Below are 230,686 nucleotides of genomic sequence, written 5' to 3'. Positions count from 1 at the left end.
GGGTTCATGATACCCACCAGCAGCCGGGCGTAGGTGTTTTGGCCCGGCACCCGCACTACGTCGGTCAGCGGACTCACGACGCGCACCGAATCGGTCCGTTGCAGCCGGGCATCGAACGTTTGAATGCCGCCCATCTGATCCCCCACGATCACGCGGTGTGCAATAGGGTCAATCCGAACACAGGTTGTGAGAGCCGCCAGCGGTTTGGCAGGCGATACGGGCTTGAATAGCGTCAGTGAGACCGTTGGAGCGGGCTCCGTAACCGGTAACGAATCGGGTGCTTTGTCGACGTAAAAATCAACCAGCCGTTTCCATTCATCGGGTGTCAGCAGGGGTTGCGCAGGCAGATAGCCCTGCTGAATACCCCGTTCGCGTTCGTCCTGTTGACTGATCTGCTGAGCCAGCGCCAGCGTATCGCCAACCAGCCCCAGGCGAAGGGCCATCTGCGGCAGCACCCCGTGTAGCCACGTTTTTTTGGGCAATAACGCCGGTTCAGGGTATTGGTGGCAGTTGCCGCAATGCTGCTCAGCCAGTTGCTGCCCGGTGGCTTCGGCGGGTTTGCAGGCCATCGGCAAACCGATACTCAACGCACTTATCAGAATAATTCCGCTAGCCAGCAGACCCAAACCATTTTTCATTACAGACACGACAAAGCAAACGTAATAATACGCGATTCCGGCCAATAGTACCCCAAAAAGGCAGGCTAGGTACGTTGTAAGCGGCTTTTGCACAGCCACTAGCCCGAACAGCCCTATATTTGTGCCCGACGAGCAGGCCGAAGCGTGAGCAGGTACGCTTTCCCCTGTTCGCTCTTTCACTCTTTTTGCCCACATGCACGTTCTCAAATTTGGCGGCACATCGGTTGGCTCGGTCGAGAGCATCCGGCAGGTAATCCGCATCGTTGAATCTCACCGTCAGCAGTCGAACCCCATTGCCGTTGTGTTGTCGGCGATGGGCGGCGTCACCAATCAGCTCATCGAAATCGGGCGTATGGCCACCAACGGGCAGCTCGATTACATGGAACTGGTGCGGCGGATCGAAGACCGCCATTTCAACGTCATCAAAGCGCTGATTCCCATCAAGGAGCAAAGCAAGGTGTTTGCGACCGTGCGCGGGACGATCAACGAACTCGAAGACCTGCTACGAGGGGTGTCGCTCATTCGCGAACTGACGCCCCGTACCATGGACCTGATTATGAGCTTCGGCGAACGGCTGTCGAACCTTGTGGTGGCGGAGTGCGTGAAAGCGGGCGGCACACCCGCGACGTTCTGCGACGCCCGTGATCTGATCAAGACCGACGCGCAGTTTGGACATGCCGAAGTGAATTACACCTTGACGACTCCACTCGTGCAGGGTTATTTTGCCGACCTGAGTAACTCGTCGTCACCGATCCCGTTCGTGACGGGCTTCATCGGCTCGACCGAGAAAGGCGAGACCACCACGCTGGGCCGCGGCGGCTCCGATTATACGGCCAGTATTCTGGGCGCGGCGCTCAACGCCGAGATCATCGACATCTGGACCGACGTGGATGGCATGATGACGGCCGACCCGCGCAAGGTGCCCAACGCCTTCAACATCCCGACGATTACCTACGCCGAAGCCATGGAGCTGAGCCACTTTGGCGCGAAGGTGATCTACCCGCCCAGCCTGCAACCTGCCTTTGCCCGCAACATCCCTATTCGAGTGCTGAATACTTTCAACGCCGACCATCCGGGTACGTTGGTGAGCCGCACCGCCGAGCGCCGACAATACACTATTACGGGCATCTCGAGCATCGACGACGTGGCCCTGGTGAACGTGCAGGGGTCAGGCATGATTGGGGTAGCGGGGGTTTCGGCCAAGCTGTTTGGTGTACTGGCCACGCATCGCATCAGCGTTATCTTGATCTCGCAGGCCTCGTCGGAGCACTCAATCTGTTTCGCTATCGACCCGAAAGGAGCCGATCGGGTGAAGGCCATTCTGGATGCCGAATTCGCTGTCGATATTGAACACGGGCATATCGATAACATCAGCATCGAGCGCGACCTGAGTATCATCGCGACGGTGGGCGAAGGCATGCGCAAGTCGAGCGGTATTGCCGGTAAGCTGTTTTCGGTGCTGGGTAAAAACGGGGTCAACATCGTGGCAGTGGCACAGGGATCGTCGGAGATCAATATCTCGGTCGTAATCACGAAAAATAACCTGTCCAAAGCCCTCAATGCGCTACACAACGTATTCTTCCAATCGGAGGCCCGCGTGCTGAACGTGTTTATGGTCGGCACCGGCCTGATCGGGCAGACGCTACTGCGTCAGATTCATGCACAGGATACGTACCTGCGGCAGGAGAAACTGCTCAAAATCTGCGTGGTTGGTTTAGCCAACACCAAAAAAATGGTGCTTGATCCCAAGGGGCTAAACCTCGAGCAGTGGCAGGATGCGCATCAGATCGACGGCGTAACGACCTCGCTGGAAGCGTTTGTTGAGAAGATCAAATCCTACAACCTGCCCAACTCGGTCTTCATCGACTGCACGTCGGACAAGGATATTGTGCAGCATTACGAATCGCTGCTCGACGCCAACATTTCGGTCGTGACGCCCAATAAAGTAGCCAATTCGGGTTCGTATGCCGAATATCGCCGGTTACAGCGTACGGCACTCAACCGGGGTGTGAAGTTCCTCTACGAAACCAACGTGGGCGCGGGCCTGCCTATCATCAACACTTTGCAGGGTCTGCTCACGTCGGGCGATCGGTTCCTGAAAATCGAGGCGATTCTGTCAGGTACGTTGTCGTACATCTTCAACTCGTTTGCGCCGGGTACAAAGTTTGTCGACGTGGTACGGGAGGCCAAAGAAAAAGGCTACACCGAACCCGACCCCCGCGACGATCTTAGCGGGCAGGACGTAGCTCGGAAAATTCTGATTCTGGCGCGCGAAGCCGGTTTTGAGCTGGAGCCAAGCGACGTAACCGTCGAGACGCTGCTGCCCCCCGCCTGCCTGGCCGCGCCCACGATCCCGGCCTTCTTCGAGTCGCTGGAAGCCGAGAATGGCTATTTCGAGAAGCTCTTGAGCGACGCTAGCGACCGGGGCGAAAAACTCCGTATGATCGCTACGTTCGAGAACGGCAAGGCGGTAATTGGCCTGCGCGGCGTGGGTCCCGAACACCCGTTCTACCAACTGACGGGTGCCGATAACATCATCTCGTTCACGACGGAGCGCTACAAAGAGCGCCCACTGGTGATCAAAGGCCCCGGCGCGGGTGCTGAAGTAACAGCCTCTGGTGTCTTTGCCGATATGGTCAGTATCGGGAGTTACTTAGGGTAACTCCTTCAAACCTATAAGGTCTTTGGAGACCTTATAGGTTTACAAATCCAGGCTTTTCAGATAAGCTCGGAACGGCTCGGCAAATTCGGGGCGTTTGAGGGCAAATTCGACGGTGGTTTTCAGGAAGTCGAGCTTGTTGCCGATGTCGTGGCGTTTACCCTCGATGCGGTGCGCAAACAGGTTTTCGCGCATGAGCATCAGCTTCAGGGCGTCGGTGAGTTGCACTTCGCCATTCTTGCCAACGGGCGTGCGGTCAAGGGCGTCGAACACGTCGGGCGTGAGCACGTACCGGCCGGCAATGGCCAGATTACTGGGCGCTTCTGCTATGGATGGTTTTTCGATCAGGGTGTCGAGGGCCATAATGCGTTCGCTCAGGGCTTTGCCACCCACAATCCCATACCGATTCACTTTGTCGGCTGGCACTTCTTCTACCGCAATCACCGACCCGCCATACTGCTCGTAGGTGTCGATCAGTTGCTGCGTGACGGGCATGACGGCGTCCATGATGGTATCGCCTAAGAGCACAGCAAACGGCTCGTTACCAACGTGTTGTCGAGCGTAGCGAATGGCATCACCGAGGCCGTTGAGTTCGCGTTGCCGCACGTAATGCAGGTTGGCCATGTCCGACAGGCGGCGCATCTCGTCGAGCAGCAGCCGGTCTTCTTTTTCGGCAAGGCGGCTCTCCAGTTCATAGTTACGGTCGAAGTGGTCTTCGATGGCGCGTTTGCCTTTACCCGTAATAATCAGGATGTCTTCAATGCCCGAATCGACGGCCTCCTGCACCACATACTGGATGGTGGGCCGGTCGATGATCGGCAACATTTCTTTGGGTTGGGCTTTGGTGGCGGGCAGGAAACGGGTGCCCAGACCAGCGGCGGGAATAACAGCTTTTTTGATCATGAAAAGGTGTAGTTCAAGGTTCAACGTCTAAAGTCCAACGGACGTGTTCAAGGCTTTAGTGGGTACGTTAAAACAGCCCTTTGACCGTTGGACATTAGACCTTGAACTTACTTCATTGTGCAAAGGGACGGATGACGCGGGCATCCAGACGTTTGAGTTCGACAAAGAGACGGTTGAGCATGGCGTCGTCCTGATAGGCGCCGATAATCGATCCACCCGAACCGGTAAACGAAGCCGAAGCGCCGCACCGCCGCGCCGTGTCGATCATGGCCTGATTGGCTTCACTGATGGGGTAAATCTGCTTGCGGTAATCGAAATTCTGGTTGATCAACTCATTGAGCCGGCCGGTTTCGCCGTTAAGCAACGCCTCGCGGCCCTGCCGGGCCAGATCAGCAATGTTGCGCAGCGTATCGACCACCAACGGCTCACCTTTTTGCCAGCGCGAGCGCACATCGGAATGCACCCGACCCGACTGTTTACCGAGCGTGGTTTTGTAGGCGATGTACAGGTTGGGCAACAGCTGCGGCGGAATCGGTTCATACAGCCCGTGGCCCTGCTGCTCCATCAGCGTCTGGTCGAAGTCCATGTAGACGCAGCCTTCGTAGCACTGAATGACCCTGTCCTGCAAGCCCGCCGCAATGCCCAGCTCGTTGGTTTCGGTAGCCAGCACAATGTTGGGCAGTTCGGGCAGCGGAATATCGATGTTGTAGAAGGTCATCATGGCCCGGTAGGCCGCCACAATGATGGCGCTGGAGCCCGACAGGCCCACCTGACGGGGAATCGACGTGGCGTAGCGTAGCGTAAAATTCTTGTTGGGCAGCCGAATACCCTGCCGGTCGCAATGGTCGAGAAACGTTTTGGCGGCGGCTTTCAGCAGCGGAATGCCGCCCTGATACCCCAGCGTTGCCACGGCGTCGCGCAGGTGATGCAGGCTGCGGAAACTGTTGGTATCCTGCGGCTGTGGTTCGATCACCAGCTCGGGCGACTCATACAGCTTCACCGACGCCCCGAAGTTGCGAACCGATAAGGCGATGGTTTTCCCAAAAAATCCGTCGGACGGATTGCCCAGCAGCCCGGCACGGGCGTAGGCGCGCGTTTCAATAATCAAGAGATTCAGAATCGTTTACCGACAAAGAAACGGCATTTGAGAGTTCGTTTGACGTTGGGCGTTTAACGTTTGACGTTCCTTGCGTGCCTCATGACTGGTAATGGTAAGTCCGTCTAGTCCCGGCGTCGGGCGACCAAGAAAGCTTTACCATCCCGGCTCAGGGTTAACTGGCCGCGTTCGATCGTGTAGGATAGGGTGCCCGTAAGCGCCCGGAACAGCTCGGTTTCGAAGGCATTTACTTCGTTGGCACAAGCCATCTTGGTAGCTATAACGGGGCTGAGCTTAATCGTCTGGTTGTCGGCACGGAACGTACCTGAGAAGCGATTACAGCCACCGCTACCCATCACCCGATTGGCGCTGGGCTGAAACTCGATGAAGGGTTGCTGACGTCCCTGCGCCGGGGTGTTTTTGCCGTTCAGGCTGACGATGCGCCAGTTTTCACCCAGGAGCATCAGTTGGTTCAGGGCGGTGCCGCCGCCAGTATAGGTACGTACCGGCCCGCGCCCTTTTTTCACGGTTACGTTGGCGGTATACCCAAATTGCTGCCCCGACATGTTGTCGGTATATCGGCCCGGCCGCAGGTTAACCCGAATTGAATTGCCATTGGCGCGACCTTCGTAGGTACGTTCGCCATTGGCCGATACGACCGGGCTGGGAGTAGGTACCGACAGGGTATCCGACGGGGTGCGCAGGTGCATCCGCCGATCCGACTGGATAATCAACCCCCAACTGGGTTCGTTACCAACGGCAAAGAAACTGACGCCCTGCCGCACATACTGGCTGTAGTCGGGTACGTCGTCGGCGGCAGCGGGTGGTGGCGTGGGGCGGCTCGTTGTTTTGGGAGCGGGACGATGGCAGGCCGACACAACGACCAGTAGAGCAAGGGGTAGCAGGCGCATAACGTGAAGGTGTATTCGCCCATATAGACTACCGACACCGCCGGAAGGTTTGAAAATCCAAGGGACTATGTGGTTGGGCGTAAATACCCTTCCTCATAGCCCCTCGCCTTTATTTCATCCTAACGAGCGTCACGCCGGGACCACCGCGGTCGGCGTGTTCGTCGGCCATACTGGCCACCTGCTTGTAGGAACGCAGGTGGTTACGGATCAGCTGGCGCAGAATGCCGTCGCCTTTGCCGTGCACAATGCGGAGTTCGGGGTAACCAAGCATGAGCGCACTATCCATAAACTTATCGACTTCCACGAGGGCTTCTTCGCCGCGCCGCCCCCGAATATCGAGGTTAAACGAGAAGTTCATCATCTTCTCGTTCAGGTCCATACCCTGGCTGCGCGGAGCCTGTTTCTCGCCCACGGCTTCGCGGTACGTCTTACGACTTACTTTTTCCAGCCGGTTGAGCTTTATGTTCGATTTCAGCTCGCCAATCCGGATTTCGGCGTCTTTCCCACGAATGGCCAACACCTCACCAATGGCGTTCTGCCCTTGAATCCGCACGAAATTACCTATGCCGATCTCACCGCCCGCCAACTCAAATTCTTCTTCGGGCGATTTGGGCTTCTCAGGTTCAACGATGACCTCGGGCTTCAGGTTGGCCTGCTCGAAGCGTTGCAGTTCGGCACGTACCTGGCGGGTCTGTTCCTTGTCGGCCTTCGTTTCCTTTATCTCGCGAATCGTGTTTTCGATCTTCTGGTTGGCTTCCTGTACCAACGCCTTCGCCTTGGCTTTGGCCGTGTTGATCAGCTGCTTCTGTTCGTTGTCGAGCTTGGTTTTCAGGGCCGTATACTCGGCTACCTGCTGCGCCAGCTTCCGCTGATTGATGCTGATGTCGAGGTTCTTTTCCGAGAAAACGCGCTTTTCGATATCCAGTTCTTTCAGCAGTTTCTCGAAGTTGACCTGCTGCGACCCCAGCTTCTCTTTCGCCCGGTTGATCACCGCGTTGGGCAGGTTGATCTTCTGGGCAATCTCGAAGGCAAACGACGAGCCAGGCCGACCCATTTCGAGTTCGTAGAGCGGCTCCAGCTTTTCACCATCGAAGCGCATGGCCCCGTTGATGAGGCCCGCCGTCTTATCGGCAAAGACTTTCAGGTTGGTGTAGTGCGTATTGATCACGCCATACGCGCCCGACTTGTTCAGTTCCTCCAGAATGGCTTCGGCAATGGCGCCCCCCTGCCCCGGCTCGGTACCCGTCCCGAATTCGTCGATCAGGAAAAGTGTGCGCTTGTTGGCTCCCACCAGAAACCGCTGCATGTTGGTCAGGTGCGACGAGTAGGTACTCAAATCGTTCTCAATGGACTGCTCATCGCCAATATCGATAAACAGGTTCTGGAACACGCCCATGTCGGAGTACTCGGCCATCGGCACCAGTAGCCCGCACTGCATCATGTATTGCAGCAGGCCGATGGTTTTCAGGGCAATGGATTTACCGCCCGCGTTGGGCCCAGAGATGATCAGGATGCGTTGCTGTTCGTCGAGCTGGATGTTGAGCGGCACTACGGCTTTGCCCTGCTTCTGGTGCGACAGGTAGAGCAACGGGTGGCGGGCGGCGGTCCAGTTTACAACGGGGCGGTTCATCACCTGCGGCATACCGGCCTGTAGCTGCCCGGCCAGTTTGGCCTTGGCCCGAATGAAGTCGATCTGCGCCAGGAAATTGACGGCCTTGTTCAGTTCGGGCAGCGCAGGACGTACCTGATCGGTCAGGGCGAGCAGGATACGAAACACCTCGCGGCGCTCTTCGTATTCCAGTTCGCGCACCTCGTTGTTGCCATCGAATACCTCGGCGGGTTCGATGTAGACCGTCTTGCCCGTGTCGGATTCGTCGTGCACAAAGCCGCGAATCTTGCGTTTATGTTCGGCCGCAATCGGGATAACAAGGCGACCACCCCGTACCGTCAGGCTCAGGTCATCGGGAATCCAGCCCTGTTGGCGGGCCGTGCGCAGAATGCTGTCGAGGCGTTTGCGCAGGTTGGCCTGCTCCGAGATGATCCGCCGCCGGATGTCGGCCAGCGCGGGCGAAGCGTTGTCACGTACCCGGCCCCGATCGTCGATCACGCGGTCGAGCGCGGCTACGATGCCTTTATCGACCGTTACCGGGCCGGCCAGTTCAACCAGATACGGATACTGACCTTCCTCCTGTTTTTCGAGGAAACGAAGGCAGTCCTGAATCGTCTTGAGCGCCAGTTTAAGATCAAAAAACTCGTCTTCCATGAGCGTAATGCCTTCCACGCGGGCCTTCTGCAATTGGGGGCGTACGTCGAGGTAGTTGCTCTGCGGAAAATCGGGCTCGTACTGCACAATCTGCGTAAACTCATAGGTTTGCCGCAGTAGTTTGTCGATCAGTTGGTGGTTGTCGGTGAAGCGAATTTTGTCCACGTAGTCCTGTCCCAACGGCGAAATACAGGCCTGCCGGAGCAACTCGCGGATTTTGTCGAAACCAAGTTTTTGTTCGAGGGTATTCGGGTAAAGCATTTACGCTGGATGCTAAAAGGGATAGTCCGCCTTGGGCTGTTGAGCTCGGCGGAGCGTTTGTTTACCGGCGGCAACCAACTGAGGCTGAGCCCTCGACGGAGCTCCCTCAGTTTGCCAGACGGCCATATAGAGAACACGATAACAAGCAGAATGGCTCCACTTGCCGAAAAACTGCCGGACAAGCAGAGCCATTCTGGGGTAGACTACGAAAGCTGGGTTATACGCCGCCTGCGGGTTTTACGCTCTTGGCAACGTCGAGCAGGTCTTCGGCACTCATGTAGCCGATGGCTTTTTTCACCACGCGTCCGTTGCCGTCGATGAAGAGCAGCGTCGGGTACGCTTCGAGCGGATAAACCTGCGACAGGGCCGGGCCTTCGCCTTTCTCCATGTCCATCTTCACGTTGATAAACCGCTTATTGAAATAGTCGCCGACGGTCCGTTGCGTAAACACCTGCTTCTGAAGCATTTTGCAGGGACCGCACCAACTGGCATAGGCATCGAGGAAGATAACTTTCTTCTGCGCTTTGGCTTGCTTCAGCACCTCGGCCCACCGGGCGCTGGAGAATTGAATGCCCGGTTCTTCGCTCGGTTTGAACGATGAGGTGCTCAGCACAACAAGCAGGCAAACGCTGACTAATCGAAACATGGGTGCTTCTCGTCGATAGACTTTTTGGTGATATAGCGAAGTAACGAAGAATTAACCAGTTTTCGTTTTCGCCAGCTTAGAAACTAGTGACAGGCTCCTTTGAGCCGCTCGGTTGCCTCCCTGTTCATGTCAAGTAGCCTGTAAAGGTTTTCATAAGTACAGATACTTATTAATAAGGCCTCTATATGCGACGTACTATGCTTATTATTTGCTGCTGTAGCATCTACGTAAATCGCTCATTAACAAGCTTATAAAGCAATCAAATAGAGCCTTTTAGCCTCATTACATATGATAAATATCACCTTTATGTGAATACTTTAACCGGATAATCAATACAGAGCAGTAATAGATAAAAATACCCTATTCACAGTATTGTTATCAACCTTGTTTCAAGCTAACCTTTGTGTAACCATTCGCTCGTTTTCAAGAGTACTTGATTCATTAAGTCTATGAAATAATTCACCTACTAAAACCATCAATCTGTATGAATATCCGGAATCTATTCACACTGGTTGCTTTCATCTGTCTGCTGTTTGGCTTGGGACTGATTTTTACCCCTCAACTGATGGCCGACCTCTATCTGACCGACCCTACTTGGCTCAACCCGGCCGCGAAGTTGCTGGCGCAGGGCTGGGGGGCGATGTTGCTGGCTGAAGGCACAGCCTGCTGGTTACTTCGGAACGACGGCCTTTCGGCAGGTAGTCGGGCCATGCTGTGGCTGCTTATAACTTCAAACGTGGGCTTCCTGTTACTGCACCTCAACGCCATCATCAACGGAGTTGAAGGACCGACGGCCTGGCTACAGATTCTGATGGCCGTGATTGTAGGCGGCTGGGCAGCACTGCTTGTTCGCCAGTCCACCAGCGTTGTGGCCTGATATACCTCATTCTATCGCATTCCCTATCTCCCTTTATGAAACATAGTTTACTGACTTTTCTTTTCCTGAATCTGCTGACGCTGACTGCCAGCGCCCAAACCGAAATTTTCAACTACAAACAGGCTATTTCTGGCAAAGCCCGTACGCTATCGGTCACTATCAATTCGATCAACCGCACGACGGGTGAAGTGGAATTTGGCGGTGTCGATAGCCGGGGGCCAACCACACCTAGCCTATTTTTTACCTGGATCTGGGGAGATGGCACCAGCACCATTGGCTTCTTCCCGCAAACCAAACGCTATACCGACGTCACCAAAAATTACATCGCCAAGGTTGTATCTACCTACTCGGCTACCGAGAAGGACACAGTGGAGGTGCTGGTTGCTTTTATCACGGGAAAGGTTTCGCCGGTTGCGCTTGATCCAAAGCTGAACGTGTATTTACCCAGCCAACCTGTTCCTATCACTAGCTCAAACAACTATGGTGTCCCAGCGGCATTACGACCGTTACCCGACGCTTTTTTTACCGATGTGTCGCGGGCCGATTTTGAGTATCTGTTTCGTATCGGTGCCAATATTGAGTACGACTTTGTCAATGGGAACCTTGTCATGCCAAACGGAAAATTCGAGCAATACGCGCTACGCGACTCGACCTTCAGCGGGGCGTACGCCCTATGGTATGCCCGGCCGGTCGTGTTTGGCATTGGTAATGGATATATCAATGGAATTGACACGGACTTCTCCTCGATGTACCATGAGATGGGCCACAACCTGACGCTGAACTTCCCCGCCAACTACCCGTATGGCGGCAAAACAGACGGGCCAGCCAACGCTATTTTTTCAGAAGCGATCGCCCAAATATTTCAGTACTCGACCGGCTATGAGGTCATGAACAACTACCAGAAATATGGTCTGGATGACACTTGGCTCTTCAAGTTAAAAAGCAATTTCGCGAACGGCGCCCGATCACTACGGGGTACGTTTGACGAATACATGAGCACCGGCATGGCTTTCAGGACCTACAACGTCCCTAGCGATGCACAACGCAGCCGGGAGGTCTTCCGGTCGTTCCTGTCGGTACCCTACATGTTCTTGCGGTATGCCGAGCAGGCCAACCAAGGGTATCGCCAGCCTGTGAAACGGCTGATGCAGTTTCTGGGCAACTTCAATCCGGAGTGGCTCAAACGCTTCGACTCGCAGAATGACACGCCCGCCGCCAACGCCTTCCGGGCAACGATGTGGGTAGCCGCCATGTCGTACGCGTTTCAGCGCGATCTCCGGGCCGACTTCCGGGCCATTGGATACCCCATAAGCGATGCCGACTGGACGTACCTGAACCCGGCGCTACTAGCCGTATCAACCAACAGCCTAAGTATATCGGCCACGGTAGGCAGTACGGCGTCGTTCAGCGTAATTTCGTCAGCCACTAGTTGGAATGTAAGCAGTTCGCAACCGTGGCTCGTAGCCAGCAGTAGTGGAACCGGCGGCAACCAGACCGTTACGCTCACAGCGGCGGCCAACACGTCGATCTCGTCGCGCACGGCGGTCGTTACGGTTTCGTCGTCGGGGTTACCCGATCAGGTCATTCAAGTGGTACAGGCGGGAGCAGCGCCTACGTTGGACGTATCGGCCCTCACGCTCGACTTCACTTCGGCGGGCGGCACGAATTCGCTGGCCGTAACCAGCAACACGAGCTGGAGTGTAATCAGTGCCGCCTCGTGGCTCACGGTAAGCCTGTTGGCAGGAACTGGTAACCAGCCAGTTAGCGTAACAGCGGAGGCCAACACGCTGGCATCGCCGCGCAGTGCGACGCTACTGGTACAGTCAAATGGCCTATCGCAACGCGTGGTGATCGTCAGTCAAGCGGCAGCTCCGACCTCTCTTGCCGTGTCGGCGACAAGCTTCACTGTCAATGCCAGCGGCGGCAGTGCGACGGTCGCTCTCACCAGCAACGCCAACTGGACGGTTACTGGTTTGCCTACGTGGCTGACAGCCAACCCGGTCTCAGGTAACGGCAACGCGAGCATTGCTCTAACGGCTACCGACAACAGCAGTACCGACAGCCGCACGGCGTCGTTCTCAATTACAGCCTCGGGTACGTCGGCACAGGTCGTTACACTCACACAGCGGGCTACACCTATCCTGGCTACTGAACCGGCCCTTCCGGCGCTTGCGCTACAGCTATCGCCAAACCCCACCGTTGGCCAGTTGATGATCCGGCTCGCCCTTCCCGAACCGGCACCAGCCCACCTTAGCCTCACCGACCTGTCAGGCAGGACTGTACAGCAGTGGCAGTTACCCATTCCTCAGACCCGGCACGAGCAAAACGCCGACCTACGCGCCCTGCCCCCAGGTACGTACCTGATCGTGTCAGAAGCCGATGGGCAACGCCTGACCGGAAAGCTTATCCTACAATAACTACATCTTAAATCCATCTCCATTTTCAGCATCATGAAACTAATCCCGCTCCTATTCCTGCTGGCTCTTGGTAGCCCAGCCACGCTTGCACAGGTACGTCCGATGGCCAAAGCCGGTCAGGAAGTCCACGTATGGGCCTATCCAGTCAAAGCAGGCAAACAGAAACAATACGAGCATTTCGTGCACGATATCTTCTGGCCAGGTGCTAAGAAGCTCTCGGCCCCAGGCCAACGGGTATTCCGGCAAACGCGCGTGATGCACCCTACGCAGGCCAACCCCGACGGCACCTACACGTACCTATTCATCATGGACCCTTATATCAAAGGCGAAGACTATGATATCGAATCGCTGATCAAAAAAATGTACGGCGCGAAGCAGGGTGCTACGTATTACAAGCTCTTCACCGATGCCACAGTAGCCGGCAAGGATGTGGGCTATCGCGTTACGCAATCGGCCGATTGAGTCAGCCAATAAGGACATGCGATGCTTCCATCACTTGCTTACCAGCGCTCGAGGTTCAATCGTAAACCTCGCTCAGCTCTCAGCTTGTAAACAGGCTGGCTCATCGGTTTTTATGATTCAGTAGCTAGTGAACGTCGCTGTTGTAGGGAACAGCCATGCTCAATGGCGTAAAAGAGCCGGTTGCCTGGTTATAGCGCCTGATTATCTATCACATAAGCTACGTGCGCTATTTCTAACGGTCGTCTTCCTCTAAATACCGCCTTCTTTTTATGTTAAAATCACTTGTTCTCTGCCTGCTGCTAGCGCTAACGATCACCTATACAAAGGCGCAAACAAACCCGTCGAAAAAGATGAACATGCTCGTACACATTACCTGTGGCCCCACCGACCCAACCCGCGCCGCCCTGGGCTTTCTGGTAGCCAAAACCGCCCTTGCCGAAGGGCATACCGTTACGCTGTTCCTGGCAGGTGACGCGGCGGTGTTGCTCCGTAACGCCGAACTCGACAAGGTAGAAGGCCTTGGGACCGGCAAACTGCGTGAGCATTTCGACGCCATCGTAAAAGCGGGCGGACGATTCTACGTGTCGGGCATGTCGGCGAAGGCGCGGGGTATAACCGAGGCCGACCTAAAAGGAAAGTCCGCCGAATTTGCCATGCCTACGAAACTGGTCCAGTTGGCGGCCGACAGCGACCGTATGTTTAGCTACTAACAATCAATGCAACTTCTGATGGATGAATCGATATCAAGGCGCAGCCTCCTGACGCAGGGAACGGTGGCTACCGCCGGGCTTCTGAGTTGGCCAGCTGACCTCCCTGCTAGTCTATTGCTCACAAAAGACGTACCTGAGCCCGACGAAGCTGCCTTGCTGCGGCACGAAGTCACGGTGGTGCGTGAGATGGCTAAATCAGCGTACGAGTTCTTATGGCAAATCATGACCGGCATCGACGAAAAGGAAGCCGACTGGAAGCCAAACCCGGAGTCGAATTCAACGCGCTGGATGGTTGAACACCTGTGCTGGTTTGAGCAATGGGCTGCCGATACCATCGAAAATAAAGGCCGCTACCTCACAGATAAGAAGCCCGGAAAATTATCAGAACCTTCTTTAACAGCGCTAAAAGCGCGGTTTGACGCCGACTTCGACCGGCTGGATCAGCTGTCGGCAAAGCTGACGCCGGAGCAATTGAAACGGGAAATTACGTTTGTGGGGCGTTTTCCAACTACCATTCGGAATATGCTCCGAATCCACGTCTCACACCTGTCGGGTCACCTCTACCAGATCCGGTATGTGCGGGGTACGTATAGCCGCGTGTTCCATACCAACAAAGCAATTTTCGACCCTTGGTGAACTGTTTGAATTGCCTGGTTCAGCTACGTACCTAGTGATAACCGAGGATGAGAACGGCAGTAATAACTCCTGATGTAGTTAACGAAGAGAGTCGACGGTATGTCTTCTGATGTATGACTATGTCGTTGAACATCGGGAAGCACACCAACACGGAATCGAGGTCTAATTGATGAGCGAACGGTCCCGGTGGTTCGTAGGGTCGTGCGTACCTTCGCCGCCCTATGACTACGCCTGACCAAACCACCGAACACATTGTGATGCAGGCCGATTACGACACCGTACTGGCCAGCCTACCACCCACCGGCACAGACGGACAACAGATCGCATCGGCACCCGTCATGACCCGCGAATACCGCCTCAACACCAGCGACACCATCAACGCTGGCAAGTGGCTTATGTGGGCCGTTGCGCCCAAACCCATTCTCTTCACCTGGCAAAACGGCGCGTGGCAGCCACCCGCTACGCTTGTCGTTCGGCGTAGCTGATGGCAGTAGGCAAGGTAAGGTTCTGCGTTTTGGGCATACGTTCTTTTGCTCATCACGCACGTTTTCGTTTATGAAACCTTACCTATTCCTGCTTCTTTGCCTGCTAAGCTACCCGACGCTGGCTCAGCCCGCCAGGCAAACGACGTATTGTAACCCCATCGACCTCGATTACCGCTACAACTTCGAGCAACAGAACGAAGGCATCTCTTACCGGTCCGGGGCCGATCCGGTCATTATCCGGCATAAGGATGCGTACTATATGTTCGTCACGATTCAGGGCGGCTACTGGCGGTCGACGGATCTGGTCAACTGGAAATACATCACCCCGTCGATGTGGCCGATGGAAGATATGTGCGCCCCGGCAGCCGCGTCGGTTGGCGACACGCTCTATCTCTTTCAGTCGACGTTTCAGCAGCGACCCATTCTGATCTCCACGGCGCCCGAGACCGGTAAGCTGCAATTCTACAATCGCTGGTTACCGCAGTTGCCCAAAGACATTGGGCCCTGGGACCCAGCACTGTTTCATGACCCCGACACCAACAAATGGTACATGTACTGGGGGTCGTCGAATGTGTATCCGCTGTTTGGGGCCGAACTCGACAAAAACCGGCAACTCACCTACGCCGACCGCAACCCGGCTAATGCCTACAAGCCCATGTTCTGGCTCGACCCCTGGGTGCACGGCTGGGAACGCTTCGGCCCCAACCATGCCGATCTGGTCAAACCGTTTGTGGAAGGTGCCTGGATGACGAAACATAACGGCAAATATTACCTGCAATACGGCGCACCCGGCACCGAATACAACGTCTACGCCAACGGCACCTACGTGGGCAATTCGCCGCTGGGTCCCTGGGAATACGCACCCTATAACCCCATTGCCTACCACCCCGGTGGCTATGCCGTGGGCTGTGGGCATGGCAATACGTTTCAAGATGCCTACGGCAATTACTGGAACACAGGTACGTCGTGGATTGGGCTGGTGTGGGCGATGGAGCGCCGCATGGTGATGCACCCTGCTGGCTTCGACAAGACGGATCAACTCTATGCCGATACCCGCTTTGGCGACTGGCCCCACAAGCTACCCACCCGGAAATGGGACACGCAAAATGGCCCCATCGCCGACGACACGTTCACAGGCTGGATGCTGCTGAACTACAAAAAGCCGGTCACGGCCAGCTCCACGCTCGACACGCTACAGGCCTCATTCGTCAATGACGAAAACGTGCGCACCTTCTGGGCTACCCGCAACAAACCCGGCGAAACCCTCACCGTCGACCTGGGTAGCGAGCAGACGCTCCGGGCCGTGCAGGTAAACTACGTCGACCATAAGAATACGATTTTCAAAACGGATGCGTCGGTCTATACCCAGTTCAAAATTCTGGGCTCGGCGGATGGCAAACGCTGGCGCACACTGGCTGACCTTACCGATACCACCCGCTACGGCAAACGCGACCGGGCCAGTGCTTACGTGGAGTTGGCACAACCCGAAAAAGCCCGGTACGTTCGCTACGAGCATGTTTACACGGCGGGACCCTATCTGGCAATCAACGGGTTTCGCATTTTCGGAAAAGGCACGGGCAACGTACCTAGCGTACCAACCGGCCTGATCGCTAAACGCCAGCCCGACGACCGCAACGCCGACCTGAGCTGGCAGCCAGTGCCGGGTGCCGTGGGCTACAACATCCGCTGGGGTATCGCGCCCGACAAGCTGTACCAGACCTACCAGTTCTGGGCCGATGACCCCATGGGCAAACCAAACCGCCCGTTTGAACTGCGTGCCCTAAACCGGGGGGTGCCTTATTACTTCGCCGTCGAAGCCTTCAACGAAAACGGCGTATCGGCGCTAAGCCCGGTGGTGGCGGATGGGTATGTGAAGAAGTAAGTTCAAGGTCAATGTTCAAAGTCCAAAGCACAGAGGACTGCCCAAGTCCGTTGAACATTGAACCTTGGACGTTGAACCTTGAACACTAATAGTCAATCTGTTCATCGGCCAGTAACTGACCAATATTGAGCGTACAGCCATCGAGCACCTTGATGGTTTCCGACCAGTCGACTACGTACCAGGTAGGGTCGTTTCGGTCGATAACGTATGTTTTCTGTACGTTCGTCACAATCCAGAGCACACGTTCCACACCAAAGTCGAGCAGTTTACGCGCTTTCTGCATGAGATAGCCGTCGTTTCCGTTCTCGAACTCGGCCACATCAGCTTTGATATCGACTTCGATGACCACCTTTGGCGGCACCTCGAAGTACTTGCCACGCAGTTTACCGACGCTGGCCTTCTCGTAGATCACAATGTCATTGCCAAGGTTATCATTCGTCGCCAGATGAAGACCAGCTTCATTTGTAGCCAAGAGGTACTCTTTTCGGTCAATTAGCCCATACAGCGTACCATGTAAGATAGATACCAATACCCCTTGTAAATCTGAACATGACATGACTTCCTGGATGGTTTTTTTGCCAGCCATAACCTCCCGGTAGCCTTTATAATACACAGGTTTCCCGGCCCACATCTCGTAGATAAGGGCCGACGGTACGGTACGGGCCGGTGAACGGCGTGGTTTTTTCTCAGCGACCATGTTGGGCAATCAGTTGAGTGCTACGACAAGTTATACAGAAAAAGCCGCTTTCTCAAATAGGGTTCCCGGTCGTATTTTGCAGGTCTGATGCTTCATCGTTCTGCTCCCCGATCGTTCTGGATTCCCCGCGACAAGCCCTATCTGTGGGTGGCGCTGGGTACGTTACTGCTGTATATCCTCCCCTACCTCTGGCTGGGCGAAGGGGCGTACCTGACCATCCACGACAACCTCGACAGCGATTTCCTGTACCTGCGGCTACTGGCACATAGTGGCAAAGCCGTTACGTTCGACTCAGCAGCCCTACTTCCCAGCGTGATGAATGGCCTGCCTCGTGCCGTGTTGCGGTCGGGTTTGAATCTGGAAGTGCTGACCTACGCCCTGCTCCCCCCCTACGGTGCCTGGCTGGTCAATTTTGCGCTGATTCACGCCATCGGTTTCGTAGGCATGTATGCGCTGCTCCGCTGGTACATACTGCCCGATACGTCCCACGCGCCCATCCGCGTGGGTGTGGCCCTGCTGTTTGCGCTGGTGCCGTGCTACACGGTACATGGTGCGAGCATAACCGGCCAACCGCTGCTGCTGCTGGCTTTTCTGAATCTGCTGAACCGGCGGGCATCGTGGCGCGACTGGCTTATTGTCGGGCTGTTTCCGTTCTATTCGTTTCTGGTGTGGTCGGGCTTATTTGCGGGGTTATTGCTGGCCGGGCTGGGTACGTTGGTGATGGCACGGCGGCGCGCTATCGTATGGCCGTATGTGGGCGCGCTGGCTCTGCTGGCGGGATTATATGTGGTATCCGAATGGCAGTTGCTGTACGCTTTCGTCACCCAAACGTATGTCTCGCACCGCACCGAATACGACTACGCTCAACTCATGCCCATGACGGTATGGGCTAGCCTGAAAGCAGCCTTCTATGGCTTCATTCAGACACAGTACCATGCCGGCGCGTTCTATACGCCGCTGATTCTACTGAGCAGTCTGTGGGTGGTGGCGGTCGGTTGGCGGCAGCGCAAGGCAGCGGTTCAGCTGTCGGCCATGCAATACCAGACCATCCTGCGTCTGAGCGTGCTTATTGGCCTTATCTGCCTATGGCATGGCTTTTACCGGTTCCCAGCTGTTTGGGCGGGGGCAGGCAGCCTCCCACAGGCCTTCCAGTTCGACCGCTTCTATTTCATGCTGCCGTTTCTGTGGCTGCTGCTATTTGCGCTGAGCCTGCGCGAGCTTGTATCAACGGGCTGGGTAGTGCCGAGTCTGTTGGCGGGCCAGCTGGTCGTGATGGGATTGGCCAATACCGAATGGCGCATCAATGTAGCGAAAATGGCAGGCGTCGATAACGAAGCAACGTACCCAGCCTACCGGGCGTTTTTTGCGGAGCGGCAGTTTACCCAAATCAGCAATTACACCGGCCTGGCACTGGCCAGCTACCGGGTCGTCAGTGTGGGTATTCCCCCGACGGTGGCGCTGTACAATGGACTTTATACACTCGACAGTTACCAGAACAACTACCCACTCCCCTACAAGCACCTGTTTCGGCGCGTGGTGGCGGCCGAACTGGCTAAAAACACCACGCTACAGACTTATTTCGATTATTATGCCAACCGGTGCTATGCCTTTTCGGCAGAGTTAGGGCTGTCGGAAAAAGACGTGATGGTGTCGAAATACGAACAGCAGGCTATTCAGCAGTGGCAACTGAATACCGATGTGTTGCGGCAACTGGGCTGTCGGTATGTGCTGGCGGGGTTACCCATCCGCAACGCCACGACTCAGCACCTGCGGCTCGAACGCATCTTCTCCGACTCGGAAAGCTACTGGAAGGTGTATTTGTATCGGATATATAATGCACGATGAACGATGTACAACGGGCTGACGCGAAAGTACACTTGCGTCAGCCCATTGTGCATCGTACATTATTCATCGTGCATTAATTCAAATGCACCAGCGCCGATTTGTAGACCCTCGACTCCATGGTGTTGAGCCACTCATTGAAGGCGTCGCTGTCTTCGCGGGCGTTGGTCAGCTCGGCGTCGATCTGCCGCAGTAGAAAATAGAGTTGATGCACGTGGCACCACTGCTGATTGAGCGCTTCGGCCTGATCGGCATTGCCGGGGCGGCGGCGGGCTTCCGACGTGAGGCGGCGCAGGCTCTGGCGGAGGTGAAACCGCAGCGTCATCAATCGGCTGGCGATGGGCAACGAATGTTGCTGTTGTTCTAACTTCGAAATGCCCCGTGATAAAAGCGTGTTGCGCTGATTTAGTTGATCTGATACCACCATCCAGGCCTGATCCGCCTGAAGTGATTCATACGATACGGTTCTCATAGTAGGTTACAGTTACAGAAACAAATCTATTCGTTTGACCGAATAAATCAACCGTTCGTTTAATCTTGAAGTAGATTAAATTTTGCCTAATCGATCATTCGCCAAATTACTTAAGTAGTAGACCAATAATCATTCCAATAAACCATTGTTTTTGTACAATGCCGGAGTGGTAACGTAGGCTTCCTGTCTGGGGTAACTTACGTCTTCGCTCAAGCCATAGATATCGTGCAGTTTACGTTGCCATTTCCCTTGTGATAATCAAGATAAACCCCTACTTTTGCGGACTCATTTTCGGAACACGAATCAAGTCCAATCAATGGCAAACCATAAGAATACCAAGAAAGCTATTCGGAACAGTGCTAAAAAGCGGCTACTGAACCGGTACCAGGCCGTAACCAGCCGGAACCTCGTGAAGAAACTTCGCAGCACCACCGATCACGCCGAAGCCAGCGAACTGCTGAAGACGGTTATCTCGAAACTCGATCGGCTGGCCAAGCGCAACGTCATTCACAAGAATAAAGCCTCGAACAACAAATCGAAGCTGACTCGCTACGTGAACGGCCTCGCTACGGCGGCATAACCCGCTGTTGGTAGTAGTACAGCAAGACCTTATCTGTCAGCGCGGATAAGGTTTTTTGTTTGTATAGTGGCTAAGTTTGGCGGCGGTCGTGCATCGCCACGACCGAGCTTTAAACCTACCGACACGCCATGAACACCTACCAGCCACTGCGCAGCATTAAAAGCTGGGCCGAAGAAGACCGCCCCCGCGAGAAACTGATGTTGAAAGGGACCGCTGCCCTCACCGACGCCGAACTGATTGCCATCCTGATCAACTCCGGCACGGCAGAGCTATCGGCCGTCGACGTAGCCCGGAAGGTGCTGGACGGTGTCGGCAACAACCTGCACGAACTGGCCAAACGGAGCGTGAAAGACCTCTCGAAGTTTCGGGGCATTGGCGAAGCCCGCGCCATCAGCATTGTAGCGGCACTGGAACTGGGCCGACGCCGTCGCGAACAGGCCCCGGTCGAGCGCCGCCGCATCACCTGCTCGCGCGACGCCTACGAGGAAATGCGGCCCTACCTGCTCGACAAACAGCACGAAGAATTCTGGGTGCTGCTGCTCAACCGCGCCAATGAGGTGCTGCGGCCCGTGCAGATCAGCGCGGGTGGCATTTCGGGCACAGTGGCCGATCCGCGCCTGATCTTCAAAGCCGCGCTGGAACACCTGGCGAGTGGCGTCATTCTGTTCCACAACCATCCGTCGGGCAACCTGACGCCCTCGCAACCCGACCGCGACCTAACGCGCAAGCTCAAGGAGGCGGGCCGGGTACTCGACATGCCTGTACTCGATCATCTCATCTTCTCCGACCGAACGTACCTGAGCTTCGCGGATGAAGGCATACTTTAAAACCAGTTTAGAGTTTTCAGTTCAGTGTTTCCAGTTGGCTGGCGCAAGCCTACTAACGCGCCAGCCAACCGGAAACACTGAACTGAAAACTGGAAACCGCTTATGAACATCATCTTCGACCTTGGCGACGTCATCATTCCGATTGATCTGCGGGCGCCCCTTCGCAACTTCGCCACGCTGGCCAACCAATCAGAAGAGGCTATGGAAGCCCTCTGGAAAAAACACGGTATCTGGCAGCAATATGAAACGGGACTTGTCGACGACGAAGCCTTCCGGGCGGCGGTGCGGAATTTGGTGCAACACGATACTACCGGAAACCATGACGCCTCCGACAAGTGGGCCGATGAACTGATCGACACGGCCTGGAACACCGTCCTGCTCGACCTTCCCGTGGAACGTATCGAGCGCATTCAGGCTTTGCAGGGGCAACATCACGGGAGGCCGCCCCGGCTGTTTTTGCTGAGTAATACCAACGCCATCCACATCCGGGAGGTAAACCGTCGGCTGGTTTCGCTGGGCAAACCCACCCTGGAAGAGTTGTTTGAGCGGGTGTTTTATTCACATGAAGTCAAGTTATTGAAGCCCGACCCAGCCATTTACCAGCATGTGCTCACCGAAGCGAACCTTGTTGCCGAAGAAACCGTCTTTCTGGATGATAACCGGGCAAACATCGATGCCGCTGCTTCGTTAGGTATTCGGGCCGTGCACGTGGTGGCGCCCAAAACGATTATCGACTACCTCGCCGAATTAGGAGCTTAAAACGAGTTCAACGTCGATAGCTCAAGGTTCAATAGGGTGATGCGTCGCTTTGAACCTTGAGCTATCGACGTTGAACTTCCCGTTCATGCAACGACCCAATTATCTGCTTCATAGTATTCTGTTTCTGATTACGTTAGCCACTACCACCGCCGCCGGTGCTGAGTGGATCTACGGTCTCAATTTTATCCCGCCCGAATGGTATGCCGACGCCAAAACCATTGCGCAGTATAAGCTGCGGGCACTGGGCTGGCCCGAGTTTCTGGCTGGACTCAACTTTTCAATTCCGTTTCTGACGGTGCTGACGGTACACGAGTTCGGGCATTTTTTCGTGGCGAAAGCCAACCGGGTGCGGGTTACGCTGCCTTACTACATCCCCTTCTGGCTACCGTCGTTTCAGGCGATTGGCACGATGGGCGCGTTCATCCGCATTCAGGATTACATCAACAGCCGCCGCAAGTACTTCGACATTGGGCTGGCGGGCCCACTGGCGGGCTTTATAGTGGCACTTGTGCTGCTGTGGTACGGGTTCACACACCTGCCCCCCATCGACTACATTTTCCAGATTCACCCGGAATACAAGAAGTATGGCCTGCGCTACGGCGAATACATCAACATGAATCTGGCGAAGGGGGGCGGCTCGGCGGTAGCTCTCGGCGATAACCTGCTGTTCTGGTTTTTCAAAACCTACGTAGCCGATGCCAGTTTGTTGCCGCACCCGTTTGAGATGGTGCACTACCCCTACCTGCTGGCGGGTTACCTGTCGCTGTTCTTTACGGCGCTGAACCTGATTCCCATCGGGCAACTCGACGGTGGGCACATCCTGTATGCACTCATTGGGCGCAAACGGTTCAACATGGTGGCGCCGGTGCTGTTTACGGCCTTTGTGTTCTACGCAGGCATTGGTTTCTTCCGCATTTCTGACTTCGCTACCGGCGACAACGCCGCCTTCACCAGTCAGTTGTGGAGCCTGGTTATTTACGTGGGAGCGCTGTTTCTGGCTTTTTCGCGTATCAACGATCAGCCGGTTACGTCGCTGCTGATGGCGCTGGCGGTCGTATTTGGGCAGTTAGTGGTGTCGTATTTCTTCCCGCAGGCAGAGGGGTACATCGGCTTTATGGTCTTTGCCGTCGTGCTTGGCCGGTTTCTGGGCGTATACCATCCCGAAACCGAGCTTGACGAACCGCTCGACACTAAACGAAAACTGCTTGGCTGGCTGGCCCTGCTGATCTTTGTACTTTGCTTCAGCCCCAAGCCGTTTATTTTCAGCTAGAAAACACGGAGTGGATTATGAAATAGGGACTATGAATGATGAATCGGCGTGCCAGTAAGGTTTTAGCGCAACCAATTCATAATCCCTATTTCATAATCCACTATCCCTTAAGTCAACCTATGTCCCTGCTATATAGCCTGTCCATCCTGCTCTACGGTTTGCTGATCCGGCTGGCGGCTCCGTTCAACCGGAAGGCACGGCTGTTGGTGGCGGGGCGGGCCGCATGGCGGGAGCCGTTTCGGGCGAAACCCCTCGACCCCACGCGCCCCGTGGCGTGGTTTCATGCGGCCTCACTGGGTGAGTTTGAGCAGGGCCGGCCGGTGATCGAAGCGCTACGGGCAACGTACCCACAATACCAGATTGTGCTGTCGTTCTTCTCGCCTTCGGGCTACGAGGTGCGCAAAAACTATGCGGGTGCCGACGTGATCACGTACCTGCCCGCCGACACCGCCGCCAACGCCCGCGAGTGGCTGGCCACCGTGAAGCCGCAACTGGCCTTTTTTATCAAATACGAATTCTGGTATCACTACCTCCGCACGCTCAACGAGGCCAATCCCGCCCTGGCTAGACAAGCGGTACCCACGATTTCCTTTTCGGCCATTTTCCGGCCCAATCAGCTCTTCTTCAAACCGTGGGGCGGCTTCTACCGGAAGCTCCTGACGTATTTTCAGGCCATTCTGGTGCAGAATCAGGAGTCGGTCGACTTGCTCCGTGGCATTGGCATTGAGTCGATCCTGGCGGGCGATACCCGTTTCGATCGGGTCGCGCAGGTGGCCGCCAGCAAACGCGACATCCCCGAAGTGGCGACGTTCGTAGACAGCAACGTACCTACGCTGATTGTAGGCAGCGCGTGGGCCGCCGATATGGCCGTGCTCATCCCGATGCTTAATCAGTTTTCGGCCCCTCTCCGCGTTATCATTGCCCCCCACGAAATCAACGACGCCGAGATCGAAGGTTGGCGGACCCAACTCACAGCCCCGTCGGTGCGCTTTTCGGAGTTGACCCCACCCCCGGCCCCTCCCCTCAAAAAAGGGGAGGGGAGCCCTCCTTGGGAGGATACTATATCTCTTGGAGAGCTGCTCCCCTCCCCTTCTTTAAGGGGAGGGGCCGGGGGTGGGGTCCGCTACCTGTTCATCGACAACATTGGCATGCTGTCGTCGCTCTATCAGTATGGGACGATGGCCTACATCGGGGGGGCGTTTGGTAAAGGGCTGCACAACTGCCTCGAAGCGGCGACGTTTGGCTTGCCGCTGCTGTTTGGGCCTAATTACCGCAAGTTTCAGGAAGCCGTCGATCTGGTGGCGCAGGGCGGCGCGTTCGCCATCAACAACACCGACGAACTCACGCAGGCCTTTACTCGCCTCTACGAAAACGCCCCGACACGCGAACGGGCCTGGGCGATCTGTAAAGCGTATGTACTGGATAATGTCGGCGCCACCGAAAAGGTGATGGCCGTGGTGGCGGGGTTAGACCGATAAGGCTCAGGCGACCCTATTTCAGAAACCTTAAAGGCCTGGCGCTACTCCAGCATCTTGATAAAATAGCCGCCTACCACCGACCGGGCCTGGAAACCCACTTTATGGCCGTTGGTGGTCTCGTGCCAGTCGTTGAGTGGAACGCGGTCGGGGCTTTCGGTCGCGAACCGGCGGATGGGCTGAATCAGCGCTTCGAAATCGGCTGGTTTGGTGGCGAGCGTGGCTGTCCAGACAATCCAGTCCGATTTGGTGTAGGTACGTCGGCTGTCGAGGGGCAGGCCGAACGGTTGCTGCTTGGTCAGGTAAAAAGCGACTTCCTGCTGTGCTACCTCGGCCGGGAAGATGTTTAGCCCCAGCAGCTTATCCCAAACCAGATTGTATTTCTGGCTCCACGTACCTGTGTTCTCGAACGTCAGTGTGTAGTGGGTGCCCGACGGGTCTTTCGCCAATTCCATCCATTTTTTGGCCATGTCGCGGGCAAGCGTCAGGTACGTTGTCTCGGTTTGCTTATCGCCCAGTTTACCAGCCAGATAACCGTAGCTCGCAATGCCCATAATGGCCTTAATGCTCAGGTTGGCATTGCGGGCAATGTGGCCGGCAAAATCGTCGGTGCACAGCTGATTGGCCGGGTCGAAGCCTTCTTTCTTCAGGTACTCGACCCAGGTGGTCAATACAGGCCAATGGCGGCGGGCGTAGTTGGCGTTGCCTTCCACGTGCGCCAGCGCGGCCGTTAACACCAGCATGTTGCCGCACTCTTCCACCGGCATGTCTTCGCCGTAGGTTTGCCCCGTCGCAATCGGGTACGTACCCACGTCGTGCGCGGCGAAAGGTTTGGTCCAGCGGCCGCTTTCCGAATACTCGAAGATCGGCTCCATCATGCCTTTCAGCAGTGTCGGATTGTACTTCAGGAATAGCGGTGCCGACGGGTACGTCACGTCGACGGTACCGATGGAACCGTTGCTGAAGTTTTCTTTTGAGAAAAACAGCGGTTGAGGCGCGCCGGTCTGCGCTGGGTTTGCCACCAGCTTATGCGCCGCAATGGCCTGCCGGTACGCCAGTACGCACAGATCGGCATAGGTGGCCCCGCCCGCCTTCAGTGCATCGGCATACAGCGTCTGATCAAAGGCCGTGCAGGCTTTTTGGAGGGTCGGGTAATCGGACTCGGCAGCTTGCAGCGCCTGTTCCATCGCCGCATCGGTGCTCGCTTTGTCGTACCGCCGCCACCAGGCATTGAGTGGCTTTCCGAAATAATTGATCGACTGCCGGTCGTCGTAACCGACCAGCAAATGCCGCTCGACGGGTTTCTCCGATACCATACCCAACGCAAACGACGTCGACAGCACCACCGCGCTATCGGTCAGCATGAGGGGTCGGCCACCCGCCCGGATATCGGAAACGATGCCCTCGCGCTCAAATTGGTTGACTGCACCCGCCAACGTACCGATGCGGTGGCTGATGCCGGGGCTAGCCGGGGCCGCCACATAGAGGTAGCCCCAGTCGATGCGGACGTTGTCGCCTTTCTTACCCAACACCGGTTGTTCGGCCGTACCCACGCGCAGCCAGTTCAGCGCCGATTGCTTCGCCGACCGGGCTTCGGTCCGGCCGCGCCGCCACGTAACCGTCTGACCGGGGTTGTCGATGGCAATGTCCGACGAAGCATCCTGATACAGTTCCACGCGGTGCGGCTTTCCATCGACGGAACGTACCTGATATGAAACGTACTGCACGGGTCGGGAGAGCACATCGAGGTTATCCATCAGCAGCGGGGCCATAAACGTGACTGTCAGCCCGACACCGCCCGCCTCGAACGTGTAGCGCGACTGCGTGGCCGAGAGTTGTTTGCCCGTTTGGGTAGCCGCCCGCAGGTCCAGCGTGCGCTCCTGCAACAGCCCGACGTCGACAAATTGCTGCCCGGACGCGGTACCGCCGCCGAAATTCTGGCTGTGAAAAGCAATCACATTCCGGCCGGGTTTGAGCAACTCGCCGATCGCACGGTTGGTGCTCGTCAGTTCATAACGGGCCGAAACGCCGCTTGCCTGCGCCACCCGCTGCCCGTTGATAAATAGTTCGTAGTTGTCGTTGTAGATGGCACTAACCAGCAGCCGCCCGGCTGGTACCTGATCGAGCATCACCTCGCGACGCACCCAGATGTCGGGCGTTTTCCAGGGCGTGCGATCGGTGGGGCGTGAGCCAAACGGAGCCAGACCACGCTGCCACTGGCTATCGTCGAAATCGGGCTGCATCCAGCGGTCGTTGTCGGGCGCTTCCGTTCGAAAACGGGCTTCCTGAGCCACGCGCGCTCCGGGCCGAACGAGTGTATCGCCCGCAAACGTAGGGTTACCCATGAAACGGTACAGCCGTCCATCGACGCGAATCAGTCCATTGAGGTCATGGGGTCGGCCCGTCCAGTGGCGGGTAGGCTGGTCGTTGAGCTGGTCGCCGAACGACCAGATACTGGTGTATGGGTCGACCGTGATGAGGGGTGTAGCCGGCGGATTCAGCGCCGCGCTGGCGGCGCCGGGCAGTGCCGCAGATGAGTGAATGAGTCGGGCCGTGGGTTGCGCCAGACTGTCGGTTATGTTCATCGTTACGAGAAAAAAGGCAAATACAAGTTTACCCTTAAAACTAGATGACACAACGCAATTATTGTACCTATATAACATATTCATGTACTATTTTAATTTCGGTTAAGCCCAGACCATGTACTATTCAATGCAAAGACTGGCGCGTAGGACACCCCTCAAGGCCAGAACAGAGCTTATTCGAAAAGCACGGGACAAAACAACCAACTGATTGCATCATACAGAGCCGCAATAGGCTTATTCTCCTATATTAAATCTATATTTGATAGAGAGAACGTCATTTCACAGAAATCGACCAGCCTGAAGGCTATCTTTTATCTACTCAATGTTTTATCAGCAGAGCCGGGGCGTTGTTCGTCATTGGCGCACCGTCATTCAGCGGCTATATCTGATTATCGGAGCTGTACTGAGCTTGACGGGTTGTGCAGACCCAACTCCTGAAACAACGTACCGCATTGGTTTCTCGCAACGGACTACCGCCGACACCTGGCGCCGGACGATGCTGGAAAACATGAATCAGGAGCTTTCCTTCACACCGGAAGTAGCGTTTATCGTTAAAGATGCCGGTGGCCAAAGCGCCCGGCAAGCCGCCCAGATTCAGGAGTTTATCGATCAGCGGGTCGATCTGCTTATTGTATCGCCCAATTCGGCGCAACCCATTACCCCTGTTGTCGAAAAGGCCTATCAGCAGGGGATTCCGGTTATCGTGCTCGACCGGCGGACGGCTTCCGATCAATACACAGCTTATGTAGGCGCTGATAACGAGGAAGTGGGGCGCACCGCTGGTATTTACGCCAGCAACCTGCTCAAAGGCCGGGGCACGGTCGTGGAAATTGGGGAATCACCGGGTTCCTCGGCCGATATCGACCGGCACCGGGGTTTTATGGAGGCGATTAAACAAACGCCTGGCATTCAGCTGGCCAGGAAACTGGCTGGTGACTGGGACAAGCAGTCATTCGACGAGCAACTGACCCGCCTTCTGACAGCCCAACCGGCCATCGATCTCATTTTTTCTCAGAACGACCGGATGGCCTTGAAAGCCTACCGCGTCTGTCAGCGGGCGGGTGTGGCCAATCGCGTGAAGATCATTGGCGTAGACGGGCTACCCGGCCTAAATGAGGGTATTGATCTGGTGGACCGGGGAGTCCTTAATGCGACGGTGCTCTACCCCACCGGTGGCCGCGAGGCCATCCGGACGGCGCTGGCGATTCTGAAGAAACAGCCCTTCAAGCGGGAAAACCGCCTGCCCATTACCCTCATCGACTCGACCAACGTGCCGATCATGAAGCTGCAAAACGATAAAGTAATCGAGCAGCAGCTGGACATTGACCGGCAACATAAACGCATCAGCGACCTGAACCGCACGTATTCCAACCAGCGTAATCGGCTCTATGTCACACTGGTCAGTTTACTGATCGTGATTGTGCTGGGTGCCTACGCCCTGTATCTGGTGCGCGAAAAACAGACGGCTTACCAGCGCCTGACGCAGCAGACCGAAGAGATTCGGCAACAGAAAGATCAGATCGAAGCCGTGTCGAAGCAGGCCCGGCTGGCAACGGAAGAAAAGTTACGGTTCTATTCATACATCTCGCACGAGTTCAACACCCCGCTGAGCCTGATTCTGACACCCACCGAGGATATGCTCGCCCGCAAACAGACCGACGGCCGCGAGGTACGTAGCAACTTACAACTCATCCGAAAAAACGCCCATCGCCTGTTACGACTCGTTGATCAGATGCTCGATCTGCGCCGGGCCGACGCCGGGAAGCTGCTGCTACGGGCTCAGGAAGGCGATATCGTTGGCTTCGCGCGTGAGATCGTGCAGGATTTTCAGGCCAAAGCCGACAAGCAACGCATCGACCTTCGATTGCTGACCACGGAGCCACAGCTGTCACTTTGGTTTGATCCTGAAAAGCTGGATAAAGTGCTGTTCAACCTGCTGTCGAATGCCTTCAAATACACGCCGCGGGGTGGGTTTATTCACATTCGTCTGACACGCACAGACGATACCGTTCAGCTTCAGGTGCAGGACAATGGCGAAGGGATGACGCCCGACGAGCAGACGCGCATCTTCGACCTGTTTTATACCAGTACCACCAATTTTACCCTGGGCAATGGCCTCGGTCTGGCGCTGTCGCGGGAATTTGTCACCTTACATCATGGTGACTTGCAGGTAGCGTCTGTGAAAGACAAGGGCACCACGTTTACCCTGACGCTGCCGCTGGGCAACGCTCACCTCGATACGTCTGAGCTCGGGCCAATGGGTTCACCCGCCGCTTATCTTCCCACCAACGACGAGTGGCCGCAAGCCGAGCCGGTGTTGACCCCGTCGATCAGTCGAAAGAAAGCAGGTACGTTGCTTATCATCGAAGATCACGACGACTTGCGGCAGTATTTGGCTAACCGGCTGGGCGACCGCTTCGAGATCTTGGCCGAGTCGTCGGCCGAGCGGGGTTGGGAGCAGATCTTAGACACCCTTCCCGACCTGATTATCAGCGACATTATGTTGCCGGGCGTCAGCGGTCTTCAACTCACACAACAGATCAAAGCCGATTTCAGAACGTCGACCATTCCGGTCATTCTACTGACGGCCAAAGGGCAGATGGACGAGCGGATCGAAGGTACCCGTGCCGGAGCCGATGCCTACATTGCCAAGCCGTTTCAGATGACGTACCTGCTCGAAACGATCAACACCATTCTGGCCAACCGCGAAAAGTGGCAGAACCGGTATACGGGCGATTATTTGGCCAAAACCGAAAACCGGCAGGAGAAGAAGTTCCTGAACGAACTAACCGCCCTGATTGAGCAGCACCTCACCGACCCGGCTTTTGGCGTGGAGCAGTTGAGTCGCGAAATGGGCCTGTCGCGCGTGCAGCTCTACCGAAAAGCGCAGACCCTGCTGGGCAAAAACGTGAACGACTATTTCGCCGAAATCCGCCTGAAAAAAGCCAAAGTGCTGCTGACAGAAACCGGTAAACCCATTGCCGAGATTGCCTACGAAACCGGTTTCAGTTCACCCGCTTACTTCACGACCTTTTTCAAGCAACACACCCAGCGTACGCCGTCGGAGTTTCGGAAAGCGGCGGTTGCCTGATTGGCCGGTACGTTGCCCGCCCCTATTCGGCCTGAGGTCATACAAGGCCACAACCAGCCTGTAACAAAATCCAAACTAGCTGTATCAAAAACGAAAATCGACTATTATACTTCGTTTGTAAATAATTGATAATCAATGATATTTCTTATAAATCATTTACATAAGTATCTGAACGATTTTCGTAAGTCGGCCGGGTAAGTGTCTGAATAGCTTTGGCTCATCAAACGACGCTTTCCCTGTCTGACATGAGCCAACAACAACGCATCTTTCTTTGGTCTATTACGGCTGCCCTGGGCGGCTTTCTCTTTGGCTTTGATACGGCCGTGATCTCGGGCGTCGAGCAGTCGCTACAGGAACTCTGGCAACTCAGCGTGTGGGAACACGGCCTTACGGTGTCGATGGCCCTGATCGGAACGGTGCTCGGCGCCATGCTGGGTGGTATCCCGGCCGAGCGATTTGGTCGCCGTAAAACCCTCTTCTGGATTGCCGTCCTGTACCTGGTTTCGTCGCTGGGTACGTCGCTCGCCGTCGACTGGAGCGTCTTCCTGGTCTTCCGCTTTTTGGGCGGGCTGGGCGTTGGGGCCTCGTCGGTGGCCGCCCCCATGTACATCACCGAAATCGCACCGGCCCGGTCGCGGGGGCGGCTGGTGGCGCTGTTTCAGTTCAACGTGGTGCTGGGCATTCTGATCGCCTACCTGTCGAATTACCTGTTACAAAACGCGGGCGACGCTGCCTGGCGGTGGATGCTGGGTGTACAGGCCATCCCATCGCTGTTGTTTCTGCTGGCGGTGCTCAACATTCCCGAAAGCCCCCGCTGGTTGCTGTTGCGGGCCGGGCGCGAGGATGAAGCCCGCGAGGTACTGCAACTGATCGACGCCGACAACTACGAAGATACCCTCGACGCCCTGCGCTACACGGCCGAGCAGCAAACCCTGACGCAGCAACCCGCCCGGCTGTTTTCCGCCCGCTATAAGACGCCGGTCATGCTGGCCGTGTTGTTTGCGGTGTTCAATCAGGTATCGGGTATCAATGCCATCATCTACTACGCCCCCCGCATTTTCGAAATGACGGGTCTGGGCAAAAGTTCGGCGCTGCTGTCATCGGCGGGCATTGGCGTCATTAACCTGCTCTTTACTATGCTGGCCATGAACCTGATCGACCGCTTTGGCCGCCGCACGCTCATGTTCATCGGTTCGCTGGGGCTGATTGCCACGTTGGGGCTGGTTGCCCGTGCCTTCTACGTGCACGATTTCGGTGGGATGTCGGTGCCGGTACTGCTGTTTGTCTACATCGCCTTTTTCGCCTTTTCGCAGGGCGGTGTCATCTGGGTGTTCATCTCCGAAATCTTCCCCAACGAAGTGCGCGCCAACGGGCAGGCGCTGGGCAGCTTCACCCACTGGCTCATGGCCGCCATTATCACGTTTGCGTTTCCCTACTTCGCCGAAAAGCTGGGCGGAGCCTACACCTTCCTCTTCTTCTGCCTGATGATGGTGATCCAACTGGTTTTTGTCTGGAAATGGATGCCCGAAACCAAAGGGACCAGCCTCGAACAGGTCGGAAAAACCTTCGTGGTGCACTGAAAGCCGACCTATATCCCCAACACCAAATTCCTGTAAACACCCCGACCAATGACTACATCATCCCCATTCGTCTGCTTCGGTGAGGTTCTCTGGGACGTGCTACCGACGGGCAAACAAGCTGGTGGTGCCCCCATGAACGTGGCGCTGCACCTGCGCAACCTTGGGCAGCAGGCCCAGCTCATCAGCCGGGTAGGCACCGACGATCTGGGCCGTGAACTGCTCGATTTCCTGCACGATCACGGCCTGCCCACTACGTACGTGCAGATCGGTCAATCGCATCTGACGGGCGTGGCCAAAGCCAACGTATCGGATGCCAACGAAGTCACCTACAAGATTGTGCAGCCGGTTGCCTGGGATTACATCCAACCCGACCAAGTCCAGACCGAACTGGTGCGGCAAAGCGAGGTATTCATCTACGGCAGTCTGGCGGCGCGTAGCCCACAGACCTGCGAGACCCTGCTCGGGCTGTTGGACGTCGCTGCTCAATCGGATACCCAAACGGTATTCGACGTGAACCTGCGCGCCCCACACTACGACCGGCCAACGATCGAGGCGCTGCTGAGCCGGGCCAATCTGGTGAAGCTCAATGAGCATGAACTGGTTGAGTTGACCGGCTGGTATGGTTTCGAACCAGATTTAAAAAAGGCCATGCAGCAGCTTTACACCCGCTATCGCCTCGACACACTATGCGTCACGCTGGGGCCTGACGGCGCGGCGCTGCTCGACCGGGCCGGGTACGTTCGGCAGGTGGGCTTTCCGGTGCAGGTTGCCGATACCATTGGCAGCGGCGACTCCTTTCTGGCGGCACTGCTGGCCAGCCTGCGAACGGGCGTTGCCACCCGACAAGCCCTTGAATTTGCCTGCGCTACCGGCGCTTACGTGGCCACGCAGCACGGCGCAACACCCTCTTTTTCCGCTAGCACGATTCAGGATTTTCTGGCCGCAGCGCGCCTAATTGCTGGTCCCTTGGCTACTGCCTTGCACTGACACCCTTTACTAAATCCAATAACTTCTCTAAACGTATGAAAAAAGCCATACTCTTCGTTATGCTGGCTTTGGGCCTGGGCCAGATGGCGCTTGCCCAAAGCAAACTTACCGTCACCGGCGTCGTGACGGGTCAGGCCGACGGCAGGCCCATCCCCGGTGTAACGGTCATTGAAAAAGGCGATGGCCCGGCGGTTCGGCAGAACGGGACAACGTCCAACGCCGACGGTGCTTATCAGCTCAATGTTTCGTCGGGCTCCACCCTTGTGTTCTCCTTCGTGGGCATGCTACCCAAAGAGGTGCCCGTGGGTGACGGCGGTACCATCAACGTAACCCTGACTGAAGACCAGCAGAACCTCACCGAGGTGGTCGTGACGGGGTACCGAACCGAACGCAAAGCCGACCTGACTGGCGCCGTGGCCGTAGTAAACGTGAGCGATGTAAAAACCCTGCCCGCTCCCAACGTGATGCAGAACTTGCAGGGGCGCGTGGCGGGTGTGTTTATCACTACCGATGGCAACCCCGGCGCGGGTGCCAACGTGCAGATTCGGGGAGTAGGTACGTTGGGGAACAACAGCCCGCTTTACGTCATCGACGGTGTACCGACGACCGAAGGACTGCAAACGCTCAACCAGAACGACATCGAGTCGATTCAGGTGCTTAAAGATGCGTCGGCGGCCAGCATCTACGGCTCGCGAGCAGGAAACGGCGTTATCATCGTGACGACCAAACGGGCCAAAAAAGGTGTCAGTCGCATCGACTTTACGGCCTATACCACCGCCCAGCAGTACAACTCGAAACTCGATGTACTGAACACCGAGCAGCGGGGTCGGGTATTCTGGCAGGCTGCTACCAACGACGGTGTCACGCCCGTCAGCCCCATCTATTCGTTCCAGACCGTGCCCGGCCCCGATGGCAAGCCGGTGTTGCAGAGCGTGAACGTACCTGAGTTTATCGACCCGCAAAAAACAATGCGCCCGGCCGATACGCGCTGGTTCGACGAGGTGTCCCGAACGGGCATTATCCAGTCGTACGACCTGAGTCTGGCCAACGGCGGAGAGCGGGGTAACATGCTCTTTTCGCTCAACTATTTCAACCACGACGGCATCATCCGCGGCACCAACTTCAACCGGATCACGGCCCGCATGAACTCGGATTACAGTTTCCTGAACGGGCGGCTAAAAGTGGGCGAAAATGTCATGTTCACCAAAACGCGCAACACCGAGATTCCGGTGGGCGACATTATGTACCTCGCGCTGGTGCAGCAGCCCATTGTGCCGGTGTACACCGTGACGGGCGGCTGGGGCGGCCCCGCACCGAGCATGACCGACCGGCATAATCCCGTGCGGCTCATCGAAGACAATACGCAGAACAAAACCTACGGCGGGCGACTCTTCGGGAACGCGTTTATCGAGATAGAACCGCTGAAAGGGCTTCGCCTGCGCTCGAACATCGGCGTCGATTACACCATGACCAGCCTGCGGTCGATGTACAAAGCGTACACGTCGGGCTTCCTGTCAGACAACACCAACCGCGTGACCAACTTCAGCAATTTCTACGGTAACTGGGTCTGGCAAAATACGCTGAACTACGACCTAGCGTTGGGCAAGAGCCGGGTGGAGGCCCTGGCCGGTACCGAGCAAATCCAGTTTACGGGCAGTGGTTTCTCGGCCATGCGCGAAAACTTCGCCCAGCAAAACCCCGACTATATGTACCTCGACGCCGGGTCGGGCAACAAAGACAATGGCGGGTCGGGGCAGGCCTACGCGTTGATGTCGTTTTTCGGGAAGGTCAATTACTCGTTCAACGACCGCTACCTGGCGTCGGTTACGCTCCGGCGCGATGGTTCGTCACGCTTCGGGCAGGACAACCGCTACGGTACGTTTCCGGCAGCGTCGTTCGGCTGGCGCATCAGCGAAGAAGCGTTTATCAAAGACCGGCTTCCCATCCTATCGGACCTAAAACTGCGCGCGGGCTGGGGCCAAACGGGTAACCAGAACATCGCCAACAACGCCATCTACTCGCTCTATATCCCCCAGTACGGCACCGACGCTACCTGGGATAACGACAACGGCACGGCCTACGCCATTGGCGGGCAGGCGTCAGGTACGTTACCATCGGGCTTCCGGCGCATTCAGTTGGGCAACAGCAACCTGCGCTGGGAGACCTTGACCCAAACCAACGTCGGGCTCGATTTCAGCCTGTTCAACTACAAACTGACGGGCTCGATCGACTACTTCGTCAAGAATACCAAAGACATTCTGGTGCAACCACCCTATCTGGCCGTTGTAGGCGACGGCGGTGGCCGGTGGGTAAACGGGGCTGCCCTGCAAAACAGGGGTATCGAAGTGCAGCTGGGCTACCAGAATAAAATCGGTTCGGAGTTTAGCTACAACATCTCGGCCAACGCCTCGACCTACCGCAACAAGGTGGTGGCGCTGCCCGAAGAAGTGGTCAACGCATATGGCGGAAACGGCACGACCGACAATATCCTGGGCCGGTCGATCAACTCGACCTACGGGTACGTTACCGACGGTATTTTTCAGAGCCAGGCCGAGGTCGATGCGGTAGGTGATCAGGTAGGTAAGGGCGTCGGGCGTATTCGCTACAAAGACCTGAACGGCGACAACAAGATCGATGCGAATGACCGCACCTGGATTGCCGTTCGCGACCCGAAAGTCATCTACGGGTTCAATACCAGTCTGTCGTACCGGGGCTTCGATCTGGCCCTGTTCTTCCAGGGCGTGCAGGGCATCGACGTGTACAACGACAACAAAATCCTGACCGACTTTACGTCGCTCTGGGCGGGTACCAACTGGGGGGCGCGCACGTTGCAGGCCTGGTCGCCCACCAACACGGCGTCATCAATTCCGGCCGTGACGTTGACCGATAAAAACAACGAAGGCCGTACGTCGACGTACTTCATCGAAAACGGGTCATACCTGAAACTGCGGAATATTCAGCTCGGCTACAACGTACCCACGGCGCTGGTACAACGGCTGAAGATGCAGCGCGCCCGCGTGTATGTGCAGGGGCAGAACATCCTGACAATCAAGCCCGGCACCCGCTCCAACAACTACACAGGCGTCGACCCCGAAACGCCCAACAGCACGTACCCCATCCCGGCCATGTACACGGCCGGCGTGAACTTCTCCTTCTAAACCAACGGCCTCTGTTGCCCGCAAACGACGGCAGAGGCCATGAACCTATTCCTTATGAAAACGATAAAGACGTTACTCCTTTCGGCGCTGCTGGCAACGAGCTTCTCCTGCCAGGATACACTCGATGTGACGCCCAAAGCCGTCATCAGCGGCGACGACCTGAACACGCCCGAAAACCTCGACAAGCTGGTGGTAGCGGCCTATTCGGCCATCGGCAACGACCATTTTACGGCTCCCTTCACGCTGTGGCCTTACGGCAACCTGCGGTCGGGCGACGCGTATAAAGGCGGGGGCGGCACGGCCGATATTTTCGAATATCATTTCTTCGAGACTTTCGCCTACATCCGGCCCGATCTGGGGCCCGCCGACAAACTCTGGTTCCGGTATTACGTGTCGATCTCGCGGGCAAATGATGCCTTGCGTCGGCTGAGTACCATCAGCGAAACCGAGTTTCCCAACAAGAAAGTCCGCATGGCCGAGATGCGTTTTCTGCGTGGACATTCCTATTTCGCGCTGAAAACGCTCTGGAACCGGGTGCCGTACATCGACGAAACCGTAGCCGACGACCAATACGCGACCATCTCGAACGTAGCCCTGACAAGCGACGAACTGTGGGACAAGATTGCCGCCGATTTCCGGGCCGGAGTGCAGGATCTACCCCTTACGCAATCGGAAGTAGGCCGCGCCAACCAGCTGTCGGCTAAAGCGTATCTGGCCAAAACGCTGCTTTATCAGGCGTACAAGCAGGATGCCAGCTACAACGTAACGGGCACCGACGCCGCCAAGCTACAGGAGGTATTGACCCTGACCAACGACATCATTACGTCGGGCAAATACGGGCTGTACGACGATTTCGGGAAGAATTTCCTGCCCGAGTATGATAACGGTATTGAGTCAATTTTTGCCATTCAGCGCTCCCTCGACGACGGTACCCCCAAAGGTCGGCTCGATTATAGCAGCATGCTCAATTACCCCATGAATCCCGAGTTTGGCTGCTGTGGTTTCCACCTGCCCAGCCAGAACCTGCTCAACGCGTTCAAAACCAACGCCAACGGCCTGCCGCTCTTCGACACCTACAACAACGCCGACATCAAAACGCCCGACGATTTCCGGGCCAACCCCGTCGATCCGCGCGTCGATCACACGGCCACCATCCCGGGGCATCCGTATAAGTACAAGCCGAACCTGATCTTCAAATCGGAATGGGCGCGGGCGCCGGAAATCTACGGCGCCACGGCCTCGCTGAAAGAAGTGGTTTCGCCCGATAGCCCGGCCTTCCGTAAGCTGCCACCGTTTATGAGCAGCTCAAAAAATTCGGTACTGATCCGCTACGCCGACGTGCTGCTGTGGCGCGCCGAAGCCCTGATCGAGCTGGGCCGGCAGGATGAAGCCCTGCCGCTGATCAACCAGATCCGGGCGCGGGCCGGCAAAAGCACCGGTTTGCTGGTCGACGCTACGGGTAAGGCCACGTCGACGTACCGGATCGATGTGTACAAGCCGGGCACCAATTGCACTTGGAACCAATCGTTCGCCCGGGAAGCGTTGCGTTGGGAACGTCGACTCGAATTGGCGATGGAAGGCAACCGGTTCTTCGATCTGGTGCGTTGGGGCATCGCCGCCGACTACCTCAACGGTTATTTCGCGGTAGAAAAAACGAAGCGTGAATACCTGAAAGAAGCCAAATTCACCAAAAACCGCGACGAATACCTGCCCATTCCGTTCAATCAGATCAACTTTAGCAAAGGCCTATACAAGCAGAATCCTGGTTTTTAATAGACCAGACGGCGGATGACCAAAACCCAGGGTTATCCGCCGTCGCCAACCCCGACAACCTTATGAAAAAACGACTGCTAACCGTCGCGGTGCTCGCCGCGTTGTATAGCGCCGCTACGGCACAGGCGCAACCCAAGCCTGACTACCGACCGCTCTACCATTTTACGCCGCCCCAAAACTGGATCAACGACCCCAACGGCCTGGTTTATTACGAGGGTGAATACCACCTGTTCTACCAGCATAACCCGTTTGCCAACCAGTGGGGACACATGAGTTGGGGCCACGCCGTCAGCCCCGATCTGTTGCACTGGCAGCACCTGCCCGTAGCGATTCCCGAGTTCACGCATGCCGATGGCCAGACCAAAACGGCCATTTTCTCGGGCAGTTCGGTGATTGATAAGGGCAATAAGAACGGGCTGTGTCCCACGGGTACCACCGATTGCCTGATTGCGCTTTACACGGGGCACGTGACGAAGGGCGATCAGCACCTGGCACAGTATCAGAACCTGGCCTACAGCGCCGACAAGGGACGTACCTGGACGCAATACGCCAAGAACCCCGTCATCGACCTGGGTATCAAGGAGTTTCGGGACCCCAACGTGTTCTGGTACGCGCCACAGCAAAAATGGGTGATGACAACCGTCAAACCGCTCGAACACCGGGCCCTATTTTATTCGTCGAAAGACCTGAAAAACTGGGAGCTGATGAGCGACTTCGGCAACGTGGGCGATGTATCCAAAATTTGGGAATGCCCCGCCCTGATGCCGGTACCTGTTCAGGACGAAACCGGGCGGGCAACGGGCGAACAGAAATGGGTGCTCTTCATTTCGGCGGGGCATCCGCAGAAAGACTATATCGGCATGCAATACTTCGTGGGTACGTTCGACGGCACCAAATTCACCCTCGACCCGGCCAACCCGAAGCCAGTTGCCCCGGCTACTGGGAACGTAGTTGACTGGGGGAAAGACTATTACGCCGCCATCCAGTACAACGACCTGCCAGCCAACCAGCCGGGGCCCGTCATGATCGGCTGGCTCAACAACTGGGCTTATGCGGGTGATCTGCCCACGACCCCGTTTAAAGGCGCCATGTCGTTGCCCCGGCAGATTTCGCTGAAACGTACCCCGGCAGGGCTGCAATTGATACAACAGCCCATTGCCGGCACAGCCAAGCTACGTGGCGACAAGCTCACTAAACAGGCCATTCGCCTCACCAACCAGACCATCCCGTTCGACCCGGATACCGATAATGCCTATGAACTCGAGGTAACGATGGCCCCCGGTACCGCCAAACGGGTTGGGCTGAAGCTGGCCCGAAGCGCCAATGAGGCCACCGCCGTCTATTATGCCGATGGCAAGATTCAGTTCGACCGGCGGCAGTCGGGAAATGTGGCGTTTAACAAACGGTTTCCCAGCATCGAAGAAGCACCACTGGCCCCGAAAAATGGCCTGATTACCTTGCGCATTTTCGTGGATAAGTCGATCGTGGAAGTGTACGCCAACGATGGCGAGCGCGTCATTACGGATTACATCTTCCCGACAGAGACCACCGGCGGTATCGATCTGTTTGCTGAAGGGGGCAGTGCCGAGATCAAGCGGATCACCCGCTGGGCCATCAAGCCGACCCAGCAGTAAACCGGCCATTAACGCAACGTACCCAGTCTACGCTGTTTCAACCTCAGGCGATGTGGTTGGAAAGCCCGGACTGGGTACGTTGCGTTAGTGGCTGGCCTTCTGTTTAGGTACGTCGGGCAACTGAACGGACTAAACGTCGGTTACTGCTGTACTACGTACGCTACTCATTATGTCTATCCTGCTTTCACCCCTGACGCTGCGCGGGGTTACACTTAAAAACCGCCTTGTTGTTTCACCCATGTGCCAGTATTCGAGCGTCGACGGGTTCGCCACCGACTGGCATCTGGTGCACCTGGGGAGCCGGGCGGTTGGCGGCGCGGGCCTGATTATCACCGAGGCCACCGCCGTATCGCCCGAGGGCCGCATCACGCCCGCCGACCTCGGCATCTGGTCCGACGATCATGTGCCGGGTCTGAAGCGAATCACCGATTTTCTGACGGCCAACGGCGCTGTGCCGGGCATCCAACTGGCGCATGCCGGGCGCAAGGCCAGCCATCAACGTCCCTGGGATGGTGGGAAGGCCATTGCGCCCGACCAATCCAACGGCTGGCAAACGGTAGCCCCCAGTGCCATTCCTTTCACCGACGACGAACCGGCCCCCACGGCCCTCACAACCGACGATATTCTACAGGTACGTGCCGATTTCAAGGCGGCCGCCGCGCGGGCGTTGCGGGCGGGCTTCGTCGTGGCCGAGATTCATGCGGCCCACGGCTACCTGTTTCATGAGTTCCTGTCGCCCCAAAGCAACCAACGGACCGATGCCTACGGTGGCTCGTTTGCCAACCGGGTACGGCTGTTGCGCGAAGTGGTCGACGACGTGCGCGCCATCTGGCCCGCCGACTACCCGCTCTTCGTTCGGATTTCGGCGACCGACTGGACCGAAGGCGGCTGGACGGCCGATGACTCGGTAGCCCTCGCTGCCTTACTGAAAGACCAGGGCGTTGATCTGATCGACTGCTCAACGGGCGGCAACGTACCCAAAGCTACCATCCCGACGGGTCCAGGCTATCAGGTACCGTTTGCCGAACGCATTAAACGCGAGGCGGGTCTGCCAACGGGCGCCGTGGGGCTCATTACCGACGCCGAACAGGCCGAAGCCATCCTGACCAACGGGCAGGCCGATCTGATCCTGCTGGCGCGGGAGTCGCTGCGTGATCCGTATTTTCCGTTGCGTGCCGCACACATCCTGGGTGACGAACAAGCGTGGCCCGTGCAGTACGAACGCGCCAAACCGAGGTCTGCGCGCTAACCCTGATTGGCTTCGACCAGCTCCCGCCATTCGTCGGCCAACGTACCTGTGTACGCACTCGTTCGGGCCCGGCGGTACCAGTAACCAGCGTTGAAGGCATCGCCTTCTTTGCGGTGCAGGTAGGCGTGGAGACGGTCGTAGGCCGGGGTACCTTCACGTGACTGAGCGACTTCATGCGCCGCCTCCCAATCGCCTTTGGCATCATGCCAGAGAGCGGTCAGGATCGGGTTCAGGCCCGCCGGGGGCGTAGCATCGGCCAAGGTGGCGGTAAACTCGCTGAGGTTCATGGGGTTCGGTTTAGATTTATGCGTACGTTGCCGTTTTGTTCGATTAAAGGTAGCGGAGAACCCCATATCCAAACACGACAACCCCATGCAAACCATTCTGGGGGCTGGCGGCGCCATCGGCGTTGAGCTGGCCAAAGCCCTGCCAACCTACACGAAGGATATCCGGCTGGTGAGCCGTAAGCCGGTAAGCGTCAACGAATCCGATACGCTGCTCGCGGCCGACCTGACCGATCCCGCGCAGGTGATGCGGGCGGTGGAAGGCAGTGCGGTGGTGTATCTGGTAGCGGGCCTGCCCTACAACACAAAACTGTGGCAGCAACAGTGGCCTCTGCTCATCAACAACGTGCTGGAAGCCTGTAGCCGCCACCAGAGCAAGCTCGTCTTTTTCGATAATGTCTACGCGATTGGGGGCGACAACGTCCGCCACCTGACGGAGTCGTCGCCTATCAGCCCAACCAGCAAAAAAGGCGAGATCCGCGCCGCCGTCGACCGGCTTATTCTCGAGGCGGTTGAGCAGGGCAAGGTAGACGCCATTATCGCCCGGTCGCCCGATTTCTTCGGCCCGATCAAGGCCACGAGCATCACCATGAACCTGATCTACGACAACCTGATCAAGGGCAAACAGGCGCAATGGTTTTGCGATGCCAACCAGCCGCACAGCACCGGCTACACGCCCGATCTGGCTATCGGCACGGCCCGGCTGGGCAACACGCCATCGGCCTTCAACCAAATCTGGAACCTGCCTACCGACCCGCAGACACTTACGGGTGCGCAGTGGGTCAGTCTGTTTGCCGAAGCAATCGACAGCCTGCCGGGCTCGAATGGGGTCCCGACCAAACTATGGCATAGCGTGCAAACGCTACCCGGCTGGGGCCTGCGGGCACTGGGCCTGTTTGTGCCAATCCTGCGCGAAATGTACGAGATGCGTTACCAGTACGACCGCCCCTATTTCTTTGATTCGGCCAAATTCAACAAGGCCTTCAACTACGTACCCACCACCAACGCCGATGCCGTCCGGCAGGTCGTGTCAGCACTGGCAAAAGCGTAATCACGCGCTTTACCGACCCAGGTTATACCGCACCGACAGTTGGGCCGTCTGGTTGTAAACCGGGTAGTTATACAAAGTGTAATACGTGCGCTTATAGGGGCGCCCTATCGACCGCGAACTTTGACTATATCGTAAGTCAATACCAAACGAGGTTGTTAAGGCATAGCTGAGTTCGGCATTGAAGCCCACGTCTACGTCTTGGTAGTTTGTACGTGTTGATCTGATTTCGGTACGGTTAGACGAATACACTTCCTGAAACGACCCGCTCAACTGCTCATCCAGTTTATAGCCGACATATGGCCCAACGGCCACTGTAGCCTGACCCGTGCGAAAACCAACCAGTACGGGTAGCATCAGGTACGTCAAGCGCGACGAAACCGCTCCGATTGCTTTCGGATAACACGCACAAATTCTCACCAAATGATCATCTAAACTTCCTATCGTCATTACCGACCCTTTTTGCTCAAGGCCAATTTCAGTCTGTATGGTAAAATGCCTATCCACAGGCACAACCAACCCGGCGCTAGCGTTTGGTACGACGCGCGTCAAACGTCCACCAAGCTGACCAGCAACAGGCTCTTCTCCCGCTAACTCCAGAGGTTGATCAATCGAGCCATTTTGTGAAACTCCCCCTCCAATCGCCCGGCTCACGCCCACGCCCGCCCGGATGTAAGGACGTACCTGCGCCTGGGTTACGATGGTCGAAAAAAACAGGAATAGTGTCGTGGTAAACAGTCGCTTCATGTCGATTCGCGTGGTTTATTGCCACGATTCCGAAAAATTACGATTCGCTGGATTCTTTGTCAACAAAATAGACCAATCCGTTCCGTTATCCAAGTCCCTATGATGCGTCTTCTTTCCTCAGTTGTCTGTCTGATTGGCTTTCTCCTTTTCCGAACGTACCCAGCCGTTGCCCAGACGGCACCCGATAAACCCGACAGCCGCCTCACGCAGCAACTTGCCGACGCCCTACGCGGCTTTCGGGGCGATGTGGGCGTGTATGTGCACCACCTGAAAACGGGCAAAACCGTCGCTATCAACGCCGACAGCACCTTCCCCACGGCCAGCACCATCAAGATTCCTATCATGATCGGGCTGTTCGATCAGATCCATAAAGGCACCGTCAGCTACGAACAGGAACTGGTTTACCGCGACTCCCTGCACTACGACGACGGTATCGTGGGTTCGCTGCGCGACGGGGCCAAAATTCCGCTGAGCCAGGTGGTCATGCTCATGGAAACGGTGTCCGACAATACGGGCAGCCTGTGGTGCCAGGCGCTGGCGGGGGGCGGTACGGCCATCAACGCCTGGCTCGACGCCAACGGGTTTCCTAATACCCGCATGAATTCGCGCACGCCGGGCCGTAAGGAATTTCAGGCGCGCTACGGCTGGGGCCAGACTACACCCCGCGAACTCGCCAGCCTCCTCACCTACATCCGCGACGGTCGCGCCGTCAGCCCCGACGCCTCCGACCGCATGTACCGCAACCTGTGTCGGCAATATTGGGACAACGACGGTCTCTCGCAGCTACCCGCCAGCGTGAAAGTGGCGTCTAAGAACGGGGCCGTCAATCGGTCGCGGTCGGAGGTGGTGCTGGTACACGCGCCCCACGGCGATTACGTCTATTGCCTGATGACCAAAAACCAGCAGGACGAAAGCTGGGGACGCACCAACGAAGGCAGTACCCTGCTACGCACCGTAGGGGCGCTGCTCTGGCAACACTTCGAGCCCAAATCAGGCTTCAAGCCCGTTGCCGGCTACGAAAAATGGTGATAAACCCTTAGGGTGCGTTTCAGGTTTCAGGTTTAGCGTGTCAAGTGCGCGGCTAACACACCTTTTGTGCCTGGGCAACGCGCGCCGGAAACGCTTACCATGAAACCTGAAACTCCCATCGCCATCATGTGGCATCGGCGCGATCTGCGTCTGCACGACAACGCAGCCCTGTATTACGCCCTGAAAGCCGGACGCCCCGTACTGCCACTCTTCATTTTCGACAAAGACATCCTCGATCACCTCGCCGACAAGCGCGACCGCCGGGTTGAGTTCATCTACGAAGAAGTACTGGCCATGCAGCAGGCCCTGCATAAGCAGGGATCGACGTTGCTGGTCCGGTATGGGCATCCGCTGGATGTGTTCAAGGAACTGGCCAGCGAGTATACCATCGCCAACGTCTTTACCAACTACGACTACGAAACCTACGCCAAAGGCCGCGACGCCGAAGTAGCCAAGTACCTGAAAAGCGTAAATGCGGGGTTCCACAGCTACAAAGACCAGACCCTGTTCGACCGCGACGAGGTGCTGACCGGCTCCGGCAAGCCCTACACCGTTTTTGGCCCCTACAGCCGCAACTGGCTGAGCAAACTGGACGATCCGTTTTACCTTAAATCGTACCCCACCGAAAAATACGCCGACCGGTTTTTTAAAACGGCGCATACGCCGATGGTCACGCTGAAGCAGATGGGTTTCGAGCCGCTGAACGAGAAATTTCCCAAGCCGACCGTCTCCGACAAACTGCTGGCCACCTACGACAAAACCCGCGATTTTCCTGCCCAGCGCGGCACCAGCGAACTGAGCATTCACCTGCGGTTTGGCACCATCAGCATCCGCGAACTGGCTCGGCAGGCGCAGGCAACCAACCTGACGTACCTGAAAGAACTCTGCTGGCGTGATTTCTATTTCCAGGTGCTCGATCACTTCCCCCACGTCGAGCATGAATCGTTTCGCCGCGAATATGACCAGGTCCCCTGGCTCAACCGCCCGGAGGACATCGAGCGCTGGAAGAACGGCCAAACGGGTTACCCGCTGGTCGATGCGGGTATGCGCCAGTTGAACGAAATCGGCTGGATGCATAACCGGGTACGTATGGTCACGGCCAGTTTCTGCGTGAAGCATCTGCTCATCGACTGGCGCATCGGTGAGGCTTATTTTGCCGAGAAGCTACGCGATTACGACCTGTCGGCCAACAACGGCGGCTGGCAGTGGGCCGCCGGTTCGGGTACCGACGCCGCCCCCTATTTCCGGGTGTTCAACCCCACCGAGCAGGCTCGCAAATTCGACCCGAAAGGCGAATACATCCGGCGGTGGGTGCCCGAATACAACAGTCCGGCGGGCGCTCCGGTAACGTACCCAGCGCCCATTGTAGACCATGCCTTCGCCCGTCAACGAGCCATCACAACCTATAAGGAAGCCCTGAAAGGTGACAAAAGCTAGATTTGAGCAGGTTTTCTGCACGGGCATGTAGGTTGTACGGCGGTCTGTGCCGTTCCGTGTGCATACAAGTGCTGGAAAAAGGGCTATATCACGGTACCCGCCACGCACGCGGAGCCATGGGCCAATCCGGCAGCCACTCTCTCACCAACTGCCTTCGCCCGGATACGCAGCAAGGAGCGAAGGCCAGTTGAAACCAACGGTAGGCTGAACAGGTTATTAGCGCAACCTCGGTGAGCCGATGATGCATTGCTTACCCCTCTTTGCAATTCCTCCAAGCCAATAACTGTATACTTGTTTTCATGAGTGCAAAGGCTTCGGCGCCAACAACCGACTCAACCAATAACCCACTAGAGCAGCCAGCAGCGATGCCGGTGACCACTCCAGATGGGCCTAGTTCCTTTTCGACACCTCAGGCTCACGACGACCGCTTCAGAGCCGCCATCGAGGCGGTACAGGGTATTTTGTGGACCAATAATGCCGTGGGGGAAATGACGGGCGAGCAACCGGGCTGGGCCGCGCTGACAGGCCAGCCTTACGCCGACTACCAAGGCTACGGATGGTCTAAAGCCGTTCATCCGGACGATGCCCAGCCGACCATCGACGCCTGGCAGGAAGCCGTGCAGGAACGCAAACCTTTTGTTTTTGAACACCGTGTGCGCGTGAAGACGGGCCAGTGGGCGCTGTTTGCCATTCGGGCTGTACCGGTGTTGAACCATGATGGCAGCATTCGGGAATGGGTGGGTGTGCACACCGACATTACCGAACGCCGACAGGCCGAACAGGCCCTGCAGGTAAGTCAGGCCAAACTACAGGCGATTGTATCGACAGCGCCGGTAGCTATTGGTTTGTTCATTGGCCGTGAGCTGATTATCGAGCTACCCAATCAAACCTTCATCGACGTGATTGGCCGGGGTCCCGACATTGCTGGTAAGCCGCTGCGCGAGGTTATGCCTGAGCTGGTGCACCAGCCCTTCCTGCACGTCCTGGATGATGTTTACACCTCAGGACGGCAGTTTCAGGCGTTCGAATCCTTATTGAAAATAGACCGGGATGGCGTCCTGATCGACCGGTATTACAACGTCACCTTCACCCCCCTGTTTAACGAGGCCGGTGTAGTCTACGCTATCCTCGACGTATCGGTCGATGTAACCGATCAGGTTATGGCCCGTCAAGCGCTGGAAGCCAGCGAACAACGCTACCGGACGTTATCTGAACACCTGGAACAGGAAGTGATAGCACGTACCCAGGAATTACAGACCTCGATCCAGGACCTGGAGCGCTCCAACGAGAGCCTCCAGCAATTTGCTTACGTGGCCTCGCATGATCTACAGGAACCACTGCGCAAAATCCAGTCGTTCAGCGATATGCTCCGGGATCGGTACGGCGCCTCACTGGGCGATGGCATCGAGTACATCAACCGCATGCAGCAATCGGCCGGGCGCATGTCTACGCTGATCAAAGACCTGCTGGCGTATGCCCGCATTTCGACCCGGCAGGAAACGGCCAATCCCGTGTCACTGGATGAGGTTGTACAGGCTATCCTGCTCGACCTGGATCTGGTCATCGAGGAGGTTCAGGCCGTAGTTACTTCGTCGGGGCTGCCTACCATTCAGGGTGACCGGTCGCAACTGGAGCAACTTTTCCAGAACCTGCTGAGCAATGCGCTCAAGTTCCGCCGCAAAGACGGGTCGGGCCAGTTTATCCCCCCTCGTGTGCAACTGACAGCCCAGCGAATTTCGGCCGCCGACCTGCCCGTGGCGGTCAAGCCCGTGCGGCAGGCCGCTGCCTACCACCGGGTAAACGTAGTGGACAACGGCATCGGGTTCGATCAGCGCTACACCGACCGCATCTTTCAGGTGTTTCAGCGGCTGCACAATCGCACCGAGTATACGGGGACCGGCATTGGTCTGGCCATCTGCCAGAAGGTCATCACGAACCACGGCGGGGCTATTACGGCCCTGAGCGAGCCCGGCCAGGGTGCTACATTCACCGTCTATTTTCCGGAATAGTCCGCTGGCCCGCACGCAATTAACCCGTTGCGTATGGGTAGTCTGCGGGCCAGATAGCCTTCTCAGGGAGAGGATTACAGGCTGCCGATAGCCCGCCATGCCAGCACGCTTTAACGCCTTGCTGTCGGGGGCCAGGTACGTTGTGACCGAGGCATCAACCCAGGGGTACCCCGCAAACGCCTGTGCACGTTCACTGGTAGAAACAGGGACAGCTCTGTGTTGATCGTAAACGGACCGTTCATGTCGAAAACTACGCATCTTATGAAACGAAGACAGGCTTTGCAGACGTTGTCGGCGTCGCTAGGGGCCGTGCTGGTGTTACCCGACTGGGCTCACGCCTGGAGCCGCCAGTCGCTGGATCAGTCGTGGCCCGGCAACGTACCCAGGCTGCTCACCGCCGACCAGACCACACTGCTGACCGACATCGTCTCGACGATTATTCCTGAGGGGCAGGTGGTTGGGGCCAAAGGGGTAGGCGTACCGGCGTTCATCGAGAAGATGATTGCCGACTGCTACGAACAACCCGCCCAGACTGACTTTAAAAACGGCCTGGCGGCGATCGACAGTGCGGCACAGGCAGCCTACGGCAAACCCTTTGTGTCGCTTCAGTCCGCCGAAAAACTCGCCGTTCTGACGGCCTTCGCGCAAACGACCGACGCAACGCAGAAGGAGTTTTTCGGTTTGCTTAAAAACCTCACCATCCAGGGGTACACCACCTCGGAATACGTACTGGTCAACCACCTTAAGTACGACATGGCACCCGGCCACTATTATGGCTGCGTAAACGTATAAACGCAATGGCTACGTTCAACATCGACAGTACGAAACAGAATACCTACGACGCCATCGTGATCGGGTCGGGCATCAGCGGTGGCTGGGCAGCTAAGGAACTGTGCGACAAGGGCCTGAAAACGCTTGTGCTGGAGCGGGGCCGCGACGTCAAACACATTGCCGACTACCCCACGGCCATGCTGAACCCCTGGGAGTTTGAGCATCGAGGACAGGTGCCGCTCGAGGTGCGCAACCGTTACACCAGCCGGTCGTTCATGCGGGAGGAAACGCTGCACTGGGCCATCAAACCCGACGAGCAACCCATCATCGAAGAGCAACCCTTTACCTGGACGCGGGGCTATCACGTGGGGGGCAAATCGTTGCTGTGGGCGCGGCAAACCCAGCGCTGGAGCGACTTCGATTTCGACGGCCCCGCCCGCGATGGGTTCGCCATCGACTGGCCCATCCGCTATAAAGACCTGGCTCCGTGGTACAGCCATGTGGAGAAATTCGCCGGGATCAGCGGCAACAAAGACGGCCTCGACGTGCTGCCTGACGGCGAATTTCTGCCCGCTTTCGAGCTAAGTTGCGTCGAGCAACATCTGAAAGAGTCGATCTATAAGAATTACAAAGACCGGCACTTTATTCAGGGACGCGCCGCCCACATCACCGACCCAAAGGCCATCCACAGCGAGCAGGGTCGCGCCAAGTGCCAGCACCGGGCGTTGTGCGTGCGGGGATGCCCCTACGGCGGCTATTTCAGCAGCAATGCCTCCACCCTCCCCTGGGCTGCCCGAACCGGCAAGCTGACCCTGCGGCCGCACTCGGTGGTGCATTCGGTGATTTACGATGAGGTCAAAAAGAAGGCCGTTGGGGTACGTGTCATCGACGCCAATTCGCTCCAACCGATCGAGTATTTCGCCAACATCATCTTCGTCAACGCGTCGGCCATCAATTCCAACGCCATTCTGCTCAACTCCAAATCGGGGCGTTTCCCCAACGGGCTGGGCAACGACAACGGCCTGATGGGCAAATACCTGTCGTGGCACAACTACCGGGGCAAAGCCAACGCCGAATTCGACGGTCTTCAGGACAAACGTACCGACGGCAAAAATCCCAGCAACGGCTACATGCCCCGGTTCCGCAACGTCTATAAGCAGGAGACAACCGGGCCGGCATCCCAGTTTCTGAGGGGGTACGCTATCGGTATTGGCGGCGGGCGGGGGCTGACCTCCAGCCGCGACGGGCTGGGCGATGACCTGAAGGCGCAGCTGCTCAACCCACACTACGGCAACTGGAACATCAGCGCCTGGATGATGGGCGAATGCGTGCCGATCGAAGAAAACCACGTCCGGCTCTCGACTGAGCAGACCGATAAATACGGCATTCCGCAGATTATCCTGTCGGCGAAATGGACCGACAATGACGCCCGGATGGTGCAGGATTTTAACGAGCAGATTACGGAGATGTTTACGCTGGCGGGGTTCAAAAACGTGCGCGCCACAGACACCAAGTCAAACCCCGGCTCCGACATTCACGAGATGGGCGGCGTGCGCATGGGTAAAGACCCTAAGACCTCGCTGCTCAACGAATGGAATCAACTCCACGCCTGCAAGAACGTCTTCGTCACCGATGGCGCCAGCATGACCTCGACCGGTACGCAAAACCCCTCGCTCACCTATATGGCCCTGACGGCCCGCGCCGTGGATCATGCCGTGAAGGAGCTGAAAAAACGAAACCTGTAACACGTTTTCTGTCATCCCGACAACGGAGGGATGACAAATAAAAAACGACTACCAGTTAATCAAACCTATACGATTCCTTATCATGATAAAAAAGACCACCCTCTTCCTTTGCCTGACGCTCTGCGCGACCCTGTCGTTCGGGCAGAAAAAAGGGGCACCACTCTACAAAGCGGCCTTCGGCGTGCAGGCCTACACCTTCCGTAACTCCTTCCCCAAGGGCATCATCGCCACGCTCGACACCATCAAGGCACTGGGTTTTACCGAGTTGGAAGGCGGTGCACCCAAAGGCATGACGGCCGAAGAGTTCAAAAAAGCCTGCAACGAACGCGGCATCAGTATTCCGTCGACGGGTGGGGGCTACGAGCAACTGGTAGCCAATCCGCAGGAGGCCGCCGACAAAGCCAAAGCCCTGGGTGCCATCTATGTGATGTGCGCCTGGATTCCGCATCAGAAAGGCAATTTCACCCTCGACAATGCCAAGAAAGCCGTGGCCGACTTCAACGCGATTGGCAAGGTAATGCGCGACAACGGACTGACGTTCTGCTACCACGATCACGGCTACGAGTTCCAGAAATACGGCGATGGCACGCTGATGGACTACATCATCCAGAATACCGATCCCAGGTACGTGTCGTTTGAGATGGACGTACTCTGGACCCTCCACGGCGGCGCCGACCCGGTGGCCCTGCTGAAAAAGTATGGCAACCGCTGGAAGCTCATGCACGTGAAAGACCTCAAAAAAGGGATTAAGGGCGACCTCACGGGCGGCACCCCACCCGAAAATGACGTAGTCGTGGGCGCGGGCCAGGCTGATTTTGTGGGTATTTTGAAAGAAGCCAATCGCATCGGGATCAAGCACTTCTTCATCGAAGACGAGAGCAACAAAGAATTCGAGCAAATGCCCGCCAGCATCGCCTATCTGAAGAGTTTGCGCCAATAAGAATCTAGGATTAACCCTATTACTTACGAGTAAACTGCCACGTAACTTCGCTGGTACGAATTTGTCCTGCTACCACGTTGTTACTTAACGGACAGTTCATGTCGAATACGCAATTCATGAAACGGAGACAAGCATTACAAACGCTGTCGGCGTCGTTGGGGACCATGCTGGTTGTGCCAGAATGGGCCAATGGCTGGAGCCGTCAGTCGCTGGGTACAGACTGCCCCGCAATGGCGGGGTTGCCCAACGCATTCACGGCCGACCAGACCGCGCTGCTTACGGGCGTTGTCGACACCTTCATTCCCGAAACGGATACGCCGGGCGCCAAGTCGCTGGGCGTCGCGACGTTTGTGCAGAAGATGGTGACCGATTGCTACGAACCCAAAGCCCAGACAACCCTCGCGAACGGCCTGAACGCCGCCGACGCGCTGGCCCGGCAAACCTACAGCCGATCATTTGCGGAAGCCGATACGGCCCAGCGCATCGACGTGCTGAAACGGATGGAGCAGTCGACCGACGCCGACCAGAAAGCCTTTTACCAGTTGGTGAAAGGACTAACCATCCGCGGGTACATGACCTCGGAATACGTGATGACCAACCTGACGCATTACGAAATGATACCGGGTCGGTACCATGGCTGCGTGCCCGTGCCCGCCAAACCCATTTCCCAAACGAAATAACGCGCTTTACTCGAAGCTATGTCTTATCTGAATATCGACGCTCAGGCCGCCAATACCTACGACGCCATCGTGATTGGGTCGGGAATCAGCGGTGGCTGGGCAGCCAAAGAACTGACCGGCAAAGGCCTGCGCACGCTGGTGCTGGAACGCGGCCGCGACGTGCGGCACGTAACCGACTACCCCACCACCAACATGCAGCCCTGGGAGTTTGAGCACCGCAACCAACTCAGGCAGGAGGTGCGGGAAGCCAACCCGATCATCAGTAAATGCTACGCCTTTTACGAAGGCACCGAACAGTTTTTCGTGAAAGATGCCGAGCACCCCTATGTGCAGGAAAAACCCTTCGACTGGATTCGGGGCTACCAGGTTGGCGGTAAATCGCTGATGTGGGCGCGGCAAACCCAGCGCTGGAGCGACTTCGATTTCGACGGCCCCGCTCGCGATGGCTTTGCCGTCGACTGGCCCATCCGCTACGCCGACATTGCACCCTGGTACAGCTACGTCGAGAAGTTTGCCGGTATCAGTGGTAACAAAGACGGCCTGCCCCAACTGCCCGACGGCGAGTTTCTGCCCGCCCACGAGTGGAACTGCGTGGAGAACTACTTCAGCCAGCAGATGGCCAAAAAGTACCAGAACAGTCGCCCCGTGATCATGGGCCGCGCCGCGCACCTGACGCAGCCGAAGCCGATTCACGCGCAACAAGGCCGGGCGCAGTGCCAGCACCGCACCATCTGCGAGCGGGGTTGCCCCTTTGGCGGCTATTTCAGCAGCAACGCCACCACCATTCCGTGGGCAGCGAAAAGCGGTAAAATGACGCTACGCCCCAATTCGGTGGTGCACTCGATTATCTACGACGAAGGGAAGAAAAAAGCGACTGGCGTGCGCGTTGTCGATGCCAACACGAAGCAGATGACGGACTATTACGCCCGCATCATTTTCGTGAACGCCGCCGCGCTGAACACCAACCTGATCCTGCTCAACTCCACGTCGAGCCGCTTCCCCAATGGTCTCGGCAACGACAACGGCCTGATGGGCAAATACGTCGCCTTCCACAACTACCGGGCGGGCATTTCGGGGCAGTACGATGGCTTTCTCGACAGCACCACCGACGGGCGGCGACCCAACAGCCCTTACATTCCGCGTTTCCGCAACCTGCACAAACAGGAGACTGACTTCCTGCGCGGCTACGCGGCGGGGTTCTCGGCGGGGCGCATCTCGCGCAACAGCCAGGAAGGCATTGGTGCCGACCTGAAAGCCAACCTGCTGACCGAAACGCTGGGCGGCTGGCATGTGGGTTCGCACATGATGGGCGAAACCATCCCGAAAGAAAGCAACTACGTCGCCCTCGACAAGTCGCTGAAAGACCCGTACGGTATTCCGCAGCTCAAAATCGCGGTGGCCTACGACGACAACGACGAGAAGATGGTGAAGGATTACCTGGAGCAGATGACCGAAATGTTTACGGCGGCGGGCTTCACCAACATCCGCACCCGCGACGATAAGCGCAACCCCGGCCTCGACATTCACGAGATGGGCGGCGTGCGCATGGGTAAAGACCCCAAAACCTCGCTGCTCAACAAGTGGAACCAACTCCACACGGTGAAAAACGTCTTCGTGACCGACGGCGCCAGTATGACCTCCACGAGCACGCAAAACCCCTCGCTCACCTACATGGCGTTTACCGCCCGCTCGGCCGATTATGCCGTGAAGGAAATGAAGAAGGGGAATCTCTAGATCACCCAAACAGCCTGCTCCGCAAGGGCGGGGTACCCAGCCATCGCTGCCAGCGAGTAACCGCTTCGGAGTTACTCGCTGGCAGCGATGGTTTTTATGGGCGAAAAGTTTCTTTATGCGTCAATTTGGCCCGGATGCGATGCGATTGCGGTGGCTATTTTTTACATTAGGAATCGCGCCTTATGCGATAGCCATACAACCTGATGAAACCATCTCGACGCCATTTTTTACGCCGGACTGCCCAGAGCGGGCTGGCGGCTTTCTCCGTCGCCAGCCTCCCGACGGCAGCCAAGGCTCTGCTGCCCGATGGGCCAGCCACCAGCGCAGAATCGGCCCGTAGCAAACCCGATCATGTGGTTCGCTCCTTACCCGAAAACATGGTATGGGGTTATTTCGGGACCAACGTACCTGCGGTCTACACGGTCAACGACGGTGATGTGGTCGAAATACAGACTGTCAACCCGTCGGGGGTGAGCCGCACTAACCCGGAGGAGTTTTATACGAAAAACAACCTGCCCATCGACGCCCACGCGCAGGAGGTGATCGCCATCATGAAAAACGTGAAGCCCGAGCCGTCGGGCATTCGCGGCCACATGCTCACCGGCCCAATCGCCATCGACGGTGCCCAGCCCGGCGACACCCTCGAGATTCGGATTCTCGATCTGACCTTCCCGGCGGGTTTCGGGGTCAACAGTGTGTGGCCCGGTGGCGGCGGTATCCCCGACGCGGTTACGAGCCGCGAAACGTTTGTGTACCGCTACGATACCAAACGGAAAGTGGCCTTGCTGAAAGAAGGCGTCGAGATCCCGCTTAAGCCGTTCATGGGCGTGATGGCCCTGTCGCCCCCCGCCGAAACGGGCCGGGTCAGTTCGATTCCACCCGCTTTTTTCGGTGGTAACCTCGACATCAAGCACCTAACCAAAGGCACCACGCTGTACCTGCCGGTGTCGGTAGCGGGCGGTATGTTCACCACCGGCGACGGGCACGGCGCGCAGGGGAATGGCGAAGTAAGTGGCGTAGCTATCGAAACCGCGCTGACCCTCACGGCCAAATTCATCGTACACAAAGGCAAGAAGCTGACTATGCCCCGCGCCGAAACACCCACGCACTTCATTGCCGTCGGGCTCGACAAAGACCTCAATAAAGCCATGAAAAACGCCCTGACCGAGGCCGTTACGTTTATGAAAGACGAGTTGGGCTTTACGTTCAATGAAGCCCTGTCGATCGCCAGCACAGGCGTCGATTTTGAAGTGAGCCAGGTGGTGGATCAGACGCTGGGTGTGCACGCCATGATCCCGAAGGCTATCTTCACAAAACGCAAATTCAGCTACTGGAGCTAGTTTCCGGTCCAAACCTATAAGGTCTCAAAGACCTTATAGGTTTACACAGACAACAAATTACGCGGCTTCGAGGGCGGCCACATCGAGTTTCGACATTTTCATCATCGCCGCCATCACCCGCTTCGCTTTCTCAGGGTCTTTATCCAGCAACAACTGGTCGAGCCGTTCGGGCACAACCTGCCACGACACGCCGAATTTGTCTTTGAGCCAGCCGCACGGCCCCGGTTGGCCGCCCTCCGTCAGTTTCTCCCAATACGAGTCAATTTCGGCCTGCGTCTCACAGGTAACGAGCAGCGATATGCCTTCCGAAAAGCCAAAAGTAGACCCGGTGTTGAGCGCATAGTAGGTCTGTCCGTGCAGCGTAAACACGACCGACATGACCGTGCCTTTCGGCAAGTGACCCTCCTCGTTGTAGTAGCTGATGTGCTTGATTTCGGAACCGGGAAAGATGGCTACGTAGTGTCGTACTGCTTCTTCGGCCTCTTTGTTGTAGGCCAGAAACGTGGTGATCTTGCTCATGTTGTTTACTGGTTTGGTTATAGCACAAAGATACCCTTGCCTGTTGCCAGCCGGGGAGGGTGAATGCGCCAGCCTGACGGGGGCTTTGCGACAATGTAGACGGCACGTACCTGGCCCACCGGTCCCTTCCACACCGAACTGATGTTGGCGAATTCCACCCTCAAAAAAAAGACGCTGACCGTTCGGGTCAGCGTCGATAGGATAGCCAGCAAAGTCAATCACCACGTACCCGGATCGTCGGCGCTGGGGCCGTAGCTGCCGGGAATCGGGATATCGAGCAGGCGCAGGTACACACCCAATTGAGCGCGGTGGTGCGTGGTCTGCGCGAAGGCGTGGCGGATAGTCTCGCCAACTGTATCCGTGCTATAAATCGTGTCGCCGTTACGTAACGTCCAGGTTGGGGTCAGGTCGGTATCGGTGGCGGCACTCAGAGCAGTCCGCCCCTCAGCCAGCGACTTCTCGAACAGCGCCAGCAACTCGGCGTTGGTCTCGATGGGCGTCGGCGCGTAGGGCATCGTGGCAAAATCCAGCCCGTCGGTATGCAAAGCCAGCGCAACCCAGGTCGGGATTTCGGCGATATGAACGGCCAGGTCGCGCATGACCATGCTTTTGGGATGCGGCCGCCAGTCGAGTTTGTCGTCGGGTATGCGGCTAAGCATCTTACGGGTGGTGTTGGCTTCCAGGTCCATCTCCTTCAGCAGCATCGGGATCATTGACATAATCGGGTTGTGTTTAGTACCAACCCAAAGGTCCACGCCGACACTGACAGCCTTATGTCAGCAGGGTTTGCCTACTTCACAAAAAACTGGTCGAGAAACTGGTAGCGGGCGCGGTTGGCCTCCACATCGGGTTTGGTCGTCACGTCGATGCGCATAAACGGGGCCGGTTGCCCTGCTTTCACCGCGTCCCACTTCGGCAGGCCCGTTCCGTTGGGGTTACCTGTTTTGATAAAGTTGGCGAAGTAATCCTGCATCGTCTTCGACACGGCGTAATCGTCGGGCGTCCACTCATACACCTTGTTGCTGCCCAGATTACCCATCGCGTACTCGATCTCGGCCGAGTGCACGGCCCCCTTGGGTTGTGGCGGTCTCGGGGCGGCAGCGTCGTTACTCCTGACTACGCCACCGGCCAGACCCGCCGTGGCGTTACCCATTTGGGTCGTCATGGCAGGTCGCGGACGGGCATACAGATACCGGTACACGGGCTTGCCGCTCGTCTGGCTTTGCAGGTCGATCCATTTCCAGGTGCTGAAGCCAATGAAGCGGTCGCCCGCCAGATCAGTCGCCACCTGCTCAACGGCCGCGTCGTCGGTCGCGGCGTAGGCCTTCAGCGCGTCGGCGGCTTTGTCGTTATATAGTTTTTGTACAGCAGCCGTGTAGTTGGCTACCGTGGGGGCATTTCCCTGCCCCAGCAATGCTCGGCCATTCATCTCTTCCGAATTCCAGCCCGCCAGCAACGGCACCCGCGCCTGCTCGCCCGCGGCAAAAATGGCCGCTACCGATTTCGGGAAGAAATAACCATCGATGCAGGGACTGAATCGCCCCACCCCGGGCTTACTCGCATCGGCCAGCAGTTTATCGGCCGGAAGCGCACGCAACGCCTCCAGGGTGGTAGCCCCGATATTTTCACCAAATTTCTTACCCGCCGCTTCGGCATCGGCCAGACTCACGGGCGACAACGTACCCAGCAGCGAGCCGCTTTCGCCAATAGCGCCAGCCATGAGGTTTTTCGACAAGGGCGAGGCCATCTGTGCACTCACCGACACCGAACCGGCCGATTCGCCCGCGATCGTTACCCGTTTGGGGTCGCCACCAAACGCCGCGATGTTCCGCTGTACCCACGCCAGCGCCGCCTGCTGATCGAGGAAGCCATAGTTACCCGACGCTTTGTGTGGCGATTCGGCAGTCAGTTCGGGGTGAGCCATGAAGCCGAAAACGCCCAACCGGTAGTTGACCGTGAGGGCCACGATACCCCGTTTGGCCATACTTTCACCGTCGTAGCGCGGCTCCGAACCATCGCCCGCCATAAATCCGCCGCCGTAGAAATACACCAGCACGGGCAGGCCGTCTTTTTTGCTCGGTTTGGCGGGCGTCCAGACGTTCAGATACAGGCAGTCTTCGCTTACGCCGTTCGACCGAAAATTCATATCGCCGAAAATCGGGAGTTGCATGGCGCGGGGGCCAAACTGGGTAGCCTGCCGCGTCCCTGACCAGTTCTGGGGCGGTTGCGGCTCGCGCCAGCGCAGCTTGCCCACGGGTGCCTGGGCAAACGGAATGCCTTTGTACGCATACACGCCGCTGGCTTCCTGGGTACCTTCCAGCGGTCCGTTGGCTACGCGCACCACCGGCCGCGACTGGCTCAGGGCGGCGTGGCTGATCGTCAAACAGGTCAATACGACCCATCCTATTCGTTTCATGATTATTATCGGTTTAGCTATGCAGTAACAATTATCGTTCAGGGTCGTAATATTGAGCATACGTACTAGAACAAGACCACAAACGGCCCCTTTAACCCCATGAAAGCCATTCAGCTCACCGCTCTCCATCAACCCCTCGCGCTAGTCGATTTACCTGACCCAACACCCGGCCGGGGTGAAGTCATCATCGACCTGCGCGCCGCCGCGCTGAACCACCGAGACGTGTTTATCCAACAAGGGTTGTACCCTGGCATTATACTGCCCAGCGTGCCCGGTTCCGACGGGGCGGGCGTCATCTCGGCGGTGGGTGAGGGTGTCGACGCATCCTGGCTGGGGCGTGAGGTGATCATCAATCCGGGGCTTAACTGGGGAAACAACCCGGCTATGAACAGCCCACAGTTCAAGATTCTGGGTATGCCCGACGCAGGTACGTTTGCCGAGAAAATCGTGGTACCGGCCAGCCACGTACACGGCAAACCAACGTACCTGACGTTCGAGCAGGCCGCCGCCCTGCCACTGGCGGGCCTCACGGCCTGGCGGGCGCTCATGAGCCGCGCCGCCCTGAAACCCAACCAAAGCGGCCAACCCGAACGCGTCCTGATAACGGGAGCCGGTGGCGGAGCCGCCCTCTTCGCGATTCAGTTTGCCGTAGCAGCCGGGGCCGAGGTCTGGGTAACGGCGGGTTCGGCCGAGAAGCTGGCCAAAGCGGAAAGTCTGGGCGCCAAAGGGGGCGTGCTGTACAAAGAACCCGATTGGCATAAAACCCTGCTGGCGACCGTGACCAACGGCGACAAGGCGCTGGCCAAGGCAGGTTATTTCGACGTGATCATCGACAGTGCGGCCGGGCCCGACTTCAACAAGCTGACGCAGGTGGCGGCGGGTGGTGCCCGTATTGCCCTTTTTGGCGGCACCACCGGCAAAATCAGCGACGTACTCCCCTCCGCGATCTTCTTCAAGCAACTGAATATTTTCGGCACCACCATGGGCAACGACGCCGAGTTTGGCGCGATGCTGGCCTTTCTGGAAACGCACCGCCCCGAGCCGGTGATCGACTCGGTACGCCCGCTGGCCGACGCGCAGGCCGCCTACGACCGCATGAACGCGGGCGAGCAGTTGGGCAAACTGGTGCTGAGTATCTAGGCCACCGGTTGCGGCGCGGGACCGAGCAAATCCCAGAGATTGCCATATAGATCGGCAAAAACAGCGACGGTGCCGTAGGCCTGCTCGACGGGCTCACGCACAAACCGGACGCCGCGCTGCCGCATCTGCTCGTAGTCGCGCCAGAAATTGTCGGTTTGCAGAAAGAGAAACACCCGGCCGCCCGCCTGATTGCCCACGTAGGTACGTTGTTCGTCGGTGCTCGCTTTTGCCAGCAGCAGGTTGCAGCTCTGGCCACCCGGCGGCGACACCAGCACCCAGCGTTTGTCCTGTTCGGGCAGGTACGTGTCTTCGATCAGGTCGAAAGAAAGCGTTTCGGTGTAAAACCGAATGGCCTCGTCGTAGTCATTCACGACAAGAGCCACATGAGCCAGGCGCTGTTGCATGGGGAAAGTATGTCCAATGTTTAACGTTCAAGCGGCCCGCCGCCGCGGGTCCAAAGTTGGCTGACGCAAGCCAGTTGTGCGTCCGTTTACGTTGAACATTGGACGTTGAACATTGGACGTTGGACATTGAACGTATTTTTGTCTTAATGACACTGCTTGCCATCGAATCTTCCTGCGACGAAACCTCCGCTTCGGTACTAACCGACGGCCGGGTGCTGTCGAATATCATTGCGACTCAGCTTATCCATCAGCAATATGGCGGCGTGGTGCCTGAACTGGCCTCGCGTGCGCATCAGCAACACATCGTGCGGGTAGTCGAGGAGGCGCTCACGGTAGCCAACGTTACCAAGTCGGAGCTGTCGGCGGTGGCCTTCACGCGCGGGCCGGGGCTGCTGGGGGCGCTGCTGGTGGGGGCGTCGTTTGCCAAAGCGCTGGCCCTGGGGTTGAACATTCCGCTCATCGAAGTCAACCACATGCAGGCGCACGTGCTGGCTCACTTCATTCAGGACAGCCCCGAACAGCCCATTCCGCCTTTCCCCTTTCTGTGCCTGACCGTCAGCGGGGGGCATACCCAACTGGTGCGCGTCGATGGGCCGCTGGACATGCATGTTATCGGGCAGACGCAGGACGACGCCGTGGGTGAAGCCTTCGATAAGTCGGCGAAGCTGCTGGGTCTCCCCTACCCCGGTGGGCCGCTGATCGACAAGCACGCGCGGCAGGGTAACCCGCTGGCGTTCCGCTTCCCGATGACCGACATGCCGGGCCTCGACTTTTCGTTCAGCGGCATCAAGACGGCGATCATGTACTTTCTGCGCGACCACACCCGCCAGAACCCCAACTTCGTGGCCGAGCATCTCGACGACATCTGCGCCAGCATTCAGCATACGCTTATTCAGATGCTGCTCACCAAGCTCACCCGCGCCGCGCAGGAAACCGGCATCCGCCACATTGCCATTGCGGGGGGCGTATCGGCCAACAGCGGCCTGCGCCAACGCCTGACCGACCTGGCCGATCAACAAAGCTGGACGGTCTACATCCCCGATTTCGCCTACTGCACCGATAACGCCGCCATGATTGCGATGGCCGCTTATTTCAAATACCAGCACCACGATTTCGTCGGGCAGGACGTCAGCCCCCTACCGCGAATGGAATTGTAACAATTCACTGTCCACTGTTCACTGTTCACTGTCCACTGTTCACTGTCTTCAGTCCCCCATGCACCTCGCTCAGATCAATATCGCCCGTCTGCTGGAACCGCTCGACTCGCCATTGATTGCCGATTTTGTCGCCAATCTTGATCCAATCAACACGCTGGCCGAGCAAAGCCCCGGTTTTGTATGGCGGCTGAAAGACGATACCAACAACGCCACCGACTTTCGTCCCTTCGGCGATGACCTGCTGATCGTGAATATGTCGGTTTGGGAAGACATCGATACACTCCGGGCGTTTGCCTTTCAGACCGCCCATTCCGACATCATGAAACGGCGGCGCGAATGGTTTTCGCGGTTCCCAACGGCCTATCTGGCCCTGTGGTGGATACCTGAAGGGCACGTACCCACCATCGACGAAGCCAAAGAGCGATTACAGTCGCTTGATGCGCACGGCGACACCCCTTTCGCCTTTACCTTTCGTAAGCTATTTCCGCCCCCAACCGCTTCCTGATAGCCATGCAGCTCCAATCCATTACCCTCTACCCGATCAAATCGCTGGGCAGTGTCTCGGTCAACGAAGCCCAGATCGACGCCAAAGGCCTGCGCTACGACCGCCGGTATATGCTCGTCACGCCCACCACGGGAGGCCGCCCCGGTACGTTCATCACGCAACGTACCCAGCACTACATGGCACTGATCGACGTAGCAATGGACGAAGCCGCCAACGAACTGTACGTCTGGCACCGGCACGCGCCCGACGACGTGCTGACGCTGCCGCTTGTACCCGGTGACGCCAACCTGCTGGGTACGTTGCCCGTCACGATCTGGGCGAGCGAAGACGTACCCGCCCGGCTGGTCAGCGCGGAGGCCGACGCGTGGTTTAGCCGGGTACTCGGCAACGACTGCCAATTGGTTTACATGCCCGATGCCACTCAACGCGCCGTAACGTCGGGGCGGGTGAAGGCCGCTGGTGACGTCGACAAGGTGGTGAGTTTTGCCGACGGACTGCCGATCCTGCTGGCGACCCAGTCGTCGCTCGATGAACTGAACCGCCGGGCCGAACAGACGCTGAGCATGGCCCGCTTCCGGCCCAATCTGGTGGCGGGTGGTCTTTGCTGGCCGCACGACGAAGACACCTGGGGGGCTTTCCAGATTGGCGATGCGCTGTTTTATGGGGTAAAACCCTGCATCCGTTGCGTGCTCACGACGATCGACCCCGCCACGGGCGAGCGCGGCACCGAACCCCTTAAAACGCTGGCAACCTACCGCCGACACAACAACGCCATTCTGTTTGGCGAAAACGTCATGCCGGCCCGCAGCAGCCTCGGCCAAACCATCCGCGTGGGCGATGCCATCGCGGTTCAGCAGCGCAAAACACCCTGGTTACCCGTGGGCGTCTAACATCCTTTCCGTTAGCAGGCCAACTATTTTCGATCGCGTGCAACGCTGGCCGTTTTGGTGCGTCATTGTTACAGAATTGACCCTAAATCCGGCTACAGCATCTGCGGTGGCCTTTTCCCGAAGGAAGCGATACTGTTGGCAACGTACCCAGCTCCCGACCTGATCACGGCTTTAGTCGAACGCTGCCGCAACGGCGACCGACGGGCCCAGTATGACCTCTATGGCCGCTATGCCAAGGCGATGTATAACGTCTGCCTGCGCATCGTGGTGCATCAGGCCGAAGCGGAAGACGTGCTCCAGGAAGCCTTTCTGGATGCGTTTACGAACCTGCATCGGTTCCGGGCCGAAAGCACGTTCGGTGCGTGGCTGAAGCAGATCGTCATCAATCGGGCCATTGGGCATTTGCGCAGTCGTCGGTTGCTGCTTGTCAGTGCCGAAACCGTTGCCGAGGGCGACCTCGACCGCCCCGACCATTCCGACAGCCTCGATGAAGAAGCCATCGAGTGGGACGTCGAGCGCGTTCGGCAGTGCATGACCACCCTGCCCGAAGGGTATCGGGTGGTGCTATCGCTGTATTTGTTTGAGGGCTACGACCACGAGGAGATTGGCCAGATCCTCGGTATCGGCGAGTCAACTTCCCGGTCGCAGTACCTCAGGGCTAAGAAAAAATTAATGGAACGAATGCATGAAACGAGGTGAACGATAACTACTGACCGACAGGCTGGCGTTGCACGCCTAATCAGCACACCAGTCCATCCATTACCCAGCGTTTACTGTTTATCATTCAGAAAATGGATCTCGAAAAATTCATACAGAACAACCGGGCGGCGTTTGAACAGGACGGCCCCTCGGCTGACCTCTGGCTCCGCATTGCCGATCAACTACCCGATGACTCCGGTACCGACGACGCGCCAACCGCCGACGTACCTGGCCCAACGGCGCCGTTGATCGGCTTATCCAACAACGTACCTAAATCCAGGCCCGAGCAACCCTTCCGGGCGATGCACCGTACTACTACCGGAGTGGGGGCGGGGCGCCTGCAGTGGCGATGGGCCGCCTCGGTGGCCCTGTTGCTGCTGACAGGCGCCGGGTGGTGGTTCAACAGCCGCTACGGTGTTACGCAGCAACCCGAAATTGTGGCTATCAGTCCCAGCTACGCCAAAGAGGTGACGCACTACGCCAGCCTCATCGACGACAAGCAGGACGAACTTCGCCAGCTGACCAAATCGAGCCCCGATTTGTACCAGCAATTTTCGGGCGATCTGAAAAGCCTGGAAACCAGTTACGAATCGCTGAAAGCCGATTTGCCCCAAACACCCAACCAGGACGTGCTGATTCAGGCCATGATTCAGAACCTGCAACTCCAGATCGACCTGCTCAACGAACAGCTGCGCGTGGGTAAACGCCTCAAACAACAAACCACATCGACCAATGAACCGCCTGCCAAACCGATTTAACCTGCTCGCCGTCTGCCTTTTGGCCTCGGCAGCGGGCTATGCACAGACTGAGCCGGCAACGCTGCCCCCTCTCCCACCGACCCCACCCGATCGGATCGCCGCCTATGCCGTTACGCCATCGCCTGCCGCCCCCTATTCCGTTCAGGAAGTGGTGCAGGAGCGAACCGAACTGCACCGACGGCTCATCAAGTCTTACGCCGTAACGGCCAGCGATGTGCTCTCGATCGACAACCATTTCGGCGACGTAACTGTATCGCACTGGGATCGGAGCGAAATGCGCGTCGAAGTAGTGATTACGTCATCGTCGGAAAATGCCGACCGGGCCAAACGGGCACTAGAAGCGGTCACGATCAACGAAGACCACAAAGACAACGCCCACGCCTTCAAGACCAACATCGCCGAGGCATTCAGCGGTGGCTGGAAAAAAGGCGATCGCACCAATTTCCTGCGGGTCGATTACCGTATCGCCATGCCCAGGGCCAATGGGCTCACCATCCGAAATAAGTTTGGCAACGTAAACATCCCCGACTTTTCGGCGCCTTTGGCCGTTGAGTCTCAATTTGGCAATATCTACGGTGCCGCCATGACCAACCCCGCCACCACCATCAACGCCTCGTTTGGCAACGTATCGATCCGTGACGTGCAGAATGGCAAGGTGAAAATGGAATTTGGCGACCTCGACATCAGTTCGGGCAATGTGCTGACAATAGTGCAGAATTACGGCAAACTCCGCATTGGCGAAACCAACCGCGTCGACGTGAACATGAGCTACGCCGACGCCATCATCGGGGCTATCCGGCAATCGGGTAAGCTCAACATGAACTACACCAAGCAGTTCCGGCTCGATCAGCTCCCTGCCTCGGCCGATCAGCTGGAAGTGAACGCCAAATTTTCGTCGGTGGCGCTGCCGGTGCAGACCCAAACCCACTGCGATTTCGACATTACCGTCACCAACGGCGGTTTCACCTACCCCACGTTACCCAACCTGCACCTCATTTCGCAGCCCGGTAGCGCACAGGCCGCCCCCCGCGCTGGCAAACGGCAGCAATATGTGGGTCGGGTTGGCGCAGGCGACGGCCCCCGTATCCGCGTCGTGTCGGTCTTTGGCGATGTAAAGTTTAAATAGCGTGGGTCACGGAGCGCGGGGGTAGCTGGGATGGTGGGGTACTACAATAGCATCTCGCTTTTCCTCCACGTCATACCGCTTTCCGCGCTATCCCATGCCATCCCTGCGCCTCGCCCCAAGCCCCCACGCTTTTTTTATCCTTTCCGACTAAACTGGTAGGGTTTCGTAGTTGCTAAATTTATCTTTGTAGCTGTCTACTTTACAGTTTGGCTGTTTCGTTGTGTATGTATCTGTTTAGCATTGGCAGAACAACAGACCAACGTACCCAAGGCAGACAAACAACAATTACAACCCTATCACGTGGCATTAATTAAATCCATCTCCGGTATCCGGGGAACCATTGGCGGGCGCACAGGCGAAGGCCTCACCCCGCTCGATGTAGTGAAGTTTACGGCTGCTTTCGGCCAATGGCTACTTAATGGACAGCGAGGGCAACCTGGCCCACATACCGTTGTGATTGGTCGGGACGGGCGCTTGTCGGGGTCGATGGTCTCGCAACTGGTAGCCGCCACCCTTCAGGGCATGGGTATCAATGTGCTGGATTTGGGCCTGTCGACCACCCCCACCGTCGAGATGGCCGTTCCTGGCGAAAAGGCCATTGGCGGTATTATCCTGACGGCCAGCCACAACCCCATTCAGTGGAACGCGCTTAAACTGCTGAACAGCAAAGGCGAATTCATATCGGGTGCCGATGGCGAAGAGCTGCTGGCCATTGCCGAAGCCGAGTCGTTCACCTTTGCCGAAGTGAAGAAACTGGGCCAATACCGGTCCGATTCGGCCAGCGATACGTCGTGGCTGCAAAAACACATCGACCAGATTCTGGCCCTGCCGCTGGTCGACCGAGATGCCATCGCCAAACGGAATTTTAAAGTTGTAGTCGACGCCGTCAACTCAACCGGCGGGCTGGCCGTTCCGATGCTCTTGACGGCGCTGGGCGTAGAGCAGATCACCAAGCTGCATTGCGAACCCACCGGCAACTTTGCCCACAACCCCGAGCCACTGCCCGAAAACCTCACCGATATTCTTAACGCTACCCGCCGCGACTCACACGACCTGGGTATCGTGGTCGACCCCGACGTAGACCGGCTGGCGTTTATTTGTGAAGATGGGTCTCCGTTCGGCGAAGAATACACGCTGGTGGCCGTAGCCGATTACGTGCTCAAAAACAGCCCCGAAGGTCGCCGTAACACGGTTTCAAACCTTTCCAGCACCATCGCCCTGCGCGACGTAACCCAGAAACAGGGTGGGCAGCATTTTGCCTCGGCGGTGGGTGAGGTCAACGTCGTTGAGATGATGAAGGAAAAAGACGCGCTGATCGGTGGCGAAGGCAACGGCGGCATCATCTTCCCTGAACTGCACTATGGCCGCGATGCCCTCGTTGGGATAGCGCTGTTTCTGAGCCATCTGGCCCGTTTCGGCAAGTCGGCTTCGATCCTGCGCCGTATGTACCCCAACTATTACATCTCCAAGAATAAGATCGAGCTGACGCCCAACATCGATGTCGATGCCGTGTTGGATAAGATCAAGGCCAAATACGCCCGCAACCCCGTCAACACGGCCGACGGCGTGAAGATCGAGTTCGATAAAGAATGGGTACACCTGCGTAAATCGAATACGGAACCCATCATCCGTATCTATTCTGAGTCAGACACGCTGTCGACGGCCGATTACCTCGCCAACAAAATCATTTCTGATATTCGGGAGGTCATTGCCGATAAAATGTAGATTTCCGTTTAGTTTGCCGTTTGAGGTCTAACGGTTGCTGTTGCTATAGCCAAATCAACGTCAACTGTAGCCCTCAAACGGCAAACTCTTTTTCCCCTTATGACACCAACTTCATCCCAAACCCTTCCGACTAAAACCGGCCACCCGCCTGGCTTGTACATCCTTTTTCTCACCGAAATGTGGGAACGGTTCAGTTACTACGGGATGCGGGCCATCCTGCTGTTATTCCTGATCGACAACGTGCGCGGGGGAATGGGCCTGAGTGCTACCGAAGGCGGGGCCATCTACGGCATCTACACCTCATCGGCCTATCTGTTGCCGGTGGCGGGTGGCTGGATCGCCGACAACTTTCTGGGTCAACGCCGGGCCATCTGGTACGGAGGGATCATTATTATGCTGGGGCACCTGATTCTGGCCATTCCAGGCGGTACAGCCCTTTTTTATCTGGGGCTGGTTACCGTAGCGTCGGGAACGGGACTACTCAAACCAAACATTAGCGCCCTTGTAGGTGAACTCTACCCGGAAGGGGGTGCGCGCCGCGATGCCGCTTTTTCAATTTTTTACGTGGGCATCAACACCGGTTCCCTGCTGGGTATCACGGTGGTGGGTTATCTGGGCCAGAAAGTGGGGTGGCATTACGGCTTTGGTGCGGCGGCCGTCGGGATGCTACTGGGCCTGATCGTGTTCCGCACGCAGGGCGAAAAATACCTGACTACCTTGGGCTTATTCGACGCCTCACGGGTTCGGGAAAAGTCGTCAGATGCTAAAGGCAACCGCAGGGTCTGGACGTTTCTGGCAGTGCTGGTGCTGCTGCTGGGTACGTTGCAGTTGACGGGTCTGCTCGACCTAACCACCGCCGTAGGGCTGGCTCAGGCCATGGGTATCTTTATTCTGCTCATTGCGATTGGGTACCTGGGCTTTATCCTTTTTGCCAGTGACCTCACCGTCGAGGAAAAAAAGCGCGTTGGTGTATTGTTCGTCTTTGTGCTGGCGTCTGCCGCTTACTGGGCCGGCAACGAACAGCAAGGATCATCGCTGCAAATTTTTGCCGACCGCTTTACCGACCTCGACCTGTTTGGCTTTACAGTCCCGTCGAGCTGGTTCCAGAATCTGAACCCTGCGTTTATCCTGACTCTCTCCCCGGTGCTGGCCGGCCTCTGGATTTTCCTAGCGAATCGCAATATCAGCTACCCCGCTCCTGCCAAGATGGCGACGGGACTACTTTTGTTGGGCCTGGCCTATCTAGTGATGGTAGTTGCTGCCAAAGAAGCCCTGACCGGCACACGCACTACGCCACTCTATCTGGTTGTCACGTACCTGTTTTTCACCCTTGGTGAACTGTTTATCAGCCCGGTAGGCCTGAGCGCCTCGTCAAAACTAGCTCCCAAGCGATACGCCAGCCAACTGATGGGAATCTGGTTTATCGGCTCCTCACTGGGTAACCTGATCGCGGGCCTGTTTGCCAGTGGTTTCGACGAAAAAAACGTGCAACAGATGCCCAATTTGTTTCAGAGCGTGTCTACGTTCTCGCTGGTGGCCGGCGCAATCATGCTGGTGCTGACCAAACCGTTACGGCGATGGATGGGCGGCGTTGAATAACGCCTAATTGGTAAAAAGAAAAAATGCCGACCCGGTGGTTCCGAGGTCGGCATTTTTCATTAGCGTTCTTGAGGTCGGTTCAATATAAGTAGTTCAATAGGCTGGCATAAAGTGCTTCCCAACTTCTTTAATCTGGAGCAATGTAGGCAATACGGCCTGTCCGCGTTCTGATAACCGATACTCCACCCGGGGGGGAACTTCGTTGAAGGATTGCTTTTCGAGCACCCCTAATTCAACAAGCGCTTTCAACTCTTGAATAAGCACTTTTTCGCTCACATCGGGCAGTAGTCGACGTAACTCGCTGTACCGACGTGTCTTTTCTCCCAAATGAAGTAAGATGAACAACCGCCACTTGCCGCAGATAACCTCCAATGCTTTTCTGATAATAAGACGATCCTCTTCGGCCATTAAATCCGGTTGAGTTTTTGCATTCATTGTAACGTACCTTAACTAACCTTTTGGTTTGTAAATGACTGATTTGTAAGCACTTATGCAATTACACAAAGATAACCTTTGTTCCCAATAATCCATTTCTGTCAAAAAGAAACCTACATATTAGGATGGAAATTTAATTTAATATTAACTAATTCATTCAAACTAGCTAGTCAATATTACATGACTGGTCGTAAACAGCTCCATTTCCAGCCATCCTATTCTCCATAAACCTGCCCGGGTAAAAGGGTAACTAACGACCAACGTATAAACGAACCTAGCATTAGCTACTTTTTTATAAATACGGACACTCCAAGGTAATCACCTACTAATTTCGGATATAAAACTGGACATACCATATCAAAACTATAGAAATACTATATTTTCTATAAAACTGTCTTCCGGTCCTAGGGGGAAACCCCATAGTCAGGTAGTTTTGCGCCCACTATGGTACATACTCCCAAAACGCTTATCGTAGTAGCCGGCCCAACGGGCGTTGGCAAGACGGCCTTCTGCGTCCGGTTGGCACGCCGGCTGAACACCGTAGTAGTCTCGGCTGATTCACGGCAGTTTTATCGTGAACTCACCATTGGCACCGCCAAACCCACGCCCGGCGAGTTAGGCGGTATTCCTCACTACTTCATCGACAGTCACAGTATCGACGCCCCCATCAGCGCCGGGCAGTATGAGCGGGAAGCCCTCGCCCTGCTCAACGAGTTGTTTCAGACCTATGATAAGGTGATTATGACCGGGGGCACCGGCCTGTATATCAACGCCGTATTGCATGGCCTCGATGATATGCCCGTGGGCGACGAAGCGCTGCGCGAACGGCTGCAACGTCAATTTGAGGCGGAAGGCATTACGCCGCTACAGAATGAGCTTCAGCGTCTTGATCCTGATTACACAACCCTCGCCGACCTCAACAACACGCAACGCGTGATGCGGGCGCTGGAAGTGAGTATTGTATCGGGGCGCCCTTATTCGTCGTTTCGACGGCGGCAGTTGCCTGTGCGCCCCTTCCAGTCGGTGTTATTTGCCTTGGAGCGCCCCCGCGACGAACTGTATGCGCGTATCGATGCACGGGTGGATGAGATGCTGGCGGCGGGGTTGGTGGATGAGGTACGGGGTCTGACGGCCTACCGCCATACGCCCGCCCTGAAAACGGTAGGTTACAAAGAAGTCTTCGGCTACCTCGACGGCGACTACGACTACGCTACGATGGTCGACTTGCTTAAGCGGAACTCACGCCGCTACGCCAAACGTCAGCTGACCTGGTTCCGCCACCAAAACGACTTTCGCTGGATCAGCCCGGAAGACGAGCCAGAAGGCATATTTAATGTACAATGAATAATGTACGATGTACAATGGGCTGACGCATGCTTCTTTTGCGTCAGCCCATTGTACATCGTACATTATTCATTGTACATTAAATATGCCTAAGCCCTATAGGCCAGCATGCCGCCCTGGAGGTTGCGGACGTTGTTGAAGCCGTTTTCTTCCAGGAACTGTTGGGCGCGCGCTGAGCGGGCACCCGACCGGCAGTGCACGATCAGTTCTTCGTCTTGCAGGCTCTCGATCTCGTCAAGGCGATATGGCAGCTCGCCCAGCGGAATCAACGTGGCTCCAATGTTGTCTTCGGCGTATTCGTTAGGCTCCCGAACGTCGATGATGTTCAGCTTTTCGCCTTTGTCGAGGCGTTCGCGCAATTCCTGTACGGTAATATCCATGTGTATGGTTGGTTAGTTGTGGTTTGTCTGACTAATTACACCCGAGGCACCAATTAGTGGCGAATGATCCATTTTACGGTCCGGGTACGTTCCGCTTCGTTGGTAAAACGGAGCAAATAAAACCCATCGGGTAACTGGCTCAGGTCGGCTTTGGTCTGCGCCGGAGCGAGCGGCATGGTCAGCCAGGTACGTCCGCTCAGGTCAGTAACGTCGAGACGTACCGAGCCAGCCAGCGAGCCGCCCCAGTTGATGGCGCCCGCGCTTGGATTGGGAAACACCTGCGCGGGGGCTTCGGGTTCGGTGGCCGTGAGCACCTCGGCCGGGCCGTTATTCATAATCGGCCGGATCATTAGCGCCCCGGCCCCTTCCGGCCCCGTTACGGCATCCCAGCGCGTACCGAGGTTGATAAACGTGTTGTTCCGGAACGGGCTGTTTCGGTCAAAACCGATCGGAATCGGGGGATCGTCGAGTTGGGCGTAGGCGACGTAAAACGTATCGCGAACGTTAACGGGATTGGTGAAGAGGTAATCGACGAAGCCGTTGCGGACGGTCGCGTATTTGACCGGAAACGTCTGCTGCATCAGCTGGCGCGTGGCCGGGCTGTTGTTGCCCGCATCGTTGAAGATACTGAACGCGATCTGCTGATTTTCCTGATTACGCCGCGTCGGGGCAATGTAGATCCGCACGCCCTTTACGGCATCGGGCAGGTTGTTGACGAACCGCACCGCCACCCGCGCCAGCCGCTGATTAATCTGCGTCGCGATTTCGGCCGATCCGTCGTCGTAGGCGTAGTAGTTGTCGAGCACGGTCACGTTCGAGAGCGTATCGTTGAGCCGAAAATCGATCGGATCAGCCGCCGACACGTTGGTGAGCAACCTGAACTCGGCCTGTAGCACCGCCCGCCCCACCAGATCGCTGGTGCGCACCGTTGGCAGACGCCACGTTACGGCCTGAGCCCCCAACGATGGCACCGATAGCGAGTTGGCCAGCGTATCGCTCTGAAAAACAGTACCCGTTTGCTGATTGCGCAACGTAAACCGGAAGTTCAGCTGGTTGAACCCGGCGGGATCGTTGAAGAGGTTACGGGCATCCGACGACACCGTATCGGCGAGTTCGGTGGTGGCTTTGGCCAGAAACTGCCGCAACGGCATGGCCGAATACCGACGCAGCAGCGGCGATACCGGCCGCCGAATGGCCAGATCGCGCACAAACCGGTCGAAGCGGGTACGTCCCCGGTTCATGTAGATGTAATCGAGGTGCCACTGATCAAATGCTCCCGACTGCCGCCCCCGGCTCCGAAACCGGAACCGAAACGCCGGGTGAAAAAAGAGCGCGTTATCGGCCCTGACCAGTTGCTGCGTGTAATTGTTGTTGACGATACCCCCACTTTCGCCCCACACCTTTTGCCAGCGGCCATCGCTACGCAGAAATTCCAGCGCCAGCGAATCTGAGGCGTCGGGCAGTTCGCCGAGGCCACGCCGTTGCCAGAAAAAACTGATATATACGGAATCCCGCACGCTCAACCCGCCCAGATCGATCGGTAACGACGTGAGTGTATCGGTGCCCCCTTCGGCGTTTTCATTAGCTAAGTCGTAGGGCAATCCATTGGCCCGCAGCCCATCGAACGTCGCGATGTTGGCCGACGGGTGATCGGTCGTCAGCGTATTGTTGATGTACACCCCACTACCAGCTACCCAGCGCGCGGGCGAGGGGGTGAGGGGAGAGGTCGAAAAGTCGTCGAAAAAAGGCAGTCGCAACGTCTGTGCCCAGCCTGTGAGGCTCACCAACACCAGACTGATGACCAGCCCTACCCTACTGATTTGCATCGGTATTACTGTCTAACGGGCCTACAACCCACACATCGACCGACTGCCCAACGCGGATGCGCTCACCAGCCCGGGGTTTCTGTTTGATCACCGTACCCACTTCCTGCTCGGGGTCGTCGACCGGCACCCGCACGCCTACGCGCAATCCGGCGCCCTGAATAGCCGTAGCGGCTTCATCGTAAGGCAGATTGGTGATATCGGGTGTTGGGAAATACACATTTCCTTCGCCATCACCCACCACGAGGTCGATCTTCGTGCCTTTGGCGACGGGCATACCGGCTTTAATTTCCTGCCCGTTGGCATACTGCCGCAACACCTTATTCTTGCCCAGATCGGGTTCGTAGGTCAGGTCGCCCATTACCAGCCCCATCGAACGGATTAGGAGTTCGGCCGAACGGGATGTCAGATCGATCAGGTTGGGCATGGCCAATTGAGGAGCCATACGCTTCACCACGGTGAGGTAGATTTTCCGGCCTTCCTTCACGTTTGACCCCGGCTGCGGATACTGCGCAAAAACCGTCAGCGGAACGCCCCCGGCCACAAACGTGCAGTCGCTCACTTCGTAGCGCAGCTTGCGATCGTCGAGGTAGTTTTCGAGTTCGTCCAAACTCATCTGTTTCAGGTCGGGCACGGTAATCGTCTGCCCGTGGTTGGTCGAGAAGGGCAGGTAGCCAAAGAAAAACGTAAGCACCAGCACAACCGCCAGAGCCAGAATAATGCCAAGATGAATGAACAGATCGGTGCGGGTACGGGTACTCAGTTTTGTCATGTGGTAAAAGTAGCGTTCAAGGCTTAAGGTTCAAGGTCCAAAGCATCGTAGCTGCGTTGACAGTACCATGTGAGGTCTCTACCTTGGACCTTGGCCTTTAGACCTTGAACTTAGTTATACGCCGACAGCATCTTCTTGATATACTTTCCTACGATATCGAACTCAAGATTAACGACGTGGCCGGGGCGCAAATTGCAGAAGGTAGTGTGCTCATAGGTATACGGGATGATCGTTACCCGGAAGCCGTCGTCGTGCGAGTCGAACACCGTGAGACTCACGCCATTAATGCAGATAGACCCCTTCTCGACCGTGATGTTGCCCACGGTGGGGTCATACTGAAAATCGAACAGCCAGCTGCCGTTCATGTCCTGCACGTTCACGCACGTACCTGTCTGGTCGACGTGCCCCTGCACGATATGACCATCGAAACGGCCCGTGGCGGGCATGCAGCGTTCCAGATTGACCAGATCACCCACGGCCAGTTGACCTAGGCTGGTTTTTTTCAGTGTTTCGTCGACCGCCGTCACCGTATAGCTGGTGTCGGTCAGGCTGGTCACGGTGAGGCATACGCCGTTGTGACTGATGCTCTGGTCGATTTTTAGCTCATTCGTGATGGGCGATTCAATATGGAAGGTCAGATTCGTGCCTTCGGAGTCGATGGCCGTTACGCGTCCCATCGTTTCAACAATCCCTGTAAACATTCTCAAAAATAGTCTACAGTTTCCAGTTTTTGCGTTTTCAGCCTTCTGCCGAAGGCAGCCTACCGCAACACCGTGACACTACCCCGTAGCGCGGGCCGATCGGTTTCGGTTCGGATCAGGTACGTATACGTACCGGCTTCTACGGGTATCTGCCGATAGGTGCCGTCCCAGGGTTCGTTGGGTAGGCCCGTGCATTGGTAAACCAGCTCGCCCCACCGGTTAAACACCCGTATGTCGCAATCGGGAAACGACTCGGCGTTCTGAAGCTGCCATACGTCGTTTTGTCCATCCCCATTGGGCGAAAAAGCGGAAGGGATATAGAGCCGATCGACCACCACTACCGTTACCGACGCGGTGGCCGTGCAGCCGCCCAGTACCTCGGCCCGTACGGTGTAGGTTTGCGAATCGACCGGGCTGCACAGGGGGGTAGTGCTGGTTGGGTCGTCCAGATACAGGGCGGGCGACCAGAGCACGGTGGCACTGGCAACACTGGGCGTTTGGGTAAGCTGGCTCGCACTACCCCGCTGAATACGGTAAAGTTGTGGTCCTCTGAGCGCAATCGGCGGAGAGACCTCGGCCCAGCGCGTGGTGGTGTTGAGGCAGCCATTGGCCCCTTTGGCAGTATACACAAGTTTGTGTAGCCCCACCCCAGCCTGCGTAGGATCAAACTGGTTATTGGCCACCCCCGGACCGGTCCAGGTGCCGCTCAGCGGCTGACCAACCAGCGGCAGGGCGTCGTGGCTGGCGCACACGGTCGGCACCGAATCGGCGGTTACGGCAGGCAGCGGCAGTTGTTTTACCAGAAAAGGTTGCGAAAGCGTATCGTTGGCGCAGCGCCCGGCCAGGCTCCGCAACACCGTATAGCTACCGGTTTTCTGGACAGCCAGCGTTGGTGAGTTGGCCCCGTCGATATTACTCCCATCGAGCCGCCACTGGTAAGCCCACTGCGGGTTGGCATCGGCGGTTAGCGTGGCCGACGTACCTGGGCAGATGTTGAGTTCGGTGGTGGTTGCCCCCGCCGCCTGAATAACGGGCACGGGGAGGGGCGTCAGGTTACAATCGACCACGGGCAGCACAAAGTCACGGCGGATAGACCCAATACGCTGCCCATTCCGAAACTCATCGCATTGCACACTAAACAGGTAGTACCCGGCCTTGTTGGCCCGCACCGTCAGTTGCCCCGTGTTGGGATTGATTTGTAAGGCCGGGTTACCCGAAATGGCGCGATCGGCGGCGATGCCCGCCCCCCAGGTGACGAGCGGGTAGTTGGCTCTGGGAGTGCTGCGGCCGTATACTTCACTGGCCGTCGTATAACCCTGATAAGGCGTTACCAGACTATACCGGAGCTGATCACCGTCGGCATCGGTGGCCGTATAGGCAAAAGCCGTGGGTTTGTTGATGCAGATGTATTCGCCGTTGGGTTGCCCAAATACCGGCGATGAGTTGGTGAAGGCCGTGCCGCTCCGTTGCATCGCCGGAAACTCGAGGTAGAAGAGCATTCCGATGTCGGTGGCATTGGCCAGATTCGTGATGGCATTGTCGCGACAACAGCGTTCCCAGACCATGTAATACCCGTCGCCGTCGCCGTAGTCGGTCACGTCGAACTGAATGTCTTTGTAATATGTGCCTTTGAGCGTCCGTAGACTCTGCGACTGAGCGCAGGCGGCGTTGGCGTAGATGATGGGGGTGGATGTCAACAGCGGCAGGGTGATGCTCTCGATCAGGGCCGGCCCCCGCCGTTGGTAGATGAAGAGGGTAATGGTAGCGTCGTTGTTCTGGCTGTTGGAATACACCTCGTTCCAGTACTGATCCATCTGCACCCGGAAATAGCCGGGCTTACCCAATGAACGCATGGTTAACTCGCCCCCGATGATATGCCGGGCCTGCGCCAGAACCGGAAAGAGCAGTACGGTTACGTATAACCATTTCTTCATAATCGTTTATTCTACAGTCACTGTAAATGAGTAGTTTAAATTACTCATCTACATTGGCTATAGAATAAACCGGTAGCGCTATTGTGTACTCTATTTATCTAATGGGCAATTATAGCGCAAATGTTGTTGATCGATGTCTTTACCCGGCAGCCACAACGCCTCGGGTCCGTTTGACTACGTAAGGCGGCAGGCCGCTCTGCGTCATAAACAGGCGCCCCACGTATTCGCCCAGTACCCCAACGAACAGCAGTTGCAGACCGCCCAGCATCGCCACTGCCCAGACCACCAGCTCCCAGGCCCGCACGTCGAACCAGTCGGTCATGTGCGCCATAAACAGCGTGGCGCCGAGCAACAGGCTGGCGCCCATCAGCATCATGCCCACGCCCGTGAGGACCCGCAGGGGCAAAACCGAATAGCCGACCAACACCGTCAGAAAAAGCGACAGCAATTTGCGAAGCGTGTAGTTGGAACGGCCTTCCTGCCGATCATGGTGGGGTACTTCCACACTACCGACGTTGGTGGTCACCCGAAAAATCAGCCCGTCGATGTAGGGATAAGGCCCCTGATACTGAATGATTTCGTCGACAACCTCGCGCCGGATCAGCTTAAAGCTCGACAGGTATAACTCGCGCGGTTTGCCAAGCAGGTACGTGGCCAGGCTGTTAGTGAGTCCACTACCCACGTTGCGGAACCAGTGATGGCGTTTGTCGGCATAATAGCTGTACACCACGTCGTATTCATGGGCTTTAGCAGCTTCAACGAGCGTCAGAATCGATTCGGGCGGGTTCTGGAAATCGTCGTCGATGATGACGGTGAAGCGCCCCGAGGCATAATTCAGGCCACACAACACGGCGTTGAACTCGCCGAAATTGCGGCGCAGGCTAATCGCCCGCACGTTGTCGTACCGATCGGCGAGCCGTTCGCAAACCCACTCCGAACGGTCGCGGCTACCATCGTTGACCAGTACCACCTCGAAATCATAGCCCGACAAACAAACTTCCAGTCGTTCAAGTAAGGGCGTCAGCGTGCGTTCGCTGTTGTAGACAGGGATAATGATACTGAGTTCCATGAATGTTTGCTGATAGAGTCACTTCATATACGCGTTGATGGTTTTGACGCAGTGCGTCACTTCGTCGTCGGTTAGTGTGGGATTTAAAGGCAGGCTTATCACCTCGCGGTGCATCGCCTCGGCAATCGGCCATTCCGTTCCGGGCCAGCCAGTGGAGTAGGCCTGTTGCCGGTAGGGCGGTATGGGGTAATGAATATCGGTACCAATCCCCTGCGTGTGCAGGTACGTTCGAAAGGCGTCGCGTTCGGGGTGCCGCACCACAAACAAATGCCAGGCATCGTCGTCGATCGCATCGGCGGGCGGCAGGGTCAAATCGGGCAGCGTCAGTTCGGTCAGATAACGACGTACCAATTGGCGGCGGCGCGCGTTTTCGGCCTCGACAAACGGCAGTTTTTCCCCTAAAATCGCCGCCTGTAGCTCATCCAGCCGACTGTTGTGGCCGGGTACGTCGTTTACGTATTTCTGTGCCGAACCGTAGTTGCGCCACATTCGCAGTTGCTGAGCAAGGGCATCGTCGTTGGTCGTAATCGCTCCGGCGTCGCCTAATGCACCCAGATTCTTGGTCGGGTAAAAACTAAACCCCGCCGCGTGCCCCAGACTCCCGGCCGGTCGGCCCCGGTACGTAGCGCCATGTGCCTGTGCTGCATCTTCCAGTACACGCAGTTGGTGCCGTTCGGCAAAGGCCAGCAGTGGCGCCATGTCGGTACAGCGGCCATACAGGTGTACGGGCAGAATTGCCCTTGTTCGGCTGGTCAAGGCCGCCCCCAACCGCGCCGGGTCGAGGGTATACGTTTTCAGATCAGGCTCGACCAGCACGGGGGTCAAGCCCGCATGCGTGATCGCCAGCACCGAAGCGATGTAAGCGTTTGCCGACACAATCACCTCACTGCCCGCCGGAAACGCCCAGGCTTTCAGCACCAGGGTAAGCGCGTCTAAGCCGTTGGCCACACCAATACAGTGCCGCACCTCGACGTACCTGGCAAAAGCGTCTTCAAACGCTTTCACCTCTTGCCCCAGCACATACCAGCCCGATTGGGCGACCCGCTGCATAGCCGCCTGAATGCGGTGCTGATGCGGTGCGTTGAGCCGCCCCAGATCAAGAAACGGGATCATGACGAGACAGGCAAAGAAGCATATCGACTGGTCGGATAAGGCTCGTCGATGTAATCGGCCAGCCGATAAGGCTCGTTGGATAAAACCAGCAGCACCGCATCGGCACTAAACTGGTTCATCACGTGCCAGTCGGCGGGTTCCAGAATCAGGCATTTCGCCGGATCATCCAGCCATACGTCCTGCTCCGTTTCTCCGTCATGCGTGTAAACACAGCACTGCCCGGTCACACAAATCAGCGCATTCCATGCCTGATGATGCCGGTGTCCGCCGCGTGTCGCATTTTCGGCCCCGTAGATGTAAAATACGCGTTTGATGTCACCTGGTAGAATGTTATTGTATACGGTTAAACTGCCTGAAGTTGACGTAAATGTGTCCAGATTGACGAGTTTCGCCATTATTTTGGAAGTATGCTGACTAAGAACCAAACCAATGCCCAATATACGCAGCCGAACACGGCTAAATGCAGTATTTTCGCTTATGGTTAAATTGAGATTAAAGAAATAACAATTGAGTAACCCACCAGTGCAATTTTTTCTATGTCTATGACTATCTGGCTGAAAAAACCTATCGTTTGGCTTATCGTATTTCCCATTCTGCTAGGCGTAGGCTGGTTGCTAGCCCTTCCCGATCAGCCTGCTGCTACGGCCACCGTCGACCCGGCGGCGTATCGGGCCGAGATGATCGCTAGTCGGCAGAAAAAAGACGACTTCATGCGCAACAGCGCCGATTCGCCCCTGCTCGACAAGGAGGCTTTTAGTGGACTACCTTATTTTGACCCCGATCCCAGCTTTCGGGTACAGGCCCGGCTTGAACCGTTCCCGGCGGGTCAGTCGCAGAAACTGGTCGTGCATCTTACGGATGGATCGGAGGAAGTATATGAGAAGTACGCCCACGCCAATTTCACGCTCAACGGACAGTCCTGCCGGTTGTTGGTCCTGAAGTTCGACGGCAACCTGACGGTCCTGTTTCAGGATGCTACCTCAGCCAAAGAAACCTACGGTGGCGGTCGCTACATCGACATTGAGCCCAATACCGTAGCCGATAACCAGGTCGTGCTGGATTTTAACACAGCCTACAATCCATACTGCGCCTACAACCCCAACTACGCCTGCCCGCTGCCCCCGCCCGAGAACAAACTGCCGGTGGCCGTAAAAGCCGGTGAGCGCTACACAGCCCACGATTGAGACTAACTGGCTGGCGCCGTCGAGTGGTCGCTTTATTTGGTACTTGACAGCACCACGTACCCCCATGCCGCCATGCCGAACCGGTCGGCGCCAGTCAGGGTGTTTTTGATGGGTTTGAACACATTAGTATACGTACCTGCCTGCTGTTTCGACCGCAACGCCACCAGGGTCGGCTTGTCGCTCATGTTGACAATAACCACGACCCGATCACCTGCTTTTTCGCGGGCAAACGAAATCACCTGATCAGGTTTATCATTGAAAATCCGCACCATCTCGCCTCCTTCCGCACCATTCCAGAGCGCGTGGTTGCTGTGTTTCAACGCGAATAGTTTTTTGTAGAGATCGGCAAAGGGGTGTGTTTTCCAGTTGATGCTGTCTTTCTCGAAAAACTTCAACTGTTTCGGATTACCCGCCTCCTGACCGCTGTACACCAGTGGCATACCGTTTATGGTCCCGGTCAGGACAATGCAGGCTTCTAACCCTTTACCAAACTGCGTGAAGGGCGTTCCGGTCCACGAATTCTTGTCGTGATTGTCGGTAAACAGCATCCGATAGCCGTCCTGCGGAAACGTATTGACATCGTGGGCCATGTATTCGACCAGTCCGCTGATGCCTTTTTTGTCGACCGTGGTGTTGTGCATTTGATCATACAGGCTCCACGAATACGTCATGTCGAAAGCGTGTTTGTGCAGATCCCGCGATTCCCATTCGGCCAGCATAAATACAGGCTTGATGGCATCCAGTTCCCGGCGGGCATTGTCCCAGAAATCGACCGGCATGAATCCGGCCACGTCGCAGCGATACCCGTCGATATCGGTTTCTTTTACCCAGTACGTGAGCGCGTTGGTCATGTACTGCCTGATACCCGGCTGGTTGTAGTCGAAGTCGATGATGTCTTCCCAATCGTACCAGGGCGTAGGCTGAAAGTTACCCTCGGCAGTCTTGGTATACCAGTCGGGATGCTCGGTGGTAAGCGCATTATCCCAGGCTGAATGGTTGGCCACCCAGTCTAGAATTACATGCATACCCATGCTGTGAATGTTGGCTACCAGCGCCTTGAAATCGGCCATGTTGCCATATTCGGGGTTGACGCCGTAATAATCCTTCACCGAATAGGGGCTACCCAGCGTGCCCTTCCGGTTTTTCACGCCAATGGGATGGATGGGCATCAACCAGAGAATATCCACGCCCATCGCCTTCAGCCGGGGCAGGTGCGCTTCAAAGGCCTTGAACGTGCCTTCGGGCGTGTATTGACGGATGTTTACCTGATAAATTGTCGCGTTTTTGCTCCAGTCGGGGTGCTTCAGCTCAACATAGGGGTGCGGCTGATACACCGACGCATCGGCGGGCGTTGTCGCTTTGGAAGTGGAGGAGCTACCTGTTTTATCGCAGCCGGCGGCCGTGAACAATACCAGCAGAAGGGCGAGAAAAGAACCGATATTCGTCATGTTTCAGAAGGCGTTGCCAGGTTTAGGGGCTGATAATCCGCAATAAGCCAGCCGGTCTTGCTCAAAAGTACGCAGGGGCTTGCTTATTTTTGTGGTCATCTTAGTTGGCTCGACTAGCAACGGTCGGGCTTTTTTTAGATGGTCATGCATGCACACGGGCCGCCCATAAGCGCTTGTTCTCTTCGGCGAACGGCACGTACCCACGGCTCACCTGCATGCATGGCCTTCCTGCCTGAAACATGAATATTTCGTATAACTGGCTTACCCAATTCATTGACGTTGACCAGACGCCCGACGAACTGGGTAAGCTATTGACCAGTACCGGCCTGGAAGTTGACGGCATCGACACCATCGAAGCGGTGCCGGGTGGCCTGGCGGGCGTGGTGATCGGCACCGTACTGACCTGCGAGCGCCACCCCGACGCCGATAAACTGAGCCTGACTACCGTGGACGTGGGTGGCGAAACGCCCCTCAGCATCGTGTGCGGCGCGCCCAACGTAGCCGCCGGGCAGCGCGTAGTGGTAGCCACCGTGGGTGCTACGCTGCACCCCAGCAGCGGCGAGCCGTTTCAGATCAAAAAAGCCAAAATTCGGGGTGCTGCCTCGGAAGGCATGCTTTGCGCCGAAGACGAGATCGGGCTGGGTACGTCGCACGACGGTATTATGGTACTGACCACCGACCCCGCAGCGGCGGGGCAGGCTCTCCCCAACGGCACGCCCGCCGCCCGGTATTTTCAGCTTGAAGCCGACCACCGCATCGAGATTGGCCTCACGCCCAACCGCGCCGATGCCGCCTCGCACCTCGGTGTTGCCCGCGACCTCCGCGCGCTACTGGGCAAGCCGGTCAAATGGCCATCGGTCGACGCGTTCAAGGTCGATTCGACCGATTTTACCATTCAGGTACGTGTCGAAGATCCTGCAGCCTGCCCCCGTTACATGGGCCTTACGCTGAGCAATCTGCGTGTAGGTGACTCGCCCGACTGGCTGAAGAAACGCCTGCTGAGCATCGGCCTTACGCCCATCAACAACATCGTCGACGTCACCAATTTTGTTTGCCACGGGCTGGGCCAACCCATGCACGCGTTTGATGCTGCCGCCATCACCACGGGCGAAGTAGTGGTAAAAGCGCTGCCCGCTGGAACGCCCTTTACCACACTCGACGGCGTGGAGCGCAAACTGACGCCTACCGATCTGATGATCTGCAACGGCGACGCTGAGCCGATGTGTATTGGTGGCGTCTTTGGCGGCAAAACATCGGGCGTATCGGCCGAAACGACGCGCATTTTTCTGGAGTGCGCCTATTTCTCGCCCGCCTCGATTCGGAAAACCGCGCAGCAGCACGGCCTTAAAACCGACGCATCGTTCCGGTATGAGCGGGGCACCGACCCCAACATGCCGCCGTTTGCCCTGCGGTTCGCAGCCCTGCTGATTCAGGAAGTCGCGGGTGGTGAGGTCACGTCCGACGTGATCGATGTGTACCCGGAGCCCATTGCTGACTTCCGCGTACCGGTAACGTACCGCAACATCGACCGGCTCATCGGGATTCAGATCGACCGGCAACGGATGCACGATATCCTGCACGGCCTCGACATCCAAACCGACGAACTGACCGAGTCTGGATTCGTAGCGGTGGTTCCCCCCTACCGGGTCGACGTCACGCGCGAAGCCGACGTGGTAGAAGAGATTCTGCGCATTTATGGCCTCGACAACGTACCCCTGTCGGCAAGTCTGGCGGCCGATACGCTGTCGGAGTTTCCCGAAGTCGACGTCAATCAGTTGCAGGCCCGCATTGGAACGGTGCTGGCGGCAACCGGCTTTGTCGAAGCCATGTCGCTGTCGATGACCCGACCCGCCTACCACGAGGCAATTCGGGCCACACTCCCCCTCGCCGACGTGCGCCTGCTGAATCCGTTGAGCGAAGAACTCTCGGTGATGCGGCAGTCGATGGTATTCTCGATGCTCGACGCGTTGGTGTATAACCTGAACCGGCGGCAACGCGACCTCAGCCTGTTTGAGTTCGGCAAGGTCTACGGCAGTTCGGTCAGCACGGGCGACAACCCCGCCGAGGCGGGGCAGGCTCCCACCTCCGTCGCAAAATACCACGAATCGCCCCGGCTGGCGCTGGTGATGGCGGGTAACACCACGGCCGAAACCTGGCAGCAACCGGGCAAAGCCGTAGCGTTTCACGACATGGCGGCAGCGGTAAACCGCGTGCTGTCGTCGCTCCGGATCAAACCGACCGATCAACAGCCCGCCGACCCGACGCTGTTTCAATATGGTCTGACCTATACGTTAGGTAAAAAGCCGCTTGTAACCTTTGGGTTACTAAACCCGAAATTGGCTAAATTGGCCGATGCGAAAGTGCCTGTTTACTACGCCGATTTCGACTGGGCCCTGCTCACGAAGCGGTACAGCGGTAAGGCTAGTTACGCGGAGGTGTCCCGCTTCCCCGAAGTACGGCGTGACCTCTCGCTCGTGATTGACCGCTCGGTGTCGTTTGCGCAGATCGAGCAGGTAGCCCGGCAAACCGAACGTAAACTGCTGACGGGGCTGAACGTGTTTGATGTGTATGAAGGCGCTAACCTCGGCGAAGGCAAAAAAGCCTACGCAGTGAGTTTTACGCTACAGGACGCCACCCAAACGCTGACCGACGCCGTCATTGATAAAACCATGCAACGCCTGATGGCTGCTTTCGAACGAACGTTGGGAGCAACGATCAGAAAATAAGTTTTCAGTGCACAGGCGGGTCTGTTGGCCAAGCTGATCAGCCCGACAGACCCGCCTATAAACCGAAACCGCCAACTTGATGATTTCCGGATCACGGCTTTTTGTGTTGCTGGAAGATTTTGAGCACAAAATCTTCGATTTGACTGAGTTAGTGGCTCAGCAGAAACAACGTATTGCCCATCTGGAATCGGAAAACAACAGGCTGAACGAGCAGCTTCGGGACCAACAAAACCAGCTAAAACAACAAACTAAAAAAGCGGCAGATACGCCGCCCGCGCTTACAAAGTCGAAAGATTTTGGTAAACTTGTAAGCAGCAACCTACCTGATGCGGTTGCCCGTGAAGAAGTAAAGCAGAAGCTCGATGAGTACATACGCGATCTGGATCGTTGTATTACTTACCTGAGCACCTTGTCATAAAGTACCAGTACCCTGCGTGCCCCGGTTCACTAACCTGTTCATTCCTAGACCTTTTTGTGGTGAATCGGATTACGTGCCCTGTAATTGATCGAGTTGATGGAAGAACTGCTATCCATACACCTGAAAATCGCCGACCGCGATTACACCTTCAAGTCGCCACCTGAAGAGGAAACCATGCTGCGCGAAGCCTGGCGCCTCATCCGCGACCGTGTGGAGGTGCATCGCAACCGGGGTATGCGCGATACACAGGACGTAATGGCCCTGATTGCCATCGAATGCCTGGTGACCAGTCTGAAGTCAGACGAACAGTCGCGGCAGTTACAGAATCGGGTTTATGACAAAGTTGCCAAGCTAAATCAGTTGGTCATCTCCTCGATGGCATAACCTGGTTTTAGCCTTATTTCGCCTCACAGGCACCGTGTCGGAACAACAGGGCGCAGCGCTGCTATGTTCAACCTTAACGACACGAACAAATGACGACAACCAACATATTACTGATGTTCCTGAGCGATTTGCTGGCTTTGGGCATTGGTATTTTTGTGGGCCGGAAACTGCTTCACAAAACCTTCAGCGGGAAACAGCGGGAAGCCGAAGCCAAAGCCGCCGACATCATCAAGAACGCCGAATTGCAGGCCGAGACGATCAAGAAAGATCGGATGCTCGAAGCCAAAGAGAAGTACCTGAAGCTTAAAACCGAATTTGACGAGCAGAGCAACCAGAAACGGGGTCTGCTGCAACAAAACGAAGCCAAGCTGAAGCAACGTGAGCAGCAACTGATGCAGCAAGCCGACCAGCAACGTATCCGCGAAGGCGAACTGAATCAGCTTAAGAACGAGATCAATCAGCAGAAAGGCGCGCTGACGCAGCAAACCGAGGCTCTCAACCGCCGCGCCGCCGATGTAGATCGCCGGCAGGCCGAAGCCGATAAAATGCTGGCCGAACAGGTATCGCAACTGGAAAAAATCGCGGGGCTATCGGCCGAACAAGCCCGGGAGCAACTGGTCGAAACGCTGAAAGCCGAAGCCGAAACCCGTGCCTCGTCATACGTCAAAAACATCGTCGAGGAAGCGAAGCTAACGGCGACCAAAGAGGCGAAAAAGGTGGTGATCGAGACCATTCAGCGCACCGCCACCGAGCATGCCATCGAAAACTGCGTGTCGGTGTTCAACATCGAATCAGACGACGTTAAAGGCAAGGTGATTGGCCGCGAAGGGCGCAACATCCGTACGCTGGAAGCCGCCACGGGCGTCGAAATTATCGTCGACGATACGCCGGAAGCCATCATTATTTCAGGCTTCGACCCGGTTCGCCGCGAGGTGGCCCGGCTGTCGCTGCACCGTCTGGTGCAGGACGGGCGCATTCACCCCGCCCGGATCGAGGAGATTGTGGCCAAAACCCGCAAGAACATCGAAGACGAGATCGTAGAGATTGGCGAACGCACGGTAATCGACCTGGGCATTCACGGCCTGCACCCCGAACTGATCAAGATGATTGGCCGGATGCGGTTCCGGTCGAGCTACGGGCAGAACCTGCTGCAACACTCGCGCGAGGTCGCCAAACTCTGCGCCACGATGGCCGCCGAACTGGGCCTAAACGCTAAGCTTGCCAAACGCGCCGGTTTGCTGCACGATATTGGTAAAGTATGGCCCGAAGAAGCCGAACTGCCCCACGCTCTGCTGGGGATGGAACTGGCCAAGAAGTACAAGGAGAACCCCGAGGTGGTCAACGCCATTGGGGCTCACCACGACGAGATCGAGATGACGAGCATGATCTCGCCCATCGTGCAGGTGTGTGACGCCATTTCGGGCTCGCGCCCCGGTGCCCGCCGCGAAATGATGGAGTCGTACATCAAGCGCCTCAAAGAACTTGAAGAACTCGCCACCAACTTCCAGGGCGTTACCAAGTGCTACGCTATTCAGGCGGGTCGCGAGTTGCGCGTGATGGTCGATGCAGAACGGGTCACCGACGAACGGGCGGGTGCACTGTCGTTCGAGATTTCGCAGAAGATTGAAAAAGAGATGCAGTATCCGGGGCAGATCAAGGTCACGGTTATTCGCGAGATGCGCTCCGTCGCCTACGCTAAATAGCTGGGTACGTTGCCATAGGCACAAAAGAAAGCCGGGACTATTCCCGGCTTTCTTTGTTACAAGAAAATAGCATCGTTCCTACGCAACGTTATGAAAAAAGGACTTTTGATTACCCTGGGTATCCTGCTTCTGCTCGGCATTGGCGGCTACATCTACTATAACAGCCTCAAACAGAAGGCAGAATCGGAAGGCGGCGCCTACGACGGCACGCTGAAACCCCGACTTGAACTGAGCCGGTTTGACTTTACCGACATCAGCGACGATGCCATTCAGATGAATATGTACCTGCTGATCGACAATCCGCTGCCGGTTGGTTTCAAGGCAAAGCGTGTCGATTATAGCTTCTTTATTGATAATGAAGAGGTTGTCAAAGACAGTTACAACAAAGTCGTGGAGGTAAAATCGCAGGATAGTACGCTGGTGACGTTGCCTGCCAAACTACTGTCTGGGAAGCTGACGCGGGTGCTGAAACGGCTGGAAGCGCAGGGTACCGACAGTACGGACTACCGGCTGCGGACCACCTTCGACCTAGACGTACCCATCGCCGGTGAACGTACCTTCACGGTATCGCAATCACTGCGTGGCCCAACCTATCACATCCCGAAGATTGAGGTTAAAGACATTGATTTGGGCAAATTCGGGCTGAAGAAAACCGACGTTGCGGCAACGATCTCGTGCACCAACAGGAACAAATTCCCATATAACATTACCGACGCACGCTACACTGTCACGATCAACGGTAAAGAGATTGCGCAGGGCGTACAGGCCGAGCCCATCCTGATCAAAGCGCAGGGCACCACACCCTTTGTTTTGCCCGTGACGGTAAAACCCGGCCAAACGCTGGGATTACTGCCCAAAATGCTGTTCGATAAAAAGGATACGCCTGTTGAGATTGCTTTCAGCTGCAAGATCCTCGACAAGAACAACGACCCTATGTTCAAGAATAGCCAATTCGTGACAACCATCCGGGGTACGTTGGCTGAACTGATGAAGAAGCAATAAAAAGCGTGGGGCTGGAGGCGCGGAACAGGGGGTACAGGCTATGTTCCCCAAGCTCCGCGCCTCCAGCCCCACGCTTTTATAATGTCGGTTGATCGGTTACGACCTCGCCGCTGTTGCGGATAGCAAATTCCTGTCCTTCCTTGTCGCTCTTACGCACAAACGGTCGGATAATCAGGCGGGTACCTCGGTCATAGGTGAACAGGCGATAGAGCCAGTTACTCAACACAACCAGTTTGCTCCGGAAGCCGATCAGGTACCAGATATGGACAAACAGCCAGGCAACCCAGGCAATAAACCCGCTGAGATGCAGGTTTTTGGGCAAATCAGCTACGGCCCGTACGCGACCAATAATCGCCAGTGACCCTTTGTCGAAATAGTCGAATGGGCGAAGTTCACCACCCCGTTGCAGAAGCGTCAGGTTGGTTGCCAGGTGTTCGCCCTGCTGAATAGCCGGTTGCGCCACGCCGGGGTGCCCATTAGGCCATTTCTCCGTTTTCATGAGTGCGACGTCGCCTACTGCGTATACGCCATCAACCCCCTTGATGCGGTTGTATTCGTCGACCAGATAACGACCTTTCTCGACCGATGTGGTAGGTATGCCTTCGATTGTGGCCCCCGCTACACCCGCCGCCCAGATGAGCGTCTGCGCCTGTATGGTTTCGCCGTTTTTGAACGTAACAGTATCGCCATCATACGAATCCACCAGGGTTTTTACTTTCGTCACGACGCCCATTTTATCGAGATACCCCTGCGTTTTAGCCGCCGATTCGGGCGACATAGGCGGCAGCACCCGGTCGAGGCCTTCGACGAGGTAGATGTTCATCTTACTGAAATCCAGGCCCGGATAGTCGTTCGGCAACACGTGCTTCCGCATTTCGGCCAGCGAACCGGCCAGTTCGACGCCCGTGGGTCCGCCACCCACAATCACGAAATTGAGCAGGCTTTGCCGCATCACCGGATCTTTGATGATACTCGCCTGTTCGAACGATTGCAGCAACTGACTCCGAAGGTTCAGCGCGTCGGGGATTGTCTTGAGCGGAAACGAATTGTTCTTGATTGTATCGTTGCCGAAAAAGTTGGACCGCGAGCCGGTGGCAATCACCAGATGGTCGTATTTCAGGTCACCGATAAGCGTCTTGACGGTCTTGGCAGCGGGGTCTACGCCCGTCACGCGCACGAGCCGAAAATGGAAGTCGTCGTACTCTTCGTCGAAGAGTTTACGAAGCGGCTCGGCAATGGCGTCGGGTTCGAGGCCAGCCGTAGCCACCTGATAGAGCAGCGGCCAAAAGCCGTGGTAGTTCTGTTTATCGAACATCACGAGCTGAAAGCCCTTATTTTTCAGCCCCTTAACTAGGTTGATGCCGCCAAACCCGCCGCCAATCACAACGACGCGGGGCTTATCGGTATCCGGTATATTCAGTGATAATTTATCAAACTTCAGCATAACAGTCGTAGCGGCGGACCGCTTCCGTTAAGGCACGTACTCCTGTATGTACTGACGCAGCGGGGTATTTGTTTAAAAATCAGGGCGAACCAGTAACCAAATTGGGCTGTGTACCCGCGAACGAGTTGATGCCTTAGGCGCTTACCCGCTGAGTTTGCAACGACGTCTCAGACCGGGTACGTACGATTAGTGACTTAGCCCGATCCAGAAACCGATAGACCAGCGATGTCTGGGCGTAAAGGCTATGCAGCGTAATATGGTCGGGCCGATAATAGATAACGCGTTGTTCGGGCAATTGTACAATCGACATAGCATCTTCGGGCAAAATCCGATTGTGCTGGATCAGCTCGGCCGCGTATGCCTTTGCCTCATCCACCGAGGCAGCATAGGCGCGGTGCGTTTGCTGACCGTAATGGTAAGTAATTACGTATGATTTCATTAGGCTCTCAAATTAGGTATGCAATCATAGCAGGTATGAGTAACATAACCTATGAGTATTCGATTAAAAATCACCTAAATCTACCATTCTACTAGTCGAAAAGGACGTTTAGATAGACATTCATCTTGAAAATATATTATTCGGTGTGTGCTGATGTACCCGTTTGGTAACTAGTTACACACTAATTCCTTGTGAGCCAATCGGCTACTGTCTGATCGGGTAGTACTACCCTACTATTCCTCTTCGCTATTGTTTAGCTTACTGAGTAGACTGTAGCCACCCGCCAGCACAACCGGCGTTTTTGCGGGGTCGACGGCCTCAGGCAACGAGACCGCAACGTACCCAGCCTCGCGCACACCCGTGCGTACTTCCACCTGCCGAAACTGGTACGTTGTCGGCTGTCCTTCTTTCTTTTCCAGCACATACACATACGATTTGCCCCCGAAGCCAATAATGGCCGTTTCGGGCAACGTCGGTACCGACTGCGTTTTCACGTCGATCTGCGCCGACACGTACCCACCGGGAATAAAGACAGGCTTCAGCTCGTCGGGGTGCGCCAGCACGGGAATGGTGCGGTCGGGCGCGAGCGATTTGCCGATCAGGAACACGTCAGCCCGGTGAACAGGCGTTGCATCGCTTCCCATGCCAAACCGAACAGCCTGTCCCAGCCGAATCTGGTTGATGTCTTTCTCGAAGATGTTAAGTCGCACGTGCAGGTGTTCGACGTTCGTAATTTCTACAAGCACATCAGCCGGATTCACAAACCGCCCGGTATTCACAGGTACGTTGGTGATGTAGCCCGACGCCGGTGCCGGTACGCTGACGGTGCGCGTCAGGCGGGCGGGGGTTAGCTGCGTGGGGCTGATGCCCAGCATCGTCAGTCGTTGCGCAGCAGCGGCCAGTTGCGCCTGTAGACTCTGCCGGTTCGACCGCGTTTGCTGGAAGGTTTTGAGCGCACTCACGTTTTCGCGGCTTAGTTCCTCCTGCCGGGCGTAGTCGAGATCGGCGAAGTCGAGTTTGGCTTTGGTATCGAGATAGTCCTGCTGTAGCTGAATGTAGTCGGGGTTTTCGAGGACCACCAGCGTTTGTCCTTTTCGGACCCGCTGCCCCGGCTCAAGATCAATTTTACGGATATACCCGCCAAACGGCACCGATACCGACACCAGGTTTGAGGCCGGTACGTCGATTTGGCCGTTGGCCTTCAGCACAGTGCTCAGCGCCCGGTTTGAGGGTTGCCCCAGTTGAATACCCGCCATCGTGTACTGCGCCTGCGTGAGCGACACCAGCACCTCGCCGGTTTCGGTCGAGTCCTTCGCCGATGAGTCGGCAGTGGCGGCAAGCTCGGGGCCATTCCGTGTTTTTTCGGAGCCGCAGGCCGTTAGGAAAAGCACCATCAACCCCAGCCGACAGGCGGTTGACAAAGCAGAAAAAGCGTTCATAGTTTCGGAAGAAATCGTGTGTGTAGTGGCGGAATACCCTGAATGAACAGTTTATCAATAGCCTAGTAAATAGCTGATGTACAACACCGATTGGTTGTACTGATTCAGAATATCGAGATACGACGAGCGGATGGTGAGCGCCTGTTGCAGCGCCAGCGAAAACTCGACGTACCCGATGTCGCCCGCCCGAAACGACCGGCGCGCATTGGTCTGGATGAGTTGCGCCTGCGTGAGGCCATTTTGCTCGTAATAAGCCAATGCCGACCGGTACTGATTGTATTGGCTAAGGGCCTGTTGCAACTGCTGATTCAAAGCAAATTGCCCGGCCTGCAATTCGGTCTGAGCAACCTGCTCACCTACCCTCGCCGCTTCAACGCGGGCTTTCTGGGCGCTACCCAGCAAGGGAAAGGTTAGCCCGATTTGCCCACCCCAGAACCGCGAACCCGGCCCGAAATACAGCTCCTGCCCGTCGATCAGTTGATTGCCAATGAGGGTCTGCGAAAACAGACCAACCAGAAAATCGGGGCGGAGCCGTGCCTGTTCGACCAGCCGGGTTTGCTCGGCCACCTGTATTTGCTGCTGCAATTGCCGAAGCTGCGGATGCTGCCCCGCCTGCGTGCTTTGCAGGCTATCGAGGGCGACCGGAAGCGTTGGTTTGGGCAGGGGCTGCTCGGCCACATCGAAGGCGTCGGGTTTGTTGAGCAGCGTTTTCAGGCGCGTGCGGGCGGCCGTCAGGTCGGCGTCGAGTTGGGCCAGCCGTACCCGCTGATCGGCCAGTTGGCTCTCGGCCGTCGCTTTTTCGAGGCTACCCGTTTCGCCGGTTTTGAACCGAATGCTTGCCGCCTGCACAAACTCAGTCAGGAGGGTGTCCTGCTGCCGGAACAACCGCCGCCGCTGATGCAGGTAGTCGAGTTCGTAGAAGGTCGATTTTACCTCGTACCGGATCTGATGCTGGGTGACAGCCAGCGCCGCTTCCCGGGCCGTAACGGAGCGGTCGTTGAGGTCGGCCAGCCGCCGTACCAGCGCGGGGTTCGGGATGGTGTGCGAAACGGTCAGGTTATTGTCGAACCGGCGACTGTTGTATTGGCCCAGCAAGGCTGTAGCCGAGAGTCGCCCGGCGTCATAGGCTGTCCGGCGCAGTGCCTGTTGCTGCGTGATACCCAACGTACCCAGTTGAATTTGCGGGTTCCGGGTATTAGCCTGTTGCAACGCCTGCTCCAGCGACAGCAATTGCGGCGTCTGGCCGATGGCAGGCAACGTACCCAGCAGCAACAGGGCCGTCAGCGCCGCAGGTACGTTGCTTTTCGGGCTTTTCGCCGCGCGTTCGGCGATTTCCTTCGCCAGCGATTTTCGTTCAAAAATTGAGTACAGAATCGGCAACACAATCAGCGTCAACAAGGTAGCCGTCAGCAGGCCGCCAATCACAACCGTGGCCAACGGTTTCTGCACTTCGGCTCCCGCAGAGTTGGACAGCGCCATCGGAATAAATCCGAACGAAGCCACCAGAGCGGTCATTACAACGGGGCGAAGGCGCGTTTCAGCCCCTTGCCGGATAATCTCTTTCATATCAGTGAGGCCCTGCTCCTGCCGCAGGTGGTTAAATTCGGCCAACAACACAATACCATTCAGCACGGCCACGCCGAAAAGCGCAATGAACCCCACTCCCGCCGAAATGCTGAACGGCATATCGCGCAGCAGCAGGGCAAACACGCCCCCGATGGCTGCCAGCGGAATCGCCATGAAGATCATCAGGCTCTGGCGAATGGAATTAAACGTAAAAAACAGCAGGGCGAAGATGAGCGCCAGCGCCAGCGGAACGGCCACGCCAAGCCGCTGCTTGGCTTCGACCAGATTCTGGAACGTACCCCCGTAGGTGACCGAGTAACCCGCGGGTAGTTTGATGCGCTGGCTTACCTGCTGTTGCAGTTCAGCCACGATGCTCTCCACGTCGCGGCCCCGCACGTTGAAGCCGAGCGTAATGCGCCGCTTGGTCTGATCGCGCTGAATCTGGTTGGGCGCCTGTACAATCCGCACGTCGGCAATCTGGCTCAGAGGCAGTTGTTCACCGGCGGGCGTCGCCACGTACAGGTTCCGGATATCGTCGACGCTCTGCCGTTTGGTTTCGGCGAGCCGAAGCACCAGATCGAAGCGTTTCTCGCCCTCAAACACCGACCCCGCCGACTGCCCCGCAAAGGCCGTATTGATCGCCTGATTGACGTCCGACACGTTGAGGCCGTAGTGGGCAATGGCGTTGCGGTCGAGCTTGATCAGAATCTGGGCCAGCCCAGCCACCTGTTCGACATACAGATCGGCCGCCCCATCGATTTTCTGGATCAGGCGACCAACCTCACCGGCCAGCCGTTCCAGCTGGTTGAGGTCTTCACCGTAAATTTTCAGGGCCACATCCTGCCGGGCGCCGGTCATCAGTTCGTTGAACCGCATCTGCACAGGCTGCTGAAAACCAAACGTCACCCCCGGCACCACCGAGAGCGCTTCGGCCATTTTTTCGGCCAGTTCGTCGCGCGTGGTGGCCGACGTCCACTGGTCTTTGGGTTTCAGCACCACCATCATGTCGGCGGCTTCGATGGGCATCGGGTCGGTAGGCACTTCGCCGGAACCGATTTTGGCCACGACCTGCTCCACCTCGGGAAACTGTTTCAGCAGAATGCGTTCGCCTTTCAGCGTGGCATCGACCGTTTCGCTCAGCGAGCTACCAACGAGCGTGCGCGTGTCGACGGCAAAATCGCCTTCGTCGAGCTGCGGGATAAACTCGCCGCCCATGCGCGTGAAGGTAAATATGGCCACCACCAGCAACCCCACCGACGTACCCAGCACCAGCGCCCGATTCCGCAACGACCAGAGCAGTACCGGCTCGTAAACCCGGAAAATCCGGCCCATCAGTTTATCGGAGAAACTGGTTTTGTACTCGGTTTTCTTGCTCAGAAAAAGCGCCGAAATCATGGGTACGTAAGTCAGCGACAGGATAAACGCCCCCAGAATGGCGAAGGCTACTGTCAGGGCCATCGGCCGGAACATTTTCCCTTCAATGCCCGACAAGGCCAGAATCGGCAGGTACACGATCAGGATAATGATCTCGCCAAACGCCGCCGACGACCGAATGCGGCTCGCCGCCCCAAATACCTCCTCGTCCATCTGGGCCTGCGTGAAACGGGCAGGGATGGCAGAGGTTGTCTCGTCCGTTAGTCCATCCTTGCCCGCCCCTGCTACCCCTGCGCCGAAGGCACTCCCTGCGCGCAGCATAATATGGTGCAACGTGGCTTCGACGATGATGACGGCCCCGTCGACGATCAGGCCGAAGTCGATGGCACCGAGGCTCATCAGGTTGCCCGAGACGCCGAAGAGATTCATCATGGAAACGGCAAACAGCAGCGCCAGCGGAATCACCGACGCCACCACCAGCCCCGCCCGCACGTTGCCCAGCAGCAGCACCAGTACGAAAATGACGATCAGCGCCCCTTCCATGAGGTTCTTTTCCACCGTCCCGATCGCGCTGTTGACCATCTTGGTGCGGTCCAGGAACGGGATGATGTCGATGCCCTCCGGCAGCGTTTTCTGGATTTCGGCGATTTTGGCTTTTACCGCTTTGATCACCGCCGACGAATTTTCGCCTTTAATCATCATGACCACGGCCCCCACCGTTTCGCCCTCACCGTTGCGGGTTATGGCCCCGTAGCGCACCGCCGAGCCGACCTGCACCGTGGCGATGTCGCGCACCCGAACCGGTGTACCCAGTTCGCCGCCCCCCGCCTTGCCCAGTTGCACCACGATGTTGGCAATGTCGTCGGGATTCGCAATCAGGCCCTCCGAACGGATGAAATAGGCGTTTGGTTTTTTGTCGATATACGCCCCGCCCGTATTCTGGTTGTTCTGTTCCAACGCATGAAACAGGTCGGCGATGGTGATGTTGGCGCTACGCAGCCGGTCGGGGTCGATCGCGATTTCGTATTGCTTCAGTTGCCCGCCAAACCCGCTCACCTCGGCAACGCCCGGTGTGCCGAGCAGCCCCCGCCGGATCGTCCAGTCCTGAATGGTCCGCAGGTCGCTGAGGGTATAGCGGTTTTCGTAGCCTTTGCGGGGCACCACCGTATACTGGAAAATCTCGCCCAACCCCGTCGTAACGGGCGCCATCACGGGCGTACCCACGCCCGGTGGTATTTGTCCCGTCACGGTTTGCAGACGTTCGGCAATCTGCTGCCTCGCCCAGTACACGTCGGTCGCATCGGTAAACACCACCGTGACGATCGACAGGCCAAACCGCGAAAAGGAGCGCAGTTCGGTAATGCCCGGAATGTTGGACAGGCTCACCTCGATGGGGAACGTGACAAGGCGTTCAATGTCTTCGGCAGCCAGCGACGGGCTGCTCGTGATCACCTGCACCTGATTGTTGGTGATGTCGGGCACGGCATCGATCGGCAATTGAGTAGCCGACCAGCCTCCCCACAGCACCAGCCCCAGCGTGAGCAGGCCGATAATGAGTTTGTTCTGGATAGAGAACCGGATAATGGCATTCAGCATGAACGTAGAGGATTGAGCTACGCGTCATTCATAGTCATTGGCCGTCAAGCATTGCCGACGCAACGAATGACCATGAATGACCGCAAAGCGAATGAAAGCAAGGCGCACTGACGCGAAGCAACCGTCTACCGTCGGGGAGGATTGATGAGCGAACGAATCGCGGCGAAGGCATACAAATCAGCCTTCCGGAAAAAAGTAGCCCTGGCTACCCGGATGAGCGACACCGCCGAGGGTTCGGCTTCCAGCCGCAGGGGGCTGGGGGTCGGCACCGATACAAAATGGCCCGCCGAAGGCAGGTTGTGATGGCAATGATTGGGGTGTTTCTGATGCTCCGAATTGGTATCGTAATGCATCAGCAGAAAATCGACAAAACCCAGCGACGTGTCTTCGACCCGGTGGTGCTGGTAATGATGAATCAGCTCTGCCCAGCGGGCCGACTGGTCAATGCCAAAGCCGGGAAGCAGACTGCTCCCGAGCATAAGCTGAACCAGAAAAAGAGCCACAATGGATTTCATCGCTGAGGTCATTACCATTAGCCCGGTTGGCTAACGATTCGGCAATTTAGTCAAGTTCGGCGTACGATCGACCCGTTCGACGCAGAACCTATTCACCCCAGATACCCTGCGCCCGGCGCGACACCAGTTTGTCGGCCTGAACACTCCCCAGAATGGCCGTAATGGCCAACGACACAATCGATGCCATCACGATGCCTTTGATACCAAAGTTTAAATAACGACCAAACAGCAGGCATAGCGGCAGGTTGATGATGGCCCCCGCCAGAGTGGTGTAGAGTTGCAGTCGGATTTTACCAAAGCCATTAAGCACTGTTACGGCAATGTTATTCCAGCAAACCAGCAGCACGAACGTACCCATCAGCCCATGCAGCGGCCAGTCGATCACAAAAGCGCTACCCAGCCAAATTTCGTAAATCAGTGGGGCCAGTAAAAGCAGCGAGGCAATGGCGACGAGCGTCAGCAGCCAGCTGAATTTCAGACGGCGATAGGACCGTTTCACCCAATCCAGTTCGTTTTTCACATAAGCCTCGGTGAAAGCCGACCAGAAAGGCGAAATAATGATGAAGAAGAATGAGTTGATGGCATTGTAATACCGGAACACGACGCTGTAATCCGTCACGTATTTCGGACCGAACAGCTTGGAAATAATAACATTGTCGGTGTAGTAAATAACGACACCCGCCAGTTGAATCATAAAAAAGCGAAAACCCAAGCTCATCAGCCTGGGCCGCACCGACCAGTCGACATATTTCCAGGACGGTTTATAGGTACGGAGTGATCCCTGGTAGTAATAGATGCTGAACAGCAGCAGCACACCAACGGGCATCAGGCCGAAAACCAGCGCTACCGATAGCAGATCGTCGACGCCATTGGTACTCAACAGCCAGATACCCACCACCGATCCTAAGTTGATAGTCAGGTAGATGACGTTAGACAGGGCCGTTTGTTGCAGCGACAGTAGCACATACGACACCGTGTCGAGAATCATTTTCAGGCAAAAACTCGCCAGCGTAATAAACACCAGTAAGCTGACGTAGGAGTCGGGTAGCGGGAAGTTGGTCAGTCGGTGCCAACTGGTTTGATAAATCAACACCCCCGACGCGGTCAGCAACACGGCCAGAATACCAATAAACAACGCATAAGCGGTGCTGATGTAGGTACGTCCCAGCACATGGTTGTCCTCGGCTACCACCTCCGTCAGGCGATTACGCAGGCCATTGCCCAACCCGACATCGAAAAATGAAGCAAACGTAACCAACGAGCTGATGGCTACCCAAATGCCGTTTTGCTCCGCTCCCAGCAGGTCGATGGTGAGCCTCACCAGCCAGAACGACAGAAAGATATTGCTGATTTTGATCAGCACATTGGTGGCCGCGTTGGCCAGGGCGCGCTTACTGCGCGGATGGGCAGTCCGCAATGACTCAATCCGTACTGATAGCTGCTGGTAAAGTTGATTCAACGTCGTAGGCTGTAATGGAACACGCTCAACTACACCGCGCAGTGAGTTTTACTTTCCCTGGACGTTGAGCCACTTTATAAGTAACGCTACGTTGGGTACTGCCAGCTTCCCCGGTAGGGTCGGCTGAGCAGCGCATTGGCTTCGGGATCGTTGACAATCGTCTGCGTAGCCTGATCCCAGGCTACGCTTCGCCCCAGTTTTAACGATAACATGCCAAGTAGGGCCATGGTTGTCGATCGGTGGCCAATTTCGATGTCACAGACCGGCGTCTGGTTATTTCGGATCGAATCGGTGAAGTTGGCCCAGAGCCCGGCGATATTCTGGTCGTCGGGTTTGTCGAGTTTGGCATCCTGATGAATCGTCGGCTTCTTCGGGTCGACGGGGTAAAACGTCCAGCCGTCGAGCCAGCCCATGTGGAACGTCCCCTCTGTGCCGTAAAAGTAGCAACCAACCGCCTGGTTGGGCATTGTTTTCTCGGCATTGTTACCCGCAAACTGCCGATGTTCCCAGACAGCCGTGAAATTTTCGAACTCATACGTCGCCACCTGATGATCGGGCGCGTCGGTCTGATCGCGGCGAATAGCCCGGCCACCGGTCGAATACACTTTACGCGGCGCTTTCTCGTCGGTCCACCACAGAATCTGGTCGAGCCAGTGAATGCCCCAGTCGCCGAGTTGTCCGTTGGCGTAGTCGAGGTACTGCCGGAAACCGCGCGGGTGCATCGTCGGGTTGTAAGCCCGGAGCGGCGCTGGTCCGCACCACATGTCCCAGTCGAGGTCGCGCGGTGGCTCAGCGTCGGGCGTAACTTTCCCCTCACCGCCGCCATAACTCACGAAAGCCCGCACCATCCCGATCTTGCCCGCTTTCCCCGATTTCAGAAAGTCCATGCCCGATACGTTGTGGGGCGAAATGCGCCGGTGCGTGCCCACCTGGCAAACCTTACCCGTGGCCCGGGCCGCCCGCACCATGGCCTTGCCTTCGTTGATGGTGTGGCTGATGGGCTTCTCCACATACACGTGAGCACCCGTCTGCATGGCCGCGATGGCGATCAGCGGATGCCAGTGGTCGGGCGTAGCCACAATGGCGATGTCGGGTTTTTCGGTGTTCAACAACTCGCGGAAATCGCCGTAGAGCTTGGGCCGTTCGTTGCTGAGCTTGGTTACTTCGGCCTGCGCCCGTTGCACCTGCGCTTTATCCACGTCGCAAAGCGCCACCACCGTTATCTCGCCCGACTGCATGGCCGCGCGCAGGATATTCATGCCCCACCAGCCGGAGCCGATGAGCGCCACCCGAAATTTCTGCGGTGGACGGTGGTAGATAAACGGGACAGCCGAAGCTGGTGAATTGGGCAACAGCAACGTACCTGCGGTGGCTAACGTGGCTGTTTTTAGGAAATCGGAGCGGTTCATGGGCAACGCACGAGTGTAGGGATAGAAGCCATCGGCCAGGGTAGCCGACAGCCTCACTTGCCAAAGACGCAACGGCCCGTTTTTTCATGCCCACCCAGCCTACGCCGATAGCGTCCGGGTACGTATCGTGCGAATGAGCCAGTAGAGCAGTAGCCCAACCGGCCCGAGCATGAAGCAGAAAAACAGCGGTACGATGATCAGCCAATGCCGAATCTGTTTCTCCTGTGAATCGCGCAGCACGAACGTACCTGCCACCAGATCGAAGGCCAGGTAATGCACCCAGCCGGCCAGCATCACGCCGTCGCCCCCAGTGGTAAACAGGCGTTTAATACCCGGCAAAGAGCCAAACGCCGCAAAATCGACCGGGCCACCACTGAACAGGTAGATGGCGTAAATGACCGCCAGACAAACCGGAATCAGATACGACTGCATGAGCCACCGGGTCACGCGCCAACGCGGCGCCACGATCATCAGCAGCCATTGGGGCAGCACCAGGGTATTCGCCAGTTGAAAAACAGCTTCGGGAGACATGGAGGAGAGTTTACGGTTTGACGTTTAGGGTTTAAGGTTTGACGTTGCTGTCGCATGGCCCTTCGACTTGGCGGCAGCAACGTCAAACCTTAAACCCTAAACGTCAAACGAATTTACTTCGCTTTGGCCTGACTCAGCACGCGCAGCAGGTTACCTCCCCAAATCTGGGCGATGTCTTTGGCGGAATAGCCGCGCCGAACCAGCTCCTGCGTCAGCGCGTCGATTTCGCTCACGTCTTCGAGGCCGTTGACGCCCCCGCCCCCATCCAGGTCCGACCCGATGCCCACGTGGTTGATGCCGACCAGCTTCACGATATGGTCGATGTGGTTGACAATGTCGGCGACGCTCGCCCGCTCCGATGCATACACCCGCTTCACCGAGTCGGTCTGGGCCTGCTGCCGGGCCTCCATCGCCGGGGTACGTGCCTTACCCACGCCCGACATGCGCAGGCTCGTAAGGGCGGCCCGGTGCGCATCTGATGGTTTACGCAGGTAATCGCTGACAAAATTGACCTGGATCACGCCCCCTTTTGCCGCCAGCGCCCGAATCATGTCGTCGGTCATGTTGCGGGGAAAATCGCAGAGGGCGCGGCAGTTGGAGTGCGACGCAATCACGGGTACTTTCGAGAGCGCCAGTACGTCATAGAACGACTTGTCCGACACGTGCGAAATGTCGATCAGCATGCCCAGCCGGTTCATTTCGGCCACCACCTGCCGCCCAAACGGGCTGAGGCCGTTGTGCATCGGGCCGTCGGGGTCGGTGGCCGAGTCGCAGATGGCATTGTTGGCAAAATGGGAAAGCGTAACGTACCTGCACCCTTTATCGAAGTAGGTTTTCACCAGCGACAGATCCTCGCCGATGGGGTAGCCGTTCTCCATCCCGATGAAAATGGCCCGCCTGCCCGCTTTTTCCAGCCGGTAGGCATCGGCGGGGGTAGTCGCCAGTTCGGCCACATCGGGGTATTTTTTCAGCGCCGTTTCGATCAGCGCAAACTGGTTCAGCGCATTGCGTTTGGCTTCGGCGTGGCCTTCCGGCGTGCGCGGTCCCTGCGCCGTATACACCGCAAAAAACATGGCGTCCATGCCGCCCGCCGCCATCCGGGGAAAATCGATCTGCGACTCATCACGCTGGACATCGTGCCGAACGCCTACGTCGAACCCCGGTTTCTGCATCATGATTGGCGCATCGGCGTGCGTGTCGAGGGTCAGTATACGCTCGTGAAGGGAGGTCGATGGGCGGGCTGTTGGGGTACAGGCCGTCAGCAGGAGCAGCAGGGCTGGGGAGAAGCGGGTCATGGTGCAAGGTAACGAATTGGCAAGGTTCCCGCCAACCCGCCCCCCGCCCGAAACTTTCCCCCGAAACCGGCCGTTTCCGAATGAGTGAAAGCGAGTATGCAGGGGGAGCACGCGTTTACCCTTTATGGCTTTTACTCAGTCACTCTTTCTATCTTTCGCTCTTTAAGCAAGCCATGATCGTTCCGTACAAAGATAAAGATGCCTCGAAACGGCAACAGGTGGGCGAGATGTTCGACAACATCGCGCCGAAATACGACTTCCTGAACCACTTTCTGAGTGCGGGCATCGACATTCTGTGGCGAAAGAAAGCTATCCGGCTGCTACGGCCGTTTGCACCCAAACGCATCCTCGACATTGCTACCGGCACGGGTGACCTGGCGCTGGAAGCCCTCTCGCTGAAACCCGACAAAATCATTGGCGTCGATATTTCGGAGGGCATGCTCGCCGTGGGGCGGCAGAAAATGAAAGAGCGGGGCGTCGACCACATCATCGAACTGCGCTCGGGCGATTCAGAACGATTGCCGCTGGCAGACAATGAATTCGACGCTGCCATCGTTTCCTTTGGCGTACGCAACTTCGAGAACCTGCTGGCGGGCCTCACCGATATGCACCGCGTTGTCCGCCCCGGTGGCGTCTGTCTGGTGCTTGAGTTTTCGCGGCCCCGCCGGTTTCCGTTCAAACAGTTCTACAATTTTTACACCGCTACAGTCGTGCCCTTTTTCGGGAAGATGGTCAGCAAAGATACCTCGGCGTATGCGTACCTCGATGAGTCGATGAAGGCCTTCCCCGACGGCCCCGATTTCATTCAGGTGTTTGAAAAAGCCGGTTTTCGTCATACTCAATGGATTCCTCTTTCCTTCGGCATCGCGTCGATTTATCTGGGCCAAAAACAGCCATCGTAGCGATCCGCTGCGCGAGTGTCGTTGCCCTGTGGCTGCTGCTCGCGCCGATAGCCCTGGCGCAGTCGACCTACAAATACATTCGCAAGCACAAGGAAGACTACGACGACAAGGTGGTCCATTTCGGATTTTACTACGCGCTGCCTTTTACGCGCTACAACCTGACGTACCGGCCCGATTTTGCCGCGTCCACATCGTATCCATCGTTGCTGCGCATCACCTCGCCTACCAACTCGGGGTTCCGGGTGGGGTTCTCGGTGAACACCTACATGAACGACCACTTTGACTTCCGGATGACGCCCGGCGTGTCGATCTATAGCCGGGAGGTGAAGTATGCCTACGCCAACGCCGAGGACAAGAGCGACGTGCGCGAATCGACCTGGATCGAACTGCCCTTTGTGTTTAAATACAAATCGGCGCGGCGGCTCAACTCGCGCATGTACCTGTTGGCCGGGGCTGTGGTGGGCATTGAAACCAACGTGAAGAAGCGCCTCGCCCAGAGTCAGGGACGCCTCAACACCAACACCACCGACCTCTCCATCGAGTACGGCATCGGCTTCGAGCAGTTTTTCGAATACTTTAAGTTTGCGCCCGAACTGCGGTTCACCCACGGCCTGCCCAACGTCTTTGCGGGCAACACCGCCAACCCCTCAAGCGCCGGCATTCAGCGCCTCACCACCCACGCCGTGACGCTGTACCTGCACTTTGAGTAGCGGTGTGGTCAGATCCCCGATCTGACGATTTTGGGGTCCCCGACCCCAGTGCAAGCAACCACGTTAGTCACACCTCGTTCCCTCTACGTACCCCATCAACAGGCTCGGTCGGCGATCGCATTCCAGCCTGATAGCCCACCCTCGGAACGTACCTGACTTTCAGGATTTTGTAAAAAACTTCATCTTTTTTAAGCAAAATGCTTGCAAAACGGCCGTTTAGGCCCCTATCTTTGCACCACCAAAACGGAAGAAGACACCGCAGCGGCAAGGGAGTTTAGCTCAGTTGGTTCAGAGCATCTGCCTTACAAGCAGAGGGTCGGGGGTTCGAATCCCTCAACTCCCACAACAAATTATCAGCCAGTTAGCAGCCATGTTAACTGGCTTTTTTGCGTCTGGGTAAGTTATTACTTTGATGAGCTTAAGCGTGCGCAATTGTCTATCAACAGCTACGCCATTCAGGTAAACGGCGGTGTTGAGTGCCTTTACTGGCTGAACCCTTCCTCGTCAACGACCGCTGTTGACGACGGCTAACAGTCAACGTGTATGTTCAATATCAATCGGCGCCGGTTTATGCAGGGCACTACGGCCGCCCTCGCTCTCTCTACCTTTGGCGCCCGCGGCCTGGATCTTATTCACCCGACGAAAACCTTGCGCGTGGGGCTGATCGGTACGGGCTGGTACGGCAAGAGCGACCTGCTCCGGCTGGTGCAGGTGGTGCCGGTCGAGGTAGTGGCCCTGTGCGACGTCGATAAGAACATGCTGGCGAAAGCGGGTCAGCTCGTCAGTCAGCGGCAGAAGTCGGGCAAGACGCCCCGGCTCTACGCCGATTACCAGAAGATGCTGGCCGAAAACGAGCTGGACATTGTGCTGATCGGCACGCCCGACCACTGGCACGCGCTGCAGATGATCGACGCCGTAAAAACCGGATCGCACGTCTACGTGCAGAAACCCATCAGCGTCGACGTCATGGAAGGCGAAGCGATGGTGGCGGCGGCCCGCAAATATAAGAAAGTGGTGCAGGTGGGTACGCAGCGGAAAAGCACGCCCCACCTTATTACGGCCAAGCGCGACATTGTGGAGGCCGGACTACTGGGCAAGGTGTCGCACGTGGAGATGTGCTGCTACTACCACATGCGGGCCAATGGCAACCCGCCGGTGCAACCCGTCCCCGACTTTCTGGATTACGAACGCTGGACCGGACCGGCTCCCTTGCGGCCCTACGACGGCATTCCGCACGTGCGCTGGTGGCGGACGTTTACAGAATACGGCAACGGCGTCGTCGGCGATATGTGCGTGCACATGCTCGACGCGGTCCGGTGGATGCTCGGGCTGGGCTGGCCGAAGCGCATCAGTTCCGAGGGCGGCATTTACGTGCAGAAAGAAGGCAAATCCAACATCAGCGACACGCAGTCGGCGGTGTTTGAGTACGACGGGCTCAACTGCGTCTGGCAGCACCGCACCTGGGGCACGCCCAACAACCCCGACTACCCGTGGTCGTTTACGCTCTATGGCGACAAAGGCACGCTTTGGGCCAGCACGATGCAGTGTGACTTTATCCCCGCCGACCCCAAAGAGAAGAAGATTCACCTGGATGTGGTCTACGAAAAGGAGAAATACCCCGAAGACCTGACCGAACCCACAGAGCCCAAGATCGAGCTGAACGCCGCCCCGGCCACCCGGCTGCACATGCTCAATTTTCTGGATGCGATCGACAAAAATAGCCGCCCCGTCGCCGACATCGAAGAGGGGCATATTTCCACGGCCAGTTGCATTCTGGCCAACCTGTCGATGAAAGTAGGGCGCCCGCTCGTGTATGACCCGAAAAAACGGATCGTCGTCGGTGACCCGGAGGCAACCAAGCTGCTCGAACGTACCTACCGGGCTCCCTACAAGCACCCGCATCCGAACAGTGTATAAGTCAGCAACTTCAGCTGCGCTCGGCAAGATCGAGTTCCGGTTGGCTTTGATCGCACGCTGCTTCTCAACCGTCAGGGCCAGAAAATCCGTGCGGTTCATCAGGTTTCGTAGCTCCGCCAGCTCCACTTCCTGCCGGTACGCATCCATCGACAGAAAAAGCTGGTACGATGGGCTATGGCCCTGATTGTCGTGGCGCAGGGTGGCTCGCTCAAAACGAGCCGTCTGGCCATTAATGGCCACGTTGATATGTTTGGTGCCCACCCAGGTGATGGGAGCCTTAAACGGATCACGGCTCCAGTGCCGGATATTACCAATGTAACGGACGTAGATAAAGTCTCCTATTTTCATCAATCTCTTCAGCTAGGCATAAGGCGTCTTTCGTTGATAAACGCCTGAAACCGACCCTTGCTTAATGTATACCTTATCGTTTCTGATTGGTCGGCCCTACTAACTACGCGTATTTTAGCCGGGAAACCACCAAATGAATGGCGCTCCGTCTGCATCTGTGGATGCTGATGATGCACTCTACGCAGGAACCGCCGACAGGCTACGCTCATATGGCGCCCGGCTACAACGCTATTTAGTTAACCACCTGGCATAAGCAGCTATATGCCCTCGGCCTGGCAACGGGCGCCAAAAAATGGGCAGTAGCCCCTCCCCTGGTTGACCGATCTGTGCGTAACGGATAAGCGTGGCAACGTCATAAAGTAGGTATGGCCTGAGCCGCCTTTCTACCAGATGGTCGCCTTGTCGGTCTGGACTTCCTTACCATTGGCATGAACCGTCGGTGGCGGTCGACGTACCTGCGTCGGTAAAGCTCACCCGTTACGCCGCCACCTACTACCGGATCGACGTGATCGACAATGGCATTGGCTTCGACGAAAAATACACGCTTCGGATTTTCCAGGCCTTCCAGCGCCTGCACAGCCGGGCCAATTATCCCGGCACAGGCATCGGACTGGCCATTTGCCAGAAGGTAGCCGAAAACCACGGTGGGGCCATCATAAGCGCCAGCAGCCAGCCGGGTCGTGGTGCTACGTTTAGCGTCTATCTGCCAGCCATTTAGACCAGAATAATCTCATTCAACGCAAAAAGACCGCCTCAAACCTGTGGCGGTCTTTTTAATTAGCATTGGTAGAGCCTCATGCTCCGACCCATTTACGATAAAGTGGCGCGTCTGGATTTCGCTTCATGCATATTTTTTTTTGGAGCGATATCCGCCAACGTACCTGACTGGTCAGGTACGTTGGCAGCTAGTCTTTTTTCTTGACTGCTTCCACTTTGTGTTCGATCGGGATGGCCGCCACGTCGCGTTCCCGTTCGGTTTGTTCGACGTAAACCGCGTAGTCGGCGGGTTCGATCCTAATGCCGTAATGGTTGGCGTAGGCCTGTGTAAACTCGGCTCCGAAATACAGGATAGCCGCCGTGTAGTAGATCCAGGTCAGAATCACGATGAGCGAACCTGCCGCGCCGTAGGTCGAGCTGGTACCGCTGGTGTCGATGTAGAGGCCGATGAGGTAACGACCCAGCATGAAGAGCAGCGCCGTGAAAATGGCACCCCACCGCACATCTTTCCAGGCGATTTTGGCGTCGGGCAACACTTTGAAAATTACCCCGAACAGCACGGTGATAACGGCGGTACTGATGCAGAAATTGATGGCACTCACCAGATAAACGCTCAGGCCGGGCAGAATGCGGGTGAGCTGATCGCTCAGGGCCAGAATCAACCCGTTGACGAGTAACGACACCAGCAACAGAAAACCCAGGCTAACGATAAGCGACGACGACAGCAGCCGGTCTTTCAGCATCTTGAGCCAGCCCCGTTTCGGTTTGGCTTTCACCCGCCAGATGATGTTGACCGAATCCTGAATTTCGATAAAAATACTGGTGGCCCCAATCAGCAAGGTAACGATACCCACTACTAGCGCGGTGCTGGTTTTGTTGGACAGCTCCACGCTTTTGATCATGTCCTGAATCTGTTTGGCGGCCTCGTTGCCTACCAGCCCGTTGATCTGCCCAAAAATCTGCCCCCGGATGGCTTCTTCGCCCAGAAAAATGCTCGCCAGGGAGATCATCAGCACCAGCAGGGGCGACAGCGAGAAAATGGTATAGTAGGCTAGCGACGCGCTCAGTTTCAGGCAACGGTCGTCCATAAACCCATTAAAGGCATCACGGAGGACGGTCCAGGCGCTGCTGAAGAAGCTCTTTTCGCTGGTATCCGGTTTACTTGTCGTACTTGTCATCGGTATCGAGTCAGCAAAGAGCGTCTTGTAGAATCGGGCTAACAGATTGCTCATATGCAGTTTAGGTTACGTCTAATGGCAGGAGTCCTGGCGGCCACACTGGCACGCGCCTTTCGTGACTCCCTGCATGAATAACCCCGCTACCCCCAAGTTGTTACGGGCGGAACGGTTTACCGAGGCAATGAAAAAAGCACAAAAAAGCCAGTCTACGCGCTGATAGACTGGCTTTTAGGTTAGCTGGTATGGCCTTAGGCGGCGCGGAAGGCTACAGTTGCCCCGCCAGCACGGCAATGCCTTCGCTGAACGAACGCGGGCTGTAACCTAACACCGTACGCGCTTTATCGATCACGAAACCCGTGCGGGGCGGGCGGCGGGCCGTTTGCCGGAAGGTGCTGCCATCGGCCGGCTTGATCAGCGATTTATCGAGGCTGAAATAGTCGGCTGTTTGAATAGCCATCTCATAGGGCGTCAGCACATCGCTGCCCGAAATATTGAAGATGCCTTCGGCTTCCTGCTGGGCGATGAGCGCACAACCCGCCGCCAGATCTTCGGCCAGCGTAGGGCTGCGGAACTGATCGGTCACCACGTTGATGGTTTTGCCGTCTTCAAGCGATTTTTTCACCCACAGGATGATATTGCTGCGGCTCATGTCGTGGGCAATGCCGTAAACAAGCACCGTACGGGCAATGGCCCAGCGCAGCCCCGAGTTCATCACCACTTTCTCGGCGGCGTATTTGCTCCAGCCGTAGAAGCTGATGGGGTTTCCTTCGGCCTCTTCGGTATACGGTCCCGCCGCCCCGTCGAAAATAAAATCGGTCGACACGTGGCAGAGGAACGCGTTGGTAGCCCGGCAGGCTTCCACGATGTACTCGACGGCGGTTACGTTCTGCGCCCAGCAGGCATCTTTGTCTAGCTCGCACTTATCCACATCGGTCATGGCAGCCCCGTGGATAACCGCATCGGGACGTACCTGACCGATTACGCTGAGTACCTCATCGCGGTTGGTGATGTCCATCGCCTGATAGGTGTAGCCTTCAGCATGGGGCAGGCGGTTGGTTCCCCGCGCCGTTGCCGTCAGTTCCACATCAGGCTGATTGGCCAGCAGCGCCACCAGTTTTTGTCCAAGCAGGCCATTGGCCCCGGTAATCAGAATCTTCTTCATATAGTTTGACCCCACCCCCGACCCCTCCCCTGAAATACAGGGGAGGGGGGAGTGCTCTGCCTTTGGGGCGATCCCTACTGTAGCGCAGTCCCCCTCCCCTTATTTCAAGGGGAGGGGCCAGGGGTGGGGTATTATGGTTCGTAGGTGTAATCGTAGAGTTTGGTGATCTTTTTCTTGCGCACCCATTTGCCTTTTGCCTGCATCCGGATGTCTTTGAGCGGGCGGTCTTTGGCATCGCGGGGTTGGCGGGCAATGGCATCGACCACGTCGTAGCCATCCAGAATTTGCCCAAACACGGTATAACTGCCGTCGAGGTGGGGGGTGCCGCCAAGGGTTTTATATACCTGCTTCTGCTCGTCGGTATAGATGCGTTCCGGTGCGCGGGTGTGGCCCCGATCAATCTGTTTTTGCAGGTCTTCCTCGTTCCAGACGCGCCCCTGCACGATGTAGAACTGCGCCCCACTCGATGCCTTCTGCGGGTTGTTGTCGCGCGCGGCGGCGACGGCCCCTTTGCGGTGAAACAGCGTAGGCAGAAACTCGGCCGGAATGGTATAGCCGGCGTCGCCACTACCCAGCGCCTGCCCGGCGACCGCCGTTTTCGAGTCGGGATCACCACCCTGAATCATGAACTTGTCGATGACCCGGTGAAACAGCACGTCGTTGTAATAGCCTTCTTTCACCAGTTTGATGAAGTTTTCGCGGTGTTTGGGTGTCTGTTCAAACAGAATCAGATGAATTTTGCCCAAATCCGTTTTGATCTCCACCAGGTAATCTTTCTTGCGCGTGTTCTGCCCAAAGGCAACCGTCGCAAGCAATAAGGCAATACTGACCAGTAGAAGGCGCATAAACAAAGAGTAAGTCGTCGGTTTACTGTTCACAGTCGGCTGTTTTCCCGATTCTTCGGAAGTTGGCAACGTACCTGAGCACAGCGGACCGTAGATTATTATAAAATGACCCGGTTGGTAAAAGCGTCTTTGAGGCGTTGATCGTGCGTAACCACCACCAGACTCGCCCCGATCTGATCCGATTGGGCGCGCAACAGGTTGATGACCCGGTCGGCGTTGGCGTCGTCAAGGCTGGAGGTCGGTTCATCGGCCAAAATCAAGGTCGGCTGGTTCATCATCGCCCGGGCAATGCTCACCCGTTGCTGCTCACCCTGACTCATCTGCGCCGTTTTCTTGCCCAGGTGTTCAGCAAAGCCAAGCTGTGTGGCCAGTTGCTCGGCGCGGTCACGCGCCTGTGTTTTATTGGCGAGGTAATTCGCCAGCAGCAGATTGTCCATCACCGATAACGCACTCACAAAATGCGGTTTCTGGTAAACGAGCCCCACATGCTGCGCCCGAAACGCCGCCGTCTGTGCGGGCGATAGCGTTGTCAGATCCGTGTCGTTAATGACCACCCGTCCCGCATCGGGTTTGAGCAGCAAGGCCAACAAATGCAGAAACGTGGTCTTACCGGTTCCAGACCGACCCAAAATCAGCAGGGCGTCGCGGTCGGCGCAGTGAACGTCGGGGAACTGAAAGCGTTTGGATGGAGAATACGAAAACGTGAGCTGTTGCGTAGAGAGCATAAACGCCGGGCACGTACCCACAATGGACGTACCCGGCGCAAAGGTAATGGCTAAGGCAACGTACCCAACGCCTTGGCCCGTCTCGGCTACACCGAAGGTCGATTCGTTGGCCAGCAGGCGAGGCGTTGGGTACGTTGCCTACGGCTGATCGCTACAGTTTATCGGGTGTGATTGGCTGCGGCACCACGTTTTCGATGGGCTTGATGCTTTTCAGGTACGCAAACATGGCAACGATGTCGTCGCGCTTCATGTCTACATAGTTCTGCCAGGGCATGGGGGGAAGCAGAGGGCGGGCCGTGCGCATTCCCTTGCTCTTGCCTTCGGTAAGCGCAATGACGAATTGCTCTTCTGACCAGCTTCCGATGCCGGTTGCGTCGGGGGTCAGATTCGCCGAGAACGATACACCCCAGGGGCCCGCGGCGGCCGTGCTCATGGCATTGAACAGCACCCAGTCGGCCATCGCTTCTTTGTTGACTTTGCCCAGAGGCATCGACGCCGGGTGTCCCGACAGGTCGCGGGACAGATCGGGTGCAGGGCCTTTTGGCGTCATGGTCTTGGGCGAATGGCAGTCGCGGCACCCCATAATCCCCACTAGGTATTTACCTTTTTCGATCTGGGTGCGGGTATAGGGCGGGGGCGTCTTCGACGGCGGCGGCGTTTCGCCACCATGGAACGACAGAAGCGTACTGGCAGCCACCAGCGAAGCGGCGGTAAGCAGGGTCTGTACTTTCATAGTGAAGGAGAGTTTATCCCTAAAATAGCTAACCAGTACGTTGGTGAATTTGGGTATCTATTGAGCGTCGTAGGCATTGATTGAGCGGTTGCACGCACACGATGCTTCGCCAATGCCAGCTCTCTATTCCGCTAGTTACGCTCAGCCAACACACTAACTAATAGTGATTTACCAGTAAGACAGTCTTATGGTCTAACCTCGCCGCTGCGGCTGACGCGGCGTTCTGGATAGCCTCCCCTACTTTTGCACACCCACTCATCGCTCATCCTTTATCGCTTACACTGTATCCCCTTTATGCAACGTATCGCCATTTTCGCGTCCGGTTCGGGCAGCAACGCCGAACAGATTACCCGCCACTTTGCGGCCTCACCCGACGTAACGGTGTCGCTTATTCTGACCAACAACCCCAAGGCCGGGGTGATCGACCGGGCCCGGCGTGGCTTTGGCTGCGAGCAGCATGTGCCGGTGCTGGTATTCGACCGACCCGGTTTTTACCAGACCAGCCGGGTAGTCGAGTTGCTGCAAGCCCAGGCCATTGATCTGGTTGTGCTGGCAGGCTTCATGTGGCTGGTGCCCCCCGCCCTGGTACAGGCATTTCCGGGGCAGATCGTCAATATTCACCCGGCCCTGTTGCCCAAATTTGGCGGCAAGGGCATGTATGGGCAGCATGTGCATGAGGCGGTCGTGGCGGCGGGCGAGACCCAGTCGGGCATTACCATCCATTTCGTCAACGAACACTACGACGAAGGGCAGATCATCTTTCAGGCCCCCTGCCCCGTATTACCCACCGACTCCCCCGACGATGTGGCGCAGAAAGTACACCAACTGGAGTATGACCACTATCCCCGCGTTATTGGCGAGGTGCTGACGCAACGTCGGGCGTGAGGGCGGCGGGCATAGGTACGTTGCGCATCAGCACCACCCGATTCGAGCCATCGACCACCTGCAACCGCAGCGCCGTTTCTTTCGTGGCAGGCAGTTCTGCGGTAAATTCGTTGGCGGGTTTGGCCAAGCTATCGTAGCAAAGCATTGATCCGGCGGCGGTATAAACATTGACTGTTACCGGAAATGTGATCCGGTTGGGTAAAAAGCCCACCGAGATGGCGCTCTGCTGGGCCGTATAATACCGAACTGCCTGATGCGGCTGACTGGTGCTGATCAGCGTTACGACCGGCGAATACAGCTTCGTGTTGTCGGCCAGCAGGCAGGATAGCCGGTAGCTTTCGGTAGCCGACGGCTGGGCCGCCGTGAACTCATAGCTGTTTTTCTGGGTGGTAGTTTCGCTGCCGTTTACTTGTCCCAACGGCTCCCAGGTCAGGCCATCACCAGAGCGTTCCAGCAGAAACGTTTTGTTCACTTGTTTGGGGTGGGTTTGCCAGAGCACACGCACGGTACCGTCGGCGTCGGGGCGGGCGTTCAAACGTACCCAGGGACGTACCAGTTCGGGCGCGGGGGGCGGCGTGGTCGCGGCGGCCGCTATCGCTTTGAGGTTCGTACTGGCTTTACCTTCATAAGATACAGCCATCGTGGGCGCAATAAACCCCTGCGCGTAACTACCGACCGGTCGGTAGCCAAGCAGTGTACACAACAACAGTAGACGTGCAATCATGGGAACGATCAGACACTTTGTTCGTATTGTTCATAACCCGATGAATAAAGCACGACGAACGGGGATTGGCACTGCTAAGTAACTCGCAGTAAACCAAACATACGATTTCCCTGGTATTGATGGCAATTATCGACCCGATAAGTGTGTAAATGGTAGTACGCTGAGGGGGGCGCAGTCTGTTGCACCGGCCGAATTTTATTTAGACAACCAAATTCGGCGAACGGTTACCACCCGGTGGGCACCGTCGACAATCTGTACCTTCACCGCGCTTTCTCTTGTCGCCGGTACGTCGATTCGGAATTCGTCGGCTTGAGGTGGAATGGTATCATAACAGAGCAGCCGGCCCGATTCGGCATATAGGTTTGCCGTAAGCGGGTAAATCAGGTTCATCGGCTCCAGGCCGATCAGCACCACCCGCTGATCGATGCTATAATACAAAACCGGCTGACTGGCATGGCGCGGGTTTACGACCGACAGTACCGCTGAGTAAGGGGTACTGCCATCGTCGTATTTGCTCTGTAGCCGGTAAACTGCCGTCCGGACGGGCGCCTCGTCGACAAATTGATACGCGTTTCGCTGAATAGAATCGGTGCTGTTGACCTCGCCCAGAGCATTCCACTCCAGGCCGTCGGCCGAGCGCTCGACCCGGAAAGACCGGGTAGCCTTAGCGTAATTGGTGTGCCAGCGCAGTTTTATCTTACCGTCGGTTTCCAGTTGCCCCATCAACCTCACCCAGGGCCGTGCCACAGCCGGGGTTACGCTCAGGGCAACGGGTCGGCTTTCCGGCCGGGGCGCCGGACCTTTAGCCATCGTTTCGTACTTTTCGTGGAACGTCTGCGCAACCCCGTCGGGTTGTAGCAGGCACGAGAGCACACAAAACAGCGGTAAGCGAATACTCATGTGAATAAGAGAGGCCAAATTCCTCTGACCTTCGTTGGACAGCGCGTAGTAGGTATCAATAGTAGGTCCGCATCGATTAACTTAGTTCAATCGCCCGACTGTAGAGCAAACAAACACATTCTCATGAGACTTCCAATTCTTTCGATACGATTTATTGGTTACTTAACAGGGCTACTGCTTTGCTTTCTGACGGGCTGCTTCCGACCGGCGATTCCCATCTCTACGGGCCCTAAATATCCCGTCGAATTGTTTTACGGGCAGCAGCAACCTACTCGCCCCTATGATGAATTGAAGTTCCTGACGATCTCGGAGGAAGTGCCCTTGCAGGCCAAGCAGCGGGTACGTGGTGGCCGGATGCTCGACCGGGGCAATACGATGCTCGACAAAGATGCGCTGATGGGTAAGCTGACGCTTCAGGCACAGCGGTTGGGGGCCGATGCGCTCGTCAACGTGAAATACCAGTATTATACGACAGCCACCGCCAACGGCTACTCGCTCGAAGGACTGGCCGTGAAATACAAGCAGGAATATTCGGCGAATTAACTGACGCTACTTCCCCTCCGTACGCTGCCGTGATCGCTACAACGGTAGCTTCATGCCCTCGTGCGACGCCACGAAACCCAGCGATTCGTAAAAGCGACGGGCATCGGGGCGCTGTTTATCGGTTGTCAACTGTAGCAGATGAGCACCCCGCGCCCTGGCTCGTTCTATCGCATAGCGGAAAATCGCCGCACCGATACCCTGCCCCCGATACCCCGACCGAACGTGCACGGCTTCGATTTGCGCCCGCACGCCGCCCTGATACGTCAGGTACTGAATAAAGCTTAGCTGGAACGTACCCACGATTACCCCGGCCTGCTCCACAACGGTCAGTTCCTGCTGCGGGTCGGTACGAATCCGTTCGAAGGCCGCCAGGTACGTTGCCGGTAACGGTAATTGAAACGCCTCCCGCCGTTTCCCCAGCGGGTCGTCGGCGAGCATACCGACGATATCGGCCAAATCGGCTTCGGTGGCTATTCTGTACTGTAAGGCGGCGGGCGCGGCTGGCTTCATTCAGGTTAGTTAGTCGTGGGTTTGCGGTCAAATAACTCCTGCCGGTAGCGTTCGCAGAACGGTTGCAGCTGCTGAACCAGCGTCGTCGAATCGCCGGGATAAGCCGGCCTGAAAACACGCCGGTTCACCTGATCGAATAGCGCATTGGCCCCACTACCCACTGCGTAGCCGATAGCGGCACCGGCCGCGGCCGAAAACGTGAGCGTCAGACCATACGAGATGTCAGACCGGGGTGGGTTTTTCTTCAGCGCTTCGTAGGAGACAAACCCGAGCGCAACGGCCCCGATAGCCGCTCCCACCACTTGCAGGCTTTTTTTCTGTTTACGCACCACCACTACCTTCCGAATCTGATCGATCGGAATGTATGTATCCGGAGCAAATTGGTTGCGGGTTGTCTTTGTCAGATACACGCCATAGGAGTCGACATCCTGAAGCACGCCGCGAACGTGCTGACCGGTGGTGGTGACGACACGAGCCTGATACACATCCGGACCGTGTGCCTGAGCCAGAAGCAGGTTCGACAGGCCCGTTAACCAGCCGACCAGTGCCCACCAGACAACACGATGACAAGCAGAAAGGCGAACTGAGTCAACGGAACGACGCATGCTACGGTTGATCACCAAAAGGTAAGGTGTCTAACAAAAATAAAGCAACGAAACCACCCAAAGCTAACCGGGAATTTTCGTCATGTCCGTCCGCCCATTTTTTACGGGGCGAATTCTTAGAAAAGTCTAATAAACACGTTCAATGTTGAGTCGTAATCGCTGATTTATCAAATTTTAACCTTACCTTTGCGCCCGAAAATTGATCACTAACTAACGATTACTCAGACTATATGGTGTCCGTAAGACCCGATGAGGTATCGGCTATCCTTCGTGCCCAGCTTGCCGGGGCGCAAACCGAAGCCGAACTCGAAGAAGTGGGTACGGTGCTGCAGATCGGCGACGGTGTGGCGCGTATCTACGGTTTGTCTAAAGTACAGGCCGGTGAGTTGCTCGCTTTCAACAACGGTTTGCAAGCCCTCGCCCTTAACCTTGAAGAAGATAACGTCGGTGCAGTATTGCTCGGCGATTACTCGGAAGTAAAGGAAGGCGACACCGTTAAGCGCACCAACCAGATTGCCTACGTCAACGTGGGCGAAGGTATCCTTGGCCGCGTGGTTAACACGCTGGGTCTGCCGATCGACGGCAACGGCCCCATCCAGGGCGAAACCTACGCGATGCCCCTCGAGCGTAAAGCCCCCGGCGTTATTTACCGTCAGCCGGTAAACGAACCGCTGCAAACGGGTATCAAAGCCATCGACGCTATGATTCCCATCGGTCGGGGTCAGCGCGAACTGATCATCGGTGACCGTCAGACGGGTAAAACCGCCGTGGCCATCGATACGATCATCAACCAGAGAGAATTTTACGACAAAGGCGAACCCGTTTACTGTATCTACGTAGCCTGCGGCCAGAAAGCCTCGACGATCAAGCAGATCGAAGCGACGCTGCGCAAAGCCGGTGCGATGGATTACACGGTAATCGTAGCGGCGGCCGCCTCTGACCCCTCGCCGATGCAGTTCTTTGCGCCGTTTACGGGTGCCGCCATCGGTGAGTACTTCCGCGACACGGGCCGCCCTGCCCTCGTGGTATATGATGACCTGTCGAAACAGGCCGTTGCTTACCGTGAGGTATCGCTGCTGCTGCGTCGTCCGCCAGGCCGCGAAGCCTACCCCGGTGACGTGTTCTACCTGCACAGCCGCCTGCTCGAGCGGGCCGCTAAGGTGAACGCCAACGACGACATCGCCCGGAACATGAATGACCTGCCGCCGAGCCTGAAAGACAAGGTGAAAGGAGGTGGTTCACTGACGGCCCTGCCGATCATCGAAACGCAGGCAGGTGACGTATCGGCCTACATTCCGACCAACGTAATTTCGATCACCGACGGTCAGATCTTCCTGGAGTCGAACCTGTTTAACGCCGGTATCCGCCCCGCCATCAACGTAGGTATCTCGGTATCACGCGTAGGTGGTAACGCGCAGATCAAGTCGATGAAAAAGGTAGCCGGTACGCTGAAACTCGATCAGGCGCAGTTCCGCGAGCTGGAAGCGTTTGCCAAGTTCGGTTCTGACCTTGACGCCTCAACCAAACTGACCATCGACCGCGGTCGCCGGAACCAGGAGATGCTGAAGCAGCCGCAATACTCACCCGTATCGGTTGAGCAGCAGGTTGCCATCATCTACGCCTCGACCAACGGCCTGCTCGACAAGGTACCCGTCGATAAAGTGAAGGCATTTGAGTCGGAGTTCAACATGCTGCTCGAATCGCAGCACGCCGATGCGCTGACCGATCTCCGCAAAGGAAATCTGAGCGACACGGCCACCGCCGCCATCCGCAAAGTAGCCGCTGACCTGTCAGCGCGATATTAAGAAACACGTTCAAGGTTTAAGGTTCAAGGTTCAACGTTGCCAGTCACACGGTCACGTTGAACCTTGAACACTGGACTTTAAACTATCCAATCATGCCCAGTTTAAAGGAAGTACGCAACCGGATCGTGTCGGTCAACTCGACGCAGCAGATCACCAAAGCCATGAAAATGGTGGCGGCGGCCAAGCTGCGGCGGGCACAGGATGCGATCACGCAGATGCGCCCTTACGCCCAGAAATTGAGCGAAATGCTCGGTACGGTATCGGCCGGTGCCGAAGCCGCCGCCGATAGCCCCTACAAGCAGGTACGTCCTATCCAGAACGTACTGCTGATTCTGGTAACGTCGGATCGGGGTCTTTGCGGCGCGTTTAACACCAACGTGGTGAAAGCCGCCGTGGCTCGTATCAATGAGCGGTATGCCGAGCAGGCACGCCGGGGCAACGTGAAAGTCATGGCCATCGGTAAGAAAGGTGGCGAGGGCATGCAGCGTCGGGGGTTCAGCGTCAATACCAACCACATTGATGCCTTCGGTTCGCTGAGCTTCTCTACCGTCCGTGAGGCGGCCGAAGAAGCCATGGAAGCGTTTGTGGCCGGTCAGTTCGACGTGGTTGAAATCGTGTATAACGAGTTCAAAAACGTAGCGACGCAGATCATCCGCGTCGAGCAGATGCTGCCGATCGTGCCGACGCCTGCACCCGCCGGGGTAACCGCCAACGTGAACTACACGTTTGAACCCGACGAAGAGCAGATCGTATCGGAGCTGATTCCGAAAACATTGAAGATTCAACTCTACAAAGCCGTGCTGGAATCAAACGCTTCGGAACACGGCGCGCGGATGACCGCGATGGACAAAGCCACCGAGAACGCCGGTGAGCTGCTGAAAGAGTTGAAACTCGTCTACAACCGTACGCGTCAGGCTGCCATTACGAAAGAGATTCTCGAAATCGTGGGTGGTGCCGAAGCGCTTGCCAGTGAGTAATTTCATCGAATACGACACCAATATCGATTTGGAAACCCGCTACCAGCTTTGGTAGCGGGTTTTTTGCGTAATTGGGGGTAGCTTCCGGTATCGTGAGGGAGCCAACGCCCGATCCCGTAACTGTCCAGCCATGACTGCCAGCCCTGCGCTGACGCCAGCATCGTATTTTCTGCTGCGCACCCCTTCATTGTCTATCAACACGGTCGACGACCTGCACCGCGATGCAGCGGTTTGTTTGCCCCGGTTGTGGACTGATCGCTGGTTTAACGATGCCCTTTTCGTATCGTCGCCGGCACTGCACACCAGTATCCAGACCCATCTTGATCAGCACGGCTGGCCGCTGCCACCTTCTCTGCTTCGGCCACTGATCAACTATGTATTGCGCATCAGCACCCGGTCAACGCCTTTTGGGTTGATGGCGGGATGCGCGGTTGGGTACGTCGATGCAGACATGTCGCAGGTACGTTTGCAACCCCTTGCACAACGAGCGGCGGTCTTTCGGCGGCTCGATATGGACTGTATCGCCCGGCTGGTGCAACACCTGCTACTCGAGCCGTCCATCCGGCAGCAGGTTCGGTTTTTTACTAATAACAGCCATTACGCGATTGGTAATGAACTGCGCTACATTGAGTGCGATAACAGCGGCCCGCAGCGTCGCTATTTTGTCAGCGCCGTTGCTCATTCGCCTTCGTTACAGGCGCTACTCGACGAAGCCAACGACGGGCGCACACGGGCGCAACTCACCGCCTGGCTGGTGGCTGATGGCTATGATGCCGAAGCCGCTCAACACTTGATTGAGCAGTTGATCGACAGCCAACTGATTGTCAGCGACCTTGAACCGCAACTAACCGGCGGACCTATGTTGCCCCGCCTACGCACCAAGCTGATGCAGCTAAGCGGTACAGAAGCCTTCGTGGCGCTAATAGACCGCGTAGACCATCTGCTGAGCCACTCCGATCAACCGGCGCCGGTAGTGCAGGAGCAAGTCAGGCAGGCGCTGGCGCTCTATTTGCCCCTCAGCCCGACGCAGCACCTGATTCAGACGGATCTGTTCATCTGCACATCGGCCAGCCAGCTTAGTGAGCGGGTCGTTTCGATGATTACGGACCAGCTGGGTACGTTGCTGCTCCTGAACCAGCCTCGCCCTATGCCTGCCTTTCGGGAGTTTGTGCGGCGTTTTCAGGAACGATACGATGGGCGCGAAATACCCCTGTTTGACGCACTGGACGGCGAATTTGGCGTTGGCTATGGAACCACGACGGGGGGACAAACGGTTTATACACCTCTAACCGACGGGTTGCCATTTCCCACACCGCCCACCACCAAGTCGGTCGCCTGGGGAGCTTTCGATGAACTGGCGCTGAAAAAATGGGGACAGGCGTTGCACACGGGCCAGTTGGCCGTTGAGCTGACGATGGACGAACTGGCGACCTTACCCAAACCCATACCGCCCTCCACCAGCGCCTATGTGGCGGGTAACCTGCTGGGTGCTTCGGAGGCCGACCTCGATCAGGGAACATTCCAGTTTAACCTGCTGGCTACCGGGGGGCCATCGGCCGCCAACTTGCTGGGTCGGTTTTGCGCCCATTCGCCTGAACTTACGGCCCATGTGCAGGCCAGTCTGGCTCAGGAGGTTCAGCATGCGCCCGACGCGCTCTTCGCGGAGCTTGTTCATTGGCCCGATGATCGGCTGGGCAACGTTTTGATCCGACCGGCATTCCGCCCGTACGAAATTCCGTACATCAGTCGGGCATCGGTGGCACCGGCGCAGCAACTGCCCGCCAGCGATTTGTTGGTATCGGTTGGGCCTGACGGGCTGGTCCGGCTGCGTTCACGGCGCTATGATTGCCCGGTTGTACCGCGTCTGTCCAACGCGCATAATTTCCAGCACGGGCTCAGCATCTACCAGTTTCTGGCCGATTTGCAGCACCAGGAGGCTACTATGAACATTCGGTGGCACTGGGGGCCGCTGGAAGGGCAGTCTTTTCTGCCCCGTATCACCTTTAAAAACCTGATCCTGTGCCGGGCCAACTGGACGTTGGCCGTTGCGTTGCTCCCGCTGACGACACCACAGGACCTGGCCCTTTACCTGCAACGTACCCACCACGTACCCAACTGGATTGCGCTGGCGCAGGGCGACAACGAACTGGTGATTGATCTGTCGTCGACGTTGGGGCGACAAACGTTGTTCGATGAAGCCAAACGCCTGACCACGCTGCGGCTGGTGGAATGGCTGGCTACACCCGATCAATGCTGGGTGCGGGACGGCGACCAGCGATTTGTGCAGGAATTGGTGTTGCCGATTTCGCATCTGCCAGTGACCACTATGCCGCCCAAACCGTTACGCCCTACCGGCGCGGAGCCGATCGTGGCGCGCTCCTTTGCGCCCGGTAGCGAGTGGCTGTACGTAAAACTCTACACCGGTGCTTACCACGCCGACGAACTGCTCACGAGTGTGATCGCCCCCTTAGTACAGGCGTTTTACCAGGACGAGCAGATTTCAGACTGTTTCTTCATCCGGTATTACGACCCCGACTTTCACCTTAGGCTTCGGTTTCGTAGTCAGCGACCAGGTTTCACAGGCCCGCTGCTCGACCAGTTGCACGACCAACTTTCGCCGTACCTGGCGGCGGGCATCGTGCATCGGGTACAGGTCGACACGTATGAACGGGAAGTTGAACGGTATGGGGCCGCAACCGTGGCACTGAGTGAACAGCTCTTTTCGGCGGATAGCCTGGCCACGCTAACGTACCTGACCGACGAGGCCGATGCCACCGATCGCTGGCTGTTTGCCCTCCAGAGCTGCAACACGTTGCTAGACGATTTTGCGGTTGACCTTGCAACCAGAACGAGCCTGCTTCAGACCTTGCAAGCGCAATTTCTGGCCGAGCACCAGGCCGATCAGGCGCTGCGTAAGCAGCTGAACGACCGCTTCCGCGCCCAGCAACGGTTAATTGAGCAGCGGCTGACTGAGCCTAACGTACCCAGCCTCACCGACCGAACGGTGGCCCTGGGTACGTTATCGGCCCAGATTCGAGCGGCCTGTGAGGCCAACCCCGATGGTCCTTCCCTGCTGTCGCTGTTGTCGAGCTATCTGCACATGACACTCAACCGACTGTTTACGTCGGCGCACCGTCAGCAGGAGATGGTTGTCTATCATTTTCTGGCTCGCTACTACGAGTCGAAGCTGGCCCGCCAGCGGAAAGACCCGGCGCGTAATAACAATGTTGCCACCACCGACGACTGATTTTACCGATTGTCCCGATACCAGTTGTTTATATGATAAGGCTATTGTTTATTTCCGGTGACTGTCTACACCGCTAATAACCAACCTCCTTGTTAGCAGATGACTTCAGTCGACCGATTATCTACTGCCGGATCATAGCCTTTCGCTTTTTTGCCCAAATTTCATTGGTTGGTACCTATGCTAAACGTGTACACTCTTGACGATGAGCAGGCGTCTATCGACGTCATTGATCATCATATCTCAAACATCCCGTTTCTGGCCAGTTGCGGTAGCTCGACCGACCCCGTTGCGGGCCTGATTGACCTCCAGACCAAGCCCATCGACGTACTTTTTCTGGATATTCAGATGCCTAAGCTATCGGGTATCGATGTGCTGAAACTGTTGGGTGGCCGCACGAAGGTGGTACTGATGAGCGCCTACACGCAGTATGCGGTGGATGCCTTTGAACATAACGTGGTCGATTACCTGCTTAAGCCCATCAGTTTCGATCGCTTTTTCAAAGCGGCTCAGCGGCTGGAAAAATACATCGTTCAGCACGCGCCCGTCCCGGCTGCTCAGCCGGCTGCTGCCCCCGCCGAAGAAGATTTTATTTTCGTGAAAGTCGATGTGAAAGGCAAGTACGCCAAGGTCAATTTTGCCGACATCACGTATGTTGAAGGGCTTAAAAATTACCTGTCGATTTACCTCAGCAAAGGCCGGGTTATCACGCACATGCCCATTAAGGAACTGGAAGAGCAACTCGTGAACCGGGGCTTTATTCGGGTTCACAAATCGTACATCGTGGCGCTCAGCAGCATCAGCATGGTCGAGGGCAACCAGATCATTCTAAGCGACAATCGGCAGGTTCCGCTGGGCGAAACCTACCGATTGCCTTTTTTCACAATGCTCGAAACGCGTATGGTCAACAGCCAGCGTCGGTAGCCTTACCGAACACTCAGTTCATCATCGGCATCGACGTAGAGCGACACATTCCGGTCGGCAGGTACGTTGCCCGCCACAAGCAGGTGCGCCAGCGGATCGATTACGCGCTGCTGAACAACCCGTTTGAGCGGCCGCGCCCCAAAAGACGGGTCGTAGCCTTCCGTTGCCAGTTTCTGATACGCTTCGGGCGAGACCGTCAGGCGAAGTTCCTGCTGATCGAGGCGGTGCTGTAGCTGTTTCAGCTGCCCGGCCAGAATTTGCTCGATAACCGATTCAGATAGTGGGTTGAAGAGCACCACCTCGTCGATCCGGTTGATAAACTCGGGGCGCATCACGGTTTGTAACTCCTGCACCACGGCCTGCCGCAGCGCCCGTTCGTCGGTAGTAGGCTGAAGCGCGTGAGCCCGAATAAGGGCACTGCCCAGATTGGCCGTCATGATCACGATGGTGTTCTTGAAATCGACTACGCGCCCCTTGTTGTCGGTCAGGCGGCCATCGTCCAAGATCTGCAACAGGATGTTCCAAACGTCAGGATGCGCCTTTTCGATTTCGTCGAGCAGCACAATGCTGTAGGGTTTGCGCCGAACCGCCTCGGTCAGTTGTCCGGCTTCGTCGTAGCCTACCAGGCCCGGCGGGGCACCAATGAGTCGGCTCACGGTCTGCCGTTCCTGGTATTCGCTCATATCGATGCGCACCAGCGACTGCTCCGTGTTGAACAGTGCTTCGCCAAGGGCTTTGGCCAGTTCGGTTTTGCCCACACCCGTTGGGCCCAGAAACAGAAAGCTGCCGATAGGTCGTTTGGGGTCCTGCAAGCCCGTTCTGGACCGCCGCACGGCATTGGCGACCGACCGAATGGCGGCCGGTTGCCCCGCCACGCGCTGAGCCAGCTCGTTATCGAGGTCTTTTAGCTTCTGCTGTTCGCTTTGCAGCATTCGGCTCGCGGGAATGCCCGTCCAGCGAGTCACGATGGCGGCAATTTCGGCGGGCGTTACTTCTTCGTTGATCAGCGGAGCGGCCAACGCTTCGGCGGTGAGTTGCCGGAGCCGGGTCTCGGCGTCGGGAATGAGTTGGTACCGCAGTTCGGCCAGCCGGGCGTAGTCGGCCTGCCGTTCGCTCTGTTCCACGTCGGTACGGTACTGATCAAGTAGCGATTTTAGGTTACGTATAGAGAGTAACGTTTGTTTCTCACGCTCCCATTGGCCCAGTCGTTCGTCGCGTTGCGCCGTCAGTTCGGCGAGCGTGTCGGAGAGCACTTTTTCTTTCTGCGTTTTTTTTTCGCGACGGATCGCCTCCCGTTCAATTTCGAGCTTGACGATCCGCCGGTTCAGCGCATCGAGTTCCTGGGGAAGGGCTTCCGTTTCGATGCGCAGTTTGGCCCCGGCTTCGTCGATCAGGTCGATGGCCTTGTCGGGCAGGTAACGGTCGTTTATATAACGCGCCGACAACTCAACGGCGGCAATGATGGCGTCGTCCTGAATCAGCACACCGTGGTGCAGTTCAAATTTCTCTTTCACCCCACGCAGGATACTCACAGCATCGTCGATGTCGGGCTCGTTGACGCGCACAGGCTGAAACCGCCGTTCGAGGGCCTTGTCTTTCTCGATGTATTTCTGGTATTCGTCGAGCGTGGTGGCGCCAATAGTGCGGAGTTCGCCCCGTGCCAGCGCTGGTTTAAGCAGATTGGCCGCGTCGAGCGCGCTGTTGTTACCGCTGCCGGTTCCCACCAGCGTGTGAATTTCGTCGATGAACAGGATGATCGACCCATTCGATGCAGCCACTTCCTGGACCACGGCTTTCAGGCGTTCTTCAAACTCGCCCTTGTAACTCGCCCCGGCCATAAGCAACCCCATGTCCAGGCTAATGATGGTTTTGTCGGCCAGTACCGCCGGTACGTCGCCCTGCACAATTCGCCGCGCCAGCCCTTCCACGATGGCGGTTTTCCCGACACCGGGTTCGCCCACCAGAACGGGGTTGTTTTTGCCGCGTCGGCTCAGGATCTGCAACAGTCGCCGCACCTCCTCGTCGCGTCCCACAACGGGATCGATACTACCCTGCTGCGCCCGCTCGGTCAGGTTGATACCATACCGCAACAACGCCTGATAGCTCTTATCGGCGGAGGCGCTCTTCACCACTTTGGCCGGGCCTCGCAGGCTTTTGATGGCCTCTTTGATGGCGTTGCTACGCAGACCCGCCTCGTGCATAAACTTAGCCGTCAGGTCGTTACCTTCGAGTAAACCCAGCAAGAGCAGTTCGACGCTCACAAACTCGTCGTTGAACTCCGTGAGCAGCCCACGCGCCCGGCGGATGGCATTGGAGGCATCCAGGCCAATGAACGGGTCGCCGCCCGTGACACGCGGATAGAGCTTCATGACCGCGTCGAGTTTCTCGCTCAGCAGGGGCAGTCGGGCATCGCACTTGTCGAAGAGAAACGTGCAGGTGTCGGTGTCGTGTTGCAGGATGGCTTTCAGCAAATGACCCGCTTCGATGGCCTGTTGCCCACCCTGCTTGGCCAGTTGCGCGGCCTGCCGGATCATTTCCTGTGCCTTGTACGTACAGAAGTCAAATTTCATAGAACGATGCAAAAGAGGTTAGACAAGAAGGGAAGACGCGTAATTGCTAGAAAGCGCGGGGGTGGCGTTCAGGGCTTCGTCGGGCAGCGACAGGCTGACGATCCGGCGCTGCTGAAACACGCGCAGTAGTTCGTCGATCGTCGGTTTGTCGTGCCGTTGCCACAGTTGCCCCAACGTCGGACTGACGGCGAATCCGTCGACCCAATCGGCGGCTTTATCGGTCAGGGTCAGCGGTTGCAGGTAGCGTTTGAACTGAAGTTGCTGACTACCTCCTGGCACCGCCACGCGCCGGGCTACAGCCGGCGACAGAGCCACCCGTACCTGCGGCAGTACGTTTTCGGGATAAGCCAGCTCCGTTCCTTGCCAGCGCAACCGGTTTGCCGCCCATTGCCAGCCCAATAGCCACAACCCTGCTCGTGAAGGCGCCTCATCGAGGCCCCGGTCATCCACCACGATGGTAGGTTGGTGGGCCAACGTACCCAGCTCGGCGGTGAGCAGGTTGGTCAGCAACGCCCGGAGCCGGTCGGATTGCGGCCCCACCACGGCGGGTTGGCTGGGTACGTTATCCGTGCCCACCAGTAGCCAGTCGTTGCCCAGCACCGCCTCACAGCCAGGCCGTTGGCTGGCGTGTACGAATACGCAGGGCGTGCCGGTCAGCTCGGTGGTTAGATCCCGGTTCAATAGGGCACCCAACGCGACGATCCGCTCGACAAACGCCTGAGCCGTTGCCTCGACACGCTCGACGAGCGGCGGCAGGCGGTGTGTGTTCAGTATGGCGGTCAGCGTGCGGCCACCCACAGCCTCCGGGTACGTTGCCGCAGCCCAGTGGAGCGCCGCCAGTACCCATTCGCGGAAGCAGGCTTCGGGTTCGTTCTGATCATGCCGGAGCAGGGCGCGGCATACGTGCACATACACCAGATCACTCTCCGACCGATTGCCCAGCGTGGTGGCAAAGGCGCGTTCGTAATAGGTCTCGGCATTGACCAGATCGCCTACTGATTTGTAAAGGCGGGCCTGATTGATGGAGTTGATGTAGGTAAGGCGGAAGTCTTCTTCCGGTACGGTCTGATGCAGCGCCTCGATGCCTTTTTCCAGCCGGAACGCCTGGTCGGCATCGCCCATACGGTAATGCAGAAATGCCTGAATGTTATCGAAGTAGGCTTTTTCGAGTGGGGCAATGGTTGGCTCCTGATAGGTAGAGGCCCACTCAAATTGCCGTTTGGCATCGGGGAGTCGATTGGTCATAGCCAATCCCCAACCGATAGCCTGATGCAGAAACGACCGGATGCCGGTGGGAAGCGCTGCGGCGGGTTCGGCCTCGGCAGCGGCTTCGGCAAACCGCATCGTGGCAATACGCATGCCCTGCAACTGCGCCAGCAACACGCCGCGCATGATCGGCAGTTGAGCGGCAGCAACGCAGCGCACGGCCAGTTTGATGGCGATGTCGGTACAACCACCGCCAAACAGTTGCCACGCCTGCCCCATCAGCGCCGAGTCGGGCTGATTGTGGTATTGCCAGAAAGCCAGCAACGGCCGACCAAACAACGGGTTTGGCGGCATGTCGGCGGGCGGGGTAGCCGTGGGGCGGTATTCGGGTTTAAGCAGGTGTTGCCCGCCCGGCAGCGTTACCCAGGCGTCGGTACGGGCCGAGGTGCGGGGGGCCGCCTGATAGGGACCGTCGGCCAGCAACGAAGGCGTGTAGGCCAGCAGGTGATTGAGCGGTGCCGGTTTGGGAAGCGGCTGCGCGCTGATGGCCTCATATACGATCTGCCAGAAACCGTCGCCGGGTTGAGGATGGCTGCCATCGGTATCGACCAGCAGCAACTTATGCGCCGACTGGGTTTCGAGCCACTGAGCCAGCAGGTAGACAAAGGCGGCGTTGTCGGCGCCAAGGGTATAGGTAGCTCGTGGCAGCAACACCACAATCGTGTGGGGCGACAGTGTAGCCAGCGCGGGGGCCAGGTGCGCCAGCGAGTCAACGGCGTTGATCAGGGCTTTGTCGCCGGCGGCTTCGGCGTCGATACCCCGTCCAACCAGATCACCGTAGGCCAGTGACGAGGGCGTGGGGCCGCTGGCAGGGGGCGGGGGAAGTGGGCGTTGTACCTGATGAGCCAGTTCGTTGGCAATGTGTTGCGCCTGCCAGGTGCCGAAAGTCAGGTCGGTAGCGAGTAACGCGCTAGGCCAACGTTTTTCGGCAAGCCATTCCGTAAGGTGTGCCCAATGGCTGGCACCAAGCCCAACCAGCTCAAGGGGGCGGGTGTGGCGGCTAATTCGTTGAGACATGGTGGTCTGTGTTTAGTGCAGCCCGAAGTTGACCTGCTTCCGCATAGACTACCACTTTTTTACACATACCCCCGCATTGCCCCCCTCAACCGGCTCATTGTCGATTAGTGTTAATCCATCTAATTCGGAATCAACTCAACACACTGATTGTCAGACAACTAATTAATTAAACTAATTTTTGTCATATTTCGACAAGCCGTTCTATCTAGTCAGTTTTAATCAGTTTCTAGTGAGCAGAACGGGCTTTTTCGGGCTAAAAATGAACGATTCTGGTCATTGAAAGTGGGCACTGCGGTCCCCTACTTTTATCATGTCGTTCAGGGAGTTATCTACCTCGACTTCAGGACACGACGCCCTTATTTCTCATCTATCATTTACCAAAAAACTTTTTACGATCATGGAAAAGGAACTCTTCCAATCAAACAGCGAATTCAAATCAGCCGCCGATTCACTCGACCTGAACATGACAGAAGTAGAAGGCCGTGACCTGCCCACGGAAGCTGCTGCTGCCACCGATGACTCGATCTACGCCTGTTGCTGCACGACCTGCTGCTGCTAATCGGCCCAGGTTCATAAAAATCCCCGGGAGCTGTTCTGGCTTCCGGGGATTTTTGTTTGCAATACACAGTGAGCAGTGTACGGGCTTCAGCATACTGCGAACAGAGAACTGTGCACTGTATACTGAAACCTGTAAACTGAAAAAAGCCCAGCCGGGCAAATCAGGCTGGGCAATGGATCGTGGCGGGACTGACAAGGTCGACGACGCGTTCGTAATAGTCGGGGTAATAATGGCGGACCAGCTTTTCGAGCACCAGGCAGCGGTTCAGGTCCTGCTTGGGTTTACGCCCGGCCAGGTGCAGGTACGTTGTTCGCTTCTCGTAGACGTTCATGAAATTGGTAATCAGGTCATACGAGTCGGCCGACTGGTAATGGGGCAGCAGCACGGCAATGGATCGGTGGTGTTGTTTGGCCAGGCACCAGGCGTAAAGCTGCTCGTAAACCAGGTTCACCATGCCGGCACCCACGTTGGGCAGATCGACCGCCGACAGCCGGTGCTGATTGCGCAGGGCCAGATCAATCGCCAACTGACTGTACTGTTGAATAAACGGCAGGTCGCCGCCGCCAAATACCCCGGCGTTGAGGCTCCGGTAACCGCCCAGCCGGTGCGCCTGCCGGAGCTCGGGCGGGAGGTCAAATCCGCCCCGGACCATGGTTTCGAGCGTGGCCTGATAGAACCATAAATCGCGGCTGTCGATGCCCTGCGCCGCCACTGGCGCGTCGGTCAGGTACGTTGGCAGGGCATCCCAGACAAACACGTCGCTGTCGACGTGCAGAAACGGAACGTCCTGACGGCGGTAGGCCCAGAGCTTACCCAACGCCCACAGGTGAGGGTTGGTCCCATCGAGCGCATCGAGTTCGACACGTACCTGCGTGTAGGGCAATTGCAGTTGATCGATCAGGATTTCTTTGCCCCGGGCGTCGGTGACGAGTTCGACCTCATCGTGAAACTGCCGCAGTTGCAGGCAGCTAAACGTCCAGGCCAGCCAGTGATAGCGGGCCGCCAGCCAGCCGCCTTTCGAGCGGTTGAGCGATTGATCGCCGCCGACACCTCCCAGGGCCGGCACGCTCCACAACGACTGAACGATTTTCATGGCTGGTCGAGAACTCGGTTAGAATTTGATCAGCGTGCTGCCGATGAAAATGAACGAATAGATGGTGAGGAAAATGGAGAGGCATTTAAACATGAACCCCACGGCGAAGTAGCCCACACCGACCCAGTTTTCGCCCCGCATCGACCGTAGCGCGGCCAGATTGCCCTGCCGAACGGCCGACCAGAGCTGGTTTTTAGCCGCCTGAGCCGTTTTCTGAATGTTATTGCGGCCCAGCAGATCGCTCAGGATAAAGTAGCCGTCGGTGCCGTGTACGAAGAAGTTCAGGTTGAAGATCAGTTTGATCGTCACCGAGATCAGCATCATGTAGCCAAAGAACGCCGCATTAGGAAAGTTGAGCCCTTGGTGACGGATGAGCACCACGATGATCAGGCCGACGGTGGCGTCCATGATGCTACCGCCAAATGACACCAGAATGCGCTTCCAGCGTTTTTTCCAGAGGTGTACCGTATCGGTATTGACATAAAGCGTGGGCATCACCAGAAACTTCAGCGCGAAGCCAATCTGGTTCGACTGGCCGCCCATCGATTTATAGATGATGTAGTGGCCCATTTCGTGGATCATCCCAACCACATACGAGCTGAAGAACGTGAGCACCACGAAGAGGGCGATCTGATGAGTAACCCGGTTCGATACGGTAAAGAAGGTTTCGCGCAGGGTGGTGGGCGCCACCAGCATCAGCACCAACAGCGACAGTAGCAGCACACCGTAGGTAGCAGCCACCCACGGAAGCCGCAACGACTCAAAGAGGTTGCCTTTGTGTAGCCGCAGCGTGAAGACCCGGAACATAGAGAAATCGCCGCGCATGTCGAAGCGGATACGCCCGCCCGAGACCCGGCTTACCCAGGCGCCGACCTTACCCAGCCAGGTCGTGGGCGGAGCCGACGAATCGGTCTGATTTACTTGGTTGGCCGGGCAAAGAATCTGCATCTCAAGGCCTTTGGCAATGACCCGGTGCATGTAGTCGGCCTGAAACAGTTGGTACAGTTCAGTGAGCCGGTCTTCGGCGCAGGCCTGGATGATCGACCATTCGCGGTTGCCGATCAGCTTTAGTTTACCCGTCTGGTGATTCTTTAACAGCACACTATCGCTTTCGGGCGTGATAATGACTTCCAGCGCGGGGTTTAATACGAGCGGTTCCATACGTGATTCAGGAGGTGAGAAGGGACGGTTCTATACAGGTGAGCCAACAATAACACTGCCCAGAATGACCTGGCTGGTGGTGCGGAGGTTCAGGTACGTTCGGAGGGTATCGTCGAGGAAACCACCGTTGCCACAGCAGCCGATGCCGAGCAGATTCGACACCGTGTAGAGGTTGTGGATGATGGCCCCGGCGTCGATGTAGGCGAGCGCGATGGCCCGGTTGCCGTATTTAAACGACGCACGGTTGATGATACCGGCCATAACGACAATGCCGCTGGCGTGGTCGAAGTCGATGTTGCTGCGTTTGTCGCCGAAGAAAGCCCCCTGCATCTTCAGGATGTCGTCGTCGGTATCCAGCACCCGCACCTGTTCGAGGGTCTTGTCGTTGAGGTTGTAGTGATACACCCCCGACGCCAGCCCGTCGGTGCGCAGGCTCAGGTAATAGACCTCTACGGTGTAGAGCCCGCCGCCCGACGCGATGTTCTTGAAGCGGAGTTGCTGTTGTTCGGCCGGGTCCATGACGCCGTCGGGCAGGCTGACGTTGTTCTTGTTGAAATACGCCGTCTGTAGCAGTTGCGACACCGTAGCGAAGGGCAGCGGTTCGCCATACTGGCGCTGACTCGACCGCCGCACACCCTGCTCGACCAACGCCCGCAGACCGGGGTTTTCCAGATCGAGCGGAGCCAGCGGTATCTGGGGCAGGGTGCCCAGTTCAAAGGTGTGTGAGGCGATGATGCCCCCAATCTCTTTCGAGCTGTTGACCACCCGAATCCGCTCGTTGAAGCTGGGGTCGAGCAGGTGGTATTCGTGGGTTTTCAGCGATTCGAGAAAGTCTTTTGCTTCATCTCCGAGGTTTTCCTCGGCCAGAAAAATACCAAGCGGGTTGCGGCGGCTCATAGTCGTAGCGAGTGGGAGAATTAGTCGATGGAAGCCACCTGATCGGGCTGGTGGGTAGCCTGTTCTTTGATGCGTTGGGCGGCGCGGGCATTGCCAGCCTCCTTATAAAACTGCTCCAGGTTGGCGTAGGCCTGTTTGAGCCCCCAGCTGATGTTGCCGGGGCGGCCCTCCTGGCTACCCAGCGCAATGGCCCTTAGAAACAACGACTCTGCTTTTTTGCGCCCGCCAAACATGGGTGGTGTGTGGTAGTCGTTGAGGCCAGCGACGTAGAAAGCGCGCAGGTTGGTCGAGTCGGACCGGATGGCGGCGTTGGCTTCGCGTTTGGCCCGATCAGCTATGGACGATACCTCGAAAAACGACGCGAACTGAATGGAGTAAGCCCGAATCATCGACAGCAGCGCGTAATCTTCCGAGTCTTTGCGGGGCAATTTCCCCAACCGGGTCAGGGCCTGTTCGGCGTAGGTTTTGGCACCATCCATGTCTTTTTTGTCTTCGCGAATCACTGCCCTCTGGAAGAGCGTATAGGCCAGCCAGTACGCGGCTTCGTCGGTCTGGGTTTTGCTGAGGCGCTGTTCGATACTGGCCAGCGCGGCGTCGTCGACCTGCTTACGGGCGGCCTCAATCCGGGCCTCGATTCCCTGAAACTGCGGATCGTTTTTCGCACTCAGGCCGGTTTGTTCGACCACCTGGTCGCGGGGGCGCAGCAGTTGCAGGCCCGTGTAAATGCCCCAGCCCACAACGGCCATCAGGAGCATGGAGAGAAAATTCTTGCGTGTCATCAGTCGAAACAGATTGGATCGGTGGTTCAGGGGAACGGATGCGGGTAGGTGATGAACAACCGGCTGGCGTCTTTCTCGAAGGCGGGATTACCCAGGTACGGCCAGGTGCGGCTCCCCGACAGCAGCGAGAAATTGGGCGTGATAACCCGGCAAACGCGGTAGCCAATCTCGGCCACGTCGGGCGTGGTGAGGTCGAGCGTATACATCGGGCCAATGCCATGCCGGGACAGTTCGGCGGGGTCGAGGCTGTTGAGCGCATCGGGGCGGTGCAACAGCGCAGGGGCGTAGGTCGAGGTGTTCAGCCAGGCGTCGGTCAGCAGCGGCGATTTGTGGCGCTGCTCGGGGTACTGGTTGTAGTAGATCGCGCACTTCTCGAACGAGTCGAGCTTGTCGAGGTCTTCGGGGTCGTTCAGCTCCCAGACGGCTTTTTCCTTTTGCAGGCAGTACTCCACGCCCTGATAGGTCTCCAGCGCGGCCTTCTTGATCGCCTCTACTTTGCTGAAGCGCGTGGCGCAGCCCATCGCCTGGTACGAGCGCCCTTTGAAGGTGAAGTACATGATCATCAGGATGGTCTCGAAGGGCGTGTAGGCCTGTAGATCATACAGCACGATCTGCACGCGCGGGTTGTCGAACAACTGGCGGATCTGCGGGTCGTTCGGGTAGGCGTCCAGTATCATCTGGGCCGAGTAGCGCACATACGGCTCCTGCTGCTGATGGTACCAGAAATAAGTGAAGGCGTGGCGCTCGGCGGCTTCGAAAAGGCCACCCTGCATGGCGGCTTCGAGGCTGGGGCCCGCGGCCAGCCCGGTTGAGGTGTGGGGTGAATAGAAGCGGTCGTTGCCCGCCGACTGCATGTAGACCATGAACAGCGGTACGTAGATGGGCCGCTGATTGATGTAGTCAGTCGCCCGAATCCAGCGAATCTCGTCGGTGACTGTCAGTTTCCGGAACGGAAACCGTTCGCGCGGCTGCTCATACTGCCAGTCGGCGAAGAGCTTGATCTCGGAGGGATGCATCAGGGGGTACGTTGCCGAAAGGGTTTCGTAGCTCCCCATAATGCAGTTTCCGGGCAGGTAAAAGTTGGCACAGTAGCGTTCGACAAACTCACCAACCGACGCCCGCAGGCTTTGCTCGGGCGAAAAGCTGATGGAGCTGCCCACGATGGCGTTGTTGTACGACGACTCGGTGAGCATGTGCAGGCTGGTGCCTTTGAGGGCAGTGGCATACAAGCCCGCCGGCATAAACTGGCGGTTCGGGATGGAAAACAACGTACCTGAGATCAGCCCCGCTTCGCGGTCGATAACCTCTGAGAGTTCCATAGACATTAGCGCAGTAGGTTAGGGTTAGTGGAAGGGCGCGAATACGTTTTCGGCGCTGCCGCAGACCGAACAGGTAGGCACTTTGAGCACCTTCGAGGTGTGCATCTGGCTGCCCACCAGATCGACTACCACCGATTTGCCCAGAAACTCGCTGTGGCCGAGGCGCAGGTAGTCGGTAACCACCAGCTGCACGTGTTTGGCCAGCAGGTCGAAGTGGCGCATGGCGGGCAGGCTCATATCGGTGAGCTTTTCCACGTTGGTCAGGGCCGTAAACTTCAGGTACTGGTCGGGGTCGGCCATGTTCACGATCTTGCGCTGGGCGTAGCACTTCAGGCAGGGGGCTTTCAGGGCAGGCAATACCAGCGGCCCCAGCGTATAGCCCGACTCATCGATGCCCACGTGCAGGTAGCGGAGCTGCTGTTTATAGAGTACTTCGTTGATCTGCTTGAACCGGTCGAACTGCTCGAACAGCGGCGAGAACACCACCACCAGATCGGTGTCGGCATCGAGGCTGGTCGGCACAAACGGCTGACGGATGTCGATAAACTGTTGCAGCGTAAAGTGGGCATCAGCGCCGTCGAGCTGGCTCAGTAGTTTGTCGGTTACCTGCTCGGCGCTGTTGAACGACCCGATCACCGTCAGGCGGTAGGTGCTGGTGCGGGCGGGGCGTTCCTGGCGCAGGATGCGGTTGTTGAGCAACCAGTTCACGATCCGGTGGTAGCGCGACTCGTCGATGCCGTATTTCTGCATCAGGTCGTAGTACACTTCGTCCATCGAATCGTTTTCGCGGAAGGCCCGGATCACGTTCAGCACCAGAGGTACGTCGTTGCCTTTCACGTTGACCAGCGCGTGGTCGCCCCGGCTGATGTAAATTCCTTCGTTGCTCTCAAAAATGGCAACGTCGTCGATCAGTATCTTGCTCATGAGGCGGTCAGTGTTTGTAGAGGATACCCAACAGGATGATTAAGGCGACCAGCAGCGAGGCGATCTCGAAGCCCGACGTACCGATGGAGGGCATATCGCGGCTTTCGACGTCGAACATGTTCAGGTCAAACGACTCCATGTTGTCGGATTCGGAGGCGGCATCGGAGCGGCCTTTAGTAGGGAGATTAGCTTTGGCGTTCATCACAAAAGCAGGTTTATTACGGTTTACGACTGACACTTTCCGAGGTAATGAGCCAATTCCTGCGTGCCCCAGTTGGGCGCAATGCTGCTGGCTGGCGCAAACGACTTCCACTTTTGCTGGGCCGATTGCAGGTAGGGCAGGGCTTTCTTGCAGCCGCCGCCAAACTGCTCAGGGGTGAAGTAGAAATTCTGTCCGTACACGAGGTCGACGCGCGGATTGGCCGGGTTCTGCTTTTTGGCCAGCTCAAGCGACTGCCCGATCACGGGACCGTATTTCATCCAGCGGTTCATCGGGTCGACGGGCAGGCGCATCTGGGCCGACATGGCCCGCAACACCAGCAGTTCGTCGTTATTGGCCGACCGGCGCAGGCCCGTATCGACCCAGTTGTCCATCTTGTCGAGCAGGGCATCTTTCTGGGTTTTGTCGGTTTCCCGGGCCGTAGCCATCGCATACGAGTAGGCGGCCCAGTAGGCAGGCAACCACTCGGTAGCTTCGGCCTGAGCGATGCGTTCAAACTGCGCTGCCCCCGTCAGGAACTGCTCTTTCGTCTTGGCCGTGTCGATCTTCTTGATCGACAGTTCCATCGCCTTCTGGTAGCGGGCGGGGTCGGTGGGGGGCACGGCAGCGATCAACAGCGTAGCCAGCGCCAGCATGCATCCGAGTGAGTTGATTGTTTTCATGTGATTGATTGGTAAGCAGGAAAAGAGATTATTTGGACTTGTTGCTGAGGTTGACGCTGAGACCCGCAAACACCGAGCGATAGGCTCCCGGAATGACCGGTACAGGCTGAGCGCTGTCGGTGGTAAAGCGGTAGCTGTAGACGTTACGGATACCCAATACATTGTCGGCACTGGCGTAAAGCACTGTGAAATATCCCCACAGGCGGGTGAGGTAGCTGGCGTTCAGGCTCATGGAATTGAACGCCGGGGTTTCGTAGGCCTGAAACGTCGGGCTGTAGTAGGGTCGCCCGCTCGCCCAGACGTAGTTGGCACCGATGGTCAAGTTCACTCCCGGCACCGTGTATTTGACCACCACGTTGGCGTTGTGCTTCGAGACAAACGTGGGTACGGCTTCGGCGAGGTAATTGGCAAAGAGCCGCCGCGTGTCGAGAAGCGAATACGACACCCACCATTCCAGGCTTTTCAGGCTCTGTGCATCTTTGAAAAACAGATCGAGGCCGCGGGCGTAGCCAAAGCCACCGTTGGTGGTTGCGGCGGTTGGGTAGCGATACGGGTTGGCATCGTAGGCCGCCACGCGCTCCGTCACCAGTTGGGCATACTGCTTCTGATACAGCTCGACCCGCATCGACCGTTTGTTCTGGGTACGTTCGTAGTTGGCCATCAGGTGCCAGGCCTGCTCGGTGGTCAGCGTGGGGTTGCTGATCAGGTAGAGGTTGTTGGGCAGTTGCAGAAACCGACCGGCGCTACCCGAAATCTGGCTGTAAGGGCCTGTTTTGTAGGCCAGCGTAAACCGAGGCGACACCGATGCCTGCCGGTTAAGACTGGTGTATTCGTAGCGCAGGCCGGCTTTCATAGCCAGCCGGTTGGTCAGAAACCAGTCGGCTTCGGCGAAGGTCGCCACATACTGATAAGCAATGGCCCGGTTGAACTGGGCGTAGCGGTTTGTGTAGGCGTAGTGCTGGGTTTCGCCCCCCACCAGCAGGCTCGACAATTCACCCAGCGACCGGCTCACTACCACTTTGCCCTGCCACAGTTCATCGGAGCGGCCCGCCAACGTACCTGTGAGATTCAGATCGTCGACGTTGTTGCTATAACTACCCAGCGCCTTCAGTACCCAGCCGTTGTCGGCCCCGAACGTAGCCCGGTAGTTAACGCTACCCATATAATAGGTGTTGCCAATCTGGTAGCGCGCCATCTGCGGATCGAGGCGGGCGGTGTCGCGCCACGAAAGCGCCGACCGGTTGCCCGATACCATTCCGTAGAGCTTCAGGATACTGCGGCTGTTGGGCCGGTAGCGTAGCAGAAAGTTGGTCCCGAGGTATTCGGGCGCGCGCTGCCAGTTGATATTCTGCGGAATCAGCTGAAACAGCAGCGCCATGTTGGTGTAGTAGGTATTCTGCCAGTAGGAGAACTTACCCGACTCCTTCGCCGAAGTCAGTGCCACGCCCCCCGTATTCAGGGCGAGAGTCGTGCCGGGCATGGGGTCGGTATCCTGGGTTTCGAGCGCCACCATCGCCGACAGCGCCTGCCCATACTGCGCCGAGAAGCCCCCTTTCCCGAACGATGTACCTTTGAAGAGTAGCCCCGCCGACGAAAACCGGCTGCGCTGCGCCACGTCGGGGCCGCCGCTGTAAAACGGATTGGCCACCAGGGCGTCGTCGAGGAAAGTGCGGGTTTCGGTGCCCGCACCGCCGCGCACAAACAGCCCTTCGGTTTCGCCCACTTTGGTCGTACCGGGCAGCGTCTGGAGCGCCGCCACGATGTCGGCGTTGGCGCCGGGTGTGGTCAGAATATCCAGGGGCTTCATCAGCACCATCCGCTTGGAATCACTGATAATGAACGAGCTACCCGATACCGTCACGGTGTTCAGTTCGTTGGCGGCTTCCCGGAGGCGCACCGTCAAGGTGGCGGGTGCCGTGGATTGAATCAGCACGGGGAGTTCGGCCGTCTGATACCCCACCAGTGATACCAGCAGCGTTTGCGGGCCCAGCGTTTCGGTGTGGAAAACAAAATTCCCCAGCGAATCGGCGCTGACGCCTTCATACGTGCCTTTGAGGCTGATGTTTGCCCCCGCCAGCCGGGCGTCGTGCTGATCGAACACCGACCCCGAAACGATGGCTTCCTGTGCGCGGCAGACCGGCACGTAAGCCAGCCAAAGCAGCAGCAAACAAACGTGTATTGGTTTCATACGATGGTTGCCTTTTGAGCTAAAATGAACAGGTACGTTCCCGGTGGGACCTCAGGCCATCACGTCAAGCCAGGGGCGGAGCATCAGCGCCGTAGTAAGCAGCGTATGCCGCCCCGACAGGTTGAGTTTGCCCATGATGTTGGCCTTATGATTGTTTACCGTAGCCACGCTGATAAACAGGTGCTGGGCAATGCTATCCGACGTTTTGGAATCGGCGATGTAGCGCATAATCTCGCGCTCACGTTTCGTCAACGTCTGGATCGACTGGCTGGGGTGTGTGGTCAGCGGCTGCCCCGACGACTCGGCGATGTTGCGCAGGTGGGCCGTACGATACCGGGCTCCCCGTTTGATCTCTTCAATGGCGAAGATTACTTCGCACAGCCCCGTTGCCGTCAGCAGGAGGGCGGCGGGCATGCCGCCCATCTGCACCAGATCATTGGCCACCTGGTAGGTGGTGCAGATAGCCACCAGCGCGACCGAAGCACTCTCATCGCCATTCGAGCGAATCAGCCGGCTGATGGCTGTCAGGTCGGTTAGCGAATTTTCCGTCGCGTAGCCGATCAGCAGAACGGGTTCTTTGGTGGTCAGAATAAGTTGCGTTGCCTGACTAACCTCGGTGAGCATCGTTGGTTTGTACCCTCTCCGCTCTAATGCTTCACCGAGTGTTTCGGTCAATAGCAGATAACCACTGAGGATGTAGATAGGCATAGCGCGCACCGTTACAGGGTGATGGTGGTCATCGTCGTTCCGGTCGTTAATTTCTGACCCGACGGCTGATTGAATCCGTACACGCGCTTCTTGTTGAGAGAGATTGGCTGTTTCGAGGGTTGTGTAGTCGTTTGCATAAGACAGAACAGTTAAAAGAGGCTTTAGCGACATTGCTGAGTCAAAAGTGCAGCCCGTTACCAACCCTGTCTATTTTACTACACCTACTCACGGATCGACCGTATAAACTGTATCTTGGACAGCCATTTCTACTTGGTCGCTGGCATAGCGGAGTTCGTCTTGCCAATCTTGAGACACTTTTCTTAAACAAAATAGTAACACATTCATTTTCAGCTATTTGCAAAAACCGATATATCCTTACAAAACCCCTTTTTTTAGCCGCGTGAACCAAATTCCTCTCTCTGAACGACTCTTTTTTTTCACTCAGCGCTATGGCCGAATGGTGCTGTATCACCTGCTCGCCTGGCTGGCCTACGGCTTTTACGAAGGTGTGCTGATTGTCAACGTGGTACTCGAACGATCGCTGAGTGTGCCTTACCTGCTGGCCTATTACATTACGTTCAGCATTCCGTTCTATATCAATGCGCTCTGGCTACTTCCGCGCTTCTTCCAGAATCGCGCCTACGCGTCGTATGCCATCGGCCTGGTGCTGACGATCTGCGGTACGTTGCTGATCAAGTACTGGTGGCAGTACAGCCTGTTCCCGGCCGTCAATTGGTCAGTGAGCCACATCTCCGAAACCACCCAGAAATTTGTGGTCCTGAACCTGTTCTATATCGTTGAGTTTCTGATTTACTCGTTCGTGTACTGGTTTGCAACGGGCGTTACCCGGCTCGAACGCGAAAAAGCGAAGCTGCAATCCGAGTTGCTCAACTCGAAGCTGGAATACCTGCGGCTTCAGATCAACCCGCACTTTCTGTTCAACACGCTCAATTTCTTTTACAGCAAAGCCCTGCCCGTGAGCCAACCTCTCGCCAACGGGGTCATTCTGCTGTCGGACATGATGCGGTATGCCCTCAGCGAAGATCAGCCCGACCGGAAAGTGCCCCTCCACCTTGAAGTGCAGCATGTCGAGAACTTCATTCAGATGCAGCGACTCCGCTTTGGCGACAAACTTCAGATCGATTACCGCCTGATTGGCAATCCAGGTACGTTGCGCATTCTGCCGCTGATTCTGATAACGTTCATCGAAAATGTATTCAAACACGGCGAACTACACGATGCCAACAACCCGGCCCAGATTTACCTGTTTGTGCACGCCGATCATGTGCAGTTGCATATCCACAACCTGCACAAGGCGGGTATGAAAGAGCATTCGTCGGGGATTGGCGTCGAAAACTGCCGCAAACGGCTCTATATGGTATATCGAAACCGGGCGGATCTGGTCGTTTCCAATGCAGCCGACCACTACAACCTCAGCCTGACGATCCAGCTCACCAGCTAATCGGCAGAGGGCGGCGCATAGCAAAGATTAATAGTTTATTAGAAAGCGCCGGGCGACTCTGTATATCGCAGCAAAAATTGTTAATATTTCATTGATTTACAGTCATTTACACAAACAAAACAACTAGTATGTAACGTACTAAATACGAACCTTCATTTGACAACTTTGGTTATATTAATGCCACACAATAGCAACAAGCGGCGTACCGTTTATTGGTAGTCTACCCGCGTTGCTTTAGAGGCGAAGTTCCTTACCCTACGTCGGGCAGACGACCGATTGTCTAACTACTTTAACAAACACGCAGTACACAGCGGACTGCATCACATACCATGAATATCAAAGGCTTAGTAGCAGGGTTGTTTGTCACAGGCCTCCTTGCATCCTGCGCTCCGTCGATCAACGTGAAGTATGATTACGATCCCAAGGTGAATGTGCGTCAGTTCAGCACGTATCGCATTGAGGCCGATCGGCAACGCAACGCTGACCCCATCGTGGGCAGCAACCTGAATCAGCGCCGAATTGCCGAAGCCCTCGACCAATCGTTGCAGGGCCTGGGCTACAAACCCACCGAAGACCTGGGTGCCGACCTGATCGTGCGTTTCTTCACCGATTCGAAAGACCGGCAGCAGGTTCAGTCGAACGGCGGCTATAGCCCATGGGGCTGGGGCTGGGGTGGTTGGGGATATCCCAACAACCAGGTCTACTCGCGGCAGTACGAAGAAAACCGTGTCGTGGTCAACGTGTATGACTCACGCACCAACAACATCGTATGGCAAGGCTGGGCAACCGGCCAGCTGAATACGCGCAAAAATGAACGAAATCGTGATCTGGCTTTCCGCGAAACGGTGGCTAGTATCATGAAAAACTTCCCGCAAAGTGCTGGTCAGGATTACGGCGCCGCGCGATAAGTACCAACTTTTATAGTAACCAGAAGCCCCCGGTCACGTCTAATAGACCGGGGGCTTTTTGTTATCCGAGAAAGCGCCCTTCCGTAACAGACGCTTTTCCATGTCAAATCCTTCACGAAGTACAGTCTATGCCCTGCTTGTAGCCATTGGTATGCTACTAGCTGGCATGGCCGTACTGGTTTGGGTTGATGGCCGCCGGGTACGTCGTTACGCTGATGAAATCAACGACCTGCATTACCGGCTCGACAGCCAGGAGATCGAGATCCGCCGCCTTCGTAAGCAAGCTCAGCAGGGAACATCAGCTTCTTTACAGGCCGATAGTCTTCCTCAACCCGATGGCTCGGCCAAGCCTGACGGCTGGGAATGACCTTACAATAACAGCCACCCTGTTTGCCCCGCTGCCGTGCGCACAAGCCAGAAATTGGGCAGTTGCGCCAATACGCGAACCGTCGCGTTGGCGGGCAGGTAGCGCAGGATCGCCGCCTGCGGATGCGCCTCGTCGAGTAGGGGGCGGGGTGTCGGCAACGATTCGGTACGCAGCGGCTGATTGATGGCTTCGAAACTCCCTTTAGCAACGTACCCAGCAATGCCGTTGGGCAACCCAACCCGCAGCCAGTCGGCGTGGCCACCCAACACAGTCAGAGGCTGATTGCGGGTCAGTTCCCGTACGATGGGCGCGTCGCCATTCGGCCCGGCCCGCAGCAGTCCCCGATTAGTCGTTACCCGTACCGAATCGCCCAGCAAGGCCGGCGCCACCGGCGTTTGGCGGGCGGCACCCGACCCAACCCGCACAAAAGGCAACGGATCCACCGCTCCCTCGTTAAACGTGTATACGCCAAAATGCAGATGCGGGCCGGTAGTGCGGGCATTACCGGTATTGCCAATAAAACCAACCGTATCGCCAATGCTGACGCGCTGCCCTTCCGTTACATTGAACCGGTCGAGGTGGGCGTAATAGAGGCGTTGTTGCCGCTCGTTGTCTGACAGAAAAACGATGTTGCCTCCCAGATTGCTAGTGCCCACCCGCGAAATAGTCCCGTTGACCGAGGCCACCGCCGGTGTGCCTTTGGGGGCAAAAATATCGATGCCTTCGTGGCGTCGTTTACCACCATCGCGCGGCACGCCGAAGTAGCTGCTGATTTGCCGACTGGAGCGCCCCTTTACAGGAAAGCTCAGCACCGGCTCGCGCGTGACTGAAAACGTGTAGCGACCCGACCGCAGCAATTCGGGCTGAAGCCGGATCAGGTACGTCTGGGTACGTCGGGGTTCCCAAACCAGTTCGGTAACGGCGTTGGCCGACGTATCGGCCTTAGCAAACGCCACCACGTCGGGCGTGCGACTGCCCAGCGAGAACACGTCGATAAACACCTGCCCGGACTGCCGACCCTGTACCTCTACCCGCAGGATGAGCTTATCGCCCCGGCTGCCGTTGATGCGATAGCCTACGGCAATGGGCCGGTTGGCGCCAAAATAACCGCTTTCCCGGTAAGGTACTCCAATCGTCAGTGAGTCGGACAGGGCCTGTTGCCCCGCCGAAACCCAGTCGACGCCCAAAGCCGTGCGGTCGAGGTTAGCCGTTTTCAGCGATCGTTCGTATTGTTCGTGCGGGGTGTTGCTCCGGAAAAGCCCCGTGTTGGGGCCATTGCTCGTGCAGGCCGCCGCCAGCGCCAGCAGGGAACTGCCCAGCAACAGGCGTAATGATGTAAGATGCATACGGTAGCGTTGGTCATTAGTCAGTTGTCCTGGTGAAAACACCAATGGATGGCCAACTGCCTGCCGCCCTGTAACATCTTATTAAACGACCCGCTCCCGGTGATATTTCAGGCGGGCCAGATAGATCACGATTGCCAACCCGATCACCAGACTGATATAAGGCGACAGCAGTGCCAGCAGAGCGGCAACGGCATAGGCACTGGCACTGATTATCAGCCCCAACCGCACGGTTTGCACTTTTACATCGGCGGCGGGGCGTTTCAGGAGGTAAAAATCAGTTGAGGCGTGTACCCACATAAGCAGCAGTGTGCCGCAGATGCAGGCGAATAAAAACATATACACCAAGGCTGCCAGCGCCATTGCGTCGGTATCGATGAAATTAGACAGCAGCGACGTCGTAAACGGAATCATGCTGATCAAGAGCAGGTGCAGGCCGTTGTAGAACATAAACCGCGCATCGCTTCGATGAATGACGTTGTAGAGCCGATGATGATTCACCCAAAGAATATAGAGCGTGGCAAAGCTCAGAAAGAAGGCGATGTAAGAAGGCCACTGTTTGGCAAGCGCATGCAGCAACAACCCACTCCTGAACTCACCCTCGGGGTGCTTGGGGGCCTCGAGCTGAAAGGCCAGCAGGGTAGTCGCAATGGCAAACACGCCGTCGCTGAACGTCTCTAGCCGCAGCGTCTCATTTTCCTTGGCATTGCTCATCAGGCCTCTCGCCGTTTTGTCCAGTAGTAAACGGGTACACCCAGGGCGGCAATCAGCAGGCCCATACCGGTATTGAACCGGGTCTCCTGGTTGATGAGCAGCAGCAGACAGATCGACGTAGTGGCCACGATGTAAAACGCAGGTACGATGGGGTAACCAAAGGCCCGGTAGGGTCGCTCGGCGTTGGGCTCGGTAGTGCGCAGCCGGAAGAGCCCGGCAATGGTGATGATGTAAAACACCAGTGATGTGAACGTGCAGTAGTCGAGCAGGTCGCCATACGTACCCGACAGGCACAGCGCCGAAGCCCAGGCGCATTGCAGCCAAAGCGCGGCCCCCGGCACGGCGTTTTTGTTCAGGTGCGACGCTCCTTTCAGAAAAAGGCCGTCGTTGGCCATGGCATAATAGAGCCGCGCACCCGCCAGAATGAGCCCGTTGTTACAGCCGAAGGTCGAAATCATGATCAGAATGGCCATGATTGCCACGGCACCATCGCCAAACGCCACCGACGCTGCTGCCGTACCGATGCGGTCGAATTCGGCAAACTGCATCCCCCGGCCAAATACGTCGGAGGCACCAGGAACGCCTTTCAGGGGCAGTACAGCCAGATAACCAATATTGGCCAGCAGGTAGATGGTGGTGACGAGCAACGTGCCGAAGAAAAGGCTCAGCGGGATGTTCCGGCGCGGGTTTTTGATCTCGCCCGCAATGAACGTAACGTTATTCCAGGCATCGGCCGAGAACAGCGCGCCGATCATCGAACTGCCAAACGCCAGCAGCAGGGCCAGCCCCGCCAGCGGCACCACACTCACCGCGTTGGTGGTGGCATCGACGGTTGTTTTTGAAGCCGACCAGACATCCTGAAAATTGGCCGTCAGTGTGCCGTTTGAAATGCCGAAGCCAATACCGAGCAGGATCAGCCCAAAGAGGGCAATGATTTTGGCGGAGGTAAAAATATTCTGCACCCATTTGCCACTCTGCACCCCCTGGCTGTTGAGCCAAGTCAGGAAAACCAGGCTCCCGATGGCGAAAAACTTGCCGAGCGAAGACTTGACCGGCCCCAATGAAAACCAGGTATTTTCGGGGTTCAGCGCCGGAAAAAAGACCGCCGTGAATTTGGTAAACGCCACCGCCACGGCCGCAATGGTGCCGGTCTGAATCACGGTAAAAACCGTCCAGCCGTATACGAACCCCAGCAGCGGATTGAATGCCCGCCGGATATAGACATACTGTCCACCGGCCTTGGGCATCATGCCGGCCAGCTCACCATAGCTGAGCGCCGCCGCGACCGTCAGCACGCCCGTGAGTACCCACAGCAGCAACAGCCAGCCCGATGAGCCGAGGTTACGCGCCATTCCCGAGGTGACAATGAAAATACCGGACCCAATCATCGACCCGGATACGATCAGGGTGGAGTCGAGTAAGCTAAGCGATCGATTAAAGTGTTCAGCAGTTTCGGGTGTCGTAGCGGTTGGCTGAGCCATATTCGTTTGTTTAGATGCCGTGTTGCCGCAAGATAACCGAAAAAAGCGTGGCGCAAGGGGCTGGGAGCATGGGGCGCGGGGAATGGCATAGTTGGCGGGGATTGGTAGGTTTTCAGGGTAACATAATGCCATCCCAGTCATCCCCGCTAACCATGCCCCTGCCCTACTGCACCCGCACGCTCACGCTCGCCTCGTCGTCTTCACCCCGGCCATAGGCATTGGTGTGTGGCGAATCGCTGTCGGGCTGAGTCGCAGCCGTAATGACGGCGGTCACCACCTGCTCGCCCGTACCGCTTACCTGCACGGGTATACCCACACGATAAAGCTGCCCCACCGCGATACTGGCAATCGATAGCGTAATGACCTGGCCAACCACCGACAGACCCGCCGTGTTGGTCACGATCCAGTCGACAGGTAGCGTCAATTGCACCGCTACGTTGGTAGCGGCCAAACCACCCCGGTTGCTCACAACGACCGACAGGCTCAGACCTGAGCCACTGACAGGCACCCGGTTACCTGCCCAAAGCACCAGACTCAGGTCGGCTTCAGTCGCCGGGGGCGTTGGTTGATTACTTTGTATAGCAGGCAGCACCCGCGGATTCGGGTTTGGCGACACATAAACCGAATCACTGCTCTCGCTCGTGCGCAAATCGACCAGCGCCATATCATCGTCGCCATCCGACGTACCTGAGTTCAGGTAGCTATCGGGATCGGGCAGGCTCGCGGCAGTGAGTTGTGCGGCCAGTCGATACGTACCCGGATCGGTCACCCGCACACTAAACGAGAACGTACCTGACTCAGCCGGCAGCAACGTACCTACTGCAATCGACACGGCTCCGCTGCCGCTGGTTACGGCGGCCTGCCCGCTACCCACGAAGACCATGTGCGGCGGTAACAGACTCGTTGCCATAATGGCACTGGCGGATCGAGGCCCTTCGTTGCTCACGACTATCGTCAGCGTGCAGGTATCGCCAGTGCGGACGATTCGGCGGTCGGCCAGCATCGCCAGCGACAGGTCGGTCATCAATACGGGCGGTGCCACAACCGTCACCGACGCAACGCCACTGACCGTACCCACGCCACAGGCATTTGTTACGCGGCTCAGCGCGTAGGTCGTTGATACTGCCGGGCTGATGGTGAACGTAAACGGCGAAGCCACAACGTTGGTAAAGGTCACGCCGCCCGATACGGTCAGCGACCAGGGCGAACTACCCGTCAGTTGGGCGGTGAGGGTGGCTGTCTGCCCGCTCGTTACGGTTTGTGACCCCGTCAGCGCAGCCGTTGGGGGTGAGCAGACATTGATAAAGTAATCTTCCGTTTCGCCAAATTCAACCAAGCCGCAGGGGTCCGTCGTCACGTTGTCGAAGCTCACTCTGGCCCGCAACAGATACCGCCCGGAAGCCGTCCCGGCGGGTATCGTCAACGTACCCAGCAGGCTTCCCGTAGCCGTTCCTGGCGAGGCATACAGTCGTTCGGCAGGTTCCAGCGTTCCATTGCGGTTCAGATCCACCCAGATCGCCAGCCCCTCCGGCCAGCTGTCGCTCAACAGCGTAGCCGTAAATGAGTAGGGTTGTCCCGGCAACAGATTGGCAGATACCGCCGTAAACGACTGATAACCACCCGCCGAGCAGCCCGACCCGTTGCTTAGATTGACAGCCCCAAGGCGAAAACTTGCCAGCCCGTCGCCGTCGTCGCAACTACTGGCGGGCGGTTGGCAGTAAACCAGCCTGTCGGTTGTGGTAAAGCTCACCGGGTTGGTAAACGCCGACACTACGCCCGACGGGCAAACCGCCGCCACCTGCCACTGATAGGCCGTCGTCACCGACAGGCTGGTCATGGCAAACGTAGTCCCCGTTACAGAGGGAACTGTCGCCCAGGTTGGGTTGTCGGCCGGGCGCCATTGCAGGCGATACGTCGTATTCATCGTACCCCAGTTCAGTTGTGCCGAATTTCCGTAAATCGCCGAAGTCGTTGGGTTCGTTGGCACCGCGCAGGGCGTAGTCAGCGACGATACCGGCGATAAGGGCGAACTGCCAGCCGTACCACACACACTCAACACCTGCCATTCGTAGCTGGCTCCTGCGGCGAGTCCCGTAAGGGTGTAAGGTGCGCTGGGTACGTTGGTGATCGTCCAGTTACTGGCACCCGACGGGCGGTATTGCAGTCCAAAGCTCGTAGGCCCGCTCGCCGCCGACCAGTTGATGAGTGCCGACGTACTCGCCACATTGGTTGCCGTGAGCGCCGTGGGCGTTGGGCAGTTCACCACGGTGCCCACTGTTAATACATAATCTTCCGTTTCACCCCCTGCATAGCTGCCACAAGGGTCGCCGGGCGATACGTTTGTGGCCGTTACCAGCCGCAGGGGCAACTGCCCCGAAGCCAGACTGACGGGCAGCGTGATACTCAGCGCCAGCGGATTTGTGCTTGCCGTTGAACGGCTGGCCAGGCGCTCGGTCGATTCGTAAACCCCGTTCCGGTTGAGATCGACCCAGACAGCCGCGAACAACGACGTACCTGCATTGAGCAACGAAGCCGACACCGGAATGGTCTGCCCCGCCCCTACCGTGGTGGTAACGGCCGTCGTCGTCGAGTAACCCGATACCGCGCAGCCCGAGCCTGTGCTCAGCGCCACTCCGTTCACAACCACCCGCGCCAGTCCGTTGGTCGAGCTGCACGAAGTCGAGTACGTCGGGCGACAAACCGGCACCGCAATTGACACAACCGGGCTGAGGCTACCGGTGGTGGTGTTCGACGGTCTGATTCGGTAGTAATACGTTACGTTGCTCTGCACCCCGGCATCAACGAAGGTCGTCTGGTTGGGACCTGTGCCCCCTACGGCCACAAACGCATTGGTGGGGTTGGTTGACCGTTCGACAAAAAACCCCATTTCGTTATTGGCCACATCCTGCCAGCTAAGCGAGACCGTTTTGGCGTTGGCGGCCAGCACCGCCGACAGGTTCACCGGCGCCGCTACGGCCGTAGGTGGGTAAGAAAGTGAGTAGGCCGAATGGCTCTGGCGCAATGCCAGCCCGGCCGCCAGCCGATCGAATTGCCCCGGCGTAAACTCATGCGTACAGGGGAAATAATACGACATCAGGTTGGTGATCGACGGAGCATAAGTCGCACCCTGCGGATCGGTGGCGGTGCCGTTGTATTGTGGGCAACCGTTCACGTTCACGACCGATGCGCCCAGGCGGCCATACGGGTCGGCGGGGGTATCGCAGACCAGATCACCCGCCGTGGTGCAGTTAGCTCCGGCTCCGCGTGTTACCAGTTCAGGAGTCGGGCCGGTGCTGCCCTGATGCGTGTGTAGCAGGTTAAAGTTGTGACCCAGTTCGTGGGGCAATAGCCGGTTTCCCAGGTCAAACTCGTCGGCCTCGTTCAGGATAATGGCCCGGGTCGAGGATAGCACATTGGCGGGGAAATAAGCATAACCGCCCAGCGTGGCATCATCGAACCCGTTAACCATATACAGGTTCATCGCGTTGCCCGCGTCGCGGTTTCCTATGATAAGATCTTCCAGACCGACCGTAAACAGGAGATTATACAGATCGTTATCAATATAGTCGGGGGTAGACCCGGCGAAGTAAAACTGGATGCCTGCGCCATTGAGCGTGTAATAGCGGTTCGTGGCCGCCAAAACGCGGTTCAGTTTGGACAGGTCGATCCCTCCCAAACCGAGCAGACTCCGAAAAATATGCGGTCGGATGGGTACGTAGGTAAGGTTTGCGAAGGCCCCGGAAGCCTGCTTCAACGAGAGGGCGAGTTGCGCCTCCCGGTCGAGCTTGTGCAATTGTATGTCAGTCAGTTCGGGAGCGGCGCAGCGGAGAAGAGGTGCTTTTTTCTGTGCGTATGTTGGCAGCCAGGCCACTAAAAAAAACACATAAATGACGAATCGATAGCGTTGGATCATAGCGTACGTAAGCAGAGAGAGGGGTCAGGGAACGCGTACTCTTGGGACACCAATCCAGCTACCCGCGCCGCCTGATCGCTACGTAAAAACCACCAGTTACACGCCGATGATTGTTACACAACAGACTACCCGAAAACTATTAGCCCTCACAAGTCTCTTACTGGTTACTTCTATATCCGTGGCTCAGTCGTCATCCGAGACGCATCATTATGCGATCGAAGTGGCCGGGGCCCGTATTGGTACCATGACAGCTAGTCGCGAAAGTCGTGCCAATAATGAAACTATGTTCATGCAAATAAGTGACGTTCAGGTAAATCTTCTTGTATACAAGGTCAAGGTCTATTACAAGGTCGTCAGCCTCATGCGAAACGGGCAACTGATTCGATCGACGGTGGAGGCGCACACCAACAAGGGCGATTACAGTTCGCTCACCGAATGGACTGGCACACATTATGATATACGGGCCGATCAGTATAAATACAGCCGCCGGGCCACCGAAACGCGCAAGATTGACTTTACCGTTTCTATGCTCTACTTTAGCGAACCAACGGGTCGACAGCGCGCCTATGCCGAGTATTTTGGCGACTACTTCGCGCTGACCGCTACCCCCCGGCCCGGTTACCGGGCTCAGTTGGCCGACCGGGAGGACGAGTATATTTACGAGCAAGGTCGGCTGGTGAAAGTGATTAAGAAAAACGCGTTGAAAAACTTTGTGATTCGGCTGTTGGACTGAGCCGGACGAGGGAGCGAACGAGGAGAAAATCAGGACGATAGCCAAGCGCCTGCATCAGGCAGGTTTATTGGGCTTGCACTTCCATTTTCTGCCTTCGGGCCATACCCATAGATGAAACATTTGTTACTGGCTACCGCTGCCGGTCTGGGGCTTTTTCAGAGCCCGGTCGTTCAGGCAGCACCACCCGTCAGGGCCGTCTCGCCCACTGATGACGACATTCGGTTCTGCGGCGAACAACTCCCCACCTACCTGCCTACCGTATCGCAGCGCTGGCAACGGACCATCGTCCGGCGCGCCCGGTCTACCGACGATCTGCTCGCCATTCAGCGGCAGGCAGCCGCGATTTTTCCGGTCATCGAACCGATTCTGGAGCAGTATGGGATACCCAGAGATCTGAAATACCTGGCGCTGGTTGAAAGTGAACTCGAAACGCACGCCCTCTCGCGCAAGGGCGCAGCCGGTATGTGGCAGTTGATGCCTCAAACGGCCCGCAAAATGGGCCTGAGCGTCAGACGCCGGAACGACGAGCGGTACGACATTCGCAAATCCACCCACGCCGCCTGCCAATACCTCTGGGCGCTTTATCGCCAGACGGGCTCGTGGATGCTGGCGGCCTCGGCCTACAATGCCGGCCCTACCTACGTGGCCCAACTGACGAAGCAATACCCGGCCGAACACCCGCTGATGCTGCCGTTTGCCAAGGCCGAAACCCAGCAATATGTGTATCAGGCGCTCGCCTACAAAGAGTTGCTCACCCGCCCCGCCGCCTACGATTACCTGCTGAATAGCCAGACGGTGCTGGCGCTCAGTCAGCGCGCCGAAACCCTGTCGCCCAACGAGCGGGACGATATTTTGTCGGCCCTGGAAACCCCGCACCCCGAAGTCGTCAGTGAGGGCGTTGCCGAAATGTCGTCGGACGCCCTGGCGAACTCAACGGTGCTGCTGAGCAGCGACGACCGCCCCAACGAGGCTCCCTCGGCGGCCCCCATCGTTACAACGTCCGTTACTATTCGTAAAACAACCAATCGCCCGGCTACGGCGCCAGTAGCTGCGGCGAAAATCGTCGCTTCAGAGCCATCGCTGGCGCAACACCACTGGCCTGCCGTCCAAACGCGCAGCTTCAGCCAAGATAAAGTGCGCGAGGGGCAGATGTACGTGTTTGAAGTCACCTCAGCCCAAACCATCGACGGGCAGACCCTGCAAATCGGCGATCTGGTCTACGCCTTTATTGAGATGATCGAGCCCAGCTCGGGCCGGGTCTACCTGCGGGCCGACCGCGTGATGTCGTCGCAAACGCGCGAGACCCTGCCGATCAAGTTGATCGCGGTAGGGCAGGGTAACAAGCCTGGTGTGCAGATGCCTCTGCGCGAAGAAATGGCCAATGGCTGGCAGCTAGCCTGGCAAAAGCTGTAGGCTTCATTATTTTTCCATTGAGGAGGTGCCGGCATTAGCCGTGTACCTCCTTTTTGTTTGGTATCTTGATCCGTTTTTCAGCCCGTAATTCTATGCGCTTTTCGACCCTGCTTCTGCTCCGTGCAGGTACGTTACTGACTGCCGTTGCCGTATTGGCAACGTACCCGGCTTCAGCCCAGAACCGCACGACCGGCAGCGATTTCGTGCGTGACAGCCTCGACGCCTATATCCGCCGTGGCATGGCCGACTGGCAGATTCCGGGTTTGGCCATTGCCATTATCAAAGACGGCAATGTGGTGGTGTCTAAAGGCTATGGCGTGCGGGAAGCCGGTGGCAAAGAGCCGGTTGATGAAAACACGCTTTTCCTGATTGCGTCTAATACCAAGCTGTTTACCGGCACGGCCATCGCCAACCTCGACGCGCAGAAAAAGCTCTCGCTCAACGACAAAGTCACGAAATACCTGCCTGATTTCCGGTTGTACGACCCTGCCGCCACGCAACTCGTGACGGTGCGCGATTTGCTCAGCCACCACCTTGGCACCAAGACTTTTCAGGGCGACTTTACCTTCTGGGACACCAATCTGCCCCGCGCCGAAATCATCCGCCGGATGCGGCTGCTCAAACCACCGGGTCAGTTTCGGCAGGATTACGGCTATTGCAATTCGGGTTTCCTGACGGCGGGTGAGCTGATTCCGAAGGTGACGGGCCAATCGTGGGAGCAGTATGTGGAGCAGACCATCGTGCGCCCGCTGGGTATGACCAATACATATATGCTCACGCAGGGCGCGGAAAGCCGACCTAACGTCGCCCGCCCCTACACCACTAATTTCGGTTCGTTGCAACGCCTGCCCTACGATCAAGTCGATAACCTTGGTCCGGCGGGCAGTATGGTCTCGTGCGTAAACGACCTGAGCCGCTGGCTTAAGATGCAGCTCGACAGTGGTCGTTTCGAGGGTAAACAGATTGTGCCGTGGGCAGTGGTGCAACGTACCCGGGCAGGTACCACGCTGGTCAGCACCCGCAAGTCGAGTTTGCTGCCGATGCACTTTCAGGCGTATGGCCTGGGGGTTTTTCAGGCCGATTACGCCGGGCGGCAGATCTACTGGCACACGGGCGGCGCCTTTGGTTTTGTCACCAACACCTGTTTTGTGCCCGAGGAAAAACTGGCTATCACCATCCTGACCAACAACGACAACCAGAGCTTTTTCGAGGCGCTACGCTATCAGTTGCTCGACGCCTACCTGGGTGTACCGTATAACAATCGAAGTGCTTACTTCCTGAAAGGAGCCCGCGCCGAACAGGCTCAGCAGCAACAAGAACTGGCCGATATGCAGGCCCGCGTGTCGAAACGGAATCCGTTGCCACTCCCAATGGCGGCTTACACAGGTACGTTCTCCAACGAGCTTTATGGCACCGTCACGATCAAAGCCGTCGAGACTGGCCTGCGCATGTCGTTCGAGCACCACCCCAGCCTGACAGCCCAACTCGATTACATGGATGGGCAGACCTTTCGGCTCCGGTACAGCAATCAGGCGTTTGGCATCTTTCCCCTGACCTTCGCCGTGGCCAATGGCAAAGCCACTGGTTTCGACCTCAAAGCCAGTGATTTTGTCGAGTACGACGCCTATTCGTTTACGCGGTAACGTACCTAACGGGTTTACACACTTACGACCCTATTCTTATTTAACTCATGCCACTCTCACGCCCGACAGCCGCCGAACACAGCCCGTATTACGGCACCTACATCAACTTCATTCCCGAAGGCGCCGACCCCATTGCGTTGCTTAGCGAGCAACCTTCCACGCTGAAAGCCCTGTTGGCCCCGCTCTCCGACGAGCAGGCGCTATTCCGGTACGCGCCGGGCAAATGGAGCATCAAAGAAGCGTTGGTGCACATCATCGACACGGAGCGGATTTTTGCTTACCGGGCGCTACGTATCGGGCGCGGCGATCAGACGCCCCTGCCCGGCTTCGAGCAAAACGACTACGTACCGGCGTCGGGTGCCGATGCCCGGTCGCTGGCCGACATCTGGGCCGAGTACGACGCCGTTCGGGCCGCCACGATCGCCCTGCTCACCAGCTTTCCCGATGACGCCTTCGGGCGCATTGGCACGGCCAGCAACGGCCCGATGAGCCTGCGGGCGCTGGCCTACATCATGCCGGGCCACGAAGCCAACCACATTGTCGTTTTCCGCGAACGTTACTTACCCGCCCTTGGTCAATAAACCCACTTCAGGGCTTTCTTCAGGGCGTTGGGCAGGTTGTCGGAGATGGTATCTACCCAAACCGATTTGTTGACCCGGCTGGCCGTGGGGTACGGGTACGTCTTGTTGAAAAAGGCACTGATGGGTAAGCCCTGCTGGTTGGCCAGAATCAGTTCCTGAATCAGCTCGCCCGCGTTGGGCGCGACCACCGTGCCGCCTAGCACTTTCCGGCTGAAGGGGTTCAGGCCAGCCGGTTCGACCAGCAGCCACATGCGGGCATATTCGTAGTCTTCTACCACGGCGCGGTCATCTTTCCCGAAATCATACTCGATGGTGTCGAATTCGATGCCACGCTGGGTGAGCTGATCGGCCAACAGACCAAACGTAGCGACTTCGGGGTCGGTGAAGGTGACCCACGAAAAATGGTCGTAGCTGAGCTTTTTGTCGAACACCGGCGTGATGAAGTTGCTCACCAGCAACGACGCGTGCACTTCGGCCCCGTGCGAAAAATAGCGTTCGCCCGCTGGCGCACCGGCCGCCGCATCGCCCGCCACAAATACGTGCGGGTTGGCCGTTTGTAGCAGATCATTGATCACGATTCGCCCCTTCTCATCTACCTCGATACCCGCCGCTGGCAGGTTAAGCGACGAATGATCGAACGTGCGCCCGATGGTGGCCAGCACCACGTCGAACGACTGGTCTATGCGTTGTTTGTCAACCCCTTCGATCTGAGCCGTGTGGGCGTCGGTAAAGGCCGCAATGCGGCTGTTGAGGTGAAATCGGATGCCTTCCTGCTCAAGACGCTGTTGCAGCAGCGCCGAAGCGGTCGGGGGTTCTTTGCTCAGAATCCGTTCTTCGCGCCCGACCACGGTTACCTCGCTGCCCAACCGGGCAAACGCCTGCGCCATCTCGATGCCATTCGGTCCTGCGCCTACCACCAAGAGCCGGTTGGGTAGCGTATTCAAGCCGAAAATGGTCTGGTGTGTTTGTACATCGACTTGCTCCACGCCGTCGGCCTTGAGTGGCTGCGGTTTGGATCCCGTGCAGAGAACAATGTTTTTGGCCGTAACCGATTGCCCGTTGATCTCGATGGTCTGTTTGTCCAGAAACCGCGCCGTACCGATTTCTACGTCGAGGTGTTCGGTTGCGCGCAGGTAGGCCGCGTTTTCGTGGGCCCGGATCACATCCTGTTTCTCCCGCACGTAGGCCATTACTTTTGCCAGATCTACGGTGCCGCCCGTAGTGACCCCGAACGCAGTAGCCCGCCTAGCCTGGTGTACTTGTCGGCTAGCGTGAATGAGCGCCTTGCTGGGAACGCAACCGTCGTTGAGGCAGTCGCCACCGACCCGGTGTTCGTCGCGCTCGATGAGCAGCACCGAAAAGCCCAGCCGGCGCATGGCGATGCTAACGCCCAACCCGGCCGAACCGGCCCCGATAATCAGAATGTCGTAGTGTGTTTGCATGGTTCAGTAGGGTACCCACAGGTACCTCTCTACTATAACCAAAACAAATCTGGCTAGTCCTCCCGCTGGCTAAGGTTTTCGACATAGAAGCGAAAACCCGCAAACGCGACCAGCAAAATACCAGCGATCCAGGCCAGCCCGCCCCAGCTGACGTATACCCACTCGCCCCGTTGCCAAGCATTCATGGCCGACAACACAAGTAACACAATGCCAATCGACATGACGAACGCGTTGATCAGCGCCCGATTATAGGCCCGGCGGAGGTCGTAGGCCCCATAGGCCTGGTTGCGGTCGGCAAAAACAATGTCGTCCAGGCTCATCTGATCGAGTTCTTCGTCGGTCATGACCAGCGCGTCCTGATGCTTATGGCGCAGGTACGTTACAGGATTGTAATCCGCTTCGAGTTGCACCTTGTGCAGTGCCGATTCAAACGGCAACCCGATCCACATGTAGTGCTCGACCTCCTGAGCGAGCAACGGCAATAAAACGCTGGTTTGCCTCGGTGTAGCCCCTGACCGTTGCAGGTGCGTCCTGAGTTGAGCAAGTTGGGGAGATGTCAGGCTTTTCATCGGTCCAGGGTTGAGGTGCTCTGGTAGGTAAGGTAGATGCCGAAACGTACAAATTCCATAGCGAAGCTACGTGATTTGTTGGTTCTTCACACACAAATGTACGTAATGGTGTAAGCCAGCCATCGGGCAATTTTTGTGCCTAAAAGTGGTAGGTTTATCCCGCCAATCACCAATTAGCCATGCGTAATCAGTATTGCCTCCAGAATGGTATCGCTGCGACGGCCTTTTTCTGCCTTTTTACGGCCTTTGCGGCCTCGGCGCAACCCGCGCCCATCAACGCTGATACCGTAAAAGCCGGCCGGTACGATATGGGGAAGATGTGGACTTTCGACACCCCGCCCGCCGATTATTTCAAGAAAACGTATGGCTTCACCCCCGATGAGAAGTGGTTCGAGGAGGTTCGGCTGGCGTCGTTGCGCTTCGCCGATTACTGCTCGGCGTCGTTCGTGTCGGCCAACGGGCTGGTGATGACCAACCACCACTGCGCCCGCGAATCGGGAACGGGAGTAGCCCGGAAAGGCGAAGACCTGAACGCCACTGGCTTTTTTGCCAAAACGCCCGCCGAAGAGCGCCGCGTCGAGGGGTTGTTCGTCGATCAGCTGGTGAAGCTGGAAGACGTTACCAAACGGGTGCAGGATGCCATTTCGGCGGCGGGTACCGACAATCAGGCGCAGTTGCAGGCCCGCGAAAAAGCCCTCGACGACCTAAAAGCCGAATATGTGCAGAAAGCAGGCTGGAAAGGGCTCGAACTCCAAACGATTACGTTCTACGACGGCGGCCGTTACTCGCTTTACGGTTTTAAACGCTACACCGATGTGCGGCTAGTGTTTATGCCCGAACTACAACTGGGCTTTTTCGGCGGTGACCCCGACAACTTCACGTACCCACGTTACGCCCTCGACTGCTCGTTTTTCCGGGTCTATGACAACGGAAAGCCACTGAAGACAACCCACTTTTTCAAGTTCAACCCCAACGGCATCCGCGAGGGTGAGCCTACGTTTGTTACGGGTAACCCCGGCAGCACCGAACGGCTCAAAACCGTGGCTGAACTCGAACTGGACCGCGACCTGCGCCTGCCCCAGATGCTGACACTCCTGCGCAATCGCTCCAACGCCCTCCAGACCTACAACGCGACGGTCAAGAGTGACAGCATCCTAAACGAGATTTTCAACCTGGAGAACAGTTATAAAGCCAGCAAGGGGCAGCTCGACGGCCTGCACGACCCGTACCTGATGGCCCGTAAGGCTGCCTTTGAAAAACAGTTCAAAGCCGACGCGGGCCAGAAAAAGCTACCGACCGATACCTGGGATGCTATCGCGGCCGACGTAGCCAAACTGCGTCAGAGTTTCAATGACTACGCTTACCTGGCTCCTAACCCGCTGTCGCTGGGCGAAACGGCCACTTTTGCCATCACACTAGGGCTGATTGCCGAAGCAGCGTCGTTTAACCCGCAGGTGATGGAACAGGCACGTGGGTTGATCGATGAACTGCCCCGCCCCAAGAGTCGCTCGCTCGAAACGGCTTATCTGGCCGCCCACCTGACCGAGGCTCAGACTGCCCTCGGCAATGACGACCCATATGTGAAAGCCGCCCTCACCGGACCGGATGGCAAGACACGTACCCCGGCCGAAGCGGCAACATACCTGCTGGCCAACACGCATCTGACCAAACGCGACGTGGTGGAAAAGTTACTGGGCGGCGATGCCAAAGCCATCACCCAATCGACCGACCCACTGCTGGTGCTGGGTCGCCTTGGTGGACAGCGGTTTCTGGTCGCCAACAGCGTAGTGCGTGACCTGAACACCCGCGATCAGGTGCTGCGGAGCCAACTGGGCCGCACGCTGTTCGACACCTACGGCACCAACATCCCGCCCGACGCGACCTTCTCGCTGCGGATCAACGATGGCGTGGTAAAAGGCTATCCTTATAATGGCACGCAGGCCCCCATCATCACCACCTTTGCCGGACTCTATGACCGCAATTATTCGTTCCGCAATAAAGCCCCCTGGAACCTGCCTGCCCGCTGGATGAACCCACCCGCCGAGCTCCTCAAGCAGCCGATGTGCTTTATTTCGACCAACGACATCATTGGCGGTAATTCGGGTAGCCCGATGATCAACAAAAACCGGGAAGCGGTGGGCCTGGTCTTCGACGGTAACATGGAAAGCCTGCCCGGCTCGTTTATCTTCGTGCCTGACCTCAACCGGGCTATTTCTGTGCACGCCGGGGGCATTGTAGCCGCCCTTCGCTACATCTACAAAGCCGACCGCCTGCTGCTGGAATTAACGGGTAAGTGAGCATGGGGCGAGGGGCTGGGGGTTAGGATTGATTTTACCCCTGGCCCAAAGCCCCCAGCCCCTTGCCCCCGCTTTCTCCTATGATTGATAAACGCGCTGAGTACGAACGCATGTTTCGGGCCGAGCAAACGCTCTGGTGGTACCGAATTCTCCACGAAAAGGTGAGCGAGCAGCTTCAGCGTCAGTTTCCGGACCAAACCGACATTGCCATTCTCGACGCGGGTTGTGGCACGGGCGGGCTGTTGCTTCATCTGCAACAGCAGGGCTACACGGCGCTGGAAGGGTTCGATTTCTCGGCTGATGGCGTAGCGTTTTCACAGTCGAGAGGGCTGCGCATCAGTTACCACGACATTCGGCACCTGGCCGACTACGTACCTGGCAAACGCTTCGACGCCATTATCTGCAACGACGTGCTAATGTACATTTCCGACGAAGCCGCCGTTTCGGTGCTACAAACCGTTCGGCAGCGACTCAAGCCCAACGGACTGTTCATCAGCAACAACAACGCCTTCGACGCCTTCATCGGCATTCACGATTACACGGTGGGTGGCCCCAAACGATTTATACTGAGCGACATACAACGGTTTGCGGCCGCTGCGGGCCTGCATATCCGCTATGCAACATACTGGAGTTTGTTGCTCTCCCCGCTGATTTTGGCCGTTCGGAGTTGGCAGCGCTTTCAGATCCGGCGCGGCTGGGTCGACCTCAGCCAGGCAACCTCCGACGTAGACGTACCCAGCCCACCGATCAACCGGCTCTTGTACAGCCTCGTAAAAGCCGAAAGCGCGTTATTAAAAAAGATCCCTTTTGGTAGTTCCCTCTTTACAGTTATGCAGAGCGATGTAACTTAGGTTGCCGATTTGACCATATAGCAATCGGTGTTCCACACCATGATTTTCTCACAACGAGTTACGCTGCTACTGCTTGCGTGGCTGGTAACCCCATGTTCGCTTTGGGCAACCAATTATTACGTAAGCCCTTCGGGCGCTAATAACAATCCAGGTACGTTGGCCAGTCCGTTTGCGACCATTCAACGCGCGCTCGACGTTGGTCAGCCGGGCGATAGCCTGTTGATTCGGGCGGGTGTTTACCACGAAAAACTGATCTGGAAACGATCGGGTACCAGCAACGCTACGATCACGCTTAGAAATTACCGCAATGAGTCGGTAACCGTCGACGGCACAGGCGTGGCTGGCGATGCCTTACTGACAATCAGCTCGTACAGTTTTCTAAGGGTGATGGGTCTCACGTTTCAGACCAACTATCAGCAAGACGCCAAGGGTATCTATGTAGTGGGCGGTGGCAGTCGCCTGTATATTACAAACTGCATCGTCCGAAATGTGGGGTGGATTAACGACCCCAACGCCAACCCAGAAACGCGATCTGGCGGCACCGGGCAGGCGCATGGTATTCTGGTTAATGGACGTACCACGGCAGGATTCACCGACGTCCGGATTACCGGTTGTCAGGTATACAGCATCGTCACGGGCAATAGCGAAGCCGTTACCATCGTGGGTAATGTCGATAGCTTTTCCATTACCAATAACCAGGTAACCGACACCCGCAACATTGGCATTGTGGCAGCGGGGCACTACGGCTGGGCCGTCGATGCGGGCGTACCGGCCACCCTAAATCATGCCCGAAATGGACTCATCGAGGCCAATGTGGTGGCGAACAACCGCCGAATCAACAACGATGCCGCTCCGGCCGGAATCTACGTGGATGGCGGTCGACGCATTCAGGTGATCGGCAATATCAGCCATCACAATGGCAACGGCTTATCGGTTGGCTGCGAAAACGCAAACAACGCAGCGCGCGAGATTCTGGTCGCCAACAACCTGGTCTACGACAACGACAATCACGGCCTTGTTTTCGGCAGCGCAACCAGCACTTCGCACGTGAAACGATCGACTGTCATCAACAACACTCTGTTTCAAAACGGCTCGTTTGCTATTTACAGGCTGGAAGTATTTCTGCAACGAAGCGACAGTTGCCAGATTGCCAACAACATTGCCATTCCCCGCACCGACTCGCACTACGGCATCGGCATATTCGGCTACACGGCATCGAACCTAACCGTCACCAACAACCTGCTCTACCGATACACGGGCAATAGCGCCGATTTGTACGTACCGGGCTCACCCGCGCAGTTCAATCCGCAAAATACACTGACGGTCAATCCTGCGTTTGTCAACCCCAACCTGACCAACCTGAACCTGACGTTGCAGATTTCGTCGCCCGCGGTCAACAGCGGCACGAATCAATACGGTACTCCGTCGACTACCGATCTGTCTGGTCAGTTCAGGGTTGTCAATGGCACACTGGACATGGGTGCCTACGAACGACAGGATGGTGCCTGCCCCGAAACCCTGACCGTGACCAGTCTCCACCTGCTGAGCGGAAAATTCGTTGCCAGACAGCGCGTTGAGTTTACCAACGCTACTTATTTACTCGATGAGCCACTCACGATTGCCAGTCCCCGTGTACGCCTCGCAGGCACCTTGAAGGGCAACAAACTTGTACGGATCTCGCCACAAACGGGGTGCCCCTGACTACTTATTTCGGCGCCATCCGGATGGCGCCGTCCAGCCGGATCACCTCGCCGTTGAGCATGGGGTTTTCTACGATACTTTTGGCCAGCAACCCGTATTCGGCGGGGCGACCCAGCCGCGAGGGAAACGGCACCTGCTGCCCCAGCGACAGCCGCGCTTCTTCGGGCAGGCCCGCCAGCAGTGGTGTTTCAAACAACCCCGGTGCGATCGTCATCACCCGAATACCCGACTTGGCCAGGTCACGGGCGATAGGCAGCGTCATGCCCACAATACCGCCTTTCGAGGCCGAATAAGCCGCCTGACCAATCTGCCCGTCGTAGGCCGCCACGGAGGCCGTGTTGATCAGTACACCACGCTCGCCTTCGCCGTTGGGTACGTTCTTTTCCATCGCAAACGCCGCCAGCCGAATCACGTTGAACGTACCGATGAGGTTGATTTCGATGGTCCGGCGAAACGCGTCGAGCGCGTGCGGGCCATACTCGCCGCCCACTTTACCCAGGGTTTTTCGGGCCTCGGCAATCCCCGCGCAACTGACCGCAATGTGCAACGTCCCGAACGTCTCAACGGCCAGATCGACCGCCTGCTGCACATCGGCCTCGTTCACGACGTTGGTGAGGGCAAACCGAACCCGATCGCCCAGTTCGGTCACTAAGGCGTTGCCCCGGTCCTGATTCAGGTCGGCGATGATCACGTTGGCACCAGCGGCATGAAACGCCCGCACGGTAGCTTCACCCAGTCCCGAAGCGCCCCCCGATACGAGGGCGGTAGCTTGTTGTAAGTTCATGAAGAAGTGCTTTAACTAACTGTCGACCGTTGGTCAACGCGAGCAGGGCCGGTCTTCAGACTATTACAGCTAGTTGTTTCTGAGCAAAAATAGTACGGCGGTGGATTACCGCCAGCCTGATGCCTGGCAACGTACCTGAATAGAAAATCAACCGCTAATTCCGAGCCGAACGATGATGATTTAGGGGTTATTCTATTGATCGTATCGCTGTTTTTTCGCTGAAGAACCAATTAATAAAGAGCCAAGCGCAGATAATTCAGAATAATTACCTCTTTTTTTAGCACTCTACTAATACAAATATACTTTGTAAATGCTCTTTTAGTGGCAATCATATCCCATGCAGGGGTATTTAGAATAGCCATTTCTACCCTTATACGTCGTGCACTATCCATGCCTATGCGTAGTTCTCATTAACCAGAAACAGACGAATAATACGGAGCGAAACAATGCCATCAGGTACGTCGTACTGCTTGAGCATGTTCAGATACACCTAATCGATCAAGCCCATGGAGCATCAGTGACGATCGACTGCGCACTAACCTACACCTGCCAGCTAATCGTTAACGAACGATGGGTCGGGCGGACTACAAAATGGCCATCAGTTCGTTCCAGTGGCGGATGGTGTACGTGGCAGGCTCATCGACGACCTCACCCTTCGGATTATAAAATACGGTGTCCAGGCCAACGGCTTTTGCTCCAAGTATATCGGCCTCGTAATTATCGCCCAGCATCAGGCTCTCGGCAACGCTGGCACCGCTTACGTTCAGGGCATAATCAAAGATGAGCGGGTTGGGCTTTTTGGCATTGGCCTCGGCCGTGGTGACCACGTGTTCAAAAAAATGGGCGATGTCGGCCGAGGCCATCTTTACAGCCTGAATCTCAGCAAATCCGTTGGTGATGATGTGCATCCGGTAGCGTCCATGCAGGTGCTCCAGCAGTTCGCGGGCGGCGTCGGTCAGGTGCGCCTTCTGGGGCAGCAGACGCAGGTAATCCGTATTCAGTTCGGCACAACCGCTTACGTCATCGACGCCCAACGACTGAAGCACCAACGGAAACCGATTCTGCCGGATGTAGTCGTGCGTAATCAGGTCGCGGTCGTAGTCGTACCAGAGTTTTTTATTGATAACAATGAACTGCTCGGCAAACTGGTCGGCCGACGAGATGCCCCGTTCGTGCAGGCGATGCGTTTCGTACAGTTCAGCGATGGATTCCGCCGAATTCCGATCGAAATCCCAGAGCGTATGATCGAGGTCGAAGAAGAGATGTGTATACATATAAAAACAAGCATTGGTCATTAATCACCAGTTTGCGCAGAGCGGGCTCGCTAAGCGGCCCGTCACTACCCGGTGACCAATGACCAATTACTTACTTAAACATCGAGAGCCAGCCGCTCAACCACCTCGTTGCCGACCAAGTGCTTTTCGACCAGTTCGGGTACGTCGGCAAGTTGGACATTTCCGTAGTAAGTGCCTTCCGGATACACAACTACCGCAGGCCCAAAGGCGCAGGCGTCCAGGCACCCTGACGGCTGTGCACGGATGCTTTTTTGCAAGCCGCGCTGCGTCAATTCCTGCCGGAAAGCCGCCACTAAAGCAGCCCCATGCTCGGCGCCACAGCATTTTTTAGGCGCTTCTTTCTGATTGGTACAAATGAAAACGTGCTTCTGAAATTTCATACGTTTGGCAGCATGTCAATATTTTCTGTGGCGAAGGTAGCCCACAGGGGTCGATTAAACCCTAAAGGGCAATATTTATCCAATTATTAGTTGGCACCACGCAACCGCAGAATCGGATTTCTCGTATATTGGTACGTTATTCGCTTTAGAATTGCCGTTAGGTTCGCCAATCCGCAAAAATACCGTCAGCGACTCTTGTAAAATTTGGATAGGTTTTGTTACTTTGATAAGAAGTCAGGCCGATCACATTAAAACTTAACCCGGGACACACTATCGACAAAATCCTCTACGTTACCTAATTGTCTTTCTGAAATGGAAAAAGCCCAGGTTAACGACAGTGAGCTGATTTCGTCGTACATCCGTGGTAGTGAGAAAGCCTTTGAAAAACTCGTTCATCGGCATAAGAATAAGGTCTATACAACCATCTACCTGATTGTAAAAGACCAATATATAGCCGAAGACCTGATGCAAGACGCCTTTATCAAGGCCGTCGATACCATCAAATCGGGTCGTTATAACGAAGAAGGCAAGTTTCTGCCCTGGATTATCCGTATTGCTCACAATCTGGCGATCGACTATTTCCGGCGAGATAAACGCTACCCCAACGTAGTGTTTGAAGACGGAAGCAACGTGTTTAACACGCTCGAATTTGCCGAAGACTCAGTAGAGGCGGTGCAGATTCGGCGCGAGACGCACGAGCATCTGCGCGAGCTGATTCAGCGATTGCCCGAGCAGCAACGGCAGGTGCTTATTATGCGGCACTACGAGGAAATGAGTTTCCAGGAGATTGCCGATGCAACCGGAGTCAGCATCAACACCGCTTTGGGACGTATGCGTTATGCCTTAATTAACCTGCGTAAGCAATTAAGCAAACGTCCTACAAGCTATGACAAAAACGTTTACCCAAGATGATGTAATCCGGTATGTCTACGAAGAGACTTCCGAAGAGGAAAATGTACTGATCGAAGAAGCCCTGATGGCCGAACCCGCCCTGATGGGATTCTTCATGGACGCCCTTGAGCTACGTTCGCTCATGGACAAGATCAGCCGGGCACCCCGCCCCTCGACCGTCGAGACGATCCTTTCTTACTCTACCAACCATCCTTTATCCCAGTTGCGAAACCCGACCGGCGTTGCGTAACTGGGCTTTTTGTTTTGCAGCGATCATCAAAAATTGCTGACGTCTGGCTGGATGCTCACCGGTCACGCGTCAGCAATTTTTGTAAGTTGCTATCTGTTTCCTATCTCCATGCATCAACTTTCTCGTCAAGCCAGTCTTCGAGCCTGCGCCCTACTCGGCGCTTTTGCGTTCGTCTGTCCGTCTACCCCATTACTCGCCCAGCCCAGACCCGGCAAACGCGCCACCGCAACGGTCACGGCCACGGCGCCCGCCCTGCCTGAACAACAGCTGACCAAGGCCGAGTTGGAAGCGCATCTGCGTTTCATCGCGTCAGACGAATTGCAGGGACGCCGAACGGGCTCGCCGGGAAACATGGCCGCCGCCCGCTACATCGCCGAGCAATTTCGCCTGCTGGGTCTTAAGCCAGCCGCCGACAACAACAGCTTTTTCCAGCCGGTGGCGTTGCAACGTACCCAGCCAACAGCATCGGGGCGGATTCGCTTTGGTGCCGATTCGCTTCAACTGGGCAACCAGTTTGTGGTCATGAGCGGTGGCGCCATCAACCAGACGGCCCCCAGCGTTTACGTCGGTTACGGCCTGACCGCCGACGATTATGCTAATAAGGACGTAAAGGGCAAGTATGTAATCACGCAGGTAGGCTCGGCAGAAGCCAAGACGCCCCGCGAACTGATTGGTGCCATGACCACCAAGCGTAAACTGGCTACTGAGCGAGGCGCGCTGGGCGTAATCGAGCTGTTTGCTTCACCAACGGCCCCCTGGGCGTTCGTCAATCGTTATTTTAACAGCGAGCAGTTGGCGCTGGCAACCGCCGGTGAGTCGGCCGATCAGCCGCAGCTGCTGCATATCTGGGCCGATAACGGCAAGGGGCAGTTGAGTGCTTTGAAAGACAATGCGGCCGTGACGGTGCAATCGTCGGGTCGAATAGCCAAACCAGTGCAGGCCGTCAACGTGGCGGGCATTATCGAAGGCTCCGACCCGGCTCTGAAAGACGAATATGTATTGCTCACGGCGCACTTCGATCACATTGGTGTTGGCAAGCAAGGTGGTAGCCCGACTACGCCCACCGATACGATCTTCAACGGTGCCCGCGACAACGGCATGGGCACGGTGGGGCTGTTGGCCGCCGCTAAGACGCTGATGCTGCAAAAGCCCAAACGCTCAGTGATCATCGTTGCCCTGACGGGCGAAGAAGTTGGCCTGCTGGGTAGCCGCTATTACGCCGAGCATCCGTTGATTCCATTGAAGCAAACCATCTTCAATTTTAACATTGACGGCGCAGGCTACAACGACACCAAATTGATCTCGGTCATTGGCCTCGATCGCACCGGTGCGCGTGCCGAAATTGAGCAGGCCGCAGGTACGTTTGGCTTGTCGGTTTTTGGCGACCCCGCGCCCGAACAAGGCCTGTTCGACCGCTCAGACAACGTTAGTTTTGCGGCCAAGGGTATTCCTGCCCCTACGCTGTCTGAAGGCTTCAAGGCGTTTGACGAAGAGCTGATGAAAAATTACCACCAGGTATCCGACAACCCGGACACCATTGATTACGATTACCTGCTACGCTTCTGCCAGGCCTATGCCCGCGCCGCCCGCCTTATTGCTGATCGGACTACGCGGCCGTTTTGGGTAGCGGGTGATAAGTATGAAGCCGCCGGTAAAGCGTTATACAAATAGAAACTCAGTCGGTTGCGTCATGGCAGGATAAACCAAAATCGGTATCCCTACGTTATGACTCTAAACACCTTTTTCCCATGCTGCTAAAGGCCCTTTTTATTCTTACCCTGCTCATCGTTTTTGTACCACCAGTACGTCGGTTCTTATTCTATCTGCTGGTAGGTAGGCAATTAGTGAAAGAGCAGCGCCGGCAGTATGAGCGTAACGCCCCCATCCGGGAAGGCGAGACGCGGGTCACGCCCAAGCCCAACCGGCGGGATGGCTCGTCGATGAAAGGGGGGGAATACGTTGATTATGAAGAGGTGAAATAGATCGCCCAACCGACTTTAACACATTTTAACGAAGCCCGTGCTGCCCGCACGGGCTTTTGTTTTGGCTAACCCTCACCAAATCAGCCAGATGCTGTTTGGACAATTTGCTGATCTGTTGTTAATTTATGTGTTCGGCAGCCGCAAAAACCAAACTATTTATGGGCTGCTACACGTTTTCCAATTAGCCAACCGTTGTTAAAAACAACCTTTTATTCCGTTCTCATGACGTTTTTCCGAGTGGCCGCCGTCGGCCTGATGTCTACTTTTTTCATTACCAACCACGCCTTTTCACAAACCCGGAAAGCAGTACCCGCCCGGCCGTCGGCCCCGGCACGTTCAGCCGCTACTCGCACCGCCACCTCGGCCGGCACCAAAGCAACGTTGAGCAATAGTAACGACTCTTTGAGCTACAGCATTGGTTACAGTATTGCCCAAAGCCTGAAGCAACAACGCCTGAACGACGTTAATACCTCTATTCTTTCGCAGGCGATCAACGACGCGCTTAAAGGGCAGAAGCTTGCCATCGACGAAGGACAGATGCAACAGATCATGATGGGCTATATGCAGAAACAGCAGATGAGCCGCATGGCCGAGCAGTCGAAAGCCGCCGAAGGAAACAAAAAGGTTGGGGCGGCGTTCTTAGCTGAAAATAAATCGAAGCCGGGTGTGCAAACCACAGCCAGCGGTTTGCAGTATAAAATTGAGAAAGAAGGTACAGGGGCAAAACCCACTGCCAGCGATCGGGTTAAAGTACATTATACAGGTACGTTGCTCGATGGCAAAGTGTTTGATAGTTCAGTACAGCGCGGGGAGCCCGCTGAGTTTGGCGTAACGGAAGTCATCAAGGGCTGGACGGAAGTGCTGCAACTGATGCCCGTTGGCTCAAAGTGGAAAGTGTTTATCCCATCTGACATTGCCTACGGCGATCGGGGGGCAGGTAGCGATATCGGCCCGGGCTCGACGCTCGTTTTTGACATTGAATTGTTGGACATTGTAAAAACAAATTAAGCAGGGAGCACGGGGCTTAGGACAGGGGGTTCTTTTTACCCTTACTGGTAGATCCTAACCCATTGCCCCAAGCCCCGCGCCCCCTGCCTGTTCTCCATGCGTAAATACCTGATCACTCTGATTCCCGTGCTGATGCTGAGCTTTCAGCCGGATTCGCGAACGGCCTCCGCGCCGGTTACGTCGCAAACGGGTTACGCACCCGCGCCCGATGATCTTAAACCTACTGTGACGCAGGAGCGCGTTGAACAGGTAGTGACGCAGTTGCTGACTCGCCACCACTACCGAAAAGTTCGCCTAAGCGACTCTCTCTCGGCAGTAGTTTGGGACAACTACCTGAAGAACATGGACCCTAGCCGGGTATACCTGCTGGCGTCGGACATCGCCTCGTTCGAGAAGTACAAAAATCAGATCGACGATGCACTGGTCAACGGTGACTTGACAGCCGCGTTCGATATGTTCAACGTGTATCGTCGGCGGGTGGGCGAGCGGAACGATTATGTGAAGCAATTGCTGACCAAGCCGTTCACGTTTACCGAAGACGAAAGCTACAACGTTGATCGTGAGAAAGCACCCTGGCCGAAAGATGCGGCCGAGGTGAACGAGATCTGGCGGAAGATGCTCAAGAACCAGGCGCTGGAGCTGAAACTGGCCGGCAAGGCCGACACAGCTATCACAACGCTGATGACGAGCCGCTACAAAAACATCACCAAGAACATGGGTCGCATCAAAAGCGAAGACGTGTTCCAGATGTACATGAATGCCTTTGGCGAAGCGCTCGACCCGCACACCAATTACCTGGCCCCCCGTGCGGCCTCGCTCTTCAATGAAGAGATGAGTCAGTCGCTGGAAGGCATTGGTGCCCGGTTGCAGGAAGATGGTGAGTACATCAAAATCACGGATCTGGTACCGGGTGGCCCGGCTTTCCGTAGCAAGCAGTTTACGGCAGGCGACAAAATCACGGGCGTAGCACAGGGTGAAAGTGGCACGATGGTCAGCGTCATTGGCGTTCCCGTCGACGAAGCCGTTAAGCTGATTAAAGGCCCCAAAGGCACAGTTGTGCGGCTTCAGGTGAAAAGTGCCACGGCACTGGCTACCGACGGTCCCAAAGAGATCCGGATTGTGCGGGAGAAAGTGAAACTGGAAGAGCAGCGTGCCCACAAGGAAATCCTCGACATCACGGAAGACGGTCATCCGTATAAACTGGGTGTGGTGAATATTCCGCTGTTCTACCGCGACTTTGAAGGTGCCCGGCGCCGCGAAGCCGATGTAGCCAGCACGACGACTGACGTAAAACGGATTATCGACTCGCTCAAACTGGCGAAGGTAGACGGTATCGTGATTGACCTGCGGGGCAACGGCGGTGGTTCACTCTATGAAGCGATTAACCTGACGGGCTTATTTATCCCGAAAGGACCGGTTGTTCAGGTACGTGATTCAGGTGGTGACACCGAAGTGATGGCCGACTCTGACCCCGGCGTGACGTATGATGGCCCGTTGGCTATTCTGGTCGACCGGTTCAGCGCATCGGCTTCGGAGATTTTCGCCGCTGCCATTCAGGACTACAAACGGGGCATTATCGTTGGTGGCCAAACTTTTGGTAAAGGCACGGTACAAACGTTAATCGATCTCGACAACATGCTGCCGAAGGAACAGGACAAAGTGGGTCAGGTGAAAATGACCGTACAGAAGTTTTACCGCATCAACGGTAGCAGCACGCAGCACAAAGGCGTTACGCCCGACATCGAGTTCCCATCGCGGTTCTCAGCGGAGGACTACGGCGAAAGCTCACAGCCTAGCGCCCTGCCGTGGGATCAGATCAACCCGACGCGCTTTGATGCGACTAACTTCATCAACGATCGGCTGACGACTCGCCTGCGTGACAAGTTCGAGCAGCGTCTGAAAACCGACTCGGACCTGAAGCGTGAGGCTCAGGCTGTGCTTGAGTTTAAGAAAGCGAAAGAAAATACGACCGTGTCGCTGCTGGAAAGCAAGCGCAAAAAAGAGAAGGAAGAAGCGGAGAAGAAGGTCGCTGGTACTAACAAGCCTGCTTCAACGCCCGGTGCCGAAGCTCCCGAGGTAGCTAAACCTACGAAGAAAAAGGATGCCTTCCTGACCGAAGCGGGTCGGATTCTGGCCGATATGATTGCCTTTCAAGGTAACAAACCGAGCCTGACCAAGACCGGCGGCCAGTAGTATAACCAGTTTTTACCAAACCTATAAGGTTTTCAAAACCTTATAGGTTTTTTTATGCCCTGGCTATAACGCAAAAAGCCCCTCGGTTGCGAGGGGCTTTCTGTAAGCAGTGGCGAAGTGATTACTTCGCTGAGTCTGACGCCATTGATGTTGACTCAGGAGCCATCATCGTCGTGTCAGTTGACATGCTGCTAGCAGCGGTGTCAGTTGACATCATTGACGTAGTGTCGGTCGTAGTCGTAGTCGACTCAGCTTTCTTTGATTCACAAGAAGTAGCCAGAGCGATAACTGAGAGAGCGAAGATTGCTGATTTTGCGAAGCCTTTCATGGTCGTAATTTGTTTAGCGGTGATTAGTTAACTTTCCATCCATTAATACCGGGGTGTCGAGAAGGTAACCCACCTTTTTTCAAAAATTTTTATCTTTTTTTTTGGGTTACCCTTTTACCCAAATGTGTATTAACGATTGAGCAGTTGATGAGCGAAACAACGCGGTTGGCCGCAACCGATGAGGCACTCTTGATTGGGTTGGCGGAAGGGTCAGATAAGGCTTTGCATCAGCTCTATCGGCAACATTACCCGATGATCGCGCAGTTGGTGATTGCCAACAGCGGATCAACCGACGACGCGCAGGACATTTATCAGGAAACCCTGATTGTCTTGTACGAGAAGGTAATGAGTGGCGATTTTGCGTTGCATTGCCAGTTGAAGACGTACCTGTATGCCGTGGCACGACGATTGTGGCTGAAGCATCTGGCCAAGCAGGGGCGATCACCGATGATTAGGGCTGACTTTCTGACGGAAGAGCCGATCGAGGTAATTGCCAACGATATGGCCGACCACGAGCAGCGCGATCAGCAGTTTGAGCAGATGGCGACCTCGCTGAATCAGTTGGGCGAACCCTGCCGGACGCTGCTCGAAGATTTTTATATCCGGCACCTCTCCATGAATGCCATTGCGGAGAAGTTCGGTTATACCAATTCGGATAATGCCAAGACGCAGAAGCATAAATGCCTGACGCGGTTGCGGCGAATATTTTTTACCCACTACAAAGAGGAATGATATGAAAGCCAACGATTTAGACCCTATTGAAGGCGCCCTCCGCGACTACGGTCAGCGGCTGGCCTTCAAAGAGAAGTTGGCCCACGTTCATCAGCAACTGGCGGACGAGGGACTACTCGATACAGCGCCGCCGACACGCGGCACGCAGGTACGTAGCTGGTGGCTCGCGCATCGGCCTACGTTGGCTGTAGCCGCCGCCGTGGCTATCCTTACTACGTTCGCCACCATTAGTCTATATCGGTCGTACCAGACAGGCCACAAGCAGGATCAGCAGTATAGCACCATGATGCGAAACATCGCAGTGTTGCAGCAGACTCAGAACAAACTATTGAACAACCTCAGTGGTCGGGGTCGGGTCTTCCAGCAAAACCCCGGTCAGGTAGCAGGTTCGGGCTTCCTGCTCACAACTGCGGGTCTGATGGTAACCAACAACCACATTGTGCAGGGTGCCGACTCGGTGTACGTGCAGAGTCAGCAGGGCGTGGTCTACAAGGCCCGGCTTGTTCACAGCGACCCCACACACGATCTGGCCTTCCTCGACATTGGGCAGGATACCGCCTTCCATGCGTTACCGCCCATTCCGTATGTGTTTAACGCCCGGCCGTCGGACCTCGGTGAGCGCGTGTTTACGCTCGGTTATCCGCGTGAGGAAATCGTTTACGGCGAAGGGTATTTGAGTTCAGGAACCGGTTTCCGGGGTGACTCAGCCGCTTATCAGGTAGCCATCAGCGTGAACCCGGGTAACTCGGGAGGGCCGCTACTCGATGAGAAAGGCAGCGTTATTGGCATCATCACCGCCAAACAGCTGACCTCTGAAGGTGCTACGTTCGCCGTAAAAACCGGCATCCTGCTTGATGCGCTCAACACAATTTCGCCCGATTCACTGAAGGGCACTCCGCTGGTGCTGAATCACAAAAGCCGCATGACCCGCTTGTCGCGTAAGCAACAGATTCGTCAGATGCAGAGCTACGTGTATCAGGTGAAGGTGTTCAAGCACTAAACAAGCAAAGAGCTACGGGCTGAAAAAGCGAATGGCTGACGCAGATGATATGTGCGTCAGCCATTCGCTTTTTCAGCCCGTAGCTCTCTAGTTAGTTAGCCGAGTATCCACCGAAGAATCCAGAACAGGGTAGCGGAGAGTAGTATGGCAGCCGGTAGCGTGAGCACCCAGGCCAAGGCGATACTCTGCACGGTTTTAGCCTGCAAGTTCTTGATTCCTTTGCTGGCGACCATAGCCCCCGCTATACCCGACGACAGCGCGTGTGTAGTACTAACGGGCGCTTTGAAACCGGGGATCAGACCCGATGCCAGACCAATAGTGGTGGCGGCAACCAGTTCGGCCGAAGCGCCCTGTGCATAGGTCAGGTGCGATTTACCGATCTTCTCCCCTACCGTTACCACAATCCGCTTCCAGCCGATCATGGTGCCGAAACCCAGCGAGAGCGAGATCATCAGAATCACCCAGAATGGGGCGTGGTCGGTGTATTTACGCAGTCCCTCTTCTTCAATCGTGGCGGCCTTCGATAGGGCTGATTTGTCGGCGGCACTTAGCTTTACGCTTTCGCTACCAATCAGCGCTTTCACATTGCTACTGATGGTCAGCAACGCCTTCCGAATCAGGATGGCATCTTTCTGTGGGTACGTACCGCTGGTAACCACCGGGCGCAAATTAGCAAGGCTGGTATCGATCTTCTGGATGCGCTCCAGCTCCGATTTTGCCAGCTGCGACTTGTCGATGGCACCAATTTTTTGCTCGACAACCGCCAGATCGGGTTGCAATTGTTTAATATCGAGCCGGGTGTCAATGGAAAAATAAGTGGGTAGGATCCCGATCAGAATCAACATTAGCAGCCCGATGCCTTTCTGCCCGTCGTTGCGGCCGTGAAAGAAGCTGACGAGCGTACAGGTAATGATCAGCAGGATACGGATCCAGCCGGGGGGCTTCTGTCCGGGATGTGGCTCGTCGAAAATCTGCTTGCGAATAGGCCGACTTAAGACCCGCCGAAGCACAAACATCAGAATGACAGCGAGGCTAAAACCAATCAGCGGAGACAGAAACAGCGCCAGGAAAACCTCTTTCGCCTTATCCCAGTTGACAGCCGCCACGCCCATCGTGTTTTCGGGAAGCAGCGCAAAGCCCAGCCCAACCCCTAAAATGGCACCGATGAGCGTGTGCGAGCTAGAGGCTGGCAAACCGAAATACCAGGTACCGAAATTCCAGATGATTGCCGACAGTAACAGCGCCAGCACCATCGCGATGCTGTGGTACACGTTCTGATCGACCAATAGCTCAACGGGCAGCAGGTTGACGATACTCATACCAACCCCTACGCCACCCGTAACAACGCCAATGAAGTTGACAATCCCCGACCAGACAACGGCCTGTGTGGGTTGCAGCGAGTTGGTATAAATGACGGTGGCAACGGCGTTGGCAGTATCGTGAAAGCCGTTGATGAATTCGAAGGCTAGTGCGGCCAGGACGCAAAGAGCCAAGAGGAGGAAAATGCCGGTCTCTAAGCCGAACATAGTGGATAGCCGTTAATTACCGTTAATCAGGCAGTGGGTTCGCCTGCAAAGGTCCGCTAATCCGTTGGGTAGTCTGCCCCCTACTATATTAAGAAATTGTTAATCGGCTCCTTATTCCGGGTCAGGTACGTTCCCCTGACCCGGAATAAGGAGCCGATACACTCAGGCTGCTTCTAACTCGCGATCCCGCTTTTTGGGAGCCGGACGTTCGCTAAATCGCAACAACACCCGCTCTTTCAGACGTTGCCAGCGTTCATACAGTTTCGATTCCTTCAGGAAATTCCAGGGGGCTTTCTTCTCCTGTTGCTTGTGCTCTTCCGGATCGTAAAGCATCCCCGTACACAGGCAGTGCTTGCGGTTCGTTCGCGTCAGGATATCGTAGTTCACGCAGGTTTGGCACCCTTTCCAGAAGGCTTCATCGCCCGGCAGTTCGTTCAGCGTTACGGGCTGATAGCCGAGATCACTATTGATTTTCATCACAGCGAGGCTGGTTGTCAGCCCGATGATCTTGGCTTCGGGATATTTGGTCCGCGACAGTTCGAAGGCTTTCGCCTTGATCCGCGTAGCGATGCCACTCTTCCGATAATCCGGATGAACGATCAGCCCTGAATTGGCAACAAATTTACCGTGGTCCCACGTTTCGATGTAGCAAAACCCAACCCATTCGCCGGTTAGCGTCTGAGCAATAATCGCCTTGCCTTCCAACATTTTTTCAATGAGGTACAGGGGCGAGCGTTTGGCGATACCCGTTCCCCGGGCTTTAGCGCTTTCGGCCATTTGCTGACAGATGGTTTCTGCCAGCCCAATGTGGTCTTTGTTGGCGACCTGAACGATGTATTGATCGTTAACTATTTCGTGCGTGATCATCGTCATTTATTGAACGCCCGACAACGAGTCGGCGGCGGCCTCAAACGGAGACGTTTTTATCCGGATGATGAGAAAAGATGGAAAGAAAGAAAATGGGGCGAAGAGGGCCTGCTACGGAAGCAGGACAGCGTTATAGGGTCCTCACGGACCTGAACCGATAGGGCGTTGTGTGGCAGATTGCCTGTATGTAGCCGAGTTGGTTCATGTGCTTGTTCGTAAACGCGGGCAAAAGTCGAAAAATTGCTCTGACCTTGCAATGCATAAACAGATTTTTAACGATTTCGTTCGGCTTTTTTTTAGGTCGTTCCAAAGGGATGGTTTGGCTACTCTTTCTGCGCCAGTGAAGACACCCATTTATACAGCAAAAGTGCCGCCAATAACTATTCGCAACTATTCTTGTTTCTTCATAATTCATTGATGGCCGTTCTTGTAACTTACCAAAAAGTTTTCTATAACTTTGTCATATACAGCATCCCTTTCGGACCCCCATGAGCAAGTTGACCGCCGACGACCTGATCTACGGCTATATCAACGGCATCTTCCCGATGGCGGATGCAGATGGCACGCTTTATTGGTATTCGCCAGACCCACGTGCCGTTATTCCACTCGACTCCTACAAACCAGCCAAATCGCTTCGTCCGACGCTGAACAAGCGCCTGTTCGATGTGCGCATAAATACAAACTTTGAGCAGGTTATGCGGCATTGCGCGATTCCGCGCTCTGAAGACGATAGCACCTGGATCTCTGAAGAAATCATTGAGGCCTACACAGAACTTCACCATGTCGGTTTAGCCCACAGCGTTGAAACGTATATAGATAACCGTTTAGTTGGCGGGCTTTATGGCGTAGCGATCGGGGCGGCCTTCTTTGGCGAATCGATGTTTCACCTTGTTCCTAACGCGTCGAAGGTGGCCTTTCACCACCTGATTCTCATCCTGCGTGAACAGCAGTTTCAACTGCTTGATACGCAGTTTATTAACGACAATGTGAAACGGTTCGGGGCTATTGAGATTCCCAAACGTACCTACAATGATATTCTAAAGAAAGCATTGAAGCAGAAGGCCCGCTTTACAGAAGCGGCTATTGAGCATCTCTTCAAAAGCCACGCAGGCGACTGAAAAATGGTCTAAAGTTCAAGGTTCAATAGTGGCTGACGCATAAATAAGGCACTACGGCTAACTTTGGACCTTGAACGTTAAACCAATTTCAAATGCCCCGCCCTGTACTTGTTCTTAAATTCGGTACTGCTTCCATCACCAAATCGACCGGCGAACTGAACGAACCGGTACTGGTTGATATAGCCCGGCAGGTGGCGGCCCTGCGGGATCAATACAATGTCGTACTGGTGTCATCGGGGGCAGTGGGGGCAGGCAAAAGTGCCCTGCGCGACTATCGCGGCGAGATTAGCCAACGGAAGGCCGCCGCAGCCGTTGGCAACCTGCTGCTGCTCAACGTCTATAGCCGTTTTTTTGCCGTCTACGGCGTCACGATTGCGCAGAGCCTCTGCGAACGACATCACTTCGCCAATCGGGATCAGTTTCTTCAGTTGAAAGACACCTACGAGGCGCTGTGGGATAGCGGCATCATTCCGATTGTGAACGAGAACGATGTGGTGAGCAGCCGGGAACTTAAATTCTCAGACAACGACGAGCTGGCAACACTGCTGGCTGTCGGCTTTGGCGCCGAAGTGCTCATGCTCTGCACTTCCGTTGGTGGCCTGCTCGACGCTACGAATCAGTTAATCCGGCACGTACCCAGCCTCGACGAATCGGTTTTTGGCGTAGTACGTACCGACAAGTCATCGCTGGGTCTGGGCGGTATGGCCTCTAAGCTCACTTTTGCCAAGCTAGCAGCCCGGATGGGCATCCGGGTGGTCATCTTCGGGCTAGCCGAACCCAACAGCATTGCAGGGGCGCTACGAGGCGACGTAGGTACCCAAATCGATCCACAGCCCACTACCTTATCGGCACGCAACCGATGGCTCGCGAGCGGAAGCCTGGCGGTGGGGCAGGTACGTGTCGACGCCGGTGCAGTGGCAGCGTTACAGCGGCGCAGTAGCTTACTGGCCGTAGGTATCCGCGAGATACTGGGCGATTTTTCGGCGGGTGAGGTAATCGAGCTCATCGACGAAGCAGGTACAGCCGTAGCCGTAGCGCAGGCTCGATTGTCGGCTGCTGCATTGGCAAATCTACCCTCGCGCCAGAATGTAGAGGTCGCCCACGCCAACGACATTGTGTTGCTGTAACGACTACTCATCACTACAAAGCAAACGATCCGCTCAGGTACGTACGTACCTGAGCGGATCATCACCACAAACCTATAAGATTTTGAAAGCCCTTTAGGTTTGAGAATTCTTAATACAACTTCGCCCGATTATCAACGATGTTAGCAGCCTGCTTGATGGCCTCGTTGACATACACCGGGGTACGTTGCGCCTGATTCTGCTGGAGCAGCGTCTTATACATGGCGTAGTCGGCTACGTTCGGTGCCGGAGCGATCCGAGTAGACTCAACGATCAGGACACCGCTTTCACCCGCAAAAGGCTTCGAGCGCTTGCCCGCTTTCAGGCCAAACACGCGACCCAACGCAATGGGATCTACACCCGCTGAGCGCAGGAAGCCCGTCGACAGGTTAATGTCTTCGGCCGTTTCCACTACAGCACCAGCACCGTATTTCTGAGCCATAGCTTCCAGCGTACCGGCCGATGCATTGCCCAACTTCGCCAGAATCTGCTCGGCTTTCTTCTGATTGCGCACTTTGGCGGTCAGTTCGGCGCGGTAATCGTTGATGGTTACTTTGTCTTTGTCAGTCTCGCCCGTCAGCAAAGCCACTACGTATTGATCGCCAACCTGGAAAGGTTCCGACACGCTGTTCATGTCCGTTTTCTTGTCGAATGCCCAACGGACAATCTGACGAGCGTCGGTCAGGGCGTTGATGCTCGACGCGGTTTCGGGAATCCGTTCGGCGTTGGCTACGACAAGCGCTTTATCTTTCTTGGCGTTTTCCAGAAAATCGTCCTTCGACTTGCTGCTGGCCGCAAACTGGCTAGCCCGCTGATAGGCTTCGTTGGTGGTCGCCTCGCTCGGGGTGATCGTTTTGCCGATGCCTGCAACACGGTACAGGATGTTCGTTTTCGGCTCGGTTATTTTAATGATGTGGTAGCCAAAGTCGGTTTCAACTACACGGGGAATCAGGCCGGTTCCGGCAAAGCCAAACACGGCGTTTTCAAACGGTTTCACCATGCCACCGTTGTTTTTGAAATACCCCAGATCACCACCTTGCTGGGCTGACCCATCTTCGCTGTTGCTTTGGGCCAGTGCTTCAAAGCTGGCACCACCCTGAATCTGCTTCAGAATGCCTTCAGCCCGGCGCTTGGCCTGTGCTTTCGCCGAATCGGTTTTGGCCGTTGCCCGGATCAGGATATGGCTGGCCCGAACGGTAAAGCTGGTGTCTTTCTTCGTGCCGCCGTATTTATAGATAAAATACGTGTTGCCTTCGCGGAAAGGACCATATACGCCACCCGGTGAAAACGTCGGCACGGCAGCGCGCAGCTGCGTAGGCATTTCGCCAATTGTCTGGTACAGCGCAACAGGTATGTCGGAGTTCTGACGGGCGTAGGTCGAGTCGTTTTTAGCACCACCCAGTCCACGCGCCAGCGTTTTAATCTCGTTGTAGAGCGATGCGCTGTCCTCCTTCGAGGGGTTCACCGCAAATGTTACGTACTGAATCGAGCGCGTGTTGGCACCAGGATACTCGTCCTTGTGCTTGCTGAGGTAATCTTCCAGTTCCGAGTCAGTCACTTTCACCGTCGTGTCGTTGACCGAGTAGTAAGGCACGAACAGGAACTTGGCGTCTGCTTTGGTATTCTGCGCCGTGTATTCTTTCTGCGCCTCAGCCGCCGTAACGTAGTTGGTCATCTGGAGCAGGTTGTTGTACTTCTCCCGCACCCGGTTGATGCTCAACTGCTGCTCGAAGCTGGCCCACTGCGCTTTTTGCGCTGGCGGTACGCTGTTCAGACCTTTGAGGTACTGAATGATCTGGTTCTTATCGAACTGACCTGTCTGCGGGTTGGTAAACGCCTGCCGCACTTCGGGGCTGATATTCTCACCCTGTACCATGTCGACGAGTTCATCGGGCGACACCGTCAGACCGAGCTTGTCAAATTCTTTCTGGTAGGCGGTTTCGAAGATGAGTTGGTTCCAGGCCTGCTCACGAACCTGCGCCATTTCCTGCTCGCCAGGTGCGCGGCCCGTTTGTTGTTCATACTGAGCCCGAATCTGGTCGACTTTCGCCTGAAAATCCTGGTTATCGATGGTTTTGCCATCAATTTCGCCGACTTCCTGATCGTTTTGGCCGAAAAGCGTACTCCGCCCCCCCAACAAATCGCTCCCCACAATAAACAGAATCAAACTAACGGCGATGACGCCGACTGCCAATCCGGAGCGTTCACGGATTTTGTTAATTAATGACATCTCGGTTTATACACGAATTTAGCCCGCAAAATAACAATCTTTCCCGTTGGGATACAAGAATGAAGCCAAAGGTTAATGCATAATCTGTCCTGAAAACCGATCGTTGTTTCGCCGGTCACGAGCCAAGACCAATGTTACTCTGCTCCTCTGACGACCTCTACGATTTCCGACGAACATTGCGCTTCAGGCCAGGCATGTAGGATTTTCCCCTCCTGCAACGATATAGCAGGTCGGCCAAATGCCCGAATTTGAGACCTGACCCCGATATCGCCTTTATCTATACTACCAATGTAGATTCGGCCCAGCCATTTGCCATCCGCTTCTACCCGGATTGGGGGCTGTACCCAATATTCTGCACGACCAATTGCCCGAACGACCACCCACACGGTGTCAACGTTGGTTACTCTGCCTTCGGCTAATGGCTGTCGCGGTACAATCTGATCATGGTACGGACGGTGAATAATTAGCCCGCTGCCGGTCGCGGTCGGCCGAGTGATTTGGTAGGTGATCAACGCAGCCACAACCGTGAAGCCCGCAAGCGACCACACCCGGTTTCGGCTCAATGTCGGACTGGGTTTATGAGTTTCCTCTTCCGCGTCTTCGGAAACGACCTTCGATTTTCCTTCCGCGTAAGATCGACAGGTATTCAGAATCTTCTTCCCAGGGATAAAGTCAGGGTTCGTGAACAGCAGCGCCAGCGTATTGGTACTAGGCACATGAAGTGCGTTGTTTACACGGTCGATCTTTCGGATGTCGTAAAACTCTATCTCGAACGATTCTTTAAGCGGTTGGTAGTTGGCCCGGTTACTGTTGTAATCAAAATCGGGAAAGCGATCTCTATCCAGTAAATGGTAGGTTCTGTACTTGGCTTTTATCCCTTCACGCAGGGCGCTCATCTCAGTTACAGTCACTGAATCTCCGGAATTACTCATACCAATCAAAAAGGGAAGTAAACGGAAAAATAACAGTAAAAGTAAACGTACCTGTAAGCTTAGGTCAATATACTTTCGCGATATAGTTGACTTACTAAAGAATACTATAAGTATCCACCCTGTTCAACCGTCCCTTTTAGCTGAAGTATGGGTTGCCAGTGATCAGACGAGACGTTACGGTCAGTGGCAACCCAGCCAGGGAGGCCGACTCTATCTACAGGGGCTGCAGGCGTACGGCTAACCGTTTCGATTAGCGATGACGCTGCCCAAGCTCCCCTCTGCCCTAACGACCCAAAACCGGGCAAAAAGCTCCTCGGTATACCAGTTGCGCTGGCGGGTTTTCTTTACAATCTCTTTATGACCGCTCTGCCGATACGCAAACTGATCGACAGTGGCGGCATCGCGCCACACGCTGAGTGTGCATTGCTGTACCAGTGGCACTTCGCCCGAGCCAATGGCCAGCAGGAGTTTATCGCCCTGCTCGGTCAGGCGTTGCCGGGCAGCAGGTACGTTCCGCCAGAAGTCGAACAGCTTGCTGGTGCGGATGGTAGCGCGGGTAAGTACGGCTACCGGGAGCGCGGAGCTTGGGGTCTGTGTTGGGGCACCCGTGGCCTCGAAGGGGTTCATGCCGTCCCATTGGCCGTGCGATTTGAAGGGTTCCAGAAACAACGTACCTGCCCCGTGCGTGGGTGCGTCCGGCGTAGGTACGTTTACCTCATCAGGCTCATTGGGCAGAAACGGACGCCAGGTGTCCGATGCGAAAAAGCGCAGGGCGTCGGCCTCGCTCGCCCACGTACCCAGAAAAACATACTGCGAAAAGTCGGGCCAGAGACCGAAGTTTTTGCCCGTACCCATCATTTTCTGGAATTGCAGCCCCGGCGCGTCGAACGGTTTCATCATCCAGCGGCCAATGTTCGCAAAAGCCCGATACCGGTCGCCCGGGGCAAATTTCAGTACGGTAAGGGTAACCATGTAGTTTGATCGACAACCGGCGATGTACGATTTAGCCCGCAAACTACACGTATCCGCGCAGCCAGAACCGTATGCCGTACTTCGTAAATCGGAATTCTGCCCCGCTTGTTTCAACGGGGCTGCCAATGCTACTTTTGACGAATGCATTCGACCAACACCGCCATGCGCTTTTTGCTCCGTTTCTGTTATGTTCTTCTTGTACTTAGCCATACCACCCCGCTGCTGGCTCAGTTGCCACCCCGCACGCTGACCTGGCAGTTTCCACTGCCCCGGCCCCATACAGGTGTGCTGCTGGGTAATGGAACGCAGGGCATTATGGTCTGGGGCGGTGGCAATGTGCTGCACCTGACCATCAGCCGTACGGGTTTCTGGGACCACCGGGGCGGGGTCGAGTTTACGACCAAGACAACGTTTTCTGACCTGAAAGCAAAATTGCAGGCTGGCGATGAAGCCGGTATTCAGGCCGCTTTTGCCGTGCCCAGATCGGGCCAGCCATCGCTGGGGCGTCCGCAGCAACTAAGCGGCGGGCGGCTCGACGTAACGATGCCCAAGGGCTGGCTCCTCCTCTATGGCAACCTGTTCACCGACCGGGGGCTGTTGCAGGTGGTGGTCCGCGATCCGGAGCAACTGAGCCACGTCATCAATATCCGGCAGGCAGCCAGTCTGGAGATTACCGACATCGACATTCCGAAGGGCCTGCGTGGTAAACTGGCCTTCAAACTGATTCCGCACTACACGTTTGTGGCTGATCAACTGCGAGCGGCGAGCATTGAAGAGCCGACCTGGGTGGTCAAGGAGAATGACGGCAAAGGCGCGTTCATTCAGCCCCTGCCCGAAGACGATCCGTTGCTGGTAGGCTATGATCGGGTCAACGAGCAGCACGTTTATATCCAGACCAGCAACCTGTACTACAACCGGAAAACGCGCCGGTTCGATTACCCGGCTATGCAGGCTCTGCTCGACCGGGCGCCCTCGGCCATCGCTACCGCCGATACGTTCTGGGCCAGTTACTACCGCGTTGTACCGCGCATTGCCCTCCCCGACCCGCTTTTGCAGGAAATTATCGACTACGGGTTGTATAAGCAGGCCATCGCGACGTCGCCCAACGGGCTGGCCTGCACGCTACAGGGGCCATTTATGGAAGAGCAGCAGTTGGTGCCGTGGAGCAACGATTACCATTTCAACATCAACGTGCAGATGATTTACACGCCCGCCCTGGCTACCAACCGGCTGGCCAACTTCCGGCCGCTGTGGCAGATGATCGGCGGGTGGATGCCGCAGTTGAAGAAGAATGGCGAGGCGTTTTTTGGCCGACCGGGTGCGCTCATGCTGCCTCACGCCGTGGACGATCGCTGCCACGTGGTAGGTACGTTCTGGACCGGCACCATCGACCACGCCTGCACGGCCTGGATGGCGATGATGGCCTGGCAAAATTACCGTTATGGGCTCGATCAATACGATGCGCCGAAACTGCTCAACGAAACCGTCTGGCCCATGCTGAATGGGGCCTTCGAAGGCTACTTTGCCATGCTGGAAGAGGTGAGCGACGGGCAAGGCGGCAAACGGTATAGCCTGCCGGTATCGGTGAGCCCGGAATACCGCGGAGCCTCGATGAACGCTTGGGGCCGTGATGCCAGCTTCCAGTTGGCAGCGCTGCACCGAATCTGCCGCATTCTGCCACAAGCGGCGGCGGCGCTGGGCAAGCCCGTTGACCCGCGTTGGGCCGACGTCGATAAACGCCTGCCAGCCTACACGGTGATCAACGGCAAGTTTATAGAAGAGCGGAATCTCAGCAATGAGCGTATTGCCCTTTGGGAAGGCATGGACCTGATTGAAAGCCATCGCCACCATTCGCACCTGGGCGGGGTGTATCCGTTTGCCACCATCGACCTCAACGATCCGGCTCAACGCAAGCTGGTCGACAATAGCCTACAGGCGTGGCGTTTCAGGGGCGCCGGTGGCTGGGCCGGCTGGTCGATTCCATGGGCGTCCATTCTGCTAAGCCGCACGGGACAGACCGATGCCGCTATCAAATGGCTTCATTACTGGAAAGAAAACTACGTAAACGAAGGCCGGGGTACGTTGCACAACGCCAACACCAACGGCACCAGTCTGCTGGGCGCACCTGACTGGGAAAAGGAGCCGAAAAACAAAGAAGTGATGCAACTCGATGCAGGCTTTGGCGCACTCAGCGCCGTGCTGGAGCTGCTGGTACAAAACCGCGACGACGCCATTTATGTGCTGCCCAACCGACCACGTACTTGGCAGAACCTGAACTTCGATGACATTCGTACCGAAGGTGCTTTTCTGGTCGGAGCCACCGTGAAAGAAGGCGCCGTTACAGAGGTACGGGTGAAAAGTCTGGCGGGCGGCAAGCTCACGTTGGTGCATCCGTTTGGAGCGAATTACAAGCTCAACGGGCAGGCGCAAACTGGTGAAAAAATAATTCGTGACTGCAAAGTCGGCGAGGTCCTGTTATTCAGCCCACTGTAGCGGTAATTCTACAAACCTGTAGAGTCCGCTACTAGAATGGGGCGTAACCGACAGTGCACCATAGTGAAAAGGGAGCTCAGTTTGGCTGACATGTCGGCCAAACTGGGCTCCCTCTTTTATACGATTCGGTCAACCAGACTAGTCGTCTTTGCCGTCAGGATCGACCTTATCTTCGGCTTTATCGAAGGCGTTACCGATTGACCGGCCCGCCGATTTAAAGCCAGCTTTGATGTCTTTCCACGCAGCTGAAGTAGCATTCTGGGCCTTGTCGATGTCGTTGCCCAGCTCTTTACGCTCTTCTTCCAGCTTCGCCAACTGTTCCTTCGACTCTGCCTTTGCTTTGGCACCCTGCCGCTTGATATCGGCCTGCATTTCGTCGATACGGGCGTCCAGTTTATCGCGTTGGCGCTTCATATCGGCCACAGCTTCATCGCGTTCACGTTTAAAATCGGCAGCAGCCTCATCACCAGCGGCTTCAATCTTATCGCCTGCTTCGGCAGCTTCCTGGCGTGCTTCAGCCGTAGCATCTTTAGCATCTGCCTTCATAGCGTCGCCGGTTTGCTCCATGGCATCTTCGGTGCGTGATTCGTTTTTCCCGTCTGAGCCACAGGCTTGCAACAGGGTCATCGACGTTGCCAGCAGGCCAACACCAAGCAGGTAAGCGAATGAACGTGGTTTTGTAATCATGATCGTGTGTAAAGAATTGGTTTGTTAGCAAAGCGCTTGGCAAAGCCTGTGCCAGATCAGCAGACCGGGGGTGACTGATCCGCAAACACCGCCTCTTCGATAGCGCAGCGTTTGCGAATCAATCACCCCCGGATTTAACACACTTACTTGATGGCGCAACCAACGGCCTTGGTCAGCGGAGTCACCACCGGCCGGCCGGCCAACAGGCTGGTTACGGCTTCGTCGACATACTGCCGTTGCACCCCAGCCGGATCCTGCGGGCTGTCATCGATGCTACCGATGTATTCTACCGTGAAGCGGGCCGTGGCATCGGCACCACCGTTCCGTTTCAACACGTAGACCTGCGGCGTGCGGGTAGCGCCAAAAGATCGGGCTACCGCTTGCGTGGCATCCTGCAAATAGGGAAATGTATAACTCTTCTCACGGGCACGTACCTGCATCCGGTCAAAGGTGTCTTCTTCATAGATCGTGGCGTTGTTCGACAACACAGCGATAACCGGGTAGCCCTGCGGATTGAACTTACGATCAAGCGCCAGCATCCGATCTTCGTAGGCTTTTGAGAATGGGCAGTGATTGCTCGTAAAAATGACGATCAGCCCTCGTTGTGCCTGATAATCTGAAAGGCTAATGGTGCGGCTGTCCACATTTTTAAGCGAAAACGGGGCCACCACATCACCAAGCGTGTAACCGGCATTGGGGCGTTGGGCCACAGCCGTCGGGAACGTACCCAGCAGGGCGATTCCCATCAAAGCGACCAGCAGAAACGATTTCATTTGTTTGGTATTCACAATGCTTGGACAACGAAGTACGGCAAAAGATTAATCCAACGTCGGGGCCTGATACGGATTAGCTCGTTCTGAACGTTACGAGCGCTCCCCGGATACGGAACAACTACCGTTCCCAGTTTGTATGAGCCGTTCACGAAAAAATCAGGCTCACAATTTTGATTCACTGAACAGTGTTCATTATGTTTGACTCGTTAATTAATAACTATGGGTATCGTAGAACGCAAAGAGCGGGAGAAAGAAGAAATGCGGCGGCGGATCATCGACGCGGCACAGCATCTGTATGTGCAGAATGGCTACGAAAAACTCAGCCTCCGGGCTATTGCCGACGAGATTGAGTACAGCCCGGCTACGATTTACCTGTATTTCAAAGATAAGAGTGAGGTAATCTATGCTGTTCATCAGCAGGCATTTGCCAAGCTGATGACCGAATTCCGGTCGATACTGGTCATTACCGATCCATTTGAAAAGCTGATCGCGATGGGGAAACAATATACCCGCTTCGCGATCGAGAACCCGGAATTGTTCGACGTGATGTTCATCATAACGGCTCCGATGGAGACCCTCGAATGCCGGGAAGAGATTTGGTCGGAAGGGCGCATTGCGTTCAACATGCTGGTGCAGGTGGTGCAGGAATGCATCAGCGCGGGCGTTTTTCAACCGCAGGACCCCGAAGTGGCGGCTATGATGATTTGGAGCACGATTCACGGTTACACAGCCCTTTTCGTTCGAAAACGACTCAATATGTTCAGCGATGAACGCCGGGCCGAACTGATGGAGCAAGCCTTCACGCTTTTCTGTAATACCCTCCGAAAAGGCCTATAGACTAAGTACAACAGCCTGTGATGGGCCTTCGCAGCATCGCAGCGACACTTGACTATACCCACTTACTAAACACTGTTCATAAACTATGCATTGATCATGAATAAACTGATTCACCTGTTGCTCACCCTCCTGTACTGTCAGTCTATGGGATGGGCACAACCGGCACCGCCGGGTACTTCGTCGCTCCTCGACGGGTACGTTCAGGAAGGCCTGCGCACTAACCTGACGCTGAAACAGGAAGGCTACGAAGTCAGGCGCGTGGCCGAATCGCTCGCACAGGCCAAGGCGCTGTTTTACCCACGTGTGGCGTTCAACCCCACCTATTCGCTGGCGGCGGGCGGGCGTCGGCTTCAATTTCCGGTGGGTGATCTGCTCAATCCGGTCTACGGTACATTGAACAAGCTGACGGGACAAGATCGATTCCCGACCAACATTGCCAACGTCAACGAGCAGCTGGCGCCTAACAATTTCCACGACACCAAGGTCACCGTGCAGTACGCGCTGTACAACACCGACCTGCAATACAATTATCTGATTCAGAAAAGTTTACTCTCGGCTCAGCAGGCCCGTCAGCGAGTGGTCGAAAACGAAATTCGTTACAGTATTCAGACGGCCTACTACCAATACCTGCAAACGCTCGATGCCCGGCGGATTTTCGACAACGCCCGCAACACGCTGCGCGAACTGGTGCGCCTGAACGAGAAGCTGGTGAGCAACAACGTGGCGACCAAAGAGGTGGTTACGCAAGCCCGCTACGAGCTTAGCAAGATCGATCAGCAGCTGGCGACGGCCGATAAGAACCACGCCACCGCCCGCGCCTATTTCAATTTCCTGCTCAATCGCGAATTGAACGCCCCTATCGCCATCGATTCGACACTGGCCCAGACTACCCCACTGGCCGAAGATGCGCTGCCTAATCTACAACAGACAGCCGTGCAGAGTCGGCAGGAACTGGCGCAGTTGGGGCAGTCGTTGAAAGCCGCTCAATTGGCCGTTAAGCTTAACGAAGCCAACGCCATGATCCCGAATCTGTATGTAGGTGGTAACGCTGGCTTTCAGGGCTTTGGCTACACCTTCAGCAATCAGGGTTATGCCCTGTTACAGCTTGGGCTACAGTGGGATCTGTTCAAGGGCTATGAGAAACGGTCGAAGATTCAGCAGGCTAAAATTCAGGCCGAATCGGTACAGAATCGGATCAACGACGTTGAACGACAGATTCAGCTACAGGTGTTGCAGGCCTATTACGACCTCGACGCTGCCAACCAGAGCCTGACCGCCACGCAGGCTGGCCTCACCAACGCCGAGCAGACCTTTCGGATTGTCGACAGCAAATACCGCAACGGACAGGCGCTACTCATCGAACTTTTGCGGGTCCAGAACGACCGCCTGACGGCCCAACTCCAACAGTCGTTGGCCCGCGAAGATGTACTCGCCAAACGCGCCGCCCTCGACCGGGTTACGGCCATACCTCAACCAACACCCTGATGATGATTCCTGCACTCATAAACACTGTTCTATTGCTGCTTATCAGCGTTATCCACGTGTACTGGGCGTTCGGTGGTCGATGGGGCCTGGCAGCAGCCCTGCCCGAACGCCCCGACAAAGCCGGTCAGAAGGCCTTCCTGCCTGGTCGTGGACTGACCTTGTTTGTGGCGGCGGGACTAGCCGCGATGGCGGTCTTGCATCTGTACCGACTTGGCTGGTTGCCAGGTACGTTGCCCGACTGGCTCACTCAATATGGTTTGCTTGGCGTGGGGGGTATTTTCTTCCTGCGCGTCATTGGCGATTTCAGGTACGTTGGCTTCTTCAAAACCACCACCGAAACCGCATTCGCCCGCAGAGACACAGCCTTTTACATCCCGCTGTGCCTTGTGCTCAGTATCTGCGCGTTCTGGACAGCAGTTCTCTAACAACCATCATACACATGAAACCGACTTATTTACTCATTCCGCTGGTTGCACTCGCCACCTTATGGGGCTGCCACAGTAAAACGGAACAGGCCACCCAGGAAGCAGCCGCCGACTCGGTAACCGACGCCACGATCATTCCCGTCCGGCTGGCGACGGTCGAGCAGGTTGAACGGGCCGAACCGGTTGTGGCTTCCGGGTTGGTGTCGTCGTCGGAAGAAGCCCGGCTCTCGTTCAAGATTGGGGGCATCATCAATAAACTCTACGTCGACGAAGGGCAGTCGGTGCGCAAAGGGCAACTGCTCGCCACGCTCAACCTGACCGAAATCGACGCGCAGGTGTCGCAGGCCCAACTCGGGCAGGAAAAAGCCGAGCGCGATCTGGCGCGGGTCAAAAAACTGTATGCCGATACCGCCGCTACGCTTGAACAGCTCCAGAACGCCACCACGGGCAGCAACGTGGCGCGACAGAATCTGACGATTGCTCAGTTTAACCGGGGGTATGCCCAGATTCGGGCGTCGGTAGATGGCACCGTTACGCGCAAGTTGGTCAACGAAGGCGAGTTTATTGCCGCTGGCGCAGGCGTGTACTTGCTGTCGGGCAACCGCCGCAACGACTGGGTAGTACGTGTAGGCGTGGCTGACAAAGATTGGGCTCGGCTCAAACTCGGCGACCGGGCCACCGTAGCCCTCGACGCCTACCCCGACCGGTCATTTTCGGGCACGATCACCGAACTAGGGCAGGCCGCCGACCCGATGAACAAGCTGTACGAAGTCGAGATTCGGCTAAACCCAGCCGGTGCCAAACTAGCGCCGGGTCTCTTCGCCAAAGCCACCCTTACCCCCGCACAACGACGTACCTACGCGATGGTGCCGATCGAAGCAATTGTAGAAGGAAATGGCAAAGACGGGTACGTGTATGTGCTGGAAAACGGACAGGCGGCAACAGGCCCACAACGGGTACGTAAGCAGCCCATTCAGATCGGCTACATCAGCGGTACCAAGGTGCTACTCACAGGCGGCTTGCAGTCAGTAAACCAGGTGGTTACGAGCGGATCGGCCTTTTTAACTGAAGAGTCACGAGTTGCTGTAAAAGGGGAAGGAATGTAAAATGAGTAGTGTAAAATGTATAATACAGCTGTCGTCTGCTGCTCCTTTAGACAAACTGATTATACAGAAAAAGCCGCACTATGCACACCTACACAACGTCTGGATCTACTGATACCTATTGGGTATTTGAACCCGGCACTGAGTATGCCGCCAAACCAAATTTTGTGCTCGATAAATCCTTTGCTTTCGCCATACGGATTGTCAACCTGCATAAGTGGCTTCGTAAACATCATCCTACTATTGGACCACTGGCTACTCAGGTTTTAAAAGCAGGAACGTCAATTGGGGCTAATACCAATGAAGCCGACTGTGCCTTCTCTAAACGCGAGTTTGCTGCCAAGATAGGTATCGCGCTGAAGGAAGCCCGTGAGACAGCCTACTGGTTAAAACTTCTTCATAAAACTGACTACCTCGATGAAGCCATGTTCGCATCACTTTACTCAGACTGCGAAGAATTGATTCGACTGTATGTCTCGATTTTGAAAACGACCCGATCAGCCCTTGGTATTGAAGCCCAAAAGCGTCAGTCGTAGCTAAGCATACAGAGCTAGCACTCATTATACATCATTCATTTTTCATTTTACATCAAAAATGAACCTCGCTCAATTTTCCGTCAAGAACTGGCAGTTTATGCTGGTGCTGTTCATCGCCGTATTTGCCCTCGGGATCAACTCGTTGCTGAATATGCCGCGAGGCGAAGACCCTGAGTTTACGGCCCCGCAATTCGCCGTCATTTTTGTGTATCCCGGCACCGACGCCGAGGATATGGAAGAACTCGTGGCCGACCCCGTGGAGGCCCGGTTCAACGCCCTCGACAACATGGACCACGTTATCACCAGCATCGAAGATGGGCTGGTGGTCGCACGGGTCGAGTACGAATACAGCCAGGATCCTGACGAGAAGTATCAGGAGATGGTGCGCGAAGTCAACGCCCTCCGCGCCGAGTTACCCGCCGATATCTTCCGTATCGAAATCCGTAAGTTTTCGCCCACCGACGTCAGCATCGTGCAGGTGGCCTTGCAGTCGGAAGTAGCAACCGACAAAGAACTGGGCGAGCAGGCCGATCGCCTGCTCGAACAGTTGGAGAAGGTAAAAACGCTGAAAAATGTGGCGAGTTGGGGCTTCCCCAAAACCACGGTACGGGTGTCGCTCAACATCGAGAAGATGGCGCAGGCGGGCATCGCCGTCAACCGGGTGTTGGGTGCGTTACAGGCCGAAAACCTCAATATCCCGGCGGGGAGCCTGCTGGCGGGCACCCGTAAATTCAACGTCAAAACCAGCGGCGATTACCAGTCGCTCGACGACATTCGGAACACCATCGTGTTGACCAACGGGCAGAAGACCATCTACCTCCGCGACATTGCCGACGTAGCGCTCAATTACGAAGAAGCAACGTACCTGACGCGCCTGAACGGCCACCGCGCGGTGCTGGTCACGGCCGCGCAAAAGACGGGGGCCAACATCGAAAAAGTGGGGCAGCAACTCCGGCCTGTGATTAGTGAGTTTGCCAAAACACTGCCGTCGCACATTGTGCTGACCAAGAACTTCGATCAGGCAGCGAGCGTGAGCAAACGGCTGTCGCGCTTCGCCAAGGATTTTGGGATCGCCATTCTGCTCGTTTCCATCACGCTGCTCCCGCTGGGTTTCCGGGCGGCTTCCGTCGTGATGATCTCCATTCCGCTCTCGCTGGCTATTGGGCTGGCGTTGCTCGGTGCGTTTGGCTTCAGCATTAATCAGTTGAGCATCGTTGGGTTCATCGTGGCGCTGGGTATTCTGGTCGACGACAGCATTGTGGTGGTCGAAAACATCGAACGCTACCTGCGCGAGGGCTACAGCAAACGCGAAGCCGCCATTCAGGCTACCAGCCAGATTACCACCGCCGTCATCGGCTGCACCACCACACTGGTGCTGGCGTTCCTGCCGCTCATCTTTTTGCCCGAAGGCTCCGGCGATTTCATCCGGTCGCTGCCAATGGCGGTGGTGACCACCGTGCTGGCGTCGATGGTGGTGTCACTCACGATTGTGCCGTTCCTGAGCAGCCGCTTGTTGAGCCATAACCACAACCCTGAAGGCAACTGGTTTCTGCGGGGGCTGAAGCGGGTAATCGGCGCGTCGTATAGCAAACTGCTGGTATGGGGCCTACGCCATCCGGTACTGACGCTGCTGACAGCCGTTGCCTTGTTCGTTGGGTCGCTCTCGTTATTCAAACTGGTTGGGTTTGCGCTCTTTCCGGCTTCGGAGAAACCACAATTTTTGGTCAATATCGAAACAGGGGATGGCAGTAATCTGTCGGAAACCAACACGGTCACGCGCTTTGTGGAAAGCGTACTAAAGCGCGAACCGACAATTCAGTATTTCACCAGCAACGTGGGCAGGGGTAACCCGCGCATCTATTATAACATTGTGCAGCGGAGCGAGTCGCCCAATTTTGCGCAGGTGCTGGTACAATTGCAACCCGACACACGCCCCGATCAGAAACGGGTGATTATCGACCGCCTGCGCGAGCGCCTGGCCAGCTATCCTAACGCCAAAATCGAGGTGAAAGACTTTGAGCAGGGACCCGCGCAGGAGGCGCCGGTGGCGGTCCGGGTCTTCGGTGAAAACCTGGACTCGCTACGTACCCAGGCCGCGCGGGTCGAGGCCGTTTTCCGCCAGACACCGGGTTTGCTCTACATAAACAACCCGCTGGCGACGCGACGCACCGACCTGCGCGTAAAAATCAACAAAGAGAAGGCGGGCTTGCTGGGTCTGTCTATCGCCGACGTGAACCGCACCATCCGGCTGGCGGTGGCCGGGCTCAACGTAGGTACGTTCAAAGATCCCGAAACATCCGATGATTACACGATCAACGTAACCTTGCCCAAAGGCGCTTCAACCGACCAAAGCGCGCTGAACAACCTGTATATCAATACGCTGGCAGGTGGCGCCGTACCGCTACGGCAAATTGCCGATTTGCAGTTCGAATCGGGTACCAACCAGATTTTGCATTATGATAAAGACCGCTACGTAACCATCACGGGTTTTGTCAAAACAGGTTATCTGGTCGACAACGTCTTTACCGACGTACTGACCAAACTGGGCAAAATGACCTTCCCGAAAGGCTTCACCTACAAAGCCGCCGGGGAGCTGGAAAGCCGCGAAAAGTCGTTCGGTGGGCTGGGCACCATCATCCTGATCACGGCATTTGGCTTCCTGGCCGTGCTGATTCTGGAATTTGGGACCTTTAAAAGCTCGCTGATTGTGCTGTCGGTGATTCCGTTGGGTATTATAGGGGCCATTGTGGCGCTGCTGCTCACGGGCAACCCTTTCTCCTTTGTCGCCGTAATCGGCCTGATCGCGCTAATCGGTATCGAAGTCAAAAACTCCATTCTGCTGGTCGATTTCACCAATCAGTTGCGCGAGCAGGGCATTCCGCTCGACGAGGCCATTCAGGAAGCGGGCGAGGTTCGGTTTGTGCCAATCGTGCTGACGTCGCTAACAGCCATTGGAGGCCTGATTCCGCTGGCCATTGAGAATAACCCGCTCTACAGCCCCCTGGCCTGGGTACTCATCGGCGGACTGGTGTCCAGTACGTTACTCTCGCGGGTGGTGACACCGGTACTGTACAAACTACTCCCGCCACGCGTCGAGGTGAAACCGGTAGCCGAACCCGAGGCAGCATTAGTATAGGTGAACGCGAAGACCGCAAAGATTTAACGCAAAGGGCGCGAAGAGTTAATTCCTTCGCGCCCTTTGCGTTAAACCTTTGCGGTCTTCGCGTTGGATTACAGCTGCCGGATCATCACGTCTTTATACATCACTTTGCTTTTGGGGTCGTGGCCCTGCAAGGCGACGGTGCCGTGACTCAGGCGGTGTTGGGCATCGCCCCCTTTCCGGTCCAGGTTATCGGGTTCGGTATATTCGTTGATCACCTTGCCGTTGATGCGTACCGTGACCTTTTTGCCCTGCACAGTAATCTGTTCGGTATACCATTCATCGTCTTTCACGAATACCTCTTTCACATCCTGAAACGAGTAAACGCTACCCGTTTTGCGCCAGTCGGAGTGGGTTTGGTTTACCTGGATTTCGTAGCCCTGCGCCGGCCAGCCGGTATCCTGGTAAGCAGTGTGGATAAACATGCCCGAATTGGAGCCGGGCGCCGTTTTTACCGTGGCTTTCCATTCAAAGTTGGTAAAATCGTGGTTGCCGACCGGCCCGTCATAGAAGAGGTGCGCCCGTGGGCCAAATACTACGATAGCCCCATCCTGCACGCTGAACGTGGCCGGGTTTTCGGCTACTTTCCAGCCAGTCAGGGTTTTGCCGTCGAAGAGGCGTTGCCAGCCTTTTTCATCGGTCGATGCGGTTTGTTTAGACCCAGCGCAGGCTGCCAGCAAGGCTACCGATACTAGCAGAATCAGGTGTTTCATACGTCGTTTGTTTTGCTGGTAAAGGCAACTCGCCCCCCCGATTACCCCCACCAGCTTGAGTAGTTATGCAATTGGGTGAAATAGAGCGAACCGTTGACGAAGCCCCAAATTAAAAAAAGTCAAAATTTTCAGTAAATTATCTTGTGTTTGTGCTCTATTGCTGACTAACCTTTCTTTCTAGCGCACTCGTATGCCAAATCAGTCACAGGTATCAAGGCGGCTTTTTCTCCAAAAAGCCGCACAAACGGCCGCTTCGGGTACGTTATTAATGGGGTTTCCCACCATCGTTCCCGCTTCTGTTTTTGGTAAAAATGCTCCAAGTAACCGCATCAACATAGGGGCTATCGGCACGGGGCGCATTTCGCGGGGCCACGATATGCCCGGCGTCTGGAAGTACGACACGGCTCGTATCGTTGCCGTTTGTGATGTAGATAGCCGCCGGGTGCAGGATGCCAAGAAGCTGATCAACGAGTATTATAGCAAGAAGGAAGGTAAGCCCTACGACGGGGTACGTACCTACGGCGACTACCGCGAGCTGCTGCAAAACAAAGATATCGACGCTGTGCTCATCAGCACACCCGACCACTGGCACGCCCCCATCGGGATGGCAGCCGTGCAGGCGGGGAAAGATGTGTATATGCAGAAGCCCGCTTCGCTGACGATCTCGGAAGGGCGTGCGCTGAGCAATGCTGTGCAGGCAACCAATCGAATCTATCAGGTCGGTAGCCAACAGCGGTCGTGGGCCCAGTTCAGGATTGCCGCTGAATTGGTGCGTAACGGGCGGATTGGTCAGTTGAAAACCGTTTATGTGGGACTACCAGGCGACCCCTCGGGCAATGACGAACCGGCGATGCCGGTGCCCGCCACGTTGAACTACGATATGTGGCTCGGGACTACGCCGGAGGTCTATTACACCGAAAAACGGGTGCACCCACAAGCCGACTACGACCGCCCCGGCTGGCTCCGTTGCGAGCAGTTTGGTGCCGGCATGATTACCGGCTGGGGATCGCACCACATCGACTCGGCCCACTGGGCTATGGACACCGAACGGACGGGCCCCGTTGAAATCTGGGGGACAGCCCAATTCCCCACGAGCGGCCTGTGGGATGTGCACGGCATTTTCCGTACCGAAGCTAATTATGCCAACGGGGTACACATGGTCGTCAGCAACGAATTGCCCAACGGCATTCGGTTTGAAGGCACCGAGGGTTGGATTTTCGTTACGCGGGGCAACTATACCGCCACCGCCAGTGACCCCGTCGCCAAGGAGGGAAACACAAAAGCACTAGACGCCAGTGATCCCCGCCTCCTGACGTCGAAACTGGGGCCTAACGAGGTGCATCTGCCCGTCAGCGACGATCAGCATGGCAACTGGCTGGAAAGCATTCGGAGTCGGCAGCAGCCCATTGCACCGATCGAAGTTGGGCACCGGTCTTGTTCGGCCTGTCTGCTTCATCATGCCACCATGAAGCTGAAACGTAAGCTGTATTGGGATCCGGCCCGTGAGCAGTTTAAAAACGACCCCGAAGCCAACGCCCTGCTATCGCGCCCCCAACGGGCAGCCTACGCTGTCCCCACGCTGGCCAAAGCCAAGTAATCTGCCGATTCAGCGCCGAATTGGTTTTGCCGATTGAGCTTACCTCTTTTTCCTATACAACCTAGACCTATATGCCCTCCTCGAATGCTAACCGTCGCCGGTTTCTGCGCGAATCGCTCGCTGCTACAGCGGGGTTGACCGCGTTTTCGGCGCTCGACGCTCCTGCTTTTGGCCACCAGTCCGTTCGGCACGAAACGCTTCAGCCTGTGTCTATACCTGTTACGGCGGGGCGCCTCAAATTCGCCGCCGTTGGCCTCAACCACCCGCACATCTATGGCATGACCGAAGCCGTGCTACGCGGTGGTGGTGAGCTGGTCGGTGTCTACGCCAAAGAGCCGGATTTGCTGGCGGCTTACACTAAAAAATACCCGCAGGCTAAAGTCGCCAAATCAGAAGACGAGCTGGTTGGCAACTCGCAGATTCAGCTGATTCTCAGCGCAGCCATTCCCGACGAGCGCGCGCCGCTGGGTATCCGGGTGATGAAGGCCGGGCAAGATTACCTGGCCGACAAACCGGGCATTACCTCGCTCGAACAACTGGCCGAAGTGCGTCGCGTTCAGAAAGAAACCAAGCGCATTTACTCGATCAGCTACAGCGAGCATTTCGACGTGCGCGCCACGGTGCGGGCGGGCGAATTGGTGAAGGCCGGCGCTATTGGTAAAGTCATTCAGACGATTGGGCTGGGGCCGCACCGCATCGGCCTGAACCCACGGCCTGACTGGTTTTTCGACAAAAAACGGTTCGGGGGTATCCTGTGCGACATTGGCGCGCATCAGTGCGAGCAGTTCCTGTTTTTCACCGGCTCGACCGAAGCGGGCGTCGTAGCCTCGCAGGTACGTAACGTCAACCACCCGCAGTACCCTAATTTTCAGGATTTTGGTGATATGATGCTGCGCGGAAATGGCGGTACCGGGTACGTTCGGCTCGACTGGTTTACGCCCAACGGGCTAAGCACCTGGGGCGATGGTCGCCTGACGATTCTGGGCACCGATGGCTATATCGAACTGCGGAAGTATGTCGATGTGGCGGGGCGGCCCAATGGCGAGCACCTGTTTCTGGTCGATCAGAAAGAGACGCGCTACGTCGACTGTAGTCAGGGAGATTTACCCTTCGGGCGGCAGCTGATCGACGACGTGCTGAACCGGACCGAAACTGCCATGACGCAGGCCCACTGTTTCCTGGCAACGGAACTGGCCTTAAAGGCGCAGAAGCAGGCATCCGACGTGAAAGTGTAACGCCATCGTGCCGACCTCCCCTATTCCATCGCATGCTTCGTTTTACCCTCTTTGTAACCCTGTGCCTACTTACCCGTTTGGGCCATGCCGATAATGGCGTAAACTGGAAGAAGGTACGTGTGCTGGTATTCACCAAAAACGGTAAAGGCTACGTACACGACAACATCCCGACGGCGGTAGCCCGTTTTCAGCAGTTAGGCCGCGAACACGGCTTCGCAGTCGAGGTGTCTGATCAGCCAACGGTGTTTACGGAACAAAATCTGCGGCGGTTCACGCTGTTGATCTTCCCCAGCACCAATAACGACGTCTTCGATACCGACGAGCAGCGGCTCGCTTTCCGGCGCTATATCGAGGCCGGGGGTGGCTTTGTTGGCGTTCATTCGGTAATCGGGACCGAGCGCAACTGGGCGTGGTTCAAACGAATGCTCGGTGGGTCATTTTTGTGGCACCCCAAGCGGCAACCGTACCGCCTCCAGCTGATCGACGCGCGTCACCCCAGTATGGAGGGCTTACCCAAAACCTGGCAGCGCGAAGACGAGTGCTATTTCATGAAAGAGATGTCGCCGGGGCCAACGACCCTGCTGGCGCATGATCTGACCTCACTCGACACCACCGAGGCCCAGAAAATCAAGAACGCAGCGGGTTCCTACACCGCGCTCTATCCGGCCGCCTGGTTTTACCAGTTCGATGGCGGTTACACCTGGTGCACGGCGCTGGGCCACGCCAAGGAAGATTATAACGAGCCCACGTTTGTGCGGCATTTGTTTCAGGGCATTCGCTACGTGGCCTCGCAGGTACGTGGCCTTGATTACAAACAGGCCTACGCCACCCACCGCGACGACGCCCTTCGCTAAGCAACGCATTACCCGAGAGTACGTACCTGATAATTACCGAGTGCTATTTATTCCAAACCTAATCGCTAATTTCCTATGAAGCACGTTTTTACACAGTTTCCAACACGCCCATACCATCGGCATTTGTTGGTATGGTGTGTCTTACTCTGGCTGGTCAGCAGCCCCTTTAGCCGGGCCTACGCCCAGGAACGCACGGTAACTGGCCGAATCCTGTCGGGCGACGATCAGTCACCGCTACCGGGCGCCAACGTAACCGTAAAAGGTACATCGCGGGGTACGTCGACCGACGCCAACGGAACGTACCGCATCAACGTACCCAACGATCAGGCCACGCTGGTCATTTCGTCGCTCGGTTTTCTCTCGCAGGAAGTGGCCGTAGGGAGCCGTTCAACCGTCGACCTGACGCTGAAATCCGATGAGCGCGCCTTGCAGGAAGTGATCGTGGTGGGGTATGGTACGCAAAAGAAAAGTCAGACAACGGGGGCTATCTCGTCGGTTAGTGCCAAGCAGATTACCGAGATGCCCATCACTAACCTCGGGCAAGCCTTGCAGGGCCGCGTGGCGGGTGTCGACGTAGCGCAGTCGGGGAGCCGGCCGGGTACGGTGCCCACCATTCGGGTACGTGGTCGCCGGTCGTTTAACGCCGGTAACGATCCGCTTTACGTAGTCGACGGGATTCCGCTCTCGGCGGGGTATGAAGATTTCAACCCCAACGACGTAGCCTCAATGGAAATCCTGAAAGACGCCACCGCCACGGCGATTTACGGGGCGCGGGGTGCCAACGGCGTGGTGCTGATTTCGACCAAACGCGGCAACACAAACAACAAAACGACCATCAGCTACGACAACTACGTGGGTGTTACTGACCCACTGGATAAGATCAAGCTGTTCAACGGGGCTGAGTTTACCGAGTTTGTTCGGGAAGCCTATCGCACCACGGGCCAATACACCAACGCAGCCGGACAAGTAGTACCAACGGGCCAATCTGACCCGGTAGCCGATGCGAAGATTTCGGTATTGGGTGGCGACCCTAACGTGGCCGCTGGTATTGCCGCTGGGCGCAGCACCGACTACCAGTCGTTGATCCTGAAGCAGGGCTTCCAGCAGAACCACTCGTTGGGCGTTCAGGGCGGCAACGAAAAAACGCAGTTTTACATCTCGGCCGGTTATTTCCAGGATAAAGGCATTATTCCCGGCCTCGACTACACCCGCTACTCATTGCGCGCCAACGTTGACCACCAAATCAATAAAACGTTCCGGGTGGGCCTGTCGTCGTACCTGATGTATAGCCTGCGGAATGGCGAGAGCCTGAACCCGTACAGCTTTACGCTGCAACAGAACCCGCTGGGTCGCCCCTTCGACGACAACGGCAACATGATCTTCTTCCCCACCAACGACGCCCTGTTGACTAACCCGCTGGCGGAAATTACGCCGGGCGCGCAGATCCAGGAACGGAAGAAGTACCGGATTTACAACAGCCTTTACATCGAGGCCAATATCTTCGACGGGTTGAAATACCGGGTGAACTTCGGTCCCGACTTCACGCTTCAGCGCTACGGCCGGTTCATTGGTGCACAAACCAATGCTCGCAAAGGCGGCGACCCGCAGGGTGAGTTCAACACGTCGTTTGGGTTCAACTATACGCTCGAAAACATCCTGACCTATACCAAGACTTTTGGCAAAGGCCATAACCTGAATGTTACGGCGCTTCAGTCGATTCAGCGCGACAACTTCGAGACCAACAATATCAACGTACAGGGTATTCCGGCCGAGTCGCAGTCGTTCTACAACGCGGGTAACGCCAGCTCGGTATTGGGTGTTGGCAGTAACCTCATTCAGTGGACGATCAACTCGTATATGGGTCGTATCAACTACGACTATAAAGACAAGTACCTGATTACCGCCACGTTGCGCCGGGATGGATCGAGCCGATTCGGCGAGAACACCAAGTATGGTAACTTCCCCGGTATTGCGTTGGGCTGGAATATCAATAACGAAGATTTCATGAAAGGTGCCACCTGGGTCGACCTGCTGAAACTGCGCGTGAGCCGGGGTGCCGTAGGTAACCAGGGTGTAGCCCCTTACCAAACGCAGGGGTTGCTGGGCCGCACGGTCTACGCCTGGGGCAACAACCCGGCTTACGGATACCGCCCCAACACGATTGGTAACGCCGATCTGAAATGGGAGACGTCAACCTCATCGAACATTGGGGTCGATTTCAGCCTGTGGCGCGGCCGCGTGTCGGGGTCGCTGGAAGTTTACCAGACCAATACTACCGACCTGCTGCTGTCGGATCAGCTGCCGACCTCAACGGGCTTCAATGCCGTAACGCGTAACATCGGCGAGACCCGCAACCGGGGCGTTGAGATCAGCATCTCGACCATCAACGTGAACACGCCGGGCGGCTTCAAATGGAGCACCGATCTGCAGTTTACGAAGAACAACGAAGCCATTCTGTCGCTCTATAACGGGGCGGTCGACGACATCGGCAACAAGTGGTTCATTGGCAAGCCCCTCACGGCCTACTACGATTTCAAGAAAATTGGGATCTGGCAGTCGAATGAAGCCGATGCCGCCAAAGCCTACGGTAACTTCCTGCCTGGTCAGGTTAAGCTGGCCGATATCGATGGCGACGGCAAGTTTTCGGTTACCAACGACCGGACGTTCCTGGGCTCTGACATTCCCACCTGGAGTGGCGGTATCACCAACCGGTTCAATTACAAAGGATTCGACCTGTCGTTCTTTGTCTACGCCCGGATTGGCCAGACGATCCTGAGTGGTTTCCACCAGAACAACAACGCACTGGCGGGCCGCTACCAGCAAATCAAAGTCGATTACTGGACGCCCAACAACCCGACCAACGAGTTCCCGCGCCCTAACGCCAACCAGGAGTTCCCGCTGTATAACACGGCGCTGATCTACTTCGACGGTTCATTCGTAAAGGTGCGGAACATCAATTTCGGTTACACTTTCCCGTCGGGTGGTCTGGTACAGCGCTTAGGCCTTCAGTCGCTGCGGTTATACTCGAGCATTCAGCAACCGTTCATCTTCTCGACGTATCGCACGAAGTACAACGGGGTAGACCCCGAATCGACGAACGGTACGGTCGACAATGGCTTCGTGCCGGCTACCCGCGTGGCCACCGTTGGTCTGAACGTTAAATTCTGATTCGCCTCACACGAAGACTTCTTTTTTCCAATGAAAGCAAACATCATCACCAATAGTGTTCGGGTACTAGGCCTGACGGTCCTGCTCCTGACGGGCCAGTCGTGCAAGGATATCCTGGACGAGAAAGTTATTGCCAATATCGGGAATGACTACATCAATACACCCAAGGGCTTCGAGGATGCAGTTCGGGCGGCTTATTCATCGCAGCGGGCCTTCTACGCCAGCGAACGCGGCCTGACCATGACCGAATACGGCACCGACATCTATCAGGCCGGGGCCGACGGTAGCTACAAAGGCTTCCACTTCTACGATAGCCAGCTCAACAGTTCGTATGATATCATCCAACAGCTCTGGGAAGAACTGTATCGGGGTATCAACACCTGTAACGCCGTTATCGAAAGGGCTCCGACCACGGCGGGCGTTACGGATGCGACTAAAAAGCTGCGCGTAGCCGAGGCGAAATTCCTGCGGGCGCATTATTATTTCATCCTGACCCAGCTGTTCGGCGGCATCGATCTGCGGCTGACCGAAACGCTCGGGCCCACGAAAAAAATCTCGCGCGCTACGGAAGCTGATATGTACAAGGCAATCGTTGCCGATCTGGAAGCGGCGATTCCCGACCTGGACAACAAAATCCGGGCAAGCGATTACGGCCGGGCTACCAAAGCGGCCGCCGAACACCTGCTGGCCCGCGTATACCTGACCAAGGCGACATCGTCGGCAAAAGCATCAGACGACTACGCGAAAGCCGCAACGCTGGCGCAGAGTGTGATCAGCAACTACGGGTTCAAACTGCTGCCCGACTTTGCCAGCGTGTTTGCTCAGGGGGCCGGTGAAATCAACGACGAGGTGATCTACTCCATCCAGTATACTTCTGACCCGCTGACCAACATCAATACGGCCAATACCAACAACGGCGACGGCAACAAGCTGCACCTGTATTTCGGTATGCAGTATGACGTACAGCCCGGTATGAAGCGCGACATCGCCAATGATCGCCCCTTCAAGCGCCTGCGCCCGACCACGTACCTGCTCGAAACCGTTTTCAAGGATCGGATCAACGATTCGCGCTACAAAAAGACGTTCAAAGACACCTGGTTGAGCAATAACCCCGGCACTGGCCTGAATACATCTTTCGATAACAGTAAGGCGAAAATTACGCTGAAGGCGGGCGACACGGCTATTTACATTCCCGGTGTGGAATGGACGGTAGCCCAGCGGGCCGCCAAGCCGTATCAGGTATTGGTACCGAGCCTCTACAACGCGGCGCTGTTCCCAACCCTCCAGAAGTTCTTCGATCCGCTTCGCCCCGACCTGACTTACGAGCAGGGTAGCCGCGATTTTCTGGCCTTCCGCCTCGCCGAAACGTACCTGATTCTGGCCGAAGCCCAACTGAAGCAGAACAAAACCACTGAAGCTACTGCAGCGCTGAACGCGGTGCGTCGGCGGGCCGCCTGGCCGGGCAAAGAAGCTGCCATGGAACTCAACGTTTCCGACGTAACGATGGAAACCATCTATGAGGAGCGTGCCCGCGAACTGGCTGGCGAGCAGGTGCGCTGGTTTGACCTGAAGCGCTGGGGTAACCTAGTGGAACGCGTGAAGAAGTATAACCCGGATGCAGCGGTCAACGTGAAAGAAACCAGCAACCTGCGCCCGATTCCGCAGACACAGATCGACCGAACCGAAAAGAACGCGGATGGCTCGCCTGGTTTCCCGCAAAACCCCGGCTATTAAGTTCGTTCAACAGCACTTGTTGTGCCTGGGTACGTACCAACGAAGCCCGCTCCAGATCTGGAGCGGGCTTCGTTACTTGTAGGAATGGAGTTGATCGGAAAGCCTTTACCAACGGCGGCCCCAACCGGGCTGTCCATTGCCCCGATTGCCATAGCCGTTGTTGTAGCCATTGCCATTGTTGTACTGGTTGCCGCCATACATGCGGTACTGCTCAAACGAAAAAAGCCGATCGCGTTGGCGCGGCGACAAAACGGCCAGCACATCTTGGCTTTTCCGCCACATCAGCTGCCGATAGGTATCAGGGTAGCGCGGGGCCAGCGCAAACTCGCGGTCGTAAAACTGTTCGATACGGAACAGCTCCCGTTTTTGCCCCCCGTTCAGGTTGACGATTCGGTCGAGGCGTTCGATGCGGAAGACATCTTCGCGGTAGTCATTACCCCAATCGGGGGTAGGTCGCCGACCGGGCTGAGCCATCGACGCGGTAGTGAGCAGCAAGAAAAGGGCGGCAAAAATCCAATTCGTTTTCATCGTTGCGCAGTATGTTACGTGTTGTATACCCCTTAGAGACGGCAACGATCAGAAGGTTTAATTGGCTTTTCGGATAACCGATGTACTCTCTTGTTACCGACATTTTGAAAAGAATTAACGAACCGTATTAGCGCTTTTCGACGCGTTTTGCCCCCTTTTTACACCAAAAAGGATCGTTTTCAACTATTTTTTGACCTTCCAGTATAATTTATTGGGTTTGTAAGAACCTATTTTGCAAATTGTCGTTTAGAGTACTGTCCTTCTGAGTCTAACACCTCGGATAATTAGTTGCACTATCTGACAAATTGCGCGCAGTTCTTACTAAATACCCGCTTTGCGTCTTTAGTCCCCTGTTTAGCATTTTTTGTAGAAGAGTGTTTTTGTTCATTTTTTTGTTTTTTACCTCATACAATCATGCAAACAGGAGTAGTTAAATTCTTTAACGAAAGCAAAGGCTTCGGCTTCATCGTTGACGACGAGTCGAAAAAAGACATCTTTGTACACATCACTGGCCTGAACGGCCTGACGATCCGTGAAAACGATCAGGTGTCGTACGACATCGTTGACGGCAAAAAAGGCCTCAACGCTGTTAACGTGAAAAAGATGTAAGGGTATTTCCCTACGCTGAATCACTTGCCGAACGCCCGCCTCTGATACCAGAGGCGGGCGTTCTTTTTGTGCCTACCTACCAACGACATTACTCCACTTTATACCCATACGATCAATTGCCTCATTGACAACTACAGTAACCTGCCTGCTGCGTTGCTTCTGGTCAGATACGGTATAAGCTATAAAGCTAATCTCTACCCAAAAGCGGTGCGGTACAGGTACGTTGTTTGATTAGACAACGTACCTGTACCGCACCACTTTTCAGCATCAACGAGCCGCCAGCTCGTTGGCTTTAGGGGTAAACTTCGTTACCGTGTTCGGCACTGGCGTCAGGGTCTTCAGGTACGTATAGATCGCCCGCAAATCCGACTCGGTCATGCCCGCATACATAGCCCAGGGCATGATCGAGTTATAGCCATCTTCGCCGACACTTACGCGTTGGGTAGCCGGGTCAGCGTAGCCCTTGAACTTAGCCACGAAGGCATCTTCCGTATAGTGCATCAAACCGGTGTGGTCGGGAGTCAAGTTGGCCGACCGCACCGTGCCGCCGGGCATCGGGAATTCGCGCCCACCCGCCATAAATTTCCCCGGCAAGGGTTGCCCCTGCCCATCCACGGGTGTGTGGCAATCTGAACAACTGGCGAAGGTGGTCAGGTAGCGACCGTAAGCCAGCTTATCCGACGGGTCGGGGCGGGTGCCGGGTTCAGCCGGCTTAGGCATGGTATTCAGGATAAAATTGACCGGAAAATCGACCTCAGGCGCCGGAATCGAGGGGTTTTTGATGGGTTGCAGCGAGCGGACATAGGCAATAATCGCCTTGATATCGCGGGGGTCCATGCGGGCGTAGTTGAGGTAGGGCATCACCGGAAACAGCGCCCGGCCGTCGCGGCTCACACCTGTCGTGATTGCCCGGTAGAGTTCGCCGTCGGTCCAGTCGCCAAGGTGAGCCGGGGTGATGTTGCGAGCGTAGAAGTTGCCGGGAAAGCCCATTGTGCGCAGGAAGCCTTCGCCGCCTTTGCCTTCCGTGCCAGCCACCATCGGGCCGTTCAGCTTTGTCCAGTCACGAGTCGAGTGGCAGTCTACGCAAAGAGCAACGTGCTTGGCCAGGTAGCGCCCGTGAGCGATCTGCGCCGAATCGGCTTGAATAGTCAGTTGGGGAGCTTCCCCCACATTCGGTAATGCCCACTTTACGTAGGCCAATCCGGCACCAGCCACGACAATCAATCCAAGTAGCAGAACGCCGACGATCCGTAACGCTCGTTTCATAGAAGGAGTATGATTTTGTTTAACCCCTTAATATGATTGGATTCGAGTAGCTAGAGCGCGTGCATTACGCAAACGTAACCAGAAATTTAGCAGAAGGCAGGAAAACACGTAATAACCCCCACTTAACCGCTCACGCTGAACCAGTTAAGTGGGGGTTATTAACCTTATACGACGACAAGCAGGCCTTTGATCACTGCGCCAAGCCGGATAGCGTCGAGTACGCGCGCTTCCGACGCACCATGCTTCAGCACGCTTTCTTCGTGAGAGCGTACGCACATCTCACAGCCGTTAATTGCCGATACGACTAGGCTCATCAGCTCAAAAAACTCTTTGCCCAACACCGGCGTCATCATGATGCTCATGCGGATGCCCGCCTGCGCATTGGTATACACCTCTTTGTTGGCGAAATGCCGGAAACGGTAATAGATGTTGTTGGTGCTGAGCAACGACGTGCAGGCCAGCGTTTCGGCCACCTCGGCATCGGTGGCACCCGCCTGTTTGGCAGCTTCTGTAAACGCGTCGATCAGCGGCTGATGCTTTTCGTTGGCGGCTACAGACAGCGCCAGCAAACGGCTTTCTTTAGCGCTCAGATTCGTGCTGTTGTTCAGCACATTCCCTACGTTGATTTTCAGATCACGCAGGTATTTGCTTTCGCCCATCGCGTCGAGCACCGGGTAGTCGGCTTCAGGAGCCAGCCCCAGGTTTGTCAGGATCGACGTGGCGGTATCGGTTCGTGTGATTGTCATGGTAAGAGCAGGTAAAAAGGAAGCAGGGAGATGAGAATAGAAGCTAATGCCAACGTACCCGGTTGAGCCTCATCGACAGCTTCTTCCGCTAGGCTCCCTCCTCCCCTGCCTGCTTGTTTACGCGTTGATCGTTGCTTCGCCTTTGGTCCAGTTACAGGGGCACAACTCATCGGTCTGAAGCGCGTCGAGCACCCGGATCACCTCGTTTACGTTGCGCCCTACCGACAGATCGTTGACGCTCACCCAACGTACAATACCTTGCGGATCAACAATGTAGGTAACCCGGTAAGCCACTTTCTCATTAGCTTCCAGAATACCCAGCTCTTCGGCCAGCGACTTCGAGGTATCGGCCAGCATCGGGAATTTCAAACCACGCAGATCGTCGTGGTTTTTGCGCCACGCCAGGTGCACAAACTCGCTGTCGGTTGAGGCGCCGATCAGCACCGTGTCGCGGTCTTCGAAATCTTCTATTTTTTTGTTGAACTCGGCGATTTCGGTGGGGCAAACGAACGTGAAATCTTTCGGCCACCAGAACATCACCAGCCACTTACCGGCTTCGCGGTGATCGTTGGATGAAATTTCGTAGAACTCGTTGTCTTTCTCTAGTGAAACAACGGCTAGTTTCTTGAATTCAGGAAACTCTGACCCGACGGATATTATATGATTTTTCATAGAATTGTTAGACAAGTTGTGTGTGTAAACGATGCGTTTCCGGCACAAAATTGACGCAAAAACGCACACCTGCCTTATTACTTCTATCAATCACCCATTGATAACATCTATCAAAAAACGTCCTTCTAGCCTAAAAATGAACTTTATTGGGTTACACTTGCCTAAAATTTAGTTTCCGTTGTACCGATTCGCTTCAATATGTACAGCGATTACCTTATTTTTGTACTATTCCGATAAGATGGTTTTTATCATCTTGCTGCGATGATGGCGATCGTCAGTCGACTCACGCACACGAGGCGGTCGGCTTCGTCGGTGATCCGGATGTCCCAGACGTGGGTCGTTCGGCCCAAATGAATCGGCGTGCACTTTCCATACACCCAACCCGACGACACCGACCGGATATGATTGGCGTTGATTTCTAACCCTACCGCCCGATGCGTGTTGGTGTCGATCCGCAGCACCGAGGCCACGCTCCCCAACGATTCGGCCAACACCACCGAGGCGCCACCGTGCAGAATACCAAACGGCTGCTGGGTACGTTCGTCTACCGGCATGCGGGCGGTCAGGTACGTGTCGGTCGCTTCCAGAAATTCGATACCCAGATGGCCAACAATCGACGTCTGGTGAAACTCAGCCATGTTGGCCAAGTTGACATTAGCGTTCATAATCAACTGATTTTTCCGTACTTTTGCGGCCAATTTAGGTTTCGTAACCGGAACACCAATCGCTTTTGGCTAAGAAGGAGCTATATATTATTCGACACGGCGAAACGGACTATAATCGCCGGGGCGTCGTTCAGGGCAGCGGGGTCGACGCCAGCCTGAATGACATGGGACGGGCGCAGGCCGCGGCTTTTTTCCAGGCTTATCAGCACGTACCCTTTGCCAAAATCTATACGTCGACGCTGGTCCGGACGTACCAGACCGTCGAGTCGTTTATCGAGTTAGGCATTCCATTTGAAAAACTGTCTGGCCTCAACGAGATTAGCTGGGGAGTGATGGAAGGGAAGGTGCCCAATACCCTCGACGACGAATATTACCGGACCCTGATCGAAAACTGGTCGGCCGGAAACACGGCAATGCCAACCGAGCAGGGCGAAAGCCCCGAGCAGGTGATGGCCCGCCAACGGCCAGCCATCGACCACATCCTGGCCCAGACCGACGAGTCGCCGGTGCTGGTTGCTATGCACGGGCGGGCCATGCGCATTCTGCTATCGTGGCTGCTGAATTATCCGCTCGCCCGCATGGATCAGTTTGAACACAGTAACCTTTGCCTCTATAAGCTAACCTATACATATCAGTCTGGCACCTTTACGCTGGACGTTGCCAACGATACGGCCCACCTCTTCGCGGTAAACAGTTACTTGGAGTTGTAGGTACGTTCCCGCTCTCAGCCAAACGGCCAGTCTTTCCCCAAAGCTGGCCGTTTGGCATTTAGGCCCGTTCATCCGCCGAATGGTGGACCTTATCCAGCGATCGGCGGGCTTCGCATAAAGGCAGCCGCGTTAAGGGCGTTTTTTACGTAGTTTCGTTAACAGGCTCTCGCAAGCCTCTTTATCCTATGTCGAAGCAACGCGTTTACTGGTTTTGCCAAATCGTCGGCTGGACGCTCCTGATGATGACCGAGTTCATCATCTATTGGATCGACGAGGGCTTTATACCGGAAATTTTCTATCTCACGCTGGCCAACATTCTGCTTGGCATCAGCCTGACGCATCTCTACCGCCTCACTATCAAACGCTGGAACTGGGTTCGGTTACCATTCTACAAATTGGCACCGCGTGTAATGGGCTCCGTCATCGTGCTGGCGTTCATCATGACCTTCGTCAATTTCCCGTTTGACCTTAACCTGATCACCGACCTGCGCATGAGTACCATGTCGGCGTTTATCGCCAATATGGTCAACTGGGTCAAGACCATGATGGCCTGGATTCTGAGTTATACAGCCTACCACTACGTCGAACGCTCGCGGGACGCCGAAATTGAGAAGATCCTGTTGAAAACATCGATTCGGGAAACGGAAGCCAAAGTGCTGCGCTCGCAAATGAACCCGCACTTTATGTTCAACGCCCTCAACAGCATTCGGGCGCTGGTGTACGAGAATCCACAGAAAGCCCAGCAGGGCATCACGCAACTGTCGAACTTGCTTCGTAACTCGCTGCTCGCCGATCGCCGCAAGACAGTTGAACTGCGCGAAGAGGTCAAAACCGTGCAAGACTACCTCTCACTGGAAAAGATCCGGTATGAAGACCGTCTCGAATGCCGTATCAGCGTTGATCCGCAGGCCAACTACTGGCAGGTGCCGCCAATGATGCTTCAGACGCTGGTCGAAAACGCTATCAAACACGGTGTCTCGAAGGATGTTAGTGGTGGCTTTGTCGAGCTCACCGGACGCATCGAGACGGGTACCTCGGGCCGCGACCAACTCCACATCTGCATTCGGAACACAGGTACGTTGCAGCCCGACGCCATGACCAAGGAAACGGCTTCGGGCGGCTTTGGCCTGAAAAACACTGCCCAACGCCTCGAACTGCTCTATGGCACCGATGCCCACTTTGCCATTCAGCAGGAAACGGCCGGGGTCGTGGCGGCCGATGTCGTGATTCCCCAACAGTCTGAAGGCGTCTTCAAGCGTGATCATTTGCAGCATGTATGAAGACTACCATCGCTAACTGCTCATTAAACATTCCTTTATGAAAACCCTTATCATCGACGATGAGCGGCTGGCCCGCAACGAACTGCGCCGCCTGCTGGAGAACTTCCCCAAAGTAGACATCATTGGCGAGGCCGCAAACGCTGACGAAGCGCTGCCCATGATCGACGACCTTCAACCCGATCTGTTGTTTCTGGATATTCAGATGCCGGGCAAAAATGGCTTCGAGTTATTGCAGTCGATTGAGGGTCGCACACCCGAAGTCGTTTTCACGACCGCCTACGACGAGTATGCCATCAAAGCCTTTGAGTTCAACGCGCTCGATTATTTGCTGAAACCCGTTGATCTGGCCCGGCTTAGCGAGGCTATCCACCGCGTTGAGGAAGAACTGCTACACGGATCGGCTGCCGAACGTACCCCCAACGTACCCAAGGATACGACCAAACTCTTGGGCGAAAACGATCAGGTTTTTGTGAAAGACGGCGAGAAATGTTGGTTTGTCAAACTGGGCAAAGTGCGTCTGTTTGAGTCGATGGGTAACTACGTCCGGCTTTATTTTGATGATCAGAAGCCACTGGTGCTTAAATCGCTGAACGCGCTGGAAGACCGCCTCGACCCAGCCACCTATTTCCGTGCTAACCGGAAACACATCATTAACCTGCAGTGGATCGATAAGATCGAGCCCTGGTTCAGCGGCGGTTTGCTGGTAACGCTCCGAGGCAGCAACGATAAGATCGAGATCAGCCGTCGGCAAGCTATCCGTTTCAAAGAGATGATGTCGCTGTAGAGACCGCAGCGGCGGACCGTGCAATCCCTTGCGTCTTTTTTTAGTGTATACGTGTTGGGCTACGTGGGATTAGCAGACGCTAGGTGATGAGCAAAAAGACGCAAGGGATTGCACAGTCCGCCGTTGCGGTCTCTACAAATAAAAATCCCTGCACTCAAACTGATGCAGGGATTCCGTACCCACCGTAACTTGTACTTAACCTAAAATGAAACCACCTAAACCTAAACGTACCACTTACTAAGTGTCTACTTTGGAGTCAGGCTTAGGTCACTTCCGTGATGCCTCGGCCCGAAGGGCTGCATAGACCGAACAAAGGCGTATATCAAACGCCTCGTCCGCTAATTAGCCGGAACAGGACCGCTATGATTGCTATAACTAACAGCGCATGAATGAGTCCTCCCATGCCGAAGCTGTTGAATCCTAAGAATCCAAGCGCCCAGATGATGACCAGAATCACAGCTATTGTGTACAGCAAATTTCCCATAACGTTCGTTGTGTGTTGAGTAAATCAGAACAACTTGTCTCGCGTTCTGTTACTCAATAGGAGAAAATTATGCCAATCCAGCATCAGACACAGCGTATGAATCGCACAGACTACTCAGAAGCGTATAAATGAGGCATATACACCCTAAAAACTTTTTTTTCATAGTTAGGTAACTCGAAGTAACCTTATGGATAGTGTGGAAAATATTCCCCAATTTACTCAAGATACCTAGTAAACAAATCCACACTTTTCCCCAACCGGTCGGGCACCGTTTTGGCTAAGTATATTTATTTCTAAAGCCGCGAGCTGCTTAAGTGGTTCTGTAACGGCCATTTAGGTTCGTAATATCTGAAATACAGACGGCGCCGAAAATTCAGGCACTATATTTTATGTAGTATGCTACACAATAGAGATTTAAAAACGTAACATACTTTTAACATGACCGGCACACGAGTAGGCGGCTCAGCGCAGGGGTATCCGTTAAGACCGACTACACAAACAATTATGAATCAGTCGAAGCACGTGCTGATCGTGGACGACGAGGCCGACATATGTCTGCTTCTTTCTGGCTTACTTCGTCGGCTTGGGTACCAACCTACTTGCGCACACATGTTGGAAGAAGGTCGTCAATGCTTAGCACAGCAGCATTTTGACGCTATATTTTTGGATTTAAATCTACCCGACGGCGTTGGCTTTGATTTACTACCAACCATCAAGAAGGATAGCGTTTCCAACCCTAAAGTCGTGATGATCAGCGCTTTTGACGGCATTGCCGAGCGAAAACGTGCCAGCGACCAGGGAGCCGATTATTTCATGGGTAAACCATTCACACGTAAGACAGTAGAGCAGGCACTTGAATCAATTCAGGTTTAACGCGATGGCAGACGATTAATTTTGTAGATTAGTCAACGAATCAGAGGCGTTCCCCGTCAAGGGTTGCTTTTACACCTTACCCACTGTACCCATCAATGGCTAACAAGGCCCGAATTCCTGTCAAGGTTAGTTCGGGCATTTGCTTATGGAAAAAATCCTGATAATCGACGACAATAACGACATCTGCGTGCTACTGGAGAAATTCCTGGGTAAGCAGAAGTACAAAACGGCGTCGGCTCAGCGGGGCGAAGATGGTCTCTCGCTCCTGCGTAAAGAATCGTACGATCTGGTCATTTGTGATTTTAAGCTCCCTGATACCGATGGCCTCGATATGCTGCGGCGCATAAAAGTACTTAGTCCAGCCACGGCTGTTATTATCATTACTGGTTACTCCGACGTACGTATCGCCGTACAGGCGCTCAAGTACGGGGCCTACGATTATGTCACGAAGCCGCTTTTGCCCGACGAAATCCTGTATACAATCAGGGGAGCGCTCGAAAAACGGAACGTACCCACAGCCAAAACCACGCCTCAACCCACTACCGAACCCGCCAAATCCGCTACAGCTCCGAAAGCCAGTCGTAGCCGTGATTTAGCCCCTTCTGGCAAGCGGTTTATTTTTGGAAAAAGCCGCGCTGCCGAACAACTTCAGAAGCATATTGAACTGATCGCCCCCACCAATATGTCGGTGATCATTACGGGCGAAACCGGTACGGGCAAAGAATTCGTCGCCAACGCCATTCACCTAAGCAGCAAACGCGCCGACAAACCCTTTGTGGCGATTGACTGTGGAGCGCTTTCAAAGGAATTGGCTGGCAGTGAACTGTTTGGTCACGTGAAAGGCGCTTTTACGGGCGCCATGTCGGATAAGATCGGTTCGTTTGAAGTAGCTAACGGCGGTACGTTGTTCCTCGACGAGATCGGCAACCTGTCGTACGAGAATCAGATCAAGCTACTGCGTGTCTTGCAGGAGCGCAAGATCAAGCGGGTAGGTGGTAACACCGATATCAGCGTTGACGTGCGGATTCTGTGCGCGACAAACGAAGATCTTCGTGATGCCGTACGCCAAGGTCGGTTCCGGGAAGATATTTATCATCGCCTTGATGAATTCCGGATCGATCTGCCAGCATTGCGTGAACGGCGGGCCGATATTATGCTGTTTGCTGAGCACTTCCTCGAGATCGCCAATCAGCAGTTAGAGAAAGACGTCCTTGGCTTCGACGACGAGGCACGGGACAAATTCAGAGACTACTACTGGCACGGTAACCTCCGCGAACTTCAGAATGTCGTGAAGCGGGCGGTACTGCTCACGCAAGGTGACTACATCACCGTCGATGTGCTGCCGCATGAAATCGTGTCTCCGACTTACATCAGTCCCGAAGAGACAGTCAGTTATGTAGTCGATTCAGTTCGGCCGGGTTCACCACCTATCGTCCAGCAGGCAGCGCCAAGTGGTGGTAACAACTTAAAGTCTGTTTCGGAAAGTGCTGAGCGCGTAGCTATCCTGAAGGTTCTTGAGAAAACGGGGTACAACAAGACGAAAGCCGCTGAGGTTTTGAACATCGATCGGAAAACGCTGTACAACAAACTGAAAGCGTACGATATTCATTTGTAAAACGCCAACTGGTGTACGAATCAGGCTATGCTCGGCCGTGGAGGTTGCATAAATGGTTCGTACACCAGTTGCTGTAGTTTTTGCTTTAAGTGGCCGCTTAGTTGAAGCTATACCCTACCGACAGATAGCCAACGCCATTTTTGGCATTGTCAAATACGGCTTTAGACGCGGTGGTATTGGCGATCGGTTGCAGACCCTGTGCGTAACGCAGGCCTAACAGCAGTTGGCCAAAGTACACGTTGACGCCACCGGCCAGACCGTAGTCAAGGCGGTTGAACTGATCGGCGTTAAGGTTAATTGACGAGTTGCCCAGTATACCACCCGTGTTGCTAACGTTTGAATTAAGCAGGTAGCTTACGTAAGGGCCCGCCTGAATCTCGGCGGCGTTGCCCAGCTTGATGGTGGCTAATACAGGTAACTCGACGTAGTTCAGATTAAACGAAGCGCGGCTATCTTGTCCGAGTGCACGGTAGTTTGACGAAGCCCCTTTGTTTGAATAAAGTAGCTCAGGCTGAATGGCAAATGCTGAACCAACGGGAATTTGCGTAAATAAACCTGCGTGGAAACCAATGCGTTCTTTTCGGTCGGTCAAGTCAATGTTGTTGAATTGAAGTGTACTGGCCGAAAGACCACCTTTGATACCTGTTCTGGCACGAGTTTGTGCTTGAGCAGTGTGGTCAGTAGCTAGAAAGCCCAAGGTCATCAGGGCAGCGGCAGCGATGGTTTTTACGGAGTTTTTCATAACGTTGAGTGTACTTGTGTTGCCCATTTACCTGACAATTTCGTGCCAGTATATGATTAATACGGCTTGTCTCTTGATTAATCGATTGGTTTTCAGCAAGTTTGCTCAACAGTTTTTTGGACAAATGAGTATATATAGGTTTTCACTGCTAACCGGTTTATGCGGACGGAATTCCACAGTTTCGGACCCGAATAACCACAATACCATCGACCGTGTAGCACTTTTTGAAAAACTATTGGGTTGCAGTTCCAGTCGAGTTTACCCATAGGTTAACCATTGCTATTGTGTTAACTTAGCCAACTGTTATTTACTCAGCCGATACCGGAATGACAACACCTACTTTTGACATTCACAAGACGATTTTAATTGCCGATGATGACGCCGACGACCGGTTGTTTCTGAATGAAGCCCTGCGCCATCACCAATACACATCGCAAGTGAAGTTTGTAGAAGATGGCGAAGAGTTGATGGATTACCTGACTCATAAAAATGGCTTTTCCGATCAGAATGCACCACAGCCCAGCCTGATTCTGCTGGACTTAAACATGCCCCGGAAAAATGGTTTTCAGGCTCTGGCAGAGATTAAGGCACACCCTCATCTGAAACGGGTTCCGGTTGTTATTCTCTCAACGTCATCGTCGCGCGACGATGTCGATCGTACCTACGCCATGGGTGTTAACTCGTATATGGTTAAGCCCAGCAGTTTTAACCGCCTTACCGAGATGATCGGCTCTTTGAAGAATTATTGGCTAGAGACCGTTCAATTACCTCATTAAACCGCTTAGCAACACTCACGTTATGCTTACCGTTGCTCCCGTTACTCCCCCTGAGGTCCAGGAAAAGGCCAGCGTCATCCGCGTGTTGCTGGTTGAAGACGACGAAGACGATTACATTCTGACTCGTACGCTCATGGGCGCTCCCGAAAATCGGAATCTCCGCCTCGATTGGGTGGAAGGTTATGAGGAAGCGCTCGAACGCATTTACGCTGATGAGTATGATGTCTACCTGATCGACTACCGCCTGGGCGAACGCACAGGCATTGAGCTGATTCAGGAAGCCACCGAAAATGGCTGCCGTTCCCCGATGATTCTGTTGACCGGGCAAGACGATCAGTCGGTCGATTATTCGGCTATGGCTATCGGTGCCTCGGATTACCTCGTCAAGGGGCGAATCGATGCGCAACTGTTGGGTCGCAGTATTCGCTACGCGTTGCGGCAGGCCGAATCGCTAGCCAAGTCGATTGAGCAGGAGAAGAAATACCGTTCGCTATTCGAACGGTCGATTGACGCCATTTTCGTTGCTAACAGCAACATGGCGTTCCGCGATGTCAACCCATCGGTAGAGCAATTGCTGGGTTACACACGCGACGAATTACTGAACATGAACCCGGCCCGCCTCTTCGACCGGCTCGATACGCTGCGGCAATTGCGGTTTTCGGTACGTGAGTTCAATCAGATCAAAGATTTCGAGACGATCCTCGTCAGCAAGCAGGGGCGCAAGCGCATTTGTCTTATCTCGGTTTGGGCGGTCGATGACGCCAATGGCCGCCCCATGTGGTATCAGGGTATCGTGCGCGACATTACCGACCAGAAAAAAGCACAGCAGGAACTGATCATCGCCGAAAAGCTGACGATGACCGGCAAGCTCGCTCGCAGTATTGCCCACGAGGTACGGAATCCTCTCACCAACCTGAGCCTGGCCCTCGATCAGCTTCGCGAAGAATTGGTGGGTAACGAAGAAACGCAACTATACACCGACATCATTGGCCGGAATGTGGAGCGTATCGGCGCGTTAATCACCGACATGCTCAACTCCTCGAAGCCGCGCGAACTGGACCGTCAGCCGCAAAGCCTGAACGATGTAGTGCGCGATACGCTCAATTTGGTCACAGACCGGATTAAGCTGAAGCAGATGCAACTGGTGACGCAGTTTTCGACCGACGACTGCACGGCCCTGCTCGACCGCGAACAGGTACGTGTGGCGCTGACCAACATTCTCATCAATGCCGTCGAAGCGATGGAACCAGAGAAGGGTAAGCTGATTGTTAAGACCCATTGTATCGACGACACGCAGGTCTGCGTGGAGATCCGGGACAACGGCAGTGGTATTCCGCCCGAAAACGTGCAGCGCCTGTTCGACCCGTTCTTTACGGGCAAACAAAGCGGTATGGGCCTCGGTCTCACGGCCACTCAAAACATCGTCAACAGCCACAAAGGCCACATCGATGTTGAAAGTGAGGCGGGGCAGGGTACGTTGTTCAAGATTTCGTTTCCCAAATAGCCGATTTCCTTACTAAAAAAGGGGGTAATGCGGGCTTATCAACGTTGATAAGCCCGCATTACCCCCTTTTCGTTTGGGTACTTACTTGATCACCAGGCGCAAGCCAAAGTCTTTTCCTTTCGACACGTCGGTGAGCGTAACCTTTCCCTGCTGCCAGTTGCTGCCCTGTGCTATCGCGGCGGAAGTACCGTATTTGCCGCTCAGGTACGTTGTCAGGTCTTTTTTGTAGTCGGCCACACTTTGCGCCGAGTTCAGGTACAAGTCGACCTGGATTTTGTTGATCTTCCCGTTATCCTGGAAATACTGGTAGTCGACCGATTCAAGGTTGTCAAACTCGGTGGTGTATCCTACGTGTTTAACATCCTGCTCAAAAGGTTCTGCTTTGGCATTGGCTTTCAAGGCCGAGAAGTCGTCACCCAGATTTACATTTTGCCAGGCGTGGTCGGGGGTCAGGCCTAGTCCCTGCAAACGAGGCGTAAGCGTAGTTGCACTACCGGCGCCGTTATCGGTAGCCGGGGCGGTTGCGGCTGTATCACTGGTTTGGGTTGTGTCGGTGGTTTTGCGCGACTCGCAGGCCGTTGCCAGTAGCGACAGGCCAAGCAACACGATGGATAGCTTTCTCATGCCGCGAAAGTGCGGTTTTAGCTGCAAAGACGCAACGGCATCCGGCTGCTTCAAGCGCTGAACGGCTATATATCGATTACCTCGCCCTTGTGCTCACCGCATGAATTGCCACGTTTACCGCAATACCCGCGTATGGTATATCAACGCCAGGAGCGGTAGCGTTGGTTACGCAACAGGCGCTATCCTGCTTCTTCAGCCTGGCCATTATCCCCTAAAATTGCCCATGGTTCTACTGTACTTGTTCTTAACCATACAGACCAATGAACAATACCGTCGACGCCATCAATCGGCTACAGTTTCTGAAACAGCTTGGGCTTAGCGGCTCGGCTCTCCTGGCATTCTACTGCACGGGCACACTGTCGTCCTGCTCAAAAGCGGAAGATACCGTGACCCCGCTCGGCGCTGATGGCGTCACGCTGGACCTGACCTCATCGGCTTTTTCGGGCCTGAAAACGGTGGGCAGTTACGCTTATAGTGGCAATATTCTGGTGGCTCACATCAAAAACGGCAGCTATATCGCCGTGTCGAAGATCTGCACACACGAGGGATCTACCGTCAGGTACGTTGCCAGCGCCGACAATCTGTATTGCGCTGAACATGGGGCGCAGTATACCACCAGCGGGACCGTCACGCAGGGGCCAGCTACCCGCTCGCTTACGCAATACAAAACCACGCTAAGCGGCGACGGTAACAGCTTGCTGATCACCAACGCCTGAGCCAACCGGCAACGTACCCAACCCTTAGGGGCGGCTCATCAGGCCAAGCAGAAAATCGAGCCGGGCGGCGTCGGTCAGGGGTTTGGCCTTTAGCTCATCGCCCAACACCATCAGTTGCTTTTTACTATTGGTGTAGGCTGGCCACTGCGGTAGCCCGGCACCGTTTGGATTACCCGTTTTGATGAAGTTAGCCCAATAGGCTGACATCTGACGCGCCAATTCATCGTCGGCTGCGTTGAGCGGGCGCAACTGCCGGTCAATGAAGCGCAGGTTGTCGTAGGCATAAGCGACTTCGCCTGTGTGAAAAGCCCCATAGGTTGCATACTGGCCCGTAGCAGGCAGCTTGCGGGTAAAGCGATACACGTAGACCGATTTGCCCTGCTTGCTCTGAACGGTTGCCCAGGCGTAGTTCTGCACGCCAAACGTCTGATCGCGCGAGGCGTCGAGTTGCGACCGGGCCGCTACTTCGTCGCTCGTGGCGGGGTAGTAGTTCAGAAACGTAGCGGCATCGGCCTTGTATTGTTGCTCGGCCTGTTTCTGGAAATCGGCGGCGTTTTTCGGAGGGCCAAATTGCATGCCTTCGTCTTCGTTCCAGCCCGTCAGCAAAGCGACCGGGTTTTGTTTTCCTTCGGAAAAAATCGTAGCGATGGGTTTGGGCAGTACGTACCCATCGATCACAGGGCCACGGGTTCCCTGCGCTTTTTGGAGGATCTCGGCGGCTGGTTTGGCGCGCAGTTCGGCCAGCGACGACGCCCCCATCGTCCGCATGATCGACAGACCCGTTTCCTCGGCCTGCTGCAAGGTGGTGCGGGGGCGGGTAAAGTTGGCGCCACTCTGGGCAATGGCCTTGTTGAACAACCCCTTAGCCAGCGGCGACGCCACCAGGCAGTTGACACTCATCGACCCGGCCGACTGACCAGCGATTGTGACGTTAGCCGGATCGCCGCCGAAGCCCGCGATGTTATAATTCACCCAGCGGAGGGCCGCAATCTGGTCGAGCAGGCCATAGTTGCCCGATCCTTTGTTGCCCGATTCTTTCGTAAGCTCAGGGTGAGCCATAAAGCCAAACGCGCCCACCCGGTAATTGATGCTGACAAACACGATGCCTTTACGGGCCATGGCTTCGCCGTCGTAGATGGGAACACCGCTACCGCCGCTGTTGAACCCGCCTCCGTAAATCCAGACCAGTACCGGCCGTTTTTTCGTTGGCGAATTGGCTTCCGTCCACACGTTCAGGTACAGGCAGTCTTCGCTGATCGGCTCTTTCGGAATCAGGTATTCGGCACTCCACGGGCCAAAGGGGTTGGGTGTTCCCTGCATGGGACTGGGCGCAAACTGCTCACACTTTCGCACGCCCGACCATTTCACCACGGGTTGTGGGGCTTTCCAACGCAAGTTACCCACGGGTGGTGCGGCAAACGGAATGCCCTTGAAGATCGAAATTTTCCCGTCGGCGCTGGCTGTGCCCGACAGGAGACCGTCTTTAGTGTCCGTGATCCGTGCCGTCTCGCCAACGGGCGCGAACGCAGTGAACCCCATCAGGGCCAATAGAATGAGGCAGGCAGTGCGCAAGTAGGTTGTCATGATCAGATTCAGGATCGAACAGGGGCAGGCTGTAGACCTGCACGACTAAAATAGAGTGGCGTGCTTCGGCTACTCACGAGTTGCTACAACTCACGCTGAAGGTTCAGGAAAAAGCCCGTCTGGCCCTGCGAGTTGTAGGTGGTGCTGAACCGGAATACCAGGTTGTAGTACGTAACTACATCGAGGCTCAGGCCGGTGCCATACAGCCACCGGTTGGCCAGCCGACTCTGGTAGCGTTCGGCGATGTTGCTGTCGACGTACCCAGTATCGCCAATCAGCGACAGGTACGCGGCTATGGGCAGGGTATTGAACTGGCGCAGCGGAATCCATTTCAACTGTTTTTTCACGTCGAACAGCCGGTAGCGGATGTTGTTTCGAAACAACACGTGCCGCTGCCCTTCAATGATATACAGTTCATAGCCCCGCAATACGTCGTCGCCGCCACCAAGGCCCCGGGCACCGAAATACGGAATTCGCTCATTGGGGGCCCAGGTGTTCCGTAGCCGCAGCGTATGGGCGGCAAAAAACCGTTTGCCGAGCGGGTAATAGCGGCTGTAACTAATGGCGGCTTCGGTTTGGCGCATATCGGCGTCGGCCAGCCAGCCGTGGCGTACCACAGAAGCCGTAAGCAGATTGCCTTGCAGCGCGTAGGCCACATTATCGCGGCGGTCATAGCGGTAGAAGTACGACAGCGAGATAAACCGTTGCCGGGTACGTCCGTCCAGGAAGTAGTCAGGGTTCAGCTGGGCCACGGTGTCGGCAATGTTATTTTGGGTGTAACGCGCCTCGATTTCGTGGAAATGATAGAAGCCGTCGCGTCGGGTAACCGACAGGCTGGTCGTCAGCCGGGTACGTAGCCTCGACAGTCCGGCGGGACTGATATACTCCCATTTGTCGAAGAGCGGCCGATAGGCGATCTCGCGGTTGGAAGCGTAATAGAAATCGGCATTGGCGCCGAAACGCTGCGCCTTATCGATGTAGGGGCGATCGTAGGAGACGATGTATTTGGGTGTGAAACCGGTTTGGGCCAGCGCCGAGAATCGGTCGTTGCGACCCGTGAAGTTTTTCCAATCAACGCGCAGGCCGTAGTTGGTCCGGCTCAGATCGCGGCCCCGTTCATACCACCACTCGTTGAAATTGCGGTCGGCCAGCTCGAAGATGGGCACCACAAAGATGTACCACCGCTCTTTCATCGAAACGGTGATGTCGAGGGGGCGAAAAGCTGTTGGTTGGGTCGAATCTTCAACCGCCGCCAGGTCGACGGTGACGAACAGGTTCGTGTTGGAAATTTTACGCTGATCCCAGGCTGTTTTCTGAGCCAGTTCGCTCCGCCGAATCGTGTCGCCTACGTGCAGGGCCATTTCCCGCAACACAATGCGATCGCGGGTACGGAAGTTACCTTTCAACGTTACCGAGCGAACCACAACCGCTGAATCTGGCTCATACCGGCCCGATTGCCCCGCGGCTCTGGTTAGCAACGGCGCCATCAAGAACAGGCCCAGTAAGACAACAGTAGACAGTAGCCGCATAGATATGAAACGTTGAAAGTAAGAAAATAACCCAACTCCTTCACTAAAAGATGCAATGGCTGCGTATAATTGTAATTGGGCACCGGGCAACGTATGTGGGTCAACAGACAAAGGTCTTGTTAATTCCTATAAGCAGTATAGTATAGGCCTTTTTCTAAGTTAAATACCTGATATGGAGTTAACGTGTAGTGTCCAGTATTTAACGTTTTTTAACTAACCTATGCAAACGGAACAAGTCCCTTCAGCAACCTTAGCTCCTGATAAGCCAAGCCTTACGTTTTGGCAGATCTGGAATATGAGCTTCGGTTTTTTGGGCATTCAATACGGATTTGGCTTGCAACAAGCCAACATGAGCCCAATTTACCGGTATCTGGGTGCCGACGAGGCCTCGATTCCGGGCCTTTGGCTGGCGGGGCCACTCACGGGCCTGCTGCTACAACCCATCATCGGGGCGGTGTCTGACCGGAGCTGGTCGCCAACCTGGGGGCGGCGCAAACCGTTTATTCTGGTGGGGGCATTGCTGGGTAGCATCGCCATGATTCTGATGCCCAACTCCTCGTTTGTCTGGATGGCGGCGGGCCTGATGTGGATGCTCGATGCGGGCCTCAACTCGGCCATGGAGCCCTTCCGGGCGTTTGTGGGCGATATGCTGAACAAGGAACAGCGCCCCACAGGCTTCGCGGTGCAATCGTTCATGGTGGGTTTTGGGCAAACGCTGGCCAACCTGATGCCTTACATTCTGCCGATGCTGGGCATTTCAATGGTGATGTCGGAAGGGCAACTGGCGAATGGCATCCCCAACTCGGTTCGTTATCCGTTCTACATTGGCGGGGCGGCCATCGTGCTCTCGGTGCTCTGGACCATGCGCACCACGAAAGAGTATCCCCCACACGACGAAAGCTACAAAGACGCCCACGTCTTTACCGAGGAAGAGAAGAAGTCGATCTCGTTCTGGCACCTGGCCATGGCCATTGGCGCAGCTGTGCTGGCGTTTTGCTTTGCGGCGGGTTCGGGTGGCTGGCTGAACGGCCTCAAATGGGGCATGGGCGTGCTGGCCGGTGGCTATCTGGTTTTGATGCTACCCGTTTTCAAGGAGATTCTGGCTTCGCTCTCGTCGATGCCAACGGCAATGCGGCAGTTATGGTGGGTGAAATTTTTCACTTGGTATGGCTTGCCGCTCATGTGGCAATACCTCTCGCTGTCGGTAGCCAAGTATGCCTTCAACGCGCCCGATACCACCACCAACCCGGCCGGTTTTGAAGAGGGCACCAAATGGGGCGGCCTGTGCTTTGCCATGTTCAGTATCTCCTGCGCCCTCATTTCCATCTTCATCCCGCGCATCGCCAAAGCCATTGGTAGCGCCCGCGCTACGCACGCCCTGTTTCTGTGCATCGGTGCCGTCGGCTTCTTCCTGACGCTCACCTCCAACGACAAGATGATTTACCTGGCCGCCATGTCGATTATGGGCTTGGCGTGGGGGTCAATCATGTCGATGCCGTATCTGATTCTGGCCGGGGCCGTACCACCCGCCAAAATGGGCGTATACATGGGCATTTTCAACGGCTTCATCTGTGTACCGCAGTTCATTGGCATGCTTACCGTTCCGCTTTATTACAAAACCCTGCTCGGCAACGATCCGCGCAATGCCCTGATTCTCTGCGGCATTTGCCTGATATTGGCGGCGGCTTCGTGTTTTCTGGTGAAAGAAAATAGCAGTACGATCGCCAACGCGGGAGCGGTTGGTGGCGGCGGTGGCCACTAATCGGCCAGGAACGTACCCAGCAAAAAAGTCCGGTCAGTCTGGCCGGACTTTTTTGTTTACCAGTTTATGCCTAAAAACCGGATTGGCCGGTGCGTACGTCTGGTTTTCATGAACCGCCCTTTGCGGGCAGCGTATCGGTAATAGTGGTTACCCATTCGCACAAACGAGTGGTTGGTAAGCTGCGCCGGCAGCGAGAGATCGTCTTCCAGGGTATGGATGCTACCTCCTGTACTGAGTGCGATTTGATACTGATCGGGCTGGAACGCGTCGATTTCGGTAGCAGCGCCGCCGCAGGCAATCACATGCACGGGCTTGGCTAGCTCTGGCAGCAGGTCCATATCTTTTACGCGGCTACCATTGTCGGTAAGCAGCACCAGGTGTTTCGCCTGCGGGAAAGTACGTTGCGCATACCGCAGCGCCTCAACGACATTCTCAGGGTCTAGGTTGTTGTGGGCGGTGTTGCGGGCTGCTGCCAACATGGTGGGCAGGGCGGCGTTCAATGCCCGTTCACGTGTGACAAAAAAGGCACCCGGCCGGCCTCCGGGACGCGTTTCCTGGCCCAGACTGTCGCAGTCGGTAAAGAATACCGTCCCCAGCACATTAGGATTCTGCGAGTTCTGCCGAAACCAGGCAGACAACTGGGCTGCGTAAGGGTCCATACTGGTCGTCAGGTCGCAGACGATAACGGCATCGCGCCAGCGACGCAGGTTTCGGTTAAGGACTTCCAGTACCGTCGAGTCGGGACCGATTGTCGGGGATAATACCTGTTGTAACAGGGCAATCTCTTTGACCGAAAGCGGTTGATAGCGTAGCTCGGGCAACGGCTGGGTACGTTGGCCAACGATACCGATAGGGCTCAAAGGAGCTATCGATACGGTTTGACGATCTTGGTTCGCCGCGGCAAGGTTTATACCAGGCTGGGTACGTTGCCGTGGGTACGTTGGCCTGTTGATGAACGGAATTGCTTGCACAGGCAGTGCCTGCGGGCGAGATACGTTCAGCGTCTTTTCGGTATCTGCTATGGGGCTGGGGTTGCCAGCCGGCCTGGCTGGGTACGTTACATTATAACGGCTAGGTACGTTCACGAGGGCAACGTACCCAGCCACGCTACCTAGCAATAGCATCGACAGCCAGCCAGCTAATCGCCACCGGCGCTGTCTGCGCAGCCGGCTACGCAACCCCTGCCAGTCCGGCTGATCCTGTGGAGGCTCGTAGTTGTGTAGCGTTTGCCGAACCAAGTCGTGTAGCTGTTTATCGTCGATCTCGCTCATAGGTTTGGTCTGTTTGCGAAGCGAGTGCCTGCCGTAAGCGCCGATTGGCCTCTGAGAGGTACGCACGCGAGGTGCTTTCGGTAACGTGCAGTTGCTCGGCAATGTCGCGGTGGGCATAACCTTCCAGCACATAGAGGCTAAATACCAGGCGGCAGGCTTGCGGCAGCGTATGCAATACTGCCAGAATATGCTCGGCCGACAGTTGGGCCAGAATGGCTTCGTCGTTGTGGTAAGGCTCAGCCACTGTTTGGTCGATCTGATCGGTCGACAGGGCGGCAGGTTTCCGTTTTCGGTACTGATCAATGGCCGTGTTCACCATAATCGTCCGGAGCCAGGGTTTCAGCGCTGCTTCATTCTTCAGTTCACCAATTCGCCGGAATACCTTCATGAACCCATCGTTCAGCAGTTCGCGGGCATCTTCGCGGTCGTTGGCATAGGCCAGACAAACCGACAGGGCGTAGCTATAGAAGCGTTCGTAAAACGCGCTCATAGCTGCCTCCTTCCCACGTCGGCAACCTTCGATCAGGCTGGCGGTGGTCGGGTTAGTCACAAAGGCCGTCGTAGGTGTACGTGCTTACCGTTTTCACCTGATACACTGAGTTGCGCGAATCGTAATTGGTGTGCGTTGTTGTGCCCGTGGTGGTCCGAATGTAGCCCGCTCCCGTCAGCGTGTATTGTAGTTGCAGAGCCGACGTATAAAACGCTCCGTTTGGTAGTTTAGACCGATACGTGTTGGTAGCCCAAACGCCCGGCTTTCCAGACAAGGCGAGGCTGACCGGAATTCCTTTGAACGGTGGCCACGTGTCGATTGGCTGTTTAGCCTCGGCGTAGGTGTAAAGCGTTTCATTTTTCAACTGCCCGTCCAGCCAGTATTCGACTTTAGTCACCCGGTCCTGCTGATCGTAGCTGTATACATACCGCACATTGCCCATCGTCTGGCTGCTTACCAACCCATTCTGAAACGTGTAGGGCCGGGTTTCCGTACTTCCTTCCTTTCGCACGTAATCGACTAACCGCCCGTTTTGGTAGGTGATCGTTGCCAACGATCCGTTCTGGTACAACAGATTTCCCTTCAATGAATCGGGTAAAACGGGGTACGTGGTCAACTCCGTCAGGCGGCTGAGCTGCCCGGCGGCATCGTAGGTATAGGTGCTCGTTAGTTGGCTGACGATGCCCTGCGCATCACCCTGATACCGACGCACCGACTCCGTCAGCCGGCCATTGGTATAGGTGTAGCTGGTGCGTTCTTCATACGAACCGCCGTCTATATCGGTTTGCCAGCGCGTCTTTTGCAGCATTGTCGTCAGGAAACCGGCCGCATCATAGGTGTAGCTGTTATCAATGCCGTACGTGTTGATGACCTTCGTCTGCTGGCGCTGCTCGCGTTGCAACAACGTGTGGGTGATCCGTCCGTCGGTATCGTACTCATAGGTTTTCTTATCCGTCGTTTCATTGGGAACGAGATTAGTGCCCCCATTGATGGTTTCGACCACATCTTCCTGCTGGATCCGGCACGACCCGCTCGCCTTTGACTCTACGGACGACTGCGTGCATTGACTCGTAAGCATTACCACTACCGAAAACAGAAGCATACGCTGTCCGCCCCTCCCGGCTTGTCTGATCCCCCGCATGATGCTATGTGGTTTTGTGTTTTCAGCCAAAGACGAGATTCCTGCCGCAAACGCTGGGTACGTTCGTCACTCTTTTTTCGGGCTGGGTTCAAAAGGGTTATAAAGCGACCGTCTGCTGCTTTTGCTCAGACAGCGCCAGTCAATCGGCTGCGTTTATCCTAATCGTGTCTGCATGAAACCGTTTTCTGCTACTTACCGCCTTGCGCTGACCCTGTTTGTTGGCGCGCTCACTACAGCTCAGGCCCAGGTTGGCGTGGGTACCAAAGCGCCCAAAGGTGCTACCGTTTATTTCGACGGTACCCGCCAGATGCTCGACCAGAAATGGACGTATTGGAAAGGGCCCCGCCTGGCTGCTACGTCACCCATCAAATGGCAAATCGTACCCGACCCGATCGGCAAAGGCAATGCCGTGAGCAGCAACGATCCGGCCTCGGCGGGTGGCAAATACGGCGCGGCAGACATCGTGACGAAAGATGAGTTCAAAGACGCCCGTATTCACGTCGAGTTTTTCATCCCGGAAGCGGGGGGCAACAGTGGCGTTTACCTGCAATGCCGCTACGAAATCCAGGTGCTCGACGGCGACACCACCAGTCACGGTATGGCAGCCGTTATCAACGAATCGCCCTCGCCCTATTACGCCTACAACGGCCTTGGCAAATGGAACGCCTACGACATCGTGTTCCGGGCGGCGCGTTTCGAGAGTGGGAAACGTACCCAGCCGGCTATGGTGACTATGTATTTCAACGGGAAGAAGGTGCACACCAACCAGCCGATCAACCAGGTGTGGGGCGGCCCCAACTCAGGGATTGATGGCGGCAACGACGGCGGCAAGGGCATCACCGATACACCCGGCGGGCTGAAACTCCAAGCCGAAGGACATAACGTGATGTACCGCAACATCTGGATTCAGCCGTTAAACCTGCAAAAAGCCGATACCAATTTTTGAATGCACAATGTATGATGGACAATGCACAATAGGCTGACGCAATTTATACTCGCGCCAGCCCATTGTGCATTGTCCATCATACATTGTGCATTACCTCACCGCAATAACTCAATCACCTCGCTGTGCTGCGGGAATTGGGCCAGCATGGCCGTAGGTTCGGCGATGACGAAATCAGCGAAATCAAAGCCGGGTGCTACGGTGCAGCCGACCAGTGAAAACGGGGGCGCATCAGGCTCGCCAACGGGTTTGGATCCAAACCAGCTTCCCGCAGGCACCACCGCCTGAAAGACTTCGCCCCGGTCGGGCCGATTCCCTAGCTGAATTACCGACAACGTACCTGACGTCGGTTCGATTACATATACGTTGAGGGGACCACCTGCGTAAAAATGCCAGACTTCGTCGCTCTGAATCTGGTGCAGGGTAGACCGATGCTGATTTTCCAGCAGAAAATAGATCGCCGTGCTGAATGGCCGGTCGCCCGAGAAGCGGGTTGGCAACGCTGCCTGTGCAATCTGCTCCGTTGCCCGGTACGTTTCGGCGTAGAAACCGCCTTCAGGATGCGGCAACATGGCAAAAGCCTGTATGTAGTCGGCAGCGGTCATGGTTTCGATTATGAAGTATGGGGTATGAATTATGAAACGGTGATAGCACCATACATCATAATTCATACCCCATAATTCCTTTGTAGCTCGTTAAGCTCTTGCCTTCACTACGGTAATGAAATCACGCGATTTAAGCGAAGCACCACCAATCAGACCGCCATCCACGTCGGGTTGGGCGAAGAGTTCGGCGGCGTTCTGCGCGTTGGCACTACCACCATACAGGATACTGATTTCCTGCGCAACGGCGTCGCCGTATTGGCCGGCCAGGTGCTGACGTAGCTCGAAGTGCATATCCTGCGCCTGCCCCGACGTAGCCGTAAGGCCCGTACCAATGGCCCAGATGGGTTCGTAAGCAATCACGACCTTGGTAATTTGCTCTTCGGTCAGGTGAAACAGACTCTCGGTCAGTTGCTCTTTCACGAAGCCCAGGTAATCGCCGTTCTCGCGCAGCTCCCGCGACTCACCGCAGCAGAAGATCGGCGTCAGGCCGTTCTCGAGGGCAATATTCACTTTCTCAGCCAGTTGCGCATTGGTTTCGCCAAAATACTGGCGGCGCTCGCTGTGGCCCAGAATGACGTAATCTACCCCAATTGATTTGAGCATCGGTGCCGAGATTTCGCCCGTGTAGGCGCCCGACGCTTTCTCATGGCAGTTCTGCGCGCCAAGGGCCAGTTTATTGCCCGTCAGGTACGACTTGTAGGTGGTTAGGTAAAGGGCGGGGGGGCACAGCACAACCGTTACGTCGCCGGTCACTTCGGCATTGACCATGTTGACCACTTCCGATACTAAAGCCAGGCCTTCGTCGGCCGTCTTATTCATTTTCCAGTTGCCTGCAACAATCTTCTTACGCATACATCTTTGGTTTGAACTACCGAACAGAAACTGGTTCTGAATCACCTGGGTACGTTGTTCCAGGCAGACCAGATCGCTGTTTCGGAGCCCAAAACTAAAACCTTTCGCCTAAACCGCCGAACCGGTTGGCAATCAGTCGCTTCATTGCTAACTTTTTGTAGATTATATGGGTTTTTTATAATAATTTACTGGTACATTCTACACACTCATCATGAAAACGCTGAGCCTATTGATTGCTATCCTCTACGTGAGTGGGTCGGCGTGGGCTACCGACAAACCCAAGCCCGAGAAAGACCACTTCGGTTTTTATCTGGCAGGAGGCCGGTCGTTTACGCGGCTGCCCTTTCAACTGCATTCCAACCTCATTCTGGTTAAGATGCAGGTCAACAATTCCGATACGCTGAATTTCATTCTGGACACCGGTGTCAGCAACACCATTATTACCGACCCGAAGGCCCTAAATCGGCAGCGGCTTCAGCTATCGCGGAAAGTGAAACTGTCGGGCGTGGGCGAAGGCGCGCAACTGACGGCCTCAATTGCCATTGACAATGAACTATCAATGGGGCACATGCGGGCCTCGCATCAGAACCTTGTCTTGCTCGACGACGACATCCTCAAACTCTCGGAGTATGTGGGTGTGCCGGTGCACGGCATCTTTGGGTATGACCTCTTCAACAATTTTGTGGTTTCGATCGATTTCATCAACCGTGAGCTAACGCTCACCAAGCCTAAGAAATACACCTACAAACGCCGCTTTGGCGACCGTTACCCGATCGTCATCCAGAATACGAAGCCCTACCTGGACGTGGTTGCCATGTTACCCGGCGAACGCAGTGTGCCCCTGCGTGTGGTGCTCGATACGGGCGCGGGCCACGCCCTGATGCTCGACGGACAGCCCAGCACCTGCGCTCTGCCCCTACCCGAGAAGGTAATTCGGGCGCAGTTGGGCCGTGGGCTCAACGGCGTTATTAACGGGAGTCTGGGGCGCATACAGGGCCTGAAAGTGGGGCGGCACGAGTTGCAGCAGATCATTGCCTCTTTTCCCGACAGCTCGTCGTTTGGGATGAAGCTCGTTAACGCTACCGACCGGCAGGGCAATATTGGGTGCGAGCTGCTCCGTCGGTTTACGGTAACGTTCAACTACCCGGAGCAATATATCGTGCTCAAACCCGTGAAACGCCTGTTGCGCGAGCGCTTTGAACACGACATGAGTGGGATGGAACTTCGCGCCAAAGGGCAAAACTTTCGTACGTACTATATCGAGAAAATTGTGGCCGAATCACCGGCCGATCAGGCAGGACTGCTGGAAGGCGACGAACTGGTTTTCGTGAACAACGATAGTGTCAACACACTCAACATCAGCGACATCTACAAGACACTACAACGGGGCGAAGGCAAAGAGGTAACGCTTGTGGTGCGCCGCAACGGCAGCATCGTAGTGGCGCAGTTTGCACTTAAGCGAATTATCTAACCGTTGGCCTACCGACAAAAAAGAAGCCTCCCTCCATCAGGAGAGAGGCTATGTCGGACGGGCACAGGTTAGGTGCTCCGGTCGGTTACGCCGACAGTGTGCCTTTCTTGTAGGCATCGAGCAAAGTCGCTTCCAGACCCTTTTTATTGATGGTCTTGATGGCCGACGTCGAAACTTTCAACGTAATCCACTCGCCCGTCGATTCAACAAAGAACCGCTTCGTCTGAAGGTTGGGATAGAATTTACGTTTCGTTCTATTGTTGGCGTGCGATACATTGTTACCAACCTGCGTCCGCTTTCCTGTAATTTGACAAACTCTGGCCATGACCGTACTCGTTTTCCGTATGAGGGTGCAAAATTGGCGAAAAGCCTGTGGATGTGCAAATTATTTTTCCTTTTTAAACCCATATGGGCAATGCCGACACGCGTTTTTACAGCAATACCCCCGCTTCAGGTGGTAGGCGGCCGTAAAAACAACAAAGCCCTCGGCAGTAAAATAATAGTCTTCGTCCGCCAGACCGGCTATTTTCCGTTTCTTGCTTCCTTCTCCCTGCATACGAGTACGGTGGCTACTTTTTTAGATAGCTTTGGGGAACAAACGTGCTGTGTACGCCGATGGTTTTGACGTATACACGCCGAGCGGTATTAAAACAGAGTTAAAAATCATGATATCCACTACGCTGACAACCTCGCTGGCCGAACAGGCTATTCAACTTGAAGACCAGTATGGCGCTCACAACTACCATCCGTTGCCCGTAGTGCTGACACGGGGCGAGGGCGTTTTTTTGTGGGATGTCGACGGGCGGCGGTATTATGATTTTTTATCGGCCTATAGTGCCGTTAGCCAGGGGCACTGTCACCCACGCATTATCAATGCCCTGATTGAACAGGCTCAACGGCTCACGCTGACGTCGCGCGCTTTTCACAACGATCAGCTGGGCAAAGCGGAAAAATACCTCTGCGATTTTTTCGGATTCGACAAAGTGCTGATGATGAATTCGGGCGTGGAGGCTGGCGAAACAGCGCTGAAACTGACCCGCAAATGGGCCTACAAAGTGAAAGGCATTGCGCAGAATCAGGCCAAAACGGTTTACGCGACCGGCAATTTCTGGGGGCGAACGCTCGCGGCCATTTCGTCGTCGACCGACCCCAGCAGCACCAATGACTACGGCCCGTTGCTGCCTGGGTACGTATTGGTGCCTTACAATGACCTCGCGGCACTGGAAGCTACGTTTGCCGCCGACCCAAACATTGCCGGCTTCATGGTTGAGCCTATTCAGGGCGAGGCGGGCGTGTTGGTGCCCGATGATGGCTACCTGCGCGGTGTGCGGGCACTTTGCACTGCCTACAACGTACTCTTCATTGCCGACGAAGTGCAGACGGGTATTGGCCGCACAGGCCGCCGCCTTGCCTGCGACCACGAAGATGTGAAGCCCGATATCCTGGTGTTGGGCAAAGCGCTTTCAGGTGGGGTCATGCCTGTTTCGGCGGTGCTGGCCTCCGACGAAATTATGCTGACGATCCGGCCCGGCGAACACGGCAGCACCTTTGGCGGCAATCCGTTGGGCTGTGCCGTAGCTGTAGCGGCGCTCGACGTGGTGCGCGATGAGCAACTGGCCGAGAATGCCGAAGCAATGGGGCAGCTCTTCCGTAGCCGGATGAACGCGCTGGCCGCCGAAACTGATCTGATCCTTCAGGTACGTGGCAAAGGCCTGCTCAACGCTATCGTTATTGCCGAGCGCCCCGAATTCGGCGAAGAAACAGCCTGGGAGTTGTGTCTCCGCTTCCGCGACAACGGCCTGCTTTGTAAACCCACCCACGGCGATAAGATCCGCTTCGCGCCACCGCTTGTCATTACGGAAGCCCAGATGAATGACGCCTGCGACATCATCGAACAGGCCATACGAGCCTTCTAGGCTTTGCCTGACGCCGGTCGGTTCCGCTTCAGCAACGACGTGTACTCTTTTTTCAGCAGGTGATACAGCAGGTATTCATGTCGGCGGTTCTCGGTTGGGAATACCCGGTTCAAGAGCATGTGAATCAGCGAGGCAAGTAGATCATCGCGCTCTTTCTGATCGGTGAGGGTAGCCTGTATCTGACTGGCTAGCTGCTGGAAGTGATGCGTAAACGGCTCAAGTTCTGGGGGGGGCTCAGGGGCCGACAGCGCGTCGTGCACCATCGGACGATAGAGCCGGTAGCTTTTGTCTAGTTGCACAAGCAGTGACGTATCGGCCCGAAATTCCCGGCTGAACGCATCCCGAAGTTGAGTAATCAGGTGGTCTCGCTCTCCAACGGGCAGTTGCCAGGCCTCGAACACCTGATCGACCAGCGCACAGGCATAAAAGAGTCGGGTGGTCTCGCCTTCCTGACTCACGACCTGCAGAACGGGCAGCAGCATCTCGCTTTCTGTACAGAACCAGGCTTCGCAAAGGGCTATCCGGGCGGCTCCATACCGTTCCACTTCCCGCTGATACGTATCAAGCTGTACCCGGTATAGCGTCCCATAATCGGCCGTCAGGCGTTGCACCCAGGCCAATACCTGGTTCAACAATTGGTTCTCCTGACCGGGCAGACTCTGAAAACGTACCCGCAGTTGTGGTTCGGGTTGGTTATACCGAACGTAGAACCATTGGTGCAGACTGCCCGCTTCGCGCAGGTCGCCAGTCAGGATCGGCAGTTCAGTCAGTAGCAGCCGTTCACTAGCCTGTTCGCCCGTCACGATCTTCAGATACACCCATTCGCTACCCGGCGCAAAGATGCGTTGCACGTCGGTGGCCGCACGGACGTAGGCAGGCGCCGGCGATGACTTGGTCGTAAAACTGGCCGGAAGAATCAACTCACCGACCCAATGCTGCGCTGGGCCGCCCACCCAACAAGTCTGTTCGCTCAACAGCCATTCCTTCAATTTCACCGTATCATTCTTCGCCAACTCTTCAGTCAGCAAAGCAACGTTCAGGTTGTTCTCCAGATCAAGCGGCAGTTCGTTGTCGGCATTCAGCATGACCACATACCGGGGTACGTTATAGCGACCCCGCCAGATAGCCAGCCAGTTGGGCTGGCTCGTCTGCGCCAAGGCTTTTGTCAGCTGCCAGCTCGCCCGGCTCAGAATAACGTTGCGGTAACGTACCTGCGGCAGGTGAGGCTGCGAGGCGAGCGGCCCCCAGTCCCAACCAACTCGCAGCGTTCCCTCCTGCTTTTGCAAATCACAGAGAAAGCGGTAATGCGCCAACCCCATCGAGAAATTGTGGGCCGTTGATAGTCGGGGAATAACCCGCTTGTTGAGCCGCCGCGACCGCAGTATAATCTTCCGTCCGCGCGGGGCCGAAATCACCAGATCATCGAGCGGAATCTGGTGGTCGTCGGGCACTCCACTGACAGACAGGATCGGAATCTCATAGGACCGCAGTGCCGGACGGGTGAGCACATTGGCTAACCGCGCCTCAGGCAGATGGACAATCTCGGCCCAGATAGCATCCGCCTCCGAGGCTTCCTCTGCTTGCAGACTTGTTTGTAACTGGTCTTTCAGTTCGGCATCCAGATGTGCCATACGCCCCAGCAAGTTGGCCGCCGATGGTCCTCCGCCCGCTACCAGATGAAACTGCCAGTCGCCCGCATCGAGCGCCTCGGCCGAATTGGCCAACAAGTGGCCCATCCAATAGCCACTCGCTGGCAGAGCCGGTTCGGGTTGCCCTTCGGTCAGGCTTGCCAGGTCGGCATCCGACAGATTCAGCTGAGGGTCGTCAAGGCGCATGGCTTCCGTAAATAGCCGGAGCATTCCTTGCTGAGCTGGTGTAAACGCAACGTCGCCCGGGGCGCCTTCGGGCCAGTCGATGCCATCCAGCAGCACGGCCGTCAGTGAGCTTCCACCATAACCCACGCCGATATCCGGGTCAAGCGCCAGCAGCAGGGGAACCTCCTGCTCCTCATACCGTTCGTAGAAGCGCTCCCGAAAGGTAGACAGGTACGTTTGCTCAGCCGGACTGAGGCGCAGCAGCCGCTCTAACGTTTGGCTCAACTGCTCACGCACGGGTTGGCCAATTGCATTCTGCTGAGTGGGAAAGTACGTATCGCACTGCACCAAGAGCCGGTTGTCGATAGCGATAACAGGAGCCAACAGCCCATCCAGCCGCTGGCAGTCAGGTACGTTGCTCGCTGGGTTGGCCCCGCGAAGCGTCTCGTGGACATCCGTCAGCAAGTCGATAATAGGCTGTTGATCGGTATACGGTCGTAACCGTTCCAACAAACGTCCCAATTCATCCTGCGCCGTTAAGCTCGGATCAAATTCAGACTGGATGAGTTGATTGTCGATCAGGTTCTCGATAAACGCCTGGGCATCGTCGGCGTCGATTCCATCCTGTCCCAGTAGGTCAATCAGTTCGGGAATAGTAGCACCATCGCGAGCCGTAGCCAATATACATTGCAGGTAATCGGTGTTGTCGGTAACACTCAGCGCGTAGCTTCCGGGTAAACCTCCCTCCTGATTGGCCTCAACATAGCGCAGGTCAGCTCCAACAGCGTAGGTCGTGGTGTTAGATCGGTAGCGTACTGTCGGCCAGATAGCCGACAGCTGGCTAACATACTGCAGCAGCTGTTGCATGGCCATCGCGTCGAGTCGCAGATGGGTACGTACCGGCGTCGCGTCGTCGAACGTAACCCCCGATGCTATCCCCCATTTTCCCAACGAAATGCCTGAGCATAAGCCAAACGGCGTGGCGCGGGTCGACATCCGAATGAGGTACCGGTATAGCGTTTTCAGCAGCTTTTCGGATGGTGACAACGTACCTGACAACCACTGCTGACAGTGCAGATAGACATCAGTCGACGCGAAAAAAAGAGCTTGTTGTGCGTATGGTTGCTGATAGAAGTCCTTCAGCACATCGACCAATGCGTGGCCCTGCCGGAGTCGTTGCTGAACCTGAAAATAGGTTTCGATAGGCAACAGAGGCCGACGCAGCACATAAAACGGATGCAGTTGCATGGCAATCGATTGACTGACGCCTTGCCAGGCCTAATGGCCTTTAAGACACCGGGCAAGGCGTCTGATAAGCCCCTATAGCCAAGGACTATTTAGTTTGGATAAGCTGTTTGCTAAACTTGAGCAGCAAGTCTTCTTTATACTTGCCCGACGTGGGAATCCGGGGCGCTCCCTTCATCAGGATTTCGTTGCCATCGATGGCTGTGATCATGCGGGTAGCCACAATGTATGATCGATGCACGCGGGTAAAAAGCCGGTCAGGCAACCGTTCCTCCAAGTCAGAAATGCCAATATAGGTGACTATACGTTCCTTTTTATCAGTATAAATAGACACGTAGTTTTTTAACCCTTCCACATATACGATTTCTGCCAAGTCGATTTTACGATACTTCCCTTTATGTTCTGTTTTAACCAGAATGAAATCCGGTTCTTCGTCTTTTTCTGCGGCAACGGATGCGGGTACTGGGCGAGCTATCTGGTTGAATACCTTCTCAGTAGCTTTCAGAAATCGCTGATACGGAATCGGTTTTAGCAGATAATCAACTACATTCCGTTCAAAACCTTCCAGCGCATACTCACTGTAGGCAGTAGTCATAATTACTCGGTAACTACCACTGTATAAATCCAAGAATTGCAGGCCCGTTAGCCGGGGCATTTGAATATCCAGAAACAACAGATCAATGCCGCCCCACTCGAGCATATCAGCCGCCTCAAACACATTAGTCGTCGCCCCAACCAATTTCAGGTAAGGCGTATCGTTAACGTAACGCTTAAGGATGTTGATTGCAGCGTGTTCGTCATCCAGAATCAGGCAATTGATCATAACCAACAAGTAGGTAACGTGAAAATTGACTACGCAACTACTGCGTATAGGGGTATTTAGATGATGAGCTGGCGAATTGTTTACAATTATCGCTCTTTTTGCATAATATCACTCATGAACGACTTGGTGTTTAGCTACTTTTTTATTTACATCTGTAAAATTTATATGAATCTCAACAGAGTAGAAATCTTTCGTTTCCTGAACCTTAAGGTCGTACATATCGCCGTAAAAAATTGTTAACTGTTTCTCGATGTTCTTCATACCGACCCCACCCTGTGAATAGGTTGGAAATTCCTTCTTGGCATTGTGACCATAATACGTTAACGAGTTGTCATCCAGCACAATACGCACCGTAGCTGGGTTGTCTACATCAGATAGGTCACCGTATTTAAATATATTTTCAATAAGCGAAATCAGGATCAGCGGCAGAATTGACAGGTGAGCTTCTAACTCGTCGCCTTCGACTGTCAACTCGAGATTCATCTGATCCCCAAAGCGTAGTCGTTGCAGGTTAATATAATGCCGTATGTAGTTCAATTCGTGCTCAACCGTTACTAACGATTTACTACTTAGCTGCATCACCGTGCGCATCATAGTCGCCAGTTCAAAAATTGCATCAGCGAGACGCGTAGAGGTGTTGAGTGCTTCGGAGTAAAAAAAATTCAACGTATTGAATATAAAATGCGGGTTCAACTGCACCCGCAGAAAGGCCAATTCTGACTGAACTTTGGCCTGCTCAAGCTGAAGCATGTCGTGTTGCATCCGTTGCTTCTGCCGTTCAAGACGAATGGCGTCCAAGGCAAACCAATAGCCATAACTGAATAGTAAGTATTGCAGCGCAATCCAGATTGAGTCAGGCAGAAATTTAGAGAACATCGTACTAAAACTACTGTATTCGTTTACGTACCCGACAGCCGGGAAGTAGTAATAAAACAACAGATAGCGTAGTCCGATAAATACGGTCAATAACACCACGGTGTACAATAAAAGCCTGATATACTGCTTACGAGCGACCTGTGGTTGAACGACTAGGTAGGTATTTGTATAAAAAAGCAACGCAGTCAGCGAGTACGTAAACAGTGTTCGCTGAGGGGTGATCTGGTGATAATCATCAATAAAAAGCAACAGATTGTTGACCGTGAAGTGCAGAAACCAAGCAAACAAATGGAGTAGAACCGTTCGCCCATGACGCTGGAACCAAACCAACATACGGGGCAAGTACGGGATTCGTATAGGCCAATCTGACCCTGGTATAATTGATTTCACAGCTCTGATTTTCACGCTCAACTTTGCATTGTCAAGTTTAACAACACCCATAAACAACCAACCATTATGACAACGGTCAACGCTCCCCGCCTCCAGTTCAACAAACGCCAAGTAGCCAATCTCAATGTTCGTCAGCGCGCTAACGGCCGCTCATCGACCTGGCCCACTGTTGCCACTGTTATCGGTTAACTCATTCTGTTCCAGTCTCATTCAGTCAATCACTTTAGCTTCAAGTACTCCTCATGACAACGTCTGCATCACCCCGTCTCCAGTTCAACAAACGCCAGGTAGCTAACCTCAATGTTCGTCAGCGTGCTAATGGCCGCTCATCAACCTGGCCTACTGTAGCTACCGTTATCGGTTAAGTTTTCTCTCATCTGCATATTCACCCCAAAGACAGCAACCAATCATCATGACAACGGTCAACGCTCCCCGCCTCCAGTTCAACAAACGCCAAGTAGCCAATCTCAATGTTCGTCAGCGCGCTAACGGCCGCTCATCGACCTGGCCCACTGTTGCCACTGTTATCGGTTAACTCATTCTGTTCCAGTCTCATTCAGTCAATCACTTTAGCTTCAAGTACTCCTCATGACAACGTCTGCATCACCCCGTCTCCAGTTCAACAAACGCCAGGTAGCTAACCTCAATGTTCGTCAGCGTGCTAATGGCCGCTCATCAACCTGGCCTACTGTAGCTACCGTTATTGGTTAAGCACAAAAACCAACGCTTTATCCGGGTCGTCAGCCAACTTACGGACATAAAACTAATTGTCTGCGACAACAAAAATTTCACCAGCCTCAAGT

Annotated in this window: 196 protein-coding genes, 1 tRNA gene and 1 pseudogene (1 of these 198 cut by a window edge); 104 read left to right on the top strand and 94 right to left on the bottom strand. The window is 56.0% G+C overall.

Translation table 11 applies throughout. From position 1 onward, the window contains the following. Positions 1 to 638: the 5' end (the start) of an FG-GAP repeat domain-containing protein gene (locus ACAW74_RS15365; protein WP_370699089.1), read on the bottom strand. It extends 904 nt beyond the left edge of the window; only the first 638 of its 1,542 coding nucleotides appear in the window; it begins with the start codon at positions 636 to 638; the stop codon falls past the left edge of the window. 193 nt (positions 639 to 831) lie between these two features. Here ACAW74_RS15365 and thrA point away from each other — a divergent pair, with 193 nt between their 5' ends. Further along, the gene (gene thrA, locus ACAW74_RS15360; RefSeq protein ID WP_370699088.1) at positions 832 to 3,300 is read left to right on the top strand and encodes a bifunctional aspartate kinase/homoserine dehydrogenase I; all 2,469 of its coding nucleotides are present in this window, start codon (positions 832 to 834) and stop codon (positions 3,298 to 3,300) included. Positions 3,301 to 3,339: 39 nt separating this feature from the next. Here the strand turns inward: thrA and galU are convergent, their stop codons facing one another. The 5 genes from galU to ACAW74_RS15335 all read right to left on the bottom strand — a co-directional run bounded on the left by galU (position 3,340) and on the right by ACAW74_RS15335 (position 9,377). Beyond that, positions 3,340 to 4,200 carry a UTP--glucose-1-phosphate uridylyltransferase GalU gene (galU, locus tag ACAW74_RS15355; RefSeq protein ID WP_370699087.1) on the bottom strand — a complete coding sequence of 287 codons (861 nt, stop codon included), beginning with the start codon at positions 4,198 to 4,200 and terminating at the stop codon, positions 3,340 to 3,342. Between the two features lie 112 nt (positions 4,201 to 4,312). Then, entirely contained in the window at positions 4,313 to 5,308 is a 996-nt protein-coding gene (locus tag ACAW74_RS15350) for a mevalonate kinase family protein (protein ID WP_370699086.1), read from the bottom strand. Positions 5,309 to 5,421: 113 nt separating this feature from the next. Then, the gene (locus ACAW74_RS15345) at positions 5,422 to 6,207 is read right to left on the bottom strand and encodes an META domain-containing protein (protein WP_370699085.1); all 786 of its coding nucleotides are present in this window, start codon (positions 6,205 to 6,207) and stop codon (positions 5,422 to 5,424) included. Positions 6,208 to 6,316: 109 nt separating this feature from the next. Continuing rightward, positions 6,317 to 8,731 carry an endonuclease MutS2 gene (locus ACAW74_RS15340; protein WP_370699084.1) on the bottom strand — a complete coding sequence of 805 codons (2,415 nt, stop codon included), beginning with the start codon at positions 8,729 to 8,731 and terminating at the stop codon, positions 6,317 to 6,319. A gap of 217 nt (positions 8,732 to 8,948) precedes the next feature. Beyond that, positions 8,949 to 9,377 (bottom strand): thioredoxin family protein, encoded by a 429-nt coding sequence (locus ACAW74_RS15335; RefSeq protein WP_370699083.1) that lies wholly within the window; start codon positions 9,375 to 9,377, stop codon positions 8,949 to 8,951. Positions 9,378 to 9,861: 484 nt separating this feature from the next. Between ACAW74_RS15335 and ACAW74_RS15330 the strand changes: the two genes are divergently transcribed. The 7 genes from ACAW74_RS15330 to ACAW74_RS15300 all read left to right on the top strand — a co-directional run bounded on the left by ACAW74_RS15330 (position 9,862) and on the right by ACAW74_RS15300 (position 16,846). Beyond that, positions 9,862 to 10,254 (top strand): hypothetical protein, encoded by a 393-nt coding sequence (locus ACAW74_RS15330; RefSeq protein ID WP_370699082.1) that lies wholly within the window; start codon positions 9,862 to 9,864, stop codon positions 10,252 to 10,254. 35 nt (positions 10,255 to 10,289) lie between these two features. Beyond that, complete coding sequence (locus ACAW74_RS15325) at positions 10,290 to 12,671, top strand: BACON domain-containing protein (protein ID WP_370699081.1); 2,382 nt, start codon at positions 10,290 to 10,292, stop codon at positions 12,669 to 12,671. 33 nt (positions 12,672 to 12,704) lie between these two features. After that, positions 12,705 to 13,133: a hypothetical protein gene (locus ACAW74_RS15320; RefSeq protein WP_370699080.1), complete on the top strand. Its 429-nt coding sequence runs from the start codon at positions 12,705 to 12,707 to the stop codon at positions 13,131 to 13,133. 269 nt (positions 13,134 to 13,402) lie between these two features. Continuing rightward, complete coding sequence (locus ACAW74_RS15315) at positions 13,403 to 13,843, top strand: DsrE family protein (RefSeq protein WP_370699079.1); 441 nt, start codon at positions 13,403 to 13,405, stop codon at positions 13,841 to 13,843. An 18-nt stretch (positions 13,844 to 13,861) separates the two neighbouring features. Further along, positions 13,862 to 14,479 (top strand): DinB family protein, encoded by a 618-nt coding sequence (locus ACAW74_RS15310; RefSeq protein WP_370699078.1) that lies wholly within the window; start codon positions 13,862 to 13,864, stop codon positions 14,477 to 14,479. A 221-nt stretch (positions 14,480 to 14,700) separates the two neighbouring features. Beyond that, entirely contained in the window at positions 14,701 to 14,964 is a 264-nt protein-coding gene (locus ACAW74_RS15305; RefSeq protein ID WP_370699077.1) for a hypothetical protein, read from the top strand. A gap of 70 nt (positions 14,965 to 15,034) precedes the next feature. Continuing rightward, positions 15,035 to 16,846: a family 43 glycosylhydrolase gene (locus ACAW74_RS15300; protein ID WP_370699076.1), complete on the top strand. Its 1,812-nt coding sequence runs from the start codon at positions 15,035 to 15,037 to the stop codon at positions 16,844 to 16,846. Between the two features lie 85 nt (positions 16,847 to 16,931). Here ACAW74_RS15300 and ACAW74_RS15295 read toward each other — a convergent pair whose 3' ends face one another. After that, positions 16,932 to 17,543, bottom strand: coding sequence for a Uma2 family endonuclease (locus ACAW74_RS15295; protein ID WP_370699075.1), 612 nt, complete (start codon positions 17,541 to 17,543; stop codon positions 16,932 to 16,934). An 87-nt stretch (positions 17,544 to 17,630) separates the two neighbouring features. Between ACAW74_RS15295 and ACAW74_RS15290 the strand changes: the two genes are divergently transcribed. Continuing rightward, positions 17,631 to 19,388, top strand: coding sequence for a DUF6044 family protein (locus ACAW74_RS15290; protein WP_370699074.1), 1,758 nt, complete (start codon positions 17,631 to 17,633; stop codon positions 19,386 to 19,388). Between the two features lie 73 nt (positions 19,389 to 19,461). Here the strand turns inward: ACAW74_RS15290 and ACAW74_RS15285 are convergent, their stop codons facing one another. After that, the gene (locus ACAW74_RS15285; RefSeq protein WP_370699073.1) at positions 19,462 to 19,857 is read right to left on the bottom strand and encodes a hypothetical protein; all 396 of its coding nucleotides are present in this window, start codon (positions 19,855 to 19,857) and stop codon (positions 19,462 to 19,464) included. 316 nt (positions 19,858 to 20,173) lie between these two features. Here ACAW74_RS15285 and rpsT point away from each other — a divergent pair, with 316 nt between their 5' ends. The 5 genes from rpsT (at position 20,174) to ACAW74_RS15260 (ending at position 24,771) form a co-directional block, all read left to right on the top strand. After that, positions 20,174 to 20,437, top strand: a complete 264-nt coding sequence (gene rpsT / locus ACAW74_RS15280; protein WP_370699072.1) for a 30S ribosomal protein S20 — start codon at positions 20,174 to 20,176, stop codon at positions 20,435 to 20,437. Between the two features lie 128 nt (positions 20,438 to 20,565). After that, the gene (gene radC, locus ACAW74_RS15275; protein ID WP_370699071.1) at positions 20,566 to 21,264 is read left to right on the top strand and encodes a RadC family protein; all 699 of its coding nucleotides are present in this window, start codon (positions 20,566 to 20,568) and stop codon (positions 21,262 to 21,264) included. Positions 21,265 to 21,366: 102 nt separating this feature from the next. Further along, positions 21,367 to 22,023: an HAD family hydrolase gene (locus tag ACAW74_RS15270; RefSeq protein ID WP_370699070.1), complete on the top strand. Its 657-nt coding sequence runs from the start codon at positions 21,367 to 21,369 to the stop codon at positions 22,021 to 22,023. Positions 22,024 to 22,108: 85 nt separating this feature from the next. Further along, positions 22,109 to 23,293 (top strand): site-2 protease family protein, encoded by a 1,185-nt coding sequence (locus ACAW74_RS15265; RefSeq protein WP_370699069.1) that lies wholly within the window; start codon positions 22,109 to 22,111, stop codon positions 23,291 to 23,293. 119 nt (positions 23,294 to 23,412) lie between these two features. Beyond that, on the top strand, positions 23,413 to 24,771 hold the full coding sequence (locus ACAW74_RS15260; protein ID WP_370699068.1) for a 3-deoxy-D-manno-octulosonic acid transferase: 1,359 nt from the start codon (positions 23,413 to 23,415) through the stop codon (positions 24,769 to 24,771). 41 nt (positions 24,772 to 24,812) lie between these two features. Here the strand turns inward: ACAW74_RS15260 and ACAW74_RS15255 are convergent, their stop codons facing one another. Next, positions 24,813 to 27,353, bottom strand: a complete 2,541-nt coding sequence (locus tag ACAW74_RS15255; RefSeq protein ID WP_370699067.1) for a glutaminase family protein — start codon at positions 27,351 to 27,353, stop codon at positions 24,813 to 24,815. A gap of 322 nt (positions 27,354 to 27,675) precedes the next feature. On the opposite strand from ACAW74_RS15255, the gene ACAW74_RS15250 reads away from it, so the two are divergent. The 7 genes from ACAW74_RS15250 (at position 27,676) to ACAW74_RS15220 (ending at position 40,825) form a co-directional block, all read left to right on the top strand. Continuing rightward, positions 27,676 to 30,444, top strand: coding sequence for a hybrid sensor histidine kinase/response regulator transcription factor (locus ACAW74_RS15250; RefSeq protein WP_370699066.1), 2,769 nt, complete (start codon positions 27,676 to 27,678; stop codon positions 30,442 to 30,444). Between the two features lie 245 nt (positions 30,445 to 30,689). Then, positions 30,690 to 32,024, top strand: a complete 1,335-nt coding sequence (locus tag ACAW74_RS15245) for a sugar porter family MFS transporter (protein WP_370699065.1) — start codon at positions 30,690 to 30,692, stop codon at positions 32,022 to 32,024. A 48-nt stretch (positions 32,025 to 32,072) separates the two neighbouring features. Beyond that, positions 32,073 to 33,011 carry a carbohydrate kinase family protein gene (locus ACAW74_RS15240; protein ID WP_370699064.1) on the top strand — a complete coding sequence of 313 codons (939 nt, stop codon included), beginning with the start codon at positions 32,073 to 32,075 and terminating at the stop codon, positions 33,009 to 33,011. A 35-nt stretch (positions 33,012 to 33,046) separates the two neighbouring features. Further along, entirely contained in the window at positions 33,047 to 36,169 is a 3,123-nt protein-coding gene (locus tag ACAW74_RS15235; RefSeq protein ID WP_370699063.1) for a SusC/RagA family TonB-linked outer membrane protein, read from the top strand. Between the two features lie 54 nt (positions 36,170 to 36,223). Continuing rightward, positions 36,224 to 37,942: a RagB/SusD family nutrient uptake outer membrane protein gene (locus ACAW74_RS15230; RefSeq protein WP_370699061.1), complete on the top strand. Its 1,719-nt coding sequence runs from the start codon at positions 36,224 to 36,226 to the stop codon at positions 37,940 to 37,942. Positions 37,943 to 38,004: 62 nt separating this feature from the next. Then, positions 38,005 to 39,576, top strand: a complete 1,572-nt coding sequence (locus tag ACAW74_RS15225) for a glycoside hydrolase family 32 protein (protein ID WP_370699060.1) — start codon at positions 38,005 to 38,007, stop codon at positions 39,574 to 39,576. Between the two features lie 169 nt (positions 39,577 to 39,745). Further along, entirely contained in the window at positions 39,746 to 40,825 is a 1,080-nt protein-coding gene (locus ACAW74_RS15220) for an NADH:flavin oxidoreductase/NADH oxidase (protein ID WP_370699059.1), read from the top strand. Here ACAW74_RS15220 and ACAW74_RS15215 read toward each other — a convergent pair. Continuing rightward, positions 40,822 to 41,112, bottom strand: coding sequence for a hypothetical protein (locus tag ACAW74_RS15215; RefSeq protein WP_370699058.1), 291 nt, complete (start codon positions 41,110 to 41,112; stop codon positions 40,822 to 40,824). The two genes, ACAW74_RS15220 and ACAW74_RS15215, sit on opposite strands and share 4 nt — an antisense overlap. 85 nt (positions 41,113 to 41,197) lie before the next feature. Here ACAW74_RS15215 and ACAW74_RS15210 point away from each other — a divergent pair, with 85 nt between their 5' ends. Beyond that, positions 41,198 to 42,160: an NAD-dependent epimerase/dehydratase family protein gene (locus ACAW74_RS15210; RefSeq protein WP_370699057.1), complete on the top strand. Its 963-nt coding sequence runs from the start codon at positions 41,198 to 41,200 to the stop codon at positions 42,158 to 42,160. Between the two features lie 9 nt (positions 42,161 to 42,169). Here the strand turns inward: ACAW74_RS15210 and ACAW74_RS15205 are convergent, their stop codons facing one another. Continuing rightward, complete coding sequence (locus ACAW74_RS15205; RefSeq protein WP_370699056.1) at positions 42,170 to 42,904, bottom strand: porin family protein; 735 nt, start codon at positions 42,902 to 42,904, stop codon at positions 42,170 to 42,172. A gap of 102 nt (positions 42,905 to 43,006) precedes the next feature. On the opposite strand from ACAW74_RS15205, the gene ACAW74_RS15200 reads away from it, so the two are divergent. The 9 genes from ACAW74_RS15200 to ACAW74_RS15160 all read left to right on the top strand — a co-directional run bounded on the left by ACAW74_RS15200 (position 43,007) and on the right by ACAW74_RS15160 (position 54,589). After that, complete coding sequence (locus ACAW74_RS15200; RefSeq protein ID WP_370699286.1) at positions 43,007 to 43,933, top strand: serine hydrolase; 927 nt, start codon at positions 43,007 to 43,009, stop codon at positions 43,931 to 43,933. A gap of 99 nt (positions 43,934 to 44,032) precedes the next feature. Beyond that, the gene (locus tag ACAW74_RS15195; protein WP_370699055.1) at positions 44,033 to 45,370 is read left to right on the top strand and encodes a cryptochrome/photolyase family protein; all 1,338 of its coding nucleotides are present in this window, start codon (positions 44,033 to 44,035) and stop codon (positions 45,368 to 45,370) included. Positions 45,371 to 45,669: 299 nt separating this feature from the next. Beyond that, positions 45,670 to 47,379 carry an ATP-binding protein gene (locus ACAW74_RS15190; RefSeq protein WP_370699054.1) on the top strand — a complete coding sequence of 570 codons (1,710 nt, stop codon included), beginning with the start codon at positions 45,670 to 45,672 and terminating at the stop codon, positions 47,377 to 47,379. Positions 47,380 to 47,640: 261 nt separating this feature from the next. Beyond that, positions 47,641 to 48,171, top strand: coding sequence for a gluconate 2-dehydrogenase subunit 3 family protein (locus ACAW74_RS15185; RefSeq protein WP_370699053.1), 531 nt, complete (start codon positions 47,641 to 47,643; stop codon positions 48,169 to 48,171). A 5-nt stretch (positions 48,172 to 48,176) separates the two neighbouring features. After that, positions 48,177 to 49,895 (top strand): GMC oxidoreductase, encoded by a 1,719-nt coding sequence (locus ACAW74_RS15180; RefSeq protein WP_370699052.1) that lies wholly within the window; start codon positions 48,177 to 48,179, stop codon positions 49,893 to 49,895. Positions 49,896 to 49,977: 82 nt separating this feature from the next. Then, entirely contained in the window at positions 49,978 to 50,835 is an 858-nt protein-coding gene (locus ACAW74_RS15175) for a sugar phosphate isomerase/epimerase family protein (protein ID WP_370699051.1), read from the top strand. A gap of 116 nt (positions 50,836 to 50,951) precedes the next feature. Next, on the top strand, positions 50,952 to 51,515 hold the full coding sequence (locus tag ACAW74_RS15170) for a gluconate 2-dehydrogenase subunit 3 family protein (protein ID WP_370699050.1): 564 nt from the start codon (positions 50,952 to 50,954) through the stop codon (positions 51,513 to 51,515). Positions 51,516 to 51,533: 18 nt separating this feature from the next. Beyond that, positions 51,534 to 53,249 (top strand): GMC oxidoreductase, encoded by a 1,716-nt coding sequence (locus ACAW74_RS15165; RefSeq protein WP_370699049.1) that lies wholly within the window; start codon positions 51,534 to 51,536, stop codon positions 53,247 to 53,249. 203 nt (positions 53,250 to 53,452) lie between these two features. Further along, the gene (locus tag ACAW74_RS15160) at positions 53,453 to 54,589 is read left to right on the top strand and encodes an acetamidase/formamidase family protein (RefSeq protein ID WP_370699048.1); all 1,137 of its coding nucleotides are present in this window, start codon (positions 53,453 to 53,455) and stop codon (positions 54,587 to 54,589) included. Positions 54,590 to 54,646: 57 nt separating this feature from the next. Here the strand turns inward: ACAW74_RS15160 and ACAW74_RS15155 are convergent, their stop codons facing one another. The 3 genes from ACAW74_RS15155 to ACAW74_RS15145 form a co-directional block, all read right to left on the bottom strand. Next, positions 54,647 to 55,108 carry a VOC family protein gene (locus ACAW74_RS15155; RefSeq protein WP_370699047.1) on the bottom strand — a complete coding sequence of 154 codons (462 nt, stop codon included), beginning with the start codon at positions 55,106 to 55,108 and terminating at the stop codon, positions 54,647 to 54,649. A gap of 218 nt (positions 55,109 to 55,326) precedes the next feature. After that, positions 55,327 to 55,827, bottom strand: coding sequence for a DinB family protein (locus tag ACAW74_RS15150; RefSeq protein WP_370699046.1), 501 nt, complete (start codon positions 55,825 to 55,827; stop codon positions 55,327 to 55,329). A 71-nt stretch (positions 55,828 to 55,898) separates the two neighbouring features. Beyond that, entirely contained in the window at positions 55,899 to 57,524 is a 1,626-nt protein-coding gene (locus tag ACAW74_RS15145; RefSeq protein ID WP_370699045.1) for a carboxylesterase/lipase family protein, read from the bottom strand. Between the two features lie 99 nt (positions 57,525 to 57,623). Between ACAW74_RS15145 and ACAW74_RS15140 the strand changes: the two genes are divergently transcribed. Then, positions 57,624 to 58,664 carry a zinc-binding dehydrogenase gene (locus tag ACAW74_RS15140; protein WP_370699044.1) on the top strand — a complete coding sequence of 347 codons (1,041 nt, stop codon included), beginning with the start codon at positions 57,624 to 57,626 and terminating at the stop codon, positions 58,662 to 58,664. On the opposite strand, the gene ACAW74_RS15135 is transcribed toward ACAW74_RS15140, so the two are convergent. Then, entirely contained in the window at positions 58,661 to 59,068 is a 408-nt protein-coding gene (locus tag ACAW74_RS15135) for a VOC family protein (RefSeq protein WP_370699043.1), read from the bottom strand. The genes ACAW74_RS15140 and ACAW74_RS15135 overlap by 4 nt on opposite strands. A gap of 146 nt (positions 59,069 to 59,214) precedes the next feature. On the opposite strand from ACAW74_RS15135, the gene tsaD reads away from it, so the two are divergent. The 8 genes from tsaD (at position 59,215) to ACAW74_RS15095 (ending at position 67,527) form a co-directional block, all read left to right on the top strand. After that, on the top strand, positions 59,215 to 60,225 hold the full coding sequence (gene tsaD / locus ACAW74_RS15130; RefSeq protein WP_370699042.1) for a tRNA (adenosine(37)-N6)-threonylcarbamoyltransferase complex transferase subunit TsaD: 1,011 nt from the start codon (positions 59,215 to 59,217) through the stop codon (positions 60,223 to 60,225). Positions 60,226 to 60,283: 58 nt separating this feature from the next. Beyond that, positions 60,284 to 60,730, top strand: a complete 447-nt coding sequence (locus tag ACAW74_RS15125; RefSeq protein ID WP_370699041.1) for a DUF3291 domain-containing protein — start codon at positions 60,284 to 60,286, stop codon at positions 60,728 to 60,730. 5 nt (positions 60,731 to 60,735) lie between these two features. Beyond that, positions 60,736 to 61,620 (top strand): MOSC domain-containing protein, encoded by an 885-nt coding sequence (locus ACAW74_RS15120; protein WP_370699040.1) that lies wholly within the window; start codon positions 60,736 to 60,738, stop codon positions 61,618 to 61,620. A gap of 135 nt (positions 61,621 to 61,755) precedes the next feature. After that, a complete protein-coding gene (locus ACAW74_RS15115; RefSeq protein WP_370699285.1) occupies positions 61,756 to 62,319 on the top strand; it encodes an RNA polymerase sigma factor in 564 nt (187 codons plus the stop codon). Between the two features lie 92 nt (positions 62,320 to 62,411). Further along, positions 62,412 to 63,077 (top strand): hypothetical protein, encoded by a 666-nt coding sequence (locus tag ACAW74_RS15110; protein WP_370699039.1) that lies wholly within the window; start codon positions 62,412 to 62,414, stop codon positions 63,075 to 63,077. After that, complete coding sequence (locus tag ACAW74_RS15105; RefSeq protein WP_370699038.1) at positions 63,052 to 64,203, top strand: DUF4097 family beta strand repeat-containing protein; 1,152 nt, start codon at positions 63,052 to 63,054, stop codon at positions 64,201 to 64,203. Before ACAW74_RS15110 ends, ACAW74_RS15105 begins: the two co-directional genes overlap by 26 nt. Before the next feature lie 300 nt (positions 64,204 to 64,503). After that, positions 64,504 to 65,928 (top strand): phosphoglucosamine mutase, encoded by a 1,425-nt coding sequence (glmM, locus tag ACAW74_RS15100; protein ID WP_370699037.1) that lies wholly within the window; start codon positions 64,504 to 64,506, stop codon positions 65,926 to 65,928. Positions 65,929 to 66,027: 99 nt separating this feature from the next. Continuing rightward, positions 66,028 to 67,527, top strand: a complete 1,500-nt coding sequence (locus ACAW74_RS15095; protein ID WP_370699036.1) for a peptide MFS transporter — start codon at positions 66,028 to 66,030, stop codon at positions 67,525 to 67,527. 93 nt (positions 67,528 to 67,620) lie between these two features. Here the strand turns inward: ACAW74_RS15095 and ACAW74_RS15090 are convergent, their stop codons facing one another. Continuing rightward, the gene (locus ACAW74_RS15090; RefSeq protein WP_370699035.1) at positions 67,621 to 67,962 is read right to left on the bottom strand and encodes a winged helix-turn-helix transcriptional regulator; all 342 of its coding nucleotides are present in this window, start codon (positions 67,960 to 67,962) and stop codon (positions 67,621 to 67,623) included. 444 nt (positions 67,963 to 68,406) lie between these two features. Between ACAW74_RS15090 and miaA the strand changes: the two genes are divergently transcribed. After that, positions 68,407 to 69,306 (top strand): tRNA (adenosine(37)-N6)-dimethylallyltransferase MiaA, encoded by a 900-nt coding sequence (gene miaA, locus ACAW74_RS15085; protein ID WP_370699034.1) that lies wholly within the window; start codon positions 68,407 to 68,409, stop codon positions 69,304 to 69,306. A gap of 89 nt (positions 69,307 to 69,395) precedes the next feature. Here the strand turns inward: miaA and ACAW74_RS15080 are convergent, their stop codons facing one another. The 8 genes from ACAW74_RS15080 to ACAW74_RS15045 all read right to left on the bottom strand — a co-directional run bounded on the left by ACAW74_RS15080 (position 69,396) and on the right by ACAW74_RS15045 (position 77,493). After that, entirely contained in the window at positions 69,396 to 69,686 is a 291-nt protein-coding gene (locus ACAW74_RS15080; protein ID WP_370699033.1) for a rhodanese-like domain-containing protein, read from the bottom strand. Positions 69,687 to 69,739: 53 nt separating this feature from the next. Beyond that, positions 69,740 to 71,512, bottom strand: coding sequence for a T9SS type A sorting domain-containing protein (locus tag ACAW74_RS15075; protein WP_370699032.1), 1,773 nt, complete (start codon positions 71,510 to 71,512; stop codon positions 69,740 to 69,742). Then, positions 71,499 to 72,281: a PASTA domain-containing protein gene (locus ACAW74_RS15070; protein ID WP_370699031.1), complete on the bottom strand. Its 783-nt coding sequence runs from the start codon at positions 72,279 to 72,281 to the stop codon at positions 71,499 to 71,501. Before ACAW74_RS15070 ends, ACAW74_RS15075 begins: the two co-directional genes overlap by 14 nt. A gap of 110 nt (positions 72,282 to 72,391) precedes the next feature. Next, complete coding sequence (locus tag ACAW74_RS15065; RefSeq protein ID WP_370699030.1) at positions 72,392 to 72,982, bottom strand: riboflavin synthase; 591 nt, start codon at positions 72,980 to 72,982, stop codon at positions 72,392 to 72,394. A 59-nt stretch (positions 72,983 to 73,041) separates the two neighbouring features. Then, positions 73,042 to 74,916, bottom strand: coding sequence for a T9SS type B sorting domain-containing protein (locus ACAW74_RS15060; RefSeq protein WP_370699029.1), 1,875 nt, complete (start codon positions 74,914 to 74,916; stop codon positions 73,042 to 73,044). A gap of 139 nt (positions 74,917 to 75,055) precedes the next feature. Continuing rightward, entirely contained in the window at positions 75,056 to 75,985 is a 930-nt protein-coding gene (locus tag ACAW74_RS15055) for a glycosyltransferase family 2 protein (RefSeq protein ID WP_370699028.1), read from the bottom strand. Between the two features lie 18 nt (positions 75,986 to 76,003). Continuing rightward, positions 76,004 to 77,098, bottom strand: a complete 1,095-nt coding sequence (locus ACAW74_RS15050; RefSeq protein ID WP_370699027.1) for a DegT/DnrJ/EryC1/StrS family aminotransferase — start codon at positions 77,096 to 77,098, stop codon at positions 76,004 to 76,006. Further along, positions 77,095 to 77,493, bottom strand: a complete 399-nt coding sequence (locus tag ACAW74_RS15045; protein ID WP_370699026.1) for a sugar 3,4-ketoisomerase — start codon at positions 77,491 to 77,493, stop codon at positions 77,095 to 77,097. Before ACAW74_RS15045 ends, ACAW74_RS15050 begins: the two co-directional genes overlap by 4 nt. Before the next feature lie 147 nt (positions 77,494 to 77,640). Here ACAW74_RS15045 and ACAW74_RS15040 point away from each other — a divergent pair, with 147 nt between their 5' ends. Next, positions 77,641 to 78,282 (top strand): DUF1684 domain-containing protein, encoded by a 642-nt coding sequence (locus ACAW74_RS15040; protein WP_370699025.1) that lies wholly within the window; start codon positions 77,641 to 77,643, stop codon positions 78,280 to 78,282. 32 nt (positions 78,283 to 78,314) lie between these two features. Here ACAW74_RS15040 and ACAW74_RS15035 read toward each other — a convergent pair whose 3' ends face one another. Next, positions 78,315 to 79,730 (bottom strand): alpha-amylase family glycosyl hydrolase, encoded by a 1,416-nt coding sequence (locus ACAW74_RS15035; RefSeq protein WP_370699024.1) that lies wholly within the window; start codon positions 79,728 to 79,730, stop codon positions 78,315 to 78,317. Between the two features lie 239 nt (positions 79,731 to 79,969). Between ACAW74_RS15035 and pheT the strand changes: the two genes are divergently transcribed. The 5 genes from pheT to ACAW74_RS15010 all read left to right on the top strand — a co-directional run bounded on the left by pheT (position 79,970) and on the right by ACAW74_RS15010 (position 85,963). After that, the gene (gene pheT, locus ACAW74_RS15030; protein ID WP_370699023.1) at positions 79,970 to 82,456 is read left to right on the top strand and encodes a phenylalanine--tRNA ligase subunit beta; all 2,487 of its coding nucleotides are present in this window, start codon (positions 79,970 to 79,972) and stop codon (positions 82,454 to 82,456) included. A gap of 79 nt (positions 82,457 to 82,535) precedes the next feature. Next, complete coding sequence (locus ACAW74_RS15025) at positions 82,536 to 82,874, top strand: hypothetical protein (RefSeq protein ID WP_370699022.1); 339 nt, start codon at positions 82,536 to 82,538, stop codon at positions 82,872 to 82,874. 96 nt (positions 82,875 to 82,970) lie between these two features. Next, on the top strand, positions 82,971 to 83,258 hold the full coding sequence (locus tag ACAW74_RS15020; protein ID WP_370699021.1) for a cell division protein ZapA: 288 nt from the start codon (positions 82,971 to 82,973) through the stop codon (positions 83,256 to 83,258). A gap of 89 nt (positions 83,259 to 83,347) precedes the next feature. After that, positions 83,348 to 84,961 carry a ribonuclease Y gene (rny, locus tag ACAW74_RS15015; RefSeq protein WP_370699020.1) on the top strand — a complete coding sequence of 538 codons (1,614 nt, stop codon included), beginning with the start codon at positions 83,348 to 83,350 and terminating at the stop codon, positions 84,959 to 84,961. 90 nt (positions 84,962 to 85,051) lie between these two features. Continuing rightward, positions 85,052 to 85,963 carry an LEA/WHy family protein gene (locus ACAW74_RS15010; RefSeq protein WP_370699019.1) on the top strand — a complete coding sequence of 304 codons (912 nt, stop codon included), beginning with the start codon at positions 85,052 to 85,054 and terminating at the stop codon, positions 85,961 to 85,963. A 76-nt stretch (positions 85,964 to 86,039) separates the two neighbouring features. Here ACAW74_RS15010 and ACAW74_RS15005 read toward each other — a convergent pair whose 3' ends face one another. From ACAW74_RS15005 to ACAW74_RS14965, 9 genes are all read right to left on the bottom strand, one after another. After that, positions 86,040 to 87,407 (bottom strand): NAD(P)/FAD-dependent oxidoreductase, encoded by a 1,368-nt coding sequence (locus ACAW74_RS15005; RefSeq protein ID WP_370699018.1) that lies wholly within the window; start codon positions 87,405 to 87,407, stop codon positions 86,040 to 86,042. Positions 87,408 to 87,540: 133 nt separating this feature from the next. After that, positions 87,541 to 87,846, bottom strand: coding sequence for a hypothetical protein (locus ACAW74_RS15000; protein WP_370699017.1), 306 nt, complete (start codon positions 87,844 to 87,846; stop codon positions 87,541 to 87,543). A 233-nt stretch (positions 87,847 to 88,079) separates the two neighbouring features. Further along, entirely contained in the window at positions 88,080 to 89,285 is a 1,206-nt protein-coding gene (locus ACAW74_RS14995; RefSeq protein WP_370699016.1) for an efflux RND transporter periplasmic adaptor subunit, read from the bottom strand. A gap of 54 nt (positions 89,286 to 89,339) precedes the next feature. After that, positions 89,340 to 93,821: a CusA/CzcA family heavy metal efflux RND transporter gene (locus ACAW74_RS14990; RefSeq protein ID WP_370699015.1), complete on the bottom strand. Its 4,482-nt coding sequence runs from the start codon at positions 93,819 to 93,821 to the stop codon at positions 89,340 to 89,342. A gap of 125 nt (positions 93,822 to 93,946) precedes the next feature. Further along, the gene (locus ACAW74_RS14985; RefSeq protein WP_370699014.1) at positions 93,947 to 94,336 is read right to left on the bottom strand and encodes a hypothetical protein; all 390 of its coding nucleotides are present in this window, start codon (positions 94,334 to 94,336) and stop codon (positions 93,947 to 93,949) included. An 88-nt stretch (positions 94,337 to 94,424) separates the two neighbouring features. Beyond that, complete coding sequence (locus tag ACAW74_RS14980; RefSeq protein ID WP_370699013.1) at positions 94,425 to 95,795, bottom strand: lipopolysaccharide biosynthesis protein; 1,371 nt, start codon at positions 95,793 to 95,795, stop codon at positions 94,425 to 94,427. An 86-nt stretch (positions 95,796 to 95,881) separates the two neighbouring features. Beyond that, a complete protein-coding gene (locus ACAW74_RS14975) occupies positions 95,882 to 97,204 on the bottom strand; it encodes a Gfo/Idh/MocA family protein (protein WP_370699284.1) in 1,323 nt (440 codons plus the stop codon). Between the two features lie 99 nt (positions 97,205 to 97,303). Next, a complete protein-coding gene (locus ACAW74_RS14970) occupies positions 97,304 to 97,735 on the bottom strand; it encodes an ABA4-like family protein (RefSeq protein ID WP_370699012.1) in 432 nt (143 codons plus the stop codon). Positions 97,736 to 97,848: 113 nt separating this feature from the next. Continuing rightward, positions 97,849 to 99,030 (bottom strand): dipeptidase, encoded by a 1,182-nt coding sequence (locus tag ACAW74_RS14965; RefSeq protein WP_370699011.1) that lies wholly within the window; start codon positions 99,028 to 99,030, stop codon positions 97,849 to 97,851. A gap of 173 nt (positions 99,031 to 99,203) precedes the next feature. Here ACAW74_RS14965 and ubiE point away from each other — a divergent pair, with 173 nt between their 5' ends. From ubiE to ACAW74_RS14945, 4 genes are all read left to right on the top strand, one after another. Further along, positions 99,204 to 99,932, top strand: a complete 729-nt coding sequence (gene ubiE, locus ACAW74_RS14960) for a bifunctional demethylmenaquinone methyltransferase/2-methoxy-6-polyprenyl-1,4-benzoquinol methylase UbiE (RefSeq protein ID WP_370699010.1) — start codon at positions 99,204 to 99,206, stop codon at positions 99,930 to 99,932. Continuing rightward, a complete protein-coding gene (porT, locus tag ACAW74_RS14955; protein ID WP_370699009.1) occupies positions 99,872 to 100,642 on the top strand; it encodes a type IX secretion/gliding motility protein PorT/SprT in 771 nt (256 codons plus the stop codon). The genes ubiE and porT overlap by 61 nt, the downstream gene beginning before the upstream one ends. A 268-nt stretch (positions 100,643 to 100,910) precedes the next feature. Beyond that, positions 100,911 to 100,985, top strand: a tRNA-Val gene (locus tag ACAW74_RS14950). A 200-nt stretch (positions 100,986 to 101,185) separates the two neighbouring features. Then, a complete protein-coding gene (locus ACAW74_RS14945) occupies positions 101,186 to 102,559 on the top strand; it encodes a Gfo/Idh/MocA family protein (RefSeq protein WP_370699008.1) in 1,374 nt (457 codons plus the stop codon). Between the two features lie 108 nt (positions 102,560 to 102,667). Here ACAW74_RS14945 and ACAW74_RS28695 read toward each other — a convergent pair. After that, a pseudogene (locus ACAW74_RS28695) lies at positions 102,668 to 102,907 on the bottom strand (beta barrel domain-containing protein); the annotation flags it as partial. A 439-nt stretch (positions 102,908 to 103,346) separates the two neighbouring features. Here ACAW74_RS28695 and ACAW74_RS14935 point away from each other — a divergent pair. Continuing rightward, positions 103,347 to 103,625, top strand: coding sequence for a sensor histidine kinase (locus ACAW74_RS14935; RefSeq protein WP_441656239.1), 279 nt, complete (start codon positions 103,347 to 103,349; stop codon positions 103,623 to 103,625). 187 nt (positions 103,626 to 103,812) lie between these two features. Here ACAW74_RS14935 and ACAW74_RS14930 read toward each other — a convergent pair whose 3' ends face one another. The 5 genes from ACAW74_RS14930 to ACAW74_RS14910 form a co-directional block, all read right to left on the bottom strand. After that, positions 103,813 to 104,802, bottom strand: a complete 990-nt coding sequence (locus ACAW74_RS14930) for a YihY/virulence factor BrkB family protein (protein WP_370699283.1) — start codon at positions 104,800 to 104,802, stop codon at positions 103,813 to 103,815. A 265-nt stretch (positions 104,803 to 105,067) separates the two neighbouring features. After that, positions 105,068 to 105,964, bottom strand: a complete 897-nt coding sequence (locus tag ACAW74_RS14925; RefSeq protein ID WP_370699006.1) for an SDR family oxidoreductase — start codon at positions 105,962 to 105,964, stop codon at positions 105,068 to 105,070. A 131-nt stretch (positions 105,965 to 106,095) separates the two neighbouring features. Then, on the bottom strand, positions 106,096 to 106,809 hold the full coding sequence (locus ACAW74_RS14920; RefSeq protein ID WP_370699005.1) for a peptidylprolyl isomerase: 714 nt from the start codon (positions 106,807 to 106,809) through the stop codon (positions 106,096 to 106,098). 98 nt (positions 106,810 to 106,907) lie between these two features. Further along, entirely contained in the window at positions 106,908 to 107,534 is a 627-nt protein-coding gene (locus ACAW74_RS14915; protein WP_370699004.1) for an ABC transporter ATP-binding protein, read from the bottom strand. Between the two features lie 151 nt (positions 107,535 to 107,685). Further along, positions 107,686 to 108,267 (bottom strand): diheme cytochrome c-553, encoded by a 582-nt coding sequence (locus ACAW74_RS14910; protein WP_370699003.1) that lies wholly within the window; start codon positions 108,265 to 108,267, stop codon positions 107,686 to 107,688. A 294-nt stretch (positions 108,268 to 108,561) separates the two neighbouring features. Here ACAW74_RS14910 and purN point away from each other — a divergent pair, with 294 nt between their 5' ends. Then, positions 108,562 to 109,152: a phosphoribosylglycinamide formyltransferase gene (gene purN / locus ACAW74_RS14905; protein ID WP_370699002.1), complete on the top strand. Its 591-nt coding sequence runs from the start codon at positions 108,562 to 108,564 to the stop codon at positions 109,150 to 109,152. Here the strand turns inward: purN and ACAW74_RS14900 are convergent. Together ACAW74_RS14900 and ACAW74_RS14895 are read right to left on the bottom strand one after the other, a co-directional pair. Beyond that, entirely contained in the window at positions 109,118 to 109,876 is a 759-nt protein-coding gene (locus ACAW74_RS14900) for a hypothetical protein (RefSeq protein ID WP_370699001.1), read from the bottom strand. The two genes, purN and ACAW74_RS14900, sit on opposite strands and share 35 nt — an antisense overlap. Positions 109,877 to 110,071: 195 nt before the next feature. After that, positions 110,072 to 110,776 carry a hypothetical protein gene (locus ACAW74_RS14895; RefSeq protein ID WP_370699000.1) on the bottom strand — a complete coding sequence of 235 codons (705 nt, stop codon included), beginning with the start codon at positions 110,774 to 110,776 and terminating at the stop codon, positions 110,072 to 110,074. Positions 110,777 to 110,899: 123 nt separating this feature from the next. On the opposite strand from ACAW74_RS14895, the gene ACAW74_RS14890 reads away from it, so the two are divergent. Beyond that, entirely contained in the window at positions 110,900 to 111,319 is a 420-nt protein-coding gene (locus ACAW74_RS14890; RefSeq protein ID WP_370698999.1) for a hypothetical protein, read from the top strand. A gap of 36 nt (positions 111,320 to 111,355) precedes the next feature. On the opposite strand, the gene ACAW74_RS14885 is transcribed toward ACAW74_RS14890, so the two are convergent. Together ACAW74_RS14885 and ACAW74_RS14880 are read right to left on the bottom strand one after the other, a co-directional pair. Beyond that, entirely contained in the window at positions 111,356 to 111,829 is a 474-nt protein-coding gene (locus ACAW74_RS14885; RefSeq protein ID WP_370698998.1) for a GNAT family N-acetyltransferase, read from the bottom strand. A 5-nt stretch (positions 111,830 to 111,834) separates the two neighbouring features. Further along, the gene (locus ACAW74_RS14880; protein ID WP_370698997.1) at positions 111,835 to 112,434 is read right to left on the bottom strand and encodes a hypothetical protein; all 600 of its coding nucleotides are present in this window, start codon (positions 112,432 to 112,434) and stop codon (positions 111,835 to 111,837) included. A gap of 230 nt (positions 112,435 to 112,664) precedes the next feature. Here ACAW74_RS14880 and atpA point away from each other — a divergent pair, with 230 nt between their 5' ends. From atpA to ACAW74_RS14860, 4 genes are all read left to right on the top strand, one after another. Further along, a complete protein-coding gene (gene atpA / locus ACAW74_RS14875; protein WP_370698996.1) occupies positions 112,665 to 114,239 on the top strand; it encodes a F0F1 ATP synthase subunit alpha in 1,575 nt (524 codons plus the stop codon). 92 nt (positions 114,240 to 114,331) lie between these two features. Further along, the gene (gene atpG / locus ACAW74_RS14870; protein WP_370698995.1) at positions 114,332 to 115,216 is read left to right on the top strand and encodes an ATP synthase F1 subunit gamma; all 885 of its coding nucleotides are present in this window, start codon (positions 114,332 to 114,334) and stop codon (positions 115,214 to 115,216) included. A gap of 130 nt (positions 115,217 to 115,346) precedes the next feature. Continuing rightward, positions 115,347 to 118,463: a lantibiotic dehydratase gene (locus ACAW74_RS14865; RefSeq protein WP_370698994.1), complete on the top strand. Its 3,117-nt coding sequence runs from the start codon at positions 115,347 to 115,349 to the stop codon at positions 118,461 to 118,463. Between the two features lie 177 nt (positions 118,464 to 118,640). Beyond that, a complete protein-coding gene (locus ACAW74_RS14860) occupies positions 118,641 to 119,384 on the top strand; it encodes a LytR/AlgR family response regulator transcription factor (RefSeq protein WP_370698993.1) in 744 nt (247 codons plus the stop codon). Positions 119,385 to 119,386: 2 nt separating this feature from the next. Here ACAW74_RS14860 and ACAW74_RS14855 read toward each other — a convergent pair whose 3' ends face one another. Both ACAW74_RS14855 and ACAW74_RS14850 read right to left on the bottom strand, forming a co-directional pair. After that, entirely contained in the window at positions 119,387 to 121,954 is a 2,568-nt protein-coding gene (locus tag ACAW74_RS14855; RefSeq protein ID WP_370698992.1) for an ATP-dependent Clp protease ATP-binding subunit, read from the bottom strand. 18 nt (positions 121,955 to 121,972) lie between these two features. Next, positions 121,973 to 124,237 carry a tetratricopeptide repeat protein gene (locus tag ACAW74_RS14850; RefSeq protein ID WP_370698991.1) on the bottom strand — a complete coding sequence of 755 codons (2,265 nt, stop codon included), beginning with the start codon at positions 124,235 to 124,237 and terminating at the stop codon, positions 121,973 to 121,975. Between the two features lie 397 nt (positions 124,238 to 124,634). Between ACAW74_RS14850 and ACAW74_RS14845 the strand changes: the two genes are divergently transcribed. Continuing rightward, positions 124,635 to 124,796: a hypothetical protein gene (locus ACAW74_RS14845; protein ID WP_015330444.1), complete on the top strand. Its 162-nt coding sequence runs from the start codon at positions 124,635 to 124,637 to the stop codon at positions 124,794 to 124,796. 160 nt (positions 124,797 to 124,956) lie between these two features. Here the strand turns inward: ACAW74_RS14845 and ACAW74_RS14840 are convergent, their stop codons facing one another. The 11 genes from ACAW74_RS14840 to ACAW74_RS14790 are packed head-to-tail and all read right to left on the bottom strand — an operon-like array spanning position 124,957 to position 134,884. Beyond that, a complete protein-coding gene (locus ACAW74_RS14840) occupies positions 124,957 to 125,889 on the bottom strand; it encodes a DUF6734 family protein (protein WP_370698990.1) in 933 nt (310 codons plus the stop codon). An 18-nt stretch (positions 125,890 to 125,907) separates the two neighbouring features. After that, complete coding sequence (locus ACAW74_RS14835; protein ID WP_370698989.1) at positions 125,908 to 127,050, bottom strand: M50 family metallopeptidase; 1,143 nt, start codon at positions 127,048 to 127,050, stop codon at positions 125,908 to 125,910. Positions 127,051 to 127,080: 30 nt separating this feature from the next. Beyond that, positions 127,081 to 127,947 (bottom strand): SagB/ThcOx family dehydrogenase, encoded by an 867-nt coding sequence (locus ACAW74_RS14830; protein ID WP_370698987.1) that lies wholly within the window; start codon positions 127,945 to 127,947, stop codon positions 127,081 to 127,083. A 20-nt stretch (positions 127,948 to 127,967) separates the two neighbouring features. Beyond that, positions 127,968 to 128,726 carry a hypothetical protein gene (locus tag ACAW74_RS14825; RefSeq protein WP_370698986.1) on the bottom strand — a complete coding sequence of 253 codons (759 nt, stop codon included), beginning with the start codon at positions 128,724 to 128,726 and terminating at the stop codon, positions 127,968 to 127,970. Between the two features lie 26 nt (positions 128,727 to 128,752). Further along, the gene (locus ACAW74_RS14820; protein ID WP_370698985.1) at positions 128,753 to 130,045 is read right to left on the bottom strand and encodes a YcaO-like family protein; all 1,293 of its coding nucleotides are present in this window, start codon (positions 130,043 to 130,045) and stop codon (positions 128,753 to 128,755) included. A 24-nt stretch (positions 130,046 to 130,069) separates the two neighbouring features. Continuing rightward, positions 130,070 to 130,969 carry a hypothetical protein gene (locus ACAW74_RS14815; protein ID WP_370698984.1) on the bottom strand — a complete coding sequence of 300 codons (900 nt, stop codon included), beginning with the start codon at positions 130,967 to 130,969 and terminating at the stop codon, positions 130,070 to 130,072. A gap of 7 nt (positions 130,970 to 130,976) precedes the next feature. After that, on the bottom strand, positions 130,977 to 131,171 hold the full coding sequence (locus ACAW74_RS14810) for a hypothetical protein (protein WP_370698983.1): 195 nt from the start codon (positions 131,169 to 131,171) through the stop codon (positions 130,977 to 130,979). A gap of 23 nt (positions 131,172 to 131,194) precedes the next feature. Beyond that, positions 131,195 to 131,851 carry a hypothetical protein gene (locus ACAW74_RS14805; RefSeq protein WP_370698982.1) on the bottom strand — a complete coding sequence of 219 codons (657 nt, stop codon included), beginning with the start codon at positions 131,849 to 131,851 and terminating at the stop codon, positions 131,195 to 131,197. 28 nt (positions 131,852 to 131,879) lie between these two features. After that, on the bottom strand, positions 131,880 to 134,039 hold the full coding sequence (locus ACAW74_RS14800) for a TonB-dependent receptor (RefSeq protein WP_370698981.1): 2,160 nt from the start codon (positions 134,037 to 134,039) through the stop codon (positions 131,880 to 131,882). Between the two features lie 51 nt (positions 134,040 to 134,090). Further along, on the bottom strand, positions 134,091 to 134,747 hold the full coding sequence (locus ACAW74_RS14795; RefSeq protein ID WP_370698980.1) for a helix-turn-helix transcriptional regulator: 657 nt from the start codon (positions 134,745 to 134,747) through the stop codon (positions 134,091 to 134,093). A gap of 11 nt (positions 134,748 to 134,758) precedes the next feature. Beyond that, positions 134,759 to 134,884 (bottom strand): hypothetical protein, encoded by a 126-nt coding sequence (locus tag ACAW74_RS14790; RefSeq protein WP_262493767.1) that lies wholly within the window; start codon positions 134,882 to 134,884, stop codon positions 134,759 to 134,761. Between the two features lie 263 nt (positions 134,885 to 135,147). Between ACAW74_RS14790 and ACAW74_RS14785 the strand changes: the two genes are divergently transcribed. From ACAW74_RS14785 to ACAW74_RS14775, 3 genes are all read left to right on the top strand, one after another. Next, on the top strand, positions 135,148 to 136,209 hold the full coding sequence (locus ACAW74_RS14785) for a sensor histidine kinase (RefSeq protein WP_370698979.1): 1,062 nt from the start codon (positions 135,148 to 135,150) through the stop codon (positions 136,207 to 136,209). A gap of 329 nt (positions 136,210 to 136,538) precedes the next feature. After that, the gene (locus tag ACAW74_RS14780) at positions 136,539 to 137,117 is read left to right on the top strand and encodes a DUF4136 domain-containing protein (protein WP_370698978.1); all 579 of its coding nucleotides are present in this window, start codon (positions 136,539 to 136,541) and stop codon (positions 137,115 to 137,117) included. A gap of 100 nt (positions 137,118 to 137,217) precedes the next feature. Then, on the top strand, positions 137,218 to 137,484 hold the full coding sequence (locus tag ACAW74_RS14775; protein ID WP_370698977.1) for a hypothetical protein: 267 nt from the start codon (positions 137,218 to 137,220) through the stop codon (positions 137,482 to 137,484). A gap of 2 nt (positions 137,485 to 137,486) precedes the next feature. Here the strand turns inward: ACAW74_RS14775 and ACAW74_RS14770 are convergent, their stop codons facing one another. From ACAW74_RS14770 to ACAW74_RS14755, 4 genes are all read right to left on the bottom strand, one after another. Then, positions 137,487 to 138,830, bottom strand: a complete 1,344-nt coding sequence (locus tag ACAW74_RS14770; RefSeq protein WP_370698976.1) for a peptidoglycan DD-metalloendopeptidase family protein — start codon at positions 138,828 to 138,830, stop codon at positions 137,487 to 137,489. An 81-nt stretch (positions 138,831 to 138,911) separates the two neighbouring features. Further along, entirely contained in the window at positions 138,912 to 139,541 is a 630-nt protein-coding gene (locus ACAW74_RS14765) for a TMEM175 family protein (protein ID WP_370698975.1), read from the bottom strand. Further along, positions 139,541 to 141,022: an APC family permease gene (locus ACAW74_RS14760; RefSeq protein ID WP_370698974.1), complete on the bottom strand. Its 1,482-nt coding sequence runs from the start codon at positions 141,020 to 141,022 to the stop codon at positions 139,541 to 139,543. Before ACAW74_RS14760 ends, ACAW74_RS14765 begins: the two co-directional genes overlap by 1 nt. A 163-nt stretch (positions 141,023 to 141,185) precedes the next feature. Next, positions 141,186 to 144,935, bottom strand: coding sequence for a GEVED domain-containing protein (locus tag ACAW74_RS14755; protein WP_370698973.1), 3,750 nt, complete (start codon positions 144,933 to 144,935; stop codon positions 141,186 to 141,188). Between the two features lie 106 nt (positions 144,936 to 145,041). Here ACAW74_RS14755 and ACAW74_RS14750 point away from each other — a divergent pair, with 106 nt between their 5' ends. From ACAW74_RS14750 to ACAW74_RS14735, 4 genes are all read left to right on the top strand, one after another. Continuing rightward, the gene (locus ACAW74_RS14750; RefSeq protein WP_370698972.1) at positions 145,042 to 145,668 is read left to right on the top strand and encodes a DUF6134 family protein; all 627 of its coding nucleotides are present in this window, start codon (positions 145,042 to 145,044) and stop codon (positions 145,666 to 145,668) included. Between the two features lie 111 nt (positions 145,669 to 145,779). Beyond that, positions 145,780 to 147,081, top strand: a complete 1,302-nt coding sequence (locus tag ACAW74_RS14745; RefSeq protein ID WP_370698971.1) for a lytic transglycosylase domain-containing protein — start codon at positions 145,780 to 145,782, stop codon at positions 147,079 to 147,081. Between the two features lie 92 nt (positions 147,082 to 147,173). Next, on the top strand, positions 147,174 to 148,724 hold the full coding sequence (locus ACAW74_RS14740) for a serine hydrolase (protein WP_370698970.1): 1,551 nt from the start codon (positions 147,174 to 147,176) through the stop codon (positions 148,722 to 148,724). Positions 148,725 to 148,771: 47 nt separating this feature from the next. Continuing rightward, positions 148,772 to 149,305, top strand: a complete 534-nt coding sequence (locus tag ACAW74_RS14735; RefSeq protein WP_370698969.1) for a DinB family protein — start codon at positions 148,772 to 148,774, stop codon at positions 149,303 to 149,305. On the opposite strand, the gene ACAW74_RS14730 is transcribed toward ACAW74_RS14735, so the two are convergent. Then, the gene (locus tag ACAW74_RS14730; RefSeq protein ID WP_370698968.1) at positions 149,299 to 150,747 is read right to left on the bottom strand and encodes a dihydrolipoyl dehydrogenase family protein; all 1,449 of its coding nucleotides are present in this window, start codon (positions 150,745 to 150,747) and stop codon (positions 149,299 to 149,301) included. The genes ACAW74_RS14735 and ACAW74_RS14730 overlap by 7 nt on opposite strands. A 53-nt stretch (positions 150,748 to 150,800) precedes the next feature. After that, positions 150,801 to 151,316, bottom strand: coding sequence for a hypothetical protein (locus tag ACAW74_RS14725; RefSeq protein WP_370698967.1), 516 nt, complete (start codon positions 151,314 to 151,316; stop codon positions 150,801 to 150,803). Positions 151,317 to 151,495: 179 nt separating this feature from the next. Here ACAW74_RS14725 and ACAW74_RS14720 point away from each other — a divergent pair, with 179 nt between their 5' ends. The 3 genes from ACAW74_RS14720 to ACAW74_RS14710 all read left to right on the top strand — a co-directional run bounded on the left by ACAW74_RS14720 (position 151,496) and on the right by ACAW74_RS14710 (position 156,165). Beyond that, the gene (locus tag ACAW74_RS14720; RefSeq protein ID WP_370698966.1) at positions 151,496 to 153,613 is read left to right on the top strand and encodes a S46 family peptidase; all 2,118 of its coding nucleotides are present in this window, start codon (positions 151,496 to 151,498) and stop codon (positions 153,611 to 153,613) included. An 80-nt stretch (positions 153,614 to 153,693) separates the two neighbouring features. Next, the gene (locus tag ACAW74_RS14715) at positions 153,694 to 154,464 is read left to right on the top strand and encodes a class I SAM-dependent DNA methyltransferase (protein WP_370698965.1); all 771 of its coding nucleotides are present in this window, start codon (positions 153,694 to 153,696) and stop codon (positions 154,462 to 154,464) included. Positions 154,465 to 154,503: 39 nt separating this feature from the next. Beyond that, positions 154,504 to 156,165, top strand: coding sequence for a right-handed parallel beta-helix repeat-containing protein (locus ACAW74_RS14710; protein WP_370698964.1), 1,662 nt, complete (start codon positions 154,504 to 154,506; stop codon positions 156,163 to 156,165). A gap of 4 nt (positions 156,166 to 156,169) precedes the next feature. Here the strand turns inward: ACAW74_RS14710 and ACAW74_RS14705 are convergent, their stop codons facing one another. The 3 genes from ACAW74_RS14705 to ACAW74_RS14695 form a co-directional block, all read right to left on the bottom strand. Further along, positions 156,170 to 156,949: a 3-hydroxyacyl-CoA dehydrogenase gene (locus ACAW74_RS14705; protein WP_370698963.1), complete on the bottom strand. Its 780-nt coding sequence runs from the start codon at positions 156,947 to 156,949 to the stop codon at positions 156,170 to 156,172. Positions 156,950 to 157,533: 584 nt separating this feature from the next. Further along, positions 157,534 to 158,223 (bottom strand): YjjG family noncanonical pyrimidine nucleotidase, encoded by a 690-nt coding sequence (locus tag ACAW74_RS14700; RefSeq protein WP_370698962.1) that lies wholly within the window; start codon positions 158,221 to 158,223, stop codon positions 157,534 to 157,536. A 95-nt stretch (positions 158,224 to 158,318) separates the two neighbouring features. Further along, positions 158,319 to 158,624 carry a (2Fe-2S) ferredoxin domain-containing protein gene (locus tag ACAW74_RS14695; RefSeq protein ID WP_015330416.1) on the bottom strand — a complete coding sequence of 102 codons (306 nt, stop codon included), beginning with the start codon at positions 158,622 to 158,624 and terminating at the stop codon, positions 158,319 to 158,321. A gap of 312 nt (positions 158,625 to 158,936) precedes the next feature. Between ACAW74_RS14695 and ACAW74_RS14690 the strand changes: the two genes are divergently transcribed. The 8 genes from ACAW74_RS14690 to ACAW74_RS14655 all read left to right on the top strand — a co-directional run bounded on the left by ACAW74_RS14690 (position 158,937) and on the right by ACAW74_RS14655 (position 167,008). After that, the gene (locus ACAW74_RS14690) at positions 158,937 to 159,536 is read left to right on the top strand and encodes an RNA polymerase sigma factor (RefSeq protein WP_370698961.1); all 600 of its coding nucleotides are present in this window, start codon (positions 158,937 to 158,939) and stop codon (positions 159,534 to 159,536) included. After that, positions 159,511 to 159,765: a hypothetical protein gene (locus ACAW74_RS14685; RefSeq protein WP_370698959.1), complete on the top strand. Its 255-nt coding sequence runs from the start codon at positions 159,511 to 159,513 to the stop codon at positions 159,763 to 159,765. The genes ACAW74_RS14690 and ACAW74_RS14685 overlap by 26 nt, the downstream gene beginning before the upstream one ends. Positions 159,766 to 159,873: 108 nt before the next feature. Continuing rightward, positions 159,874 to 161,436, top strand: coding sequence for a M28 family peptidase (locus ACAW74_RS14680; RefSeq protein WP_370698958.1), 1,563 nt, complete (start codon positions 159,874 to 159,876; stop codon positions 161,434 to 161,436). Between the two features lie 77 nt (positions 161,437 to 161,513). Further along, positions 161,514 to 161,747: a DUF4834 domain-containing protein gene (locus ACAW74_RS14675; RefSeq protein WP_370698957.1), complete on the top strand. Its 234-nt coding sequence runs from the start codon at positions 161,514 to 161,516 to the stop codon at positions 161,745 to 161,747. A 222-nt stretch (positions 161,748 to 161,969) separates the two neighbouring features. Continuing rightward, positions 161,970 to 162,755, top strand: a complete 786-nt coding sequence (bamJ, locus tag ACAW74_RS14670; protein ID WP_370698956.1) for a BamJ family beta-barrel-assembly machinery protein — start codon at positions 161,970 to 161,972, stop codon at positions 162,753 to 162,755. A 96-nt stretch (positions 162,756 to 162,851) separates the two neighbouring features. Further along, positions 162,852 to 164,948 carry a carboxy terminal-processing peptidase gene (locus ACAW74_RS14665; protein ID WP_370698955.1) on the top strand — a complete coding sequence of 699 codons (2,097 nt, stop codon included), beginning with the start codon at positions 162,852 to 162,854 and terminating at the stop codon, positions 164,946 to 164,948. 475 nt (positions 164,949 to 165,423) lie between these two features. After that, positions 165,424 to 166,008: an RNA polymerase sigma factor gene (locus ACAW74_RS14660; protein WP_370698954.1), complete on the top strand. Its 585-nt coding sequence runs from the start codon at positions 165,424 to 165,426 to the stop codon at positions 166,006 to 166,008. 1 nt (position 166,009) lies between these two features. Continuing rightward, positions 166,010 to 167,008 (top strand): S1C family serine protease, encoded by a 999-nt coding sequence (locus tag ACAW74_RS14655; RefSeq protein ID WP_370698953.1) that lies wholly within the window; start codon positions 166,010 to 166,012, stop codon positions 167,006 to 167,008. 95 nt (positions 167,009 to 167,103) lie between these two features. Here ACAW74_RS14655 and ACAW74_RS14650 read toward each other — a convergent pair whose 3' ends face one another. Both ACAW74_RS14650 and ACAW74_RS14645 read right to left on the bottom strand, forming a co-directional pair. After that, positions 167,104 to 168,534, bottom strand: coding sequence for an inorganic phosphate transporter (locus tag ACAW74_RS14650; protein ID WP_370698952.1), 1,431 nt, complete (start codon positions 168,532 to 168,534; stop codon positions 167,104 to 167,106). Positions 168,535 to 168,696: 162 nt separating this feature from the next. Further along, entirely contained in the window at positions 168,697 to 169,401 is a 705-nt protein-coding gene (locus ACAW74_RS14645; RefSeq protein WP_370698951.1) for a GNAT family N-acetyltransferase, read from the bottom strand. A 488-nt stretch (positions 169,402 to 169,889) separates the two neighbouring features. On the opposite strand from ACAW74_RS14645, the gene aat reads away from it, so the two are divergent. Both aat and proB read left to right on the top strand, forming a co-directional pair. Then, entirely contained in the window at positions 169,890 to 170,519 is a 630-nt protein-coding gene (gene aat, locus ACAW74_RS14640) for a leucyl/phenylalanyl-tRNA--protein transferase (RefSeq protein ID WP_370698950.1), read from the top strand. 92 nt (positions 170,520 to 170,611) lie between these two features. After that, positions 170,612 to 171,646: a glutamate 5-kinase gene (gene proB, locus ACAW74_RS14635; protein ID WP_370698949.1), complete on the top strand. Its 1,035-nt coding sequence runs from the start codon at positions 170,612 to 170,614 to the stop codon at positions 171,644 to 171,646. Positions 171,647 to 171,755: 109 nt separating this feature from the next. Here the strand turns inward: proB and ACAW74_RS14630 are convergent, their stop codons facing one another. The 3 genes from ACAW74_RS14630 to ACAW74_RS14620 all read right to left on the bottom strand — a co-directional run bounded on the left by ACAW74_RS14630 (position 171,756) and on the right by ACAW74_RS14620 (position 175,777). Beyond that, the gene (locus ACAW74_RS14630) at positions 171,756 to 173,873 is read right to left on the bottom strand and encodes a peptidylprolyl isomerase (RefSeq protein WP_370698948.1); all 2,118 of its coding nucleotides are present in this window, start codon (positions 173,871 to 173,873) and stop codon (positions 171,756 to 171,758) included. Between the two features lie 134 nt (positions 173,874 to 174,007). Further along, positions 174,008 to 174,805 (bottom strand): hypothetical protein, encoded by a 798-nt coding sequence (locus ACAW74_RS14625; protein ID WP_370698947.1) that lies wholly within the window; start codon positions 174,803 to 174,805, stop codon positions 174,008 to 174,010. Between the two features lie 237 nt (positions 174,806 to 175,042). Then, positions 175,043 to 175,777, bottom strand: a complete 735-nt coding sequence (locus ACAW74_RS14620; RefSeq protein ID WP_370698946.1) for a DUF3291 domain-containing protein — start codon at positions 175,775 to 175,777, stop codon at positions 175,043 to 175,045. A 141-nt stretch (positions 175,778 to 175,918) separates the two neighbouring features. On the opposite strand from ACAW74_RS14620, the gene ACAW74_RS14615 reads away from it, so the two are divergent. Continuing rightward, positions 175,919 to 178,270: a glycosyl hydrolase family 95 catalytic domain-containing protein gene (locus ACAW74_RS14615; RefSeq protein ID WP_370698945.1), complete on the top strand. Its 2,352-nt coding sequence runs from the start codon at positions 175,919 to 175,921 to the stop codon at positions 178,268 to 178,270. Positions 178,271 to 178,408: 138 nt separating this feature from the next. Here the strand turns inward: ACAW74_RS14615 and ACAW74_RS14610 are convergent, their stop codons facing one another. Beyond that, positions 178,409 to 178,957: a sll1863 family stress response protein gene (locus ACAW74_RS14610; protein WP_370698944.1), complete on the bottom strand. Its 549-nt coding sequence runs from the start codon at positions 178,955 to 178,957 to the stop codon at positions 178,409 to 178,411. A 143-nt stretch (positions 178,958 to 179,100) separates the two neighbouring features. Further along, entirely contained in the window at positions 179,101 to 179,730 is a 630-nt protein-coding gene (locus ACAW74_RS14605; protein WP_370698943.1) for a thioredoxin family protein, read from the bottom strand. Positions 179,731 to 179,949: 219 nt separating this feature from the next. On the opposite strand from ACAW74_RS14605, the gene ACAW74_RS14600 reads away from it, so the two are divergent. From ACAW74_RS14600 to ACAW74_RS14575, 6 genes are all read left to right on the top strand, one after another. Beyond that, the gene (locus ACAW74_RS14600) at positions 179,950 to 180,567 is read left to right on the top strand and encodes a TetR/AcrR family transcriptional regulator (RefSeq protein ID WP_370698942.1); all 618 of its coding nucleotides are present in this window, start codon (positions 179,950 to 179,952) and stop codon (positions 180,565 to 180,567) included. A 96-nt stretch (positions 180,568 to 180,663) separates the two neighbouring features. Further along, positions 180,664 to 182,052 carry a TolC family protein gene (locus ACAW74_RS14595; RefSeq protein ID WP_370698941.1) on the top strand — a complete coding sequence of 463 codons (1,389 nt, stop codon included), beginning with the start codon at positions 180,664 to 180,666 and terminating at the stop codon, positions 182,050 to 182,052. Further along, positions 182,052 to 182,477 carry a DUF3995 domain-containing protein gene (locus tag ACAW74_RS14590; RefSeq protein WP_370698940.1) on the top strand — a complete coding sequence of 142 codons (426 nt, stop codon included), beginning with the start codon at positions 182,052 to 182,054 and terminating at the stop codon, positions 182,475 to 182,477. The genes ACAW74_RS14595 and ACAW74_RS14590 overlap by 1 nt, the downstream gene beginning before the upstream one ends. A 14-nt stretch (positions 182,478 to 182,491) precedes the next feature. Then, the gene (locus ACAW74_RS14585; RefSeq protein WP_370698939.1) at positions 182,492 to 183,583 is read left to right on the top strand and encodes an efflux RND transporter periplasmic adaptor subunit; all 1,092 of its coding nucleotides are present in this window, start codon (positions 182,492 to 182,494) and stop codon (positions 183,581 to 183,583) included. Positions 183,584 to 183,663: 80 nt separating this feature from the next. Continuing rightward, positions 183,664 to 184,116, top strand: coding sequence for a four helix bundle protein (locus ACAW74_RS14580; RefSeq protein ID WP_370698938.1), 453 nt, complete (start codon positions 183,664 to 183,666; stop codon positions 184,114 to 184,116). Positions 184,117 to 184,174: 58 nt separating this feature from the next. Beyond that, positions 184,175 to 187,252, top strand: coding sequence for an efflux RND transporter permease subunit (locus tag ACAW74_RS14575; protein WP_370698937.1), 3,078 nt, complete (start codon positions 184,175 to 184,177; stop codon positions 187,250 to 187,252). Between the two features lie 95 nt (positions 187,253 to 187,347). Here ACAW74_RS14575 and ACAW74_RS14570 read toward each other — a convergent pair whose 3' ends face one another. Continuing rightward, entirely contained in the window at positions 187,348 to 187,989 is a 642-nt protein-coding gene (locus ACAW74_RS14570; protein ID WP_370698936.1) for a 3-keto-disaccharide hydrolase, read from the bottom strand. Between the two features lie 190 nt (positions 187,990 to 188,179). On the opposite strand from ACAW74_RS14570, the gene ACAW74_RS14565 reads away from it, so the two are divergent. The 5 genes from ACAW74_RS14565 to ACAW74_RS14545 all read left to right on the top strand — a co-directional run bounded on the left by ACAW74_RS14565 (position 188,180) and on the right by ACAW74_RS14545 (position 196,577). Beyond that, positions 188,180 to 189,586 (top strand): Gfo/Idh/MocA family protein, encoded by a 1,407-nt coding sequence (locus ACAW74_RS14565; RefSeq protein WP_370698935.1) that lies wholly within the window; start codon positions 188,180 to 188,182, stop codon positions 189,584 to 189,586. A gap of 71 nt (positions 189,587 to 189,657) precedes the next feature. Further along, positions 189,658 to 190,821 carry a Gfo/Idh/MocA family protein gene (locus ACAW74_RS14560; protein ID WP_370698934.1) on the top strand — a complete coding sequence of 388 codons (1,164 nt, stop codon included), beginning with the start codon at positions 189,658 to 189,660 and terminating at the stop codon, positions 190,819 to 190,821. A 32-nt stretch (positions 190,822 to 190,853) separates the two neighbouring features. Next, on the top strand, positions 190,854 to 191,675 hold the full coding sequence (locus ACAW74_RS14555; RefSeq protein WP_370698933.1) for a ThuA domain-containing protein: 822 nt from the start codon (positions 190,854 to 190,856) through the stop codon (positions 191,673 to 191,675). 75 nt (positions 191,676 to 191,750) lie between these two features. Next, on the top strand, positions 191,751 to 194,843 hold the full coding sequence (locus tag ACAW74_RS14550) for a SusC/RagA family TonB-linked outer membrane protein (RefSeq protein ID WP_370698932.1): 3,093 nt from the start codon (positions 191,751 to 191,753) through the stop codon (positions 194,841 to 194,843). Positions 194,844 to 194,873: 30 nt separating this feature from the next. After that, a complete protein-coding gene (locus ACAW74_RS14545) occupies positions 194,874 to 196,577 on the top strand; it encodes a RagB/SusD family nutrient uptake outer membrane protein (protein ID WP_370698931.1) in 1,704 nt (567 codons plus the stop codon). Positions 196,578 to 196,682: 105 nt separating this feature from the next. Here ACAW74_RS14545 and ACAW74_RS14540 read toward each other — a convergent pair whose 3' ends face one another. Beyond that, entirely contained in the window at positions 196,683 to 197,105 is a 423-nt protein-coding gene (locus tag ACAW74_RS14540; RefSeq protein ID WP_370698930.1) for a hypothetical protein, read from the bottom strand. A 414-nt stretch (positions 197,106 to 197,519) separates the two neighbouring features. Between ACAW74_RS14540 and ACAW74_RS14535 the strand changes: the two genes are divergently transcribed. Then, positions 197,520 to 197,714, top strand: a complete 195-nt coding sequence (locus tag ACAW74_RS14535; RefSeq protein WP_015330383.1) for a cold-shock protein — start codon at positions 197,520 to 197,522, stop codon at positions 197,712 to 197,714. A gap of 267 nt (positions 197,715 to 197,981) precedes the next feature. On the opposite strand, the gene ACAW74_RS14530 is transcribed toward ACAW74_RS14535, so the two are convergent. The 4 genes from ACAW74_RS14530 to ACAW74_RS14515 all read right to left on the bottom strand — a co-directional run bounded on the left by ACAW74_RS14530 (position 197,982) and on the right by ACAW74_RS14515 (position 201,063). Then, positions 197,982 to 198,980, bottom strand: coding sequence for a c-type cytochrome (locus tag ACAW74_RS14530; protein WP_370698928.1), 999 nt, complete (start codon positions 198,978 to 198,980; stop codon positions 197,982 to 197,984). Positions 198,981 to 199,144: 164 nt separating this feature from the next. Beyond that, positions 199,145 to 199,726, bottom strand: a complete 582-nt coding sequence (locus tag ACAW74_RS14525) for a carboxymuconolactone decarboxylase family protein (RefSeq protein WP_370698927.1) — start codon at positions 199,724 to 199,726, stop codon at positions 199,145 to 199,147. Between the two features lie 117 nt (positions 199,727 to 199,843). After that, entirely contained in the window at positions 199,844 to 200,398 is a 555-nt protein-coding gene (locus ACAW74_RS14520; protein ID WP_370698926.1) for a peroxiredoxin, read from the bottom strand. Between the two features lie 248 nt (positions 200,399 to 200,646). After that, positions 200,647 to 201,063 carry a hotdog fold thioesterase gene (locus ACAW74_RS14515; RefSeq protein ID WP_370698925.1) on the bottom strand — a complete coding sequence of 139 codons (417 nt, stop codon included), beginning with the start codon at positions 201,061 to 201,063 and terminating at the stop codon, positions 200,647 to 200,649. 65 nt (positions 201,064 to 201,128) lie between these two features. On the opposite strand from ACAW74_RS14515, the gene ACAW74_RS14510 reads away from it, so the two are divergent. The 3 genes from ACAW74_RS14510 to ACAW74_RS14500 all read left to right on the top strand — a co-directional run bounded on the left by ACAW74_RS14510 (position 201,129) and on the right by ACAW74_RS14500 (position 203,837). After that, positions 201,129 to 201,773 carry a histidine phosphatase family protein gene (locus ACAW74_RS14510; protein WP_370698924.1) on the top strand — a complete coding sequence of 215 codons (645 nt, stop codon included), beginning with the start codon at positions 201,129 to 201,131 and terminating at the stop codon, positions 201,771 to 201,773. 185 nt (positions 201,774 to 201,958) lie between these two features. Further along, positions 201,959 to 203,053 carry a sensor histidine kinase gene (locus tag ACAW74_RS14505; RefSeq protein ID WP_370698923.1) on the top strand — a complete coding sequence of 365 codons (1,095 nt, stop codon included), beginning with the start codon at positions 201,959 to 201,961 and terminating at the stop codon, positions 203,051 to 203,053. A 37-nt stretch (positions 203,054 to 203,090) separates the two neighbouring features. Continuing rightward, the gene (locus ACAW74_RS14500) at positions 203,091 to 203,837 is read left to right on the top strand and encodes a LytR/AlgR family response regulator transcription factor (RefSeq protein WP_370698922.1); all 747 of its coding nucleotides are present in this window, start codon (positions 203,091 to 203,093) and stop codon (positions 203,835 to 203,837) included. 322 nt (positions 203,838 to 204,159) lie between these two features. Here ACAW74_RS14500 and ACAW74_RS14495 read toward each other — a convergent pair whose 3' ends face one another. After that, positions 204,160 to 204,321 (bottom strand): lmo0937 family membrane protein, encoded by a 162-nt coding sequence (locus ACAW74_RS14495; RefSeq protein WP_148289301.1) that lies wholly within the window; start codon positions 204,319 to 204,321, stop codon positions 204,160 to 204,162. A gap of 504 nt (positions 204,322 to 204,825) precedes the next feature. Here ACAW74_RS14495 and ACAW74_RS14490 point away from each other — a divergent pair. Next, positions 204,826 to 205,194 (top strand): response regulator, encoded by a 369-nt coding sequence (locus tag ACAW74_RS14490; protein WP_370698921.1) that lies wholly within the window; start codon positions 204,826 to 204,828, stop codon positions 205,192 to 205,194. A gap of 145 nt (positions 205,195 to 205,339) precedes the next feature. After that, complete coding sequence (locus tag ACAW74_RS14485) at positions 205,340 to 206,809, top strand: sigma-54-dependent transcriptional regulator (RefSeq protein ID WP_370698920.1); 1,470 nt, start codon at positions 205,340 to 205,342, stop codon at positions 206,807 to 206,809. A gap of 97 nt (positions 206,810 to 206,906) precedes the next feature. Here the strand turns inward: ACAW74_RS14485 and ACAW74_RS14480 are convergent, their stop codons facing one another. Beyond that, positions 206,907 to 207,551: a porin family protein gene (locus tag ACAW74_RS14480; RefSeq protein WP_370698919.1), complete on the bottom strand. Its 645-nt coding sequence runs from the start codon at positions 207,549 to 207,551 to the stop codon at positions 206,907 to 206,909. Between the two features lie 326 nt (positions 207,552 to 207,877). Between ACAW74_RS14480 and ACAW74_RS14475 the strand changes: the two genes are divergently transcribed. Then, positions 207,878 to 208,327: a response regulator gene (locus ACAW74_RS14475; protein ID WP_370698918.1), complete on the top strand. Its 450-nt coding sequence runs from the start codon at positions 207,878 to 207,880 to the stop codon at positions 208,325 to 208,327. Between the two features lie 22 nt (positions 208,328 to 208,349). After that, on the top strand, positions 208,350 to 209,831 hold the full coding sequence (locus ACAW74_RS14470) for a hybrid sensor histidine kinase/response regulator (RefSeq protein WP_370698917.1): 1,482 nt from the start codon (positions 208,350 to 208,352) through the stop codon (positions 209,829 to 209,831). An 81-nt stretch (positions 209,832 to 209,912) separates the two neighbouring features. On the opposite strand, the gene ACAW74_RS14465 is transcribed toward ACAW74_RS14470, so the two are convergent. Then, entirely contained in the window at positions 209,913 to 210,455 is a 543-nt protein-coding gene (locus tag ACAW74_RS14465) for a hypothetical protein (RefSeq protein WP_370698916.1), read from the bottom strand. A gap of 260 nt (positions 210,456 to 210,715) precedes the next feature. Between ACAW74_RS14465 and ACAW74_RS14460 the strand changes: the two genes are divergently transcribed. Beyond that, entirely contained in the window at positions 210,716 to 211,171 is a 456-nt protein-coding gene (locus ACAW74_RS14460; protein ID WP_370698915.1) for a QcrA and Rieske domain-containing protein, read from the top strand. Between the two features lie 24 nt (positions 211,172 to 211,195). On the opposite strand, the gene ACAW74_RS14455 is transcribed toward ACAW74_RS14460, so the two are convergent. Next, positions 211,196 to 212,755 (bottom strand): carboxylesterase/lipase family protein, encoded by a 1,560-nt coding sequence (locus ACAW74_RS14455; protein ID WP_370698914.1) that lies wholly within the window; start codon positions 212,753 to 212,755, stop codon positions 211,196 to 211,198. An 83-nt stretch (positions 212,756 to 212,838) separates the two neighbouring features. Beyond that, positions 212,839 to 214,284: a BamA/TamA family outer membrane protein gene (locus tag ACAW74_RS14450; protein ID WP_370698913.1), complete on the bottom strand. Its 1,446-nt coding sequence runs from the start codon at positions 214,282 to 214,284 to the stop codon at positions 212,839 to 212,841. A gap of 220 nt (positions 214,285 to 214,504) precedes the next feature. Between ACAW74_RS14450 and ACAW74_RS14445 the strand changes: the two genes are divergently transcribed. Beyond that, on the top strand, positions 214,505 to 216,046 hold the full coding sequence (locus ACAW74_RS14445) for an MFS transporter (protein ID WP_370698912.1): 1,542 nt from the start codon (positions 214,505 to 214,507) through the stop codon (positions 216,044 to 216,046). A gap of 56 nt (positions 216,047 to 216,102) precedes the next feature. Here ACAW74_RS14445 and ACAW74_RS14440 read toward each other — a convergent pair whose 3' ends face one another. The 3 genes from ACAW74_RS14440 to ACAW74_RS14430 are packed head-to-tail and all read right to left on the bottom strand — an operon-like array spanning position 216,103 to position 218,948. Next, positions 216,103 to 217,317 carry a vWA domain-containing protein gene (locus tag ACAW74_RS14440; protein WP_370698911.1) on the bottom strand — a complete coding sequence of 405 codons (1,215 nt, stop codon included), beginning with the start codon at positions 217,315 to 217,317 and terminating at the stop codon, positions 216,103 to 216,105. Further along, positions 217,298 to 217,867 (bottom strand): RNA polymerase sigma factor, encoded by a 570-nt coding sequence (locus ACAW74_RS14435; RefSeq protein WP_370698910.1) that lies wholly within the window; start codon positions 217,865 to 217,867, stop codon positions 217,298 to 217,300. Before ACAW74_RS14435 ends, ACAW74_RS14440 begins: the two co-directional genes overlap by 20 nt. Next, on the bottom strand, positions 217,860 to 218,948 hold the full coding sequence (locus tag ACAW74_RS14430; protein WP_370698909.1) for a hypothetical protein: 1,089 nt from the start codon (positions 218,946 to 218,948) through the stop codon (positions 217,860 to 217,862). The genes ACAW74_RS14435 and ACAW74_RS14430 overlap by 8 nt, the downstream gene beginning before the upstream one ends. A 172-nt stretch (positions 218,949 to 219,120) precedes the next feature. Between ACAW74_RS14430 and ACAW74_RS14425 the strand changes: the two genes are divergently transcribed. Beyond that, positions 219,121 to 219,894, top strand: coding sequence for a 3-keto-disaccharide hydrolase (locus ACAW74_RS14425; RefSeq protein WP_370698908.1), 774 nt, complete (start codon positions 219,121 to 219,123; stop codon positions 219,892 to 219,894). A 95-nt stretch (positions 219,895 to 219,989) separates the two neighbouring features. Here the strand turns inward: ACAW74_RS14425 and ACAW74_RS14420 are convergent, their stop codons facing one another. After that, a complete protein-coding gene (locus ACAW74_RS14420) occupies positions 219,990 to 220,496 on the bottom strand; it encodes a cupin domain-containing protein (protein WP_370698907.1) in 507 nt (168 codons plus the stop codon). 90 nt (positions 220,497 to 220,586) lie between these two features. Further along, positions 220,587 to 221,348, bottom strand: coding sequence for a triose-phosphate isomerase (tpiA, locus tag ACAW74_RS14415; protein WP_370698906.1), 762 nt, complete (start codon positions 221,346 to 221,348; stop codon positions 220,587 to 220,589). Between the two features lie 211 nt (positions 221,349 to 221,559). Between tpiA and ACAW74_RS14410 the strand changes: the two genes are divergently transcribed. Further along, entirely contained in the window at positions 221,560 to 222,819 is a 1,260-nt protein-coding gene (locus tag ACAW74_RS14410) for an aspartyl protease family protein (RefSeq protein ID WP_370698905.1), read from the top strand. An 85-nt stretch (positions 222,820 to 222,904) separates the two neighbouring features. On the opposite strand, the gene rpmB is transcribed toward ACAW74_RS14410, so the two are convergent. Both rpmB and ACAW74_RS14400 read right to left on the bottom strand, forming a co-directional pair. After that, positions 222,905 to 223,144 carry a 50S ribosomal protein L28 gene (rpmB, locus tag ACAW74_RS14405; protein ID WP_015330358.1) on the bottom strand — a complete coding sequence of 80 codons (240 nt, stop codon included), beginning with the start codon at positions 223,142 to 223,144 and terminating at the stop codon, positions 222,905 to 222,907. 60 nt (positions 223,145 to 223,204) lie between these two features. Beyond that, positions 223,205 to 223,375: a C1orf53 family protein gene (locus ACAW74_RS14400; protein WP_370698904.1), complete on the bottom strand. Its 171-nt coding sequence runs from the start codon at positions 223,373 to 223,375 to the stop codon at positions 223,205 to 223,207. Between the two features lie 109 nt (positions 223,376 to 223,484). On the opposite strand from ACAW74_RS14400, the gene rocD reads away from it, so the two are divergent. Continuing rightward, positions 223,485 to 224,735, top strand: coding sequence for an ornithine--oxo-acid transaminase (gene rocD / locus ACAW74_RS14395; RefSeq protein WP_370698903.1), 1,251 nt, complete (start codon positions 223,485 to 223,487; stop codon positions 224,733 to 224,735). On the opposite strand, the gene ACAW74_RS14390 is transcribed toward rocD, so the two are convergent. The 3 genes from ACAW74_RS14390 to ACAW74_RS14380 all read right to left on the bottom strand — a co-directional run bounded on the left by ACAW74_RS14390 (position 224,732) and on the right by ACAW74_RS14380 (position 229,994). Then, complete coding sequence (locus ACAW74_RS14390; protein WP_370698902.1) at positions 224,732 to 227,797, bottom strand: lantibiotic dehydratase; 3,066 nt, start codon at positions 227,795 to 227,797, stop codon at positions 224,732 to 224,734. The two genes, rocD and ACAW74_RS14390, sit on opposite strands and share 4 nt — an antisense overlap. 85 nt (positions 227,798 to 227,882) lie before the next feature. Further along, positions 227,883 to 228,617, bottom strand: coding sequence for a LytR/AlgR family response regulator transcription factor (locus ACAW74_RS14385; RefSeq protein ID WP_370698901.1), 735 nt, complete (start codon positions 228,615 to 228,617; stop codon positions 227,883 to 227,885). A 108-nt stretch (positions 228,618 to 228,725) separates the two neighbouring features. Then, positions 228,726 to 229,994, bottom strand: a complete 1,269-nt coding sequence (locus tag ACAW74_RS14380) for a sensor histidine kinase (protein WP_370698900.1) — start codon at positions 229,992 to 229,994, stop codon at positions 228,726 to 228,728. Positions 229,995 to 230,686: the final 692 nt, after the last annotated feature.

Source organism: Fibrella musci (assembly GCF_041321105.1).
Taxonomy (GTDB): domain Bacteria; phylum Bacteroidota; class Bacteroidia; order Cytophagales; family Spirosomataceae; genus Fibrella; species Fibrella musci.
The sequence above is the reverse complement of the archived record's forward strand: the minus strand, read 5'-3'. Positions and strand labels throughout refer to the sequence as shown.

What these genes read in the sequence shown, in the direction of transcription:
- ACAW74_RS15285 (WP_370699073.1), bottom strand. Translation starts at nt 19,857, where the DNA reads ATGAGAACCGTATCGTATGAATCACTTCAGGCGGATCAGGCCTGGATG.
- ACAW74_RS14445 (WP_370698912.1), top strand. Translation starts at nt 214,505, where the DNA reads ATGCAAACGGAACAAGTCCCTTCAGCAACCTTAGCTCCTGATAAGCCA.
- ACAW74_RS14710 (WP_370698964.1), top strand. Translation starts at nt 154,504, where the DNA reads ATGATTTTCTCACAACGAGTTACGCTGCTACTGCTTGCGTGGCTGGTA.
- ACAW74_RS15270 (WP_370699070.1), top strand. Translation starts at nt 21,367, where the DNA reads ATGAACATCATCTTCGACCTTGGCGACGTCATCATTCCGATTGATCTG.
- ACAW74_RS14660 (WP_370698954.1), top strand. Translation starts at nt 165,424, where the DNA reads ATGAGCGAAACAACGCGGTTGGCCGCAACCGATGAGGCACTCTTGATT.
- ACAW74_RS14480 (WP_370698919.1), bottom strand. Translation starts at nt 207,551, where the DNA reads ATGAAAAACTCCGTAAAAACCATCGCTGCCGCTGCCCTGATGACCTTG.
- ACAW74_RS14460 (WP_370698915.1), top strand. Translation starts at nt 210,716, where the DNA reads ATGAACAATACCGTCGACGCCATCAATCGGCTACAGTTTCTGAAACAG.
- bamJ (WP_370698956.1), top strand. Translation starts at nt 161,970, where the DNA reads ATGACGTTTTTCCGAGTGGCCGCCGTCGGCCTGATGTCTACTTTTTTC.
- ACAW74_RS15255 (WP_370699067.1), bottom strand. Translation starts at nt 27,353, where the DNA reads ATGAACATAACCGACAGTCTGGCGCAACCCACGGCCCGACTCATTCAC.
- ACAW74_RS14805 (WP_370698982.1), bottom strand. Translation starts at nt 131,851, where the DNA reads ATGAAAACAATCAACTCACTCGGATGCATGCTGGCGCTGGCTACGCTG.
- ACAW74_RS14990 (WP_370699015.1), bottom strand. Translation starts at nt 93,821, where the DNA reads ATGCTGAATGCCATTATCCGGTTCTCTATCCAGAACAAACTCATTATC.
- thrA (WP_370699088.1), top strand. Translation starts at nt 832, where the DNA reads ATGCACGTTCTCAAATTTGGCGGCACATCGGTTGGCTCGGTCGAGAGC.
- ACAW74_RS15125 (WP_370699041.1), top strand. Translation starts at nt 60,284, where the DNA reads ATGCACCTCGCTCAGATCAATATCGCCCGTCTGCTGGAACCGCTCGAC.
- ACAW74_RS14790 (WP_262493767.1), bottom strand. Translation starts at nt 134,884, where the DNA reads ATGCAAACGACTACACAACCCTCGAAACAGCCAATCTCTCTCAACAAG.
- ACAW74_RS14520 (WP_370698926.1), bottom strand. Translation starts at nt 200,398, where the DNA reads ATGAAAAATCATATAATATCCGTCGGGTCAGAGTTTCCTGAATTCAAG.
- ACAW74_RS15150 (WP_370699046.1), bottom strand. Translation starts at nt 55,827, where the DNA reads ATGTCAATGATCCCGATGCTGCTGAAGGAGATGGACCTGGAAGCCAAC.
- rpsT (WP_370699072.1), top strand. Translation starts at nt 20,174, where the DNA reads ATGGCAAACCATAAGAATACCAAGAAAGCTATTCGGAACAGTGCTAAA.
- ACAW74_RS14915 (WP_370699004.1), bottom strand. Translation starts at nt 107,534, where the DNA reads ATGCTCTCTACGCAACAGCTCACGTTTTCGTATTCTCCATCCAAACGC.
- ACAW74_RS15240 (WP_370699064.1), top strand. Translation starts at nt 32,073, where the DNA reads ATGACTACATCATCCCCATTCGTCTGCTTCGGTGAGGTTCTCTGGGAC.
- ACAW74_RS14735 (WP_370698969.1), top strand. Translation starts at nt 148,772, where the DNA reads ATGCCACTCTCACGCCCGACAGCCGCCGAACACAGCCCGTATTACGGC.
- ACAW74_RS14865 (WP_370698994.1), top strand. Translation starts at nt 115,347, where the DNA reads ATGACTGCCAGCCCTGCGCTGACGCCAGCATCGTATTTTCTGCTGCGC.
- ACAW74_RS14580 (WP_370698938.1), top strand. Translation starts at nt 183,664, where the DNA reads ATGCACACCTACACAACGTCTGGATCTACTGATACCTATTGGGTATTT.
- ACAW74_RS14590 (WP_370698940.1), top strand. Translation starts at nt 182,052, where the DNA reads ATGATGATTCCTGCACTCATAAACACTGTTCTATTGCTGCTTATCAGC.
- tsaD (WP_370699042.1), top strand. Translation starts at nt 59,215, where the DNA reads ATGACACTGCTTGCCATCGAATCTTCCTGCGACGAAACCTCCGCTTCG.
- ACAW74_RS14705 (WP_370698963.1), bottom strand. Translation starts at nt 156,949, where the DNA reads ATGAACTTACAACAAGCTACCGCCCTCGTATCGGGGGGCGCTTCGGGA.
- ACAW74_RS14630 (WP_370698948.1), bottom strand. Translation starts at nt 173,873, where the DNA reads ATGTCATTAATTAACAAAATCCGTGAACGCTCCGGATTGGCAGTCGGC.
- ACAW74_RS14475 (WP_370698918.1), top strand. Translation starts at nt 207,878, where the DNA reads ATGACAACACCTACTTTTGACATTCACAAGACGATTTTAATTGCCGAT.
- ACAW74_RS14470 (WP_370698917.1), top strand. Translation starts at nt 208,350, where the DNA reads ATGCTTACCGTTGCTCCCGTTACTCCCCCTGAGGTCCAGGAAAAGGCC.
- ACAW74_RS14625 (WP_370698947.1), bottom strand. Translation starts at nt 174,805, where the DNA reads ATGAGTAATTCCGGAGATTCAGTGACTGTAACTGAGATGAGCGCCCTG.
- ACAW74_RS15185 (WP_370699053.1), top strand. Translation starts at nt 47,641, where the DNA reads ATGAAACGAAGACAGGCTTTGCAGACGTTGTCGGCGTCGCTAGGGGCC.
- ACAW74_RS14765 (WP_370698975.1), bottom strand. Translation starts at nt 139,541, where the DNA reads ATGAGCAATGCCAAGGAAAATGAGACGCTGCGGCTAGAGACGTTCAGC.
- ACAW74_RS15180 (WP_370699052.1), top strand. Translation starts at nt 48,177, where the DNA reads ATGGCTACGTTCAACATCGACAGTACGAAACAGAATACCTACGACGCC.
- proB (WP_370698949.1), top strand. Translation starts at nt 170,612, where the DNA reads ATGCCCCGCCCTGTACTTGTTCTTAAATTCGGTACTGCTTCCATCACC.
- ACAW74_RS15315 (WP_370699079.1), top strand. Translation starts at nt 13,403, where the DNA reads ATGTTAAAATCACTTGTTCTCTGCCTGCTGCTAGCGCTAACGATCACC.
- ACAW74_RS15110 (WP_370699039.1), top strand. Translation starts at nt 62,412, where the DNA reads ATGGATCTCGAAAAATTCATACAGAACAACCGGGCGGCGTTTGAACAG.
- ACAW74_RS14795 (WP_370698980.1), bottom strand. Translation starts at nt 134,747, where the DNA reads ATGCCTATCTACATCCTCAGTGGTTATCTGCTATTGACCGAAACACTC.
- ACAW74_RS14500 (WP_370698922.1), top strand. Translation starts at nt 203,091, where the DNA reads ATGAAAACCCTTATCATCGACGATGAGCGGCTGGCCCGCAACGAACTG.
- ACAW74_RS14995 (WP_370699016.1), bottom strand. Translation starts at nt 89,285, where the DNA reads ATGAACGCTTTTTCTGCTTTGTCAACCGCCTGTCGGCTGGGGTTGATG.
- ACAW74_RS14835 (WP_370698989.1), bottom strand. Translation starts at nt 127,050, where the DNA reads ATGGAACCGCTCGTATTAAACCCCGCGCTGGAAGTCATTATCACGCCC.
- ACAW74_RS15305 (WP_370699077.1), top strand. Translation starts at nt 14,701, where the DNA reads ATGACTACGCCTGACCAAACCACCGAACACATTGTGATGCAGGCCGAT.
- ACAW74_RS14680 (WP_370698958.1), top strand. Translation starts at nt 159,874, where the DNA reads ATGCATCAACTTTCTCGTCAAGCCAGTCTTCGAGCCTGCGCCCTACTC.
- ACAW74_RS14450 (WP_370698913.1), bottom strand. Translation starts at nt 214,284, where the DNA reads ATGCGGCTACTGTCTACTGTTGTCTTACTGGGCCTGTTCTTGATGGCG.
- ACAW74_RS14390 (WP_370698902.1), bottom strand. Translation starts at nt 227,797, where the DNA reads ATGCAACTGCATCCGTTTTATGTGCTGCGTCGGCCTCTGTTGCCTATC.
- ACAW74_RS14605 (WP_370698943.1), bottom strand. Translation starts at nt 179,730, where the DNA reads ATGAAATCGTTTCTGCTGGTCGCTTTGATGGGAATCGCCCTGCTGGGT.
- ACAW74_RS15135 (WP_370699043.1), bottom strand. Translation starts at nt 59,068, where the DNA reads ATGCAACAGCGCCTGGCTCATGTGGCTCTTGTCGTGAATGACTACGAC.
- ACAW74_RS14610 (WP_370698944.1), bottom strand. Translation starts at nt 178,957, where the DNA reads ATGATTACAAAACCACGTTCATTCGCTTACCTGCTTGGTGTTGGCCTG.
- ACAW74_RS15140 (WP_370699044.1), top strand. Translation starts at nt 57,624, where the DNA reads ATGAAAGCCATTCAGCTCACCGCTCTCCATCAACCCCTCGCGCTAGTC.
- ACAW74_RS14890 (WP_370698999.1), top strand. Translation starts at nt 110,900, where the DNA reads ATGAGACTTCCAATTCTTTCGATACGATTTATTGGTTACTTAACAGGG.
- ACAW74_RS14570 (WP_370698936.1), bottom strand. Translation starts at nt 187,989, where the DNA reads ATGAAACACCTGATTCTGCTAGTATCGGTAGCCTTGCTGGCAGCCTGC.
- ACAW74_RS14505 (WP_370698923.1), top strand. Translation starts at nt 201,959, where the DNA reads ATGTCGAAGCAACGCGTTTACTGGTTTTGCCAAATCGTCGGCTGGACG.
- ACAW74_RS15335 (WP_370699083.1), bottom strand. Translation starts at nt 9,377, where the DNA reads ATGTTTCGATTAGTCAGCGTTTGCCTGCTTGTTGTGCTGAGCACCTCA.
- ACAW74_RS15220 (WP_370699059.1), top strand. Translation starts at nt 39,746, where the DNA reads ATGTCTATCCTGCTTTCACCCCTGACGCTGCGCGGGGTTACACTTAAA.
- ACAW74_RS14430 (WP_370698909.1), bottom strand. Translation starts at nt 218,948, where the DNA reads ATGCGGGGGATCAGACAAGCCGGGAGGGGCGGACAGCGTATGCTTCTG.
- ACAW74_RS14885 (WP_370698998.1), bottom strand. Translation starts at nt 111,829, where the DNA reads ATGAAGCCAGCCGCGCCCGCCGCCTTACAGTACAGAATAGCCACCGAA.
- ACAW74_RS15330 (WP_370699082.1), top strand. Translation starts at nt 9,862, where the DNA reads ATGAATATCCGGAATCTATTCACACTGGTTGCTTTCATCTGTCTGCTG.
- ACAW74_RS15095 (WP_370699036.1), top strand. Translation starts at nt 66,028, where the DNA reads ATGACACCAACTTCATCCCAAACCCTTCCGACTAAAACCGGCCACCCG.
- ACAW74_RS15250 (WP_370699066.1), top strand. Translation starts at nt 27,676, where the DNA reads ATGTTTTATCAGCAGAGCCGGGGCGTTGTTCGTCATTGGCGCACCGTC.
- ACAW74_RS15070 (WP_370699031.1), bottom strand. Translation starts at nt 72,281, where the DNA reads ATGACAAAACTGAGTACCCGTACCCGCACCGATCTGTTCATTCATCTT.
- ACAW74_RS15200 (WP_370699286.1), top strand. Translation starts at nt 43,007, where the DNA reads ATGCGTCTTCTTTCCTCAGTTGTCTGTCTGATTGGCTTTCTCCTTTTC.
- ACAW74_RS14825 (WP_370698986.1), bottom strand. Translation starts at nt 128,726, where the DNA reads ATGACACGCAAGAATTTTCTCTCCATGCTCCTGATGGCCGTTGTGGGC.
- ACAW74_RS15205 (WP_370699056.1), bottom strand. Translation starts at nt 42,904, where the DNA reads ATGAAGCGACTGTTTACCACGACACTATTCCTGTTTTTTTCGACCATC.
- ACAW74_RS14595 (WP_370698941.1), top strand. Translation starts at nt 180,664, where the DNA reads ATGAATAAACTGATTCACCTGTTGCTCACCCTCCTGTACTGTCAGTCT.
- ACAW74_RS14685 (WP_370698959.1), top strand. Translation starts at nt 159,511, where the DNA reads ATGACAAAAACGTTTACCCAAGATGATGTAATCCGGTATGTCTACGAA.
- ACAW74_RS14650 (WP_370698952.1), bottom strand. Translation starts at nt 168,534, where the DNA reads ATGTTCGGCTTAGAGACCGGCATTTTCCTCCTCTTGGCTCTTTGCGTC.
- ACAW74_RS15295 (WP_370699075.1), bottom strand. Translation starts at nt 17,543, where the DNA reads ATGGTCGCTGAGAAAAAACCACGCCGTTCACCGGCCCGTACCGTACCG.
- tpiA (WP_370698906.1), bottom strand. Translation starts at nt 221,348, where the DNA reads ATGCGTAAGAAGATTGTTGCAGGCAACTGGAAAATGAATAAGACGGCC.
- ACAW74_RS14970 (WP_370699012.1), bottom strand. Translation starts at nt 97,735, where the DNA reads ATGTCTCCCGAAGCTGTTTTTCAACTGGCGAATACCCTGGTGCTGCCC.
- ACAW74_RS14535 (WP_015330383.1), top strand. Translation starts at nt 197,520, where the DNA reads ATGCAAACAGGAGTAGTTAAATTCTTTAACGAAAGCAAAGGCTTCGGC.
- ACAW74_RS15260 (WP_370699068.1), top strand. Translation starts at nt 23,413, where the DNA reads ATGTCCCTGCTATATAGCCTGTCCATCCTGCTCTACGGTTTGCTGATC.
- ACAW74_RS15345 (WP_370699085.1), bottom strand. Translation starts at nt 6,207, where the DNA reads ATGCGCCTGCTACCCCTTGCTCTACTGGTCGTTGTGTCGGCCTGCCAT.
- pheT (WP_370699023.1), top strand. Translation starts at nt 79,970, where the DNA reads ATGAATATTTCGTATAACTGGCTTACCCAATTCATTGACGTTGACCAG.
- ACAW74_RS15245 (WP_370699065.1), top strand. Translation starts at nt 30,690, where the DNA reads ATGAGCCAACAACAACGCATCTTTCTTTGGTCTATTACGGCTGCCCTG.
- ACAW74_RS14455 (WP_370698914.1), bottom strand. Translation starts at nt 212,755, where the DNA reads ATGACAACCTACTTGCGCACTGCCTGCCTCATTCTATTGGCCCTGATG.
- ACAW74_RS14965 (WP_370699011.1), bottom strand. Translation starts at nt 99,030, where the DNA reads ATGACCCGCTTCTCCCCAGCCCTGCTGCTCCTGCTGACGGCCTGTACC.
- ACAW74_RS14615 (WP_370698945.1), top strand. Translation starts at nt 175,919, where the DNA reads ATGCATTCGACCAACACCGCCATGCGCTTTTTGCTCCGTTTCTGTTAT.
- ACAW74_RS14920 (WP_370699005.1), bottom strand. Translation starts at nt 106,809, where the DNA reads ATGCGCCTTCTACTGGTCAGTATTGCCTTATTGCTTGCGACGGTTGCC.
- ACAW74_RS14600 (WP_370698942.1), top strand. Translation starts at nt 179,950, where the DNA reads ATGGGTATCGTAGAACGCAAAGAGCGGGAGAAAGAAGAAATGCGGCGG.
- ACAW74_RS14690 (WP_370698961.1), top strand. Translation starts at nt 158,937, where the DNA reads ATGGAAAAAGCCCAGGTTAACGACAGTGAGCTGATTTCGTCGTACATC.
- ACAW74_RS14700 (WP_370698962.1), bottom strand. Translation starts at nt 158,223, where the DNA reads ATGTATACACATCTCTTCTTCGACCTCGATCATACGCTCTGGGATTTC.
- ACAW74_RS14925 (WP_370699006.1), bottom strand. Translation starts at nt 105,964, where the DNA reads ATGAAGAAGATTCTGATTACCGGGGCCAATGGCCTGCTTGGACAAAAA.
- ACAW74_RS15160 (WP_370699048.1), top strand. Translation starts at nt 53,453, where the DNA reads ATGAAACCATCTCGACGCCATTTTTTACGCCGGACTGCCCAGAGCGGG.
- ACAW74_RS15165 (WP_370699049.1), top strand. Translation starts at nt 51,534, where the DNA reads ATGTCTTATCTGAATATCGACGCTCAGGCCGCCAATACCTACGACGCC.
- ACAW74_RS15340 (WP_370699084.1), bottom strand. Translation starts at nt 8,731, where the DNA reads ATGCTTTACCCGAATACCCTCGAACAAAAACTTGGTTTCGACAAAATC.
- ACAW74_RS14910 (WP_370699003.1), bottom strand. Translation starts at nt 108,267, where the DNA reads ATGAAAGTACAGACCCTGCTTACCGCCGCTTCGCTGGTGGCTGCCAGT.
- ACAW74_RS14530 (WP_370698928.1), bottom strand. Translation starts at nt 198,980, where the DNA reads ATGAAACGAGCGTTACGGATCGTCGGCGTTCTGCTACTTGGATTGATT.
- ACAW74_RS14830 (WP_370698987.1), bottom strand. Translation starts at nt 127,947, where the DNA reads ATGAGCCGCCGCAACCCGCTTGGTATTTTTCTGGCCGAGGAAAACCTC.
- ACAW74_RS14755 (WP_370698973.1), bottom strand. Translation starts at nt 144,935, where the DNA reads ATGATCCAACGCTATCGATTCGTCATTTATGTGTTTTTTTTAGTGGCC.
- ACAW74_RS14495 (WP_148289301.1), bottom strand. Translation starts at nt 204,321, where the DNA reads ATGGGAAATTTGCTGTACACAATAGCTGTGATTCTGGTCATCATCTGG.
- ACAW74_RS14855 (WP_370698992.1), bottom strand. Translation starts at nt 121,954, where the DNA reads ATGAAATTTGACTTCTGTACGTACAAGGCACAGGAAATGATCCGGCAG.
- galU (WP_370699087.1), bottom strand. Translation starts at nt 4,200, where the DNA reads ATGATCAAAAAAGCTGTTATTCCCGCCGCTGGTCTGGGCACCCGTTTC.
- ACAW74_RS15065 (WP_370699030.1), bottom strand. Translation starts at nt 72,982, where the DNA reads ATGTTTACAGGGATTGTTGAAACGATGGGACGCGTAACGGCCATCGAC.
- ACAW74_RS14745 (WP_370698971.1), top strand. Translation starts at nt 145,780, where the DNA reads ATGAAACATTTGTTACTGGCTACCGCTGCCGGTCTGGGGCTTTTTCAG.
- ACAW74_RS15040 (WP_370699025.1), top strand. Translation starts at nt 77,641, where the DNA reads ATGACTATCTGGCTGAAAAAACCTATCGTTTGGCTTATCGTATTTCCC.
- ACAW74_RS15175 (WP_370699051.1), top strand. Translation starts at nt 49,978, where the DNA reads ATGATAAAAAAGACCACCCTCTTCCTTTGCCTGACGCTCTGCGCGACC.
- ACAW74_RS14760 (WP_370698974.1), bottom strand. Translation starts at nt 141,022, where the DNA reads ATGGCTCAGCCAACCGCTACGACACCCGAAACTGCTGAACACTTTAAT.
- ACAW74_RS15025 (WP_370699022.1), top strand. Translation starts at nt 82,536, where the DNA reads ATGATTTCCGGATCACGGCTTTTTGTGTTGCTGGAAGATTTTGAGCAC.
- ACAW74_RS15265 (WP_370699069.1), top strand. Translation starts at nt 22,109, where the DNA reads ATGCAACGACCCAATTATCTGCTTCATAGTATTCTGTTTCTGATTACG.
- ACAW74_RS15000 (WP_370699017.1), bottom strand. Translation starts at nt 87,846, where the DNA reads ATGAAATCATACGTAATTACTTACCATTACGGTCAGCAAACGCACCGC.
- ACAW74_RS15020 (WP_370699021.1), top strand. Translation starts at nt 82,971, where the DNA reads ATGGAAGAACTGCTATCCATACACCTGAAAATCGCCGACCGCGATTAC.
- ACAW74_RS14440 (WP_370698911.1), bottom strand. Translation starts at nt 217,317, where the DNA reads ATGAGCGAGATCGACGATAAACAGCTACACGACTTGGTTCGGCAAACG.
- ACAW74_RS15050 (WP_370699027.1), bottom strand. Translation starts at nt 77,098, where the DNA reads ATGATCCCGTTTCTTGATCTGGGGCGGCTCAACGCACCGCATCAGCAC.
- ACAW74_RS14715 (WP_370698965.1), top strand. Translation starts at nt 153,694, where the DNA reads ATGATTGATAAACGCGCTGAGTACGAACGCATGTTTCGGGCCGAGCAA.
- ACAW74_RS14420 (WP_370698907.1), bottom strand. Translation starts at nt 220,496, where the DNA reads ATGACCGCTGCCGACTACATACAGGCTTTTGCCATGTTGCCGCATCCT.
- ACAW74_RS14840 (WP_370698990.1), bottom strand. Translation starts at nt 125,889, where the DNA reads ATGAAAATCGTTCAGTCGTTGTGGAGCGTGCCGGCCCTGGGAGGTGTC.
- porT (WP_370699009.1), top strand. Translation starts at nt 99,872, where the DNA reads ATGGATTCCTCTTTCCTTCGGCATCGCGTCGATTTATCTGGGCCAAAA.
- ACAW74_RS14810 (WP_370698983.1), bottom strand. Translation starts at nt 131,171, where the DNA reads ATGAACGCCAAAGCTAATCTCCCTACTAAAGGCCGCTCCGATGCCGCC.
- ACAW74_RS15325 (WP_370699081.1), top strand. Translation starts at nt 10,290, where the DNA reads ATGAAACATAGTTTACTGACTTTTCTTTTCCTGAATCTGCTGACGCTG.
- ACAW74_RS15190 (WP_370699054.1), top strand. Translation starts at nt 45,670, where the DNA reads ATGAGTGCAAAGGCTTCGGCGCCAACAACCGACTCAACCAATAACCCA.
- ACAW74_RS14425 (WP_370698908.1), top strand. Translation starts at nt 219,121, where the DNA reads ATGAAACCGTTTTCTGCTACTTACCGCCTTGCGCTGACCCTGTTTGTT.
- ACAW74_RS14565 (WP_370698935.1), top strand. Translation starts at nt 188,180, where the DNA reads ATGCCAAATCAGTCACAGGTATCAAGGCGGCTTTTTCTCCAAAAAGCC.
- ACAW74_RS14575 (WP_370698937.1), top strand. Translation starts at nt 184,175, where the DNA reads ATGAACCTCGCTCAATTTTCCGTCAAGAACTGGCAGTTTATGCTGGTG.
- ACAW74_RS14645 (WP_370698951.1), bottom strand. Translation starts at nt 169,401, where the DNA reads ATGATCACGCACGAAATAGTTAACGATCAATACATCGTTCAGGTCGCC.
- ACAW74_RS14550 (WP_370698932.1), top strand. Translation starts at nt 191,751, where the DNA reads ATGAAGCACGTTTTTACACAGTTTCCAACACGCCCATACCATCGGCAT.
- ACAW74_RS14820 (WP_370698985.1), bottom strand. Translation starts at nt 130,045, where the DNA reads ATGGAACTCTCAGAGGTTATCGACCGCGAAGCGGGGCTGATCTCAGGT.
- ACAW74_RS14620 (WP_370698946.1), bottom strand. Translation starts at nt 175,777, where the DNA reads ATGGTTACCCTTACCGTACTGAAATTTGCCCCGGGCGACCGGTATCGG.
- ACAW74_RS15010 (WP_370699019.1), top strand. Translation starts at nt 85,052, where the DNA reads ATGAAAAAAGGACTTTTGATTACCCTGGGTATCCTGCTTCTGCTCGGC.
- ACAW74_RS14975 (WP_370699284.1), bottom strand. Translation starts at nt 97,204, where the DNA reads ATGAACCGCTCCGATTTCCTAAAAACAGCCACGTTAGCCACCGCAGGT.
- ACAW74_RS15045 (WP_370699026.1), bottom strand. Translation starts at nt 77,493, where the DNA reads ATGGCGAAACTCGTCAATCTGGACACATTTACGTCAACTTCAGGCAGT.
- ACAW74_RS14555 (WP_370698933.1), top strand. Translation starts at nt 190,854, where the DNA reads ATGCTTCGTTTTACCCTCTTTGTAACCCTGTGCCTACTTACCCGTTTG.
- ACAW74_RS14800 (WP_370698981.1), bottom strand. Translation starts at nt 134,039, where the DNA reads ATGAAACCAATACACGTTTGTTTGCTGCTGCTTTGGCTGGCTTACGTG.
- atpA (WP_370698996.1), top strand. Translation starts at nt 112,665, where the DNA reads ATGGTGTCCGTAAGACCCGATGAGGTATCGGCTATCCTTCGTGCCCAG.
- ACAW74_RS14725 (WP_370698967.1), bottom strand. Translation starts at nt 151,316, where the DNA reads ATGAAAAGCCTGACATCTCCCCAACTTGCTCAACTCAGGACGCACCTG.
- ACAW74_RS14895 (WP_370699000.1), bottom strand. Translation starts at nt 110,776, where the DNA reads ATGAGTATTCGCTTACCGCTGTTTTGTGTGCTCTCGTGCCTGCTACAA.
- ACAW74_RS14515 (WP_370698925.1), bottom strand. Translation starts at nt 201,063, where the DNA reads ATGAACGCTAATGTCAACTTGGCCAACATGGCTGAGTTTCACCAGACG.
- ACAW74_RS14400 (WP_370698904.1), bottom strand. Translation starts at nt 223,375, where the DNA reads ATGCAGGGAGAAGGAAGCAAGAAACGGAAAATAGCCGGTCTGGCGGAC.
- ACAW74_RS14385 (WP_370698901.1), bottom strand. Translation starts at nt 228,617, where the DNA reads ATGATCAATTGCCTGATTCTGGATGACGAACACGCTGCAATCAACATC.
- ACAW74_RS14665 (WP_370698955.1), top strand. Translation starts at nt 162,852, where the DNA reads ATGCGTAAATACCTGATCACTCTGATTCCCGTGCTGATGCTGAGCTTT.
- aat (WP_370698950.1), top strand. Translation starts at nt 169,890, where the DNA reads ATGAGCAAGTTGACCGCCGACGACCTGATCTACGGCTATATCAACGGC.
- rpmB (WP_015330358.1), bottom strand. Translation starts at nt 223,144, where the DNA reads ATGGCCAGAGTTTGTCAAATTACAGGAAAGCGGACGCAGGTTGGTAAC.
- ACAW74_RS14850 (WP_370698991.1), bottom strand. Translation starts at nt 124,237, where the DNA reads ATGTCTCAACGAATTAGCCGCCACACCCGCCCCCTTGAGCTGGTTGGG.
- ACAW74_RS14860 (WP_370698993.1), top strand. Translation starts at nt 118,641, where the DNA reads ATGCTAAACGTGTACACTCTTGACGATGAGCAGGCGTCTATCGACGTC.
- ACAW74_RS15235 (WP_370699063.1), top strand. Translation starts at nt 33,047, where the DNA reads ATGAAAAAAGCCATACTCTTCGTTATGCTGGCTTTGGGCCTGGGCCAG.
- ACAW74_RS14585 (WP_370698939.1), top strand. Translation starts at nt 182,492, where the DNA reads ATGAAACCGACTTATTTACTCATTCCGCTGGTTGCACTCGCCACCTTA.
- ACAW74_RS14770 (WP_370698976.1), bottom strand. Translation starts at nt 138,830, where the DNA reads ATGCATCTTACATCATTACGCCTGTTGCTGGGCAGTTCCCTGCTGGCG.
- ACAW74_RS14545 (WP_370698931.1), top strand. Translation starts at nt 194,874, where the DNA reads ATGAAAGCAAACATCATCACCAATAGTGTTCGGGTACTAGGCCTGACG.
- ACAW74_RS15320 (WP_370699080.1), top strand. Translation starts at nt 12,705, where the DNA reads ATGAAACTAATCCCGCTCCTATTCCTGCTGGCTCTTGGTAGCCCAGCC.
- ACAW74_RS14560 (WP_370698934.1), top strand. Translation starts at nt 189,658, where the DNA reads ATGCCCTCCTCGAATGCTAACCGTCGCCGGTTTCTGCGCGAATCGCTC.
- ACAW74_RS15080 (WP_370699033.1), bottom strand. Translation starts at nt 69,686, where the DNA reads ATGGATATTACCGTACAGGAATTGCGCGAACGCCTCGACAAAGGCGAA.
- ACAW74_RS15145 (WP_370699045.1), bottom strand. Translation starts at nt 57,524, where the DNA reads ATGAAACGAATAGGATGGGTCGTATTGACCTGTTTGACGATCAGCCAC.
- ACAW74_RS14525 (WP_370698927.1), bottom strand. Translation starts at nt 199,726, where the DNA reads ATGACAATCACACGAACCGATACCGCCACGTCGATCCTGACAAACCTG.
- ACAW74_RS14695 (WP_015330416.1), bottom strand. Translation starts at nt 158,624, where the DNA reads ATGAAATTTCAGAAGCACGTTTTCATTTGTACCAATCAGAAAGAAGCG.
- ubiE (WP_370699010.1), top strand. Translation starts at nt 99,204, where the DNA reads ATGATCGTTCCGTACAAAGATAAAGATGCCTCGAAACGGCAACAGGTG.
- ACAW74_RS14880 (WP_370698997.1), bottom strand. Translation starts at nt 112,434, where the DNA reads ATGCGTCGTTCCGTTGACTCAGTTCGCCTTTCTGCTTGTCATCGTGTT.
- ACAW74_RS14740 (WP_370698970.1), top strand. Translation starts at nt 147,174, where the DNA reads ATGCGCTTTTCGACCCTGCTTCTGCTCCGTGCAGGTACGTTACTGACT.
- atpG (WP_370698995.1), top strand. Translation starts at nt 114,332, where the DNA reads ATGCCCAGTTTAAAGGAAGTACGCAACCGGATCGTGTCGGTCAACTCG.
- ACAW74_RS15035 (WP_370699024.1), bottom strand. Translation starts at nt 79,730, where the DNA reads ATGACGAATATCGGTTCTTTTCTCGCCCTTCTGCTGGTATTGTTCACG.
- ACAW74_RS14985 (WP_370699014.1), bottom strand. Translation starts at nt 94,336, where the DNA reads ATGAAATCCATTGTGGCTCTTTTTCTGGTTCAGCTTATGCTCGGGAGC.
- ACAW74_RS14750 (WP_370698972.1), top strand. Translation starts at nt 145,042, where the DNA reads ATGATTGTTACACAACAGACTACCCGAAAACTATTAGCCCTCACAAGT.
- ACAW74_RS15075 (WP_370699032.1), bottom strand. Translation starts at nt 71,512, where the DNA reads ATGCAAATCAGTAGGGTAGGGCTGGTCATCAGTCTGGTGTTGGTGAGC.
- ACAW74_RS15105 (WP_370699038.1), top strand. Translation starts at nt 63,052, where the DNA reads ATGAACCGCCTGCCAAACCGATTTAACCTGCTCGCCGTCTGCCTTTTG.
- purN (WP_370699002.1), top strand. Translation starts at nt 108,562, where the DNA reads ATGCAACGTATCGCCATTTTCGCGTCCGGTTCGGGCAGCAACGCCGAA.
- ACAW74_RS14845 (WP_015330444.1), top strand. Translation starts at nt 124,635, where the DNA reads ATGGAAAAGGAACTCTTCCAATCAAACAGCGAATTCAAATCAGCCGCC.
- ACAW74_RS14465 (WP_370698916.1), bottom strand. Translation starts at nt 210,455, where the DNA reads ATGAGAAAGCTATCCATCGTGTTGCTTGGCCTGTCGCTACTGGCAACG.
- ACAW74_RS15195 (WP_370699055.1), top strand. Translation starts at nt 44,033, where the DNA reads ATGAAACCTGAAACTCCCATCGCCATCATGTGGCATCGGCGCGATCTG.
- ACAW74_RS15060 (WP_370699029.1), bottom strand. Translation starts at nt 74,916, where the DNA reads ATGAAGAAATGGTTATACGTAACCGTACTGCTCTTTCCGGTTCTGGCG.
- ACAW74_RS15215 (WP_370699058.1), bottom strand. Translation starts at nt 41,112, where the DNA reads ATGAACCTCAGCGAGTTTACCGCCACCTTGGCCGATGCTACGCCCCCG.
- rocD (WP_370698903.1), top strand. Translation starts at nt 223,485, where the DNA reads ATGATATCCACTACGCTGACAACCTCGCTGGCCGAACAGGCTATTCAA.
- ACAW74_RS15230 (WP_370699061.1), top strand. Translation starts at nt 36,224, where the DNA reads ATGAAAACGATAAAGACGTTACTCCTTTCGGCGCTGCTGGCAACGAGC.
- ACAW74_RS15290 (WP_370699074.1), top strand. Translation starts at nt 17,631, where the DNA reads ATGCTTCATCGTTCTGCTCCCCGATCGTTCTGGATTCCCCGCGACAAG.
- ACAW74_RS14490 (WP_370698921.1), top strand. Translation starts at nt 204,826, where the DNA reads ATGAATCAGTCGAAGCACGTGCTGATCGTGGACGACGAGGCCGACATA.
- ACAW74_RS15055 (WP_370699028.1), bottom strand. Translation starts at nt 75,985, where the DNA reads ATGGAACTCAGTATCATTATCCCTGTCTACAACAGCGAACGCACGCTG.
- ACAW74_RS14720 (WP_370698966.1), top strand. Translation starts at nt 151,496, where the DNA reads ATGCGTAATCAGTATTGCCTCCAGAATGGTATCGCTGCGACGGCCTTT.
- ACAW74_RS14540 (WP_370698930.1), bottom strand. Translation starts at nt 197,105, where the DNA reads ATGAAAACGAATTGGATTTTTGCCGCCCTTTTCTTGCTGCTCACTACC.
- ACAW74_RS15170 (WP_370699050.1), top strand. Translation starts at nt 50,952, where the DNA reads ATGAAACGGAGACAAGCATTACAAACGCTGTCGGCGTCGTTGGGGACC.
- ACAW74_RS15090 (WP_370699035.1), bottom strand. Translation starts at nt 67,962, where the DNA reads ATGAATGCAAAAACTCAACCGGATTTAATGGCCGAAGAGGATCGTCTT.
- ACAW74_RS14675 (WP_370698957.1), top strand. Translation starts at nt 161,514, where the DNA reads ATGCTGCTAAAGGCCCTTTTTATTCTTACCCTGCTCATCGTTTTTGTA.
- ACAW74_RS15210 (WP_370699057.1), top strand. Translation starts at nt 41,198, where the DNA reads ATGCAAACCATTCTGGGGGCTGGCGGCGCCATCGGCGTTGAGCTGGCC.
- ACAW74_RS14945 (WP_370699008.1), top strand. Translation starts at nt 101,186, where the DNA reads ATGTTCAATATCAATCGGCGCCGGTTTATGCAGGGCACTACGGCCGCC.
- ACAW74_RS15300 (WP_370699076.1), top strand. Translation starts at nt 15,035, where the DNA reads ATGAAACCTTACCTATTCCTGCTTCTTTGCCTGCTAAGCTACCCGACG.
- ACAW74_RS14655 (WP_370698953.1), top strand. Translation starts at nt 166,010, where the DNA reads ATGAAAGCCAACGATTTAGACCCTATTGAAGGCGCCCTCCGCGACTAC.
- ACAW74_RS14410 (WP_370698905.1), top strand. Translation starts at nt 221,560, where the DNA reads ATGAAAACGCTGAGCCTATTGATTGCTATCCTCTACGTGAGTGGGTCG.
- ACAW74_RS14900 (WP_370699001.1), bottom strand. Translation starts at nt 109,876, where the DNA reads ATGATTGCACGTCTACTGTTGTTGTGTACACTGCTTGGCTACCGACCG.
- ACAW74_RS15225 (WP_370699060.1), top strand. Translation starts at nt 38,005, where the DNA reads ATGAAAAAACGACTGCTAACCGTCGCGGTGCTCGCCGCGTTGTATAGC.
- rny (WP_370699020.1), top strand. Translation starts at nt 83,348, where the DNA reads ATGACGACAACCAACATATTACTGATGTTCCTGAGCGATTTGCTGGCT.
- ACAW74_RS14775 (WP_370698977.1), top strand. Translation starts at nt 137,218, where the DNA reads ATGTCAAATCCTTCACGAAGTACAGTCTATGCCCTGCTTGTAGCCATT.
- ACAW74_RS14815 (WP_370698984.1), bottom strand. Translation starts at nt 130,969, where the DNA reads ATGAGCAAGATACTGATCGACGACGTTGCCATTTTTGAGAGCAACGAA.
- miaA (WP_370699034.1), top strand. Translation starts at nt 68,407, where the DNA reads ATGGTACATACTCCCAAAACGCTTATCGTAGTAGCCGGCCCAACGGGC.
- ACAW74_RS15120 (WP_370699040.1), top strand. Translation starts at nt 60,736, where the DNA reads ATGCAGCTCCAATCCATTACCCTCTACCCGATCAAATCGCTGGGCAGT.
- ACAW74_RS15005 (WP_370699018.1), bottom strand. Translation starts at nt 87,407, where the DNA reads ATGCTGAAGTTTGATAAATTATCACTGAATATACCGGATACCGATAAG.
- ACAW74_RS14730 (WP_370698968.1), bottom strand. Translation starts at nt 150,747, where the DNA reads ATGCAAACACACTACGACATTCTGATTATCGGGGCCGGTTCGGCCGGG.
- ACAW74_RS14780 (WP_370698978.1), top strand. Translation starts at nt 136,539, where the DNA reads ATGAATATCAAAGGCTTAGTAGCAGGGTTGTTTGTCACAGGCCTCCTT.
- ACAW74_RS15310 (WP_370699078.1), top strand. Translation starts at nt 13,862, where the DNA reads ATGGATGAATCGATATCAAGGCGCAGCCTCCTGACGCAGGGAACGGTG.
- ACAW74_RS14485 (WP_370698920.1), top strand. Translation starts at nt 205,340, where the DNA reads ATGGAAAAAATCCTGATAATCGACGACAATAACGACATCTGCGTGCTA.
- radC (WP_370699071.1), top strand. Translation starts at nt 20,566, where the DNA reads ATGAACACCTACCAGCCACTGCGCAGCATTAAAAGCTGGGCCGAAGAA.
- ACAW74_RS14930 (WP_370699283.1), bottom strand. Translation starts at nt 104,802, where the DNA reads ATGACAAGTACGACAAGTAAACCGGATACCAGCGAAAAGAGCTTCTTC.
- ACAW74_RS15155 (WP_370699047.1), bottom strand. Translation starts at nt 55,108, where the DNA reads ATGAGCAAGATCACCACGTTTCTGGCCTACAACAAAGAGGCCGAAGAA.